Source organism: Aeromonas sp. QDB03, from assembly GCF_027707985.1.
GTDB lineage: Bacteria > Pseudomonadota > Gammaproteobacteria > Enterobacterales > Aeromonadaceae > Aeromonas > Aeromonas hydrophila.
This window is the reverse complement of sequence record NZ_JAPCJG010000001.1, coordinates 634,387-813,867: the sequence shown is the minus strand read 5'-3', so window position 1 is coordinate 813,867 and position 179,481 is coordinate 634,387. Positions and strand designations below refer to the sequence as shown.

Below are 179,481 nucleotides of genomic sequence, written 5' to 3'. Positions count from 1 at the left end.
CGGACGCGGGGTGGAGCAGCTCGGTAGCTCGTCGGGCTCATAACCCGAAGGTCGTCGGTTCAAATCCGGCCCCCGCAACCAACTTCCTTTCTCTATTACCTCAATCTCACCGTTTTTCATCCAGCTGCCTTCGCGGTGTTTCTGCTTTGTGTCGCCTTCACGCTTGATATTGATTTTCAAGTGCAAATCTGGCTGTGACCCCGCTTTGTTGGGTATCATCACTGGTATCTCTTCATGGATGAGGGCCTTGCCCAATGATGCAACCATTTACCTATCTGCCGCCGCAAATAGATATTCACGACGCCGGCCTCGCTGCCGTCCTCACCAACGGCCTGGCCGCCAACCTGCTGATCTGCGCCGAAGATCGCCGCGAAAGCCTGCTGGCCCTGCCCGAGTTTGCCGCCGTCGGCGCCCAGATCGCGCTGGGGCAAAAAGCGCCCTACAGCCTGGTGCTGCACAATACCTTGCAACTGCTGATCTTCCTGCCGGCACACCCCGCGCGCGCTCATGCCCTCTACAAACAGGCGCGCGGCTGGGTTGCGCCGCTGGCCGGGCTCAAGATCGAGCGGTTGGGGCTGCACCTGGAAGGCTTCGACGAGGCCGATACCACGCTGTTGGCCGAGCTGGTGCTGGCCACCTTGCTGGCCGCCAACGTGCCGCTGCCCAGCCACAAGCATCGCAACGAAGATCCCTGGCGCTACCAGCAGATTGCGGTGTCCCCCAATTGCGTGCTGGATCTGGCGCGGATCTATGCCGAGGCGGAAGGCAACGGTCTGGCGCGCCATCTGGCGGTGTCGCCGGCCTCCGATCTGACCGCCCGCAGCTACCGGGAGTGGGTGCGTCAGCTCGCCCAGAGCGAGGGGTGGCAGTGGCATGAATACGATCAGGCCCAGCTCGCCGAGCGGGGGGCTGGCGCCTTCATCGCGGTGGCGCGCGGTTCGGAAGACAACCAGGCCGCCATGGTCAAGCTGAGCTACTGCCCGCCCAATGCGGTGCGGCGGCTGGCGCTGGTGGGCAAGGGGATCTGCCACGATTCGGGCGGCTACAACCTCAAGATCTCCGGCAGCATGTATGGCATGCACCTGGACATGGGGGGCAGTGCGGTGGCACTGGGGACGCTCCACGCCATCAGTCGCGCCAGGTTGCCCTATGAGGTGCACTGCTGGCTCGCCATCGCCGAGAACCACATAGGCCCGCTCGCCTACCGGCCGGGGGAGGTGGTGACCGCCCTCAACGGCACCACCATCGAGGTGGTGGATACCGACGCCGAAGGGCGCATGGTGCTGGCGGATACCCTCTGCATGGCGGTGCAGGACAACCCGGATCTGCTGATCGACTACGCCACCCTGACCGGGGCCTGCAAGCGGGCACTTGGCAGCCGTTACAGCGGCGCCTTCACCAACCGCCCCCAGTGGCTGGGGGAGCTTATCAATCTTGGTCAGCGCAGCGGCGAGCGGATCTGGCCCTTCCCGCTGGATGAGGACTATGACGACAACCTCGATAGCGAGTGGGCCGATCTGTTACAGTGTGCGCCGGGCTCGTCGCCGGATCACATCGATGCGGCCCGCTTCCTCAGCCGCTTCGTACCCGCCCAGACCCCCTGGCTGCACCTCGACTTGAGCGGCTTTCGCAACAAGGGCGGCAATGGCGTGGTCAGCAGCGAGGTGACCGGATTCGGGGTCAGATTGACACTGGATCTGCTGGCCGGCCCGCTGGGGCGGCGCAATGAATTTGATCAACCAGAACAGTAAGGGATCCCGTGAAAGTACCAAGTTATGACTGGGTGTTGTTCGATCTGGACGAAACACTGCTCGATTTCCCGGTCGCCCAGGCGCTGGAACAGACGCTGCACATTTACGGCGTGACGCCGACCCCGCCCAAGATGGCGGAGTACCATGCCCTCAACCACCGGCTCTGGCAGCAGTACAACTCTGGCGAGATCGATGCCGCCCACCTGCAGCAGACCCGTTTCTCCCTGTTTGCCGAACAGGTGGACGTGGCGCCGATGGCGATGAACGATACCTTCCTGCAGCAGATCATCGCCCTGAGCATGCCGCTGGAGGGGGTGGTGGAGACCCTGCAGGCGTTGAAGAGCAAGGTGAAGATGGGGATCATCACCAACGGTTTCAGCCTGCCGCAGCGCGGCCGCCTCGACAAGCTGGGCTGGAACGAGTGGTTCGAGCCGTTGGTGATCTCGGACGAGGTACAGGTGACCAAGCCGGCGGCGGCCATTTTCCAGCATACCCTGGAGCTGATGCAGCGCCCGGATCCGGCGCGGGTGCTGATGGTGGGGGACAACCCCAAGACCGATATCGCCGGCGCCGCGGCGCAGGGGCTGGCAACCTGCTGGTACAACCCGGCTCGCCAGGATGGTCCGTGCGAGGCGACCCACGAGATCCACCACTTCGCCCACCTCTTGGCCATCGTGCTGGGACAGTAGATGCAACAGACCCCCTTGCCAGGCAAGGGGTGAAAAAAACAAGGCAGCCCGCGGGCTGCCTTGTTTTTCTATGGCTGTTTGCTAGCGGCCGAGGCGAGCCAGCAACCAGGACTCCAGCAGTGCTACGCCAGGGGCCAGCACGGCCTCGTCGAAGTCGAACTCCGGGTGATGATGGGGCGCCGCCAGATTGGCCCCCAGGATCAGGTAGGCCGCCTCGCCACCACTTCGCTGCACCCGTTCGATGAGAAAGCCTGCATCCTCGCTGGCGCCGAAACGGCGGGTATGGATGGTCTCCAGTTTGAGCGCCTGGGCGAGCGGGATGATCTCTTCGAGCAGGCTCGGACTGTTGTCGATGCCGATGGCTTCACCCTGCTTGCGAATGAGGTAGGTGGCGCCCTGCATCATGGCTGCCCCTTCCACCATCTGCTGCACCTGGCTGAACATGTAGTCGTTGAGGGCCGGCGTGGCGCCTCGGGTCTCCCCCTGCAACAGGGCATGACCCGGGATCACGTTGCGGCCGCTGCCGCCATGGAGCTGGCCCACGTTGATGCGGGTCATGCCATCGCGGTGGCGGGCGATGCCGAGCATGGCGGTGGTGGCCATGCAGGCCGCCGCCAGCGCATTGCTGCCGGCGTTGGGCTCAAGCCCCGCGTGAGCGGCACGCCCCATGAATTCCACGTCGAACTTGGTGGAGCAGAGAAACTCGGTGGGATTGACCACCAGTTCGCCGCTGTTGGCATGAATGCCAATGTGCAGCGCCAGCAGGGCATCCACGTCGTCGAGTTGACCGCCGGCGGCCAGCGCCTTGCCGCCGCGACAGCCCTCTTCGGCGGGCTGAAAGAACAGCTTGATGCGGCCGTTCAGCCGATCGGCGAGGGCGGCGATCCGCTCGGCCAGCACCAGCCCGATGGCGGTATGGCCATCATGGGCGCAGGCGTGCATCCAGCCAGCGTTGCGTGAGTGCCACCCCTCCTGGCTGGGAGGATGCAGCTCATCCTGGCTCTCTTCGACCTCTACTGCATCGATGTCGAAGCGAAAGGCCAGGGTCGGACCCGGACGGCCGCTGTCCCACAGTCCCATCACGCCCGTTATCTCTTCGAACCTGCCCAGCCAGTCCGGATGGGCACCCTGGCGCAGGGCTCGCTCCTTCTGGGCCTGCACGTCGATGTTGCGGCCCATGATGAGGTTGCTGGCCAGCAGCTTGTCGCCCAGCATGATGGAGAAACCGAGTTCACTGAGGTGGTGGGCGATGAGGGAGCTGGTACGAAATTCACACCAGGCCGCTTCGGGTAGACGATGAAGATCACGACGCCAATGGCTTAGCGCATCTTGTGTCATGGTAATTCCTGCATGGCGAATCCAGCGGACATTGTGACGGGCAGGGGGGCAAGAGTAAATCCCACAGACGCAACAGGGGGAGCCACTGGCTCCCCCTGTTGACGCGCTGCCTCTGGCAGGTAGCTGTAATTATGTTCGCTTGGTCGTACTAATGGCCGTATTTGTCGTTGTTTTCGATGAACTATAAAAAAATGACATTAAGCGGTGAATTAACCAGCGTGGCGATGCCTGTCGTTGCCCATCAGGATCATTGAGTGGGCAACTAACCGCCTCAAAGCTGTGACAGTGACGGCAGAGAGACGGCAACCAGAGTGAAAAACACAGTAAAAACTGCAGTAACCACAAACTCTTTCATATTTTTGTCTCCCTTGGCTGACTGTTGATGGAACCAAGATACCACAATTGTGCGGTAAAACAATAGTAAATTGCATTTATAGGTGTGAATGTGGCTTGTGCGTATCGAAAGCTTCATTTTTGCATTTTTAAGCTCATTTTATCGTCTTGATGGTCATGTCATGCGGTGAAGAGAAGTGATCTATTTGGTTATTTCAATTAAAACAATGTATTAGTTCATTATGTTGCGATATCAACGAGGGGGTTTATATGAGGCTTTTTTGTTTTTTTAAAATTATGTCGGCAAAAAAAGACGATTTTTAGGGGGGGAGTGATGATCCCGTCATGGTTTGGGCTGCTGTCAGCGCCATTTTCCGTCTCCAACATGTTTTTGTCGCAGTCGAACGGTTTTTCCCTGTCGTGACGCCACCTTCTGACATGTTTCTTCCTGTCTTTTTACAAAATTCCCTTCGCTGATGGTGTTCTGTCGGCCAACTTTCGTCTCTGTTAGGATCTTTTCCAGCATATTGGCGGCCCGATGGGGCGCCTGCTGTCGGCAACGCCAAGGGACAGAGCAAAAGACAGAGCAAGAAGACAGAGCAAGAAGACAGAGCAAGAAGACAGAGCAAGAAGACAGAGCAAGAAGACAGAGCAAGAAGAGTGTGCAGAGAGGTGGTGCTGTTCTCGGCAGAAGCCGGACTGCAGAGAGCCGTGTACCGCGTTGTTTCAGCCCTTAACCGACGTAATGTCGGGTTGAGCCGGTTAACGGGTCAAGTGGCCCGAAGAAGGGGGCGGGCAGGCGATAAACAGAGGAAGCGCTGCGAGGGGCGCTGGGATGACTGCAACGAGATGGCGTCATGGCCCCGGGTGTGGCGAGAAAGGTCCAATGAAAAAGCCCTCCAGTGGAGGGCTTTTGTCACAGCAACCTGAAAGCGGGGCTTAGAACAGGGTGGTGGAGAGATCGTAGAGCTCCTGATCGAAGGGGCGCTTGAGGTTCTCGATGCAGTCGATGATGTCGTGGTGCACCATCTCGTTGCGCTGGATGCCGACGCAGCGGCCACCGTGACCGGCCAGCAGCTGCTCAACGGCGTAGGCGCCCATACGGCTGGACATGATGCGGTCACGCGCGGTGGGGGTACCGCCACGCTGGATGTGGCCCAGGATGGTGGCGCGGGTTTCGCGGCTGGTCAGGGCTTCGATGTCCTTGGCCAGGGCGTTCACGTCGGTGACGTGCTCACAGATGGTGATGATGGCGTGCTTCTTGCCCTTGGCTTCGCCTTCCTTGATCTGTTGCAGCAGCTTGTCCTTGTCGAACGCCACTTCCGGCACGATCACGTACTCGGCACCGCCGGCAACGGCGGCGGACATGGCCAGATCACCGCAGTGACGGCCCATGATCTCGACCACGGAGATGCGATGGTGGGAGCTGCAGGTGTCGCGCAGACGGTCGATGGCGTCTACCACCACGTTCAGCGCGGTATCAAAGCCGATGGTGAAGTCGGTACCGGCGATGTCGTTGTCGATGGTGCCCGGCAGACCGATGCAGGGGAAGCCCTCTTCGGTCAGCTTCTTGGCACCCATGTAGGAGCCGTCACCACCGATCACCACCAGGGCGTCGATACCGTGCTTTTTCAGATTTTCGATCGCTTCGGCGCGCACTTTCGGATCTTTGAAGGCGGGGAAACGGGCGGAGCCGAGGAAGGTACCACCACGGTTGACCACGTCGGAGACGCTGTGACGCTCCAGCTTGACGATACGGTCCTGGTGCAGACCGAGGTAGCCATCATAGATGCCGTAGACTTCCAGGCCATGATGCAGACCGGCGCGCACCACGGCGCGGATGGCTGCGTTCATACCCGGTGCGTCACCACCACTGGTCAAAACACCAATACGTTTGATTTGTTTGGTCATGAGTGCCTCTGGATCTGAGTTGTCGAATACGAAATGGTTGAATGAGACAAGCCACTTTTACTATATCGGCTTTCCTATGGGGTGCGGCGGCTGCCATAGGAAAAGCGATATGCAGGAGGGGGCAAGCGCCCCCTCCATGGCAGCCGATTACTTGGCCGCGCCAGCGATGATCTGGGAGAAGTCGTCCACTTTCAGGGACGCACCACCCACCAGGCCACCGTCGATGTCCGGCTGACCGAACAGGTCGGCAGCGGTGGCACCGGTGACAGAACCACCGTACAGGATCTGTACCTTGGCAGCCACGGCGGCGTCGAAGCCGGCCAGGTACTGACGGATGTGAGCGTGAACGGCCTGAGCGATTTCCGGGGTGGCAGTCTTGCCGGTACCGATGGCCCATACCGGCTCGTAAGCCACGACGGCGTTGTTGAAGGAGGCGATACCGCAACGGTCGATCACGGCTTTGAGCTGGGTTTCGACCACGGAGTTGGTGGTGCCGGCTTCGAACTGAGCCAGAGTCTCACCGATGCACAGCACGGGGATCAGGCCGCCTTTCTGGATGGCTTCGTACTTGGCAGCAACCACGTCGTCAGTCTCTGCGTGCAGGGTACGACGCTCGCTGTGGCCGACCAGGGAGTAGGTGCAACCGAAGGCTTTGAGCATGGACGGAGCGTTCTCGCCGGTGAAGGCGCCGGACTCGTGAACGTCGGCGTTCTGGGCACCGTAGGCAATCTTGCTGCCAGCGGTCAGTTGCTCAACCAGACCCAAAAAGATAACCGGCGGGCAGACGGCGACTTGCACAGAAGGATGAGCGGCAGCAGCCGGGGTCAGTCCTTTGATCAGAGCTTCGACGGAAGCTTTGGTGCCGTTCAGTTTCCAGTTACCCATTACCAGGTGCTGTCTCATCTTGTATATCTCCTAGGCATTTGATTGCGCGACATTATATGAATTGAACCGAGCCCAAGATAGCTGACCCGGCGGCAAATGACGTAATTTTTTTTCGCTTTCCTGATCCAAATCAGGAATGAAAGGCTCGATTGCTCAATCGTTAACCTGCCCCCGCAAACGGGCCCACCATACCCCAATCCATTCGTGAATGGCAGCCTCGGAATACATCAGATAGCGCCCTTTTGGCAGGTAGCTGTAGAGGGGCTGGGCCACCTGACTCTGCTTGGCGGTGTAGTCGGTGGGGGCGGGCACGGCGTTCAGTCCCTGACCCTGATAGAGCGCCATGGCCCGTGGCAGATGGGTTGCCGAGCTCACCAGCGCCACCCGCTTGCCCTTGAGGTGGGCGCTGATGCTGACCGCCTCGTCGTGGGTGTCTTTGTTGTTTTCAAACAACGTCATCCGCGAGCGGGGAATGCCGAGGCTCACCGCCATGCGGGCATTGACTTCGGCGTTCGACAGGGGATCCCCCGACACATAGCCTGAAAAGATGAGCTCCGCCTGCGGGTAAGCCTGGGCCAGCCGTACCCCCTCGAGGGTGCGGGCCAGCGCAATATTGTTTTGCCAGGATCGCTCAGGGATCGCCGGATCGCTGACATGACCGTTGCCGAGCACCACGATGGCCTCGATGTCGGGATGCTGGCTTGTCTCAAAGGGCGGGAAGGTCTGCTCCAGCCCGCGGGCCAGCTCGTAGCTTACCGGGCGCATCCCCATCAGGGTGACCAGCAGCAGCGAGAGGGTGGCCAGCAGCTTGCCGGTCTTTTGGAAACGGGTGAACCAGAGCAGCAATAGCGCCAGCAGCAGCAGGCTGAGGGAGAAGGGGAGCGGCATCAGCAGCTGGCCCAGCCACTTTTTGAGGTCAAACAGGGCGTCCACTTGTTATTCCTTATATAACAATGCATTAAAAAATTATTAAGGATTTTGGCGCCCTTGTATAGGCGCCTCTTCCCAAGGTTGCATGGCGCCATCAAGGCACACAGGTTGTGCAGTGTCTGCCCGCACAACCCCGAAAAGCGCGAAACGAGGGCAAAGTGGGCGCCAAACGATGTTTTTTTCCATCACCAGGGGGAGGGAGCTGCGCCTTGAGTTTTCAGCAAATTCGGGATGTGACAGAATACCCTCTTTTTCGTCAGGCCCGTTTCCCGTGGCCACAGAGTTGAGTTCGTCTTGAAGCAAGATCAGAGTTTTGACGGGCGCGCCGACAAGTTCGCCCGCAACATCTACGACTCCACCAAGGGGCGCATCCGCACTACAGTGGTGTGGAGCGACATCGAAGCCTGCCTGGCCCGCCTTGGCAACCGGCCGCTGCGCATCCTGGATGCGGGCGGCGGTTTTGGCTATTTCGCCCAGAAGCTGGCGGCCATGGGCCATCAGGTGGAGCTGTGCGATCTGTCGGCGGAAATGCTGGCACTGGCACGCAGCCAGATCGCCGAGAAGGGGCTGGAAGACAGAATTCGTCTCATCCATTGCCCCATTCAGGATCTTAAAGCACACGTGACCGGCACCTTCGATCTGGTGCTCTGTCACGCGGTGCTGGAGTGGCTCGCCGAGCCGCGCCAGACCTTGCTCGGTCTGTTCCCTTTCGTCAATGCCGGGGGCATACTGTCGCTGCTTTTTTACAACCGTCACGGTCTGCTGTTCCAGAGCCTGGTGGTGGGCAATTTTGACTACGTGCGCCAGGGGCTCAACAAGAAGCGCCAGACTGCGCTGACCCCCACCAATCCCCAACTGCCGGAGCAGGTCTACGACTGGATTGGCCGGGGCGGGCTCAAGATCATCGGCAAGACCGGGGTGCGGGTGATCCACGACTACATGCGCCACAAGCAGGATCAGCGGGAAAAGTTCGATGATCTGCTGGCCATGGAGCTGCAATATTGCCGGCAGGAGCCGTTTATCTCCCTGGGGCGCTATATCCACGTGATGGCGCAAAAAACCACCGGCTGAGGCCCCCTTTTTTGATGCTACCGGATGTAGCCGCGCGCAAGGCTTTGCGCCCAATACAACAACGAGATGACAACATCATGATGAGTACATCCCGTACCCTGCCCGAAATGGTGGGATGGGTCAGGCAGGAGGGGTTGGCGTTGAACCTGCCCACCGATCGGCTGGCCTTTCTGATTGCAATCAAGACGCTGTCCGAAGATGAATCGGATCTGTCGGAAGCGGCGCTGCACGATGCCTTTGGCTACGTCAGCAACGCCTTCGGCCAGATGGACGAGACCCTCACCGGTCGCGCCAACAACGCCATCAACGATCTCATTCGCCAGCAGCTGCTGTCGCGCTTCAACACCGACATGGTGGCGGGGGAGAGCCTCTATCGCCTGTCGCGCCTTGGCATGAGCATCGTCGATTTCTTCATGGATCAGCGCCAGGTTGACTCCATCAAGCTCTCCATCCTGCTGGAACACCTGGCGGCCGAGCTCGACACCGCCCGCAAGGCGGCGCTCGAGACCAATACCCGCGAGCAGTGGGATGCCGAGGTGCTGCCACGGCTCACCTTCTCGCTGGAAGAGACGCTGGGGCGCATCGATCTCACCCAGCGCGCCATGGACGAGCAGCAGAATCAGGTCAAAAACGAAATTGCGGCCCTGCTGACCCAGAACTGGGTCGATGCCATCCACAGCTGCGAAAAACTGCTGCACGAGACCGGCCAGACCCTGCGCGAGCTGCAAGATACCCTGGACGCCGCCGGCCACCGCCTGCAGGCGGGCCTGCTGAACATCCAGGAAGCGGCGCAGGGGCGCGAGGATCTGTTCCACGTCGAGGAGCTGACTCACGCCCTGCAGGGGCGGCTGGACGTCATCACCAGCTGGGGCCAGCAATGCATCGAGCTGTGGGCCCGCTATGACAGGCACGTCCACAAGTTCATCCGCAACGCCATCGACATGGACAAGAACCGCGCCTTCAGCCAGCGGCTGCGCGACTCCATCCGCAATTTCGAGCAGCACAACTGGTTGCTGCGGGTGGCCGAAGAGCCGCGTCTGCTGGAGCTGCGCGACGAGACCATCGCCATCCATGACGAGGAGGTGACCGGCGAGGTGCCCCTCGAGATGGAGTACATGGAGATGGTGGACATCAACCAGGAGCTGGCCGAGCGCATCGAGCGCTACCTGGCCCGCTACCCGGAGCAGGGCCAGCAGCTGGATCTCGCCGATGTGCTGCGCGAATACCTGCTGGACTACCCGGCCCATGCCCACTTCGACGTGGCGCGTCTTCTGATCGACCAGGCCGTGCGCCTGGGCCATGCCAGCGGCGAGCACCAGCTGCATCGTCAGCCCGCATGGAAACCCATTAACCAAGCTGGATCCAAGGTTCAGGCCTATGTCATTGATCAATACTGAGTTTCCCTTGCCACTGCGGCTCGCAGAGGCGATTGCCAACCCCTTGTTTCCGCGTATCGACACCGCCTTGCGCTCCGGTCGCCACATCAGTGCCGACGAGTTCGAACAGCACTCGGCGCTGGTGGAGTACCACCAGGAGCTGGAGATCTTCTACGGCCGCTATCAGGTTGAACTGATCAAGGCGCCGGAAGGTTTCTTCTATCTGCGCCCGCGCCCGAGCGCCGACATCGGCACCACCGTCCTCTCCGAGCTCGACATGCTGGTGGGCAAGGTACTCTGCTACCTCTATCTGAGCCCGGACCGGCTAGCCTCGGAAGGGGTGTTCGCCATGGGCGAACTGCAAGAAGAGGTGTTGAGCCTGGCCGACGAGAAGCAGCTGCTGCGGATGGTCAACAGCCGCTCCGGCGGCACCGATCTCGACAAAAAGAAGCTGCTCGAGAAGATCCGTACCTCCATGCGCCGGCTGCGGCGCCTTGGCATGATCACGGCCCTTGGCAACAGCGACAAATTCCGGGTCAACGAATCCGTGTTCCGCTTTGCCGCCGATGTGCGCTCCGATGAGGATCCGCGTGCCGTCCAGCTGCGGATGATCCAAGAGGGCGAGGCCATCTTCCACGACGACGAGATGCCGAGCAGCGACTCGCTGTTTGAGGATATCGAGGCGGATCTCGATGAAGAGCAGCTTGAACTGGAGGTGGAAGATGACCTGCAGCGTTAAATCCAAGGCCCAGATGGAGGCAAAGTCGTGAGAGGCAAATTCAAATCCCTGACCATGGTCAACTGGAACGGCTTCTTCGCCCGCACCTTCGATCTCGACCAGCTGGTCACTACCCTGTCCGGCGGCAACGGCGCGGGCAAGTCCACCACCATGGCGGCCTTTATCGCGGCGCTCATTCCCGACCAGTCCCTGCTCCATTTCCGTAACACCACGGAAGCGGGCTCCAGCAGCGCGTCCCGCGACAAGGGGCTCTACGGCAAGCTGCAGCGCGGCCACTGCTATTCGCTGCTGGAAGTGATGAACAGCCGCGAGCAGCGGATCTGGGTCGGCGTTCACCTGGAGCAGGTGGCCAACCGCGACAACAAGGTCAACATCACCCCGTTCGCGCTGGTGGATGTGCCGGAGCAGTTGCAACCCACCGATCTGCTGCTGGAGAAGCTCGATGATGGCAAGGGGCGGGTACGTGCCTTCGCCGATCTGAAAGGGGCCGCCGCCGAGCTGGGGGCGCTGAAAGTCGCCAAGTTCAATACGGTGACCGACTATCACAACTTCATGTTCGAGTTCGGCATCACCCCGAAGAAGCTGCGTGATCAAAAGGATCGCGGCAAGTTCTATCGTCTGATCGAAGCCTCCCTCTACGGCGGCATCTCTTCGTCCATCAGCCGCTCCTTGCGTGAATACCTGCTGCCGGAAAACTCCGGCGTGCGCAAGGCGTTCCAGGACATGGAGGCGGCCATCTACGAGAACCGCCGCACGCTGGAGGCGATCAAGGAGACGCAAGGTCAGCGGGATCTGTTCAAGAACCTCATTACCGAGACCACCCACTATGTGGCGGCCGACTATGTGCGCAACGCCGCCGAGAAGAATCGCCTCTCCGAGCTGGCTCTCAAAGCCCGGCAGGAGCTGGCAGGCAAGCGTCGCCTGCTGGCCGAGGAGAAGCAGCGCGCCATCTATCTGGCCGACGAGGTGGAGCAGCTCACCAACCGCGAGAAACTGCTGACCGACGAGCTGGAATCGGCCGCCGAGCACCTGGCCAAGGTGATGGCAGCGGTTTCCTTGCAGAAGAAGATCGAGATGTACCGCGCCGATCTGGCTGAGCTGATGGACAAGCTGGAGCAGCAGCAGGCGATCGTGGAGGAGATCCATGGCCAGCTGCTGGAGGTGGAAGAGCGCAAGGAGCTGGCGCAGGCAGAAGTCGACAGCCTCAAGACCCAGCTGGCCGACTACCAGCAGGCGCTGGATATCCAGCAGACCCGCGCCATCCAGTACCGTCAGGCGGTGCAGGCGCTGGAAACTGCCCGCGAGCAGTGCGAGCAGCCGGGGCTGACCGCCGAACAGGCGAGCGACACCCTGCACCAGTTCCGCGCCGCCGAGCAGAGCCTCACCAGCCGGGTGCTGGGGGCCGAGCAGCAGCTGGCGCTGGCCAAGGCGGCGGTGGCCGAGCACGAAGCGGCGCTGGCGCTGCTGCTCAGCATCGCCCCCGAGACAGTGCGCGAGGCCGCCTGGCCTACCGCGCAGGCGCTGCTCAAGCGTCACATTGAAGACAAGGCCCGCATCGCCCAGGGGCAGGGGCTGCGCGCCGCGCTGGCTCGCCTCGAGAAAGAGAGCGAAAGCCAGCAGGCGCTGCTGCGCTTGCGTGACGAGCTGCAGCAGGCTTCTGGCCAGCTGATCGCAAGCCAGGACGAGCTGGAGATCTTCCTCGAAGCCCAGCGTACCCGCCAGGAGGAGCTCTCCGAGCAGCAGGCGGAGGTGAACCAGCGCCGCGCCAGCCTCGAGCATCAGGGCACCCAGCTGGGTCGCGATATCGCGGAGCTCACCAAGCTGGCGCCGCGCTGGTTGAAATCCTTCGAGAAGCTCGAACAGCTGCGCGAGCAGAGCGGCCTGCCCCTCGCGAGCGCGGAGGCGCTCTCCGCCGGCATGCAGACCGTGCTCGACAAGGAGCGGGAGTTCGAGCAGGAGAGCAACCGCATCGCGGCGCAGAAACAGGCGCTGGAGCTGCAAATTCGCAACCTGCAGTTGGGGGCCGGCGAGGCGGATCCGCGTCTTGCCCGCATCGCCGAGCAGGTGGGGGGCGTGCTGCTCTCCGATGTCTATGACGATATCTCCATCGACGATGCCCCTTACTACTCCGCGCTCTACGGCCCGGCTCGCAGCGCCCTGGTGGTGCTTGACCTTGAAGGCGCCATCGAGCGGCTGAAAAAGCTGGAAGATTGCCCGGAGGATATCTACCTCATCCAGGGCAACCCCGACTCCTTTGACGAGGATTTGGTGGAGGCGGACGAGCTGGGGGATGCCGTGCTGGTGCGCACCAGCAAGCGTCAGGTGCGCTTCTCCCGCTACCCTGAGCTGCCGCTGTTTGGTCGCGCCGCCCGGGAAAAACGGATCGAGCAGCTCGACCTTGAGCGCGAGGGTCTCATCGAGGGTTACGCCAAGGCCGCCTTCGAGCAGCAGAAGTACCACCGTCTCTACGGCCACTTCCGCGATTTTATCGGCCAGCATCTGGATATCGCCTTCCGCCCCGACCCCGAAGCCGAAGTGCAGGCCAAACAGGCCGAACTGCGCGCGCTGCAAGGAACCATCAGCGAGTGTGACAAGCAGCTGGCGGATGCCAAAGCGGCCGCCGCCCAGCTGACCCGCCATATCCAGCTGGTGCAGGGGATGCTGCCCTTTGCTCACCTGTTTGCCGAGGTAGACCTGGCGGCCCGCCTCGAGGCGGCTCACGCCGACGTGGAGGCCCTTAAAACAGCCGAAGCCTTTATCGCCAAACACGGCAAGGCGCTGGAAAAACTGGAAACCATGGTGCAGGTGCTGCGTCAGGATCCGCAGGATCTGGCCGCGCTGCAGGCAGCTTACGATGAGGTGAGCGACCTGCTGGCCGAGCAGAAGCGCCGTTGCTACGCCCTCGATCAGCTGGTGGCCCGTCTGCCGCACTTTGCCTATCAGGATGCGCAAGACCTGCTGGGCAAGGCGTCCGAGATGAGCGAGCGGCTCAAAGAGAAGCTGAAAGCGGCCGAGCTGGCGGCCCGCACCGCTGGCGAGCAGCACAAGCAGATTGCCCAGCGCCACACCGAGGCGTTGCAGCTGCGCACCGCCCTCAACTCCAGCGTCGAGGCCAAGCGCCAGACCCTGACCGAGTTCGAGCAGGAGCTGGCAGCCATGGGGCTGACCCTCTCTGACGACATGGAAGAGAAGGCGCGCGCTCACAAGAAAGAGATCGAAGAGCTGCTGATCCGCACCCGTTCCCGTCGTACCAGTGCCGAGGCCCAGTTGCAGGTCACCAAGCGCGAGATCGAATCCCTCGGCGGTCGTCTCAAGCTGGAAGGCAAGGATTACTACGGCGCCCGTAAATCCCTGGTGGGTCACAAGGCGAGCTGGTCGCGGGTGGTGCGACTGGCGCGGGAGACCGACGTCGAGAAGCGTTTAAATAAGCGCGAGCTGGCGTACCTCGACAGCGACGAGCTGCGCTCCATGTCGGACAAGGCCCTCGGTGCCCTGCGGGTGGCGGTGGCCCACGACGAGGCCCTGCGCGATGCGCTGCGTCTATCCGAGGGCAACCGCAGCACCGAGCAGAAGGTGGCCTTCTACGTGCAGGTCTACCGTTACCTCAAGGATCGCATCCGCAACGACATCATCCGCTCCGATGATCCGGTCGAGGCGATCGAAGAGATGGAGATCGAGCTGGCCCGTCTGGCCGACGAGCTCAAGCAGCGGGAAACCCATCTGTCGCTCTCCTCCCATGAGGTGGCGGCCAAGATCACCAACATCATTCGCCGCGAGCAGAACCGCATCCGGGTGCTCAACCAGGGCTTGCAGAATATCGCCTTCGGTCTGGTGCGCGGGGTGCGCCTCAACGTCAATATCCGCGAGGCCCACACCCGTCTGCTGACGGCGCTGGCCGACCAAACTGCCATGCACAACGATCTGTTCGCCGACAAGGAGCTCAGCTTCTCCGAGGCGATGGCCAAGCTGTTCCAGCGCCTCAATCCGCAAGTAGAGCAGGGAGATCGCAGCTATCAGGTGATGGGCGATGTGCTGCTCGACTATCGCAACTACCTGGAGCTGGAGATCGAGGTGCAGCGCGGCGCCGATGGTTGGCTGCGTGCCGAGAGCGGTGCGCTCTCCACCGGCGAGGCGATCGGTACCGGTCAGGCCATCCTGCTGATGGTGCTGATCAGCTGGGAGGAGGAGTCTCGCCGTCTGCGCGGCAAGGATATCGCCCCCTGCCGCCTGCTCTTCCTCGACGAAGCAGCCCGTCTGGATGGCAAATCCATCGCCACCCTGTTCGAGCTGTGCGAGCGGCAGGATATGCAGCTGCTTATCGCGGCGCCCGAGAACATCAGCCCCGAGAAGGGCACCACCTACAAGCTCATCCGCAAGGTGCAGGGCAAGCACGAGCATGTGCATGTGGTGGGTCTGCGCGGCTTTGGCTTCGCCGACGACAAGCTCATCGCCTGACAGAGGCTGACGGACGAGGTATGAAAACGGGAGGCTTGGCCTCCCGTTTTGTTTGGAAACTGTGGCAAAGTAGCGGCGCGGCCATGGCTGGCCGGCACCACGCCGGTTCGCTCATGCCCGCTAGCGCTTCATTGGCATCGACAACCCCGCAGGGGAGCAAGGACAAGGCACATGGTTGAAAAGGGGCAATTTTTGCGAAAGGGGCTGCTGCTGTCGCTCACCGTGCTGCTGGCGGCCTGCAGCAGCCGCTATGACGAGAGCCACGGCGGCAGCTGGCGCGGCTATAGCGAGACGGGGCTTGCCTCCTACTACGCCGATCGCTACCACAACAAGCGCACCGCCAGTGGCGAGCCTTATCAGCGCCACGCCAACACCGCCGCCCACATGGAGTTGCCCTTCGGCGCCATGGTACGGGTCACCAACCTCGCCAACGGCAAGAGCGTGGTAGTCAGGGTCAACGACAGGGGAAATTTCCCGCGCGGGCGCATCATCGATCTCTCCAAAGCGGCCTTCAGCGCCATCGGCAATCCTCGCGCCGGGCTTATCAAGGTGAAGATAGAGGCGCTCTAGGCGCTGACTCGTTCAGTGGCTTGAACAGAGTGTCCATCCTGCCCGGCTATATCCCGCCTGGCCGCTCCTCTTACACTGCAGCTCGACGCAAAGGCAGCGCCCGGATTGGGGCCCCTTTGCTTACCCTTGAGAACATGGAGCAGACCAAGATGAGTGAAGAGAAACGGGTGTCCATCGCCGTGTTGAAAGCCCGCGCCGGCATGAGAGAGCCACTGCGCCGCGAGCTGCTAAAGCTCATTGCGCCGACGCGGCGCGAGCCGGGCAACCTGGATTACGTGCTGTTTGAATTGCAGGACGAGCCGGGCACCTTCTACATGCGCGAGGCGTTCATCAATCAGGCCGCGCTGGACAGCCACTGCCAGACGGACTATTTCCAGGCCTTTGCCGCCGAGGCGGAGGTTCTGCTGGCAGAGCCGCTGCGGCTGATTTTTATGAAGGAGGTGAGCCTCCCTTAAACCCATCGGGCCCACGGTTGGCCCGATTTCTACCCATGTCTGGTGCCGCCCCGGACGCTATCCCATCCCATCCCATCCCATCCCATCATGGGGAATCTCTGGTCTGCGTCTCTGCATCCTCTACCGAGAGGTTGAACGGGGGCTTATTGCCCTTATCCCGCCTGTTTATGCCTGCCGTCTTTTCATCTCCAGATTGTCCGGTAAGATACCCAAATGAAAATCAATGTTGGGGCCGAGCGACATGACCGCCATGGCGGGTGGACGGTCTGACGAGAGGTGGTCATCAGGCCGCCAAGATGGTTGAGCCGAGGAGAGGGAATGGAGATCGAACTGGCGGAGATAGCGACAAGTGAGTTTGAACAGCGCTTTGCGGCCGTCAAGGAGGGGATCTTTCCCTATGTCGAGGCGGTGTTTGGCTGGGATGACGACTTTCAGCGCGAGCGGTTGACCAGCGAATATCAGCCGCACTGGTTCTCGTGGATCCTGGCAGAGGGGGAGAGAGTCGGTCTGCTCTGCTGCAAGCCATACGACGATGCGCTGCACATTCATCTGTTGATTATCTTCCCCCGTTATCAGGGTCGGCAGCTTGGTTCGGCCGTCATGGCGCGGCTGCATCGCGAGGCAGCATCTGAGGGGAGACTCCGGGTGACCCTGTCGAGCTTTAGCGCCAATCAGAGGGCAATAGAATTTTATCGGCGCCTCGGTTGTCAGGTGGTAGCGGAAGAGCCGGCGTTCATCTCCTTGTCCTGGCCGGTGACGAGGGAAGAGTCGTCGTTACTAATGGTTGACGGAGAGCCCTCATGGCAAGGCTGGAGATTTTAACGGTTCCTGATCCCCGATTGAGCATCAACGCCGAGCAGGTTGAGGATATTGCGGCCGTGCAAGGCCTGATTGATGACATGTTGGAGACCCTCTATGCCACCGACAATGGTATTGGTCTGGCGGCCACGCAAGTGGGGCGCAAGGAGGCCATCGTCATCATCGACCTGTCAGAAAAACGGGATCAGCCGCTGGTGTTGATCAATCCGCAAGTGACAAGCGGCACTGAACCGGCGTTTGGGCAAGAGGGGTGTCTGTCCGTGCCGGATTATTATGCCGATGTTGAGCGTTACGGCTCGGTGGTGGTGTCGGCACTGGATCGCCATGGTGTGCCTATCACGGTAAAGAGCAGCGATTTTCTGGCCATCGTGATGCAGCATGAGATCGATCACCTGCAGGGCAAGGTGTTTATCGATTATCTCTCGCCGCTAAAGCGCAAGATGGCGTTGAAGAAGGTGAAAAAGCATCTCAAGGCGACATGACGTGATATTTCATGCGGCGCATTACATATCCATTTGATTATCTGCACAGGAGGACGGGGTAGCCATGTACAAGGTTGGTATTGTTTTATTTGATGATTTCACCGATGTGGATTTTTTCTTGATGTATGACCTGCTTGGGAGAAGCAAAGAGAGCTGGTCGGTGAAAATACTGGGAACCAAGCCTGAGCATGGCTCTGCACTGGGTATCAACGTAAAGACGGATGGAGATGTGGCGGAAGCACAGGATCAGGATGTGGTGCTGATCACCAGCGGGCAGCGTGGTATCCCTGCTGCGCTGCAAGACCACGAGTTCATGTCCGCATTGCGGCTGGATCCGCAGCGCCAGCTGATTGGCTCAATTTGTGCTGGTTCATTCATATTGCATGAGCTGGGCTTGCTGCAGGGAAAGAAATTAACAACCAACCCTGCAGCCAAAGCCCAGTTGCTGGAGATGGGGGGTGATGTTCAGGACGCTCCTCTGGTCGTGCAAGGAAATATTGCAACGGCAGGCGGCTGCCTCTCACTGGTTTATTTGATTGGCTGGGTGGCCGAACGGTGTTTTGGTCCGGAAAAACGTAGATTGATGCAATCTCAGCTTATTCCTGCCGGACAAATGGAAATCTTCGAACAGCTGATCTCCTCCACTATCAGAGAGGCTGAAGAGTCATTCGACTGATGCCATTGCTCACTGTTTATATCTGTCTGGACCCATAGCCTGTCTGCCCAATGAAACAGGATGGCGCATGCACCTCGAATTCAAAAAAATAAACCTGGCGCGTGACTATGAGTTTTGCGTGGCAGCCCGTCGGGACGCCTATGTTTGCAGCTTCCACCACAACGAGGGATTTGACGAGTTTCTGGCGGGCTATCGGGAGCGGATGGCGACGAGGCTGACCAGCCAGGAGTGGCATTATCTGCATGTCTGGCAGGGGGACGAGATAGTGGGGCAGCTGGAGTTTTGCACTGTCTCAGCCGAACCGGAAACCGGCTACATATACCTGATCTATTTGACGCCACAGGCGCGTGGTCAAGGCATGGCCGATCTGCTGCTGCAATATATCGGTCGCACCTTGCGGCATGCTGGCTGCCGGCGAGTGGTGTTGTCGGTCAGCCGTCTCAACCCGCGGGCGCTGCGTTTCTATCTGCGCTGCGGGTGGCAATATTTGGGGCCCAACCCCAAGCATGCGAGACAGATTTCTATGAATATTGGTTGCCGGACCCTGCGTGATCAGTAGCCGTATTTGAACGGGAAAAACAAAGTCTCATGGAGGGGAAAATAGATGGAAGTGAGACAGGTCCGGGAATCGGATGCAGATAACCTACTGGCCTTGATGAACAGACTCGACAATGAAACAACTTTTATGCTCTATGAGCCGGGTGAGCGCACCACGACAGAGATCGAGCAAGCTCAAATATTGGCCTCGTTTGTCGATGCAGACAACAAAGTCATGCTGGTACTGTCGGAGCATGACGAGATTGCTGGTTTTATTGTCGGCATCGGTCAACCGGCAAATCGCAACAAACATGTACTGTATTGCGTTATCGGTATTCAACTCTCTGCAACTGGACAGGGCTTTGGCAAAAAAATGATGTCTGCGCTGGAGGCGTGGGCCAGGGCGCATGGCTTTACCCGTATGGAGTTGAGCGTCATGTGTCACAATGCCCGGGCTTGTGCGCTATACCGCGCCTGCGGATTTGAGGTGGAAGGCATCAAACGCAATACGATGAGGGTCGATGGTGCATATGTCGATGAATATATGATGGCCAAGCTGATTGAGGGGGTGGCATGAGCAAGATGCAGTGGCAGGGTTACTTGAACGTCGCTCGGTCGTCAAGGCGTGTGCACAGCGGGGCGTTGCTTGTGCTGGTGTCGCTGCTCGGCTGGCTGCTGACCATGGCGCCAGCTTATGCCGAGGAGCCGCAGCTCAGCGCCGAGTATCGCCCTCTGGTACAGAAGGTGATCGATGCCGCCAAGGCGCGGGATCCACAGGCTCTTGCCCATCAGTTCAAATACCCCTTCAAGCAGGAGTATCCCATCCCGGTCATCAAGAATCCGTCCGAGATGGTGGCCCGCTTCGACGAGGTATTTGATGACGCCCTTTTAAACAGCATTGCCAGCTCCCGGGTCGGGCAAGATTGGCAGACCATGGGCTGGCGCGGCATCATGCTGGGCAGTGGCGAGGTGTGGCTGGATTTTGATGGCAAGGTGATCGGCATCAATCATCAGACTGCGCAGGCTGCAAAACGCAAGGCCGAGCTTGTCGCCAAACAGAAAAGCGATCTTTATCCCGGTCTGCGGGAGTACCAGCGCCCCGAGCTGATGTGGCAGACCGAGAAATTTACCATTCGCATCGACGAGCTGGGTGACGGCCGTTATCGCTATGCCTCCTGGGCCAAGGGCAAGGCGCTCAGCGACAAGCCGGACCTGGTGCTCAGCAATGGCTCCGTCAGGGTGGAGGGGACGGGAGGCAACCACACCTATCTATTCACCAGCGGCCCTTACCGCTACGAGTGCGCCGTGACCGTGTTGGGTGAGCGGGGCATGCCGCCGGGTGAGCTGGTGGTCTATCAGAACGAAGTTGCCATCATGCACCAGCCGGTGATCAAGGTGCTCTGATATCCCTTGATCTACCCGGAACGTTCAACGCGCGGCCAAGAGCCGCGCTTTTGTTGTCTGCAACGGTTATCTGCAACGGCTGACGACTTCGCTAGCCCTGCGGTACTCGAACTCCCTTGTCGAGGTAGAGGCTGCTGTAGTGGGCGCGGTGGGTGACAAACATCACCTGATGACGGCTGCCATCGGAGAGGATGATGAAATCACCGGCCTGGGTGGGAGTGTGCAGGCTGATCTCATGTTCGGGGGCGGTCAGCTTGTCGACCTCCTCCTTGAAGGTGAGGGTGTAAGAATACATAGGGTGCTCCACAACAGGACCTTATACAGACACGCATCAAACGTAGCTGCTGCCGTCCGGATCTGCGGCGCCCAAGCGGCACCCGCGCACCATTTAATTTACCGGCCGCGGCGGGCTCGCTATCTTATGGAAAGCGGCCTGCGGCAAGTACAGGCCAATCATGTCGGCGACAGTCAGGAGCGAGCGATGACAGAGCGTGAGTGGGAACCCGAGTTGGTGCGCATTGCCGCCTTCTCCACCGGTGCCAAGGGCGGCAATCCGGCCGGTGTCTGGCTGGGGCCGCAGCTGCCTGGTGTCGAGGAGATGCAGCGCATCGCCGCCGAAGTGGGCTTTTCGGAGACCGCGTTCGCCGCGCCCTTGCCCACGTCCGCAACGCCGGTGGATGAGCAGGCCGGCCCGCGGCAGTGGCGGGTTCGCTACTTCTCTCCTGCCGCCGAGGTGCCGTTTTGTGGGCACGCCACCATTGCCCTCGGGGTGGCGCTGGCACGTCGGGTTGGCGCCGGTGAGTATCAGCTGCAACTCAATCAGGCCACCATCTCGGTCTCGAGCTGGCTGGATGGGGAAGGGGAGTGGCAGGCTGCGCTGCAATCGCCCCCCACTCGCAGCAAGCCAGCCCCTGCCGAACTGGTGAGCGCCGCGCTGGCGCTGTTTGGTTATACCCAGGCAGACCTGGATCCCCGCATTCCACCGGCCCTCATTCATGGCGGCGCCGATCATCTGGTGCTGGCGCTCAACAGTCGCGCCGCCCTGGCGGCCATGCACTACCAGATGGCCGAGGGACGGACCCTGATGCAGCAAGAGGGGCTGGTGACCATTCTGCTGGCGTATGCCGCCCGCGAGCAGCTGTTTCATACCCGCAACCCCTTTGCCTATGGCGGCGTGTATGAGGATCCTGCCACCGGCGCCGCCACCGCGGCTTTTGCCGGTTACCTGCGGGATCTGCACTGGCCCCACGGCGGCATCATCGATCTCTTTCAAGGGGAGGATATGGGGATGGCGTCGCACCTGCATGCCGAAATTCCCCCCGAGCCCGGCAGCTCAATCCGGGTATTTGGCCGCGCCCGCCTGATGTGACAGTCAGACAATGAAAAAAACCGCCGGCTGGTGGTTTTTTACTTTATATCGGGGCAAACCGGCCGCTTTGGCCTATTGCGGGTCGTGCTCCTCAGATGGGATCTGCTCCTGGTGAGCGCTCTGTAGCCAGTGCAGCAGCTGGCGAGCCACCTGCGGGCTGCCGAGCAGCGCCATGTGACTGGTGCGATAGGCAATCATGGTATGGGCGGGGAGAAAGGCCAGCTGGTGGCGTGCCTCGTCATGCAGGCCAAGGGCACTGCGCAGGGGCACCAGACCGTCACCAATCAACCGATCTGCCAACACGCTGCGTTTGGCCGCCGTGGTGGCCGCAATGGCAAAACAGCGGACTCCGCCGGGCAGGGGCAAGGGGGCACGAGGATCGGCCAAGGGGGAAGAAGGGGGATTCCGGGTTGGGAGGGAGTCCATCACCTTGCCGTGGCGCAGATCCTTGATGCCGACGCTGCGCAGCTGTGCCAGCCTGACGAACGGCTCGCTGTAGGCAGTCGCCGGCAGCAGTTGCTCCAGCCAGTGGCCAGCAGATTCGAGCGGTGCGCCATGATGGGGTGTGCCAAGAAACAGCAGGTTTTTAAGATGAGTCGGCCAGGCCTGGGCGGCCAGGTCGGCGCTGTGACAGGCGCTGCGGATCACCAGCCCGCCCATGCTGTAGGCCAGCACGCTGATCTCGCCAAGGCCGCCGGGCCAGTGGGTCGCCAGTTGTTCCAGCTGACGGGCCAGTGCTTGACCGTTCTGCACGATGGAGAGGCCCGAGTTGTAGCGCACATAGATGGGGACGTAACCCAGCGCCTTGGCCAGCATCTCCCCGTGATTGACCGGCGCATCCTGATGCCGGGTATGCCACTGCAGATCGTTCATGCACAGCCCGTGCACCATCAGCAGCACCCGCCCGCGAGGGGGCAGTTGCGCCGGCAGGGTCGGCCAGCTCAGGGGCTTGCCGAGATAACGCAGGGTCATGGGGGTGGCCAAGGCATTGTGACTCTCGACCAGCTTGTCCCCCATCACGCCATTGAGGGTGGCGAGCAGGGCGGCGCGGCTGGGCGTGTCGGGAATTTGCTGCAAAGGCGGGGCTGGCGGCAGACGGGCAAGCAGGGCATGGATACCGCTGCCCAGTGCGCTGGCCGCGCCATATACCCCCTTGTAGACCAGCCCGGTGATCCCCGCCGTCTTTCCTTCCTCCCGCCCTTTGAAGCCCATGCCGCTCAATACCGCCTGATGGACGGCCTCGGTGAGCTGTATCGTCGCAGGCAGGGCCTGAATGAACAGTCGGGTCAGCTCGCGAATATCCGCAAGATGCCAGGAGGAGGCGGGTTGCGGTGCTGTTGGTTGCGTCATGAAAGCCCCTGTGAAGGTATCGCCGGCCTGCTCCTGCCCGGCAGCGGGGCGGCATGCATGACAACCAGCTTGCGCCGTTTGTCCCGGGTTTGCCAGTGACGCATCGGCAGTTCTTGGCGAGAAGGCTACCTAGTACGCTGTCCGGCGGGCACTGCAATTTGCTGACAAGGGGCGCATGCATCTGATCGGACAGGGTTGGTGGCTGGAGCAGGAGGTATTGGTACTGGCCAGGGGATGGTAAGCATGGCCATTGAACGTGGCTTGCGACTGATGCCGCCATAAAAAAACCGCCATCAGGCGGTTTTTTTATCCTGCCAGCCCTTATTTCAGGGCTTTCTTCAGCTTCTTGATCTTGCTCTCGTGCTTGGCAATTTTCTCAAGGCGGGCGGCAATCTTCTGCTTGATCTCTTTCTTGCTGACTTTGGCCATCTGGCGTGCTCCTTTTTGCTGTGATGACACTCGCGGTGTCGGGGGTAGGTCAGTCCATGAAACGCCAGAGTGCCACAGGGTCGCTGATGACACCAACTTTTCGCTCAAAATAACAGCAGGCAGCATGCTGGCGTAGGGCCTTGTATCGCGACGGTTCGCGGCAAGAACAGGGGGGAGTGTTATCGGCAGGCACAAAAAAAGCGCCCAGCGGGGCGCTCTTGCTAGCAGGGCAGAGGGCGATCAGGCCTTTTTCAGGTAGGCGGCGACCAGCACGATCTGCACGCCGTTGACCTTGCCTTCGATGTGCAGCGGGTTGTTGGTGAGGCGGATGCCCTTCACCAGGGTGCCGCGCTTGGCGGTGAAGCCCGCGCCCTTGACGTCCAGATCCTTGATCAGGGTCACCGAGTCACCTTCGACCAATACGGCGCCGTTGGAGTCGACGGTGGGCACGCTGTCGTCATCGTCGCTGGCCATACCCGCTTCGGCCCAGGCTTTGGTCTCTTCTTCCATGTACATCATGTCCAGCATGTCCTGGGCCCAGACCTCGCCTTGAGCGGAGAGGTTCTTCAACTGGCGCCATGCCATGACCTGTACCGCAGGTACCTGGCTCCACATGCTGTCGCCCAGGCAACGCCAGTGGTTGACCACTGTGGTCGCCGGCTGCTCCAGCTGGCCACGACAGGTGTCGCACAGGGCAACGCTGTGATCATCATCGCTGGCCGGAGAGTGGGGGACCGCGAAGGCAGTCAGCGCCTGTTCGGCACCGCACAGTTCACACTTGGCGCCCGCGCGCGCTTGCAGGATGGCATTGATGGTCATGTTTTGGTTCCATTCACGTTGGTAAAATGGCCCGCGATGGGCAGGCCAAGATAATGAAGGGGCGGAATATACCACAAAACCCCGCTCTTTGTCAGGCTAAGCCCGGTCGCGGGCTTGCTGCCGACCAGCGGAGGCATCATCGGGACCTGTTGGCGCAGGAGGACTGCGGGACAGCTGTGATGGCGCAGCATAGATGAGAGTGCTTTTTGATGCGGGATCGCTAGAATGAGCCTCCATTTTGACGGCATAACAGGGGCGCGCGTGCTGGCTCAACGTTTTCAACAACTGGATCGATTGCTGAGCGAAGCCCGGCACTGGTGGCAATACCAACCCTACCACCACCTGGACCTTGCCTTTGCCAAGGCGGCGCCGGCGCTGGCTGAACGGCTCAATGCCCTGTCGCTGGCCGAGATTGAGCGGCTCGATGGCGACATGTCCGCCCTGTGCGAGCTGCTGGCCCCCTGGATCCCGCAGGGGTCAGTGCTGCATGCCCTGAGCGCGTTGCCGACCCTGACGGCCGAGCCCATCCCGTGCGAGCGGACCATGGCGATGTACATGCCGGGGCGCAAGCAGGCCCAGATTGAAGCCTTCACCGCTTGTCTGCCCGCGCACCGCGGCCCCTATCTGGAGTGGTGTGCGGGCAAGGGACACCTGGGGCGGCTGGTCTCCCTGCACCGTCAAGCCGAGGTGCTGAGCCTGGAGCTACAGGCGCCACTGTGCGAAGAGGGGCGCCAGCTGGCCGCTCGCGACGGTGCCCGGATGGCATTTGTCTGTGCCGACGCCTTCGCCGATGAGACCGCCCAGCTGATCGTACCGGCCCATCACGCCATGGCGCTGCACGCCTGCGGCGAGCTGCACACCCATCTGATTGAACAGGTGGCGGCGCGCGGTGCCGAGGGGGTGACCCTCTCCCCCTGCTGTTATCACCTGATCCGCACCAGCCACTACCGCCCGCTTTCCGGCCCGGCCAAGGCCAGTGTGCTGCAGCTTGCCAAGAGCGATCTGAAGTTGCCGCTGCAGGAGACGGTCACCGGCGGCGCCCGCATCGCCCGCCTGCGCGAGCAGGAGGTGGCCTGGCGACTGGCCTTTGACTGCCTGCAGCGCCAGGTGCGCGGGGTGGATGAGTATCTGCCGGTGCCCAACATGCAAAAGAGTCTGCTGACCGGCACCTTCGAGGATTTCTGTGGCTGGGCCGCCGAGCGAAAGGGGCTGGTGTTGCCGGCCGGCCTCGACTACGCCGGGTTTCTGGCAAAGGGGGAGGCGCGCTATGGCGATGTCGCCCGCATGGAGCTGGTGCGTCACCTGTTTCGTCGCCCGCTGGAACTCTGGCTGGTGCTGGATCGCGCCCTCTTCCTGCAAGAGCAGGGCTACCGGGTGGAGGTGGGCGAGTTTTGCGACAAGCCCATGACCCCCCGCAATATCCTGATCCGCGCGGTGCGAGCACGGCACGGATAAGTGGCGGGCCTCGTCGCGGCGGGGCCTGTTGCAGCGCTGTGCGGTTTGTCCTTTGGTGCTTCCCGTTGAGGCGATCGTGTCGTTGAAAGAGCGGCGTGACCGCTCTTTTCTCATTTTTCTTCGGTTTATTTTCATATAACCGAAAGGCTCGTCATCACGTCGCTTCACAATGCATTTTATGCTCGCCAACCGGCAGAGTGAATTGGCTCACAGTTCCGATAATATTCTTAATTTTCATCGTGAATTTAGTGGTCTGTAGGATTATTCTCGAGGCGACTATTATCCCGACGTTATTCTGACATAAGGACTGTCTGTTATGTTCAAGCCTACACATTGTGCCTGGCTGGTTGCGGCTGCCTGCGCATTGCCAAGTTATGCCATGAATATTCAACCCGACCCACAAAATGCCGGTGGATATGTAATTTCAGCCCCGGATCTGGCGGCGGTGGAAAAAAACAAGACGGCCAATCCCATGTACGGGATTTGGGCAAAGGCGTTGGCGACACGTTCCAATACCATTGTCGATGCCATCAAGCCAAGGGCAGCCAGCAATCCGGATAACGTCAAACGGGTCGAGCGGGTATTCACCGAATCAGATTGGGATTATTTAACCCAGATGGCGGCGCCGGAATATACCTATGAGCGCTTCTTGCGGGCGGTCGGGAAATTCCCGGCTTTTTGCGGCGAATATACCGATGGCCGCGATGCCGATGCCATCTGCAAAAAATCCATCATCACCGCCTTTGCCCATTTCGCCCAGGAAACCGGCGGTCACATCGCCAAGGAGAATATCTCCGACAACCCGCTGGCGCTGGAGGAGTGGCAGCAGGCGCTGGTGCACGTGCGCGAGATGGGCTGGTCGGAGGGGCAGACCGGCTACACCACCGGCTGTGGCCAGAACGACTGGCAGAACAAGAAGTGGCCCTGCAGCACAGGCCAGGGCTATTTCGGCCGCGGCGCCAAGCAGCTCTCCTATCACTTCAACTACGGCGCCTTCTCCGAGGCGATGTTTGACGGCGATGCGTCCGTGTTGCTCAACAACCCCGGGTTGGTGGCGGACTCCTGGCTCAACCTCGCCTCCGCCATCTGGTTCTTCCTGACCCCGCAGGCACCCAAACCCGCCATGCTGCACGTGATTGATCGCACTTGGGTGCCCTCCCAGCGCGAGATCGCCGCCGGTATCGGCTACGGCTTTGGTACCACCATCAACGTCATCAATGGCGGCATCGAGTGCGGCGAGCAGAACAAGAACAAGGGCCAGCCGGTCAACCGCATCCGCTACTGGGAAGGGCTCGCCGAGCACTATCAGATCCCCGTCAAGGCCGACGAGAAGAACACCTGCTGGCAGCAGACCCCCTATGGCAGCCTCAACCTCAACGGTGCTACCGACGTGCTCTACACCAACTGGGACGGCAACTGGAAATACTATCCGGATCGGCCCGGCGGCTACTCGTTCGAATGTGAACTGGTGGGGTTCCAGACCGCCTACTCGGCACTGGTGCCGGGGGATTACGAGAAGTGCGTGACCAACTTCTACGGCTCCCACGCCAACTGGCCCAAGGTGCGGGTAGTGGCCAAACTGGATCCTGCGCCGGTTGACCCGACCGATCCCCCCGTGGGTGATGTGGCTGCCTGGAGTGCCAGCAAGGTCTATACGGCGGGCAACAAGGTGAGCTACAAGGGGGCCATCTATCAGGCCAAGTGGTGGACCCAGGGCAGTGAACCGGGCAAGGGCGATCCCTGGGTGCTGGTGCCGGCGAAATAGCGTAAAGCGGCTGGTATCAATAAACTCGGCAATGGGTAACACCTCTCTTGCCAAGTCGGGGGACATATTGTCCCCCTTTTCGATATCCTGCCTTGTGAAATAAAACCAGTGTCTAATTTTTCAGGATAGAGTGCGGTGCTGGATCTCTATCAGCGTATAAGCGTGCTCGGTGATAAAAATATCCAGCAACAATGGATGAGGGTGGGCATGGTCAGTCAAAAATATCGCGCTGGCCCTGTTTTTAATCTGGGAGGAGCATTGAATGGTATTTTTTTTATGGCTGGTATCGGTGACTGTTCTCTGTTATTACGCTGCTTCCTCGTTTTTCGTCAGGCACCCATCGCCAGAATATTTATTTTTATCGAAGCAGGCATATTCAATGTTTGAAAAACATTGGCCGTCACCCCGCAATGGGGTATCACTGTTCCGATGAGTGAAAATCAGAGGAGACTTCATGTTCAATATTGCTATGCATTTTGAAATCCCGGTGACGGATATGGCGCGTGCCACGGCGTTTTACCGCCGTGTGTTTGGCATCGAGTTCGAGTTGACCCAGATTGATGGCAACGAGATGGCGCTGTTCCCGCTGATGGAAGGGGTGGAGGGTTGCTCCGGCGCCTTGGCCAAAGGGGAGAGCTACGTGCCCAGTATCGACGGGACGCGGATCTATCTCGCTGTCAGCGAGATTGAGCGGGTGATGGCGACGGCCCAGGCGGCTGGGGCCCGGCAGCTCTACCCGGTGACACAGGTCGGGGAGGGCATCAAGGTGGCCGAGTTTCAGGACTTGGAAGGCAACCGGATTGCATTGCAGGAGCGCTGGCTGCCGGTTTCGTGAGTCATCTAGCAGCCGGTTTTGTGATGGGGGCGGTGGCCGACGAGGATACAACATGGTACTCATCTGATCCGGCAGTGGCTGCAATGACGCGGTCACGTCAGCGACGACAAGCGACAACAAGAGGCAAGGAGGCGTGATGAAAGGACATTGTCTGTGCGGTGGGATTGAGGTCTCGGCCGGCGATCACCAGGAGGTGGGGTTGTGTCACTGCAGCACCTGTCGGCGCTGGTCGGGCGGCCCCCTGTTTGCGGTGCACTGTGGCAAGGAGGTGCGCTTTCGCGGGCTCACCCCGGTGGCCTATCGCTCCTCGGAGTGGGCGGAGCGGAGGTTTTGCCCCACCTGCGGTACCCACCTTTTCTATCACCTGTTGCCGACGGATGAGTACATAGTGCCGGCTGGCCTGTTTCAGAGTGAATCCTTCCAGCTGGCGAGCCAGATCTTCATCGACGAAAAGCCGGATTTCTACGAGCTGAAAAACGAGACACCGACCCTGACCGGTCAGCAGGTTTTCGAGCAGTTTGCGCCCAAGCCGTGAGAACGGGCAGCGCGATCATCGGCCGCAATCAAAGGAACAGACAATGCAACTGGTGGTGATGCGCCACGGGCAAACCCCGGCCAATGCCGAGGGGCGCTATCAGGGGGCGCTGGATATTGGTCTGAGCGACACCGGGGTGGCCCAGATCAGCGCCCAGGCAAGGGCACTGGCCTTGGCGCAGGCCCCGTTTCAGCGGCTGCTGAGTTCCCCCTTGCTGCGGGCGCGGCAAAGCGCGGCCTTGGTAGCGGACGAGCTGGCGCTGCCGGTGACGCTAGCCCCCGCTTTTCGCGAGCGCCATGTCGGGGTGTTCGAGGGGCTGACTCAGCAAGAGGCGAGGGAGCGTTACCCTGCGCTGTGGGCACGCAACATCACCCGGCGCTGGGCCGAGGCGCCACCTGGCGGAGAATCGCTGGACGAAGTCACTGCCCGGGTCGGGCAGGGACTGGCGGAACTGGCGCAGAGCGGCCGTCAGGAACGGGTGTTGCTGGTGGCGCACGGCGTGGTGGCCAAGGTGATCCGGGCGCTGACCGTGGCGGGATTTGACGACTTCTTCGAGTGGCAGCTGGCCAACGGGGCCGTGCTGGAGGTGTCGCTGGCATGTGGCGACGCTGGCGGGCCGCTGGGTTTCTTTGCCCGGCCGGGCAGTGAACATGGCGTCGCGGCCATGAATTGAGCCGAAGGCGCCAGGCCTGATAAGTGTTTCTCAGGCCTGACGCGTATTGCCTCTCAGGGGGAGTCTGGCAGTGCCTTCCTTGAGCAGTTGCGCCCCTGTTTCTTGGCCAGATAGAGGGCGGTATCGGCCCGGCGCACCATGCGTTCCACCGTATCCTGCGGGCCCAGGCTGGCACTGATGCCGATGCTGATGGTGAGCGGCACCTCGGTGCCTGCGCCCAGCTGATGCAGCTGCGACTCGACGGCGAGGCGGATCCGCTCCGCACTGGCCCAGGCCAGCTCCAGCGAGGTTTCCGGCAGCAGCAAGATGAACTCCTCGCCGCCCCAGCGGCCCAGCATGTCCACCTCCCGCAGTTGTTTGGCGACCCGTCTTACCAGGCTGAGAATGGCCTGATCCCCTTGCTGGTGGCCATAGGTGTCGTTGATCTGCTTGAAGTGATCGATGTCGATCAGCAGCAGGCTCATAGTGTGACCGAAGCGCTGACAGCGCTGCATCTCCAGCTTGACCAACTCGTCGAAGCGGCGCCGGTTGGCGATCCCGGTGAGGGGATCCGTGGTGGCCGCCACCTTGAGCTCCTCCACCAGCCGGGCCCGCTCCGAGATATCCCGCAGGATGGCGGTCATCTCGGTGGTCTGCCCCAGGTTGATCTTGGCGATGGTCACCTCCAGCGGAAACTCGCTGCCGTCGCGACGCAGCCCCATCACGGAGGCGCGGGCATGCATGGGGCGCGAGTTGATGGGGGAGTTGCTGAAGGCCTTGAAGTAGCCGTCGTGGTTGGCCCGAAAGCGCTGGGGCAGCAGGGTCTCCAGCCGTTTGCCGAGGTAGCTTTCGTCCACCCCGAACATCTCGCAGGCAGCGGTGTTGATAAGTTCGATGCGCGACTCGCTGTTGACGCTGATGATGCCGTCGTAGGCGGAGTTGACCACCGCCTCGAAGCGCTTGCGGCTGCCTCCTCCAGCTGCTTTTTGGCGGTGATGTCGATGGCGGTGACCATGATGCGGGTGATGCGGGATTGCTCGGGAATGATGGGGGAGATGACAAAGCGCCACCAGCTGGTGCGCGACAGGGTGTCGATGGGCAGCTCGCTCTCGAGCCCCGTCTGCTGGCTCACGCACTCGTGCATCGGCTGCTCTATGCTGCCGGTGATGTAGCGGGGAAACATTTCGTTCAGGCGCTTGCCGATGCTGCCGAGCACGTCCAGCTCGAAGGCCTGGGCAAAGGTGTCGTTGGCGGATACCAGGGTAAAGCGATCATCGTCGTCGAGGGAAAACACCGCAACGGCGGCGCCGATGGCATCGAGAGACGACTTGATGTCGGCATGGGAACCCTGTGTGAACATGCAACCTCCATGGCGGATAACGTATTGATATTCAGTATAGTGCGGCCGTTTTTGATCCTTGTCCCGCAGGCAGAAGGAACGCCTTGCCACTGGGTTGGCGGTGATGAGCCCCGTCAGATGGACTGGCTCGGCGCCATCGGCTGGACTTTACTTGCTGGCATCCGCAAGCGAGCTGGCCGGCATGGCCAGTCATATCACAGCAAACTGGCACGGAGCGCGTCATGAAGATCAGCATCGAGGCACATATTGAGCAGGAGATAGAGGCCATCTGGTGGGCCTGGAACGATCCGGACTGCATCGCCTGATGGAATGCGGCCTCCAGCGACTGGCACACCACCGGCAGTCGGGTCGACTTGGTGGTGGGCGGGCGTTTCTGCCATCACATGGCCGCCAAGGATGGCAGCGCCGGTTTTGATTTCACCGGCACCTTTACCCGGGTGGAGGCGCCGACCCGTCTCTCGTTCGTGATGGATGACGGGCGCGAGGTGGATGTGCAGTTTGCGAGCGAGCCGGGCGGCACCTGGGTGCAGGAAACCTTCGATGCCGAGACGAGCCACACCCCGGCCCAGCAGCAGGCGGGCTGGCAGGGGATCCTCGACAACTTCAAGCGTTATGTGGAAGCTGCAGGCTAGGGGAGGCGCCTGTGCCCATAAAAAACCACCGCTAGGTCGCGGTGGTTTTTTTATGCTGCTTTGCACGTACGCCAGAGCATGCCAGAGGACGAAGGCTACTCCTCGATATCCAGCAGCACCAGGATGGCGCTGTCGCCGCCCCACTCGCGGGGGGCCTGATGGAACGCCTGTACATTGGGGTGCTGGGCCAGCCAGCTTGGAATGCGCTGCTTGAGGATGTGTTTGCCGATGCCGTGCATCACGGAGGCAACGTGGATGTTCTCTTTTTGGCAGAGGGTCAGCAGGGCTGCCAGCTCCTGTTTGGCCTGCTGCTGGTTCATGCCGTGCAGGTCCAGGTAGATCTCCGGCGGATAGCTGCCGCGCTTGAGCTTTTTCAGCTCGAATTTTGACACATCTTCACGCACGTAACGGGTCGGTCCATCGGCCTCGAGATGGGGCTGGTACTCATCGCTGAAATAGTGGTCAACCCCAAGCTTTTCGCGGCTCTCACGCAGTTCGCGTTTCTGCTTGACCGGGCGCAGGTCGGCCCTTATGGTATCTTGCTTGATTTTCCGGGTACCTTTTATCGCATCGCGGAACAGCTGGGTTTCCTCGTCTGTCGGTGAGGGCGTTTTTTTCATCAGGTACTCGTCTTGCTCGCTGTATAGAATTCTCGGGCCGGATATTACTCGACTTGGAGGTGGATTTGGACAAGATATTTATCGATGAGGTGGTTGCCGAGATGCACACCATCCAGGACATGTTGCGCTGGGCCATGAGTCGTTTCAACGACGCCGGGATCTTCTACGGACATGGTACCGACAACGCCTGGGATGAAGCCGTGCAGCTGGTACTGCCCGCGCTACATCTGCCGCCGGACGTGGATCCGGGCATGCGCCACTCCCGTCTGACCACCAGCGAACGGCACCGCATCGCCGAGCTCATCATCCGCCGCGTGCAGGAGCGGGTACCGGCCGCCTACCTGACCAACAAGGCCTGGTATGCCGGTTGGGAGTTCTACGTGGACGAGCGGGTGCTCATCCCCCGTTCCCCCATCGCCGAGATGGTGGCCAACCGCTTCGCTCCCTTCCTCAAGCATGAACCGACCCGGATCATGGACTTGTGCACCGGCTCCGGCTGCATTGCCATCATCATGGCCCACGAGTTCCCGGAAGCCGAAGTGGATGCCATCGACATCAGCGTCGATGCCCTCAACGTGGCCGAGCGCAACATCAACGATCACGGGTTGGAGCAGCAGGTCATTCCGATCCGCTCCGATCTGTTCCGCGATCTGCCGGTCGGCGACAAGTACGATCTCATCGTCTCCAACCCGCCCTACGTGGATTCCGAAGACATGTCGGATCTGCCGGACGAGTTTCGTCACGAACCCGAGCTGGCGCTGGCCTCCGGCTCTGACGGCCTCAAGCTCACCAAGCGCCTGCTGGCCAATGCCGCCGACTTCCTCAAAGAGGACGGCGTGCTGGTGGTCGAGGTGGGCAACAGCATGATCCATCTGGAAGCCCAGTTCCCGGACGTGCCCTTTACCTGGGTCGAGTTCGAGAATGGCGGTCACGGCGTGTTCGTGATGAGCCGTGCCGATCTGGTGCAGTACCAGGACTATTTCGCGATTTACAAGAGCTAAGCAGGAGCACTCATGGCAGGGAACAGTTTCGGCCAACTCTTTCGTGTGACGACCTTCGGCGAGAGCCACGGCCTGGCGCTGGGCGCCGTGGTCGACGGCTGCCCGCCGGGACTGGAGATCAGCGAAGCGGATCTGCAGGGGGATCTGGACCGGCGCAAGCCCGGCACCTCCCGCTACACCACGCCGCGCCGCGAGCCGGACGAGGTGAAGATCCTCTCCGGGGTGTTCGAGGGCAAGACCACCGGCACCTCCATCGGGCTCTTGATCGAGAACACCGATCAGCGCTCCAAGGACTACTCCGACATCAAGGACTTGTTCCGTCCGGGCCACGCCGATTACACCTATCACCAGAAGTACGGCCAGCGCGACTATCGCGGCGGCGGTCGTTCCTCCGCCCGTGAAACCGCGATGCGGGTGGCGGCGGGGGCCATTGCCAAGAAGTACCTGAAACAGGTGCACGGCATCGAGATCACCGGTTTCCTCTCCCAGCTCGGCCCCATCAAGGCAGAAGCCTTCGACGCGGCGCAGATTGAGCAGAATCCCTTCTTCTTCCCCGATACGGGCAAGCTGGAAGCGCTCGATCAATACATGCGCGACCTGAAAAAAGAGGGCAACAGCATCGGTGCCAAGGTGCAGGTCATCGCCAGCAATGTGCCGGTGGGCCTCGGTGAGCCGGTGTTCGACCGGCTCGACGCCGACATCGCCCACGCCATGATGGGCATCAATGCGGTGAAAGGGGTGGAGATCGGTGACGGGTTCGCGGTGGTGGAGCAAAAAGGCTCCGAGCACCGCGACGAGATGACCCCGGCCGGCTTTGCCAGCAACCATGCGGGCGGTATTCTGGGCGGTATCTCGTCGGGTCAGGATATCGTGGTGAGCTTAGGCTTAAAGCCCACCTCCAGCATCACGGTGCCGGGCAAAACGATCAATACCGAAGGCGAAGCGATCGAGATGATTACCAAGGGTCGCCACGATCCTTGCGTCGGTATCCGCGCCGTGCCCATTGCCGAGGCGATGCTGGCACTGGTGCTGATGGATCACCTGCTGCGCCACCGTGCCCAGAACCAGGGCGTGCAGACGCATACCCCGCAACTGCGCTGATCGGCCTGCCCACCGCTCGGTTGATCGAGTGGTGCAGACACAGTCACAGTCAAAAGGCGACCTCAGGGTCGCCTTTTTCATGGACCTTCATCGCGCTTGATTACTGGCCGGGCGCCACCTGCTCAGCCGCCGGGTTGTCGAGCCGGCAGGGGGGCGGCGCTACATCACGGCCGGGTGGAGGCAGGCCGGCAATCACCTCATTGACCCGGGTGAGCTGCGCATCGGTGACGGCTGAGCTGGCAAACATCAGGCTGACCGGTTGGTGATGGAGCAGCAGCTGGCAGCGGATAAAGCCGTCGGCCCCCAGCTGTTGCAGCCGGTAGCGGGCGTATTGCCACTCCATGATGACGCCGTCGAGGCGACGCGCCAGCAGCAGATCGACCAGCCGGTCATCCGCGTTGTATTCGCTCGCCTGCTTGAGGGCGGGACACGCTTCCATCAGCTGGATGGGGCGGGTGCCGCGCAGCTTGCCAAGGCGCAGCTGGCTTTGCTGGCAAAGCTGCGACAGGTCTGACACCGCCAGCCAGGGATCTCGCTGGCCCGGGATGGGGTTGTTGCTCAGCAGCACGAAGGTACTGCGCCGATAGGGTACCGAGAAGCGGGCAAAGGCGCGCCGCTCCGGCGTATCGAGCGCCCCCATGGCCACGTCCAGCTGCTGCTGCTCGAGCAGATGGATGGCCCTGGCCCAGGGCAGGTTGCGAAAGTGGGATTCCAGGCCCGCCTGGCTCAGGATCTGGCGGGTCAGGGTGACGTCCAGCCCATCCAGCGTTCCCTGGGGATTGATGTAACTGAACGGAGGCCAGTGGCTCCAGGCCACCGACAGCCTGGGCTTGGCCTGCAGCGGCAGAGAGAGCCCAACTGCCAGCAGGGAGAGCAAGAGCCAGCCAGGGGCGGCCGACAGAAGATGAACACGCATGAACCTGAACCTCCTTGTACAGGATGGATGCGGCGGTATCGCCGTTATCTGGCATCAAGCATAGCCTGATTCGAATGAGTTCTTGAGCGGCTTTTCCGGGCGGGACGGTGACCTGCTTTTGGCAAACATGCTGGGAGGAACGTCACATTTTTCTCGTTTCTCCTCAATAACTCCGTTAGACTGCGCCCCTATTCTTTCCCCTTTGCTCTGCTCCCCGGGGAAATCGTTGTGTTCTCAACAGGCCCGAGTCTGGCGAGATGGCATCGGCTCAGCAGAGGAGCCCCATCCCGGATTGTCGGCGCCCCTATCCCTAGCAGGTAACTATGAGTTTTACTTCCCTCGGTCTGGCCGAACCCTTGTTGCGTGCCGTTGCCGAGCAAGGCTACGACACCCCGTCTCCCATTCAGCAACAAGCGATCCCGGCGGTACTGGCTGGCCGTGATCTGATGGCCGCCGCTCAGACCGGGACCGGCAAGACCGCAGGTTTTACCCTGCCGATGCTGCAGCGTCTGACTGAAAGCAAGCGCAAGGTCTCCCCGAATCGCATCCGTGCCCTGGTGCTGACCCCGACCCGCGAGCTGGCCGCCCAGGTGGGCGAGAGCGTGCGCAACTACGGCAAACACCTGCCGATCCGCAGCCACGTGGTATTTGGCGGCGTGAGCATCAACCCGCAGATGATGGCGACCCGCCGTGGTCTGGACGTGCTGGTGGCCTGCCCGGGCCGCCTGATGGATCTGTACAACCAGAACGCCGTCAAGTTCGACGAAGTGGAAATCCTGGTGCTGGACGAAGCGGATCGCATGCTCGACATGGGCTTTATCCGCGACATCCGCCGCATCCTGGCCCTGCTGCCGAAGAAGCGCCAGAACCTGCTGTTCTCCGCCACCTTCGCCGACGAGATCCGCGAGCTGGCCACCGGTTTGCTGGACAACCCGGCGGTGATCGAAGTCGCCCCACGCAACAGCACCGCCGAGCGTATCGAGCAGCTGGTGCACCCCTGTGACAAGGCCAACAAGATTGCCCTGCTGAGCCACCTGGTCACCAGCAACAACTGGCAGCAGGTACTGGTGTTCACCCGTACCAAGCACATGGCCAACCGTGTTGCCGAGACCCTCGACAAGAACGGCGTCAGCGCCGCCGCCATCCACGGCAACAAGAGCCAGGGTGCCCGTACCCGCGCCCTGGCCGGTTTCAAGGATGGCAGCGTCAAGGTGCTGGTGGCGACCGACATCGCCGCCCGTGGCCTGGACATCGACAAACTGCCGCAGGTAGTGAACTTCGAGCTGCCGAACGTGGCGGAAGATTACGTGCACCGTATCGGCCGTACCGGCCGTGCCGGCGCCGCCGGTCACGCCATCTCCCTGGTCGCGGCCGATGAAGGCAAGCTCATCAAGGCCATCGAGCGGCTGACCAAGCAGAACATTCCGTGCGAGCAGGTGGCCGGTTTTGAAGCCTCCCGCGAGACCTTGGACAACATCGCCCGTGGCATCGGCGCGCCGCTGCGCAAAGAGCCGCGCGATCCGAGCGAGCAGCGCCGTGCACCGCGCCCGCAAGGTCAAGGCCAGCGTCAGGGCGCCGGTCGCTCTGCCAACGGTGGCAATGGCGGCGGTAACCGCTCCGGCAACGGTGGCAAGCCCAAGCCCCAGGGTGGCCAGCGCCCGGAAGGCGGCGCCGGCAAACCGGCTCAGGCTCGTCGTCCCCGTCGCGCTACCCACAACCAGTAAGCGGCCAGGGAGCCTGCTCCCCGCTCGGTTGATGCAAAAAGCCCCGCCACTCTGGCGGGGCTTTTCTATATCCGGGAGTCGGTCGAGTGAGGCGGCAGTGCCCATCACTCGCCATAGAGGGTGATCTGCAGCACGTTGGCGATGGCGCTGCCGTTCCAGTGGTACTCCAGATGGCGGGGCTGATGGACGCGATTGACCAGGCGCGGGCGATAGAGCAGGTAGCAGTCGTGGCCGCTGTGGCGCACCGAGCGATAACAGATGCCGTCGACATCCAGGTCTTTCTGCTCGCGGGCGAAGGCCTGGGAATACCCGTAGTCGGTAGCATGGTAGAGCGGTGTGGCGAGAAATGCTTCGCCGGTAATGTCGATCAGGCTGGCGCTGAACTCGGCATGGATCACCCGCATCTGCACTTTCTGGGCGGGTTCACGGGTATAGCCGAAGACGCGCTCCTGGTGGTAGACCGTCTCCTTGATGGCGGTGTCGAGGCTGGGGGCGCAGTAATAACCGCCAAAATCACCGGTGGTGAAGCGGGCCCCCTCCGGATTGAGGTGGGTGAAGGCGGCCATCACATGGCTGCCGCCAGCCAAGCCCACCAGCCAGTCTGCTTTCGGCACCCGCGTCAGCTCGCCGGCCTCTTCCCTCAGCCTGTCGTTGGTCAGCGCCTCGATGGCCCAGACCGCCTCCAGTTCGTCGGCGTTGGCCACATCCTCATAGAGGCAGATGGTGGGGTAGCGGCTCGGGATGATCCGGTAGGCTGACTCGTCCTTGAAAGCGCGCTGCGGGGGAGTCTGCATCAGGCCATGCCTCCGCGCCAGGCGTGCAGGCGGGTAGCGACCTCATAGAGATCGGCCACGCGGCCACCCTGCATCACCTCCATGGCGCTGCGGCCGGCAAAGAAGGGGTGGCTGTTGGACTTGCGCACCCAGCCATAGATGCTCTCGTCCGCGCTGAACAGTATCCGCAGGCTCTTGTGAATGTTGAGCAGGTAGCTCATTCGCTCCTGCAGATCCGCACTCAGTCTGATCCCGCCGTGGGACTCCTTGTACTTGTTCAAAGTTGAACGCGAAGAGATACCGAGTAGTCGCAACTGTTCATCTGTGTTGCACTGCCATTTGTCGAGGATGCGAAACACCACCGGCAGCGCCTTGCTGGGATCAACGGCGCCATCTTGCCGTTGAACGTGTGCGGTTACGACCATGTCAGGCTCCTTGCGGGATTGAGCGTGTATTCTGTTGCCAAAAAGGCGATCTGTTATCAGTGTACAAGAACTATTCACATATATACAGGGCGTCGATACATGGTGCATATATGAACGTTTGATGCATCAAGGAGATGAGCACCGCGCAGGCGGACCCCTTTATATCGATGGCATATACCGATGGCATAGAAAAAGCCCCGCCAACTGGGTTGGTGGGGCTTTTGCGCTTTTGTTTAGGGCATGCACCGGCTCTGGCTTAGAGCGCGGGCAGCAATCCCATGCTGACGCTTATCTGCACCCCGACGATCAGCACACCCATGGCGCCGGCAAGGCCCAGGGCCAGCACGCCGCCCGGGGCGCGGTAGTGATGCGCCTCGGCCTGCTTGCGGCTCTGCCACACCAGGGCCACCGGCAGCAGTACCGCCAGCACCGCCAGCGCGATGGCGGCGTAACCCAGCGCCATGATGAAGCCTTGCGGGAAGTAGAGGGCGAACAGCAGGGGCGGCACGAAGGTGATGAGGCCGGTCTGGCTGCGGCCCTGCCAGTTGTCCTTGCGGCGGGTCACCTTGGCCATGAAGTCAAACAGCCCCAGCGTCACCCCGAGGAAGGAGGTGGCAAGCGCCAGATCGGCGAACAGATGCATCGCCTGATTGAAGGCGGGCCAGCTGACCAGATTGCCGACGCTGGCCAAGAGGCTGTCGAGCGCGCCGCCGGTCTGGATCAGCGTCTGTTGACCGAGCAGCCCCAGGATGGCCACCTGCCACAGCACGTAGAGGATGAGCGGCAGGGCCGAGCCCCACACAAACACCCGGCGCAGCCGCTTGGGGCAATCGCCCAGGTAGAGCATGACGCTCGGGATGGAGCCGTGGAAGCCGAACGAGGTGAAGATCACCGGCAAGCCTGCCAGCAGCAAACCCTGGCCGAGCGGCATGGAGAGCAGATGTTGCCCCTCGGCGCGCGGCAGCAGCAGCGCCAGCACCCCCACCATGATCACCAGTTTCACGGTGAACATCAGCCGGTTGAGGTAATCCACCTGTTTGGTGCCGACGCAGACCATGCCGCCAAACAGCAGGGTAAAGGCCCAGGCGGCCTGCTCCTGGCTGAGGGTCATGCCCGCATCGGCCAGCGCCTGGGCCAGCAGGCTGCTGCCGCCGCTGATGTAGGCGGAGGCTAGCGAATAGAACAGCATCAGGATGCAGAAGGAGGCGATGCGCTTGCCCCAGGGGCCGAGCAGGTGATCCGCCAGCTGGTGCAGGTACCACTTGCCGGTGTTGAGGCTGGCCTCCACCTGCAACATGGCGGTGAAGGCCATCAGGGCCCAGAGCCCGACCATCAGCAGCAGGGTGGCGGGTCCGCCGAGGGAGGAGGAGGCCAGCGGCAGGGCCAGCATGCCGGCGCCTATGGTGGTGCCGGCAATCAACAGGGTACAACCCAGGGTCTTGGTGTTCATGGTGTCCATCCAGATCGAGAAACTGCGTATTCAAAAAAGAGTGCCAGTGGCTGTGCTGGCAAGGCGCCTCCGGGGTAGGGACCGGAGGCTAGCGATATCGGAGTGGACGCATCGTTACGAAAAACCCGTGGATTGTAAAAGATGGTTGCCACGTTAACGGATCAAAATAGTGGAAACAAGCCTGTAAAGGCGGATTTTGTACTGGAAGGTGGCAGTAGGTGGAAATAAAAGATGACAGAAAGGGGTGTTGACTGGTGGAAAAACGCGCCGGCGTGGAGAGCGCCGGCGCGTGAAGGGGGGTCAGCGTCGACGCTTGAGGGTCCGGCTCACGTAGTGCAGCCCGCACAGGTATTCGCCGTTGATCGCCTTGAGGGCGAGCTCCAGTGCCTGGCTGGCCAGGGCATCGTGCTGCTGGGGCAGGGAGTTGATGCCAAAGGGGAGGAAGTCGAGCAGGCGATCGTCCCCGAAGGTGGCCATGGCGAGCCGGCTCATGTCGGTCTCCTGCTCCAGCAGGTAGTCCAGCACCCCTTCCATCAATATATAGGAGGTGGCGACCAGTGCCTCGGGCAACTGGCCGAGTCGCTGGTGCAACTCCTTGATCAGGCGATAGCCCTCGGCGCGGGAGAAGTGGGCACCCTCGCACAGATGGCGCGTGGCGCTGTGGCTGGCGACGGCCTGCTCGAAGCCCGCTTTTCGCTCCTGGCTGATCGTGAGCGCCGGCAGGGCCGTGATCAATGCGATGTGCTTGAGCGCCGGGGTGAGCAGGGAGGCGGTGAGATCAAAGCTCGCCTTCTGGTTTTCACTGGCGACGGTCACGAACTTGTCGGCGGCCATGGCCCGGTCGATGGCCAGCACATGGATGCCGCGAGCCTGCTGGCGCGGATAGAAGGGATCGTCCGGTGGCAGGCAGCTGGCCACCAGCAGGGCATCCACATGACGGCTGGCCAGCATCTCGGCCAGCTCCTTCTCGGTAGCCGGTTCATCTTCCGAGCAGACGATCAGCAGCTGATAGCCCTGGGCCCGGGCGCCTTGTTCGAGGCGCTTGGCGAGCTTGGCGTAACTGGCGTTCTCAAGGTCGGGCAGGATGAAGCCGAGGGTCCTGGTCTGGCCGCCGCGCAGGGAGGCGGCGCGGCTGTCCGGCTGGTAGTTGTGGGCCGTGACCACGGCCATCACCTTGTCACGGGTTGCCTGACTGATGCGGTACTGATCGGCCTTGCCATTGATCACATAGCTGGCCGTGGTGCGCGAGACACCGGCGAGGGCGGCGATTTCATCCAGTTTCATCATATTGGCTCTGTTTGAGTTGCAAGGCCCACGGTCACTGCCAGGTGAGGGCACCGAAAAGTGTGCGCGGGATCATATCATTGAAAAGCACTCTTTGTGGGTACTTGATCAATTCGCTGAAACGATTCAGTCTGAGTGTAAGTGAAACGATTCAGCTTGTCAGTAGACAATCGATGGCCGGGCATAAAAATCGGGTATGACCCGCGAAGGGATGCAATCCGGTCTATTGTCAGCAGGCGAGTGGCACGAATGGTTATGTTTGATGAGCCGGTACGGTCAGGCCGCCCGGCACCTGATGGAGAATCTCTATGTTGAAGTTGGCGCGACAGCAGATCCTGCTGGGGCAGTCGGTGGCGACCAAGGCCGAAGCCATTGCCCTGTTGGCAGGCAAACTGACCGAAGCCGGTCTGGTGGAAGCGGGGTATGTAGATGGCATGCTGGCGCGTGAAGCGCAGCACGCCACCTATCTTGGCAGCGGCATCGCCATTCCCCACGGCACCACCGACACCCGGCATCTGGTGAAGAACACCGGCGTCATGGTGGCCCAGTTCCCGCAGGGGATCGAGTGGGATGAGGGGCAGATCGCCTACGTCGCCATCGGCATCGCCGCCAAGTCCGACGAGCATCTGGGCATTTTGCGCCAGCTCACCCACGTGCTGGGTGATGAGCAGGCGGCGGCGCAATTGAAAGAGGCCACCGATGCCGACACCATCATCAATATCCTGACCGGTGCGACGGCGCCCAAAGAGGTGCAGTTCCTGGCTTTGGCCGACTTCCCGGCGGACGATCGCGACCAGCTGCTGCTGGGCGCAGCCGCCCGCGCCAAATCCGCCGGCTGGGGCGATGCCGCCATGGTGAGCGCCCTGCTGGCAAGTGAACCCGCCTACCTGGGCGAGGGCATCTGGCTGGCGCGGGCACAAGCGGCTCAGACTGGCTGGGTGCTGGCGACGCCGAGCACTGCACTGAGCGCAGGGGAGCTGCCGGTCAGCGCCCTGCTGCTGCTGTGCGCCGCCGACAGCGGCCATCTGGCGCAACTCGACAACCTGGCCAAACTGGCCGCTGCCGGTCAGCTGGCTACGCTGGCAGGTGGCGAGGGGTTGGCCATGCTGCAAGCGGGGCCGGCCAGCGGTCTCAGTGACACCTTCACCATCATCAACCCCCATGGGTTGCACGCTCGTCCGGGCGCCATGCTGGTCAAGGTGGCCAAGGAGTATGAATCCGATATCCGGGTAGCGAATCTGGATGGCAGCGGCGAGGCGGTCTCCGCCAAGAGCCTGATGAAGGTCATCGGCCTGGGCGTCAAGTGCGGGCACCGTCTGGCGTTTCGCGTCGAAGGCCCGGATGCCGAAGCGGCGCTCAAGGGCATCGGCGCCGCCATTGCGGCCGGGCTGGGCGAGGGGGCGCACTGATGGACATAGTGACCATCACCCTCAACCCTGCGCTCGATCTCACCACCCGCCTCGAGGCGATGAGTCTGGGCGAGGTGAATCTGGTGAGCGAGGCCAACCTGCGTGCGGCGGGCAAGGGGATCAACGTCGCCATGGTGCTCAAGGACTTGGGCCGTGAAGTGGGCGTCACTGGCTGGCTTGGCGCAGACAATGAGCAGAGCTTTGTCTCCCTGTTTGCCGAGCGAGCGCTGGATGATCACTTTGTCCGTGTCGCGGGCAGCACCCGCATCAACGTCAAGATCTCCGAGCAATCCGGTCGGGTCACCGATCTCAATCTGCCGGGGCTCACCATCCAGCAAGGGGAGGTGGGCGCGCTGGAGCAGGCCATCGACGAACTGGCAGCGCGCGCCGACTGGTTCGTGCTGGCGGGCAGCCTGCCCAAAGGGGTGGCCCCCGATTACTGCGCCCATCTGATCCGCCTGCTCAAGGCCAAAGGCAAGCAGGTGATCTTCGATTGCAGCGGCGCGGCGTTAAGCGAAGGGATCAAGGCGGCGCCGACCCTGGTCAAACCCAATCTGGAAGAGCTGAGCCAGTGGGCGGGCCGCCCCATCAAGACCCTGAGCGAGCAGGCCGAGTGTGCCCGCGCGCTGCAGGCAAGCGGGATCCCCAACGTGGTGATCTCCAACGGCGCCGATGGCCTCATCTGGTTTGCACCGGATGCCGTCTGGCAGGCGATTCCGCCGCGCATGCAGGTGGTCAGCACGGTCGGTGCCGGCGATTCCCTGGTGGCTGGTCTCGCCCATGGTCTCAGCCTTGGCTGGACACCGGAGCAGACCCTGCGGCTGGCCACCGCCGTCTCGGCGCTGGCGGTCAGCCAGGTGGCGGTCGGCTTTAGCGATATCAGTGTGCTCAACCCCTTGCTTGAACAGGTGCGCGTACAGCGTCTGGATGCGCTGGCTCCGGTTCAATGCCATACCCCCTCAATGGAAAACTCAGGAGATGCCCAATGAAAGCTATCTTGGTTACGGCTTGCCCGGCGGGCATTGCCACCAGCTTTCTCGCTGCAAAACGGATAGAACAGCAGGCCAAACTGGCTGGCTGGGAGCTCACCCTCGACGTCGGCTCCAGCGTGCAGCCTCGCCAGGTGCCGGGCAAGGAGCAGATTGCCGCGGCCGACCTGGTGCTGGTTGTCGCCAGCGCCCCGGTGGATCTCGCCGCCTATGACGGCAAGCGGGTCTATCAGGGCAGCATGGATCTCGCCCTGCAGGATCCGGCCGCCTTGCTGGAGGCAGCCGCCAGCGGCGCCAGCCTCTATCGCCACCAAGCCGCCTCCGCCGTTGCTGCCGCCAAACCGGCCGCCGCTGGCAAGCGCATCGTGGCGGTGACAGCGTGCCCGACCGGGGTGGCCCACACCTTTATGTCGGCAGAAGCGCTGGAGACCATGGCCAAACAGCTGGGTTATCAGATCCGCGTCGAGACTCAAGGCTCGGTCGGTGCCCAGAATGCCCTGACTGCCGAGGAGATTGCAGCCGCCGATCTGGTGTTCCTCGCCACCGATATCGAGGTGGACATGGCCCGTTTCGACGGCAAGCCGGTCTATCGCACCAGCACGGGGGCGGCGCTCAAGAAAACCCGCGCCGAGCTGGACAAGGCGTGGAGTGAGGCGAAAACCTATCGCCACAGCGGTGCCAGCCAGCCCAAGAAAGAGGAAAAAGCAGGCCCCTACAAGCACCTGTTGACCGGTGTCTCCTTCATGCTGCCGATGGTGGTGGCGGGCGGCCTCATCATCGCGCTCTCGTTTGTGTTCGGTATCGAGGCGTTCAAGGTGGAAGGCACTCTGGCCGCGGCTCTGATGAAGATCGGTGGCGGCTCCGCCTTCGCCCTGATGATCCCGGTGCTGGCGGGTTACATTGCCTACTCCATCGCTGATCGCCCGGGCCTCGCTCCCGGCATGATCGGCGGCATGCTGGCAAGCTCGCTGGGCGCCGGTTTCCTTGGCGGCATCGTGGCCGGTTTCCTGGCCGGTTACAGTGCCAAGTACCTGAGCGACAAGGTGCGCCTGCCGGTGACCCTGGAAGCGCTCAAGCCGATCCTGATCATTCCGCTGTTTGCCAGCCTGTTTACCGGCCTGGTGATGATCTATGTGGTGGGTGGCCCGGTGGCCGGCATCATGAATGCCATGACCACCTTCCTCAACAACATGGGCTCTGCCAACGCCGTGCTGCTGGGTGTCATCATCGGCGCCATGATGTGCTTCGACATGGGTGGCCCGGTCAACAAGGCGGCTTACGCCTTCGGGGTCGGCCTGTTGGCCTCCAAAACTTACGCCCCGATGGCTGCCGTGATGGCCGCCGGTATGGTGCCAGCGCTGGGGATGGGGATCGCCACCTTCCTGGCCCGCACCAAGTTCATCAAGGCGGAGCAGGAAGCGGGCAAGGCCTCCTTCGTGCTGGGTCTGTGCTTCATCTCCGAGGGGGCCATTCCGTTTGCCGCCAAGGATCCGATGCGGGTCATCCCGGCCTGCATGGTGGGTGGCGTCCTGACCGGTGCGCTCTCCATGCTGTTTGGTTGCGAGCTGATGGCGCCCCACGGCGGTCTGTTTGTGCTGTTCATCCCGCACGCCATCAGCAACGTCATGATGTATATCGTGGCGATTGCGGCAGGCTCGCTGCTGACCGGTGTCTCCTACGCCATGCTCAAGCGCGGTGAAGAGCAGGCCAAGCTGGCCACGGCATAATCCGCTAGTCAGCAACACGCCATACAAGAGAGCGGCCTTTGGGCCGCTTTTTTATTGCCCAAATTTATTGTCCAAAAAAGTGACGAGGGTAGGGCAACCTGGCTTGTGGTTAATGGATTAACCCTCTAGCGTGGAACCCCGAAGGGCGCCGCTGCGCCTGCCGATAACCCGATCCCCAGGAGCTGATAATGACCCCCATGATCCCCCCGATTCTCGACTTTGCGACCGGTAGACTCGCTGGCGCCGAGCTGGTGGAAAAGAGCACCACCCTGGCCGACCTGCAGGGGCTGTTTGCCGACCCGCATGCCGCGGCGGCGCTCCCGTCCGAGACACTGCTCTACCGGGTTGCCATGTTGCCAGGTCATGGCGGCGAGGGGGATCTCAACATGGGGGTCACCTATCTGGAGGCGGGCCGGGTTGGCCAGGAGTTCTTCATGACCCGCGGTCATCTCCATGCGCGGGCCGAGCAGGCGGAATATTACTTCGGGTTGTGCGGGCAGGGGGGGTTGCTGCTGCAGGATATGGCCGGTGTCTGCCGGCTGGAGCGGGTCTTTGCCGGCAGCGTTCACCATATCCCTGGCCATGTGGCCCATCGACTCATCAACACCGGCGCGACGCAGCTCTCGGCGCTGGCGGTGTGGCCCGCCGTCGCCGGTCACGATTACGAAGCGCTGGGAGCGCGCGGCTTTGGCCTGCGGGTGCTGGCCGGGGAGGATGGCACGCCCCGCATTGTCACTTCTGCCGGGCAAGCCACTTGAAGCAGGGCTTACGGCGGCCTGCTAGGGGCTGCCGCAGGATTGGCGCACCACCAGGGTGGGGGGCAGAATGATGCTCTTGGCCGGTTCGTCGTTGCCGGCCATCCGCTCGAGCAGCAGCTCGCCAGCTTTTCGGCCGATCTCCCGCGACGCCACCGAGACGGTGGTGAGGGGCGGGTCCACCAGCGCCGTCTCCGGCAGATCGTCAAAGCCCACCAGTGCAACGTCCTGACCGATGACCCTCCCCAGCTTGCGCAGCGCCAGAATGGCGCCGAGCGCCACCACGTCCTGATAGCAGACCGCCGCCGTCACCTCGGGATGCTGTTCCAGCAGCGCCGTGATGGCGCGAGTGCCTTCCACCCGGCTGGCGCCGCAGCCGATGATCCACTCCGGTCTTGGGGAGATGCCGTGTTCGAGCAACTTGCTCATGTAGCCGCCGAGGCGCTGGGAGCGACTGATGGAGGCAGGATTGCCCCCGACAAAGGCGATGTGGCGGTGACCCAGCTTCAGCAGGTGTTCGGTCGCCAGCTGGCAGCCCAGGAAGTTGTCGGTGCCGACGAAGTCGATCGCCACGTCTGGCACCGGTCGCACGATCAGAATGGTGGGCATGCGGCGGCGCTGCAGGCTCTCGAAGAAGCTGCGGGGAGTGGTCTGGGTGGCGCAGATCACCATGCCGGCGGCGTTGTTGCGCTGCAGCGAGTCGGTGAACTGCTGCTGCCGGGTGGCCGACTCCTCGCTGTTGGCCAGAAACAGCATCAGATCGTGATGCTCCATCTCCCGGCTCAGGCCCGCCGTCATCTCCGCATAGAAGGGGTTGGTGATGTCGTGCAGCAACAGACCGACCTGGTTGCTGCTCTTGTTGCGCAGGTTGGCGGCGGTCTGGTTGTAGACATAGCCGAGCTCGTCGATGGCCCTGAGTACCCGCTGGCGGGTGTGCTCGGAGATGCGCCCCTTGTTGCGCAGGGTCATGGAGACGGTGGCAGTCGACACCCCCAGATGGCGGGCGATGTCGGCAATGGTCACATTGCTCATGGGATGGATCCTGTCAGGGAGTAGGCCTCAAAGGTATATCGATTAACCTTTCGTTGTTAACGTACCATGATGAAATTGCTGTCACGATCACATATTTCACCCATGTTGGCGATCAAATACACCATTTTATGAGGTTAATCTTGTTTATCAGGTTGTGGTTAACAGGTTAATCGATTTATCTCTCTCCCAGGTGTCAACGAGAGAGCAAGCCAATGATTCATTCGAGTTACGTCTCCAACTACGACAAATTCCCGGAAGTGGTGGTCGCCGGCCATGAGGGCGCCGCCTGCGCCGGCTGGCATGAGATAGCCCGGCGACTGCAGGCTGCGGCAGACGGGCAAGGTGGGGCAAGGGTGGTGCTGGTGATCGACTGCTATCACGGCGTGGATCAGGACGAGCTGCGTAGCCAGCTGCTGGCGAGGCTTGGGCCCCACACGCTTATAGATGTGGAGCAGGCCCGTCTGCCCGAATCAAAAGTGCTGGCGATGCTGGAGCGCTTCATCACCGAGGACCGGGTGTTTGGTGTGTTGGCCCCCCACAAGATGGTGGAGTTTTTTGACCCGGCCGCGCTGGCGCGCCTGCAGCAGCAGGTCGCAGAGATAACCGGTGGCCTGGTGGTGGTGATGGGCAGTGGCGCTTCGCTGGTGGCGAGAGGAGATGTGCGGGTCTATGCCGATCTCGCCCGCTGGGAGATCCAGCAGCGACTGCGGCGCAGGGAGCTGGGCAACTGGGGGGCCGGCAACGAGGAGGAGGACATACTGCGCCGCTACAAGCGCGCCTTCTTCATCGAGTGGCGGGTGTTTGACCGCCATAAACTGGCCCAGCTGCCCACCATCGATTTCCTGCTCGACACCAACACCCGAGGCAAGCCGACCCTGGTGACGGGGCAGGCTCTACTGGCGGGGTTGCATCAGGCGGCGCGCCAGCCGTTTCGGGTGGTGCCCTTCTTCGACCCCGGGGTCTGGGGCGGGCAGTGGATGAAGCAGGTGTGCGATCTGGACCCGGCTCAGCCCAACTATGCCTGGTGCTTTGATTGCGTACCGGAAGAGAACAGCCTCTACCTGCGCATTGGCGAGGTGCGGGTGGAGATCCCGTCGCAAAACCTGGTGCTGTGCGAGCCCAGCGCCCTGCTTGGGGAGCGGGTACATGCCCGCTTTGGTGCCGAGTTCCCGATCCGGTTCGATTTTCTCGATACGGTGGGGGGGCAGCCGCTCAGCCTGCAGGTGCATCCGCTGACCGAATACATCCAGCAGGAGTTCGGCATGCACTACACCCAGGACGAGAGCTACTACCTGCTCGATACCAAGCCGGACGCCTGCGTCTATCTCGGCACCCGCACCGGTATCGACCCGCAGGCGATGCTGGCGGAGCTGGCCGCCGCCCAGCGCGGCGAGAAGCCCTTCGACGACGAGCGCTTCATCAACCGTTTTCCGGCCCGTAAACACGATCACTTTCTGATCCCGGCCGGAACTGTCCACTGCTCGGGGGAGGGAGCCATGGTGCTCGAGATCAGCGCCACCCCCTACATCTTCACCTTCAAGCTATGGGACTGGGGTCGGGTCGGGCTCGACGGCATCCCGCGCCCCATCCATCTGGAGCATGGCAGCAAGGTGATCCAGTGGGAGCGCGACAGCGACTGGACCCGTGAGCACCTGGTCAATCGCATCGAACCCATTGCCGAGGGGCCGGGCTGGCGCGAGGAGCGCACCGGGCTGCACGAGCGGGAATTCATCGAGACTCGTCGCCACTGGTTCAGCGTGCCGGTGGAGCACGACACCGGCGGTACCGTGCAGGTACTCAATCTGATCGAGGGGCGGGAGGCGACGGTGGAGAGTCCCGACCATGCGTTCGCACCGTTTGTGGTGCACTACGCCGAGACCTTCATCGTACCGGCCTCGGTAGGGCGTTATCGCATCCGCCCGAGCGGCGAGAGTGAAGGGGCGACCATCGCCACCATCAAGGCCTATGTGAGGGGGTAACCAAGATGCTGAGGATCCTTATCGCAACCCATGGTTCACTGGCGCCGGCCCTGCTGGCCAGCGCCAGCATGGTTTACGGCGAACTGCCCGCTGTGGCGACCGTCTCCCTCACCGAAGAGGGGGGGATCGAGGCCTTTCGCACCGAGTTTGAACAGACCCTGCGCCGCCATGGCGCGGGGGCTGACGGGGTGCTGGTGCTGTGCGACATGGAGTGCGGCACCCCCTACAACGTGGCGTGCCGCTTCGCGTTTGACCCCGAATGGCCACAGCCACTGGCGGTGGTGACCGGGGTCAACTTCCCCATGCTGCTGATGAGCGCCGAGCTGCTGGATGCCGTGGATGTGCACGAGGCGGCCCGCCAGTTGCTGGTTCAGGCGCTGGAATCCATGGTGATCGCGGCCCCGGCGGCTGCGCACCAGCAAGACGACAACTTCTAGGAGAGCGAGATGGCCATTTCATTTGTACGCATTGACGATCGGGTGATCCACGGTCAGCTGGTGACGCGCTGGGCCAGGGAGCTGCCTTGCGACGGCATCGTCGCGATCGATGACGAGGTGGCGGCCGATCCGCTGCTCTCCCAGGTGATGATCGGTGCCGTACCGGACACCCGGGTATGGCTGTTCGACGTGGCGACGGCGATTGCCAAGCTGCCCAAGGTGATCGCCAGCGACAAGCGCTACTTCGTGATCGGCAAGTCGCCGGTCACCCTGCAGCGGCTCTGCGCCGGCGGCATCTCCCTTGAGAACCACAACGGCAAGATCAACGTCGGGCCCATGAGTGCCCGCGAACAGACCACCACCATAGGCCCCAACCAGTCGGTCACGGCGCAGGAGATCGCCGCCTTTGACTACCTGGCCGGCCTTGGCCACGACATTGACTTTCGGCTGGTGCCGGATGCCAGCCACTACAGCTGGGCGGATGCCCAGAAAAAGCTGAAATAGGGAGCAGACATCATGTTTCTGGAAGCAACACTCATCGGGATACTCTGTTATCTCGGCGCCCTCAGCACCCCCTGGTTGCTGGGATTGACCGGGGGCTGGTACACCATCACCCGTCCGCTGGTCTCGGGTATGCTGGTGGGGGCCATCCTCGGTGATATCCAGACCGGGATCCTCATCGGGGTGGCGGTGCAGGCGGTCTATATCGCCATGGTGACGCCGGGTGGCTCCATGCCGGCGGATCTCAACTTCGTCGCCTTTCCGGCCATTGCGCTGGGTATCCTGTCGGGCAAGGAGCCGTCAGTGGCGGTGGCTATTGCCGCCACCATCGGCATCGCCGGCACCATCCTCTTCAACTTCATGATGGTGCTCAACTCCTACTGGAACCACAGGGCCGACGTGGCGCTGGAGCAGGGGGACGAGCAGGGGGTCTACCTCAACAGCGCCATCTTCCCGCAGGCCAGCAACTTCGTGCTGCGCTTCGTGCCCACCTTCATCGCCGTCTATTTTGGCAACCAGTACATCGAAGGCTTCATGAACAGCCTGCCGGAGCTGGTGATCCGCACCATGACGGTGGTGGGCGGTATCCTGCCGGCGGTCGGCATCGCCATCCTGCTCAAGCAGATCATCAAGCAGAGCAGCATGCTGATCTACTTCCTGGTGGGCTTTGTCGGCATCGTCTTTCTCAAGCTCAACATGGTGGGGCTGGTGATGATCGGCGCCTTGCTTGCGCTCATCCACTACAACTACAAGCCGGAGCCGCGCCCTGCACCGGCTGCCCGTGCTGCCACCCAAACCGACGATGAGGATGAATTCTGATGGACGCAAAGCTGCAAGCGGGCCAGCCGGTGAACAAGGTGCCGGTGGCCCTCACTCCCAAGGATCTGCGTGCCTGCTGGCGCGCCTGGATGATGTACAACCTCTCCTCCATGAGCTTCGAGCGGCTCGAGTCGTTCGGCTTCTGCCTTGGCATGATGCCGGCGCTGAAAAAACTCTATCCCGGCAAGGCGGAGCGGACGGAGGCGATGAAGCGTCACGCCTCCTTCTACAACACCGAGCCTCAGCTTGGCTCCATCATCAACGGGTTGGCGGTGGGGCTGGAGGAGAAGCGGGCCAACGGCGAGCGGATCGATGGTGAGACCATCAACACCCTGAAAGTGGGGTTGATGGGGCCCATCGCCGGGATCGGGGATTCCATGATCCCGGGCATGCTGGTGCCCATTCTGCTCAGCATCGGCATGGCGCTGGCCGCCGGCGGCAGCGTGCTGGGGCCGCTCTTTTACATCATCAGCTTCAATGCCATCGTCATCACCGGCTCCTACATGCTGTTCATGAAGGGCTACCGGATGGGGACCGGCTCGGTGGAGGCGCTGGTGAGCTCGGAGTCGGTCAAGCTGCGCGAGGCGCTCTCCCTGCTCGGGGTCTTCGTGATGGGCGGGGTGGCGGCCAGTTACGTCAATCTCTCCACCGGGCTCGATTTCGTCACCTCCGACGGGGTCAACATCCAGCTGCAGGCCATGCTGGACGGCATTTTTCCCAAACTGATGCCGCTGCTGGTGGTGCTGGGCACCTGGTATCTGATGGCCAGACGCAACGTCTCGCCGGTCAAGGCCATGCTGGGGTTGCTGGTCGTGGCCTTTGTCGGGGTCGCCGTCGGACTGTTCTAGGCCGCTCAAGGGTTGAGGTGAGCACAGACAGGGGAGAGCAGGGCTCTCCCTTTTTATGGGCTGGATGATGGGTTGGCTGGAGAGGTGATGAGATGCATGACGAGATAAGAGAGGCCGAGCAGCGCTGTCGACGCTGGCTGGTGGAGGAGGCGCTGCCTCACTGGGGGGCAAACGGCTTTGATTGGGAGCGGGGGCTGTTTGCCGAAGGGCTGGATGGCGCAGGCGCGCCGCTCTGGCAGCCCATTCGCTTTCGGGTGCAGAGTCGCCAGATCTATGTGTTCAGCCACGCCGCCCTGCTCGGCTGGTATGAAGGGGGCGAGCTGGCAGAGCGCTACGCCACGTTCGGCATGAGGCACTTTGCTGATGGTGCCGGCAACCAGCTGTTTTCCCTCAATGCCGATGGCTCACCTGCTGACACTTCGATGTGCTGCTACGAATACGCCTTTGCCCTGCTCGCCGAGTGCTGGCTCTACCGCTTGAGCGGCGAGCCGCGCTGGCAGCAGCAGGCCGAGTCGCGCTATCAGGCCATCGAACTGCTCTTTGCCGATCCCCTGTACGGTGGGTTTCACTCCCGCTTTCCGCCAAGCGCGCTGCGCAGTCAAAATCCCCATATGCATCTGTTCGAAGCGCTGCTGGTGGCGGCGGAGTGCTTTGATGAGCCGCACTGGCAGGGGCGCGCCCATCGGCTCTATCAGCTGTTTCGCCAGCGCTTGCTGGAGCCCGCCTTGCTGCGGGAGTTCTTTGATGAGCGGCTGCTTCCGACCCATCCCGATTCGCACCTGATCGACCCGGGCCATCACTACGAGTGGTGCTGGCTGTTGGCCCGTTACCGGACATTGGCGCAAGGGTGGGAGTGTGGGCCGAGTGAGCGCGAGATAGACGAGGGGATCGCCATCCTGACCCGCTTTGCCACCACTCACGGCCACGGGCCGACCGGACTGGTGCTGGATGAACTCACCGATGACGGGCGGCCCCATCGGGCGACCAGCCGGCTCTGGTGTCAGACCGAGCAGCTCAAGGCGCTGCTGGCAGCCTACGAGCGGCGAGGGGAGGCTGAGATTGTCCGCCGGATTGGTGAAGTGGTGAGGCGGATCTTTGACTATTACCTGATGCCGGCGCTGCCGGGCCAGTGGCTAGATCAGGTGGATGTGACGGGGGCGCCGTTGGCCGGCCATGCACCGGCCAGCACCTTCTATCACCTGTTCGTGGCGTTCAGTGAGCTGGTGCGGGTGGCGCAAAGGGAGGGGTAAAGAGGGATAAGAGAGGGGCTGGGTTTAAAAATCCCAGCCAGCTTGCTCCGGCTGCTCGGGTTGGGCCCCCTCCTGCGCCTTGCGGCGAGCGGCTTCCACCCGCGCCTTGCGGCCACGGCACAGGCGCATCACCTCTTGCTGCTGGGCATGGCTCATGGTGAGCCAGTTGAAACGCTCCTCGCGGCTGCGCAGGCACCCTTTGCAGTAGCCCTTGTTGTTCACTTCGCAGACCCCGATGCAGGGGCTCTGCAGCGGGAAGATTTCGAGCTGTTCCATACATGGCCTCTCACACCCTGTTACCTTGTTATAACCCAGAAGATCCCCTTTGGAGAAATCCGCCGTCCCAGGCCTGAAGGCGTTTGCTTTCCCTCTGCAAATTTGGCATCTTCCCCGCCGAACATAACCCTTGGTGTTATATGAGGACATATGAATAAACACGCTTACTGGCTGACCGCCGCAGTGCTGGGGTTGGCCGGTTGTGCAGGCAACTCTGAGCAAGCCCAGGTGCCCAAAAACAAACCCGATGCCAGATGTTTTCTCAACTGCGAGGTGCCGGAAAATCTGGGCAAGCAGTATCTGGACGGTCCCCTGCCTGATGATCTGGTGCGAGTGGAGCGGGTCAACAGCCGACAGCGCGCCGACTACAGCAAGTTCGGCCCCCAGAGCCGGCTGGTGCTGGAGCGCTCCGGCAAGATGACCCGCCGCTATGGCGAGCTTTACCATCAACTCTCCCGCTGGGTGGCCAATGGCGGCGATCCCGCTCAGATCACCCGTTACGGCATCAGCCTGGCCCAGCTGGGTGGCTCGGATCGGATGGGCAACGTGCTGTTCACCGGTTACTACTCGCCGGTGTTGGAGGTGCGTCACCGCCCGGATGCCAAGTACAAGTACCCCATCTATGCCATGCCCAAATGCGGCGGGCGCTGCCCGAGCCGGGCCCAGATCCACCAGGGGGCCCTGGCCAACCGTGGGCTGGAGCTGGGCTACAGCAAATCCCTCATCGACAATTTCCTGATGGACGTGCAGGGCTCGGGCTTCGTTCACTATGGTGACGACGATCGGCTGCAATATCTGGGTTACAGCGGCAAGAACGGTCACGGTTATGTCAGCATCGGCCGGGTGCTGATCGATCGTGGCGAAGTGCCCAAGGAGCAGATGTCCATGAAGGCCATCAAGGAGTGGGCCAACCGTCAGCCGGAGGAGAGCGTCAAGGAGCTGGTGGAGCAGAACCCCTCCTATGTCTTCTTCGAGCGTCGCCCCACCAACGACGTGATCGGGGCCGCCGGCATTCCGCTGCTGCCGATGGCGGCGGTGGCCGCCGACAAGACTCTGCTGCCGATGGGCACGCCAATCCTGGCGGAAGTGCCGCTGCTGGACAAAGAGGGCAACTGGACCGGCAAGCACCAGCTGCGGCTGTTGATCGCGCTGGATGTGGGCGGTGCGGTGAAGAAGGGCCACCTCGACCTCTACCACGGCATGGGCGAGAAGGCCGGTGTCGCGGCCGGTCACTACAAGCACTTCGGCCGGGTCTGGAAGCTGGGTCTGCACCATGGGCCGACCGCCGCGCCCTGGCTGTAAGGCCCTGTAGGGGCGGGTGGTGTATCAGCCGCCCGCCCACCAGGCATCGCCCGCCCACCAGGCATAGAGAGGGATGTAAAAAAGCCGCCGGAGTAATCCGGCGGCTTTTTGTTTGCTGACGCGAACCTGAGGGGGTCTCAGCGCTTCTTGATGTCCAGCCGGATGGCGCCCACCGGTTTGCAGCAGCAGGGCAGGCACTCTCCCTGCGATACAAAGGCGAGCGGCACGGCGGCATAGTGCACCTTGCCTGCCAGCAGCGGGGTGCGGCAGGCGCCGCAATAGCCGCTGCGGCACTGGAACTCCACGTGATGACCGTGGCGCTCCAGGGTTTCCAGTACGCTCTCGCCGGGATGGGCGTGCAGCACGCCATCCTGGGTATGCACCCGTGGCGAGCCTGCGTCGCTCTGGGCGGGAGCCGCGTGCGGGGCAGGAGTCAGCGTGCCGGTGGCGTCACTCACAGCTCGAAATCACCCAGGTCTTCGGCATTCACTTCGCTGTCGATCTGACCCACCAGATAGGAGCTCACTTCCACTTCCTGTGGGGCGACCTGCACGTTGTCGGACGACAGCCAGGTGTTGATCCAGGGGATCGGGTTTTGCTTGGCACCGGCAAAGGCTGGCTGCAGACCCACCGCATTCATGCGCAGGTTGGTGATGTACTCCACGTACTGGCAGAGGATGTCCTTGTTCAGGCCGATCATGGAGCCGTCCTGGAACAGGTACTCGGCCCACTCTTTCTCCTGGATGGCGGCTTCCTTGAACAGCTCGAAGCAGGCCTGCTCGCACTCGGCGGCAATCTCGGCCATTTCGGGGTCGTCCTGACCGCTGCGCATCAGGTTCAGCATGTGCTGGGTCCCGGTCAGGTGCAGCGCTTCGTCGCGGGCGATCATCTTGATGATCTTGGCGTTGCCCTCCATCAGCTCGCGCTCGGCGAAGGCGAAGGAGCAGGCGAAGCTGACGTAGAAGCGGATCGCTTCCAGCGCGTTGACGCTCATCAGGCACAGGTAGAGTTTCTTTTTCAGCTCGCGCAGGGTGATGGTCACGTCACGACCGGCCACCCGGTGGGTGCCTTCACCGTGCAGGTTGTAGAGCGCGGTCGCCTCGATCAGATCATCGTAGAAGTGGCTGATGGAGCCGGCGCGCTTCAGGATCTGCTCGTTGGTGACGATGTCGTCGAACACCTGGGCGGGGGTGTTGACGATGTTGCGGATGATGTGGGTGTAGGAGCGAGAGTGGATGGTCTCCGAGAAGGCCCAGGTCTCGATCCAGGTTTCCAGCTCCGGGATGGAGACCAGCGGCAGCAGCGCCACGTTGGGGCTGCGACCCTGGATGGAGTCCAGCAGGGTCTGGTACTTCAGGTTGGAGATGAAGATGTGCTGCTCGTGGGGCGGCAGGGCCTGGAAGTCGATGCGGTCGTGGGAGACGTCCACCTCTTCCGGGCGCCAGAAGAAGGAGAGCTGCTTTTCGATCAGCCGTTCGAACACTTCGTGTTTTTGCTGGTCATAACGGGCCACGTTGACCGATTGGCCGAAAAACATCGGCTCCTTGAGCTGGTCGTTTTGGGTCTGGCAGAACGTTGAATAGGCCATGGTGATTTGAATGTCTTGAATAAGGGGAAACAGGAGGGCGGGAGCTTCATGCTCCCGCCCGGTTCATCAGATCTTGCAGGCGCCGCCGGCACAACCGTCATCTTGCAGATCGGTCTGGGCATCGTCCGCACCATCACGGGTGTTGTGATAGTAGAGGGTCTTGAGGCCGTATTTGTAGGCGGTCAGCAAGTCCTTCAGCAGCTGCTTCATCGGTACCTTGTTGCCTTCGAAACGGGCGGGATCGTAGTTGGTGTTGGCGGAGATCGCCTGATCCACAAACTTCTGCATGATACCGACCAGCTGCAGGTAACCATCGACGCTCGGTTGCTTCCAGAGCAGTTCGTATTGATCCTTGAGGCGGTCATACTCGGGCACCACCTGCTTGAGGATGCCGTCCTTGGAGGCCTTGACCGACACCAGGCCGCGCGGCGGCTCGATGCCGTTGGTGGCGTTGGAGATCTGGCTGGAGGTCTCGCTCGGCATCAGGGCGGTCAGGGTGGAGTTGCGCAGACCCACGGTGCGGATCTCCTCGCGCAAGGCTTCCCAGTCCAGGTGCAGCGGCTCGTTGCACAGGTTGTCCAGATCCTTTTTATAGGTATCGATGGGCAGGATCCCCTGGGCATAGGTGGTCTCGTTGAAGGCCGGGCAGGGGCCGAACTCGCGGGCCAGCTGCACGGAGGCCTTCAACAGATAGTACTGGATCGCCTCGAAGGTGCGGTGGGTCAGCGCCAGACCGGAACCGTCGGAGTAGCGGGCACCGTTCTTCGCCAGGTAGTAGGCGTAGTTGATGACACCGATCCCCAGGGTACGGCGGTTCATGCTGCCCTTCATCGCGGCCTTGAGCGGGTAGTCCTGATAGTCGAGCAGGGCATCCAGGGCGCGCACGGCGAGATCGGCCATCTCTTCCAGATCTTCCAGCTTCTCGATGGCACCCAGGTTGAAGGCAGACAGGGTACAGAGTGCGATCTCGCCCTCTTCGTCATCCACGTTGTTGAGCGGCTTGGTGGGCAGCGCAATCTCGAGGCAGAGGTTGGACTGGCGCACCGGCGCCACGCTCGGATCGAACGGGCTGTGGGTGTTGCAGTGGTCCACGTTCTGGATGTAGATGCGACCGGTACCGGCGCGCTCCTGCATCATCAGGGAGAAGAGATCGACCGCCTTGAGGGTCTTCTTGCGAATGCTCGGATCCTGCTCGTACTTGACGTAGAGCGCTTCAAACTTGTCCTGATCCGCGAAGAAGGCATCGTACAGGCCAGGTGCATCGGACGGGGAGAACAATGTGATGTCGCCGCCCTTGATGAGGCGCTGATACATCAGCTTGTTGATCTGTACGCCGTAGTCCATGTGACGGACCCGGTTCTCTTCCACGCCGCGGTTGTTCTTCAGTACCAGCAGGCTCTCCACTTCGGTGTGCCACAGCGGGTAGAACAGGGTGGCCGCACCGCCGCGCACGCCGCCCTGGGAGCAGCACTTCACGGCAGTCTGGAAGTACTTGTAGAAGGGGATGCAACCGGTGTGGAAGGCTTCGCCGCCACGGATCGGGCTGCCCAGACCACGGATGCGGCCGGCGTTGATGCCGATGCCGGCGCGCTGGGACACGTAACGCACGATGGCGCTGGCGGTGGCATTGATGGAATCCAGGCTGTCGTCGCACTCGATCAGCACGCAGGAGCTGAACTGACGGGTCGGGGTGCGCACGCCGCTCATGATCGGGGTCGGCAGCGAGATCTTGAAGGTCGAGACCGCATCATAGAAGCGCTTGATGTAGTCCAGACGGGTATCTTTCGGATACTTGGAGAAGAGGCAGGCCGCTACCAGGATGTAGAGGAACTGCGGGCTCTCGTAAATTTCGCCGGTGACGCGGTTCTGGACCAGGTACTTGCCTTCCAGCTGCTTGACCGCCGCGTAGGAGAAGTCCATGTCGCGCCAGTGATCCAGGTGCTGGTTCAGCTCCTCGAATTCGGCCTGGCTGTAGTCTTCCAGCAGGTGCTTGTCGTACTTGCCCATGTCCACCAGTTTGGCGACGTGCTGATAGAGGTGGGGCGGCTCGAACTGGCCGTAGGCCTTCTTGCGCAGGTGGAAGATGGCCAGGCGGGCGGCCATGTACTGGTAGTCCGGGCTTTGCTCGGAGATCAGGTCAGCAGCGGCCTTGATGACGGTTTCGTGGATATCGGCGGTACGGATGCCGTCATAGAACTGGATGTGGGACTTGAGTTCCACCTGGGAGACCGACACGTTGTCGAGACCCTCGGCAGCCCAGTCGAGCACGCGGTGAATTTTATCCAGATCGATGGGTTCTTTGTGGCCGTTACGCTTCGTCACAAACAAGTTCATTGGCTGATGACCTTTAGTTGATTCCCGAAAAACCATCGCACGGCGTTCGCCTCCAGACCTGTGAGAGGCGTGGGAGGTGGGGACCTATTGTGCGATGAATCACAAGATATAGTGTTATTTTGATTTCGAGCTACAAGATAGTGAGGTCGGCCCGGCTTTGCAATCTGTGGATAAGGGATTAGCTGTGGATAAATTGTGGGTGTTCCGCTCTGTGTTAGTGGACGCTCACAGCGAGTGGGTTTTCATCCGTCCGATCCGGTAAATGCAAGTCTGATGATCGAACATGGAAAATTTAAATAACTTTTTTTGCTTGCGAAAAGGGGGTGTTTTTACTAGCAAATTCAGCCTGATTATCCCTTGTGCAGCAAGGGTCAAAAGGTGTCCGATCTCGCCGCTTCCCTGCTTGTCAAACCGCCAAAACGGGGGATCGCTGGGGATCCCCCATTGGTACTGGCAAGGCTCTGCCGCGATCAGTCAACAGTGCTCATCTGGCCACCCTTTGGCGGCAAAGCTGCCTTTGTGATCCATCTCTGTTGTCTGCTTCCTGTACCAAGGGGGCCCGGCACGGGTTGGCACTCTCAGCCCAGCTCGTAGCGCAGCCAGTGGTGCAGCGCCTGCACGGTGTCAAAGTGCAGATCGGCGCCCCACTGGGCCGGATCCTCGTCGTCATTGAGATAACCCCAGCCGGCGACGGCGGTGCGCATGCCGGCGTTGCGGCCAGCCTCGATGTCGCGCACGTGATCTCCCACATAAAGGCAGTGGCTCGCCTCGACGCCAAGCTGGTCGCAGGCAAAGTACATGGGGGCTGGGTCGGGCTTGCGCACCGGCAGGGTGTCGGCGCTGACGGTGACGCCACAGCTGGCGAGCTCGGGCAGGGCCGCCAGCAGCGGTTCGGTGAGAAAGCCCGGCTTGTTGGTGACGATGCCCCAGGGCAGCTGCTTCTCGTCGAGCCACTCGATGAGATCCACCATCCCCTCATAGGGGCGGGTGCCAACGCAGAGGTTGGCGGCGTAGTAGTCGAGCAGGGCGGTGCGAAGGCGGGTGGCGCCCAGCTCTTCCAGCAATTCGTCACCAAGACCGGCCCTGAGCAGCCCGAGCGCCCCGTGGGAGGTGGTCTGACGGATGATGTCGTCAGAGAGGGGGGCAAAGCCTTCGCTTATCAGCACGTGGTTGACGGCGGCGCCCAAGTCCGGCGCGGTATCAAGCAATGTGCCGTCCAGATCGAACAGCACGCAGCCAAGGGGCGCAGCAGAGTGAGTCGTCATCAGCCTTGCTCCGGGCGCTCGAACGCCACCATGTAGTTGACGTCGACGTTGCGACCGAGCTTGAAGCTGTTGGAGAGCGGCGCGTAGTGCACCCCGCTCATGTCCCGTACCAGCAGGCCAGCAGCCTCACCCATGCGACACAGTTCGGCGGGAGTGATGAACTTCTTGTGGTCGTGGGTACCCTTGGGCACCATCTTCATCAGGTACTCGGCGCCGAGGATCATCATCAGATAGGCTTTCGGGTTGCGGTTGATGGTGGAGACGAATACCTTGCCGCCCGGGCGTACCAGGGTGGCGATGGCGCGCAGTACGGAGGCGGGATCCGGCACGTGCTCCAGCATCTCCATGCAGGTGACCACGTCATACTGGCCGGGGGCCTCATCAGCGTGGGCCTCGGCGGTGATCTGGCGATACTCGAGCTCCACGCCCGCCTCGAGGGCATGGAGGCGGGCGACCCCGAGGGGCTCCTTGCCCATGTCGATGCCGGTGACCTTGGCACCCCGGCGGGCCATGCTCTCGGCGAGAATGCCGCCGCCGCAGCCGATGTCGAGGATGCGCTTGCCGAACAGGCCGCCGCTCTTGTCGGTGATCCAGTCAAGGCGCACCGGGTTTATCTGGTGCAGCGGCTTGAACTCTCCCTCCATGTCCCACCAGCGGGAGGCGATGGCTTCGAATTTGGCAATTTCTGTCAGATCGACATTGGCATCACTGTGCATTTTTTGATGATCCTGTGGCAAGGGCGCGCAGGCTGGGTGGGGCGCGCGCAATCTGTTGTCCTGGCGGGCATTATAACGGACGGACTTTGTCACACCAGCCCGACTTGTTACCGGATTTGTGGCTTAAGGTATTTGGCTCAGTGTGTTACCATGTCGCGCTGTTTAAGCCAAAGAACAACTAATTAGGGATTAAGGCTTTCTATGAGCGATCTGGCCAGAGAGATCACGCCGGTCAACATCGAAGAAGAGCTCAAGAGTTCCTATCTTGATTACGCCATGAGCGTGATCGTAGGACGAGCTCTGCCGGATGTGCGTGATGGCTTGAAACCGGTTCACCGCCGCGTTCTGTATGCAATGAACGAGCTGGGGAACGACTGGAACAAGCCCTATAAAAAATCGGCCCGTGTGGTCGGTGACGTAATCGGTAAATATCACCCGCACGGCGACATTGCCGTGTATGACACCATCGTTCGCATGGCGCAGGATTTCTCCATGCGTTACATGCTGGTCGATGGTCAGGGCAACTTCGGTTCGGTCGACGGCGACAGCGCCGCCGCCATGCGTTACACCGAAGTGCGGATGGCCCGCATCTCCCACGAGCTGCTGGCCGATCTGGACAAAGAGACTGTGGACTGGGTGCCGAACTATGACGGCACCGAGATGATCCCGGCTGTCATGCCCACCAAGGTTCCCAACCTGCTGGTCAACGGCTCCTCCGGTATTGCGGTGGGCATGGCGACCAACATTCCGCCTCACAACCTCACCGAGATAGTCAACGGCTGTCTGGCGTTGATCGAGAACGGCGACCTCACTATCGACGAGCTGATGACCTACATCACCGGCCCGGATTTCCCCACTGGTGGCATCATCAACGGTCGTTCCGGCATCGTGCAGGCGTACCGTACCGGTCGTGGCTCCGTCTATGTGCGTGCCAAGGCCGAAGTGGAGGTGGACGAGAAGACCAGTCGCGAGACCATCATCGTTCACGAGATCCCCTATCAGGTGAACAAGGCGCGGCTGATCGAGAAGATCGCCGAGCTGGTCAAAGAGAAGAAAATCGAGGGCATCAGTGCCCTGCGCGATGAGTCCGACAAGGACGGCATGCGCATCGTTATCGAGATCAAGCGCGGCGAGTCCGGCGAGATTGTGCTGAACAATCTCTACAAGCACACCCAGATGCAGACCACGTTCGGCATCAACATGGTGGCGCTCGATAACAACCAGCCCAAGGTGATGAACCTCAAAGAGATCCTGGATGCGTTCCTGCTGCACCGCCGTGAAGTGGTGACCCGCCGGACCGTGTTCGAACTGCGCAAGGCGCGGGATCGGGCGCACATCCTGGAAGGTCTGGCGGTGGCGCTGGCCAACATCGACCCAGTCATCGAGCTCATTCGCCACAGCGCGACCCCGGCCGACGCGAAAGCGGGCCTGGTTGCCCGCGGCTGGGAGCTCGGCAACGTGGCCTCCATGCTGGAGAAAGCCGGTGACGATGCGGCCCGCCCCGAGTGGCTGGAACCCGAGTTCGGCATCCGCGAAGGTCACTACTACCTGACCGAGCAGCAGGCCCAGGCCATCCTTGACCTGCGTCTGCACAAGCTGACCGGCCTCGAGCACGAGAAGATCCTGGAAGAGTACCAATCTCTGCTGGATCTCATCGCCGAGCTGCTGTTCATCCTGGCGAGCCCGGTGCGGTTGATGGAAGTGATCCGTGACGAACTGCTGGCCGTGCGCGAGCAGTACGGCGACGAGCGTCGTACCGAGATCAGCATGTCCAGTGCCGAGATCAACATCGAAGATCTGATCACCCCGGAAGATGTGGTCGTGACCTTGTCTCACCAGGGTTACGTGAAGTATCAGCCGCTCTCCGACTACGAGGCCCAGCGCCGCGGTGGTCGTGGCAAGTCGGCCACCCGGATCAAGGAAGAGGACTTTGTGGAACGTCTGCTGGTGGCCAACACCCACGACACCATTCTGTGCTTCTCCACCCGTGGCAAGGTCTACTGGCTCAAGGTGTATCAACTGCCGGAGGCGTCCCGTGGCGCTCGCGGTCGTCCGATCATCAACCTGCTGCCGCTGGATGAGGGTGAGCGCATCACCGCCATCCTGCCGGTCAAGGAATATGACGCCGACAAGTATGTGTTCTTCGCCACCGCCAACGGTACCGTGAAGAAGACCAGCCTGTCCGACTTCAGCCGTCCGCTCTCCTCCGGCATCCGCGCCATCAACCTCAAAGAGGGTGATGAGCTGATCGGGGTGGACATCACCGATGGCAGCAACGAGATCATGCTGTTCTCCGATGCGGGCAAGGTTGTTCGCTTCGCGGAAGGCAGCGGTCGCGCCGATGCCGATGCCACTGACGAAGTCGAAACCGACGACGATGCCGGCAACGACGATGATGGCAGCGACAACGGCGAAGGCACCGAAAGCAAGGGTACCTTCAAGGGCGTACGTCCCATGGGTCGTACCGCTGCCGGTGTGCGCGGCATCAAGCTGGGCGCCGGTGACAAGGTGGTGTCCCTCATCGTGCCGCGTGGCGACGGGGCCATCCTCACCGCCACCGAGAACGGTTACGGCAAGCGTACCGCGCTCGACGAGTACCCGACCAAGAGCCGTGGTACCCAGGGCGTCATCTCCATCAAAGTGGACGAGCGCAACGGCAAGGTGATCGATGCGATCCAGGTCGAAGATACCGACCAGATCATGCTGATCACCAACGGCGGTACCCTGGTACGTACCCGGGTGTCCGAGGTGAGCGTCATCGGCCGCAACACCGGCGGTGTGCGTCTGATCCGTACCGGTGAAGACGAGACTGTGGTCGGTCTGCAGCGGGTTGCCGAAAGCGACGAAGACGAAAACGAAGTGCTGGCCGTTGAAGGGGAGGTGTCTGAAGGCACCGATACCGCAGCGGACACCGGTGCTGTCGATGCAGGTGAAGCGGGCGACGAATAATCGCTCCCCTTTACCCGATACCAAAGAGCGGCCTCATGGCCGCTCTTTTCATTGGCTCGCTTGTCGCTGGCGTCCCCCGTTATCCTCCTTCCTTCTCTTCCTTTTTCCTCTGCCCAGTCTTGCCTGTCATGGCAGGAAGAACGGGCACAGCTTGCCAGGGTTGCCCTGATGGAAGCATGGCCTCGACACGGCTCCTTCATGTGAATGTCATCGCTCTGTCATGGCGGCCAGCCATGCTGCTCCCGTTGGAGAGAAACCACCATAGACGCAGGTAACGCCTGCCAGGAGCATGTCATGACCAGCTGGGTAATGTGGGAGATCTGGTGGAGCCGGGTATGGGGTGAGGCAGAGATGGATGCGCGCGCAGGCGAACATGAACCTGAGGGGGCACATGAGCCAGCCCGTTTGCCCGCCGAGTTGATTGCCCACAGCAGCAAGGCCAGTGCGTCGCGGCCAAGGAGCTGAGGGCAGGCTTGACGGGAGCCTAGAACAGCCGCAGCTGCTCGCCTGGGCGGATGAAAGCATCCTGGCGCAGCTGAAAGTGGCGCTTGCCGAGCCCGAGCCGCTTGGCGATCAACCGAAAGCGCTGGGCCAGCAGATCGGCAAACTGGCCTTCTCCCCGCATCCGGCTGCCGAAGGCGGGACTGTTGAGGGCGCCGTCCCGGCTGGCCCGTAGCTGGTTGAGGATCGCCTCCTTCTGACCGGGATAGTGTTGCGCTAGCCAGTCACTGAACAGCGGTGCCAGCTCGTGGGGCAGTCGCAGCAGGATATAGTCGGCGCAGTGGGCTCCGGCCTCGGCAGCGCCTTTGATGATCTGCTCGAGCTCGGGCTCGTTGAGCCGCGGGATCATGGGCGCCGCCAGCACGCCGACCGGCACACCGGCGCAGGCCAGTTTCTCCACCACCTTGAGCCGGCCGGCCCCGGTGCTGGCTCTTGGCTCCAGCTGTCGCCGCAATGTCTCATTCAAGGTGGTGACCGACACCATCACCTGGCAGAGCCCCTCCCGGGCCAGCTCCGTCAGCAGGTCGAGGTCGCGCAATATCATGGCGCTCTTGGTGATGATCCCGACCGGATGGCGGTGGGCCAGCATTACCGTCAACAGTTCGCGGGTGAGGCGATAGTGATGCTCGATGGGCTGATAGGGGTCGGTATTGGCTCCCAGCACTATGGTCTGCGGCTGATAGGCGGGTCTGGCAAACTCCCGGCGCAGCAGCTCGGCGGCGTTGAGCTTGGCGAACAAGCGGGTCTCGAAGTCGAGGCCGGGGGAGAGCTCGAGATAGGCGTGGCTCGGTCTGGCGTAGCAATAGATGCAACCGTGTTCGCAGCCCTGATAGGGGTTGATGGAGCGGCTGAAAGGGACGTCGGGGGAGCTGTTGTAACTGATGATGCTGCGGGCGCTGATCTCCGTCACCTCGGTGCGGGGATCGCTGGCGGCAAATGCCGCTTCCCACTCGGGTTGGGACCAGCCGTCGTCGACCCCATCGACCCGCTGGGCGCTGAAGCGGTGATCAACATTGTGGGAACTGCCTCGACCTGCCATCGCACCTTACCAGTACTGTTTATATATACAGTCATCATGCTGGCCCCCATTGCCGAATGCAAGCCCTGCCGACCCAGCCAGCCATAAAAAGCATGTCAAAGGGATCTCTTGCTTGATCGCGGCGCTACATTTCGTTTACATAGACGAAATGCGAACTGGATCACGGAAATCATTATGGCACCCATCACCTCTCGCTGGCTCTTCATCGCTGTCATTGCGCTGGTTATCTGGCGTCTGATCCCGCTCTCCACCGAGCAGGAGCTGGCCTCGGCCAATCGCGCCTGGCGCACCGGTCACTTCGATGAGGCGACCCGGATCTGGTCGCCGCTGGCCGAGCAGGGCCAGCCACGAGCCCAGGCCTTGATGGGCTGGAGCCATGAAGTGGGGCAGGGGAGCGAGCAGGATATCAGCCGGGCCATCACGCTCTATCGTCAGGCGGCGCAGGCGGGGGATGCCTTCGGCCAATACCGGCTGGGGGAGGTCTACCTGCGGGGGGCCGGGGTGAAGCGGGATCTGCGCGAGGCGTTTCACTGGATGGAGCTGGCAGCCAAGAACGGCGATGTGCCCGCCATGTTGAAGGTGGGGGTGCTGCACCTGATGGGGGTCAGCGGGCGGGTCGATCTGCCCCGTGCCAAGGAGTGGCTCTATCAGGCCGCCAAGCAGGGCAACCAGCTGGCGCTCAAGGTGCTGCAGGAGCTGGAACTGGCGCAGGAGGGGAGCTCCACGTTCGATTTCAACTGGCAGCCCCTGCTGGGGGAATAGCTGCCAAGCACTTCATCTGACTGTAGAAAATCTCAGCAAACCCGATACAGCCCCGCCTACTTCTGGTAGCATGGTCCGGTTTTTGGTTTGTCTTGCGACGTTGAACGGGTTGTTTGCGTCGCGGGGCGCCTTCGCAAAGTGCTGTGGAGAGCCAGAACATCACCCATTTTTGAATGAATCTTTCCATCCCGCATGTGCCCTTTGGTAGGGGGCACCACTGTATAAGGAAACACACAATGCCAATCATTACTCTGCCTGATGGCAGCCAACGTCAATTTGCCCACGCCGTTTCCGTCATGGATGTGGCCGCGGACATCGGTCCCGGTCTCGCCAAGGCGTGCATTGCCGGTCGGGTAAACGGTGAACTGGTGGATGCCTGCGAGCTGATCGAAGCCGATGCCTCCCTGGCCATCATCACCGCCAAAGACGAAGAAGGTCTGGACATCCTGCGCCACTCCTGTGCTCACCTGCTGGGTCATGCCATCAAGCAACTCTGGCCCCAGACCAAGATGGCCATCGGTCCCGTCATCGACAACGGTTTCTACTACGACATCGATCTCGATCGCACCCTGACCGATGAAGATCTGGCTGCGCTGGAAGAGCGCATGCTGGCGCTGGCCGCCAAGGATTACGACGTCATCAAGAAGAAGGTCTCCTGGCAGGAAGCACGCGACGTGTTCGAAGCCCGTGGCGAGACCTACAAGGTCGAGATCCTGGATCAGAACATTGCCCGTGATGACCAGCCCGGTCTGTATCATCACGAAGAGTACATCGACATGTGTCGTGGCCCGCACGTGCCCAACATGCGTCACTGCCACCACTTCAAGTTGCAGAAGATGTCCGGCGCCTACTGGCGCGGCGACTCCAACAACAAGATGCTGCAGCGCATCTACGGCACCGCCTGGGCCGACAAGAAGCAGCTCAAGTCTTACCTGCAGCGCCTCGAAGAGGCCGCCAAGCGCGACCACCGCAAGATCGGCAAGCAGCTCGACCTGTACCACATGCAGGAAGAAGCGCCCGGCATGGTGTTCTGGCACAACGATGGCTGGACCATTTTCCGTGAGCTGGAAACCTTCATCCGCGGCAAGCTCAAAGAGTACGACTATCAGGAGGTGAAAGGCCCCTTCATGATGGATCGCGTGCTGTGGGAGCGTTCAGGTCACTGGGAGAAATACGCCCAGGCCATGTTCACCACCCAGTCCGAGAACCGCGAGTACGCCATCAAGCCGATGAACTGCCCGGGCCACGTGCAGATCTTCAACCAGGGTCTGAAATCCTACCGCGATCTGCCGCTGCGCATGGCCGAGTTCGGCTCCTGCCACCGCAACGAGCCGTCAGGCTCCCTGCACGGCCTGATGCGGGTACGTGGTTTTACCCAGGATGATGCGCACATCTTCTGTACCGAAGAGCAGATCATGGAAGAGGTGTCGGCCTGTATTCGCATGGTCTACGACGTCTATGGCACCTTCGGCTTCGAGAACATCGTGGTCAAGCTCTCCACTCGTCCGGAACAGCGTATCGGCTCCGATGAGGCCTGGGATCGCGCCGAGGCCGCGCTGGCCGAGGCCCTGGTGCTGAACGGTCTGAAGTACGATCTGCAGCCGGGTGAGGGGGCCTTCTACGGTCCCAAGATCGAATTTACCCTGCACGATTGCCTTGATCGTGCGTGGCAATGTGGTACCGTGCAGCTCGATTTTGCCCTGCCGGGCCGTCTGGGCGCCACCTACGTGGGTGAAGACAACGAGCGTCATGTTCCCGTGATGATCCACCGTGCCATTCTGGGCTCGCTGGAGCGTTTCATCGGGATTCTGACCGAAGAGTACGCCGGACTGTTCCCGACCTGGCTGGCACCGACCCAAGCCGTGGTCATGAATATCACCGACAATCAGGCCGATTATGCAGTGAAAGTAGCCAAAGCATTGAATGATGCGGGCCTTCGCGCAAAAGCGGACTTGAGAAATGAGAAGATTGGCTTTAAAATCCGCGAGCATACTTTGAAGCGAGTACCCTTCATGCTGGTCTGCGGCGATAAAGAAGTAGAAGCCGGCAAGATTGCAGTGCGTACTCGTAAAGGGGCTGACCTGGGCACTTATCCTGTTGAAGAGCTGATTGTTCTGTTGACCCAGGAAGTTCAGACCCGCGGACAAAAGAAAGTGGAGGAATAAGCTATAAAAGGCGGAAAAAAACTGGGCAAGCAACCGCAAGCCCGCGCTCACCGGATCAACGAAGAGATCCGTCTGAAAGAAGTTCGTCTGACTGGTCTGGATGGTGAAGCCATTGGCATCACCTCCATCCAGGATGCCCTGAACTTGGCCCTTGAGGCCGGAGTGGATCTGGTCGAGATCAGTCCGAACGCTGAGCCGCCCGTTTGCCGGATCATGGATTACGGCAAATTCCTCTACGAAAAGAGCAAGACCACCAAAGAACAGAAGAAAAAGCAGAAAGTCGTCCAGGTTAAGGAAATCAAATTCCGTCCTGGCACCGACGAAGGCGACTATCAGGTAAAACTACGCAACCTGGTTCGCTTTCTGGAAGACGGGGACAAGGCAAAGGTCACCCTGCGCTTCCGTGGTCGTGAAATGGCCCACCAGGAACTTGGTATCAAGGTTCTGGAGCGCGTCAAGAACGATCTGGAAGAGCTGGCCGTAGTCGAATCGTTCCCGAAAGTCGAAGGCCGTCAAGCTGTGATGGTCCTCGCACCTAAGAAGAAATCTTAAGGCCCACAAGAAATTGACTCATGGGGCCAGCCCCATGAGTTGGTTCGCCTTGCGATTTTGTTGTCACTCACAATGCGGAGTATGAAATGCCGAAGATGAAAACCAACCGGGGCGCCGCAAAGCGCTTCAAGAAGACTGGCTCAGGTCGCTTCAAGTGCAAGCACAACCACCTGCGTCACATCCTGACCAAGAAGAGCAGTAAGCGTAAGCGTCAGCTGGGACCGAAGTTCTTTGTTTCCGCTGCCGACCACAAACGTGTTGTCGCTTGTCTGCCGTACGCATAAGGGGGGATGTGAAAAATGCCAAGAGTTAAACGTGGTGTGACCGCTCGCGCTCGTCACAAGAAAGTAATGAAAGCCGCCAAGGGTTACTACGGCGCCCGTTCCCGTGTCTACCGCGTAGCGGTACAAGCGGTAACCAAAGCTGGTCAGTATGCCTACCGTGACCGTCGCCAGAAAAAGCGTCAGTTCCGTCAACTGTGGATTGCTCGTATCAACGCAGCAGCCCGTCAGAACGGTCTGTCCTACAGCCGTCTGATCAACGGTCTGAAGAAGGCTTCCATCGAGATCGATCGCAAGATCCTGTCCGATATCGCCGTTCACGACAAGCTGGCTTTCACCGCCCTGGTTGAAAAGGCCAAAGCAGCTCTGGTCTAATCCGGTTCTGTTATAAATGCTAAAAGGAGGCTTAGGCCTCCTTTTTTGTTGTCTGTCATTTGCCGTTTGCAGGCAGTGATGACTCTACCATCATGATAGCCATACATATGGCTCCATATGCCATCAAACTAAAATTGTGTAGCCAATCACGAAGAAGAAGCCGGTCCGGCTCGAAGCCCTACTTGATAACAAAATGATTTCTAGGGAGAAAAGGGCACCTTAACTATGGTCAGTGAAGGGGCTTTTTTTGTATTATTCCCCTCTTGACCTTATTTAGCCTAAAGGCTCCTGTACCGGGAGTGGTGACGAGGAAGACATGCAACAGCTTGAAGAAGTAGTCGGCCAAGCCAGGGCCGAAATTGAGGGCGTAAGCGACATCGCGGCCCTTGACGAAATCCGGGTCAAATATCTGGGTAAAAAGGGCTTTTTTACCGAGCAGATGAAGGGCTTGGGCGCCCTGTCCGCTGAAGAGCGTCCCGCCGCGGGCGCCGTGATCAACCAGGCCAAACAGCAGGTTCAGGATGCCCTGAATGAGCGTCGTGAAGCCCTCGAAGTCGCCGTGCTCAACCAGAAGCTGGCCGCCGAGACCATCGACGTCAGCCTGCCGGGCCGCCGCATCGAGAATGGCGGTCTGCACCCGGTGACCCGCACCATCGAGCGCATCGAACGCCTGTTTGGCGAGATGGGCTTCAAGGTTGCCCGTGGTCCCGAGATTGAAGATGGCTTCCACAACTTCGATGCGCTGAACATCCCGGCTCATCACCCGGCGCGTACCGATCACGATACCTTCTACTTCAATCCTGATTTGATGTTGCGTACCCACACCTCCGGTGTGCAGATCCGCACCATGGAACATCAGCAGCCGCCGATCCGCATCATCGCGCCGGGCCGCGTCTATCGTAACGACTACGACATGACCCACACCCCGATGTTCCACCAGGTCGAAGGCCTGCTGGTCGACGAGCATGCCAGCTTCACCGAGCTGAAAGGGATCCTGCACGACTTCCTGCGCAACTACTTCGAGGAAGACCTGACCATTCGCTTCCGTCCTTCCTACTTCCCGTTTACCGAGCCTAGCGCCGAAGTGGACGTGATGGGCAAGAATGGCAAGTGGCTGGAAGTGCTGGGCTGCGGCATGGTGCACCCGAACGTGCTGCGTTCGGTCGGTATCGATCCGGAAAAATACTCCGGCTTTGCCTTCGGCATGGGCGTTGAGCGCCTGACCATGCTGCGTTACGGGGTCAACGACCTGCGTGCCTTCTTCGAAAACGACCTGCGCTTCCTCAAGCAGTTCAAGTAAGGGCGAGAGAACATGAAATTCAGTAAATCCTGGGTGATGGAGTGGGTCCGCACCGAGTTGAGTGACAATGCACTGGCCGAGCAGATCACCATGGCCGGTCTGGAAGTGGATGCCGTGGAAGCGGTGGCCGGCCAGTTCAACAACGTGGTGGTGGGTGAAGTAGTCGAGTGCGCCCAGCATCCGGACGCCGACAAGCTGCGGGTGACCAAGGTCAACGTGGGCGAGGCCGAGCTGCTGGACATCGTCTGCGGCGCGCCGAACTGCCGCGCCGGTCTGAAAGTCTGCGTGGCCAAAGTAGGGGCGACCCTGCCGGGTGATTTCACCATCAAGAAAGCCAAGCTGCGCGGCCAGCCGTCTCACGGCATGCTCTGCTCCTTCAGCGAGCTGGGGATCGACGTCGAAGCCGATGGCATCATCGAGCTGCCGCTTGATGCGCCTATCGGCACCGATATCCGCGAATACCTCGCACTCAACGACGTCAGCATCGACGTGGATCTGACCCCGAACCGTGCCGACTGCCTCGGCATCGCGGGTCTGGCCCGTGAAATCGGCGTGCTCAACAGCGTCGACGTGGTCGAACCGACCTGGGCGCCGGCTGTTGCCACCATCGATGCGACTTTCCCGATCCGGGTTGAAGCGCCGGCCGATTGCCCCCGTTATCTGGGCCGTGTCATCAAGGGGCTGAACCTGCACGCCCAGAGCCCGCTCTGGATGCAGGAGAAGCTGCGCCGTGGCGGCATCCGTTCCATCGACGCCATCGTCGACATCACCAACTACCTGCTGCTGGAGTACGGTCAGCCGATGCACGCCTTCGATCTGGCGACGCTTGAAGGGGAACTGGTGGTGCGCCGCGCTCGTAGCGATGAGCCAATGACCCTGCTCGATGGCAACGAGGTGAAGCTCAAAGAGACGACTCTGGTGATTGCCGATGCCAAAGGTCCTGCCTGCATGGCCGGCATCTTCGGCGGCGATCGCACCGGTGTCTCCGAGACCACTACCGACATCCTGCTGGAGTGCGCCTTCTTCGCGCCGCTCTCCATCACCGGCCGTGCCCGTGCCTACGGTCTGCATACCGACTCCTCCCACCGCTTCGAGCGCGGGGTGGATCCGCAGTTGCAGGCCAAGGTGATGGATCGTGCCACTCGTCTGCTGCTGGACATTTGTGGCGGTGAAGCCGGTCCTGTCATCGAGGTCAAATCCGATGCCCATCTGCCCAAGGCTGCCCCCATCCGCTTGCGTCGCACCAAGCTCGACAAGGTGATCGGCATCAGCGTGGCCGATGCCCAAGTGGTCGAGATCCTGACTCGTCTGGGCATGCAGGTAACCGTTGAAGCCGATGGCTGGACCGCGCTGGCACCCTCCTGGCGTTTCGATATCGCCATCGAGGAAGACCTCATCGAGGAAGTGGCCCGCATCTACGGCTACAACAACATCCCGAACCTCAAACCCGCCGCCTCTCTGGCGATGGTGGAGCAGGCAGAAGGGCAGGTGACCTTGAAACGGGTGCGTGACCTGCTGGTTGATCGCGGCTTCCAGGAAGCGATCACCTACAGCTTCGTCGATCCCAAGGCTCAGCAGACCCTGTTCCCGCAGAGCGATGCCATCGTGCTGCCGAACCCGATCTCGGTCGAGATGTCCGCCATGCGCGTCTCTCTGTTCCCGGGTCTGGTGCAGGCCGTGGTTTACAACCAGAACCGCCAGCAGCCGCGGGTGCGCCTGTTCGAGCAGGGCCTGCGCTTCATCAAGGACGAGAATGCCGAGAACGGCATCCGTCAGGAGCCCATGCTGGCCGGCATCATCACCGGCAACCAGAGCGACGAGCACTGGGACATCAAGAGCCGCGCTGCCGACTTCTTTGATTTGAAAGGGGATCTGGAAGCGGTGCTGGATCTGACCGCCGAAGGGGCTACCTTCAGCTTCGAGCGTGCCGAGCACAGTGCCCTGCACCCGGGCCAGAGCGCGGCCATCCTGCGCAATGGCGTGGTCATCGGCCACATCGGCGTGATCCATCCGAGCCTCGAGAAGAAGCTGGGTCTGAAGAGTCGCGCCGTCATGTTCGAACTGGAGCTGGACAAGCTGACCCCGGCCAAGGTGCCGGTTGCTGCCGAGGTTTCCAAGTTCCCTGCCAACCGTCGTGACATCGCCGTGGTGGTTGATCGTCATGTCCTGGCCGGTGATGTCCTCGCAGTAATTAAAAAAGTTGGCGGAAATCAGGTAGTTGGAATAAACTTGTTTGACGTATACCAGGGTGCTGGCATGGCAGAGGACAAGAAGAGCCTGGCCATCAGTCTTGTTCTGCAAGACACCCAGCGCACTCTGGAGGAGAAAGAGATTGCCGAGACCGTAGACAATGTCGTGCGGGCCCTTGGTGAAGAGTTGAATGCATCCTTGAGGGATTGATCTATGGCGCTTACCAAAGCCGACATTGCAGAGCACCTGTTCACCCAGCTCGGGATGAGCAAGCGTGAAGCCAAAGATATGGTGGAAGCCTTCTTTGAAGAGATCAGACAAGCGCTTGAGCGTGGTGAACAAGTCAAGATTTCAGGCTTCGGTAACTTTGATCTTCGTGAGAAGAACCAGCGTCCTGGACGTAACCCGAAAACCGGCGAAGATATTCCTATCAGCGCCCGGCGGGTGGTCACCTTCCGCCCTGGTCAGAAGCTCAAGGCCAGGGTCGAAAATGTTGAGCCCAACGAGTGACAAAAAGCCAGGCAGCCGCCTGGCTTTTATTTTTTCATGAGAAAAACCAGCCTATTGCTAGGCCTGCTGCTGGCTGCGCCACTGCAGGCGATGGATCTCCCCCTCTCCACGGCGGCCAAGGCGTATGCCGATGTCACCAAGTCGCTGACCATCTGTTATCCGGCGCTGATCCGGCCGCCTTATCTCGAGGAGTCGGGAGGCTTGCTGATCGATCAGATGGAGCGGTTGGCAGAGCAACTCCCTTTTCCGCTCCTGCACGAGAAGCTGCCCAACTGGTCGGCGGTGCAGCGCGGCTTGCAGGAGGGACGCTGCGATCTCATTCCAAATGTCGGCCCTTCGTTGCAGGCCCTGCCGGGTATGGCACTGAGCCGTGCCATGCTGGAGGCCGAATCCGCCATCCTCTATCGCGGCGATCTGGAGCGGGCGACCTTCCTGGTGTCTCCCATCTGGCAGGCGAACGAGGTGTTGCGGGCACTTTATCCCCGCTCAACCCAGCTGCCCCTGACCGAGGCAGACAACTGGTATGCGGCGCTGGCGGCGGGCAAGGGGACCGCCTACCTCGGTGACTATCTGCAACTGCGCTACCTGATGCGCGAATATCCGGATCAGGGGCTGCGGCTGCGCCGGCTGCGCAGCGATGAACTGGTGGTGAGCTACCGGCTGATGATGCGCGACCAGCCGGAACTGCGCGAGCTCATCGATACCGCCATCCGCTATCTGCCGCCCGGTGCCCTCTACAAGGATCTGGATCGCTATCTGGCGCAGGGGGAGCAGGACATCAACCCGCTTCACTTCACCGACAAGGAGCAGGCCTGGCTGGTCGGCACCTCCCGTGCCATCAAGCTGGTCGTCAACCCGGATTTCATGCCCTACAGCGGTCTTGACGAGCAGGGGGAACTCAAGGGGTGGAGCGCCGACGTACTGCGGCAGGTGAGCCAGCAGACCGGCCTCAACTTCCACGTGATCCCGACCGCCAGCAAGGAAGAGGCGCTGGCCAAGCTGCGCAGCGGTGAGGCGGACATGATGGCCGGCCTGCTGGAGACGCCAGCGCTGACCAATGCCTTCGACTTCACCCGCATCATGGCGCTCAATCGCTATGCCCTGGTCAGTCGCAAGGCGAAGTCGTTCGACACGCTGGCGGCGGTGAAGGGCGACATCGTGGTGCCCGCCACCCTCTATGACGAAGGGATGCTGGCCCGGCTGGGTGGCGAACATCATTGGCGCAAAAGCGACACCCTGGCGCAAGGGCTTGCGGCGGTGCAAAGCGGTGAGGCCGACGCCATGCTGGCCGAGCTCTACCAGCTGCAATACCCGCTTCGCAACAACCAGCTGGACGGACTGGATATCAGGGAGCTACCTCAACGCTTCGGGCTGGGGTTTGCCATCAGCCATCACAGCCCGCGACTCGCCGGGGTGATGGAGCAGAGCCTGATGGCCTTCACCAGCAGGCAGAATGACGATCTCAATCAGCGTTGGCGCCGGCTGGTGCTGACCCAGCAAGCCGGCGTCAGCTACGGGATCTGGCTGGGGTCGGTGTCGCTGGCGCTGTTGATCAGTGCCGGCGTCATCTGGCTGATCTGGCGCTCCCGCCAGCAGTTGGCCCGGGAAGTGAGCCAGCGTCAGGAGATGGAGCAGACCCTGGCGCTGGAGAGCCAGTTCAGGGAGTCGCTGTTCCAGGCGCTGCCGGTGCCGGTGTTTCTGCGGGACAACCAGGGCGAGATCATCAAGCGCAACAAGCAGGCCAAGCGGCTAGAGGCGCGCTACCTAGCCGAGCTGCACCTGCCAGAGGCCCAGTTGCAGGGGGGCGAGGGCGAGATGGCCTTGGGCGATCAGGTCTACTCCTATGCCCAGATCCCGCTTCAGCTTGGCAAGCAGTCGCCGGCGGGGGATCTCATCGCGCTCTCCAACATCAGCGCCCTGCGCGAGCGCACCCGCTTGCTGCGCCAGGCCGAGCGCCGCCTGCGGGCATTGACCAATACGGTGCCCGGAGTGGTGATCCAGTTCCTGCTGCAGCGAGAAGGCATCGCCCAGGTAGAGTTCATCAGCCGTGGCAGCTACGAGCTGCTGGGGCTGGCCAGCCAGCAGATCCGCCGCAATCCCGGTCAGGCGCTGGGCCGGCTGGATCAGCAGGACAGGCGCAAGATGCAGATCCCCATGCTGGAGATGCTGCAGGCCGGTCAGCCTTTTTCCTACGCGCTGCGCTATGAGCATCCGGGCAAGGGCACCCGCTGGCTGCAGTTCTACGGCCGGGGGCGCAGCCAGTCCGAACAGGGTTGGCGGGTGTACGGGGTGGTGCAGGATGTCACGACCCGGGTCGAGCAGGAGCAGGCGCTGCAGGCCTCCCACGAGCGGGCCGAGCAGGCGGTGCTGGCCAAGGGGCGTTTCCTCGCGGCGGTGAGCCACGAAATTCGTACCCCCATGAACGCCATTCTGGGGTTGCTGGAGTGGCTCAGCCACACCTCCCTCAATGCCGAGCAGCGCTCGGCACTGGCCCACGTCCGCCAGGCGGGGGACGAACTGCTGGGCCTGCTCAACGACGTGCTGGACTTCAGCCGCAACGAAAACCGGCAGCTGGCGCTCTCGCTGCAACCCACCGATCTGGTGGATTTGTGCGAGCACGTGGCGGCCGTGCACTGGTCCAAGGCCCGCTCCAAGCGGTTGCAACTGCGGCTGGACCTCGATCATCGACTGCCTGCCCAGGTGGAGCTGGATCCCCACCGGGTGCAGCAGGTGCTGCACAACCTGCTGGCCAATGCCATCAAGTTCAGCTCCCGTGGCGAGGTGGTGCTGTGGGCCCGCCGCGCTGGCTCCCAGCTGTTGTGCGGAGTGGACGATGAGGGGCCCGGCATCAGTGCCGAGCTGCTGCCGCGGCTGTTCCTGCCCTTTGAGCAGGGCGGGGAGGCGGGTCAGCCGCGGGCCCAGGGCACCGGGCTCGGACTTGCCATCTGTCGCCAGTTGATGGAGCAGATGGGGGGCGAGATCCGGGTCGAGCCGCGGCCGACCGGCGGCAGCCGTTTCCTCTGTGCGCTGCCACTGGTGTTGCTGCAGGAGATGCCGCGCTGGCGGCCAAGGGTGGCCAGCGTGCATGTGCAACTTGGCGGGGCGGAGCTGGACTATCTGTTGCCCTGGCTGGGCGAGCTGGATTTGCAGGACGATCCGGCCGGCCCGGTATTGAGCGTCCGGCTGGATGAGCAGGGGCTGCGCTACTGGGACTGGCAGGGGGAACCCTGGGTGCCGGGCTCGGTGGTGAGTCTGATGCAGCCAAGGCTGGTGCCCTCTAGCCAGGGCATGATCACGCTGCCAGGGCAGGGGATGCGGGTGCTGCTGGTCGAAGATCACGAGGTGAACCGGGTGTTGATCAGCATGCAGCTGACCCAGCTGGGGGCCCGGGTGATCAGCGCGGCCAACGGCCAGCTGGCGCTCGACATCCTGCAGCATGAAACGGTCGATCTGGTGTTGACCGACCTGCAGATGCCGGTGATGGACGGGGCCGAGCTCTGCCGCCAGCTGCGGGACGCGCCGCGCTGGCAGCATCTGCCCACCTATGTCATCACCGCCGATCTCAGCGAGCAGGCGGCGGCGCAGCTGGCCAGCTGCGGTTGTCGCGGGCATCTGGACAAGCCGCTGCTGCTCAAAGATTTGGCCAACCTGCTGCGCGGTCTGGGTGAGCCAGACTTGGCGCCCGCACCCGAGTCACCCCCTCAAAGCGACCTGCCGGCTGAAGGGGAGGTCTGGGCAGCGCAGGAGGTGTCGCTGCTGGCGCCGGAGCTTATTCCCCTCTATCTGGACGCGACCGGGCAGGATCTGGCCGACATTGAGCGCTGCGTCACACAAGGGGACGAGATGGCGCTTGAAGCCGCTTTACACAAGATGAAGGGGGCCGCCAAAATGGTGGGAGCCACCCCGCTTGTTCAGGTGATCGAGCAGTGGAAACGGGATCCACGGCAACCCCTGCTACCCCCGCTGCGGCAAGCTCTGGATGAGGTGTGCCGGCGACTACGTGAGAGGCTCTGACATGATCATCACAGATGAAGAGTTACTGGCGTTGCTGAACTCGGAAGAGACGGACGAGCGCCTGTTCCACCCCGTGACCATCTACGCCCTGGACGGGGTCGCCTATCGGACGGCAAAGGCCGTCGAGCTGCCCGAGTTCGCCACCTTGCGCCGTACCCGCCCCGATGCCTGCTGGCAGTGGGAAGGGCTGTTTGCCGCCGGTGCTATCGCCCTGTTCGATCCCGACTCCCATGTGGGGGCTGACTATCTGCCGCAGCTGACGGCGCAGGCCGAGGGTGTCTATCGCCTCACCGACGACTGGCTGGCGGGGGTCAATGGCCGCTACCTGGCGTGGCAGGAGTGGCTGGCCCAGACCCAGGTGCTGCTGCTGGAGGATCACCCGTTTCAGGGGGTCCATATCCAGCAGGAGATCAAGGGGCTGGGGGTGCCCTGTCAGTGGGTGCAGGATGGCAATGCCTGCATCAAGGCACTGGCCAGCGGCGAGGTCAAGCTGCTGGTGAGCGATCTCAGTCTGGTGGAGCAGGATGCCATCAGCCTGCTGATGAGCCAGCCCCAATATCAGCACAGTGGCTTGCCCATCGTGCTGCTCTCGGCCCACGATCAGACCCTGATCGACGGGGCTCGCCGCCTGCTGCACGACGCCGGTTTCAACGTGCTGGCCGCCCTGGCCAAGCCGCTGCTGGCCGACGATCTGCTGCGGCTGCTTAAGACGCTCTATCTGGGGCCGCAGCGTCAGCGCCGCTTGAGCGGTCTGCGCCGCACCATCCGCACCTGGCAGGGGGAAGAGAAAGGGCTGCTCGGGCTCTTGTCCGATCCCCCGTCGCCCTTGCCCATCTGGCTGGCGGTGACCGGCTTGCCGCCGCGCTGGGAGCGGGTACGCGAGTGGCTGGTCCAGCAGGGCCGGGAGCCTGGCGAGCTCACCCTGCTCATCCACCGGCGCGACCATCTGCTGAGCCAGGCGGAGCGTTTTGCCCTGGTGCTGCAGGCCAGTCTGGCGGGGGCCAAGCTGGCCCTGCTGCTGGACAACGATCAGCACATCCCGTTCGACTTGCTGGAGCGGATGCCGCTGCAGCACCTGCTGCTGGGACAGAGTCTGCTGCCCGGGCTGGAGGCCATGACCCCGGACTCCCTGCTGGGGCGTTTCATCAACCGGGCCAGGGAGCTCGGGATCGCCCTCTATCTGGACGATCCCTTCAACTTGCTGGACAGCAATCTGTGGCGCGATCAGGGCGTGGCGGGGCGCTGGTAGACGGTGGCCCGCTATCTCTGCTGGCCACCGGACGAGGCCCGGTTGCGGCGCGCCCTGGCCGGTTGGCTGCATCCTCATTCGCGGGCAGCCCTGCCGCTGATGATGGAGGTGGGGGGCATTCCCTGCCGCTTGCAGGAGCTGGCAGGGGCTGATCCCGAGCAGATCAGGGCCGCCTATGGCGAGCTCAGCGAGCAGAGCGTCTACCTGCGTTTCATGCGCGCCAAGCAGATCCCGAGTGACGAGCAGCTCGCCTTCTTCCTCGATTACCCCAAGGAGCACCAGATCGGGCTGCTGCTGACCGACGGTCAGGGGCGACCGTTGGCCCAAGCCCAGTCCATCCGGCGGCGATTGCACCCGGATCGGGCCGAGTTCTCCTGCATCGTCGCCGATCACTTCCAGCACCGGGGCGCGGGGCGGCGCATCCTGCTGGCGCTGGCCTTGCTGGCGCGCGCCGAAGGCATTCGCGAGTGGACGGCGGAGGTGCTGCCCCAGAATCGCCCCATGCTGGCGCTGCTGCGCGGGCTGGGCTTGCCGCTCACCCTGGTGACGGGACGGGAGCTGGTGTTCGTGCGACTCGATCTGAGCGTGCTCGACACCCTGTAACCGCGTCATAAGACCAAGGGCGAATAGGCCGGTTTTTCACCCTGTGCTAAGGTCAGCCAGAGAGGTCGTCAGAGGGAGTCAGTCATGGTGCAGTCAGCGAAACACATCGTCATTCTTACCGGTGCCGGGATCTCGGCCGAGTCGGGCATCAAGACCTTTCGCGCCTGTGACGGTCTGTGGGAAGAGCACAGGGTCGAAGACGTGGCAACGCCAGAGGGCTACGCACGGGATCCCGCCCTGGTGCAGGGCTTTTACAACTCCCGCCGCCACCAGCTGCAGCAACCCCACATCCACCCCAATCCGGCCCACTATGCGCTGGCCAGGCTTGAGCGCCTGCTGCCGGGCTGCGTCACCCTGGTGACCCAGAACATCGACAACTTGCACGAGAGCGCCGGCAGCAAGAACCTCATTCACATGCACGGGGAGCTGCTCAAGGCGCGCTGCCCGGGTTCGGGCCAGGTGATCGAGTGGCGCGGCGATCTGCAGCAGGAAGAGCTGTGCACCTGCTGCCAGTTTCCCCAGCCGCTGCGCCCGCACGTGGTCTGGTTCGGCGAGATGCCGCTCGGGCTGGATCGTATCTACAGCGCGCTGGCCCAGTGCGATCTGTTCATCTCCATCGGCACCTCGGGCGCCGTCTATCCGGCGGCCGGTTTCGTGCACGAGGCGGGATTGAACGGGGCCCACACCATCGAGCTCAATCTCGAACCGAGCGAAGTGGGCAGCCAGTTTGATGAAAAACGCTACGGGCCAGCCTCCCTGCTGGTGCCGGCCTACGTGGATGAGCTGCTGCAAAGCTGCGGCGTCCACCAGCCGGCGCAGATCGAGGGCCACAACTGGATGGAGATGCGCGGTCCCTGAGCTATTGTGCGACTGGACAGTTGCAATGAACCGGTGAAATCGCCACACTGGCAGCCACAAAAAATGGGATGCAGTTGGCGCAAATTACCATGACCGCAGTAAAGCAATGGATCGCTTTTTTCCTCCTGATGCTGGCCAGTGCCGGTGCATCGGCCTCGACCCCCCTGATGACCCTGGTGCTGCCAGGCGGCCAGCAAGTGGCCCTCGATGAGGCGGCCCTGTCCGCCCTGCCGCAGACCGAATTCACCACCACCACCCCCTGGACCCAGGGCGCCCACCACTATCGCGGGCCGACCCTGGCAGCCGTGCTGGCGGCGCAAGGGATCCTGGATGCCCGCAAGATCGCCGTCTCGGCTCTCAACGGCTATCAGCAGGTGGTGGATCTGGCCCTGTTCGACGGCGTGCCGCTGACCCTGGTGCGTCAGGAGGATGGCAAGCTTCTGACCCGGCGCAACAAGGGCCCGCTCTGGCTGCTCATTCCGTTTACCACCTATCCCAAGCTGGACGTGCCCGCCATTCACAACTGCATGGTGTGGCAGGTAACCCGCATCGAGATCGTCGATTGATGGGGCTATCCCGCCACAAACTGCTGTTGGTTGCGGTGTCGCTGCTGTTTCTGCTCTCCTCGGGCAGCAGCCTCTATCTGCAGCATCGCCAGGAGCAGCTGGTCGATACCTTTTACCGCAATATCCACTGGAACATCAGCCAGGTGATGCTGGAATCCCAGCGTTTCCTCTACGATCTGCAGCTCTACCGGGCCGGCCGGCTGACGATGGAGACCCTGAGCCTCAATTACGATCTGCTGTGGAACCGGCTCGATATCTTTCTCATCAGCAGTGAAACCGCCGAGGCGCGCCAGCGGCACGGGCTTGGCAAGGCGCTGGCCGGACTGTTCGAGCAGATCAAGCAGCTCGAACCCCAGATGGAGGCCGGTGCCCTGCGCGAGGGGGCCGAGCTTGCCCGCTTGCAGGAGGCGATCGCCAGCCAGACCCACCTCATCGAGCAGATAGGGGATCAGATCCTCTCCGGCCAGGAGCGGGAGCGTTCGGTCAGCCAGATCCGCAGCAGCCTGTTCTGGCTGCAGATCTGGCAACTGATCCTGCTGCTGACCGGCGGCGCCCTGGTGGCTGCCCTCATTCGCGCCAACCTGGCGAATCGCCGGCTCGCCCTGCTCGATCCCCTGACCCGGCTTGGCAACCGCCGTGCCCTGCAGGAGCAGCTCTCCCGCGCCCTGCATGCCGGCGAGGCGAGCGCCCTGGTGGTGCTCGATCTCAAGCGCTTCAAGCAGGTCAATGATTTGCTCGGTTATCAGGTCGGTGATCGGCTGTTGCAGACGGTGGCCGACAAGCTGCAGCAGGCCCACGGTGGCCACGCCTACCGGCTCGGTGGCGACGAGTTCGCGGTGGTGTTGACCAGAGCGGATGGCGCGCTGGAAACCCGCATTCATGAGCTGGTGAGCCTGCTCCATTTCGAGTTCGTGACCCGGGAGTGCAGCTTCGATCTGGCCTGTCGGCTCGGGGTGGCCAAGGCGCAGCAGCAAGATGCCGGCCGGCTGCTGGATCAGGCCATCCTGGCCCTCAATCAGGCCAAACGCAGCCAGGAGGGGGATATCTGCTGGTTTGAGCCTGCCATGCTGCAGCAGCTGCAGTTGAGCCAGCATCAGCTTCATCAGCTGCGCGACTGGCTGGCCGGGCGGGAATCAGCACCGCTGCGAGTGGCGTTGCAGGGATTGACGGACGGGCAGGGCAACGACCTGTGGCAAATGACGCTCTACTGGCGTGAGCAGGGGGCGCCCTGTCCCATGCGCTGGCTGCAGGAGTGCGGCGTGCTGGGGCCCGTGCTGGCCCGGCTGCTGCAAGCGCACGAGGCGCAGCATGCCGATGGGCGGGCGTGGTTGCTCCCGCTCGACAACCAGGCCCAGCTGGCCCATGTCGTGGCCTATCTGCCGGCTGCATCCCGCACGCCGCGGGTGCTGCTGGTGCCGACGCTGTTGCCGGATGCAGCCTTGCTGGCGGGATTGCGGGAGCAGGGTTGCACCCTGGCGCTCAGAGACATTGGCAGCACCACCCCGGCCCAGCTGGCGGCCGGCTGGCCTGTCCGCTACTGGCTGCCAGATGACACGGAGCACAGCGAGTTGTTGCAGCCGCTGGCCCGGCGACTGGGGCTGGTGCAACTGCAGGTGCTGACGGGCAGTGAGGCAAGACAGCTGGCTTGAGCACACAGCGCGGTATTAAACCGGCCAGAGACAAAATGCAGCAAGGCGACCTCAGGGTCGCCTTGCTGCATTTTATTGCAGGTGAATGTCAGGGGCGGGGGGCGCAGGAATCCCTGATCACCAGATCTGGGTCGACGGTGATCAGATGATCCGCCACCGCCTCGCCATTGATGCGCGCCAGCAGCCGGGTGACGGCGAGGCGGCCCAGCTCCTCTTTGGGCTGGTTGACGGTGGTGAGTGGCGGCGACATGAATTCGGCCAGCGCCACGTTGTCATAGCCGACGATGGAGAGATCACGCGGGATCACCAGCCCCGCCTGATGAGCGGCGCTGATGGCCCCCATCGCCATCATGTCGTTGCAGACGAACAGTGCGGTGGGGCGCTCGGGCAGCGCCAGCAGGCGGGTCATCGCCTGGTGGCCGCTGGCGCAGTCGAAGTCACCCTCCTGGACCCACTGTGGGTTGACGGTTAGCCCGGCCTCCTGCATCGCCTGCTCAAATCCTGCCTGACGCTGGTTGGCGGGAGCGCGGCTGTGGGGGCCGGTGATGCAGCCGATGGCGGTGTGACCCAGCCCCAGCAGGTGGCGGGTCGCCAGGTAGCCGCCGCGATGGGAGTTGTCGGCGATGAGATCCACGTCGGCACTCTCCATCCCCCAGTCCATCACCACCACCGGCAGGCTCTTGAGCCAGTCGAGCTGGTTGAACACCTCCTGCTGCCCCTCGCTGCACATGATGAGCAGGCCGTCGACCCGCTTGCGCAGCATCATCTTGAGGTAGGAGAGCGCCGTCTCGGCCTGGCCCTCGGTGTTGCCCAGCATCAGGTTGTAGCCCTGCTCGAAGCAGTAACGCTCCACCCCGCGCACCACCTCGGCAAAGAAGGGGTTGCTGGAGGTGGTGACCAGCATGCCGATACTGTTGGTCTCCTTCACCTTGAGGCTGCGGGCCACCAGGCTCGGGGCATAGTTGAGCTCGCGCATGGCGGTGAAGACCCGCTCGCGGGTCTCCTCGGCGACGAAACGGGTCTCGTTGATGACGTGGGAGACGGTGGTGGTGGAGACTCCCGCCAGCGCCGCCACCTCCTTGATATTGGCCATCAGTGCCCCTGCGCAGTCTGCTCAAGCAGGAAGGCGTCGACCTCCTGCTTGCTCGGGATGGAGCTCTGGGCACCAAACCGGGTGACGGAAAGCGCCGCGGCGCCGTGGGCAAAGCGCACGGCCGCGTCAAAGTCGGCGCCGGCGAGCTCGGCCGCCAGCAGGGCGCCGTTGAAGGTATCGCCGGCCGCCGTTGTGTCCACCGCCTTGACCCTAAAACCCGGGATGAGCGCTTGTTGCTGCCCCTTGCTGCAATAGACCCCTTGCGACCCCAAGGTGATCATCACCTCCCCGATGCCCATCTGGTGGAAGCGGGCAGCCGCCTCGGCTGCGCTCGTCTCGTCGGTGACCTTGACGCCGGTCAGCAGCTCAGCTTCGGTCTGGTTGGGGGTGATGAGGTCGACCAGTGCCAGCAGCTCGTTTGAGAGCGGGCGAGCGGGGGCGGGGTTGAGCACCACCCGGGTGCCGTGGGCACGGGCCAGGCGGGCGGCTTCCAGCACGCTCTCCAGCGGCACTTCCAGCTGCAGCAGCAGGGTGTGGGCGGCGGCGATCATAGCTTCATGGCTTTTCACCACGGCCGGGGTGAGGGCACCGTTGGCTTCGGCGGAGATACCGATGCTGTTCTCCCCCTCATCGCTCACATAGATGATGGCGATGCCGGTCGGGAGCTTGGGATCGAGTTCGATGGCGCTCACGTCGATGCCGTCTTTAGCAAAGCCGCTCTTCATCTGCTGGCCGATGGCGTCATCGCCGATGCGGGCGATAAAGGAGACTTCGGCACCTAGCCGAGCGGCGGCCACCGCCTGGTTGGCGCCCTTGCCACCGGGCACCACTTGATAGCTGTGGCCGGTCAGGGTTTCACCCGGGCGAGGAAAGTGGGGAACGCGCAGCACGTGGTCTGCATTGACACTGCCCAGAACGACGAGACGATTCATGTTGAGTACTCCTGATGCATCTTGGCATGGACACGAAAGCCGGATCCAGGCCGGGAGGCACCGTAAAGCTTGAGTGAAAAGGGGGAGGCGAACCTCCCCCCGTCAACTTACTTGCTAACCACTTGCAGCGGAACCGGGATGGATTTTTCCACCGGCTGGCCCTTGAGCACCTTGTCGGCGGTTTCCACGCCGATGGCGCCGATCAGGGCGGGCTGCTGGGCCACGGTGGCGGCCAGTTTACCCTTGGCCACGGCGGCCTTGCCATCGTCGGTGCCGTCAAAACCGACGATCATCACCTCTTTGCCGGCGGCCTGCACGGCGCGGATGGCGCCCAGCGCCATCTCGTCGTTCTGGGCGAACACCGCCTGCACGCTCGGGTGAGCGGCCAACAGGTTCTCCATGACGTTCAGACCCTTGGTGCGGTCAAAGTCGGCGGGCTGGGAGGCCAGCACTTCCAGCTTGTTGGCAGCCACGGCCAGGGCAAAGCCTTCACCGCGGTCACGGGCGGCGGAGGTACCGGCGATCCCTTCCAGCTGGATCACCTTGGCACCGGCACCCAGCTTCTGGGTGATGAAATCGCCGGCCAGTTTGCCGCCCGCCACGTTGTCGGAGGCGATGTGGGCCTTGACGTCACCCTGCGCCGCGCCGCGGTCCAGGGTCAGCACCGGGATGTTGGCCTTGTTGGCCAAGCGGATGGCGTTGCCCACCGCTTCGGAGTCGGTCGGGTTGATCAGGATGGCGTTGACCTTGCGCACGGTGAGATCTTCCATGTTGGAGAGCTCCTTGGCCGGGTCATTCTGGGAATCCAGCACCACCAGCTCGTAGCCAAGCTCCTTGGCCTTGGCTTCGGCCCCTTCCTTCATGGTGACGAAGAAGGGGTTGTTGAGGGTGGAGACCACCATGGCCAGGGTGTGATCGGCGGCCTGGGCGGTGCCCAGCACGGACATGATGGCGGCAGCGAGCAGGGTATTGAGCTTTTTCATCATTTCATTCCTTGTGTGTGCTTACTTGCTTTTGTTATCGATCATCACGGCGAGCAAAATCACGCTGGCCTTGGCGATCATCTGGTAATAGGACGATACGTCGAGCAGGTTGAGGGCATTGTTGAGGAAGCCGATGATCAGGGCACCGATCAGGGTACCCATGATGCGACCCTTGCCCCCCATCAGGCTGGTGCCACCCAGCACCACGGCGGCGATGGCATCCAGCTCGTAACCCATACCGGCGGTCGGCTGGGCGGAGGAGAGGCGGGATGTGACGATGAGCCCGGCCAGTGCCGACAGCATGCCGCACAGACCATACACCGCGAGCTTCACCCGGTCCACATTGATGCCGGAGAGGCGGGTGGCCGATTCGTTGCCGCCCAGGGCATAGATGTAGCGGCCCAGGCGAGTGTGGTTGAGCATGAACCAGGCCAGCAGGAAGACGATGGCCATCAGCCAGATGGGCACCGGCAGACCGAACAGGTAACCGGTACCCAGCCAGGCGAAGTGATCGGCGCCGTCACTGAAACCGGTGGAGATGGGGCGCCCCTCGGTATAGACCATGGTGACGCCGCGCAGGGCGGTCATGGTGACCAGGGTGGCGATGAAGGCCTGTACCTTGCCCTTGGCAATGATGAGGCCGCTGATGCCGCCAAGCAGGGCGCCGGCCCCCAGGGTGAGGGGGATCACCAGGGCGATGGGCAGCTCCATGGCCACCATGGTGGCGGCCAGGGCGCCGCACAGGGCCAGTACCGAGCCGACCGACAGATCGATGCCGGCGGTGAGGATAACCAGCGTCATGCCGACCGCCATGATGGCGTTGACCGAGGTCTGGCGCAGGATGTTGAGCAGGTTGTCGGCGGTGAAGAAGTTGGGGCTCAGGAAGGAGACCACGCCGATCAGCACCAGCAGCGCGACCAGGGATTTGTTCTCGATCCACCAGGCCTTGCTCATGACGCCGCGGCGGGAAAGGGTTTGGGTTGTCATTGTGCTGCCTCTTGCTCTGCTTGCCACTGTTTACCGACTGCCGCTGCCATCAGCTTCTCCTGATTGGCATCGCGGGTGTTGAATTCTGCGCTGATGCGCCCTTCGTGCATCACCATGATGCGATCACTCATGCCGAGCACTTCCGGCATTTCGGAGGAGACCAGGATGATGCTCATCCCCTCCTTCTTGAACTGGTTGATGAGCTGATAGATCTCCTTCTTGGCGCCGACATCGACGCCGCGGGTCGGCTCGTCCAGGATCAGCACCTTGGGCCTTGTCAGCAGCCCCTTGGCGATGGCCACCTTCTGCTGGTTGCCGCCGGAGAGCAGCTTGATCAGCTGATCCTGACTCGGGGTCTTGATGTTGAACAGGCGCACATAGTCGCCCACCGCCTGGCGCTCGGCCTGGCCGTCAATCTTGCCGTGGCTGATGAACTCGCCAAGGGCGCACAGGCTCATGTTTTCGCGCACCGACAGCTCCAGCACCAGGCCATCACCCTTGCGATCCTCGGAGATGTAGGCGATGCCGGCGGCCAGGCCATCGGCCGGGCTCTTGGGGACCAGTGCGTGGCCATCCACGGCTATGTCACCGGCGCTGATGGGGCTGGCACCGTAGATGAGCTTCATCAGCTCGGTACGGCCGGAGCCCATCAGGCCGCTGAAGCCCAGAATTTCACCCTGACGCAGGGAGAAGCTCACTCCGCGCACGCCGGGGCCGGCCAGATCCTTGACCTGCAGGCTGACCGGGCCGAGCTCGCGGGCGAGGCGCGGGTACTGCTCTTCCAGCCGGCGACCCACCATCATCTCGATGATCCTGTCTTCGTCGAGCTCGCTCACCGCCTGTTCGCCTATCCACTTGCCATCGCGCAGCACGGTGACCCGATCACAGATTTCGAAGATCTCCTTCAAGCGATGGGAGATGTAGACGATGCCGCAGCCCTGCTCACGCAACTCGCGGATGACCACGAACAGCTGCTCGGTCTCGGTGTCGGTGAGGGCATCGGTGGGCTCGTCCATGATGATGACGCTGGCATCGAACGACAGCGCCTTGGCGATCTCCACCATCTGCTGCTCACCGATGGAGAGATCCCCGAGCCGGGTATCCGGGCCGTGTTTGACGCCAAGCCGTGCCAGCAGACCGCTGGCCCGTTCGCGCAGTTGTTTGTGGTCGATGCTGCCAAAACGGGTACGAGGTTCGCGGCCGAGGAAGATGTTGGCAGCAATCGACAGCTCAGGCAGCAGGTTCAGCTCCTGGTGGATGATGCTGATCCCCTGATCCTGAGAGTCGCGAGGGCCCTTGAAGTGAACCGGCTGGCCGCGATAGCTGATGCTGCCCGCATCGGCCTGGTAGATGCCGGTCAGTACCTTCATCAGGGTCGACTTGCCGGCGCCGTTTTCGCCGAGCAGGGCCATCACCTGGCCCGGATAGACCTTGAGGCCCGCCTCATCGAGGGCGCGCACCCCGGGGAAGGTCTTGACGATCCCGGAAAGAGCCAGAATGGGCGAGGGGAGCATATTGGCGTTGCTCATAGCTGCTTCCTTGGGAATTTAAAACGCCACGCCGGCGCAGAGAATGAGATTGGCGTAGGGGGTCACCTCGCCGCTGCGCACGATGGCCTTGCTCTGGTGGGAGCGAGCCTTGAATGCTTCGTGCAGGCAGTACTCGATGGTGATGGGCTTGCCTTGGGCGACGGCGTGCGCCTCCAGCTGATCCACCAGCGCCTGATGGGCGGCGGGGCTGATCTGCTTGATCTCGCTCGCCATGATCACCTTCTCCACCACCAGGTCGGTGAGCAGGGCGGTCAGCACGGTTTCAAGGCTCGGCGTCCCCGCCATCAGCGCCAGATCGATGCGCTCCGGGCCTGCTGGAATGGGCAGGCCGGCATCGCAGACGGTGATCTCGTCGGTGTGACCCATCCGTGCCACCAGGGCACTCAGGGGAGCATTGAGCAGTACGCCTCGTTTCATACAGCACCTCGGCAGGCTATGCCCGCGTATCTGATGTTAGCTAGGCAACCGGTTACGCAACCGGTTGCGTCATGGGGTGGAAGATAGGCGCTCAGGCGGTTTTGATCCACCAAGAGATGGCAGAAATGTGAAAACGATCTCAATGGCGAGGGGAAAGCGGGGAAAAACAGGTGCCAGAAGAGCACTGGCACCCGCAACGAGAGGATTAGAGGGCTAGCCCTTGCTGCACGCCGGGGCGTGCCAGCATGCGCCGATAGTGGTCCGCTACCTTGGGAAATTCGCTGATGGCCACCCCGTCGCCCTCGAGCCAGCTCGCCACCACGAACAGGTAGATGTCGGCCAGGCTGAACCGCTCCCCCAGTACCCAGGGGCCGGCCAGATAATGGCGTTCAATCTCGGCAAAGCCCTCGCGCATGTTGTGCGGCACCTTGGCCTGCATGGCGGCGATGGCCAGCGGGTCATCGGCCCAGCGGCTGCCGCGCCGGCCATGGGCATGGGCGACGTGCACGGTGGCGGCGAGAAAGCCGTGCACCTCCTGCATCCTGGCCAGCAGGAAGGGGTCGTCCAGCGGCGCCAGCCCGGCATGGGGAAAACGCTGCGCCACATAGAGCAGCAAGGCCGGCGTCTCGGTGAGCACGCCGCGCTCGGTAACGAGAGCCGGCACTCGGCCTTTGGGGTTGATGGCGAGATAGGCAGGGGAGCGCTGCTCGCTGGCCGCCAGATCCAGCTGCTTGATCCGGTGAGGGGCACCGGCTTCGGTGAGGGCGATACGCACGGCCATGGCGCAGGTACCGGGCGCAAGATAGAGGGTCAAATCAGACATGAACATCTCCTTGTGAAGCGCGTGCCCCCTGCGATCCCGGGTAGGGCGGGGCGCGCAGAAAAATCCGCACTGTCGCCTGGCATCCTACGCCCCTGGTTGGCGTCGGCCAAGGAGGGGATCCTGGCCTGGACTATGGGGGCTGATGAAATCAAAGGCTTTTTGAGCGCAGCCGCGCGGGAAAAACGGCTACGCATGCCGGGTCAAATCGCTATAATGTGCTCCCTGAATAGCAGTTTTTCGGATGTTGGGTAGTCAATTGAGTAACAAAATGCGGATAGGTGGTTCCCTCGAACAGTCCCTGAGCCAGGGATATCGTCTCGACCTCAAGGGGGTATTGCAGGAGAGCTGGCAACAGACACGGCGCACCGGATTCGGCTTGCTGCTGGCCATCGTCGGGGTGACGGCCATCTGGATGCTGCTGAGCAACACCCTGCTCGCCCCCTACGTCAATCAGGAAGGGGGGATGGACGTGGCCCTGGTGCTGAGCCTGCTCATCACCATCATCATGTCGCCCATGACCTCCTCCCTCGACATGCTGGGCTTGCAGCAGTCGGTGGGGGTGCGTGCCCGGCCGAGCCAGGTATTTGACTTCTTTCGCCACTTCCTGCGCCTTGGCAGCCTGAGCCTGCTCGGCAGCCTCATCACCAGCCTGTTCGGCCCGCTGTTCGAACTGCTGGGTCTGCCGGTGATGCTGGCCTTCATTCCGTCGGCGCTGATCGGCATGGGGCTGGTGTTTACCGTGCCGCTGGTGCTGGAGCGCGGCCTGTCGCCGGTGCAGGCCATTCTGGTCTCCCTGCGCCTGTTTGCCCGCGGCTGGCCCAGCATAGTGCTGCTGCACGGGGTCATGATGGCGCTATTCTTCCTGGCGCTGATCCCCATGGGGCTGGGGCTTATCTGGGTGGCACCGCTCTATTTCAACTGCAAGGGGATCCTCTACCGGGATCTGTGCGGGGTGGCGGTCGAAGTGACCGAGGTGAGCCAGGGCCCCGATCATTTCAACGCCTGACGGCATGCAGGGCGTCAGACAACAGCAACAGATAGCGGCGCGTGCAGATGCGTGATGCAAAAGGATGGCATATGAACAATCGATACGGGATGGCGGCCGCGCTGCTGATGGCGCCCATGCTGGCAGTGGCGCAGCCCTCCCTTGAGCTGCAGTACGGCACCTTCTACAGCCAGATGAAGACCTTCGTCAAAGGGGAGTTTGGTCACGCCAGGCTGGGTTTTTATCTGACCGATCAGCAAAATGGCCGGCGCTGCCTGCTCACCTCGGCCCGTGTCTCGACCCTGGATCGGGATGTGGCGGCCGAGGTGACCGTTGACAGCGAATTGCGGCTGCCCTATGACGATGACTTGAATCTCGACAAGGCGACCGTAGTGGTAGGGCTCACCGAGCCCCATGAGGCCTGCGATCTGTCGGTACAGGTGATGGCGGACGTGCCGCAGCCGGCAGACAGTCGGTGGGAGCTCAAGGTGAGCGAGCTGACGGGGCGCCAGCACGACATGCAGAGCCTGCTGGAGAAGCTGGCCGGCATGGTCGGCAAATATTTCCTGCCCGAGATGACGGGGGTGAGGGTCAGCCTGGTGCAACCAAGCGGCACCGCCTACCTCATCGACGGTGCTCGCCAGTTGCCGCTGCCCTGGCAGGAGGGGCAACTGCTGCTGAGCAACGCCCAGCTGGCGGAGTTTGCCGAGGGCAAGCTGCAGCTGCAGGGAGAGATCCTGCGGTTGACGCCCTGGCTGCACAAGGGCTAGCCCATCTTGAGCCGCCACTGAGGGTGGCCGGCATAAAATGAAAAAGGAGCGCCTGGCGCTCCTTTTTTGTGGCTGAGGTGGGCTTAGCGCACCTCAATGACGTCCAGCATGTCCATCTCGTCGATGTCCAGCAGCGGTGCCTTGGGCAGTTCGGGCGGATCAAACGCCTTGTCGCCGCCGTCGATGATGCCGGAGTCGCGGTTGATGCTCTTGAAGTCAAACAGCTTGTGATCGAGCAGGTGGCTCGGGATCACGTCCTGAATGGCGGTGAACATGGTCTCGAGGCGACCCGGGAAGCGGCGATCCCACTCCTGCATCATCTGCTTGATGGCCTGGCGCTGCAGGTTCTCCTGGGAGCCGCACAGGTTGCACGGGATGATGGGGAAGGCCTTGACCTCGGCATAGCGCACCAGGTCCTTCTCCTTGCAGTAGGCGAGCGGGCGGATCACCACGTTCTTGCCATCGTCACTCACCAGCTTGGGCGGCATGGACTTGAGCTTGCCGCCGTAGAACATGTTGAGGAACAGGGTCTCGAGGATGTCATCGCGGTGGTGGCCAAGGGCAATCTTGGTGCAGCCCAGCTCCTGGGCGGTGCGGTAGAGAATGCCGCGGCGCAGGCGGGAGCAGAGTGCGCAGGTGGTCTTGCCCTCCGGCACCTTCTCCTTGACGATGGCGTAGGTATCCTCTTCGACGATCTTGAAATCGATGCCGAGGGTGGTCAGGTATTCGGGCAGCACGTGCTCGGGGAAGCCGGGCTGCTTCTGATCCAGGTTGACCGCCACCAGATCGAAGTGGATGGGGGCGCTGGCCTTCAGGCTCATCAGAATGTCGAGCATGGCGAAGCTGTCCTTGCCGCCGGACAGGCACACCATGACCTTGTCACCCTCTTCAATCATATTGAAGTCGGCGATGGCCTGACCTACGTTGCGCCGCAGGCGCTTCTGCAGTTTGTTGAAACTGTATTTTTCTTTGGCGTTAAGCTCTTCTAGCATGACCTGAAACCCGGGACAAAAATAAGCGGCTTATTATAGCCATGTCCCGGGGGAGGGCAAGAAAGGCTTATGCGGGACGGCGGCTATCGACCGGGCAGCTGTAATCGGCGGGCTTTAGGATCAGCATGTCGCAGGCGAGGCGATCCACCACGTGTTCGGCGGTGTTGCCGAGCAGGGCGGCGGAGAGCCCGGTGCGACCGACGCACCCCATGATCATCAGGGTGGCCTGCAGCTCGCCGGCGAGATCGGGCAGCACCTCTTCGGGCAGGCCTTCCGCCACCCGGGTCCAGAGATGGCCGATGCCATATTTGTCGGCGTGGCTCAGCAGCAGGCTCTCGTGGTGTTTGCGAATGGCGTCGTTGTAGGCGTTGGGGTCAAACTCCGGCAGCTCGATGGCCACGTTGACCGGGGTGCCCGGGTAGGTGTTGACCAGATAGAGGTTGGAGCCGAGCAGCTCGGCGATGGCGATCCCCTCTTCGGTGATCCGCTCGTTGAGCAGTTTCTGATCCTGATCGTCGCTGGAGCAATTGATGGCGGCGATGATGTTGCCGCCCCGCTGCCAATGACCCTCTTTCACCAGCAGCACCGGACAGGGACACTTGCGCAGCAGATGCCAGTCGGTGGGGGTGAAGATGAAGGTTTGCAGGAAGGAGTGGTGGTGGGTGGCCTTGACCACCAGATCGTGGCGCTGCTCCAGTACTTCCTGAATGATGCATTCGAAGGGACGGTTGTGCCAGACCACCTTGATCTCGCAATCCAGTCCTCGGGCGCGGTAGGGTTTGAGAATGTCGTCGAGCCATTCGCGGCGCTGGGCAATGACCCCGTGGCGCATCTCTTCCCGCTCATCCACCGACAGCATGGCGGTCATTTCATACGAGAAGTCGTAAATGGTGAGCAACAGGGTCAGTTGGGCGCCTTCATCCAGCTCGGCTACCTTGACCGCACGTTCGAGGGCGATTTGCCGCTCTTCTTCCGGGTTGATGACCACCAGAATTTTTTGGTACTTGACCATGTTCTCCTCCTCCTTGGCAAAAATACCAATGATGGCAGACCTTTAGCCATTACAGCTTAGCTCAGGAGGAGAAGGGGGGACGTGTGCCGGATCAAATTTCGGGGTAAACCGATCCGGCACCAGAGAGAGGATGCTTAACCGCAGGGGGGGCGGGTTGCACCGGCCATGACGCCGAGGGCGACGTGATCCAGTACGGTAATGTACTTGCCCTTGACGCTGATGAGACCGGACTTCTGGAAGCGGCCCAGCAGGCGGCTGATGGTCTCGACGGTGAGGCCGAGGTAGTTGCCGATGTCGCCGCGGGTCATGGAGAGGCGGAACTCCTTGGCGGAGAAGCCACGCTCGGAGAAGCGCACCGACAGGTTGTGCAGGAAGGCGGCAAGGCGCTCTTCGGCATTCTTCTTGGAGAGCAGCAGGATCATCTCTTGGTCGCCCATGATCTCGTTGCTCATCAGCCGCATGATCTGCTGGCGCAGCTTCGGCATCTTGCCGGAAAGATCGTCGAGCACGTCGAACGGGATCTCGCACACCATGGCGGTTTCCAGCGCCTGGGCGAAGGAGGGGTGCGCCTGCTTGTGGATGGCGTCAAAGCCGACCAGATCGCCAGCCAGGTGGAAGGCAGTGATCTGCTCGTCACCCTGCTCGGTGATGGTGTATGACTTGATGGTCCCGGAACGGATGGCGTAGAGCGATTTAAGCTCATCGCCGGCCTTGAACAACTCTTCACCCTTCTGGATCGGCTTCTTGCGCTCGATGATGCTGTCCAGCTGATCGAGCTCGTTGTCGTTCAGAGTGAAGGGAATGCAGAGCTGGCTGATGCTGCAATCCTGGCAATGAATTGCACAGCCACCGCTCTGAATACGTCTGCCAGGTTTCTTTTCCGGGATCATAGGCTCATACGAATAATTGATTTATATCAAACAAGTTTACCATCAACTCATCCGTTTTGGATAGGGTTTCAAAAGGACGCAATCCCGACCCAGAGGGTATGCAGCCCGTATGCGATGAGCAGCAGGGCTCCACCAAGGCGCAAACTGCGCAGGGTCAGCCAGTAGCGCAGCCGATCCGCCAGCCCCCCCAGCGCAAACAGGGTCGGCAGGGTGCCGAGGCCGAAAAAGAGCATGATCAGCGCTCCACCGCCGGCGGATCCCGCCGCTGCGCTCCAGGTCAGCATGGAGTAGACCAGCCCGCAGGGGAGCCAGCCCCACACCATGCCAAACGGCAGTGCCTGCCAGGCCGAGGTGAAGGGGATGAACTTGCCCGCCAGCGGCTTGAGGCGGGGCCACAACCTGGCGCCAATGCGCTCGAGCAGCAACACCCCCTGCCACCAGCCGGCGAGATAGAGCCCGAGGGCAATCATCAGGAAGGCCGCCACCAGCCGCAGGCCGGCGATAGCGTGCTTGCCCGCGCCGAGTTCACTGGTGGTGGCCAGCAGCCCCCCGACCAAGGCGCCGGCAATCACATAGCTCAAGATCCGGCCGAGGTTGTAGTTGAGCAGGTAACCGAGCCGGCCCCAGAAGTGCTGCTTCTCGGCAGGAATGGCCATGGAGAGGGCGGCAGAGACGCCGCCGCACATGCCGATGCAGTGGCCGGCACCAGCCAGTCCCACCAGCAGGGCGCCCAGCAGATCAAGGGTGGCCGTCATCTTTGTGCTCGTGTTCAACGTGTTTGGGGGCGGGTTGCTCTTCATCGAACAGGATATTGGAACCCTGGCGGTCTAGATCTTCAAACTGCTCGGAGCGAATGGCCCAGAAGAAGACGGCGCCGGCGATGATGACGAAGAGGATGGCGATGGGGATGAGGACGAAGATGATGTTCATGCAGCAAACCTTGTAATGAAAGGGGTCATGGTACACCCGTTGGTGGCCGCGGGCCCGTCGATGTGATGGTGAAGGGAGCCTGAGCGGAGCCAGCTCCCTTCACCCTGTCTGTCCCTGTGGCCACGGCTCAGCGGTTGAGCCGCATGGAGTTGGTGACGACTATGAGGGAGCTCAATGACATGCCCGCCGCCGCCACGTAGGGGGGCAGCCAGCCGCTCGCCGCCAATGGCAGCACCAGCAGGTTGTAGCCGATGGACCAGGCGAAGTTCTCCTTGATGATCTTGCGGGTGCGCAGCGCCAGGGTGCGGGCATCCAGCAGGCGGGAGAGATCGTCGGCCAGCAAAATGGCGTCGGCGCTGTTCTTGGCCAGATCGGTGCCGCCGGCCATGGCGAAGGAGGCGTGGGCGCCGGCCAGCACAGGGGCGTCGTTGATGCCATCACCCACCATGATGCTGATGTCGCCGCGGGCCTCGTGCTCCTTGAGGTAGGCCAGCTTGCCATCCGGCGTGACGCCTTTGACCAGCTCGTCGACCCCCAGCTCGCGGGCCACCTCGTCGGCCTGGGCAGAGCTGTCGCCGGTGAGGATGGTGGTCTTGAGGCCGGCCGCCTTGAAGGCCTGGATCAGCGCCTTCGCATCGGGGCGCAGGGTATCGGTCAGCAGGAAGCGGGCGAGCACTCGATCCTCGTCGGCCAGATAGATGACCAGCTCGTCCGCCTGCGTTTCATGGGCATCGCTGATGCCGAGCCAGCGGGCACTGCCGAGGCGATAGTGGCGATCGTCGATCGCCCCCTCGATACCGTGTCCGATGACGGGGGTCACTTTGCTGGCCGCCAGCAGCATGGTGTCCTCTGCGGCGTTGCTGCGAAAGGCGCGGGCGATGGGGTGTTCGGAATAGGCCTCCAGGGCGCGGGCGATGTCAAGGCAGCGTGCCTCGTCGAGATTGCCCAGGGCTTCCGTGCTGGTCAGGCTGATGTTGCCCGTGGTCAGGGTACCGGTCTTGTCCATCACGATGCGGTTGGCCCGGGTCAGCACGTCCAGCACGTGGCCACGGCGCAGCAGGATGCCGGCACGGGTCAGGCGGGCGGTGGCCGAGGTGAGCGCGGTGGGGGTGGCCAGCGACAGGGCGCAGGGGCAGGTCGCCACCAGCACTGCCAGGGTGACCCAGAACGCCTGATCCGGTTGATGGAAGTGCCAGAAGGTCCAGACCGCGGCGGCAATGATCAGCAGCACCAGAATAAAGTGGCGCGACAGTTGATCCGCCATCTGGGCGATGGCCGGTTTGTCGTCGAGGGCGTGATCCTGCAGCCGCATGATCTGGGCGATCCGCGACTCTTCGATACGGTGGCTGACCCGGATCTGCAGCGGCGCATCCGTGTTGATGGTGCCGGCATAGACGGCATCCCCCGCCTGTTTGAACAGTGGCAGCTGTTCGCCGGTCAGCATGGATTCGTTGAGGCTGGCCTGCCCAAGCAGGATGATGCCATCCGCCGGCAGGGTGGCACCCGCCAGCACCCGCACCCGGTCGCCGACCTGCAGCGTCTTGGCGGCCACCTCGTGTTCACCCTCCTCATCGAGCCGGGTGGCCATGATGGGCACCAGTCGCGCCAGGTTGGAGCTCGACTCGGAGGCCTTGCGTCTGGCCCGCAGCTCGAGGAAGCGTCCCAGTAGCAGGAAGAAGACGAACATGGTGATGGAGTCGTAATAGACCTCACCGGTATTGAACACGGTGGCCCACATGGAGGCGACGAAGGCACCGATCAGTGCCAGCGACACCGACACGTCCATGGAGAGGTGCCCCTGCCTGAGGCTGCGCCAGGCACCCACGTAGAAGGGCTGGGCCGAGTAGATCATGATGGGGGTGGAGAGCAGCAGACTTATCCACTTGAAGTAGACCATGAACTCCTCTTCGACACTGATGAAGAGGTCCATGTAGAGCGCCACCGCGCACATCATCACCTGCATGGAGCCGAGCCCCGCCAGTGCCAGCCGGAACATGTAGCTGCGCACCTCTTTGGCGTAGAGCGCTTCCTGCTGGTGAGTCTGGAAGGGGTAGGCGCGATAGCCGATCTTGGCAAAGCCCTTGAGGATGTCGCTCAACGAGAGCCGGTCCGGATCCCACTTGATGCGGGCCCGGTGGGTGGTGGTGTTGACGTTGATGTAGTGCAGCCCGGCCAGGTTGCCCAGATGACGTTCGATGAGCCAGGCACAGGCGGCGCAGGTCAAGCCTTCCACCGTCAGCTGGATCTCGCGCACCTTGTGGCTGCCGGTGGCGCTGTCGGTGACAAAATCCTGCTGCACTTCGGCCAGATCATAGTGGGTGAGGGCGGCGAGCTCTGCGGGCACCAGCTCGCCCTTGGTGCCGGGGGCGGTGCGGTGCTCGTAGTAGCTGGCCAGGCCGCACTCCAGAATGGTTTCCGCCACCGCCTGACAACCGGGGCAGCACATGGGCTGGACTATGCCTTTTATCTCGAGGGCATAGCGGCTGCCGGCGGGCACCGGCTCACCACAGTGAAAGCAGCCGCTCATGACAGCTGGCCGCAGGCTACCCGGCCTGTCGGCAAAAACAGTGAAGCGCCGGTTGCTGCTGGCGTGTCATGGTGAACAGGACGACTCATGACTCAGCGTCCTTTGGGATCGAGTTCGACGGGGGCCTTGGTGGGGAGCTGGACAGTCTCTTGCAGCCGCCATTCGTGGTTGAAGGCATCCACCCGCACGTGCCACTTGCCGGTGAGCGGCTTGTCGAGCAGCAGGCGATAGACGCCGTTGCCGTCGGCGGTCACCATGTGCTCGCTGTCCATGCCGGCGAGAGTGGGGTGAAACAGGGAGAGGTAGAGCGCCTGGCCGGCCGGGATATCCCCCGACAGCGGCTTGAGGGTCAGCTCGTTGCCATTGACCTCCAGCGCGATGTGGATGTTGAGGGCTTCAGAGCGATCAAACTTGCTGAGATCCTGATTAATCTCCTTGCCTTGCTTGTAATAGTCTTCGGCCACCAGGTTGACGCCATCCTTGCTGGCGATGATCGCCGTGCTGATGCTGCCGATCACGGCTGCGGTCGGGAGGGCGATGATGAACCAGGGCCAGAATTGGCGATACCAGGGTTGGGACATAGTGCTACTACCGTGAAACCAGTGATTAACGAAACAGAGGAATTTCAGTCAACACAAGATAACAAAAAGCCTCGAAGAGTCGAGGCTTTTTGCTGAGTAATCACGTGTTTATCACATGTTACTGCTTATTTTGCTGGTCGTTGTGGGACAAGCTGTAAACGTAGGAGGCGAGCAGGTGCACCTTGTCTTCACCCAGAATATCCTTCCAGGCCGGCATCACGCCGTGACGACCGTGGGTGATGGTCTGCTCGACCACCTGACGGGAACCGCCGTAGAGCCAGGTGTTGTTGGTGAGATCCGGTGCCCCGAAGGCGATGCCGCCCTTGGCGTCCGGACCGTGACAGGCGGCGCAGATGGTAAAGCGCGCTTCACCCTTCTTGGCTTCCACCATGTCCACCTTGCGACCGGAGAGGCTCAGCACGTAGGAGGCCACTTCCTTGACCCCGTCCTTGCCGAGGATCTCGCCCCAGGCTGCCATCACGCCCTGACGACCGCCCATGATGGTGGTCTTGATCTGGTCGGGCGCGCCGCCCCATTGCCATTCGCTGTCGGTCAGGTTCGGGAAACCGCGACCACCGCGGGCGTCGGAGCCGTGGCACTGGGAGCAGTTCTGCAGGAACAGACGCTGACCCACCTTGCGGGCTTCCGGATCGGCGGCGATCTCTTCGATGGCGCGATAGGTCTTGCCATCGGCCTGATAGGCCAGCTCGCGGAACTTGGCGCCGTAGATCTCGTCGGCCTTGATGAGCTCGCGATCGTACTCCACCGCGCGCCCTTCAGCCTTGGCGGAGGCCGCCGCAGCCTTGGACTCGGCCAGCGAGCGTACGTCCTGGTTGGAGCTCTGCCAGCCCAGTACGCCCTTGAAGTTGCCAAGGCCCGGGAAGGCAATCAGATAGACCAGACCGGTGACGATGAAGAAGAGGAACATGTAGGTCCACCACTTCGGCAGTGGGTTGTTGATCTCTTCGATGCCGTCGAAGGCGTGTCCCATGGACTTGCCCTCTTCCACCCCCATCTTGTCGCGCAGGCACCAGACCAGCAGCAAGAAGCAGCCGAGGATGGTCCCCAGACTGATGACGGTGACAAAAATGCTAAACAAAGTGCTCATTATTGTTTCGCTCCTGCGTTCTTGTTATTAGCACTGGGTTGCTCGTCGTCGGCAAAAACCAGATTGGCAGCCTCGTCGAAGGAGGTCTTGCGGCGCTTGCTGTAGGCCCAGACGATGATGCCGATCATGATGGCCATCAACAGCAGGGTATACAGGCCGCGAAATGTGCCGTAATCCATATCCTGACTCCTTTATTTCAGGGCATGACCCAGTGATTGCAGATAGGCTACCAGCGCATCCAGCTCGGTCTTGCCCTTCACAGCCTCACCGGCACCCTGAATGTCGGCATCCGTGTAGGGTACGCCGAAGTGATCGCGGAACAGGGCCAGCTTCTTGCCAGTCAGTTCACCGGTCAGCACGTTGGTGTCGAGCCAGGGGAAGGCGGGCATGTTGGACTCGGGTACCACATCGCGCGGGTTGATCAGGTGGGCACGATGCCAGTCGTCGGAATAACGACCGCCGACCCGGGCCAGATCCGGACCGGTACGCTTGGAGCCCCACAGGAAGGGGTGCTCCCACACGCTCTCACCGGCGACCGAGTAGTGGCCGTAACGCTCGGTTTCGGCGCGGAACGGACGGATCATCTGGCTGTGGCAGACGGTGCAGCCTTCGCGGATGAAGATATCGCGCCCTTCCATCTGCAGAGCGGTATAGGGCTTGAGGCCCTCGACCGGCTCAGTGGTCTGCTTCTGGAAGAACAGCGGGGTGATTTCGACCAGGCCCCCCAGGCTGATGGCAAAGATGATGCCGACCACCAGCATGGGAACGCTCTTTTCAAAGATCTCGTGACGGTTATTGTTGCTCATGCTTTGACCTCTTCAATCATGCTGGCTGTGCGACAGGTTCCAGGGAACCTTTGGGCGCAGTGATGGTGCGATAGGCGTTGTAGGCCATCAGCAACATGCCGGTGACAAAGAAGCAGCCACCCAGGAAGCGCACGAAGTAGAAGGGATAAGAGGCCTGCAGCGCTTCTACGAAGCTGTAGGTCAGGGTGCCGTCGTCGTTGACCGCACGCCACATCAGACCCTGCATCACCCCGGAAATCCACATGGCGACGATGTAGAGCACGGTGCCCACGGTGGCCAGCCAGAAGTGGACGTTGATGAGCTTGATGCTGTACATGCGGCCCTGGCCGAACAGGTTCGGGATCAGGTGGTACACGGCTCCGATGGAGACCATGGCAACCCAGCCCAGTGCACCGGAGTGGACGTGACCGATGGTCCAGTCGGTGTAGTGGGAGAGGGCGTTGACGGTCTTGATCGCCATCATGGGGCCTTCGAAGGTGGACATGCCGTAGAACGACAGGGACACGATCAGGAAGCGCAGGATGGGGTCATAACGCAGTTTGTGCCAGGCACCGGAGAGGGTCATGATGCCGTTGATCATGCCGCCCCAGGAGGGCACGAACAGGATCAGGGACATCACCATGCCCAGCGACTGGGCCCAGTCAGGCAGCGCGGTATAGTGCAGGTGGTGCGGACCGGCCCAGATGTAGAGGGAGATCAGCGCCCAGAAGTGAACGATGGAGAGACGGTAGGAGTAGACCGGACGACCCGCCTGCTTGGGCACGAAGTAATACATCATGCCGAGGAAGCCGGCGGTCAGCAGGAAGCCTACCGCGTTGTGGCCATACCACCACTGCACCATGGCATCCATGGCGCCGGAGTACATGGAGTAGGACTTCATGCCGGAAAGCGGCACTTCCATGTTGTTGACGATGTGCAGCACGGCCACCGTGATGATGAAGGCACCGAAGAACCAGTTCGCCACATAGATGTGGGAGGTGGTGCGCTTGACCAGGGTGCCGAAGAAGACCACGGCATAGGCGACCCAGACGATGGTGATGGCGATATCAATCGGCCATTCCAGCTCTGCGTACTCCTTGGAGGTGGTGTATCCCAGCGGCAGCGAAATGGCGGCCGAGAGGATGATCGCCTGCCAGCCCCAGAACACGAAGGAGGCAAGCTTGCCGCCGAACAGCCGGGTTTGACAGGTGCGTTGCACCACATAGAAGGAGGTCGCCATCAGGGCGCTACAGCCAAACGCGAAGATCACCGCGTTGGTGTGCAGAGGGCGAAGGCGACTGTAAGTCAGCCAGGGAGTATCAAAGTTGAGGGCAGGCCAGATCAACTGGGCTGCGATCAGTACGCCAACCGACATGCCGACAATTCCCCAGACAATCGTCATGATGGTGAACTGGCGAACAACGGTGTAGTTGTACTCAGGATGGTTAGTTGTATGGCTCATCGTTGTATTCCGCTTCCGATGCTGCTGTTGTTTGATTTTGTGTCCAGTGACGTGGACCGACTTCATTGGCTACTGCCTTTTCTCTTGTTAACAACTGTTAATAAAAGGAAAAGCAAAAAGTAGCTAAATGAAAATTCAATGGGAATGATACTGAACTGACAGGTAAAATAACAGTATAAACAGTGATATATTTGGCTCCGTTGGGTCTCGCCTGTTCAATTATTTACCTTGCGCGAGATCACGAAAATGTCATTTTTCAGACATCTTACAAGGCTGTTTTTTCATGAAAGAGAGACTCACTTCACGCAAAATTGTCCATTTGGCGATCGTCCTGGCCATTTTGCTCGGATTGGTTGCCTATCGAACCTGGTTCGACAACGTGCAGACTGCGGTGGCGGGATCAGAAAAAGATCAGATTTGTGATCTGTCCCACACCAGCTGCAACACCCGGCTGGGCGACAAGCCGTTGACCGTGCGTCTTGCCTCGCTGCCGGTGCAGGCCGAACGTGACTTTGTGATACAGCTTCAGGGCGGCGATCCGGCCGTAACGCCGGTGAAGGCGTGGCTGGAGGGACGGGACATGTTCATGGGGACCATTCCGGTCAACTTTGAGGCCACCGAGCAGGGCTGGCAGGGGACTACCCTGGTGGGATCCTGCACCTCGCCGCTGATGGTCTGGCTGCTCAATATCGAGTGGAGCAATGGCCAGCGCCAGCAACTGGCGCTCTCCGTCGCCCGCTAAATGCCTCGCCTGATTGAAGAAAGGATGGGGGGTGAGGTGAAAATTGATTTGAATTTTTCAGGCGGGGCGTTACCTTGCACTGATTATCAGGGAGTGAAGTTCATTTAATCATGATTGAAAAACAAGCATTTTATCGCACCCTCAACCAGCAAGCCCAGGCATTGCTGGAAGGGGAGCCGGATCTCATCGCCAACCTGGCCAACTTGTCTGCGCTGCTCAACCAGGAGCTGGCCGACATCAACTGGGTCGGCTTTTACCTGTTGCAGGGCGAGACCCTGGTGCTCGGCCCGTTCCAGGGCAAGCCGGCCTGCGTGCGCATTCCGGTCGGGCGCGGGGTATGTGGTACGGCAGTGGCCGAGGGCAAGACCCAGCTCATCGACGACGTGCACCAGTTTGAAGGTCACATCGCCTGCGACGGTGCCAGCAATGCCGAAATCGTGATCCCGCTGCGGCGTGGTGGCGAGATCATTGGCGTACTGGATATCGATAGTCCAATCTTTAACCGCTTTGATGCACAAGACCGGATTGGACTGGAAGAAACGGTGCAAATTTTGGAAAGCATGCTCTAAGTCATTGCTTGATGGTTCGCAAAAGGCCCCAAGCTCTCTATAATGGGGCCTTTGTTGTGCTCGGGTGTGCCCGCGCGTTTATATGAAAGCCAAGGTTATACATGGAAAACACTGAGAAGCTGAAGAACAGTAAAGAGATCGTTGCCTACCTGGTCGAGAAATTCCCGGCCTGCTTCATCGCTGAAGGAGAGGCCAAGCCGCTCAAGATTGGCATCTTCCAGGATTTGGCCGAGCGTCTTGCTGACGACGCCAGAGTCTCCAAGACCATGCTGCGTTCTGCTCTGCGTCAATACACCTCCAGCTGGCGTTACCTGCATGGCCTCAAGGCCGGTCAGGCCCGTGTCGATCTGGACGGCAATCCGGGCGAGCTGCTCACCGAAGAGCACATCGAGCACGCCAAGCAAGCCCTCAAAGAGAGCAAAGAGCGTGTCTTTGCCAGCCGTCGTACCAACACCAAGGAAGAGAAGGCCAAGCAGCCACGTCGTCCTGCCCCGCGCAAGGCCGATGCTGCCGCCAAATCCGACAAGCCGAAAGCCGCTCCCAAGGCTGCTCCCGCTGCTGTCGAAGCACCGCTGGTCAAAGTGGATGCCGCTACCCTGAAAGTGGATCAGGGCGTCCGGGTTGTGCTGGGCAAGTCTCCGGTGCCGGCCACCATCAAGGAAGTGACCAAGGATGACGTTCAGGTTCAATTGCAGACCGGCATGATGCTGCGGGTCAAATTCGAGCACCTGGTTCTCTAAGGAGACAAATGTTGAAGCATGGCGTAATTCGTTTTTCCCTCGTTGCCTGTAGCCTGGCGCTTGCCGGGCTTGCACAGGCCATCGAGCCGGTGCTCAAGGAAAGTGATTTGCCTGTGTTGGCTCAGGAGAGCCAACATGCTACGGCTAGCAAGCGAATTGCCAATCTGTTTACCCGCTCGCATTACAAGCAGTTCAAGCTGGACGATGCCTTTTCCTCCGTGATCTTTGACAAGTATCTGGAGAATCTGGACTACAGCCGCAACCTGTTTCTGGCCTCTGATATCAGCCGCTTTGAAAAGTACCGTACCGGTTTTGACACCGACCTCGAGAGAGGGCGGCTGGCACCGGCTTACGAGATGTTCAATCTGAGTCAGCAGCGGCGTTATGAGCGGTTCGAATACGCCCTCAAACTGCTCGATACTCCTTTCGATTTTACCCAGCCCGACAATTATATCTTTGATCGGGAAGGGGCGGCCTGGCCGAAAGACGAAGCCGAACTCAACGAGTTGTGGCGCCAGCGGGTCAAGTTCGATGCCCTGAGCCTCAAGCTCAGCGGCAAGGAGTGGCCCGAGATCAAGGAACTGCTTGGCAAGCGTTACAACAACGCCATCAAGCGGATGTCCCAGACCGAGAGCGAGGACGTGTTCCAGCTCTTCATGAACTCCTTCGCTCGCGCCATCGAACCGCACACCAGCTATCTGTCTCCGCGCAGCGCCGATCGTTTCAACACCGAGATGAACCTCTCGCTGGAGGGGATTGGTGCCGTGCTGCAGGCCGAGGATGACTTCACCGTCATTCGCTCCCTGGTGCCCGGTGGTCCGGCAGCCAAGTCCAATCACCTCAAACCCGATGACAAAATTGTCGGGGTAGGGCAGGACGACGGCAAGATTGTCGATGTGATCGGCTGGCGTCTCGATGACGTGGTCGAACTCATCAAGGGACCAAAAGGCAGCAAGGTGAAGCTGGAGATCCAGCGTGGCAAGGGTGCCGCCGCCAAGACCGAGCAGATCGAGCTGGTGCGTGACAAGGTGCGCCTGGAAGACCGAGCCGCCAAGTCGAAGGTGATCACCGCCGAAGGCAAGAAGATCGGCGTGCTCGAGATCCCGAGTTTCTACGTCAACCTGCATGATGACGTGATCAAGGAGCTCTCCAGCCTCAACAAGCAGAAGATCGATGGCCTCATCGTCGATCTGCGTGGCAACGGCGGCGGCGCGCTGACCGAAGCCTCTGCTTTGAGCGGCCTGTTCTTTGCCAGCGGTCCCGTGGTGCAGATCCGGGATCACATGGGCCGCATCACCGTCAACGGTGATGACGACGGCAACGTCTACTACGGCGGTCCCATGTCGGTAATGATCGACAGATACAGCGCCTCGGCCTCCGAGATCTTTGCCGCCGCCATGCAGGATTACGGCCGTGCCCTGATCCTCGGCGAGAACTCGTTCGGCAAGGGCACGGTGCAGCAGCATCGCAGCCTCGCCAAGGTGTATGACTTCTACGAGCAGCCGCTCGGTCACGTGCAGTACACCATCGCCAAGTTCTACCGGATCAACGGTGGCAGCACCCAGAACAAGGGCGTCGCCCCGGACATCAGCTTCCCGACCGCGGTGGCGCCGGAAGAGACGGGCGAGAGCCGCGAGTTCAACGCCTTGCCGTGGGACAAGATTGCATCGGCCAAGTACGACAAGCTCGGCAACTTCGCCAGCCTGCTGCCCAAGCTGCAGTCTGCCCACGAGGCACGGATCAACAAGGATCCGGAGTTTGCCTACGTGATGCAGGACATTGCCGACTACAAGGAGGAGAAAGACAAGAAGTCGGTCTCCCTCAACGAGGCGGAGCGTCTGGCGGATCAGGCCAAGCAGGACGAGAAGGCTCTCAAGCGCACCAACGAGCGCCTTGCCCGTCTCGGCAAGCCGGCGGTGAAGAGTCTGGATGAACTGCCCGCCGATTTCGAGGCTCCCGACGAGTATCTGGTCGAGGCAGCCAACATCACGGCGGACCTGGCCAAGCTCAGCAAACGCAGCTGATCACTGGCGAGTCAATTAATCAACAAGGGCGACTGAGGTCGCCCTTTCTTTTGCCTGAATGCAAACTATTTGACCCTGCCAACCGGTTGTGACAGCCTCTGACACGTCAATTACAAGCGTGGAAGCAAACAATAATGACCGATCACTCCCAGGCCATGACGGCCAAATATCGCCAGGATTACCGGGCTCCGCTCTACTGGATCGACAGCATCGATCTCGACTTTCAACTGCAGGAGCCGCTGACCCAGGTGACCGCCATCTCCCGTCTGCGCCGCAATGGCGAGCACAATGAACCGCTGGTGCTTGATGGGGAGGGGCTCTCCCTGCACAGCGTCAGCGTGGACGGGGTACCCTTCACTCAGTACGAGCAGGGCGAGAGCAGCCTGACCCTGTTCAACCTGCCGGCCGAATGCGTGCTGACCATCGTGACCCTACTGGATCCGGCTGCCAACACCGCGCTGGAAGGGCTCTACAAGTCCGGCGACGCCTACTGCACCCAGTGTGAGGCGGAAGGGTTCCGGCGTATCACCTATTATCTGGACCGGCCCGACATTCTGGCCCGTTACAGCACCCGCATCACCGCCGACAAATCCCAGTTCCCTTTCCTGCTCTCCAACGGCAACAAGGTCGACAGCGGCGATCTGGGTGACGGCCGCCACTTCGTGCAGTGGCAGGATCCCTTCCCCAAACCGAGCTACCTGTTTGCCCTGGTGGCCGGGGACTTCGACGTGGAGCGGGGTAGCTACGCTACCCGTAGTGGCCGCAAGGTGGCCCTCAAGATCTTCGTCGACAAGGGCAACCTGGATCGCGCCGGTTTCGCCATGGAGAGCCTCATCAACTCCATGCGCTGGGACGAGCAGCGCTTCGGTCTCGAGTACGACCTCGACATCTATATGATCGTGGCGGTGGACTTCTTCAACATGGGCGCCATGGAGAACAAGGGGCTCAACATCTTCAACTCCAAGTTCGTGCTGGCCAACCCGGCTACCGCTACCGACGGCGACTACCACGGCATCGAGCGGGTGATCGGCCACGAATACTTCCACAACTGGACCGGCAACCGTGTCACCTGCCGCGACTGGTTCCAGCTCAGCCTGAAAGAGGGGCTGACGGTGTTTCGGGATCAGGAGTTCTCTTCCGATCTGGGCTCACGCGGGGTCAATCGCATCAATAACGTGCGCACGGTGCGCGGCCCGCAGTTTGCCGAAGATGCCGGCCCCATGGCCCACCCCATCCGCCCGGATGTGGTGATCGAGATGAACAACTTCTACACCCTGACCGTCTACGAGAAGGGCTCGGAAGTGATCCGCATGCTGCATACCCTGTTGGGTGAGGCCGCCTTCCAGGCAGGCATGCGCCTCTATTTCGAGCGCTTTGACGGTCAAGCCGTCACCTGTGATGACTTCGTGCAGGCGATGGAAGATGCCTCCGGCGTGGATCTCGGCCGCTTCCGCCGCTGGTACAGCCAGTCCGGTACCCCTGAGCTCACCGTGACCGACGAGTACGATGCCGAAATCGGCGTCTATCGCCTGCATGTGAGCCAGCACACCCCGCCGACCCAGGATCAGCCGCAAAAACTGCCGCTACATATTCCGCTCGACATCGAATTCTATGATGCGCAAGGGGCCGTCATTCCGCTGCAGTACCAGGGCAAGGCCATCGGCAACGTGCTGGACGTGCTGGAAGCGGAGCAGACCTTCGTCTTCGATCGGGTGGCGGTCAAGCCGGTGCCCTCCCTGCTGCGGGACTTCTCCGCGCCGGTGAAGTTGCATTTTGACTACAGCGACGAAGCCCTGGCCTTCCTGATGCGCCATGCCCGCAACGAGTTTGCTCGCTGGGATGCGGCGCAGATGCTGATCAACAAGGCGGTCATCGACGGCGTGGACCGGGTGCAGCACGGGCAGGGGGTTGAGCTCTCCCAGACCCTGCTGGCGGCCTTTGTCGCCATTCTGGACGATGGCGAGCTGGACCCGGCCCTCAAGGCGGAGATCCTGGCGCTGCCGGGTGAGGCGACCCTGGCCGAGCTGTTCGAGGTGGCCGACATCGATGCCATCCATCAGGTTCGCAACGAGATCCACACCTCGCTGGCCCACGCCTTCGGTGCCCGTCTGACAAGCAGCTACGAAGCGCTGCGCCTGCCGGCGTATCAGGTGGTGCACGCAGACATGGCCAAGCGGGCGCTCAAGGGCGTCGTGCTGGGCTATCTGGCGGCGCTCGACGCCGGCAGTGCCGATCTGCTGGTACGCCAGCAATATGCCACCGCCGACAACATGACCGACACCCTGGCGGCGCTGCAGGTGGCCAACAGCCATCTGCTGCCGTGCCGCTCCGAGTTACTGGCCGATTTCGAAGGTAAGTGGGCCAAGGATGGTCTGGTGTTGGACAACTGGCTGCGGCTGGTGGGTAGCAAGCCGGCGGAAGACGTGCTGGAGGAGGTGAAGCTGGCGATGGCGCATCCTACCTTCAGCATCCGCAACCCGAACCGGCTGCGGGCGTTGGTGGCCAGTTTTGCCATGAACAACCAGGTGCAGTTCCATGCGCGCGATGGTCGCGGCTACCGCTTCCTGACCGATCTCTTGATCGAGCTCAACGAGGTCAACCCGCAGGTGGCCTCCCGCCTCATCACCCCGCTCATCCAGTTCAAGCGGCTCGATGAGGGGCGCAAGGCGCTGATCCGCACCGAGCTGACCCGTCTGGCCAACCTCGAGGGGCTGGCACGGGATCTGTTCGAGAAGGTGAGCAAGGCACTGCAGCAGTAAACCCGACGGGGTGGGGGAGCCATCTCCCACCCTTTCAACACCCGGGTTGTTTATCAGACCAGAGGAGTCATCGTGAAGCAGTTTACCTTTCGCCTGTCCCTGAGCCACGACGAGGTCATGCTGATGTATCAGGGTCATGCCAAACGGCTGGTGGTACGCAGCGAGCAGGGGCTGACCCTGGAGCTGGGCATTGAGAAAATCCGGCCTTTCGTCGCCATCAGCGGGGTACATGGCTATTTTCGCCTCAAAACCCAGGATGATTATCGCTTTATCAGCCTCGAACGCATAAATTAACAAAACTTGAACATATTTCCGCGCAATTCACTGCTTTCAGTCACTATCTATCCGGTAAATCCGTAACCATCCAGTGGGATTTTCTGTTTTTTGCCAGAACGGCAAAATATTTCACAGCTTAAGGCGTGATCTGACCCTTGTTTTTAACAACTCATTATCACCTTTGCTCGCCTTCCTTGATCCAAGACATTACACTTCGCAGCAACTCTGTACCGGTGGGCATCCAGGGTGGATGTCTCTGTGTCGGTGGTTAATGTCGTCCGATAAGGAATATAGAAATGGCATTGAAAGACGCCCCTACCTCAGTTCTGCTCGAAAACGTTCTCAGCCTGATCCATCAGAAGTTGCCCAAGAAGAGTGCCTCCCTGGTCGAGTGCTTCGTCGCCAAGTTCTACGGCAACATGGCGAGCACCGATCTGCACGATCGCAATGACAGCGATCTCTATGGTGCCGCGCTCAGCCTGTGGAATGCGCTCAACCAGCGCACCTCGACCTCCCCCTATATCCGAGTCTACAATCCCGAGCTGACCCGCCATGGCTGGCAGTCTCCCCATACCATCGTCGAGATCATCCTGCAGGACTCCCCCTTCCTGGTGGACTCCATCCGCATGGCGCTCAAGCGCCGGGGCATCACGGCGCACATGATGCTGCACCAGCCGTTGCACCTCATTCGTGGCAACGAGGGCAAGATCAGCGCCATTCTGGATCTCGACAACAGTGCCGAACAGACCTCGGTCGAAACCGCCTTCCTCATCGAAATCGATCACCTCACCAGCGAGGAGCAGATGGAAGGGTTGACTGCCGAGCTCAATTCGGTGGCCGGTGAAGTGGCGCTGGCGGTCGGTGACTGGCAGCCGATGCTGGCACGCCTGAACGAGATCATCGACGAGCTGCCCAAGCGCAAGAACCCGGTCAGTCAGGCCGAAGTGGACTCCTGTGTTGCCTTCCTCAAGTGGGTGGCCGCCCATAACTTCACCCTGATGGGCTATCGCCGCTATGACGTCAAGGCGGTGGAGGGGGATCACGAGATCCTGCCCCAGGCCGACTCCAGCCTGGGTCTGATGAAAAACTCCATCAAGGAAGTGGGGCAGCGCCTTGGCAACATGCCGGCCAGTGCCCGTCACGCGGCGCTGAGTTCTGACTTGCTGATCCTCACCAAGTCCAACAGCAAGTCGCGGGTGCATCGCCCGGCGTATGTGGACTACATCGGCATCAAGCGCTTCGACGAGCACGGCAAGGTGGTGGGAGAGGATCGCTTCATCGGCCTGTATGCCTCCTCCATCTACAACACCAGCGCAACCCAGATCCCGCTCATCAGTCACCGTCTCGAGCACATCATGGCCGCCTCCGGTCACGAGAAGGGCTCCCACGCCTACAAGGCGCTGCTGAACGTATTGGAAACCTACCCGCGCGACGAGCTGATCCAGGCCCGTGAAGAGGAGCTGCTGGCTACCGGTCTTGGCGTGCTGGAGATGCAGGAGCGCGACATGCTGCGCCTGTTCGTGCGCCGCGATGTGTACGGCCGTTTCTTCTCCTGCATGGTCTATGTCACCAAGGAGCGCTACAACACGGCGCTGCGGGTCAAGACCCAGCAGATCCTGCAGAAGTATTTTGGCAGCAGCGAAGAGGTGGAGTTCAACGTCTACTTCACCGAGGGCGTGCTGGCACGGACCCACTACATAGTGCGGGTCAACAACAACAACGTGGATGTGGATGTGAACGAAGTACAGAACAACCTGATTGAAGCGGCCCGCAGCTGGGACGACCGCCTGGATTCCGTGCTGCTCTCTCACTACGGTGAAGCCCGCGGCAACGAACTGCGCCGCCGTTTCAGCACCGCCTTCCCCCGCGCCTACAAGGAAGACGTGCTGCCGGGTTCCGCCGTGGCCGACATCATGGAGCTGGACAACCTGAGCGAGGCCAATCCGCTCGGCATGCTGTTCTACCGCGCTCAGGAAGAAGAGAACGATCGCCGGGTTCGCCTCAAACTGTTCCACCGCACCGAACCCATCCACCTCTCCGATGTGCTGCCCATGCTGGAAAACATGGGGCTGCGCGTCATCGGCGAAACTCCCTATCAGGTGCGCACCCCGGCGGGCGACATCTTCTGGATCCTCGACTTCTCCATGCTGCTGCATGGCGAGCAGCCGTTCGATCTGGAACAGAGCCAGCAGCGCTTCCAGCAGGCTTTCGCAGCCATCTGGAACAAGCAGCTGGAAGATGATGGCTTCAACCGCCTGGTGCTGGGAGCCGGCCTCACCGGTCGTCAGGTCTCGGTACTGCGCGCCTATGCCAAATACATGCGTCAGACCGGCGTCTCCTTCAGCCAGTCCTATATCGAAGAGACCCTGACCCGCTACCCGGATATCGCCCAGCTGCTGTTCACCCTGTTCGAACAGCGCCTTGATCCGGCCGGCAAGCAGGACGCCAAGGTGCCATCGCAAGATGCCAAGGCATCCGCCAAGCTGCACGAGCAGCTCGCCGCCAAGCTGGATCAGGTCGCCAACCTGGACGACGATCGCATCATCCGCCGCTATGTGGAGATGATCGACGCCACCCTGCGCACCAACTACTACCAGCTGGACAAGGCGGGCAACATCAAGCCCTACATCTCCTTCAAGCTGGCCCCCTCCAGCATCACCGACATGCCGCTGCCGCTGCCCAAGTTCGAGATCTTCGTCTACTCGCCGCGGGTAGAAGGGGTGCACCTGCGCTGGGGCAAGGTGGCCCGTGGCGGTCTGCGCTGGTCTGATCGCAAGGAGGACTTCCGCACCGAAGTGCTGGGTCTGGTAAAAGCCCAGCAGGTGAAGAACACCGTCATCGTGCCAGTCGGTGCCAAGGGCGGCTTCTACTGCAAACAGATGCCGGCGGGGGCCCCCCGTGCCGCCATCCAGGAAGAGGGCAAGGCCTGCTATCGCCTGTTTATTCGCGGCCTGCTCGATGTGACCGACAACATCATCGGCGGCGAGGTGATCCCGCCGAAATCCGTGGTGCGTCACGACGAGGATGACTACTACCTGGTGGTGGCCGCCGACAAGGGCACCGCGACCTTCTCGGACATCGCCAACGAGATAAGCCTCGAATACGGCCACTGGCTGGGCGATGCGTTCGCCTCCGGCGGCTCGGTCGGCTATGACCACAAGAAGATGGGCATCACCGCCCGTGGCGCCTGGGAATCGGTCAAGCGGCATTTTCGCGAGATCGGCGTCAACTGCCAGACCACCGACTTCACTTGCGTCGGCATCGGCGACATGGCGGGGGACGTGTTTGGCAACGGCATGCTGCTCTCCGAGCACACCCAGCTGGTGGGCGCCTTCAACCACATGCACATCTTCATCGACCCGACCCCCAATGCGGCCAAGAGCTTCGTCGAGCGCAAGCGCCTGTTCGAGCTGCCCGGCTCCAGCTGGGATGACTACAACCGGGAGCTGATATCCCAAGGGGGCGGCATCTTCCTGCGCTCGGCCAAGTCCATCAAGCTGAGCCCCGAGATCCAGACCCTGCTCGGTACTGACAAGGCCAGCATGGCCCCGAACGAGCTGATCAAGGCGCTGCTCTGCCTGAACGTGGATCTGCTGTGGAACGGCGGCATCGGCACCTATGTGAAGAGTTCCCGCGAGAGCGACGCCGAAGTGGGCGATCGCAGCAACGATGTGCTGCGGGTCAATGGCCGCGATCTGCGGGCCCGCATCGTGGGTGAGGGCGGCAACCTCGGCTTTACCCAGCTCGGCCGGGTGGAGTACGCCAGCCAGGGCGGTCGCATCAACACCGACTTCACCGACAACGTGGGCGGGGTGGATTGCTCCGACAACGAGGTGAACATCAAGATCCTGCTGAACCAGCTGGTGGCGGCCGGTGACCTGACCCTCAAGCAGCGCAATCAGATGCTCTATGAGATGACCGACGACGTGGCGCAGATTGTCATCACCAACGCCTATCGCCAGTCCCAGTCCATCTCGGTGACCAGTTTCCGCGGCGCCGAGCAGCTCAAGGAGCAGCAGCGTTTCATCCAGGGGCTGGAGCGGGAAGGCAAGCTGGACCGCGCCCTGGAGTTCCTGCCCTCCGACGAGGAGCTCTCCGAGCGGATGGCGGCGGGGCAGGGGCTGACCCGTCCCGAACTGGCGGTGCTGGTGGCCTATGGCAAGATGGTACTGAAAGAGCAGCTCAACTGCCCGGAAGTGACCGACGAGCCCTTCCTCGCCAACATGCTGGTGACCAGCTTCCCGGCCAAGCTGCAGCAGCAGTTCGGTGCGGCACTGGCCCAGCATCCGCTGCGCGGGGAGATCATCGCGACCCGGGTGGCCAACATGCTGGTCAACGACATGGGGCTCAACTTCGCCAGCCGGATGAAGGACGAGACCGGTGCCTCGGTGGCGGAAGTGGCCTGCTGCTTCGCCATGGCCCGCGAGGTATTTGGCCTCAACCAGCTGTGGCGCGACATCGAAGGGTGCGACAACCTGGTGGGGGCAGAGACCCAGCTCGAGCTGATGTTCTACAGCCGTCGCATCGTGCGCCGCGCCACCCGCTGGTTCCTGCGCGCCCGCAATCGCAGCTGGAGCATCAGCGAGAACATCGCCTTCTTCCGTCCGGCCTTCGAGACGCTGGGGCAGCACCTCTACGAGGTGATGGACGAGAGCGAAGTGGCCGAGCACCAGCAGGCGGTCGCGGCGTTGGTGGCCAAGCAAGTGCCACAAGCCATCGCCCGTCAGGTGGCCCACATGAGCAGCCTCTTCTCCAGCCTGGATCTGGCGCAGATCGCCGCGGAGCACAAGACCGACATCCTGCGTGCCGCCAACGTCTACTACCGTCTCGGCGCCAAGCTGGATCTGCACTGGTTCCTCGACCAGATCAACCATCAACCGGTGGGCAACCACTGGCAGGCGATGGCGCGGGCCTCCTTCCGCGAAGATCTGGACTGGCAGCAGCGCAGCCTCACTTCCGTGGTGCTGGAAGGGTGCAAAGATCAGGGAGAATGCGCTACCATACTGGCCGACTGGATTTCGGAGCATGAGCAACTCTTGTCCCGTTGGACCCACATGTTGGCCGACTTCAAGACCACCAGTACCCATGAGTTCGCCAAGTTCTCGGTGGCCTTGCGGGAGTTGAACCTGCTCCAGTTGAATTGCCGAGCACTGTGATTGCCAGTTAAGGCATGACAGCGGTATCACACCCAAAGCCCCGGCCAGTTGCCGGGGCTTTTTTTAAGGAGCAAACATGCTGTACCCTCTCGCCAGGCATTTCCTGTTCAAGCTCAACCCGGAACAGGCGCACGATCTCTCCATCAAATATCTGCCCCGCCTTCTCGGTACGCCGCTTGATTGTTTCTTCCGCCACTCCTTGCCCAAACGCCCCGTCACTGTCATGGGGCTTTCTTTTGCCAATCCGGTGGGTCTGGCGGCCGGTCTGGACAAGGATGGCGAGTGTATCGATGCCTTCGGGGCCATGGGATTCGGCTTTATCGAGGTCGGTACCGTCACTCCCAGACCCCAGAGCGGCAATGACAAGCCACGTCTGTTCCGGGTTATTCCGGCAGAGGGGATCATCAACCGGATGGGCTTCAACAACAAAGGGGTCGACCATCTGGTTGCCCAGGTCAAGAAGGCCAAATATCAGGGGGTGATCGGCATCAATATCGGCAAGAACAAGGACACCCCCATCGAGCAGGGCAAGGATGATTACCTGATCTGCATGGACAAGGTGTATGACCATGCCGGTTATATTGCCGTCAATATCTCTTCCCCCAATACGCCGGGGTTGCGTTCGCTGCAATATGGCGATGCGCTGGATGAACTGTTGGCCGCCCTCAAGGTTCGTCAGCAGGAGCTGGCCGCGCAATATAAGAAATACGTGCCACTGGCCGTTAAAATTGCGCCGGATTTGACTCCGGATGAAATTAATCAGGTGGCCGCATCCTTGATAAAAAACGACATTGATGGGGTCATTGCCACCAATACTACCCTTGAGCGCGACATGATTTATGACATGCCCCATGCAGCTGAAGCGGGTGGCCTCAGCGGTCGTCCTTTGCAGCACAAGAGCACCGAAGTGATCCGCCAGCTGGCCAAGGCACTGGATGGTGCGCTGCCCATTATTGGCGTCGGTGGCATCGACAGTGCCATGGCGGCCCGCGAGAAGCTGGCAGCGGGTGCCAGTCTGGTCCAGATTTACAGCGGCTTTATTTATAAGGGCCCGGATCTGGTCAAAGAGATTGTGACCCATATATAAGAAATAAATCGGTGCCCTTTATTTAAAGTTGCTGAAATTCTCGACATGGAATAAAGTCGAGTAACGACTTTCAGTAAGGGCACCTGCATGTGTATCCAACCCAATGACAATTGGCAGTGGCATTATGATGCTCATGATGATCGTCTGATGCTGGATTTATCCGAGCGCATGATCTTCGCCACCGAATATAAAGGGCGACAGCTTGTCCCTTGTTCCTTCACCACCCAGCCTTTTTGCGTGGATGATGCTGCGCTCTATTATCAGCTGATGGACAGGGTTGCCGAACTGGAGTGGAGCGTACCGCATCAGGTTCAGCTGGTACTCAATGCCATCGCCGTCAGCCGCTTTTACAAACCCCTGATGCCACAAAGCTGGTTCTTTGGGGAAACCCACCCCGCCATTATTCCCGAAACCGGTGCGCTGGTGTGCATGGGCACCCCACACGGCAAAGGGGAGTTTCTGGTGATCGAAGCCGGTGAACAGGCCAGCGTCTGTTTGAACCTGACTGACGATCTCATATTGACCACCAGCAAGACACTGCCCCGTTTTGGCGTTATCAAGGTAATGAACAATCGCATGAGCCCAAGGCCGGTAGCACAGGCGCAATATCGCCAGGTGAGCTGATCTTTTTCAACTGTGGCAGTTCTATGACCATACGACAACTGGGGCAAAATTAGCCAGATGTCACCTTTTAACATGCTATTCTGAATCCAATCTGAATTTCCTCCTCACGGTGGGCGATTATTTTTATTGCTACCGGACGCTATCCTTGAAAACGTGAACTGTGCCACTTGAGGCTTTCCTGCAAACTCCGTAATCTCAAAATGCGAGTGTAATAATGTGCGTGTATCTGGTTGATACGTGTAAGTAGCATGATCAAGGAAATGACTCATGAAAATAAACAAGTATCTACTGACCAGTAGTCTGTTTCTTCTGCCTCTGACCACATCAGCGACAGAAGATATATCGGTTCTCGTCTACGGAGCATCCATACACAGTGGATGTGAGAAGGCCAAAGGCCCACATGGCAAGACCTGTGACTTTAACAATATCAATCCGGGGTTGGGGGTAGACTGGGCATTTTTGGGGAATCAGGAGACCGGCAAGCTTTCGCTGCGTGGCGGTGGTTATGAAGACTCCTATGAGAAATTTGCCGCCTATGCTGGCTTTATGTATCGCAAGGAGTGGTATCTCACCGAGAGTGTTTTTGCCGGCTTGGGCTTGCAGGCTGGCTATCTCGATGGATCAGGAGTCAATGGCTTCGCCATGCTGCCCATTGTCAGTCTGGGCTATAAAAATGTCGCCTTGGAAATTGGGTATGCGCCCAAGATGAACAATGTTCCAGGTCGCAAACATGTGGCTGTGACCTCATTTGGTTTGCGCTGGGCAATTTAATGTTGTCATGCTAATTGCGAAGACCCGCATCAAGCGGGTCTTTTACATTGGACTAGCGCCACATTGAACCGCTGTGAATGGATGATCATGAAAGCGTGTATAACGCAGATTTTGGCGTTTCATAGGCATCAGATAAAAATGCCCTCCGATCAATTTGATGAGAGGGCGGCAAACACACACTACAGGAGGAATAAGCGGTTGTATCAACAACACGGGGCTATTCTAAATCCTGTAGTTTCTCTTGAAACCTGATAGATGTGACAGTCGGACAATAGCGATATGAACAGAGAGAGGAGGAAAAAATAGCCCTCCCGTTTACGGACGATAACGGGAGAGCCAAACACGGGGTTTACAGAAAGGACTTGCTCTGTCGTGGGAATAATAACGAGTTGAGTCTTGTTTGACGCCTGTCAGATATGGCAGCTGAATGGCTCGCCTATTCTGATCATGGTCATGGCATATATGGTTGCAATCTCAACAAGGTATTGCCGTACCAATTGAGAAAGGCCGGAGTAAACTTGGTTATTGTTCTAGCTCGCTCAGCTGCCGGTACGTTTTTTCTTCGTCATATCCTTCCTGCGCACATGCCTCGCCATGTCAGATGCCTTCTGTTTATGCCGTCACTGGCAAGCTTTTGCTGCTCCGGATCGCGGCTTAAGGTATAATGCGGCACTATTTTTATGGGTTCCCCGTGAGCGTGATGAAAGAATTTTTTGCAACCTGCCCCAAAGGGCTGGAAAACCTGTTGGCCGTTGAGCTGACCAATCTGGGCGCAGAGCAGGTCCGTGAGACCGTGGCTGGCGTGCATTTCAAAGGCGAACTGGCCATTGGCTACAAGGCCTGTCTGTGGAGCCGTTTCGCCTCCCGCATCGTGCTGGTGCTGTCCGAATTCCAGATGAATGACGACCTGGATCTCTATCTGGGTGCTCACACCATTCCCTGGGAAGAGCACTTCTCCGGTACTTCCACCATTGCGGTGGATTTTACCGGTACCAATCCGGCCATTCGCAATACCCAGTACGGTGCCCTGAAGATCAAGGATGCCATCGTCGATCGCTTTACTAAGCGCGGTCACGTGCGTCCTGACGTGGACAAGAAGTCGCCGGATATTCGCATCATGGCGCACCTGGGCAAGGGCAAGGCCAATATCACGCTGGACTTGTCAGGCCCCGCGCTGCACCAGCGTTTCTACCGTCAGGGCACCGGTGAGGCGCCGCTCAAAGAGAACCTGGCCGCCGCCATGATTGCCCGTAGCGGCTGGGCCGGCGAGCCCATGATGGACCCCATGTGTGGCTCCGGTACGCTGCTGGTGGAAGCTGCCTTTATCGCCGCCGACATGGCACCGGCCTTGCGCCGCGAGCGCTTCGGGTTCGATCGCTGGCTGCAGCACGATAGCGAGCTGTGGCAGAGCCTGCTGATGGAGGCTCAGGTTCGGGCCAAGCGCGGCATGCAGCGCTGCGAGGTGAAGCTGTTTGGTTGCGATGCTGACAGCCGCGTGCTGCTCAAAGCCCGCGACAACGCCAAAGCCGCCGGCGTGGCCCATCTCATCACCTTCAAACAGGCCGACGTCACCGCGCTGGAAAATCCGCTGCCGATGCCGGCAGTGGAAGGGGAGGCTCGTCAGGTCGGCATGCTGATCTCCAACCCCCCCTATGGCGAGCGTCTTGGCGAGTTCCCGGCACTGCTGGAAGTGCACCAGGCCCTCGGTGATGCCCTGCGTCGCAGCTTCCAGGGCTGGAAAGTCTCCATTCTTTCCGCATCCCCCGAGCTCTTGAGCTGTTTGCGTCTGCGCGCTGACAAGCAATATCGCCTGTTCAACGGCGCCCTCGAATGTCAGCTGCGTAACTACCAGATTGCACAGGACTCTGTTGCTTCCCAGAAAGAGGTGGCGCAGGACTTTGCCAACCGTCTGCGCAAGAATCTGAAGACCCTGGAGAAGTGGGCACAGAAAGAGAACCTCGACTGCTATCGCCTCTACGATGCCGATCTGCCGGAGTACAACGCCGCCATCGACCGTTATCAGGACTATCTGGTGGTGCAGGAGTACGCGGCGCCCAAGGACATTCCCGCCCAGAAGACTCGTCAGCGTCTGCTCGACATGGTGCAGGCCGCCATCAAGGTGACCGGCATGGACGGCGAGAAGGTGATCCTGAAGGTGCGCGAGCGTCAGGAAGGCAAGCAGCAGTACCAGAAGCTCTCCGAAGAGCAGCACCGGATGGAAGTGCAGGAGTATGGCGCCCGTCTGTGGGTCAATCTCTATGACTATCTCGATACCGGTCTGTTCCTCGACCACCGTCAGACCCGCCGTATGCTGGGTCAGATGGCCAAGGGCAAGCGCTTCCTGAACCTGTTTGCCTACACCGGCAGTGCCACCGTGCACGCTGGGTTGGGTGGTGCCAGCGAGACCACCACGGTGGACATGTCGCGCACCTACCTCAACTGGGCACAAGACAACATGCGCCTCAACTCGCTGGTGGGCCGAGAGCACAAGTTCGTGCAGGCCGACTGCCTGAAGTGGCTCTCCGAGGCGGACGAGCAGTACGACCTCATCTTCATCGATCCGCCCACCTTCTCCAACTCCAAGCGGATGGATGAGAGCTTCGACGTGCAGCGCGATCACCTGCTGCTGATGCAGCACCTGAAGCGGCTGCTGGCTGCGGGTGGCACCCTGGTGTTCTCCAACAACAAGCGCCACTTCAAGATGGATCTGGCCGGTCTCGAGGCCATCGGTCTCAAGGCCCAGAACATCACCGGCAAGACTCGACCCAAGGATTTCGAGCGCAACCAGCATATCCACAACTGCTGGATCATCACCCATGCGGAGGCTGAGGCCTGATGCTGACCCTGTTTCACACCGACGGCTGCCACCTGTGCGAACAGGCGTGGGCGCTGGTGGAGCAGGCCGGTATTGCAGCCGATGCTCGCCAGTGCGACATCATGGATGATGCGCAGTGGCTGGCAACCTATCGGGTCCGCATTCCGGTACTGCGCGATGAAGCGGGGCGTGAACTGGGTTGGCCCTTCACCCTGACTGAGCTACAAGCGTGGCTTGCCAGGCAGGGGTGAGCGGGCGATTTGACGATGAAACGGGGGGAGATCCAGTCTGCCACCCGTTTTTTCATTAGCAATAAGGAACAAGAATGGCTCTTTTGACATTGCACGGCGCGTCGTTGTCGTTCAGTGATTTTCCGCTGCTCGATCAGGCCGAGCTCACCATCGAGCGGGGCGAGCGCCTCTGTCTGGTGGGGCGCAACGGGGCGGGCAAGTCCACCCTGATGAAGGTGATCGCCGGCGAACTGCCGCTCGATGACGGCCGTCTGGTGCTGCAACAAGATTTGAAAGTGACCCGTCTCGAGCAGGATCCCCCCGCGTCGAGCGAGATCACCGTGTTTGACTACGCCGCCGAAGGTCTGGCCGGGGTAGGGGAGCTGCTCAAGCAGTATCACCATATCTCCATGGAACTGGCACATGATGCCTCCGATGCCAACATCCGCAAGATGAGCCAGCTGCAGGAGCAGCTCGACTACCAGAATGGCTGGCGGTTCGAGACTCGCATCAATCAGGTGCTGACTCTGCTGGGTCTGGATCCCGACGTGACCCTCGACAGCCTCTCCGGCGGCTGGCTGCGCAAGGTGGCACTGGCCCGCGCGCTGGCCTGCGATCCGGATCTGTTGCTGCTGGACGAACCGACCAACCACCTGGACATCGATGCCATCAACTGGCTGGAAGAGTTCCTCAAGGATTTTCGCGGCGCTATCGTCTTCATCTCCCACGACCGGGAATTCATCCACAAGCTGGCGACCCGGATCATCGATCTGGACCGCGGCGTGATCACCTCCTGGCCCGGCAACTACGACGAGTACCTGCAGGGGAAAGAGGAGTGGCTGCGGGTCGAGGAGCTCAAGAATGCCGAGTTCGATCGCAAGCTGGCCCAGGAAGAGGTGTGGGTACGCCAAGGGATCAAGGCCCGTCGCACCCGCAATGAGGGGCGAGTGCGCGCCCTCAAGGCAATGCGGATGGAGCGGACCCAGCGCCGTGAACTGCAGGGCAAAGCCAAGCTGCAGCTGGACGAGGCAAGCCGCTCCGGCAAGCTGGTATTTGAGAGTGAAGGCCTGGGGTTGGACTTTGGTGATCGCACTTTGTTCCAGGGGCTGGATCTGCAGGTGCTGCGCGGCGACAAGATTGCGCTGGTCGGCCCCAACGGTTGCGGCAAGTCGACGCTCATCAAGCTGCTGCTCGGTCAGTTGAGCCCAAGTCGTGGCACGGTCAAGGGGGGCACCAATCTGGAAGTGGCCTACTTCGATCAGTACCGCGAGCAGCTCGACCCCGAGAAGACGGTGGTGGACAACGTCGGGGAGGGCAAGCAGGAAGTGATGGTGCGCGGCCGCTCCCGCCACATTCTCGGTTACCTGCAGGACTTCCTGTTTGAACCAAAACGGGCACGCACCCCGGTGAAAGCCTTGTCAGGGGGCGAAAAAAACCGTTTACTGTTGGCCAAATTGTTCTTGAAGCCCAGTAATTTACTGATCCTCGATGAACCAACCAACGACCTGGATGTCGAAACGCTGGAATTGCTGGAAGAGCTGCTGGCGGACTACCCCGGCACCCTGTTGCTGGTGAGTCACGATCGTCGTTTCATCGACAATACCGTGACCGGTTGCTGGTTGTTTGAAGGGGACGGACAGATCAGCGATTATGTGGGCGGTTACGCCGACATGATGGCCACCCGCGCTCAACAACAGGCACAGCAGTCTGCGCAGCACGTCGCCAAACAGGTGCAGAGCAAAACGCCAGAGCCTGTCGTGGCGCCGGCGCCTGCTGCCACAAAAGCCAAAAAGCTCTCTTACAAGTTGCAGCTGGAGCTGGATAATCTACCGGCTCGACTGGAACAGCTGGAGGCAGAGCTGGATGCCCTGCAGACCGAGATCAACCACCCCGGTTTCTTCTCCCTGCCGAGCGACCAGACTCAAGCCAAACTGGATGCCCTGAATGCAGCAGAGGCTGCATTGGAACAAGCCTTCTCCCGTTGGGAGGAGTTGGAAGCGTTGAAACATCAGGACTAAGGAAGTAGATGAAAAAGCAATTATCCATGCTGGCCATTCTGGTCAGCGCCAGCCTGCATGCCCAGGCGGCACAAAGTCCCTTTTTCACCATTGTCGATGCGTCCGACAAGGGTTACGCCAGCGGGATCAGCGGCGACGGCAACGGGCTCATCGGGATCAATACCAAGAACAACATGGCCGAGCACTTCTCGACCGTGCGTTTTGCCGACTTCCTGGTCGATCGTTTCCGTTTCGAGCAGGGCTGCATGCTCTCCAACTCGGTCTGCAACTCTTTCTGGAACGACAACAGCAACTTCGCCTATCAGTGGCGTCGTGACTTCCTCGACGGGGTCGACCAGCGCAACAACGTAGGTTACGTGCAGCTGGGCGAGACCGACGGTCTGGTGACCGCGCTGGGCGACGTACCTGGCACCCGGGCGGGCTACAAGATGAGTGGCAAGCTGCGCACTGCCTTCGCCGTGGTCGAGGAGGGCAACCCCGTCGAGCTGAAAGATGGCGCTGGCACTCACAGCCTGAGCGTGCCGACCAGCATCAAGAAACTGGACAACGGCCAGTATCTGGTGACCGGTACCGCCGCCACTGGCAAGAACATTGCCGTCAACTCCGAAACCTACAACTGGTGCTTTGCCGGCAACGACGGCCAGTACGGTGACTACCGCTACTGCCCGGGCCTCAATACTCAGGCCAGCTTCTGGCTGGTCAACAGTACCGGCACCTTCAACAAGCTGCTGCAGGCCAACGAGTATGCCCGCGCCCGCAACGAAGTGGTGCAGACCGCCTCCGCGCTCGGAGTGGGTAAATTCAACGGCAATCTGTACGGGGTAGGGTACTCCTCCACCGGCGAGATCGGCACCAACTACCTGGATGGTCGCAACCTGGCCGCTTACTGGACGCTGGATCTGGATGGCAGCAAGGTTGGCACTACCCAGATCATCCCGCTGGCCGAAGGCGAGCCCGGCAAGGATGACGCCAAGCTGCAACACAGCTGGGCCGTGGGGGTCAATGACAACGGTTATGTGATAGGCAACCAGCTCTATCGCATCAACAAGGGCCAGAACCGCCCGGTCGAGATGTTCGTGTTCAACCTGAACACGCCGACCACCAACGCCGTGGTTTCCCTGCAGGACAAGCCGCTCAGCGGCGCCGGCTCGGAAGCGGCCGCCATCAACAACCACAACATGGTGGTTGGCTGGCGTGATTCCCGCCACCAGACCCAGCCCGTGGTCAACGGCACCAACCGCATGCAGGAAGGTTTCCTGCTGAACGCAGCGACCGGCAACAACTGGTATCTGAACGATCTCATCTGCGGTCTGGATGATGCGGGCGCCAAGCAGTGTGCTCAGAACGGTTATTACTACCACATCGCTTATGCCAGCGGCATCAGCAGCAACGGTACCGTCGCGGCCACGGCTTATCGCTACAACAGTGAGAGCGATCTGAACAACCGCACCAATGCTACCGTGGTCAGCGTCAAGCTGGCGCCGGTGGTAACCGACTACAAGAACAACGATCCGGCCGGTTATGTGGTCGCCAACGCACCGGTCAACAACCAGACCGGTCAGGATGGCGGCAGCGGTGGCGGCAGCCTGTTCTGGTTGACTCTGCTGGCCCTGCCATTCGCCTGGCTGCGCCGTTTCCAGCGCTAAAAAGTTGTGTCACTAAAAATTAATGCGGTTCAGTGTCTTGTGTCACAATGACCGGATAGCATGAAATTTTTTGTTTGACCCTGCCGACCCCCTGGGGTAAAGATGAAAGCGACCGATGAAAAATTGGTCGCTTTTTTTGTTCCACGGAAGAGGGTCGTAGATGATGAAGAGACAAAAACGGGACCGTCTGGAAAGAGCTCGTGCTCGTGGTTATCAGGCTGGCGTGGTCGGCAAACAGAAAGAAGCGTGTCCGTATCAATGCCTGGATGCCCGTGGGCATTGGCTTGGTGGTTGGCGTGATGCCATGGAAGGGCGGGGCTCAGGCCTCTTCATGAAGTAGCCGGTACTTCATCACTCATTGCAAAAGGAAAGGGGCCATAATGGCCCCTTTACGTTGTTCAGTTTGAACTGCGGGTCAGCACTTAGAATGCGGTGGTGTCCTTGAACAGACCCACTTTCAGATCGGTAGCGCTGTAAATCGGGCGACCATCCACTTCCACCACGCCATCGGCGATCCCCATCACCAGCTTGCGGTTGATGACGCGTTTGAAGGTGATCTTGTAGGTCACTTTCTTGGCGGTCGGCAGGATCTGGCCGGTGAATTTCACCTCGCCAACCCCCAGTGCACGACCCTTGCCGGGGCCGCCTTTCCAGCCCAGGAAGAAACCGACCAGTTGCCACATGGCATCCAGACCGAGACAGCCAGGCATGACCGGATCACCCGGGAAGTGGCAATCGAAGAACCAGAGATCCGGCGTGATATCGAGCTCTGCCAGGATTTCGCCCTTGCCATGCTCACCACCGTTGTCATTGATCTTGACGATACGATCCATCATCAACATGTTGGGGGCGGGCAGCTGACTGTTACCCTCACCAAACAGTTCGCCACGGCTGCAGGCGAGCAGCTCTTCACGGGTAAACGAGTCTTTGCCTTGTTCACACAGGGAAAGGCGGGCATCAATGGTGGTATTGTCTACGGTCACGCTGTTTATCCTTCAAATGGGTCAAAGCCGGGCCAATTTAGCGTACAGTTGTTCGCTAAACAACTCCGATCACTTCTTTTCTCACCGTCCGAACACTCGACCAAGCAGGCGGCGCAGCACGCCACCCTTGATGACGTCGGTGCCATTGAGCTCATCCAGCCGCTGCTGGATCCGGCCGAACAAGGTATCCGGCATATCCGGCTCACCAGCAACACAACCGGTCAGCAGCTCGATAGCCTCTTCCACATGATCCACCGGATGGATATGGAATTGGCCGGCTTCGACGGCTGCAATCACCTCATCGGACAGGTTGAGCTGCTGGGCATTGGTGCCGGGCAGCAGGATCCCTTGTTTGCCGGTGAGACCGTGGATCTTGCACACCCGGAAGAAGCCTTCGATCTTCTCGTTGACGCCGCCGACGGCCTGCACATTGCCGAACTGATCGACCGCGCCGGTCACCGCAAAGTGCTGGTAGATGGGCTGGCGGGCGAGGGCAGAGAGCAGGGCACACAGACCGGTCAACGAGGCGCTGTCACCATCGATCTCGTGATAGGACTGCTCGAACACCAGGTTGGCCGACAGCGGGGAAGGGTTCTCGGCACCGAACTTGTTGGAGAGATAACCGTGGATGATCATCATCGCTTTGGCGTGGATATGGCCGGCCAGCTCCGCTTTGCGCTCGATATCCGCCACATCACCATCACCCAGATGCACGGTGGCGGTGAGACGTACCGGCTCGCCGAAATCATAGGGATGGCCTGAGACTTGAATCACGGAGAGGCCGTTGATCTGGCCCACTTCCTCACCGTCGGTCTGCAGCAGGATCTGGCCGTCGATGACGCCCTGGTCGGACTGCTCGACCAGATAGTTGAGGCGGTAATCCTGCTCTTCCAGCGCACCGCGAATGTGCTCGTCAGTGACGACGTCCGCTTCCAGCTCGCGCGCCAGGCTGTCGGCCATGCGCATGATGGCAGAAAGTTGCACCTCGGAGAGTGACAGCCACTCCTGATGGTCGCACAGCCGGCTGGCGTGGCGACAAAGGGCGGCGAGGGCGGCCGGGGTGAAGTCCAGCAGCTCCCAGCGCTCGCGCAGCCAGGCCAGATATTGAAGATAATCAGGCAGATCCTCTTCAATGTTCACCTCGGAAACCAGATCTGCGCGCAGGAAGATGCGCTCGGACATGTCACGGTCCAGCATCTGGAACTCGGCCACATCGAGCCGATCGCCGACCAGGATCAGCTTGAGCTTGATGGGGGTGGCTTCCGGGGTGAAGAAGGGGGTCAGGGTTTTGCCTTCTTGATAGGCGTTCCAGTCCAGCTCACCTTTTTGCATCGCATTTTTGAGTTTGAACCAGAGATGGGGCTGATCCAGCAGCTCATCCAGTTGCAAAATCAGATAGCCACCGTTGGCCTGACGCAGCAGGCCCGGCTCCAGCAGGTGCTGGTTGGCATAGACCGAACCTTGCTCGGTCTGATAGTTGATGGAGCCAAACAGGGTATCCCAGTTCAAATCCCGCCCATAGATGACCGGTGCTTCCTGTTCTTCATGGTGGATCAGCAGGTTGATGAGTACCGGATGCTGGAATTCGAGCCCTTGAGCCACGTGCGCCGCCAGATCGGAGAGGAAGTCATCGATCTTGGGATCGTTGTTCTGTTTGCGCATGATGCGGGTGACCAGGCGCTCGGCATCCAGATGATGGCTCATCAGCTTGAGCAATTCGCCGACCATTTCACAGAACTCGAAGCCGGTGCCGGGTTGCAGGCGCAGCCAGATGGGCTTGAACGGATTGTTCAGATTCTCGGTGTAGCAGAGATCGAACAGGTCACCATCCTTGCCGTTGGAGGCGGCGATCAGCGTCTGGCAAACACCTTCATAATCCACCCCGGGAAAGCCGTTGAGCAGCATGACCGGGCAGTCACCATCAAAACTGGCGAGACGCTTGATGCCGGAAATGGCTCTGGGTTGCAAGGCGGCAAAAGGAATGGGTTCGAGTTCGCTGAGGGCAGGAAACTGTTCAATCGAAAAAACAGGTTTTAATTGTTCTGATGTTAATTCAGCCACTTAAGACATCCGGTCGGAGATAGGATCAATTGTTGCCATTATACACAGTTCAATAGGTGGTGACAGGAAACAAGATATTTAATTTAACATAATATACATTATGCGCGGTATTGGGTTGTGGAAGAGTCTGGAGTGATGCCGGTTAAAAAACGCTGGTCATCACAGCCATGCTCCTGAACTTCTCTTTTCGTTATCTCTCGCCTTCAAAGGCCTAGTCGTGCAACCGATCCAGCGGTTTGTGGTTGGCACTTTCATGGCGTTCGCTGTTGCCGGTGTGCAGGTACTTTGAGGTGGTGTCGATGCTGTCGTGGCCGGCATCGGCTTGCACATGTGATAACGGCCGCCCGTTGAGATTGATGTCGTGGGTGATGCCGGTATGACGAATGGAGTGTGGTGTCAGGTTGCGCATCTCGGCGCCGTCCTGCACAAACCCATCTTTTTCTGCCAACTCGGCGGCGGTCTGGATGACGCTCATCACCAGGTCACGCAGCTGGCGGATCCCGAGGTTGGCGTTGAGCTCGCCTTGTTCCCGGCCATGCGCCGCAGCCTTGTGGCGCACAAACAGCGGAGTTTGCTCATCAGGTGCTGGTAATGGTGAGAGACCAAGAAACGTCCGATAGCGTTTGAGGGCCTCGAGCAAGGCATGGGACACCGCCACGGTGCGGCGCTTGCCACCCTTGCTGCGAGGAATGAAATAGCCCCAGACACCGGTTTTTCCATCACGGCGAAACTGCCCCATGACGGGGGTAAATCCTGGTCTTGCCGCCACTTCCGAGATCCGCAGGTAACAGGCGTACATCAGGCTTATCAGGAAGCGGCTGCGTTCGTGCTGTTCGGGTGATTCGGCCGCCAGCAGGTCGGCTGCCTGCATCACATAGGACCACTGCAGCTCGCTGAAGGCCTGGCCATGGTCGTCCGGCTCCTGCTGCATTGAGCGCTTCACCCGTTGCAGTAACAGCGCCGGGTTGCGGTCCATGTACTCTTCCTGGATCAAGAACTGGAAGAAGGCAGACAGAATGGCGAGTTTGGTCTTCATGGCCTGTTCGCTGAGGCGGTATGGCAGCTCGCGGCCCAGCTCCCGCTTGCCAAGGAAGGGTCGCCATTGGGGATTGGGCAGTCGTTCTCCCCACTCCTTGTCGAGCACGAACTGGGCTACATTGCGATAGGCAATCAGGGCCGCCGGCGGCGCCTGACAGTAATCGAGATAGCGCATCATGATGCGCCGGGTCAGATCCTTGGGGCTGATGCGCATTTCGCCGAAGCACCAGTGCAAAAACGTGGTCAGCTCGCTGCGATAGGTTTTGTAGTTGTTCTCGCTGTTGCGCTGCTCCAGCAGCCAGTCGACGGCGAGCTCGTAGACCAGCCCGGCATCGGGCACATCGTTGAGGCTGAGATTGGCAAGATATTGATTGACCTGAGGATTGCCCGCCTCCAGGTAGGCCAGACCATCGAACAGCGGCATGGCGGGTGGAAGTAACATAGTGGTCATGATGATGCTTGTGAATGAGAGACTCGGCTCGGGGCCTGTGTGATGGTGATGCCGATAAATGGGGTTATCGGCATCACGCGGTAATGGAACGTCGATGTTGTACAGCAAACAGCATCGCCATCAATAGCTGATACTGCATAGTGTATTTATTCAATGGATATGCACCTTGGTTGGAAAATTCTCGGGGTAAATATCCATGTAAATGCTTTAAAATTCTTATCAATGCATAAATTGAGGCTGTTTTCATGCTGTGATGGGCAGCCTCCCCCGTGTCGTCCTCACGCTACACGCTTGAGGGATTTGTCTTTTGGCTTGCCCGCCTCGCTCTGCTCTTCTTGCGGCTCCGACTTGCCGCTCCCCTGCCCCTTGGCCCCGCGCAGCACGTTTTGCAGCAGATCGCGCTGCTCGGCCAGGTAGAAGGCCAGACTCTCTTGCTGCTCCGGTTCAAGGCGAACGGGCGCGCCTGCCAGCAAATGCATCAATTCATCGGCCGTGTCCAGCAGCTTGTCATAGGCATCGGCCTCTTTCTTGCTGGTAAAGGTCATCTTCTCCACTCCCCCACGCACCACAACATATTTGATCTCAACGGCCATAGCGGCGTCCTCCTTCTGATAGTGATTACAAGTATATGTATGGATATACAGTATTGCAAATAACCCCATGCAGAAGTGTTTGATTGGCGCGCCGACGGGTGATTGCGCGCCTGTCATCACATTGATGAAAGGGTCATTTGACTTCCATGCCAAACTGGTCGGATGATTGGGCCATGACGATCACAAAGCAACTCCTGATCCTGCTGCTGGTTGAGGTGACGCTCCTTGGGGGCATCGCCCATCTGGTCATCGGCCTCTCGCTGCCGCTCTCCATTCTGTTCGTGGTGGTGGCCCTGTTGGGGCTGCGCACCCTGGTGGTGCTGCTGACCTGGGGCTTTTCCCGCTTCTACCCGGTGCCTGCCATCGGCTGGCGAGAATGGTTGCCCATGGTGGGACGGGAGATAGCCGCTTACCTGCTGACCTTCACCTGGTTGCTGCCGTTCGAACGCTGGCTGATGGCGCCAGACAGGCTGACGCCCTCCCCCCTGCCCCTGCTGCTGATCCACGGTTATGGTTGCAGTCGCGGCATCTGGCGGGTGCAACGAGCCAGACTGGAGTCTGCCGGCCATACGGTAGCGACGGTCACCCTGACCCCTCCTTTCGGCCATCTCGACGACATGGTGCCGCTCTTGGCCAAGCGCATCGACGAGGTGTTGGCCGCCACCGGTGCGTCGCAACTGGTGCTGATCGGTCACAGCATGGGTGGCCTGGTGTGCCGCGACTATCTGGCGGTGGCGGGCGGTGACAAGGTGGCCCAGCTCATCACCCTGGCCACCCCCCATCAGGGCAGCCAACTGGCGACCCTGGGGCTGGGCGACAATGCCCGCGAGATGGAGCCCGGCTCCGGCTGGCTGCAGCGCTTTGCCGCCGTGCCGCTCTGCGTGCCCGGGGTCTCGGTGCGCACCAGCCACGACAACTTCGTGCTGCCCCAGTCCCGCCAACGGCTGGATGGGATGGAGGACGTGGAGCTCGCCGCCCTCGGCCACCTCTCCCTGCTCTACTCCCGCCGCACCACGGCCCTGTTGTTGACCCTGCTCTCTCGCCCGCAGCCGCAAATGAAAAGGGCCTGATTGCGCAGGCCCTTCCCGTTTTTGCTACCTCAGTTCGTTGTCGCTCCCCCTAGAAGTGGATCCCCTTGATCAGGGTGGAGACCGCCATCTGATCCGCCGAAGCCTTGGATTCGTTGCCCTCTTTGGGGTCGGAGAAGGTGCGGAAGCTGGTGTTCATGATCACCTGGGCCACTCGCGGCGCCAGGGCATGGATCACCTGGCCGAACACCCCGAGCCGGGTAGCCAGTCGCACGTGCTTGTTGATGATGGTGTCGCACACCAGATCGGCGGCCTCTTCCGGCGTCATCATGGGCACCTGCTCATACACCTTGGTGGGTGCCACCATGGGGGTTTTCACCAGCGGCATGTTGATGATGGAGAAGTTGACTCCCTTGTCGGCAAACTCGGAGGCGGCGGTGCGCACCCAGGCATCGAGCGCCGATTTGGAGGCGACGTAGGCGGAGAAGCGCGGCGCATTGGTCAGCACCCCGATGGAGGAGATGTTGATGATGTGGCCCTTCTTCTTCTCGATCATGGTGGGCAGCAACCCCATGATCACCTTGAGGGTGCCGAAGTAGTTGAGCTGCATGGTGCGCTCCAGATCGTGGAAGCGATCGAAGGAGTCCTCGATGGCGCGGCGGATGGAGCGACCGGCATTGTTGATGAGGATGTCCACCCCGCCATGCTCGGCCACGATCTGGCGGGTGATCGCCTCCCCTTGGGCGAGATCGGCCAGGTCCCCCTGATAGACCTGCAGAGTCAATCCCTGCTCGGCAAACTCGGCCTGGGTCTCGGCAATCTTGTGCTCGTCCCGGGCGATGGTCAGTACCTTGGCCCCCGCCTCGGCCAGTTTTCTCGCCGTGGCCTTGCCGATGCCGGAGGTGGCACCGGTGATCAGCACTACCTTGCCCTCGACCCGGCCGCGCAGGGTACGATCGATGAACAGCTCGGGGTCGAGGTGGCGCTCCCAGTAATCCCACAGTCGCCAGGCATAGCTGTGCAGCGGCGGCACTTCGATGCCGGTCCCCTTCAGTACCCGCTGGGTTTCCCGGTTGTCGAAGCGGGTGGGATAGTTGATGAGCCGGAAGATGTCCTTGGGCAGCCCCAGATCGGCAATCGCCGCATCGCGAATGCGCCGCACCGGCGTCAGTGCCATCAGCATGGTCATCAGATGGCGGGGAATGAAGCTGAACAGGGCGGCATTGATGCGAATGGCCGGCTCAGGGGCATGGGCTGCGCGGGAGAAGGTACTCAGCATGTCGCCGACCCGCATGGGGTGGGAATCGGTCAGGTGGAACGCCTTGTTGTCCTCCCCTTCCAGGTGGGCGATGTGATCGATGGCATCCACCACGAAGTTGACCGGTACCAGGTTGATGCGTCCCCCTTCGACCCCGATGGCGGGCATCCAGGGCGGCAGCATGCGGCGCAGCTTCTGGATGGTCTTGAAGAAGTAATAGGGGCCGTCCACCTTGTCCATCTCGCCGGTGTTGGCATCACCGACCACGATGCCCGGTCGATAGATGCGCCAGGGCAGTGTGCTCTCCTTGCGCACGATTCCTTCGGCCTCGTGCTTGGTCTGGAAATAGGGCATGTCGAGGTGTTCGGCCTCATCGAACATGTCTTCCCGGAACAGTCCGTCGAACAGACCGGCCACTGCGATGGAGCTGCAGTGATGGAAGCAGCGGGCCTGGAGCCGCTCGGCCAGTTGCAGGGCCTGACGGGTGCCTTCGGCATTGACCTGCTGCTGAATGCCCGCCTTGGCGTTGAGATCGTAGATGGCGGCGAGATGCAGGAAGTGGTCGATCTTGCCGATGAGAGACTCCAGCTCGGCACTGCCCACTCCGAGCAGCGGGTGGGTCATGTCGCCGACCACGGGGATGGCGCGATCCGCCTCAACCCCCCAGTAAGCCAGCAGATCGGGTACCCGATCGAGATGGGCGGCACGCATCAAGAAATGCACCCGGCTATTCGGGCGCTGCAGCACTTTTTTAATCAGCCGGCGACCGATAAAGCCGCTGCCCCCCGTGATGAAATAGTCCATGGTATTTATATCCCTTACTGATTGGGCTGTTAGTTGTTGTTAGATATATCACGCTTTAACGCAAAATATTCATTCGAATATCATTCTTCGTGACCCAGACCAAAATTACCAGGGTTGCTTGTTCCGTTATTAGGTAGAACCCTCTATTTTTTCTCCATAGACTGAGGATGAAAGCCAAGTAATGCCACAACGAATATATCAAGGTTGTTGTCATTACCATCATCTATATCACGAGCAAGGAGATTGTCATGGCCAAAAAATTGAAAGCACTGGCAAGTTCGGTGACCGACAACCAACTCACCTCCACCATCAAGGAGTCCACCCAGCAGATCTGGTTGGCGGGTCTGGGTGCCTATGCCAAAGCCCAGGAAGAAGGCGGTAAAATCTTCGAAGCCCTGGTGCAGGAAGGGGAAGCCCTGCAAACCCGTACCCGCCAGAGTGCAGACGAGAAGATCGCTGCCATGACCGACAAGACGGCCGGTACTTGGGGACGTCTGGAGCAGGTATTCGAGGATCGCGTGGCCCGCGCCGTCGCCAGCCTTGGCATCCCGACCCGCAAGGACATCGACAAACTCTCCAAGCGCATGGCTGAGCTGACCGAGGTGGTACAACAGCTGATCGATGCCCAGGACCTGGATGACGTTGCCCCGGCTGACGAGGCCAAGCCTGCCGCCGCTGCAGCCAAAAAGCCGGTTGCAGCCAAAAAGCCGCCGGTCAAGAAAGCCGCCGCTCCCATCGCCAAGGTGAAGGAAGAGGTGAAAGCACTGGCAACGGAAGTGGAGAGCGTGGCCAAAGAGGTCAAGGAGAAGAGTGAAACCACGCTCTTCTGATCCACTGACCGGCTTGTTCTGATTGCGTAATGATCCACCGGCCCATGCCCTCTGCTGGGCCGGTTTTGCATGAGAAGGGAGGCAAATCATGAGCACGATTGCGGTTGCCCTCGCCGGAGGGGGACCTCTGGGGGGGATCTACGAGATCGGAGCCTGCGCCGCCCTGGCCGACAGTATCAAGGGGCTGCGTTTCGAGCAGGCCGATATCTATGTGGGGGTGAGCTCGGGGGCGGTGATCGCCTCGGCGCTGGCCAACGGCATCTCGCCGGACAAGCTGGTGCGGATCCTGTTAAGCGATGACACCGGCGAGTTCTTCGACCCCTCCACCCTGCTGCGTCCCGCCTTCGGGGAGTATTTTGACCGGCTCACCTCGCTGCCACCGCTGGTGCTGACGTGTCTGGCCGACTATCTCTCCTCACCCTGGAACAAGAGCCTGCTCGGCTCGTTGCAGGGGTTGTCCCGAGCGATCCCGACCGGCATGTTCGACAGCCGCGGGGTGGATCGGATCCTCACCCAGTTTTTCTCCCGCCCCGGTCGCAGCAACGACTTTCGTGAGCTTGCCAGCCGGCTGTTCGTCATCGCTACCGAGCTCGATACCGGCCGCGCGGTGGCCTTCGGCAGCCCGGGGCTGGACCAGGTGCCCATCTCCGCCGCGGTGCAGGCCTCGGCCGCCCTGCCCGGCCTGTTCCCGCCCTCGCTCATCGATGGCCGCTACTACGTGGACGGGGCGCTGATCAAGACGCTGCACGCCTCGGTGGCGCTGCAGGAGGGGGCCGACCTGGTGTTTTGCATCAATCCGCTGGTGCCCTTTGACGCGGGGCTGGCCAGCGAACACCCTGCCAAGCTGGTGGACCGCGGTCTGCCGGTGGTGCTGGCCCAGACGTTTCGCGCCATCATCCACTCGCGCATGCACGTGGGAATGGATCGCTACAAGCACCAGTATCCGGAGGCGGATGCCCTGCTGTTCGAACCCTCTTCGGCCGACGGCGAGATGTTCTTTACCAATGTGTTCAGTTACCGGGATCGGCGCCATCTGTGCGAGCACGCCTTCCAGCATACCCGCCAGGATCTCTGGCAGCGACGGGCCGAGCTTGGCCCCATTCTCGCCAAACATGGGCTGGAACTGGATCTGAGCGCGCTGGTCGATGAACAGCGTTCCCTGCTGACCCCGGGCACCGGCTCGGTGGCGGCGCTGGATGCCTCTTTGACCCAGCTGCAGCACTGGCTGACTCGCCGCTATGGCGGCAAGGGTCGCCGGCAATCGAAGGAGTAGCATGGACTGCAAACCCAAGCGGCGCACGCGGGATCGCATCCTGGCCACCGCCCTCGCCCAGTTCAACCTGCTGGGCGAGCCGACCGTCACCACCTCCGCCATCGCGGCCGAGCTGGAGATGAGTCAGGGCAACCTCTATTACCACTTTCACAACAAGGAGGAGATCGTCAACGCCCTGTTCGGCGAGTTCGAACAGGAGATGGCCCACCTGCTCGATACCATTACCCCGCCGTTGAACGAGGCGGAGGACATCTGGTTCTTCTTGCACCTGATGTTCGAACTCATCTGGAAGTACCGTTTTTTCTACTACGACATCAGTACCCTGATGAGCGGCAACCACAAGGTGGAGCTGCGCTTCTCGGCCCTGCTGCGACGCAAGGAGCAGACCGCCGCCGCCATCTGTCACAGCCTCTGGCGCAGCGGCCTGCTGCAAGGCGATGAGACGCAGGTGACGGCGCTGGCCGCCAACATCGCGCTGGTCGGGACCTTCTGGATCTCCTACCAGCGGGCGCTGCATCCGCGGGCCGATGCCGACATCGCGCTCGGGGTGTTTCAGGTGATGCAGCTGGTGGCCCCCCGGCTGCGCGCCGATGCCCGCGCCGATCTGGATGCCATCGCCACCCATTATCAGCCCACCACCACGGCGAGCTGACAGCATCGTGTATTTGATTGTGTTTTTAACAGGGAGAATCATATGACCACTTCACAGCCCAAATTGTCCGATTTCACCCCCTTCCCCTGGCCGGATGCGGCCTATGACTATGCCGGGGAGCGCCTTGAGCAGCATTGGGAGCGGCTGCACCAGGGGGATGCCGAGCCCTGGCCCGAAGATGAACAGGTGCAGGAAGCCTGGCGCGCCTATCACGCCGGTGATTTCGCCCGCGCCGTCAGCCTGGGGCTGGGCGCCGGCGAGGAGGGCCTCAACGTGGCGAACAAGGCGCTTGTGATCCACGCCAGCTACCTGCTGGATGACAAGTATGCCAAGCGCGAAGCATTCGAGCTGGCCGCCAGCAACGCCGAGAAGTTGCAAAAGCGCCAGCCGGGCAACGTCAACGCCTGGTACTTCCACGCCCTGGCGCTGGGTCGCTACAGCCAGGTGATCTCGGTCTCCAAGGCGCTCTCCATCGGCATTGGTGACAAGATCAAGAGCAGCCTGGAGCAGGCGCTGATCCTTGAGCCTGACCACGCGGAAGCCCATACCGCCTTCGGTGCCTGGCATGCGGAGATCATCGACAAGCTGGGCGCCATGATCGGTGGCATCACCTATGGCGCCAAGAAGGATGAGTCCGAACGTCACTTCAAGGCGGCGCTGGCCATCATCCCCCACTCCGCCATCGCCCGCATGGAGTACGCCAACGCCATGGTGATGATGCACGGCAAGAGCAAGATGGCGGCCGCCGAGGCGCTCTACGGCGAGGCCGCCGCGTGCGAGCCGCTGGATGCCATGGAGCGGCTCGACCTGGAAGCCGCCCGTGAGGAGCTGGCGGACGAGTAAGGCAGCCATTGCCGCAATGAAAGAGGCCAACCCCCGGGTTGGCCTCTTTTCTTTTTCACTTTTTTTCTTGCAGGCTTCCTTTCTTGCCGGCTCCTTCTCTTGCAGGAGTGGCGCGGTCAGCCGTGCAACAGCTGATCCAGCATGTCGGGATCGTAGAGCAGGTCCGGCTCCATCAACACCAGCAGCAGCAACTGCTCAAACTCCACGGCGAAGCGCTCGACGATGAGATCCGGGTCCGGCACCCGCTTCTTGTCGGTGATGAGGCCGAGCTGCACCTTGTTGTCATAGGAGAGAATGGAGACGCCGACCGCAATGTCGCCGGCCTGGGGCACCCAGAACAGCGGCTGACGCAGGCGGGCGCCGGCCAGATAGAGGGTCTGCTGCGGGCCCGGCACGTTGGTGATGACCGCACTGGCCTTGGCCGAGAGGATGTCGATGGCCTGCTGCTGCACCGCCTTGGGCGCCATGCCCATCACTTCCAGCAGGTTGAGCACCACCGCCGGCTGCAGGGAGGACTTGAGCGCCTGCATCCGATCCCGCACCGCATAGAGCCGTTGCAGCGGGTGCTCGATGTTGAGGGGCAGATCCAGCGCCACCAGCCCGAAGCGATTGCCCAGCGCCCCCTTGTCGTCCGGGGCGCGCATGTTGACCGGCACCAGCGCCCGGATGTCGATGTCGGTCTGGTCGCCCTGCTCCAGCAGGTAGTGACGAAACGCGCCGGCGGTGGCGGCGATCAGCAGATCGTTGACCGAGCAGCCGAGCACTCGCCCCACCGCCTTCACGTCCGGCAGCGGGATCTGTTCTGACCAGGCTACTCGCTTGGTGCTACCAGTCTCCCCCTTGAGCCGGGTATTGGCGTCATCGGAGAGGGTGGCGATGGTGTAAAGCTCGGCGGTCACGTCCCGGCTGGTCTTGAGGTAGTCCATCGCCTTGGTGGGATGGGTCAGTACCTCGACGTACTTGGACCAGAGGGTGCCGGTCAGCTTGAGGCCGGCCCGCAGCAGGCGACTGCCCTGTTGATCGTGCTCCTCGTCGCCGTCGTCGTTGGCCACCGGCTCGGGTTGCGGCCTGGGGGGCGCCACCGGGCTCTCGTCCATCATGGTCAGCATGGCCCGCACCAGGGAGAAGCCGTCCCCCATGGCGTGGTGAAAACGCACTACCAGCGCCTGGCCGCCCAGAGAGGTATCCACCAAGTGCATCTCCCACAGCGGGCGCTGGTGGTTGAGGGGGGTGGAGGCAAAATCGGCCACCAGCCGCTCCAGCTCGGCCTTGCCTGGCAGGATCACCCGCTTGAGGTGCAGGTCGAGGTCGAAGTCGGGGTCGGTGCGCCAGTAGTATTCGCCCCCTTCCAGGCAGGCCTTCTGCCCGAAGCGCGGCTGTACCCGAACTGTGTGCAGCAGGCTCTCCCGCAGTATGGCTTCATCCAGCTGACCGTCGAACATCAGCACGCCGACGATCTGCATCAAGTTGTTGGGCCGGTCCATCCGCAGCCAGGCGGTATCGACACAGGAGATGAGTTCACACACAGACATGTATTATCCCTATCGTTGCACGTTATTCGTTCAATTCTGTTTCAGACATTGGCTTAACCAGGAATGAATAAACAAATAACGCTTTATATGTTGGTGAAACTGCACGGCGATTAATTCATGATGATGTTTCATGACAAAAATGGAGGCGATTTTCATGCCTCTTAAAATAAAACAAACAAAGTGTGTTTGGCCCTTCTAATAATAAATATCAGGCCGGGTAACGATAGTGGAATCGGTTATTTCATGATTATTTCTTGCGCTGGTTCAGTATTTATTGGCCCCATCAGCGCCGGGTTGGGCAAGGCAGGCGCTGATCGACGTATTCGAGGATCTCCTGCTCCAGCACGCTACGCACCGGCAACAGCATCAGGCCGAGGCGCACCTCCAGCGACAGGGTATCGTCGGTGAGGAACAAAGAGCCGTTGACCCCGGCGCCACGAAACAGCAAGCGGGTCTCCTCCTCGTCTTCCCACTCGCAGTCGAGTTCGTACTCCTCGCTCATGTCCTGGGCGATGGCTTCGGCGGCCAGTCTGGCGCCGGCGAGGCCCAGCGGGTGTTGGCGGCTGACCTGGATGGTCGACAGGCTGCTGCCGGCAAGGGGATCGTATAGAAACATGCTAATTCTCTGAGCGATGACAACATTTATTGATATTAAACACATGAATCAAACAAGTGAAAGCCATTTGCAACATTTTTGGGACTCACTTAACAAAGCCTGTTGAGTAAAAGCTCCATCGATTCCGCCTGGGCTGCCGCCGCGTTACACTGGGTCGGCAACACGTGACGAGCGTCGGCAAGGCGCCGCCTGTCGTCATGTCTATCCGTGACAGGCCATTGGAAACAGGTCAAGAGAGCCGCAGATGACCCAACAGCAACAACCATTCGATGACCCGCAACCGGATGAAGAGAGTACTCTGGCGCGACTCTATCGCCAGCTCAACCGGGTGGCCGCGCTGCGCGAGCAGATGCGCACCCATCCGCAGGATCAGCAAGACAGGGACGCATTGCGCCAATGGCAGGCCGATCGGCTGGGACGCACTCACCGTGACCTCTTGGAGAGCAAGCGCTACGGGCCGGCCGCGCAGTTCTTCCTGACCGATCTCTACGGGCCGGGAGATTGTGCCCGCCGGGATGCGGATGTGATGCGGGTGATGCCGACCGCCGAGCGACTGTTGCCAGAATCCGGTCTCAAGGTGCTGGCGCAGGCCATTGAACTTGATGCCCTCTCCGAGGAGCTTGACTACCTGATGGTGGTGGCGCTGCGTCGCAGTGGCCGCATGGCGCGGTTGAACGCCAAGGCCTATGCCCTCGCCTATCAGGAGGTCGGTGAAGAAGTGCGCCGCCGTCATCAGTTGCAACTGGTCAACGAACTGGGGATGACCCTGGATCGGCTGGCCAGAAAGCCGCTGCTTGGGGCGACCTTGAAGCTGATATCGGGGCCGGCCCATCTGGCGGGACTGGGCGAGCTCTTTACCTTTGTCGAACGGGGTTACCGGGTGTGTCACCACATGGGGCGGGCCAACGAGTTTCTCGAGACCATCGCCAGCCGCGAGACGGCGATCATGCTGGCGCTGCTGACGGGCGACGAGACTGTGCTGGATTGATCTTGGGAGCCATCCGGGCAGACATGACAAAGCGGGCCGAGTGGCCCGCTTTTCGTTTATCGCTGTTTGCCTGTAGATAGCGGTCAGATCACCAGCAGATCCATAAAGGCGTGCACCGGGGTGGCGGCCAGTTGCTTGCCATCCTGGCAAAGGGCCAGGATCGCCTCGGCCCGTTTGGCCGGGAAGCGGGTGGCCAGGTTGTGGCGGAACTTCTCTACCAGCAGCGGGATCCCCTCTTCGTGGCGGCGACGATGACCGACCGGGTACTCCACCTCCACCTTGGCGGTGTGGGTGCCGTCCTTGAAGAAGACCTGGATGGCGTTGGCAATCGAGCGCTTGTCCGCTTCCAGATACTCGCGGCTGTAGCGCTTGTCCTCCTGCACCACCATCTTGGCTCGCAGCCCATCAATGCGGGGATCGATGGCCACGGCGTCCTCGTAATCCTCGGCGATGAGGCGCCCGAAGATGAGCGGTACCGCCACCATGTACTGCAGGCAGTGATCCCGGTCGGCCGGGTTGTTGAGGGCGCCGACCTTGCTGATGATGCGAATGGCCGACTCATGGGTGGTGAGCTCGATGCGGTCAATCTCGTCGAGGCGTCCCTTCACCTGCTCATGCAGCTTCATGGCGCACTCCACCGCCGTCTGAGCGTGGAACTCGGCGGGATAGGAGATCTTGAACAGCACGTTCTCCATCACATAGCTGGCGTACCCCTGGTGCAGGGCGAACTGGTTACCCTTGAACAGCACGTCGTAGAAGCCCCACTTGGGGGCAGTCAGAGCGCCGGGATACCCCATCTCGCCGCTCATGGTGATAAGGGCCAGGCGCACCGCCCGGGAGGTGGCATCCCCCGCCGCCCAGCTCTTGCGCGACCCCGCATTGGGCGCATGACGGTAGGTACGCAGGCTCTGGCCATCGACCCAGGCCTGGGAGACCGCATCGATCACCTGATCGCGGCTGCCGCCCAGCATGTGGGTCACCACGGCGGTACTGGCAACCTTCACCAGCACCACGTGATCGAGACCGACCCGATTGAAGGAGTTCTCGAGCGCCAGTACTCCCTGAATCTCATGGGCCTTCACCATGGCCGTCAGCACATCGCTCATGGTGAGCGGCGCCTTGCCTTCGGCCACCCGGGTACGGGAGAGCCAGTCGGCGGTGGCGAGGATGCCACCCAGGTTGTCGGAGGGGTGCCCCCACTCGGCGGCCAGCCAGGTGTCGTTGTAATCGAGCCAGCGGATGATGGCGCCGATATCCCAGGCCGCCTTGACCGGGTCGAGGCAGAGCTGGGTGCCGGGTACCCGGGCGCCGAAGGGCACGATGGTGCCCGGTACGATGGGACCAAGGTGCTTGGTGCACTCGGGAAAACGCAGGGCCAAGAGGCCACAGCCCAGGGTATCCATCAGGCAGTAACGGGCGGTATCGAGGGCGGCCTGGCTGGTAATGGGGTGATTGCAGACGTAATCGGCAATATCGACCAGCACCTGATCGGGGTCTGGTCTGTGGTTGACGTCGACGTTGGCGGACATCGTGACTTCCTTATCGTTGTTGTGAATGAAACGGGGTGATGAAACGGCGCCCTGCCCGCCCGCCTGCGCACATCGACCCCGCTGTTGCCGGTGTCGGGTGACGCAATGGGGTGACAGGACCGCCCATGGTTATCGCTGCTGCAGCGAGACGAAATGCCGGGGCGCCGGGCCGACGTAATCGGCGCTCGGACGGATGATCCGGTTGTGTTCGCGCTGCTCCATCACGTGGGCGCACCAGCCGGTGACCCGCGAGCAGACGAAGATGGGGGTGAACAGCTTGGTCGGGATCCCCATGTAGTGATAGGCGCTGGCGTGGAAGAAGTCGGCGTTGGGGAAGAGTTCTTTCTCCTCCCACATCACCTTCTCCGCCTCGCAGGAGACGCGGTATAGCCTGTCATCGCCCACCGCCTCGGCCAGCTTGGCCGACCACCCCTTGATGATGACGTTGCGGGGATCCGAGGTGCGATAGACTGCGTGGCCAAAGCCCATGATCTTCTCCTTGGCCGCCAGCTTTGCCAGCAGCTCGCGCCGCGCCTGGGCCTCATCCTGCCAGGGTTCGATCATCGCCATGGCGGCCTCGTTGGCCCCGCCATGGAGCGGGCCGCGCAGGGTACCGATGGCCGCGGTGACACAGGAGAACATGTCAGATAGCGTCGAGGCGCAGACCCGCGCCGCGAAGGTGGAGGCGTTGAACTCATGCTCGGCGTAGAGAATGAGGGAGACGTGCATCACCCGACGCTCCAGCTCGCTCGGCGCCTTCTGGTGCAGCAGCGCCAGGAAGTGGCCGCCGATGCACTCTTCGTCGGTGTCGAGGGGGATGCGTACTCCGTCGTGGCTGAACTTGTACCAGTAGAGGAGAATACCCGGGAAGGCGGCCAGCAGCCGATCCGCCACCTCGTGCTCGTGTTCGAAGCCATCTTCCGGCTCCAGATCGCCGAGCATGGAGCAGCCGGTGCGCAGCACATCCATGGGATGGGCGTCGGCGGGAATGCGCTCGAGCACCTCCAGCAGGGCGGCAGGCAGGGTGCGCAGACTGCGCAGCGTCCGCTTGTAATCTTCGAGTTGCTGCTCGTCCGGCAGCTCGCCCTTGAGCAGCAGGTAGGCGACCTCTTCGAACTGGGCGCCATCGGCCAGCTCCTGGATGTCATAGCCGCGATAGGTGAGCCCGGTGCCGCTCTTGCCCACGGTGCAGATGCTGGTCTCCCCTGCGCTCTGGCCACGCAGGCCGGCGCCACCCAACGGTTTTTGCTGTCCCATTTTTCCTCCTAGTCCCTGGATGTAAACAGACGGTCCAGCGTCTGCTCGTAGTGGTGATAACCGAGGAAGTCGTAGAGCGACTCCCGGGTCTGCATGGTGTCGACGACGGCCCGCTGATGGCCATCCTGGCGAAGGTGCTGATAGACGTTGAGGGCCGCCTGATTGGCCGCCCGGCTGGCACTCAAGGGATAGAGCACCATGTCGACGCCATGGGCGGCGAGCGCCTCCTTGTCGAACAGCTCGGTTTTGCCGAATTCGGTCATGTTGGCGAGAATGGGCACCCCGGCCGCCTGCTTGAACAGATCATACTGACCGAGCTCGGTCACCGCCTCGGCGAAGATCATGTCGGCCCCGGCGGCCACGTAGGCGGCGGCGCGCTCCAGCGCCGGGCCAATCCCCTCCACCGCCAGCGCGTCAGTGCGGGCCATGATGACGAACTCGCCATTCTCGCGGGCATCCACCGCCGCCTTGATGCGATCGCACATCTCCTCCAGCGAAACCACCGCCTTGTTGGGCCGGTGGCCACAGCGCTTCTGGGCCACCTGATCTTCCATGTGCACGGCGGCCACCCCGGCTCGCTCGAAGGCGCGCACGGTGCGGGCGATGTTGAATGCCCCGCCCCAGCCGGTGTCGATGTCGACCAGCAACGGCACACGGGTGGCTGCTGTGATGCGCTCGGCGTCGATCAGTACGTCATTGAGGGAGGTCATGCCGAGATCCGGCAGGCCATAGGAGGCGTTGGCAACGCCGGCGCCTGACAGATAAATGGCCTGAAAGCCGCTGCGCTCCGCCATCAGCGCCATGTAGGCATTGATGGTGCCGACGATCTGCAGGGGGCGTTCGTTGGCGAGGGCGGTGCGAAAATGCAGGCCTGCCGAGGGGGTAAGGCTGGACATCATGACTCCTTTCACTTGTCTGGTCAGACTATCTAATATCACGTTTACGTTAACGTCAATCATACTTTCGTGGCATGCCCCCGCCAGGCAAGACAGGACGCGGGTTTTAGGGTAAATTTCACCAATTCCTTCAACAGGTTGAATCGTAATGTCGGATCTCAATCCCGTGATCGTCTGCCCGGCTTGCGACTTGCTGATCGAACGCAAGTTATTGCCGCTGAGGCGCCATGCCCACTGCCCCCGCTGTCACCAGCATCTGTACGGGCGCTATGCATTTCGCCCCTCCCAATTGATGGCGCTGACCATCACCGGCTTCCTGTTGCTCCCATCCGCCTTCTTCGAACCGCTGATCTACCTGCGCCTGGCCGGCGTCAACTCGGACGCCAACCTGCTCAAGGGCATCATGGTGCTGCTGCTCGAGCACGAGATCTGGGTGGCGGGGCTGGTGTTCTGGTGCGCCGTGCTGGCGCCGGTGGGCTTGCTGCTCGGGATCTTTGCGCTGGCCTCGGGCCTTGCCAAACGCTGGCACATACTGGCGCCAACCCTGAAGGCGGTGGAGGTGTTTCGTCACTGGGCCATGCTGGAGGTCTACATCGTCAGCCTGCTGGTCGCCCTGTTCAAGCTGATCGACATTGCCGACGTGCGTCTCGGCGGCGGTCTGTTGAGCCTGGGGATCCTGATGCTGCTCAACCTGACCCTGCTGATCCTGTTTGACCCGGCCCCCTACTGGGAGCGAGTACCGCTGGAGGAGCCGGACCATGTCCCAGACCAGCGCCCGTGAACTGGGGCTTTGCCGCTGCCACACCTGCGGCCTGCTGGTGCGCTATCAGGCGGGCAGCGTCTGCCCTCGTTGTCACAGCCGGCTGCAGGTGCGCATTCCCCACTCCCTGGCCTGGTCCTGGGGGTTGCTGGCGCTGGCCAGCTTCATGCTGTTGCCCGCCAACCTGCTGCCTATCACCCATTTCTACAACAAGGGATTGTTGCAGTCCGACACCATCTTCAGCGGTATCATGATGCTCTATCGCAGCAAGATGTCTGGCATCGCCACCATCGTCCTCACCGCCAGCATCATAGTGCCGGTGGGCAAGATCCTGGGGCTGGGCTGGATCTGCTGGCAGCTGCAGCGAACCAAGCCGGTGCGGCGCAAACGCCAGCTCATCATGTATCGCATCATCGATTTCATCGGCCGCTGGTCCATGCTGGACTTGTTCGTCATCTCGCTGATGGTGGCCCTGGTGGATCGCGGCGTGCTGCTCAACGTGCGGGCCGGCCCCGGCGCCACCGCCTTTGCCGGCGTGGTGGTGCTGACCATGATGTCGGCCCGCATGCTGGATACGCGCCTGCTGTGGGACAAGGCGGCCCGCTAGGGTCGGCCATCACATATGCCTGAAACTGTTTGTCTTTATCTGAACTGCTGTTTATCTCAGCCAATTAAGGAGTCGGTATGATCGGGGCTGAACCCGTCATTGAGAAGCGTCGCTGGTTGTCACCCGTCTGGTTGCTGCCCTTTATCGCCCTGTTGCTGGCGGGGGGCTTCATCTACCAGCAGTTTGCCAGCAGTGGCCAGCTGATCCGCATCAACTTCGCCCAGGGCAACGGTATCCTGCCGGGCAAGACTCAGGTGCGCTATCAGGGTGTCGCCATCGGGGTGGTGCAGGAGCTGGAGCTGGCCGAGGATGGCCGCAAGATAGCCGTGCTGGCCAAGATTGACAGCCGGGCCCGCCCGCTCATCCGCAAAGGCTCGGATTTCTGGCTGGTGAGCCCCAAGGCGTCGCTCACCGAGATCTCCGGCCTCGATACCCTGGTCTCCGGCAACTACATCAACCTGCAGCCCGGGCGTGACAACAACCCGCTGCAGGAGGAGTTCGATGCGCTGGACGGCCCTCCCCCCGGTTATCAGGCCCAGGGGCGGATGCTGCACCTGACTGCCGATTCGCTTGGCTCGGTCGGCATCGGCGCCAAACTCTATTTTCGCGGCATCGAGGTGGGCAGCGTCATCAATACCCGCCTTGGCGAAGAGAACCAGAACGTGATCCTGGATCTGGTGATCGAGCCGCGTTTTGAGCACCTCATCAAGGCCGACACTCGCTTCTGGAACATCAGCGGCATCAAGGGCTCCTTCAGCCTGGCCGGGGTCAATGTGGAGGCCGGCAGCCTCACCTCCATCCTGAGCGGCGGCATCGCTTTCGACTCTCCCAAGGACTCTCCGGAGCCGGAGAAAGGCCAGGTCTTTACCCTCTACAAAGGCTTGGCCGAGGCGGCCCGCGGCGAGCGAATTGACATCCAGGCGGGGGACCTACCCATCAAGGAGGGGATGCCCATCCTGTTCGAAGGCATCGAGATCGGCCGCATCGACCCCATTCGCCTGACCGACAAGGGCCGGGTGGTGACCGCGCTGATCAACCCGGAGCAGGCGTTTCGGATCACCGGCAACAGCCGTCTGGTGTGGGAGAGCGTCTCCCTCGGCGCCGGTGGTATCAAGCATGCGGATCGCCTGCTGGCGGGCCCGGCCATTCGTCTCGACTATGTGGCGGGCGAGCGGGTGAAGGCCATGACCCTGAGCAGCAAAGAACAACCGGGTGGCATCAAGCTGGTGCTACAGGCCGACGATCTCGCCGGCCTCAACGAGGGGGCGCCGCTCTGGTACAAGGGCTTGCAGGTGGGCCAGATCAGTCAGCTCATCCTGGATGGCGGCGGCAACGCCAGCGTGGCCCTAGTCGTGCAGAGCCAGTATCAGCATCTGCTCAACCGGGCCCGTTTCTATCGGGCGGCGCCGCTGCAGATCGATGCCGATCTGAGCGGCATCAAGGTGGAAACCAGTCCGGCCAGCGCCTGGATCGGTGGTGGCATCAAGCTGGTGCAAGCGCCGGCCGGCGAGCGGGTCAACCGACTCTATCCCAGCCAGGAGCTGGCCCTGCTCGGTACCCGGGATGCCAAGCCCCGTCGCTGGATGTTGAAGGCGGAGCAGGCTGATGGCATCGGCATCGGTTCCCCCGTGCTCTATCTGGGGCTTGAAGCAGGCAAGGTCAATGCGCTGCGCGCCGCCAAGGAGGGGGTGGAGATCGAACTCGAGATCGCCGGTGTCTATGCCCCCCTGTTGGAGCAGCAGCCGCAATTCTGGAAAAAGCCGGCGCTGGACACCCGGGTGCGGGTGGATGGCGTGCAGGTCAAGGTGGGGAACCTCGCCACCCTGCTGCGCGGCGCCATCGAATTCGATCGGCTCGGCACGGGTCGCAGCAGTCACCAGCTGTTTGACAACAAGGAGCAGGCCAAGGCCAAGGTACGGACCCTCTCCCTGGTGGCCGACACCAACCCGGGACTCGGGGTCGGCAGCCCGATCCGCTACCGCGGGGTCGACATCGGCAAGATTGAACAGATTGAACTGGAGCCTACCTTGGGTCAGGTGATCTTCAAGGCCGAGCTGGATGGCCAGTATGCCGCGCGCTTCCTGCAGTCTGGCGCTCGCTTCACTCTGGTGCAGGCCAAGCTGGGGCTGGGCGGCGTGGCCCACCTCGATACCCTGATCAAGGGCGCCTTTGTGGAGGCGCAGCCCGGTCAGGGCGCTGGCAAGGATCGCTTCCCCCTCAGCCAAAGCGGCCCAGCCGGCCTGGCGCTCACCCTCAAGAGCGCGTCGGTCAACGGCTTGAGCGTCGGCAGCCCATTACTGTTTCGCAAGATGGTGGTGGGCAGCGTGACCAAGGTGGCGTTGGCCCGCGATGGCAGCGAGGTGCTGATCGACGTCAACGTGGAGCAGGAGTACGCCCATCTGGTGCGGGCCAACTCCCGCTTCTGGAACGTCTCCGGGGTCAAGGCAGATATCGGCCTGACCGGTGGCACCATCGAGGTAGAGACGGTGCAGAGCCTGCTCGCCGGCGGCATCGCCTTCAACACTCCGGAGAAAGAGATGGGGCCGACCGTCAAGGCCGGCCACAGTTACCCGCTGCATGCCAAGGCGGAAAAAGAGTGGCAGGAGTGGAACCCCCGCATCCAGCCCTGATCGCTCCCCTCACCCACGCTCACTCAAGCCCGGCACAGTGCCGGGCTTGTTTTTGCCCGCCGCGCTTTCAGAATATTCCTACCCTTGTGATAAGATACCGCCCCTCTTTTTCGGTCAACGAGACTGCACCGTGCACGACAACACCTATCTTCCCGATCACTTCTTGCGCCATATCGCGGCCATCATGCCGGCGCACCTCTCCATGGATGAGTTCGTGGCCAGTTGTCGACGACCGCTGCGGCGCAGCATCCGGGTCAATACCCTGAAGATATCGGTGGCGGCGTTTGTGGCGCGGATGCAACCGCTCGGTTGGCAGCTCGATCCCGTGCCCTGGTGCGACACCGGCTTCTGGCTGAGCCGTGAAGACGAGAGCGTGCCCCTTGGCAACACCGCCGAGCATTTGAGCGGCCTCTTCTACATTCAGGAGGCGAGCTCCATGCTGCCGGTCACCGCCCTGTTTGCCTGCGAGCAGACCCGGCGCGACGGCATGCTGCTGGACGCGGCGGCGGCCCCCGGCTCCAAGACCACCCAGATTGCGGCCCTGATGAACAACCAGGGCATGCTGGTTGCCAACGAATATTCCAGCAGCAGGCTCAAGGTGCTCAGCGCCAATCTGCAGCGCTGCGGCGTGACCAACGTGGGCATGACCCACTTCGATGCCAAGGTCTTCGGCCAGTGGTTGCCGGAGACCTTCGATGCCATCCTGCTCGACGCCCCCTGCTCCGGCGAGGGCACGGTGCGCAAGGACGAAGACGCCTTGCGCAACTGGAGCCTCGAGAGCATCGACGAGATTGCCGCGGTGCAACAAGGCTTGCTGGAGAGTGCCTTTCATGCCCTCAAACCGGGTGGCGTACTGGTCTACTCCACCTGTACCTTGAGCCTGCAGGAGAACCAGGCCGTCTGTCAGTCACTGCTGGACAAGTTCGGCGATGCGTTCAGCTTTGACTCGCTGGCCGATCTCTTCCCCACTGCAGAACAGGCCTGCACACCGGAAGGATACCTGCACGTTTGGCCCCAAATCTTCGACAGTGAAGGCTTTTTCGTTGCCAGATTGCGCAAGCACCACTCCGTACCCAACACCATGTTCAAACCGGGCAAGCTCGGCAAATTCCCCTTCTTGCCGCTGCCGGCCAAAGAGTCCGAGCCCATGCTGCGGGAGATTGAAGCCGCCTTCGGGATCGTGCCGCAGGGCAATCTGTTTGGCCGCAGCGAGGAGATCTGGCTCTTCCCCCAGCTGTTCGAACAGGTGCAGGGCAAGCTGCGCTTCGATCGTATCGGGCTGAAACTGGCGGAGACCTTCAAGAAGGGTTATCGGCTGACCCATGAGTGGGCGCTGGCATATGGCGACGGCGCGAGCAAGGGATTCGTCGAGCTCGGCATTGCTGATGCACGGGAGTTCATGATGGGGCGGGATGTGTGGCCGGAGCAAGCCGCCGGCACTGGCGAGGTGATCGTTCGTTATCAGGGCCATACCCTGGGCATGGGGAAATGGGTGGGCAGCCGGGTCAAGAATGCCCTGCCCCGCGAGCTGGTGCGCGACAACAACCTGTTCGTGTAACGAGTGTCATCGGAGCAGGAAAACCCACACTCCGGTTGAACTTTTACGTGGATCTTGAAAAGCCTTGAGCCTTGTCTAAGCTTAAGGCTATCCGAACACCAGTTAGCGCACGGCTCTGCAAGGAGCCAATTCCCCTATGCCAGGTACAAGGAATTCGTACCTGGCTTTTTTTATGCTCGCCGTTCGCATGTCGCAATGAAGCATCATGCCGCCGGTACGTTTACTCGAGCACCTCTGCCGGCTCTGGCACTTCGACATGTGGCGCGGCTTGTTCCTGTTGCAGCTCATGTTGATAGAGCAGATCGATGGCCTGCTCGATGAGAGAGGCCTGGCTGTCTTCGAGTTGCAACCCCAGCATGGCCAACCGTTCGGCGTGGCGATTGCTGATCCAGCATTGCAATCGGCTGTGAGTTTCCTGTTTGCGTTTCACGTGCTGGCGCTGCCGCTCGGCGTTGTCTTGCGCACTGCTCACTTTCATTTCCTGGCTCATATCACCTTGCAACTTTGATTTTTATCGCCTGTTATCTCTCATCGATTCTTCACCATTCGCTGACGAACGTGAGGAGCCTGACTCTCCCCCTCTTGATGGGGTAAGTTCAGTGCGCTGCAAATATATCATTGGATCAACAAGATATCATTTAACATAAAAATATGAGTGACGCAGTTATATTACAGCAAACCATCCAGAGCGTGATCCGAGAACTTGTGGGCATCGTCGAAATACTCCTGCAAGGTGCGGATGTCCTTGTGGCGGGTGACCTCGATGATCTTGTTCATCGGTTTGCCGGCAGTGACCGCCGAGGTGATGAAGCCGCGCCGCAGACTGTGGCCACTGACCTGGAGATCGTCGATGGCCTGACCGGTACGCCGCTTGATCATCAGGTTGATACCCTGCGGACCGAGCGGTTCCTGCATGATCTGACCCCAGCGATTCATGCGGCGAAACAGGGCGCCCTCGCTGATCCTGCTCTGTTTGAGCCAGCGCGCCAGTGCCGACACCGGACAATACTGTTTGCCGGGCACCAGGGCGATCTCCGTTTCATGCAGCTGATGCTTGCTGGGCTTGAGCCGAAGACGGATCCCCTGCCCCACAAAGTCGAGATCATCCACCTCAATCCTTGCCGCCTCAGAGCGTCGCAAGGCGCCGCTGAACATCAGCAGCAACAGGGTGTAATCCCGCAGCCCCGCCAGATTGCCGGTGTCGATTTCGTCGAGTACACAGGCCAGTGGTTTCAGGGTCAGTGCCCCCGTTTTGCGTTTGCGGTTGTCACCGAGCCGAACTATGCCCCGCATCATCTCCTTTATCTCCGCGTGCTCGGTCGGCATGGGGTGGATCCCCTTCTGCTTGAAAGCATAACGAATGCCGGCGAGTCGTCTTACCAGGGTGGCCGGCTTGCGGGGTTCACCGTTGCGCAGTTCTCCCTTCCCCTCTTCTTTGTCCAGCCAGACCCAGTCGGCCAGGATGCCATCGGCCTGATCTGCCAGGAAGTTCATGATGTCATGATGGGTGGTCTGCAACGGATCGAGCCCATGCAGCTGACACCAGAACACGAAGATGCGGGTATCGGCCTGATAGGCATTGAGGGTGGAATCGGCTTTGGCGCTGCGCAAGAAGCGTCTGGCCCGGCTGTTCAATTGAGGATCGAAGACACTCTGCAAAGCTTGTTGAGTTTGAGCCTGGATGTATGGGTAGTTCACTTAACTCTATGATTTAATGCGGAGTTTCGTTGGATCTTACAGGATCTTGTAGATCTATCAAGTATCGATAATGAATATTATCGATACTTATGAAGTGTGCTTTCAACACATTTATCCTCCTCATTTATTCCTCAAGCGCCCTCTGATCCCTGCTCCGTTTTATCAGGGGTTGGCGATTTTACCTAGTCAGCATTCACCACAGAAAGTGAGAGATAACAACTCTCCATAATCGTTTTTAGATGGGTCATGATAGTGCTGATTGTCATACTAAAACGCCCCGCTATGCGGGGCGTTGTTTGTTATCGCTTTGCCAACTTGAATAACTCGAAGAAGTTGTGACTGGTCGCTTGTGCCAATTCGGCCAGCGGTATTTGCCGCAGATCCGCGATGAACTGGGCCACGTCGCGCACAAAGGCCGGCTCGTTCTCCCTGCCCCGGTGCGGAACTGGCGCCAGATAAGGTGAGTCGGTTTCAACCAGCAGCCGCTCCAGCGGCAGCGCTTTGACCACTGCTTGCAAAGCAGCCGCATTTTTGAAGGTAGCGATACCGGAGATGGAGATATAAAAACCCATCGCCATGGCCGCCTCCGCCATCTCGAGCGACTCGGTGAAGCAGTGCAACACCCCGCCGACCTGCTCGGCCCCCTCTTCGCGCATGATCTGCAGGGTATCCTGCTGGGCATCGCGGGTATGGATGATGAGGGGTTTGTTCAGGGCACGGGCCACCCGGATATGCTCGCGGAAGGAAGCCTGCTGTACCTCCTTGTTCTCCGGCGAATAGAAGTAGTCGAGCCCGGTCTCGCCGATGGCCACCACCCTTTCATCTGCCGCCTGGGTCAGCAACAAGGCGGCATCGACGCCAGGCTCCTGATTGAGAGGGTGCACGCCACAGGAGGCAAACACCTGAGGATAAGGGGCGATCGCTTCCAGCATGGTCGGGAACTGTACCTGGGTGACGCTCACGCACAGAAAATATCCCACGTCCTGCTCGGCGGCCTTGACCAGCACATCGGCCATATTGGTCTGCTTGCTGCCATAGCTCAGGCGATCGAGATGACAATGGGAATCAACGAGTAACATATAAAACCTTTGTAGCGAGATCTATAACCAGCGAGTCAGCCAGTTCATCAGATGGATGGTGGGATTGGAGAGTTGCCCCGGCTGGCAGGCCATCTTCAGCTCGACCAGCTGTTGCTCCGCCTCCAGCAGCTTCTCGCTGGAATGAAGCCCGGCAAGTTGCTGGCTGAGCGCCGTCAGATCCGGCATCGCCAGCTGATGATGACCACAACCGGCCTGCGTCTTGAGAGCATCGCACAAGAACAGCTGCAACCAATGCAGCCTGACCTGGATATCGCTCGCCAGCAGACCGCACACGTGGTTGGCCCGGGTCGGCGTCTGTGCCAGCGCGAGGAAACTCTCCAGCAGATCCCGGCGGGCACTGTCTTGCTGCTCTTCGATATAGCGCAGCACCCGCAGCGGCGCCCCCTGGCAGATCCGTACCTGGGCCAGCGTGGCCTGATGACCCTGCTCGGCCAACCAGCGCACCGTCTCACCTTCGGCGGGCAACTGGAAGACATGTTTGTGACAGCGACTGAGAATGGTCGGCAGCAGACGGGAAACCTGAGAGGCTATCAGCAGCAGCAAGCTGTCGCCGGCCGGTTCTTCCAGGGTTTTGAGCAGGGCGTTGGCGGCAGACTCTGTCATGCGCTCCGCATCGGGGATGATCACCACCTTGCCGCGACCAAGCTGGGCCGAATTCTGCAGGCGCGAACAGATCTCGCGGATAGCCTCGACCCCGATGGTCTTGCTCTCCGTCGTCAGGCGGCCCAGATCCGGATGATGGCCCTTCTCAAACAGCTGGCAGGAGTGACATTGGCCACAGGGCTCACCCCGATCGGGCCGATGGCAGAGGTGCAAGCGCGCCAATTGTTCCGCAAGCTGCTCCTTGCCAAGGCCGGGATCACCGAGCAGCAACCAGGCGTGACCGAGTCGGCCGGCCGCGGCGGTCTGGCTCAAGGCATGCCAGTCCGGGATCAACCAGGGATACATGAGGGCTCATCTTTCAGGTAGTGGGCCAATGCAGCCTCGATGGCTACCTTGACCTGCTCCGGCGCTTGGCCGGCATCGATCACCTTGATTGACTCATCGGCGGCGGCCAATTCCAGATAGCGCTGGCGGGTGCGTTCGAAGAAGCTGAGCTGCTCGAGCTCGATCCGGTCCAGCTCACCGCGGTGGCGGGCTCGCTGCAGGCCGATGGCAGGATCGATGTCGAGATAGAGGGTCAGATCCGGTTTGAAGTCACCGAGCACGGCCCGTTTGATGGCACCGATGAGATTCGCATCGATGCCACGGCCACCGCCCTGATAGGCCTGGGACGAGAGATCGTGGCGATCGCCCACCACCCAGATGCCGTCGGCCAGCGCCGGCTTGATGCGGGTCTCGACCAGCTGGACCCGGGAGGCGTACATCAGCAACAGTTCGGCTTCGATGGTGAGGCGCTCGTCGTGCACCTCCTTGACGATAGCCCGCATCCGCTCCGCCAGCGGGGTACCGCCCGGCTCACGGGTACACTCGATCCGCGCCACGCCGTGGCCATGCAGATAGTCGGTCACATAACGCACCGCGGAGCTCTTACCTGCTCCTTCCAGTCCTTCAATCACGATAAATTTAGACATTAGGGTTTCTTCAATATGTATTCGCGGACCGCCCGATTGTGTTCATCGAGGGTCTTGGAGAAGTAGTGGGCTCCGCCCCCTTTGGCGACAAAATAGAGGTAGTCGGTCGATTTGGGGTTGAGCGCCGCCTCGATGGAAGCCTTGCCCGGCATGGCGATGGGCGTGGGCGGCAAGCCGTCGATCACATAGGTGTTGTAGGGGTTCACATCGGTCAGGTCGCTGCGGCGGATGTTGCCATCATACCTGTCCTTCACCCCGTAGATGACGGTGGGATCGGTCTGCAGCTTCATGCCAAGACGCAGGCGATTGACGAATACCGAGGCAATCTGGGCCCGCTCTTCCGGCTGACCGGTCTCTTTTTCGATGATCGAGGCCATGATCAGCGCCTCATAAGGGGTCTTGTAAGGCAGATTGGCCTGGCGCTTGTCCCAGCTCTGCTGCAGAAAGGCTCGCATGTCCTGATAGGCGCGACGCAGGATGGAAATATCGCTGGCATGAGTGGTATAGGCGTAGGTTTCCGGCAGGAACCACCCCTCCAGCTTGCCATTGTCGATGCCAAGCTCCTGAGCCAGATCCGCTTCGCTCTGCTCCACCGTCAACCGCTCCAGATAAGGGGCGCTGGCCAGCTGCTTCAGCCAATCCTCGAAACGGGATCCTTCGACGAAGGTCAGGCTGAAGTGAAACTCCTTGCCGGAGGCGAACAGGGAGAGGGTCTCCTTGAGCGGAGCCCCCTCCTTGATTTCATAGGTGCCGGATTTGATGGCAACCAGCTCGGGGTGACCGCGCAGCCAGAGCCGCACCGCCCAGGGACTGGTTTCCCCCTCCCCCAGTTCGGCGATCAGGCGCGCCGCATGGGCCCCCTTCTCGACGGTAAAGAGGCGGGTCGGCCCCTTGTTGGTGAGCGTCTCCACCTGCTGCCATTTGTAATGTACATAGCCCCCGGCCACGGCGACTGTCAGCGCCGCGCCCGCGAGCAGGGTGTAAAGCCGATTAAACTTCAATGACCAAACGCTCCTGTAAACGGCGGATCAATACCGGACTGGCATATTGGGTCTCCCCGATGCCGGTCACCGGCACTATGCCCATCAGGGTATTGGTCAGCCATACCTCTTCGGCCTGCCACAGTGACTCCAGCGGAGCCTCCACGACACGCAGTTCAATGCTCATCTGTTTTAGCATTGCCATCACATGGCGCCGCATGATGCCGTCTATGCCGCAGTGGGTAAGATCCGGCGTAAACACCGTTCTGCCACGGCGCCAAAACAGATTGGCACTGACCCCTTCTACCAGAAATCCCCGGCTGTTCAAGACTATACCTTCGACTCCCGAACGCGCCGCAAGTTCGCTTTTCAGCAGCACCTGCTCCAGCCGGTTGAGGGTCTTGAGGCCCGCCAGCATGGGGGCGTCGCCCAGTCGTTTCTGGCATACCAGCAGGGGAATGCCGGTTTGCTGCCACGCTGAATAGTGAGCCGGGTAAGCGGCCAGCGACAGGATCCGGGTCGGCGCATGGCAGGCAGTACCATCATACCCCCGGCCACCACTGCCTCGGGTCAGCATCACCTTGATCACCGCCAGCGTCTGATCGCGAGCCATCCCGGCGACCTCGTCACCAAGGCGTTGCCAGTCCACCTCGGCAAGGCCGAGTCTGGCGCTTGCTTGCTGCAGCCGTGCCAGATGAGCCGGCCACCAGACGGGGCGACCATCCTTGACCAGCAAGGTGGTGAAATGGCCATCGCCATAAGCCAGGCCACGATCCATGGCGGAAACGCTGTCTGTCGGTATTCCATTGATCAGCAAAAGGATCCCTCCGATAAAAAAGGCCCGATACTGTCGTATCGGGCCCATACTATCCGCCCAGGGCGAATTATACGCGTTTGAAGATCAGTGAGCCATTGGTGCCACCAAAACCGAAGGAATTGGAGAGGGCATATTCGAAGTTGCCAGCCTTGGCAACATGAGGCACCAGGTCCAGATCGCACTCATCATCCGGGTTGTCCAGGTTGATGGTGGGCGGCGCCATCTGATCGCGCAGCGCCAGTACCGTGATGATCGCCTCGATGGCGCCGGCGGCACCCAGCAGGTGACCGGTCATCGACTTGGTGGAGCTGATCATCAGGGATTTGGCATGCTCGCCAAACACCGCTTTCATGCCGCGCAGTTCGGCCACGTCACCCAGGGGGGTGGAAGTGCCGTGGGCGTTGATGTAGCCCACCTGCTCGGGGGCGATGCCAGCATCCTTGATGGCATTTTGCATGGCGCGGGCGCCACCGTTGCCGTCAGCGGGAGGCGCTGTCATGTGGTAGGCATCGCCACTCATGCCAAAACCGACCAGCTCGGCGTAGATCTTGGCGCCGCGGGCCTTGGCGTGTTCGTACTCTTCCAGCACCAGCACCCCGGCGCCATCACCCAGCACGAAACCGTCGCGATCTTTATCCCACGGACGGCTGGCCTTGGTTGGCTCGTCGTTGCGGTTGGAGAGCGCCTTGGCTGCCGCAAAACCGCCCATCCCCATCGGGGTGGAGGCTTTCTCGGCGCCGCCGGCCACCATCACGTCCGCATCGCCGTAGGCGATCATCCGGCCGGCCATGCCGATGGCATGGGTACCTGTGGTGCAGGCGGTGGTCACGGCGATGTTCGGCCCTTGCAGACCCTTCATGATGGAGAGATGACCGGACACCATATTGATGATGGTGGACGGTACGAAGAAGGGGCTCAGCTTGCGGGGGCCGCCGTTGACGAGGCTGCTGTGGTTCTGTTCAATCAGACCCAGGCCGCCGATACCGGAACCGATCGCCACACCGACGCGCTCGGCATTTGCCTCGTTGATGACGAGACCGGCATCATCCAGCGCCTGTATGCCTGCGGCGATACCGTACTGGATGAAGAGATCCATCTTGCGAGCTTCTTTGCGGTTGATACCGTACTGCTCGGGATCGAAATCCTTGACCTGGCCTGCGAAACGGGTCGCAAACTCGCTGGCATCAAAGTGTTCGATGGGAGAAATGCCGCTCTGCCCGTTGAGCAGGGCTTGCCAGCTGGATTCGGCAGTGTTGCCTACCGGGGAAAGCATCCCCAAGCCGGTCACCACGACTCTGCGTTTTGACACTGAGGTAGTCTCCGAGAGGTGTTTTGAAAAGGGGTAAACATAAAAGAAGCGGCCCTTGGGCCGCTTCTTTCAGAACAGGAACTTATTCCTGATTAGCGGTGATGTAGTCGATAGCCGCTTGAACAGTGGTGATCTTCTCGGCTTCTTCATCAGGAATTTCGGTATCGAATTCTTCTTCCAGCGCCATTACCAGTTCAACGGTATCCAAAGAGTCAGCGCCCAGGTCGTCGACGAAGGAGGCAGCGTTCTTAACGTCTTCTTCTTTAACACCCAGTTGTTCGATGATGATTTTCTTTACGCGTTCTTCGATGTTGCTCATGACCTGAATTTTCCTTTAAAAATACGCTATTGCGTCTGGTTGGGGTAGTTTATTCAATTGACGTGAGTTTGCAAGTGGCTTGCCGCTGGTCAAACCACGAAATTCGCCAAACTTCGGCGTACTATCGCAAATTTGAACAGATCTCACGACAAATTGATTACACCATGTACATCCCGCCATTAACATGCAGGGTTTCGCCAGTGATGTAGGCGGCATCATCCGATGCCAAGAATACCACAGCAGCGGCAATTTCTTTTGGATCGCCCAGACGAGCGGCAGGCACCTGGCTCATGATGCCGGCACGCTGCTCTTCATTGAGCGCCTTGGTCATATCGGTCTCGATGAAACCGGGGGCAACCGCGTTAACGGTAATGCCGCGGGAGGCCACTTCACGAGCCAGCGACTTGGTAAAACCAACCAGCCCCGCCTTGGCGGCAGCATAGTTGACCTGACCGGCATTGCCCATGGTTCCCACCACGGAGCCGATGCTGATGATGCGGCCATTGCGCTTCTTCATCATGGCGCGCAGCACCGGTTTGCTCAGTCGATACAGGGAAGTGAGGTTGGTGTCGATGATCTCGTTCCACTCATCATCCTTCATCCGCATCAGCAGGTTGTCACGGGTGATGCCGGCGTTGTTGATCAGGATGTCGATGTCGCCAAAACGCGCCTTGATGGCGGCGAAGACGGCTTCGATGGATTCCTGGCTGGTCACGTTCAGTGCCATGCCGCAACCCTGTTCACCCAGATAGGCGCTGATCGCCTCGGCGCCGCTCTCGCTGGTCGCCGTGCCGACTACCTTGGCGCCACGGGCCGCAAAAGTTTCGGCAATTGCACGGCCGATGCCACGACTGGCACCGGTCACCAACACAACCTTATCGGTAAAGCTCATTACTTGCTCCTGTTTACTTGATCTGGGCCAGCGCCTGCTCGAAAGAGGCGGCGTCGTTGGCATGAATACCTTCCACGCGCTTGTCGATGCGCTTGGCGAGCCCGGTCAATACCTTGCCCGGTCCCATCTCGATCTCGAGGGTAACCCCCTCATTGGCCATCCGCTCGACAGTCTCGGTCCAACGAACCGGGCTGAACAGCTGACGCACCAGAGCCTGTTTGATGGCGGCCGGATCCTGTTCACAGGATACGTCGACATTATTGATGACAGCGATGGCAGGAACCTTGATCTCGATCCCGTCCAGCGCAGCTGCCAATTTTTCTGCGGCAGGTTTCATCAGGGCGCAGTGAGAAGGCACGGAGACCGGCAGCGGCAGTGCACGCTTGGCGCCGGACTCTTTCATCAGCACGTTGGCACGCTCGACGGCCTCTTTGTGGCCGGCGATGACCACCTGGCCCGGAGAGTTGAAGTTGACTGGGGAGACCACTTGTCCTTGTGCCGCTTTTTCGCAGTTGGCGGCGATGGCGTCATTATCTAGGCCGATGATGGCGGCCATGGCACCGGTGCCTTCCGGCACGGCTTCCTGCATGGCCAGACCACGCAGCTCAACCAGTTTGACCGCATCGGCAAAGGCCAGTGCACCGCTGCACACCAGGGCGGAGTACTCACCCAGGCTGTGACCAGCCATCACGGCGGGGGTTGCCCCACCCTGCTGTTGCCACAGGCGCCACAGCGCGACAGAGGCTGTCAGCAAGGCGGGCTGGGTGCGCCAGGTCTTGTTCAGATCGTCGGCCGGACCATCCATCACCAGGGCAAACAGGTCATAACCCAGCACCTGGCTCGCCTCGGCGAAGGTCTCCTTGATCACGGCATGTTGTTCCGCCAGCTCGGCCAGCATGCCGACGGTTTGGGAGCCCTGTCCCGGGAAGGCAATGGCAAATTGGGTCATCATTGATTCCTTTAGATAAGACAAAAATGAGAGCGGCAGGATGAGCCAGATTGCTCATCCCGACGACGATCAGAGGCGAACCAGCGCCGAGCCCCAGGCAAAACCACCGCCGAAGGCCTCCAGCAATACCAGCTGGCCCGGTTTGATCCGGCCGTCACGCACCCCTTCATCGAAGGCGATGGGCACGGAGGCGGCAGAGGTGTTGCCGTGCTTGTCGAGGGTCAGCACCACCTTGTCCAGCCCCATGCCAAGCTTCTTGGCGGTGGCACTGATGATGCGGAAGTTGGCCTGATGAGGCACCAGCCAGTCCAGCTCGCTCGGCGCGATGCCGGCGGCGGCCAGTGTCTCGGTGACGATCTCGCTCAAACGGGTGACCGCTACCTTGAACACATCGTTGCCCTTCATGTACATGTAGGCTTCAAGTTCGGCCCCCGGCATGCCGCGGCGCGGCTGCGGCAGCTTGAGCAGATCGCCGTAACGGCCATCGGCATGCAGATGGGTGGAGAGAATGCCCGGCGTGTCGCTGGCGCCGATCACCACGGCCCCTGCCCCGTCACCAAAGAGGATGATGGTGCCGCGGTCTTCCGGATCGCACATGCGCGACAGCACATCGGCCCCGACCACCAGTACGTGGCGGGCAGCACCGGATTTGACGAACTGATCGGCGATGGAGAGCGCGTAGGTAAAGCCGGCGCAGGCAGCGGCCACGTCAAAGGCCGGGATCCCTTGCACCCCGAGCAGGCCCTGCAATTCACAGGCGGCGGCCGGGAAGGCGTTCTCGGCACTGGTGGTGGCCAGCACTATCATGTCGAGATCGGCAGCGGTCAAGCCCGCTGCGTCCAGGGCGCGCAGAGCGGCCTGGTGAGACAGGGTGGCGACGGTTTCATCGGCACCGGCAATGCGACGTTCACGGATCCCGGTACGCTCCACAATCCACTCGTCGCTGGTTTCCACCATCTGTTCGAGATCGGCATTGGTACGTACCGAGTTCGGCAGATAACTGCCAGTACCCAAAATTTTGCTATGCATAGAGTTCTTATAGATCCCTGTCGGAAAAGACAGATTCAAGGCGATCTGCTATTTGCAATGGAAGTTGATGCTTGGCCTCTTGCGCGGCCAGCAGGATCGCGTTACACAGGGCGCGCCGTTCGGCCCGCCCGTGGCTTTTTACCACAATGCCGCGCAATCCTAACAGACTTGCACCGTTATACTGGTCGGGGTTCAGGTAAGAAAAACGCCGTTTGAACATAAATCCGGCGATGCGACCAAGAAAACTGCGTTTTTTGCGGGGATATCCGGCCAGTTGGGCCATCATCCGCACGACCCCTTCCGCCGTCTTGAGGGCCACGTTGCCGACAAAACCGTCGCAGACGATCACGTCGCACTCGCCGCTGAAGATCCGGTCCCCTTCGACAAAACCGACGAAGTTGAGCGCCTGGCACTGACGCAGCAACTCGGCACTGTGGCGCACCAGATCGTTGCCCTTGATCTCCTCCTCCCCCACGTTGAGCAGGGCCACCCTGGGAGTGGCAATGCCCTCCACCTTTTCAGCCACCACGGCCCCCATCACCGCAAATTGCAGCAGGGTATCGGCATCGCAGCTGACGTTGGCGCCAAGATCCAGCATCACGGTACGTTTGCCGGAAAGAGTGGGCAGCGCCTTGATGAGGGCGGGTCGGTCGACCCCGGGCAGGGATTTGAGCACGCACTTGGCCATGGCCATCAGCGCACCGGTATTGCCGGCGCTGACGCAGGCATCGGCCTCGCCAGCTTTCACCAGATTGAGGACGACCCGCATGGAGGAGTCTTTCAGGGTGCGCAGCGCCACGATCGGTTTGTCGCCCATGCCAACCACCTGGGATGCATGCACGAAACGAACGCGGGGATGATTCAGCAAGCCATGTTGCTGCAAAAGAGGGGTGGTCTGGTGTTGGTCACCGACCAGGATCAGTTTTAACTGGGGTAAAAGAGACAGTGCCTGCACGGCGGCAGGCACTGTTTCCGAGGGGCCAATATCTCCCCCCATGATGTCTAGCGCGACAGTTTGCGTAGACAAAGGCAATCCTTAAGCGATTACCTTTTTACCGCGGTAGAAACCATCGGCAGTCACGTGGTGACGACGATGGATTTCGCCACTGGTCTGATCAACAGTCAGGGCAGCGGTGGTCAGCGCATCGTGGGAACGACGCATGCCACGCTTGGCACGGGTTTTACGGTTCTGTTGTACGGCCATTGTAGGCTAACTCCTAAATTCACTTACGTTTAAGCTCTTCAAGAACTGCAAAGGGATTCGGCCGCTCATCAGCAGGTTCGATTTCACCCCAGGTCATCTCCATGTTACCGCGCGGGCAAGCATCCATGGGATGCATGGCCACCTGCGGCAACGAGAGGATGAGTTCATCCTCCAGGATTTGATGAAGATCCATCTCGCCGTTTTCGTCCAACTCAATGGGCTCATAAGCTTCCGGCAGTTCTTCCTCGTTTGTTCTCTCGAACAGCGGAGTGTAGATAAATTCAGCTTCACAGAGATGCTCGAATGTTTCTCCACAACGCTGGCAAACCAGGTCAACCTTGGCATGGGCAGTGCCTTTCATAACGGTCAACTTCTGGACATCTTTGCCAAAGTGCAGCGATACATCGATATCACTCTGCAAGCCTGCGGTTGATTCCTCCAGCCTGGGCATCTGCGACTTTTCCACTATCCCGACATAATCGAGCAGCTTCGAGGCACTACGGACTGGATCAACCTTTACGGGCAACTTCACCTTTTGCATAGGGCGCGAATATTATAGGTCCAACAACTGATAGTCAAAGGAAAAAGTCCTTACCGCCGATGATTTTAACCTCACAACCCCCGCACATGGCGGAACTTGCGCTCACCGGTGACTGATTATGCCATAAACCAAAGGATCCGACACCGGATCCTGGCCGCATTTGCGTTGACGGCGGGGATCCGGCTCACTCCTTGACAGCAGAATTTCACAGCGTAGGTAGCTCAACCACTCCCCTGCCCCCACAAGGTTCATGGATGGCTGCCGCACAACCCGACTGGGCGCCCCTGCCGCATATGGGCGCAAGGGCAAGGCTCGGGCGGGATGGCCTCCATCAGACGGCGGATGGCCCGAAAACTGTCCAGTGCCGCCTGGGCGGCGATGGGATTGATGAGCCAGCCAGGCAGGTTGTCACCCGGGTTGGTATAGGTTTCGAGGCGTATCAGGGTGGTACCGTTGAGTTGCGGCACCGCCTCCCAGCGTCCTTCACTGGCCCGGATCCGCACCCGACCGGGGTAAGGCGGCAAAGCATCAGGGGCGGCCCATACCGTCAGCACCAGGCCGCAATTTGGCAGGCGTTGCAGGCGGGAGTGGGTGATAAGCTCCCGCTCCTGCACCGGCCAGGGCGCAGAGAGCCGGGTATAGACCAGATCTTCATCGGGTGCCGGCTTGGCCAGCACCCTTACCTCCAGGCTCTGGGGCAGCCACTCCTGATGGCGAGCGGTATCACGCAGCACGGCCAGCAGTGCCGACGGCGGAGCGGCCACGTTCATCTCCAGGTGCAAAGCCAGAAAGGCGCCAGGGGGATGAGCCCGGCTCCACAGCAGTATGCCCGCCTCCCCCGCCTGCAGGTGCCAGCCCTGTGCCCAAGCCGGCACGCAGAGCAACCATAACAGCCATATCCCGACTCTCATCATCCATGACCCCGCCTTGCCCATTCCTATGCTTATAGCCGTTTTTCTGGCCCTGCGAGGTACAGGTCAGGGTTAACCCGCGCCAGCGGCCCCGATATGCTGGTGGTAAAGCCGTTTGATCTCGTCGCGCAGCCACAGCACCTTGGTGTTGTGGTTGTTGCGTTTGTGCCAGAGCAGGATAAAGGCGATGTCGAGTTGCCGGTAGAGGGCTTCATCCAGCGGCAGCGGCAAGGAGATCAGATTGTCATGGTGCTGGCGGGCATAGCTGGCGCAATAGGAGGGCACCACCGCGATCAGTTCGTGGTCTGACTGGGCTGCGATGTGCAGCGCCTGCTCGAAGCTGGAGACCCGGATCGGCACCTGCCGGCTGAGCCCCTCATCATCCAGCAGGCTGTCGAGCGCCCAGGCATCGCTCGCCTCCCACACCACGCTGACATGGGGATAGGCGAGAAAGTTGTCGAGATTCCAGGTGCGGGCCAGCAGCGGATGATCCTTGCGCAAAAACACCATGGGCCTGTCTTCGAACAACACCTCGTGATCGATGTAATAGGGCAGCCGGTTGATCCTGGCCAGCGAGCTGGGGTGGGTTTCCCTCGCACAGAAGCCGAGATCGGCATCGCCATTGATGATGTCGTTGAGGGAGTGATGGTCCCAGTTCATGATCCGGATGGTCGATTTGCGATAGGTTTCATAAATCACCATGGGCAGGTCATTGAGAAAGCTGATGTAAAAGGGTGACTCCAGCACCAGCCTGAACGCGGCCCCCGCCGGAATGGCATTGCCGCAGAGGGAGGCAATGTTGCCCGATAGCTGGAACCACTCCTTGAGCTCTTCCTCCAGGGTGAGCGACAGATTGGTGGGCTCCAGCCCCCGCTGAGTGCGAAGGAACAGCGGGTCGTCGAACCAGTCGCGCAGCCGCGCCAGCGCCTTGCTGACGGTAGGCGCCGTGACATTGAGTTTCTTGGCAGCCTTGGTGACACTGCGCTCTTGCAGCAACAGCCGAAATACCACCAACAAATTGAGATCGAGGTCGATCAAGGGTCGCATGCTCAGGGATTCTCCATGACCGGGGCACCGTGGGCGGCGCTGTCGAAGGCCGGCCCCAGGGCGCGAAAGAGCAGATAGAGTAACACGGCGCCGAGCAGGGCACAGGCAAGCAGCGTGCTGGGTGCAAAGCCAAGCCACCCCATCAACCAGATATAGCCGGCGCTCACGGTTATCTGGGCAAGACAGAGGGTGGCGCTGGCAAGGGCTATCTGATGACGGCAACTGGCCAGCGCCTCGCCCATGGCGATGCCGACGCTCGCGGAAAAACCGATGCAGGTGAAGGCAAAGCCCGCCAGCAGCAGCCGCAGACCCCAGGAGCTCTCAAGATGAGAGGCCAGGATCAGCAGCAGCGCCAACCCCAACCCACCGTGGGCCAGCGCGAGCAGGCTGTGCTTGTGGAGCCGACGCAGCAACCAGGGGGCGAAGAAGGAGGTGATCATGCTGATCATCGCCATGATCATCATGATGCGGGCATACTCTGCGCTTGCCAGCCCCTTTTGGGTCATCAGGATCATGGGTGAAGTGCTGACATAGGTCAGAATGCAGGTCATGCCGGCACTGCTCAACCCACACATCCAGAGAAACTGCGGCACTCGCAAGAAGGCAAAGCGGGCTGCTGACGCACTCGAGGATGGTTCAGGGTGCAGCGGCAGGCTCTCTTTCAGCCCCAACAGGTTGATCAACAGCACCACGCCGCCGAGCAGCGCCATGGCCTGAAAGATGGCAGGCCATGGGAAGCCGGTCAGGATGAGATAGCCGAGCAGCGGCGCCAGTACGGGGATCACGCAGATGATCCCATTGATGGCCGACAGCACGGCCGCCAGCCGGGCCGGTGGCAACACGTCTCGCAGCACGGTAAAGGTCATGATGTAGAGCGCGCCGGCCCCTGCCCCCTGCCCCACCCGCGCCAGCAGAAACTGCGCGGTGTCGTCGGCGCTGCCGGCCAGCAGCGACGCCAGCATAAACAAGCCGGCCCCGCTCAGGATCACCGGCCTGCGACCGTGGCGATCCGCCAGCAGGCCGGCCAGCGGGACGGTCGCGGCCATGCCAAGCAGATAGAGGGAAAACGCGGTGTGCAGCTGAGCCTCGCTGGCCTGAAGGCTGGCGCCTATGTTGGGCAACGCCACCAGATAGAGATCGATCCCCACCGGGTAGAGCGTGATCATCAAAAAACAGCAGAGCATGTAACGGCCCATGGTGACTCCTCAGCGAATGGGTAGCATCGACGGGGTACTATAACGTCAGGCCGGATGAATAAGCCGATAGCGGTGTTTTCCAATCTCGACATGCTGGAAAAAAGAGAGTAGCGGCGACATTTGCCCTCGCCGCACGGGGGCGATACCATCCACGTCTGCCCGTTTCTGAACCTGGATACCTGATTGCCATGTCGCGTCCCCTGATCCTCGCCTCCACCTCCCGTTACCGCAAAGCCCTGCTGGAAAAGCTGGGCCTCCCCTTTGAGTGCGCCGCGCCGAATGTCAATGAATCCGTGCTGCCCAGGGAGGATGCACAGACGCTGGTGGCTCGCCTTGCCCATGCCAAGGCCCGTGCCATTGCCGACCAGCATGATCAGGGGCTGATCATCGGCTCGGATCAGATGTGCGTCTGTGATGGCCGGATCCTGGGCAAGCCGGGAACGGTCGAGCGAGCGGTGGCCCAGCTGATGGCGGCCCAGGGACGCAGCGTCACCTTTTATACCGGCCTGTGCGTGCTGGACGCCGCGTCTGGCCGCGCCGAACAGCTGATAGAACCCTTCACCGTTCACTTTCGCCAGCTGGATGAGGCGGCCATCCGCCGCTATGTAGAAGCTGAACAGCCCCTCGACTGTGCCGGCAGCTTCAAGTGTGAAGGCATGGGGATCGTGCTGTTCAAGGCCTTGGAAGGGCGCGATCCCAATGCGCTGATCGGCCTGCCGCTGATCGGCCTGATCGAGCTGCTGGCCCGCCACGGTATCGCCCTGCCCTGATGGGAGCGGTATGCCAGCCATGAAAAACGGGAGCCAAGGCTCCCGTTTTTCGTTTATTCATCGGTTATATTGCAAGGCTAATCCAACAACCGCTGGAGCTCCGCCATGGTATCGACCACCGCCAGCGGATGGTGGGTCAGCAAGCGGGTACGGTCGTGCACGCCCCAGCTCACTCCGATCCGCGGCATGGCCAGCGCCTCGGCCATCGCCATGTCGTGGATGGAATCACCGATCATCACCGCCTGGTGCGGGGCAATGCCCAGCTCATCCAGAATTTGCGTCAGCATCAGGGGATCAGGCTTGGAGTTGGCCTCGTCCGCCCCGCGCGTGGCGGCAAAGAGCGGCCGCAACCCGGTTTCATCCAGTACCCTGTCCAATCCACGCCGGGACTTGCCAGTGGCGACCGCCAGGGCCACCCCTTGTGCATGCCAATGCTGCAACAGCTCCCTCGCCCCGGCAAACAACGGACTGGGTGTGCTGTCATGGATGTAATGGTGGCGATAGCGGGCGATCAGGGCGTTGGCTCGCTCACCCCCCTGCTCCAGGGAAAACAGCCGGGGGATACCGACCTCCAGACTGAGACCGATGATCTGGTGCGTCTCGACGGCGGTGGGCACGGGCTCACCACAATCACCCGCCGCGTGCGCCACACAGGCAACAATCCGGCCCACCGAGTCCATCAGGGTACCGTCCCAGTCGAAGATGGCGAGCCGGATGGTCTGCATCAGCGGGCCAACTTGTTCAGAAAGTCGTCGAGTTCGGGGGCCAGCGGTGCTTCCACCTGCATCTCGCGGCCATCGGCCGGATGAATGAAGCTCAGCTTCCAGGCATGCAAAAACAGTCGTTTCAGCCCCTGGCTGCGCATTTTATCGTCAAATACGGCTTCTCCATACTTGTCATCACAGGCGATGGGGTGACCCGCATGCTGGGTATGCACCCGGATCTGGTGAGTACGACCGGTGATTGGGCTGCACTCCACCAGGGTGGCCTCGGCAAACTGACGGGCAATCCGGAAACGCGTCTCGGAAGGCTTGCCATCGCTGCTGACCCGCACTACCCGCTCGCCGGATTGCAGGTCATTTTTGCGCAGCGGCGCATTGACCACTTTGACGTGAGGCTGCCACTGGCCACGCACCAGCGCCAGGTACTGCTTGCGCATGGTCTTGACCCGCAGCTGCTCATGCAGGCTGCGCAGGGCGCTGCGCTTCTTGGCAACCAGCAGTACGCCGGAGGTGTCGCGATCGAGCCGATGCACCAGTTCGAGGAAACGGGCTTCCGGACGCAGGGCGCGCAGCCCTTCAATCACGCCAAAGCTCAGGCCGCTGCCGCCGTGTACCGCCATGCCGGACGGCTTGTTCAGCACGATCATGGCATCATCTTCAAACAGGATCTGGCTCTCCAGACGCTGGATGCTGCCAAGATTGGCCGAGGGCAGTTCGTTCTTTTCGGCAACCCGCACGGGGGGGACCCGTACCTCGTCGCCAGTGCAGAGTTTGTATTCCGGTTTGATGCGCTTTTTGTTGACGCGCACTTCCCCTTTGCGAAGGATGCGATAGATCAGGCTCTTGGGGACGCCCTTTAGCTGAGTCTTGAGAAAATTGTCGATGCGCTGCCCTTCATGCTCAGCTTCGATGGTGAGCAGCTGCACTTGTTGATGTATCTGTGTCATGGCGCGGATTTTAACACTGCCGGCGGCCCTTGGCTGCATGCTTTGTTGAAAAATGGCGCCTTGCTATAAAAGTGGTTTAAATGGGATAATAAACAAGGTTTTGTCATTGTGTTCAAGCCTTGTACTAAGTGGCCAAAATTTATGCCACCCAATCCCGAAACACCGTGTATACAAGAACATGACGGTTCCCGGGTGCGAGGTACAGCGCATGGAGAACGCAAACAGAACCGCTAATTTGTCTCCACACCGGTATCCTTTTCATGCCTTCTCGAGAAGGCTGGACCAGAGTGCCCTTAGTTTGCGCCTCATGCATACCCCAACCGGGAGGTTGCCCCAGTATGCTGAAGACCCGAGGCCGGCGCCGGCAGGATCCTGTGGAGGAAATCAAAATGACAAAATAACGAGAACTCAATGAAAAGAATGCTAATCAACGCGACTCAGGAAGAAGAGTTGCGCGTAGCGCTGGTTGACGGACAACAGCTCTACGATCTGGATATTGAAAGTCCGGGACACGAGCAGAAAAAAGCGAACATTTACAAGGGCAAAATCACCCGCGTAGAACCCAGTCTTGAAGCTGCTTTTGTCGACTATGGCGCCGAGCGCCACGGTTTCCTGCCGTTAAAGGAAATCGCCCGCAATTACTTCCCCTCCGGTTACTCCTATCAGGGTCGTCCCAACATCAAAGAAGTGGTCCGCGAAGGCCAGGAAGTGATCGTCCAGATCGACAAGGAAGAGCGTGGCACCAAGGGTGCAGCCCTCACCACCTTTATCAGTCTGGCCGGCAGCTACCTGGTACTGATGCCGAACAATCCTCGCGCCGGCGGCATCTCCCGCCGTATCGAAGGTGATGAACGGACTGAACTGAAAGAAGCCCTGAGCGGCCTGACCGTGCCGGACGGCATGGGCCTCATCGTGCGTACCGCCGGTGTGGGTAAATCCCCGGAAGAGCTGGAATGGGATCTGAACGTTCTGCTCAACCACTGGGATTCCATCCACAAGGCGTCACAGAGCCGCTCTGCACCGGTGCTGATCCATCAGGAAAGCAACGTCATCGTGCGTGCCATCCGTGACTATCTGCGTCGCGATGTCGGCGAGATCCTGATCGACAACCCGGTCATCTTCGAGCGTGCCAAGGCGCATATCGAGCTGGTTCGTCCCGATTTCCTCAATCGCGTGAAGCTGTACAAGGGTGAAGTTGCCCTGTTCAACCACTTCCAGATCGAGAGCCAGATCGAGTCGGCCTTCCAGCGTGAAGTGCGTCTGCCCTCCGGCGGCAGCATCGTCATCGATCCGACCGAAGCACTGACCTCCATCGATATCAACTCCTCCCGCGCCACCAAGGGCGGCGATATCGAAGAGACTGCACTGCAAACCAACCTGGAAGCGGCCGACGAAATTGCCCGTCAATTGCGTCTGCGCGACCTGGGTGGCCTGATCGTCATCGACTTCATCGACATGACCCCGGTTCGTCATCAGCGCGAAGTGGAAAACCGTCTGCGTGAAGCGGTGCATCAGGATCGTGCTCGCATCCAGCTGGGCCGGATCTCCCGTTTCGGTCTGCTGGAGATGTCTCGCCAGCGTCTGCGCCCCTCCCTCAACGAGTCCAGCAGCCATATCTGCCCTCGTTGCCAGGGTCAGGGTGTGATCCGTGACAACGAATCACTGGCGCTGTCCATTCTGCGTCTCATCGAAGAAGAGGCCATGAAGGACAATACCGAGCAGGTTCACGGTCAGGTGCCAGTCGATGTTGCCGCCTATCTGCTCAACGAGAAGCGTGCCTCCATCGCCAGCCTGGAACAGCGCAATGATGTGCGTGTCTACATCATTCCAAACCAGCATCTGGAAACCCCGCACTACGAAGTGACCCGCATCCGTCAGAACGAAATCCCGGAAGCGGCCAGCTACGAGCTGAAAACCGAGATTGCCAAGCCGGTCTACCAGCCGAAACAGGCTCAGGTGATCGAGCGCGAACAACCGCTGCTGCAAGGTTTTGTCCAGGCGCCCCAGCCGGCTCCCGCCGCACCGGCCCCGGTCGTGGCTCCCGCCGCACCAGCCGCCCCCGAAGCCGGTCTGTTTGGCAAACTGTTCAAGGCCATCTCCGGCTTGTTCGGTTCCGACACCGCCCCTGCCGACGTGAAGGCCCCTGCCGACAAACCGGCAGCCCAGCGCGAAGCACGCAAGGATGAGGGGCATCGTCATCAACGCGATGAAACCCGCAGCCGTGGTCAGCGTGGTCGTCGTGATGACAACCGTGGTAACCGCAGCCCTGCCGATACCGCAGAGAAGCGGGAAGCGGGTGCCAACCGTGAAGGTGGTGAAAGCCGCAACCGTCGTCCCCGCAAAGAGCGTGAGCCGCGTCAGGAACGCGAACCCCGCGCACCGCGCCCTGCTCGTGAGCCCCGTGCTCCGCGTGAACCTCGTGCCGAAGTGGTCGTTGAAGCGGTAGAAACCGTCGATACCACCACCATGGTCAACGACGAGCCGCGTCTGGAAAAAGAGCAGAAAGTGGCTGAGCGCCGCGAACGCCGTCAACTGCGCAAGCAGATCCGGGTCGATGCCCCGGCCAGCGACGTTGCCGCCCTGCCCGCCGATGCTCCGGTTGTTGCCGAAGAGGCCTCCGATGCAGTAGAGCAGCACGATGAGCAGGCCGAAGGCCAGCGTCGTTCCCGCCGTACGCCGCGCAATCAGCGTATCGAAGGCCAGCGTCGCAAGCGCATCAATGAAGATGCCCGCAGCCAGCGTGAAGATGAAGAGCAGTCTGCCGAAGGCGCTACCCCTACCCTGACTGCAGCTGCCCAGGCAGATGCCGCCCAAGTGAAAGTGGAAGAACCGGCAGTTCCTGTCATCACCATTCCCAGTGCTGAAGCGGTTGCCGCCGCCCTGCAGGCCTCTGCTGCGCTGACCGAGCATGTCGTGCCTGAAGCCGTTGTGGCCGAGGCTCACGAGCAGGCTGAAGTCGTGGCTGCAGAGCCAGTGGTAACCGAAGCGGTAGTTGCTGAAGAAGCCCAGGTAGCGGTTGTCAACGAGCCAGTGGTTGCAGAAGTTGCTGCCCCGGTCGCAGTGGAAGCCATTGCTGTCGAGGCTCCGGCCATCGAGACTGCCGTGGTTGAAGCTGCACCTGCTGCACCGGCAGTTGAAGAAGCGGCTCCGGTAGTGGTTGTAGCCGAGGTTGCCCCTCTGGTAGTTGAACAGCCAGCTCCGGTCGCTGAGCCTGTCATCGCTGACGAGGCTCCGGTAGCCACTGCCGTAGCAGCCCCTGTGGCCAAGCAAGTCAAACGTGGTGGTGGCCTGCTGGCCGGTGCCCGCAAGGCCTCTGCGCCGATGGCCACACCGGCTGCGGCCCCTGCCCTGCCAGTACGTGAGCCGGTTGCTCATGCTCCGCTGGTTCGCAGCGAAGTGGCAAGCTCAGGTCGCCATGGCGGCAGTACCGCTGCCGTCAACGTTGCAACCAGCCCGGCCGGTCGTCCTTGATGACTCGCTAGTCTGACAAAATGAGCCACACATTGTGTGGCTCTTTTTTTATGTGCGGCATAGCACCGTCAGCTCGTCTCGATTACCCGTCCCTTTACTGCGCCACGACCTCTACCTACCTATTAGCACTTAGTACCCCAAGTCTTCCTCATCATATTGAATAACCACAGCCATTGGCTCGCTGCGGCTCAATCCACACTCCTTGTTTTGTCTTCCTGCTGCCGCGACTGCATGGCTCCTGGTTTAGGCTGGCTGGATAAGATAAGAGCCGGCACAGATACAAATATCGCGTAGTGTGTATACATCCTTGACGACATTGATGCGCATGGACTGCATGGCCAAGCCTGCCATCCATCTCGAAATCGGTTTGAAGTGCGCATGCCTCTGTCAACCGGCATCGGTTGACCATTCAACCTTCCATCCTCTCGGCAATTTAGGCGTACCGCCAAGCGGCGTAGGCAAAGACCCCTCTTCCACAGCCGTCAACACAGCTAATCCCATCTGCTAATTTAGGCCGTCATGTGCCATGAGATAGCAGGCGCCGACCTTCGCCGAGCAGCTCCATGGCTCTCGCTGCACCCTAGCAGGGGCAGAACCGCAAAAGACGTCCACTCTGCCAACCCTCCGATCTTGAATGCCTGTTGATGGGTGGGGATGAGCTTAGTGGGTGAGAGAACTAATTGATTGAATGGAATAATTAGTTTGATGGCATATAAAAGATGGTCAGGCTGGAAACCCGGCGGGTAGGAACCTGACATCACACACACGTTTTTGAGGCCATGAAAAAAGGGCCGCAAGGGCCCTTTCTCAACACGCTTTTGGTATCTGCAATCAGCTGAACAGATGATGGCTGATCAGGAACAGACCACCAGAGAGCAGCATGGTCAGCGGCAGGGTCAGCACCCAGGCCATCAGGATGGTCTTGATGGTCTGGCTCTGCAGGCCCGACTTGTTGGCCACCATGGTCCCCGCTACCGCAGAGGAGAGGATGTGGGTGGTCGATACCGGCATCCCGGTCAAGCTGGCCACCCCGATGGAGGCGGCAGCGGTGATCTGGGCGGCAATCCCCTGGCTGTAGGTCATGCCGGAGGAGCCAATCTTCTCGCCTACGGTGTAGACGATACGACGCCAGCCCACCATGGTGCCACAGCCCAGCGCCAGCGCGATGGAGACGATGACCCAGGTCGGTGCATATTCGGCAGTGGCCGTCAGATCCTTGCGCCATTTGGCAAGGTCCGTCAGCTCTTTGGCCGGCAGCGGCAGCTTGGACACCTTGCGAGCGGTATCGTCGATGCACAACAGCAGACGGCGCACTTCACGGCGATCGGTCAGGTCCATCTCTTCATAGGTCCGCACCTGGGCAAGACGATTGTCCAGCGTGGCCATGGCCTGCAGGGCACCATCGGCAGCACAGTGGGTCATCAACTCTTCCTGGGCCTGGGCAGGCACACTGAAGTTCACTACCTTGGAAACCTGCTCATGGTTGCGCTGATAGATCTCCATGATGCGCTGATTGGCATCCTGGGTGCGATCCAGGTCATAGGAACGGCTGTTCATGTCCAGTGCGAAATAGGCAGGAGCCATGCAGATCAGCACCAACATCACCAGACCAATGCCCTTCTGGCCATCGTTGGAACCGTGCACAAAGCTCACCCCCATGGCGGAGCAGATGAGGGTCACCCGCGCCCAGAACGGCGGATGCTTCTTGCCATCCACCAGCAGACGCTCTTCCGGGGTCTTGTGGATCTTGCTGCCCTGCCAGACACGTTTCATGGCAAACAGCAGCAGCGCAGCGATGATGAAACCGACGGTGGGAGAGATGATGAGGGAAAGCATGATGTCGATGGCTTTCGCGACGTTGATGCCTTCCTGCAGCGGTTGATGGCTGATCCAGGCATAGGCGCCGCCTACCCCCAGAATGGAACCGATCAGCGTGTGTGAGCTGGACGCCGGGATCCCGAAGAACCAGGTACCCAGATTCCACACGATGGCGGAAAACAGCAGGGAGAACACCATGATCAGACCCTGAGTGGAGTCCATCCCCAGCAGCAGATCGATGGGCAGCAGGTGGACAATGGCATAAGCCACGCCCAGACCACCCATCATGACCCCGGCAAAGTTGAACAGACCGGAGGCCACTACTGCCATGTGTGCCGGCATCGCCTTGGTATAGATAACCGTTGCTACCGCGTTGGCGGTATCGTGAAAGCCGTTGATGAATTCATAGGCCAACACAAAAAAAACGGCCAATACCAAACCGATTGACCACCACAAACCCAAACCACTAAACATTTCAAACATAAAAAACGAACCTGTTTATGAGTTGCGGCGGATTATGCCAGAAGGCTGGTAACGCCATACCCGTTGTTGAAATATTTCAGTAAGAAAAAAAAAGAGCATTCCGCCAGTAAATAGCTTAAAGCCAGTCAGCATGCGGCTTATCACAGATTAATTAAACAGACCTTGCCTGACAAAAACAGTCCCCAAACGGGAACAATTCATCATCAGTATGCCGCAGAGATCACTCTCACCGACCTCGGCTCCGTCAATTTTCGACCGACCGTATCGCCCTGTTTGTACAAATGGCAGGCAAGATCACTCCCTCGCCCTGCCCTCTTTGCCACATCCACCTGCCCAAGCGAATGGAGAAGGGCGCCAGCGGCGCCCTCTTTTAACACATTGCCGACGGCTCGACTGTCGATCCGATCTCAGTCCTGATTGATGCGACTGGCAACCGCACCCTGCTGGCTCTTGTACTTGGCGTTTTCCCGTTTGTTATAGGGACGCGCCGCCACACCTGAGAGCATCTCGAAGTTCAGCGCACCGATCTTCATCTTGGGGCGCAACGCCAGCGGCAGCTTGCCGCCGTTGTAGAACTCCAGCACGATGCGACCGGACCAGCCCGGATCGATGCGGTGCGCGGTCACGTGCACCATCAACCCGAGGCGGGCCAAGGACGAGCGGCCATCCAGCCAGCCCACGATGTCGGCCGGCAGGGTGACCGATTCGTAGGTCACCGCCAGGGCCAGCTGACCCGGGTGCAGATAGAAGGCTTCGCCATCCGGCACATGGATTTCATCGCTCATCACCCGATCGATGGCGTCGGCCATTTCGCTGCTGGGGCCGCTCAGATCGATATAGGGGGCGGTGTGATCGCGAAACACCCGAAACTCGTTGCCCAGCAGCACGTCGACGCTGACGCCGCTGATCCGTTCAATACCGGGTCTGGGCTCAATGACGATCTTGCCTTCATCTAGATGACGTTCGATATCGGTATCACAAAGACGCATTGGGCGACTCTCCTGACAAATTGTTCATTTAAAAAAGCCGGGCATCACCCGGCTTGATATCTCTCAACCAATCAACATGTGGCGGATACGCGCCTTGAGCATGTCGATGGCGATGCGGTTCTTGCCGCCACGGGGGACGATCACGTCCGCGTACTGCTTGGAAGGCTCGATAAACTGCAGGAACATGGGGCGTACCGTCTTCTGGTACTGCTTGAGCACCGAATCCATGGTCCGGCCACGTTCCTGCACGTCACGCACCAGACGGCGCAGCAGGCAGATGTCGAGCGGCGTATCCATGAAGATGGAGGCATCCATCAGATCCCGCAAGCGGCTGTCGGTAAGCAGCAGGATCCCTTCCAGAATGATCACCCGGCGCGGTGCGAACGGGGTCACTTCACTCATGCGGGTATGTTCGGTATAGGAGTATTGGGGAATATTGACCGCATCACCTTGCACCAGCTGGCTCAGGTGCTGGACCAGCAGGTCGTGATCCAGCGCGTTGGGGTGGTCATAGTTGGTTTTGACCCGCTCTTCCATGGTCAGGTGGGTCTGATCGCGGTAGTAGCAATCTTCGGTGATCACGCCAATCTGACCGGCTCCCAGCTCGGCCACCAGCTCTTCATAGATGGTTTGGGCTATAAGACTCTTGCCGGAAGCGGATGCACCAGCAATACCGATGATCACACACGAATGTTGAGTATCAGACATTGAAAATACCTAAAGAGAAGAGCAGTGGGGATGGTTTAAACCGATCCATTATATAAAAAAGGGTGAGCCATGCCCACCCTCAAATCCACCCCAGGCGGTCGACCGCCGATTATTCATCCAGCGCCATGGCATAGAGGGGGGTCGCAATCGGTTTACCGCTGAAATAGAGTTCAGCCCCCACCCGACGGGCCAGTTTCAGATAGGCCTCTGCCAGCTCCCCGGTCGGGGCGCCAAACACGGTCGGACAGCCATCGTCCATGTGCTGGCGGATGTCGATATGCAGCGGCAGCTGGCCAAGCAGCGCTACCTGATACTGTTCCGCCATCTTCTGGCCACCACCGGTACCGAACAGCGGCTCATGATGACCACAGGCGCTGCAGACGTGGTAACTCATGTTTTCGATGATGCCGAGCACCGGTACGCTGACCTTGTTGAACATGGCCAGTCCCTTGCGGGCATCCGCCAACGCCACGTCCTGCGGCGTGGTGACGATCACCGCCGCCGTGGTCGGCACCTGCTGGGCCAGGGTCAGCTGGATGTCGCCGGTACCCGGTGGCATGTCCACCACCAGATAGTCCACTTCACCCCAGCGGGTCTCGTGGAGGATCTGGGCCAGCGCCTTGCTCGCCATAGGGCCACGCCAGATGGTGGCATCCTGCTCGGCCACCAGATAGCCGATGCTGTTGCTCTTGAGGCCGCAGGCCATCACCGGCTCCATCAGCTTACCGTCAAGGCTGACGGGGCGCTCCTTCAAGGTCCCGGTCATGGTCGGAATGGAGGGGCCATAGATGTCGGCATCCAGAATGGCGACCCGCGCTCCCTCTTTTTGCAGCGCCAGCGCCAGGTTGACCGCGGTGGTGGACTTGCCCACCCCGCCCTTGCCGGAGGCGACCACGATGATGTTGCGAATGCCCTGCACCGCCGCCAGCCCTTGCGCTCGCGGCAGGCTGGCGACCTCGATTTCGCCCACCCAGTCGATACGGGTGGCCCCGCTGGCGCTGCGCAGACGAGCATCGAACTCCTGCTTGATCTGCTCAAACAGGGAGTGGCCTGCAAAGGGCAGCACCAGCTTGATGGTCAGCGTCGAGCCCTGTTTGTCGATGCTGCGCACGAAGCCGGCAGCCACCAGATCCTTGCCCCAGCCAGTTGGCTTAAATTCGGCGAGGATCTGTTTTACTGAATCAATCACCATTAACTCCTCATTATCTTGTCTTTATCTTGAGGTGAACGGTTACCGCACACAAATCAGTGGCTTGCCTGCTGGTCGACCAGCGTGTGCCGGCAGGGCGGACGAGCCACAACCCTAGGCAGGCTACCCCCAATTCGGGTAACATGCACGGCACTCTATCATCCCAACAAGCACATCAAGAACGACTATATGGCAACTGATCCTCGTACAATGCTGGTAACCTGCGCCCTTCCCTATGCCAATGGCTCCATCCATCTTGGCCACATGCTGGAACACATCCAGGCCGATATCTGGGTTCGTTATCAGCGAATGCGCGGTCACCAGGTGCACTTTGTCTGTGCCGACGATGCCCACGGCACCCCGATCATGCTCAAGGCCCAACAGCTGGGGATCACCCCGGAAGAGATGATCGCGGCCGTCTCCAAGGAGCACCAGGCCGACTTCGCCGGGTTCAACATCAGTTTTGACAACTATCACTCCACCCACAGCGACGAGAACCGCGAGCTGGCGGAGCTGATCTACGGCCGTCTGCAAGCCGGCGGCAAGATCAAGAGCCGCACCATCTCCCAGCTGTTCGATCCGGAAAAGTCCATGTTCCTGCCGGACCGCTTCGTCAAAGGCACCTGCCCCAAGTGCAAGTCCCCGGAGCAGTATGGCGACAACTGTGACAGCTGCGGCGCGACCTACAGCCCGACCGAGCTGATTGATCCGAAATCCGCCGTCTCCGGCGCCACCCCGGTGATGAAGGACTCCGAGCACTTCTTCTTCGACCTGCCGCAGTTTGAAAAATGGCTGGCAGAGTGGGTGCGCGGCTCCGGTGCCATTCAGGAAGAGATGGCCAACAAGATGCAGGAGTGGTTCGAGAGCGGCCTGCAGCAGTGGGACATCACCCGTGACGCCCCCTACTTCGGGTTCGAAATTCCCGGCGCCCCGGGCAAGTACTTCTACGTCTGGCTGGATGCCCCCATCGGTTACATGGCGTCGTTCAAGAACCTGTGCAACAAGCGCGGCGACATCGATTTCGACAGCTACTGGAAAGCGGACTCCGAAGCCGAGCTCTATCACTTCATCGGCAAGGACATCGCCTACTTCCACTGCCTGTTCTGGCCGTCCATGCTGGAAGGCGCGGGTTTCCGCAAGCCGACCAAGGTCAACGTGCACGGCTACGTGACCGTCAACGGCGCCAAGATGTCCAAGTCCAAGGGCACCTTCATCAAGGCATCCACCTATCTCAATCACCTGGATCCGGAGTGCCTGCGTTACTACTACGCCGCCAAGCTCAACAGCCGCATCGACGATCTGGACTTGAACCTCGATGACTTCGTCGCCCGCGTCAACGCCGACGTGGTCAACAAGCTGGTCAACCTCGCTTCCCGCAACGCCGGTTTCATCGCCAAGCGTTTCGACGGCAAGCTGGCCGCCACCTGCGCCGAGCCTGAGCTCTACGCCGAGTTCGCCAACGCCCGCACTGCCATTGCCGAAGCCTACGAGAGCCGCGAGTTCAGCCGCGCCATCCGCGAGATCATGGCGCTGGCCGACAAGGCCAACCGCTACGTGGATGACAAGGCTCCCTGGGTCATCGCCAAGCAGGAAGGCGCTGACGCCGAGCTGCAGGCGGTCTGCTCCGTCGGCATCAACCTGTTCCGGGTGCTGATGGCCTACCTCAAGCCGGTGATGCCGCTGCTGGCCGAGCGTGCCGAAGCCTTCCTGGGGGAAACCCTCAGCTGGGACGGTGTCGCCCAGCCGCTAACCAACCATCAACTGGCCCCGTTCAAGGCGCTGTTCTCCCGCATCGAACCGGCCAAAATCGAAGCCATGATCGACGCGTCCAAGGAAGATCTGGCCAAAGAACAGGCACCGAAAGCGAGCGGCCCACTGGTAGACGATCCCATCAGCGAGACCATCAGCTACGACGACTTCGCCAAGATTGACCTGCGCGTAGCCCTGATCAAGAAGGCCGAAGCCGTACCGGAAGCGGACAAACTGCTCAAGCTGCAGCTGGATATCGGCGGCGAGACCCGTCAGGTGTTTGCCGGCATCAAGTCCGCCTACAACCCGGAAGATCTGGAAGGCAAGCTGACCGTGATGGTGGCCAACCTGGCCCCGCGCAAGATGCGCTTTGGCATGTCCGAAGGCATGGTGCTGGCGGCAGGCCCGGGCGGCAAGGATCTCTGGATCCTGGAGCCGCAGGAAGGTGCCCAGCCCGGCATGCGCGTCAAGTAAGCACTGCCCGGTCATCAAGCAACGAGGGAGGCCTGCGGCCTCCCTTTTATTTGCCCTCTTCGCCCCCTTCCCTCTTTCCTCTCCCCACTGAACGCCCTGGGTGGTGAGCGCTTCACCCTTTCGGTGCTTGTTGCACCTGGGTAATTTGCCTAGACTGGCGATTCACTACGGGCCCATGGCCCCCTTCATCAGGCAAGGAGCAAGCATGATCACCTTATATGGCACCCCCGTCAGCCGGGCCCTGCGCGTATCCTGGTTACTGGAAGAGCTGGACGTGGCGTGGCAGTTCCAGTTTCTCGACTTCGCCAAGGGCGAGAACCGCAGCGACTGGTTTCTGACCCTCAACCCGAGCGGCAAGATGCCGGTGCTCAAGGACGGGGAGTTCGTGCTGACCGAATCTGCCGCCATCATGCAGTACCTGGCAGAGGTATATGGCCCGCACTGGCTGCCGGCCAGAGGGACCCAGGCCTCGGCGCTGCACGCTCAGTGGGTCAGTTTCATCACCTGCGAGCTGGAGCAGCCGCTGTGGACCATCGGCAAGCACCGCTTCGCCCTGCCCGAGGCCCAGCGTCTGCCGGCCATCTTCCCCACCGCCAAGTGGGAGTTCGACAAGGCGGCGGCCATCGCCGAATCCTGGGTGCCCGAGCAGGGTTACCTGCTGGGTGAGCAGGTAACCATCGCCGATCTGCTGCTGGCCCATACCCTGATGTGGGCCACCCGCTTCGAGCAGACAATTCCCCCCAAGCTGTCAGCCTATCGGGATCGTCTGGCCAAACGCCCCGCCCTGCAGGCGGTGCTGGCCAAGACCCAGGCCATCGCCGATGCCGCCCAGGCTGGCTGACTCAGAGTGCCATCGATGCAAACGGGAGCCTGTGTGGCTCCCGTTTTTCATGGCTGTTCGGCGTCATTGGCGTGGCAAGGCGCTCAATTGGTATGAAAGCCGCTCCCCTTGGGCGGTGGCGCCACTTCATACTCCATCCGGGTCACCTCGGCGGTACGCGGCCCGCGCTCCAGCCAGCCCAGCATCATTTGCACGCTCTGCTCCGGCCCGCAGATGAGGATCTCCACCGAGCCATCTTCCAGGTTGTAGGCGTGGCCCCGCAGCCCCAGTTGCAGCGCCCGCTCCCGGGTGAAGTAACGAAACCCCACCCCCTGAACCAGACCCCACACTCGCACGACAAACGATTGCTCTCCCATTTCTCACACCTTCCCCTTAAGAAATTTCCCCCCAAGGCGATAATGAGCGCGACACTCTCATCCCCTTGCAGGACGCAATACCATTATGAAAGAAGTAAAGTTTCGGTGGGTTGACCGTTATCTCATTCACCTCACGATCAGCGAAAAATTTCTCATCACCTTCTGGTGCCCGCTGCTGTTCATCGCTTTTCTCAGCTGGTATCTGCTGGCCGACGGCCACCAGCAACAGATGCAGCTGCGCCTGGATCAGCTCAAGCAGCGGGTCGAACTCAGTGCCCAGCTCTCAAGCCAGCACGCCGCTCTCACCCTGCCGGCCGAGCTCACCCTGAGCCCGACCGGCAGCACAGGGTTAACCCGGCAGGGCGACATCTATCGATACGGCGCCAGCGCCGGTCAAGCCGGGGTCGTCACCGGCACCCTGGATGCCTCCCGCTACTCCATGTGGGATGGTCAGGGCACCACGCTCACCATCATCGCCGTGCTGGCTGCCCTGCTGGCGCTGGTGACCCACTACCTGATGACCTTTGTCTCCGGTGCGCTCTACTCCACCAACAAGGCGTTGCAGACCGTGGCGGATGGCGATCTCACCTTCCGCCTCAACTTCTTCCCGGTGCGCGACGAGTTCTCCATTCTGGCGGGCAGCATCGACAGATTCACCGACCGCCAGCACAAGATAGTGCAACTGGTGGAAGAGTCCGCCGAGGCGCTCACCCTGGCTGCTGACGAGTTTCGCGATCATGCCAGCGAGGGTGAAACCATGGCCCGCTCCCAGCGCCAGCACATGGACTCCCTGGCCGCCGCCATGGAGCAGATGTCCGCCGCCATTCGCGAAGTGGCCCGCAACGCCAACGACACCCTGCAGCAGACCCGCCAGTCGAGCGAAGAGGCGGCCAACGGCGCCGCCCGGGTATCGCGCACCATCGCCGCCATCCGTACCCTGGCCGACGAGATCGGCAACGCCTCCGGCGCAGTGGAACGGCTGACCCACAACGCCAATCGCATCAACGAAGTGGTCAACGTCATCAACGCCATCTCCCAGCAGACCAACCTGCTGGCCCTCAATGCCGCCATCGAGGCGGCCCGCGCCGGCGAGCAGGGCCGCGGCTTCGCGGTAGTGGCCGACGAGGTACGCACCCTCGCCAGCCGCACCCAGCAGGCCACGGTGGAGATCCAGCAGATGATCGAAGAGCTGCAGGCCGGCACCGGCGCGCTGAACGACATCATGGAGAAAACCGTAGGTCGCGCCGCCAGCAGCCAGGCCTTGATCAGCGAAGTGGGGCTCGACATCGACAAACTCAGCAACCACAGCGATGCGGTGCTGGAGATGAGCACCCAGATCGCCACCTCCAGCGAACAACAGAGCTCGGTGGCCGAGGAGATCACCCGCAATCTGGATCAGGTGCGCCACGAAGCGGGCCAGGTGGAAGAGTCCGCCAGCGCCTCGGTGGCCGGCACCGCCGGCCTCAAGGCCACCGCCACCGAGTTGGCGCAGGCATTGAAAGGGCTAAAAATCTGATTAACAAGCTCCCAGAGCCTGACGCTATCTGCCAAGGTTGTTTGAGTTTTGCCAGCGGGCCACATAGAATGTGGCCCCTTTTCTTTTGACCATCTGGCAACCCCCATGAGCGCTTCCATCTATCTCGTCAAAGGCCGCGAAAAATCCCTGCTGCGTCGCCACCCCTGGATCTTCTCCAAGGGGATCGAGCGGGTACAGGGCAACCCCATCGATGGCGATACCGTCGAGATCTACACCCAGGATGGCAAGTGGCTCGCCCGCGGTGCCTGGTCCGGCAGCTCCCAGATCCGTGCCCGGGTCTGGACCTTCGACAAGGATGAAACCGTCGATCTCGACTTCTTCATCCGTCGCCTCAAATATGCCCAGGAGTCCCGCGACGGGCTCATCAAGCGTCAGGGCCTCACCGGCTATCGCCTCTGCGCCGCCGAATCCGACGGCCTGCCGGGTCTGACCATCGACCGCTACGCCGATTTTCTGGTGTGCCAAATTCTCTCCGCCGGTGCCGAGTTCCAGCGCGAGCTGATCACCCAAGCGCTGCGTACCCTCTACCCCGAGTGCAGCATCTATGAGCGCTCCGACGTGGCGGTACGCAAGAAGGAAGGGCTGAAAGAGCGCACCGGCGTCATCTATGGCGAGACCCCGACCGAGCCGGTGGTGATCGAGGAGAATGGCGGCGTCAAGATCCTGGTGGACATCCGCAACGGCCACAAGACTGGTTTCTATCTGGATCAACGGGACAACCGTCAGGCTGCCGCCAAGTACACCGAAGGCAAGCGGGTGCTCAACTGCTTCTGCTACACCGGTGGTTTTGGCGTCTACGCCCTCAAGGGCGGCGCCAAGGAAGTGGTCAACGTCGATCTCTCCCAGAATGCGCTGGATATCGCCCGCCAGAACGCCGAACTGAACGGGCTGGATACCAGCAATACCCAGTTCGTCCGTCACGACGTGTTCAAGCTGCTGCGTGAATACCGCGAGAAGGGCGAGAAATTCGATGTCATCGTGCTGGATCCGCCCAAGTTTGCCGAGAGCAAGGCCCAGCTGCTGGGCGCCTGTCGCGGCTACAAGGACATCAACATGCTGGCGTTCCAGCTGCTGGCACCGGGTGGCGTGCTCTTGACCTACTCCTGCTCCGGCCTGATGGAACAGAGCCTGTTCCAGAAAATTGTCGCCGATGCGGCGCTCGACGCCGGTCGCGATGCCCAGATCCTGGAGCTCTTGTCCCAGGCATCCGATCACCCCATCGGTACCGCCTATCCGGAAGGCTTCTACCTCAAGGGGCTGGTGGTGCGCGCCCGCTAAGCCGAGCAGACCAGCGCAGCCCCCCTTGTCCCCGGTTCCAGCTCCAAGCCAGGACTGGATCCGGCAAGCCATCAAAAAGCCCGCGATCAAAGCGGGCTTTTTTTATGCGGCCGCCAAAGAGATAACCTCACCCCCGACTTTGCCACCAACAGCGATGGTTACTCCTACCTCTCCTCTTCGACTGACCACAGCCATCCTCAATCTGAAATTGCCGCCTCGTTAGCCCGATCCTCATCTCTCTTTCACCCCAGGCATGGCATACACAGTCCGCCAGCAGAGACATGCCCGGTATTTGTTTTATGCAAAAACATGAAATATTACGCATCAACATTAAAAATTCCTCGGGGAAATATCGGCCATAAACGCATACTCACTCACCTGAATGAATATCACTGTTTTTTTCCCT

General features: G+C 61.0%; 157 protein-coding genes, 1 tRNA gene and 3 pseudogenes. 86 read left to right on the top strand and 75 right to left on the bottom strand.

Going from position 1 to position 179,481, the window contains the following annotated elements; translation table 11 throughout:
• Positions 1–4 precede the first annotated feature (4 nt).
• The 3 genes from PG900_RS03645 to yjjG all read left to right on the top strand — a co-directional run bounded on the left by PG900_RS03645 (position 5) and on the right by yjjG (position 2,440).
• A tRNA-Met gene (locus PG900_RS03645) sits at positions 5–81 on the top strand.
• 173 nt (positions 82–254) lie between these two features.
• Positions 255–1,751: a M17 family metallopeptidase gene (locus PG900_RS03640; protein WP_270830935.1), complete on the top strand. Its 1,497-nt coding sequence runs from the start codon at positions 255–257 to the stop codon at positions 1,749–1,751.
• An 8-nt stretch (positions 1,752–1,759) separates the two neighbouring features.
• Positions 1,760–2,440, top strand: a complete 681-nt coding sequence (yjjG, locus tag PG900_RS03635) for a pyrimidine 5'-nucleotidase (protein WP_270830934.1) — start codon at positions 1,760–1,762, stop codon at positions 2,438–2,440.
• A gap of 81 nt (positions 2,441–2,521) precedes the next feature.
• Here the strand turns inward: yjjG and PG900_RS03630 are convergent, their stop codons facing one another.
• From PG900_RS03630 to elyC, 4 genes are all read right to left on the bottom strand, one after another.
• Positions 2,522–3,778, bottom strand: a complete 1,257-nt coding sequence (locus PG900_RS03630) for a M20 family metallo-hydrolase (RefSeq protein WP_270830933.1) — start codon at positions 3,776–3,778, stop codon at positions 2,522–2,524.
• Positions 3,779–5,050: 1,272 nt separating this feature from the next.
• On the bottom strand, positions 5,051–6,022 hold the full coding sequence (gene pfkA, locus PG900_RS03625) for a 6-phosphofructokinase (protein WP_270830932.1): 972 nt from the start codon (positions 6,020–6,022) through the stop codon (positions 5,051–5,053).
• A 147-nt stretch (positions 6,023–6,169) separates the two neighbouring features.
• Positions 6,170–6,925 carry a triose-phosphate isomerase gene (gene tpiA / locus PG900_RS03620; protein ID WP_016350610.1) on the bottom strand — a complete coding sequence of 252 codons (756 nt, stop codon included), beginning with the start codon at positions 6,923–6,925 and terminating at the stop codon, positions 6,170–6,172.
• Between the two features lie 135 nt (positions 6,926–7,060).
• Positions 7,061–7,831 carry an envelope biogenesis factor ElyC gene (gene elyC / locus PG900_RS03615; RefSeq protein ID WP_270831006.1) on the bottom strand — a complete coding sequence of 257 codons (771 nt, stop codon included), beginning with the start codon at positions 7,829–7,831 and terminating at the stop codon, positions 7,061–7,063.
• A 300-nt stretch (positions 7,832–8,131) separates the two neighbouring features.
• Here elyC and cmoM point away from each other — a divergent pair, with 300 nt between their 5' ends.
• The 12 genes and pseudogenes from cmoM (at position 8,132) to PG900_RS03555 (ending at position 20,421) form a co-directional block, all read left to right on the top strand.
• Positions 8,132–8,908 carry a tRNA uridine 5-oxyacetic acid(34) methyltransferase CmoM gene (gene cmoM / locus PG900_RS03610; protein ID WP_016350612.1) on the top strand — a complete coding sequence of 259 codons (777 nt, stop codon included), beginning with the start codon at positions 8,132–8,134 and terminating at the stop codon, positions 8,906–8,908.
• 77 nt (positions 8,909–8,985) lie between these two features.
• Positions 8,986–10,305 (top strand): chromosome partition protein MukF, encoded by a 1,320-nt coding sequence (mukF, locus tag PG900_RS03605; RefSeq protein WP_017410171.1) that lies wholly within the window; start codon positions 8,986–8,988, stop codon positions 10,303–10,305.
• On the top strand, positions 10,286–11,023 hold the full coding sequence (mukE, locus tag PG900_RS03600) for a chromosome partition protein MukE (protein ID WP_011706220.1): 738 nt from the start codon (positions 10,286–10,288) through the stop codon (positions 11,021–11,023). The genes mukF and mukE overlap by 20 nt, the downstream gene beginning before the upstream one ends.
• Positions 11,024–11,050: 27 nt before the next feature.
• On the top strand, positions 11,051–15,478 hold the full coding sequence (gene mukB, locus PG900_RS03595) for a chromosome partition protein MukB (RefSeq protein ID WP_270830931.1): 4,428 nt from the start codon (positions 11,051–11,053) through the stop codon (positions 15,476–15,478).
• A gap of 171 nt (positions 15,479–15,649) precedes the next feature.
• A complete protein-coding gene (locus tag PG900_RS03590; RefSeq protein ID WP_017410169.1) occupies positions 15,650–16,048 on the top strand; it encodes a septal ring lytic transglycosylase RlpA family protein in 399 nt (132 codons plus the stop codon).
• Positions 16,049–16,182: 134 nt separating this feature from the next.
• Positions 16,183–16,503, top strand: a complete 321-nt coding sequence (locus PG900_RS03585; protein WP_270801031.1) for a putative quinol monooxygenase — start codon at positions 16,183–16,185, stop codon at positions 16,501–16,503.
• Between the two features lie 318 nt (positions 16,504–16,821).
• Positions 16,822–17,325, top strand: coding sequence for a GNAT family N-acetyltransferase (locus PG900_RS03580; protein ID WP_270800852.1), 504 nt, complete (start codon positions 16,822–16,824; stop codon positions 17,323–17,325).
• Entirely contained in the window at positions 17,304–17,804 is a 501-nt protein-coding gene (gene def, locus PG900_RS03575; protein WP_270800854.1) for a peptide deformylase, read from the top strand. Before PG900_RS03580 ends, def begins: the two co-directional genes overlap by 22 nt.
• A gap of 64 nt (positions 17,805–17,868) precedes the next feature.
• Positions 17,869–18,480, top strand: coding sequence for a DJ-1/PfpI family protein (locus tag PG900_RS03570; protein ID WP_270800856.1), 612 nt, complete (start codon positions 17,869–17,871; stop codon positions 18,478–18,480).
• 67 nt (positions 18,481–18,547) lie between these two features.
• A pseudogene (locus tag PG900_RS03565) lies at positions 18,548–19,032 on the top strand (GNAT family N-acetyltransferase).
• 52 nt (positions 19,033–19,084) lie between these two features.
• Positions 19,085–19,594: a GNAT family N-acetyltransferase gene (locus tag PG900_RS03560; RefSeq protein ID WP_270830929.1), complete on the top strand. Its 510-nt coding sequence runs from the start codon at positions 19,085–19,087 to the stop codon at positions 19,592–19,594.
• Between the two features lie 5 nt (positions 19,595–19,599).
• Positions 19,600–20,421, top strand: a complete 822-nt coding sequence (locus tag PG900_RS03555; RefSeq protein WP_442866152.1) for a hypothetical protein — start codon at positions 19,600–19,602, stop codon at positions 20,419–20,421.
• A 91-nt stretch (positions 20,422–20,512) separates the two neighbouring features.
• On the opposite strand, the gene PG900_RS03550 is transcribed toward PG900_RS03555, so the two are convergent.
• Positions 20,513–20,716 carry a hypothetical protein gene (locus PG900_RS03550; RefSeq protein WP_270830928.1) on the bottom strand — a complete coding sequence of 68 codons (204 nt, stop codon included), beginning with the start codon at positions 20,714–20,716 and terminating at the stop codon, positions 20,513–20,515.
• Between the two features lie 186 nt (positions 20,717–20,902).
• Here PG900_RS03550 and PG900_RS03545 point away from each other — a divergent pair, with 186 nt between their 5' ends.
• Positions 20,903–21,790, top strand: a complete 888-nt coding sequence (locus PG900_RS03545; RefSeq protein WP_270830927.1) for a PhzF family phenazine biosynthesis protein — start codon at positions 20,903–20,905, stop codon at positions 21,788–21,790.
• A gap of 72 nt (positions 21,791–21,862) precedes the next feature.
• On the opposite strand, the gene PG900_RS03540 is transcribed toward PG900_RS03545, so the two are convergent.
• Positions 21,863–23,140, bottom strand: a complete 1,278-nt coding sequence (locus PG900_RS03540; RefSeq protein WP_270830926.1) for an esterase/lipase family protein — start codon at positions 23,138–23,140, stop codon at positions 21,863–21,865.
• A 669-nt stretch (positions 23,141–23,809) separates the two neighbouring features.
• The gene (locus PG900_RS03535) at positions 23,810–24,388 is read right to left on the bottom strand and encodes a PhnA domain-containing protein (protein ID WP_016350625.1); all 579 of its coding nucleotides are present in this window, start codon (positions 24,386–24,388) and stop codon (positions 23,810–23,812) included.
• A 225-nt stretch (positions 24,389–24,613) separates the two neighbouring features.
• On the opposite strand from PG900_RS03535, the gene PG900_RS03530 reads away from it, so the two are divergent.
• The 6 genes from PG900_RS03530 to PG900_RS03505 all read left to right on the top strand — a co-directional run bounded on the left by PG900_RS03530 (position 24,614) and on the right by PG900_RS03505 (position 29,651).
• Complete coding sequence (locus PG900_RS03530) at positions 24,614–25,843, top strand: methyltransferase (RefSeq protein WP_270830925.1); 1,230 nt, start codon at positions 24,614–24,616, stop codon at positions 25,841–25,843.
• Between the two features lie 316 nt (positions 25,844–26,159).
• Positions 26,160–27,608 (top strand): chitinase, encoded by a 1,449-nt coding sequence (locus PG900_RS03525; protein WP_270830924.1) that lies wholly within the window; start codon positions 26,160–26,162, stop codon positions 27,606–27,608.
• 135 nt (positions 27,609–27,743) lie between these two features.
• Positions 27,744–27,995: a hypothetical protein gene (locus tag PG900_RS03520; RefSeq protein ID WP_270830923.1), complete on the top strand. Its 252-nt coding sequence runs from the start codon at positions 27,744–27,746 to the stop codon at positions 27,993–27,995.
• A 67-nt stretch (positions 27,996–28,062) separates the two neighbouring features.
• Positions 28,063–28,443: a VOC family protein gene (locus tag PG900_RS03515; protein WP_270830922.1), complete on the top strand. Its 381-nt coding sequence runs from the start codon at positions 28,063–28,065 to the stop codon at positions 28,441–28,443.
• Positions 28,444–28,579: 136 nt separating this feature from the next.
• Entirely contained in the window at positions 28,580–28,978 is a 399-nt protein-coding gene (locus tag PG900_RS03510) for a GFA family protein (RefSeq protein ID WP_270830921.1), read from the top strand.
• Between the two features lie 43 nt (positions 28,979–29,021).
• Positions 29,022–29,651 (top strand): histidine phosphatase family protein, encoded by a 630-nt coding sequence (locus tag PG900_RS03505; protein ID WP_270830920.1) that lies wholly within the window; start codon positions 29,022–29,024, stop codon positions 29,649–29,651.
• A gap of 53 nt (positions 29,652–29,704) precedes the next feature.
• Here the strand turns inward: PG900_RS03505 and PG900_RS03500 are convergent.
• A pseudogene (locus PG900_RS03500) lies at positions 29,705–30,990 on the bottom strand (sensor domain-containing diguanylate cyclase).
• A 221-nt stretch (positions 30,991–31,211) separates the two neighbouring features.
• Here PG900_RS03500 and PG900_RS03495 point away from each other — a divergent pair.
• A pseudogene (locus PG900_RS03495) lies at positions 31,212–31,622 on the top strand (SRPBCC family protein).
• A gap of 95 nt (positions 31,623–31,717) precedes the next feature.
• On the opposite strand, the gene smrB reads toward PG900_RS03495, so the two are convergent.
• A complete protein-coding gene (gene smrB, locus PG900_RS03490; RefSeq protein ID WP_011706199.1) occupies positions 31,718–32,242 on the bottom strand; it encodes an endonuclease SmrB in 525 nt (174 codons plus the stop codon).
• A 65-nt stretch (positions 32,243–32,307) separates the two neighbouring features.
• On the opposite strand from smrB, the gene prmB reads away from it, so the two are divergent.
• Positions 32,308–33,243 carry a 50S ribosomal protein L3 N(5)-glutamine methyltransferase gene (gene prmB / locus PG900_RS03485; protein ID WP_011706198.1) on the top strand — a complete coding sequence of 312 codons (936 nt, stop codon included), beginning with the start codon at positions 32,308–32,310 and terminating at the stop codon, positions 33,241–33,243.
• A 12-nt stretch (positions 33,244–33,255) separates the two neighbouring features.
• Complete coding sequence (gene aroC / locus PG900_RS03480; RefSeq protein ID WP_270800887.1) at positions 33,256–34,344, top strand: chorismate synthase; 1,089 nt, start codon at positions 33,256–33,258, stop codon at positions 34,342–34,344.
• A gap of 100 nt (positions 34,345–34,444) precedes the next feature.
• On the opposite strand, the gene PG900_RS03475 is transcribed toward aroC, so the two are convergent.
• A complete protein-coding gene (locus tag PG900_RS03475; RefSeq protein ID WP_270800889.1) occupies positions 34,445–35,260 on the bottom strand; it encodes a substrate-binding periplasmic protein in 816 nt (271 codons plus the stop codon).
• A 323-nt stretch (positions 35,261–35,583) separates the two neighbouring features.
• On the opposite strand from PG900_RS03475, the gene PG900_RS03470 reads away from it, so the two are divergent.
• On the top strand, positions 35,584–36,984 hold the full coding sequence (locus PG900_RS03470; protein WP_011706195.1) for a DEAD/DEAH box helicase: 1,401 nt from the start codon (positions 35,584–35,586) through the stop codon (positions 36,982–36,984).
• A gap of 104 nt (positions 36,985–37,088) precedes the next feature.
• Here PG900_RS03470 and PG900_RS03465 read toward each other — a convergent pair whose 3' ends face one another.
• The 4 genes from PG900_RS03465 to cra all read right to left on the bottom strand — a co-directional run bounded on the left by PG900_RS03465 (position 37,089) and on the right by cra (position 40,919).
• On the bottom strand, positions 37,089–37,778 hold the full coding sequence (locus tag PG900_RS03465; RefSeq protein ID WP_270800892.1) for an RES family NAD+ phosphorylase: 690 nt from the start codon (positions 37,776–37,778) through the stop codon (positions 37,089–37,091).
• Positions 37,778–38,182, bottom strand: a complete 405-nt coding sequence (locus tag PG900_RS03460; protein WP_270830919.1) for an MbcA/ParS/Xre antitoxin family protein — start codon at positions 38,180–38,182, stop codon at positions 37,778–37,780. Before PG900_RS03460 ends, PG900_RS03465 begins: the two co-directional genes overlap by 1 nt.
• 256 nt (positions 38,183–38,438) lie before the next feature.
• Positions 38,439–39,632, bottom strand: a complete 1,194-nt coding sequence (locus PG900_RS03455) for an aromatic amino acid transport family protein (protein ID WP_270830918.1) — start codon at positions 39,630–39,632, stop codon at positions 38,439–38,441.
• A gap of 300 nt (positions 39,633–39,932) precedes the next feature.
• Positions 39,933–40,919 carry a catabolite repressor/activator gene (gene cra / locus PG900_RS03450; protein ID WP_172955341.1) on the bottom strand — a complete coding sequence of 329 codons (987 nt, stop codon included), beginning with the start codon at positions 40,917–40,919 and terminating at the stop codon, positions 39,933–39,935.
• Positions 40,920–41,224: 305 nt separating this feature from the next.
• On the opposite strand from cra, the gene fruB reads away from it, so the two are divergent.
• The 4 genes from fruB to PG900_RS03430 all read left to right on the top strand — a co-directional run bounded on the left by fruB (position 41,225) and on the right by PG900_RS03430 (position 45,799).
• Positions 41,225–42,325, top strand: a complete 1,101-nt coding sequence (gene fruB, locus PG900_RS03445) for a fused PTS fructose transporter subunit IIA/HPr protein (RefSeq protein ID WP_106552638.1) — start codon at positions 41,225–41,227, stop codon at positions 42,323–42,325.
• Positions 42,325–43,314, top strand: a complete 990-nt coding sequence (gene pfkB / locus PG900_RS03440; protein ID WP_270800901.1) for a 1-phosphofructokinase — start codon at positions 42,325–42,327, stop codon at positions 43,312–43,314. The genes fruB and pfkB overlap by 1 nt, the downstream gene beginning before the upstream one ends.
• Positions 43,311–45,041 carry a PTS fructose transporter subunit IIBC gene (gene fruA, locus PG900_RS03435; RefSeq protein ID WP_270830917.1) on the top strand — a complete coding sequence of 577 codons (1,731 nt, stop codon included), beginning with the start codon at positions 43,311–43,313 and terminating at the stop codon, positions 45,039–45,041. The genes pfkB and fruA overlap by 4 nt, the downstream gene beginning before the upstream one ends.
• Before the next feature lie 188 nt (positions 45,042–45,229).
• Positions 45,230–45,799 (top strand): glucose-6-phosphate isomerase family protein, encoded by a 570-nt coding sequence (locus PG900_RS03430; protein WP_270800905.1) that lies wholly within the window; start codon positions 45,230–45,232, stop codon positions 45,797–45,799.
• A 21-nt stretch (positions 45,800–45,820) separates the two neighbouring features.
• Here the strand turns inward: PG900_RS03430 and PG900_RS03425 are convergent, their stop codons facing one another.
• Complete coding sequence (locus PG900_RS03425; protein ID WP_270800907.1) at positions 45,821–46,828, bottom strand: LacI family DNA-binding transcriptional regulator; 1,008 nt, start codon at positions 46,826–46,828, stop codon at positions 45,821–45,823.
• Between the two features lie 212 nt (positions 46,829–47,040).
• Here PG900_RS03425 and PG900_RS03420 point away from each other — a divergent pair, with 212 nt between their 5' ends.
• The 6 genes from PG900_RS03420 to PG900_RS03395 all read left to right on the top strand — a co-directional run bounded on the left by PG900_RS03420 (position 47,041) and on the right by PG900_RS03395 (position 52,662).
• A complete protein-coding gene (locus PG900_RS03420) occupies positions 47,041–48,807 on the top strand; it encodes a class I mannose-6-phosphate isomerase (protein ID WP_270800909.1) in 1,767 nt (588 codons plus the stop codon).
• Positions 48,808–48,812: 5 nt separating this feature from the next.
• Positions 48,813–49,244 (top strand): PTS sugar transporter subunit IIA, encoded by a 432-nt coding sequence (locus PG900_RS03415; RefSeq protein ID WP_268031019.1) that lies wholly within the window; start codon positions 48,813–48,815, stop codon positions 49,242–49,244.
• A 9-nt stretch (positions 49,245–49,253) separates the two neighbouring features.
• Positions 49,254–49,748: a PTS system mannose/fructose/N-acetylgalactosamine-transporter subunit IIB gene (locus tag PG900_RS03410; protein ID WP_124251824.1), complete on the top strand. Its 495-nt coding sequence runs from the start codon at positions 49,254–49,256 to the stop codon at positions 49,746–49,748.
• A gap of 12 nt (positions 49,749–49,760) precedes the next feature.
• Positions 49,761–50,564 carry a PTS mannose/fructose/sorbose/N-acetylgalactosamine transporter subunit IIC gene (locus PG900_RS03405; protein ID WP_124251823.1) on the top strand — a complete coding sequence of 268 codons (804 nt, stop codon included), beginning with the start codon at positions 49,761–49,763 and terminating at the stop codon, positions 50,562–50,564.
• Positions 50,564–51,412 carry a PTS system mannose/fructose/sorbose family transporter subunit IID gene (locus PG900_RS03400; RefSeq protein ID WP_270800918.1) on the top strand — a complete coding sequence of 283 codons (849 nt, stop codon included), beginning with the start codon at positions 50,564–50,566 and terminating at the stop codon, positions 51,410–51,412. The genes PG900_RS03405 and PG900_RS03400 overlap by 1 nt, the downstream gene beginning before the upstream one ends.
• 92 nt (positions 51,413–51,504) lie before the next feature.
• Positions 51,505–52,662 (top strand): AGE family epimerase/isomerase, encoded by a 1,158-nt coding sequence (locus PG900_RS03395; protein ID WP_270800920.1) that lies wholly within the window; start codon positions 51,505–51,507, stop codon positions 52,660–52,662.
• Positions 52,663–52,686: 24 nt separating this feature from the next.
• On the opposite strand, the gene PG900_RS03390 is transcribed toward PG900_RS03395, so the two are convergent.
• Entirely contained in the window at positions 52,687–52,938 is a 252-nt protein-coding gene (locus PG900_RS03390) for a DUF1289 domain-containing protein (protein WP_065477558.1), read from the bottom strand.
• Between the two features lie 150 nt (positions 52,939–53,088).
• On the opposite strand from PG900_RS03390, the gene mltA reads away from it, so the two are divergent.
• Positions 53,089–54,240 (top strand): murein transglycosylase A, encoded by a 1,152-nt coding sequence (gene mltA / locus PG900_RS03385; protein WP_011706178.1) that lies wholly within the window; start codon positions 53,089–53,091, stop codon positions 54,238–54,240.
• A gap of 137 nt (positions 54,241–54,377) precedes the next feature.
• On the opposite strand, the gene yfaE is transcribed toward mltA, so the two are convergent.
• The 5 genes from yfaE to ubiG form a co-directional block, all read right to left on the bottom strand.
• Entirely contained in the window at positions 54,378–54,698 is a 321-nt protein-coding gene (gene yfaE, locus PG900_RS03380; RefSeq protein WP_016350654.1) for a class I ribonucleotide reductase maintenance protein YfaE, read from the bottom strand.
• A complete protein-coding gene (gene nrdB / locus PG900_RS03375) occupies positions 54,695–55,828 on the bottom strand; it encodes a class Ia ribonucleoside-diphosphate reductase subunit beta (RefSeq protein ID WP_011706176.1) in 1,134 nt (377 codons plus the stop codon). The genes yfaE and nrdB overlap by 4 nt, the downstream gene beginning before the upstream one ends.
• A 66-nt stretch (positions 55,829–55,894) precedes the next feature.
• The gene (gene nrdA / locus PG900_RS03370) at positions 55,895–58,162 is read right to left on the bottom strand and encodes a class 1a ribonucleoside-diphosphate reductase subunit alpha (protein ID WP_016350655.1); all 2,268 of its coding nucleotides are present in this window, start codon (positions 58,160–58,162) and stop codon (positions 55,895–55,897) included.
• A gap of 578 nt (positions 58,163–58,740) precedes the next feature.
• Positions 58,741–59,427: an HAD family hydrolase gene (locus PG900_RS03365; RefSeq protein ID WP_017410131.1), complete on the bottom strand. Its 687-nt coding sequence runs from the start codon at positions 59,425–59,427 to the stop codon at positions 58,741–58,743.
• Complete coding sequence (gene ubiG, locus PG900_RS03360) at positions 59,427–60,143, bottom strand: bifunctional 2-polyprenyl-6-hydroxyphenol methylase/3-demethylubiquinol 3-O-methyltransferase UbiG (RefSeq protein ID WP_016350657.1); 717 nt, start codon at positions 60,141–60,143, stop codon at positions 59,427–59,429. Before ubiG ends, PG900_RS03365 begins: the two co-directional genes overlap by 1 nt.
• A gap of 201 nt (positions 60,144–60,344) precedes the next feature.
• On the opposite strand from ubiG, the gene gyrA reads away from it, so the two are divergent.
• Positions 60,345–63,092 carry a DNA topoisomerase (ATP-hydrolyzing) subunit A gene (gyrA, locus tag PG900_RS03355; RefSeq protein WP_254201244.1) on the top strand — a complete coding sequence of 916 codons (2,748 nt, stop codon included), beginning with the start codon at positions 60,345–60,347 and terminating at the stop codon, positions 63,090–63,092.
• 294 nt (positions 63,093–63,386) lie between these two features.
• Positions 63,387–63,557 (top strand): hypothetical protein, encoded by a 171-nt coding sequence (locus PG900_RS03350; RefSeq protein WP_270830915.1) that lies wholly within the window; start codon positions 63,387–63,389, stop codon positions 63,555–63,557.
• Positions 63,558–63,576: 19 nt separating this feature from the next.
• Here PG900_RS03350 and PG900_RS03345 read toward each other — a convergent pair whose 3' ends face one another.
• The gene (locus PG900_RS03345; RefSeq protein WP_270830914.1) at positions 63,577–64,632 is read right to left on the bottom strand and encodes a PA0069 family radical SAM protein; all 1,056 of its coding nucleotides are present in this window, start codon (positions 64,630–64,632) and stop codon (positions 63,577–63,579) included.
• Between the two features lie 174 nt (positions 64,633–64,806).
• On the opposite strand from PG900_RS03345, the gene PG900_RS03340 reads away from it, so the two are divergent.
• From PG900_RS03340 to PG900_RS03275, 14 genes are all read left to right on the top strand, one after another.
• Positions 64,807–65,394 carry a tetratricopeptide repeat protein gene (locus PG900_RS03340; RefSeq protein WP_026080375.1) on the top strand — a complete coding sequence of 196 codons (588 nt, stop codon included), beginning with the start codon at positions 64,807–64,809 and terminating at the stop codon, positions 65,392–65,394.
• A 236-nt stretch (positions 65,395–65,630) separates the two neighbouring features.
• Complete coding sequence (gene thrS / locus PG900_RS03335; RefSeq protein WP_270830913.1) at positions 65,631–67,559, top strand: threonine--tRNA ligase; 1,929 nt, start codon at positions 65,631–65,633, stop codon at positions 67,557–67,559.
• Positions 67,560–67,562: 3 nt separating this feature from the next.
• Positions 67,563–68,111 carry a translation initiation factor IF-3 gene (infC, locus tag PG900_RS03330; protein WP_026080374.1) on the top strand — a complete coding sequence of 183 codons (549 nt, stop codon included), beginning with the start codon at positions 67,563–67,565 and terminating at the stop codon, positions 68,109–68,111.
• Between the two features lie 86 nt (positions 68,112–68,197).
• The gene (gene rpmI, locus PG900_RS03325; protein WP_005300673.1) at positions 68,198–68,395 is read left to right on the top strand and encodes a 50S ribosomal protein L35; all 198 of its coding nucleotides are present in this window, start codon (positions 68,198–68,200) and stop codon (positions 68,393–68,395) included.
• A 15-nt stretch (positions 68,396–68,410) separates the two neighbouring features.
• Complete coding sequence (gene rplT / locus PG900_RS03320) at positions 68,411–68,767, top strand: 50S ribosomal protein L20 (RefSeq protein ID WP_005300683.1); 357 nt, start codon at positions 68,411–68,413, stop codon at positions 68,765–68,767.
• A 316-nt stretch (positions 68,768–69,083) separates the two neighbouring features.
• A complete protein-coding gene (gene pheS, locus PG900_RS03315) occupies positions 69,084–70,067 on the top strand; it encodes a phenylalanine--tRNA ligase subunit alpha (protein WP_016350663.1) in 984 nt (327 codons plus the stop codon).
• Positions 70,068–70,079: 12 nt separating this feature from the next.
• The gene (gene pheT, locus PG900_RS03310; protein ID WP_270830912.1) at positions 70,080–72,467 is read left to right on the top strand and encodes a phenylalanine--tRNA ligase subunit beta; all 2,388 of its coding nucleotides are present in this window, start codon (positions 70,080–70,082) and stop codon (positions 72,465–72,467) included.
• Between the two features lie 3 nt (positions 72,468–72,470).
• The gene (gene ihfA, locus PG900_RS03305) at positions 72,471–72,767 is read left to right on the top strand and encodes an integration host factor subunit alpha (protein WP_005300715.1); all 297 of its coding nucleotides are present in this window, start codon (positions 72,471–72,473) and stop codon (positions 72,765–72,767) included.
• Between the two features lie 54 nt (positions 72,768–72,821).
• Entirely contained in the window at positions 72,822–76,781 is a 3,960-nt protein-coding gene (locus tag PG900_RS03300; protein WP_270831004.1) for an ATP-binding protein, read from the top strand.
• Position 76,782: 1 nt separating this feature from the next.
• Positions 76,783–78,030 carry a response regulator gene (locus PG900_RS03295; protein ID WP_270830911.1) on the top strand — a complete coding sequence of 416 codons (1,248 nt, stop codon included), beginning with the start codon at positions 76,783–76,785 and terminating at the stop codon, positions 78,028–78,030.
• A 3-nt stretch (positions 78,031–78,033) separates the two neighbouring features.
• Positions 78,034–78,633, top strand: coding sequence for a GNAT family N-acetyltransferase (locus PG900_RS03290; protein WP_270830910.1), 600 nt, complete (start codon positions 78,034–78,036; stop codon positions 78,631–78,633).
• 84 nt (positions 78,634–78,717) lie between these two features.
• Positions 78,718–79,491, top strand: coding sequence for a Sir2 family NAD+-dependent deacetylase (gene cobB / locus PG900_RS03285; RefSeq protein WP_011706162.1), 774 nt, complete (start codon positions 78,718–78,720; stop codon positions 79,489–79,491).
• Between the two features lie 89 nt (positions 79,492–79,580).
• Positions 79,581–80,057 carry a hypothetical protein gene (locus PG900_RS03280; protein ID WP_270830909.1) on the top strand — a complete coding sequence of 159 codons (477 nt, stop codon included), beginning with the start codon at positions 79,581–79,583 and terminating at the stop codon, positions 80,055–80,057.
• Entirely contained in the window at positions 80,057–81,706 is a 1,650-nt protein-coding gene (locus tag PG900_RS03275) for a GGDEF domain-containing protein (protein WP_270830908.1), read from the top strand. Before PG900_RS03280 ends, PG900_RS03275 begins: the two co-directional genes overlap by 1 nt.
• Positions 81,707–81,794: 88 nt before the next feature.
• On the opposite strand, the gene PG900_RS03270 is transcribed toward PG900_RS03275, so the two are convergent.
• From PG900_RS03270 to PG900_RS03240, 7 genes are all read right to left on the bottom strand, one after another.
• Positions 81,795–82,799, bottom strand: coding sequence for a substrate-binding domain-containing protein (locus PG900_RS03270; RefSeq protein ID WP_270830907.1), 1,005 nt, complete (start codon positions 82,797–82,799; stop codon positions 81,795–81,797).
• Positions 82,799–83,731, bottom strand: a complete 933-nt coding sequence (gene rbsK, locus PG900_RS03265) for a ribokinase (protein ID WP_270830906.1) — start codon at positions 83,729–83,731, stop codon at positions 82,799–82,801. Before rbsK ends, PG900_RS03270 begins: the two co-directional genes overlap by 1 nt.
• A gap of 107 nt (positions 83,732–83,838) precedes the next feature.
• Positions 83,839–84,714 (bottom strand): ribose ABC transporter substrate-binding protein RbsB, encoded by an 876-nt coding sequence (gene rbsB, locus PG900_RS03260; protein WP_010634030.1) that lies wholly within the window; start codon positions 84,712–84,714, stop codon positions 83,839–83,841.
• A 21-nt stretch (positions 84,715–84,735) separates the two neighbouring features.
• Complete coding sequence (gene rbsC / locus PG900_RS03255; protein ID WP_011706157.1) at positions 84,736–85,701, bottom strand: ribose ABC transporter permease; 966 nt, start codon at positions 85,699–85,701, stop codon at positions 84,736–84,738.
• Positions 85,698–87,230: a ribose ABC transporter ATP-binding protein RbsA gene (gene rbsA, locus PG900_RS03250; RefSeq protein ID WP_270830905.1), complete on the bottom strand. Its 1,533-nt coding sequence runs from the start codon at positions 87,228–87,230 to the stop codon at positions 85,698–85,700. The genes rbsC and rbsA overlap by 4 nt, the downstream gene beginning before the upstream one ends.
• An 18-nt stretch (positions 87,231–87,248) precedes the next feature.
• Positions 87,249–87,668, bottom strand: coding sequence for a D-ribose pyranase (gene rbsD, locus PG900_RS03245; RefSeq protein WP_270830904.1), 420 nt, complete (start codon positions 87,666–87,668; stop codon positions 87,249–87,251).
• A gap of 205 nt (positions 87,669–87,873) precedes the next feature.
• Positions 87,874–88,491, bottom strand: coding sequence for a glutathione S-transferase family protein (locus PG900_RS03240; protein ID WP_270830903.1), 618 nt, complete (start codon positions 88,489–88,491; stop codon positions 87,874–87,876).
• A gap of 268 nt (positions 88,492–88,759) precedes the next feature.
• On the opposite strand from PG900_RS03240, the gene PG900_RS03235 reads away from it, so the two are divergent.
• Positions 88,760–89,497, top strand: a complete 738-nt coding sequence (locus tag PG900_RS03235) for a hypothetical protein (protein ID WP_029303065.1) — start codon at positions 88,760–88,762, stop codon at positions 89,495–89,497.
• Between the two features lie 71 nt (positions 89,498–89,568).
• On the top strand, positions 89,569–90,246 hold the full coding sequence (locus tag PG900_RS03230; RefSeq protein WP_270830902.1) for a DUF2987 domain-containing protein: 678 nt from the start codon (positions 89,569–89,571) through the stop codon (positions 90,244–90,246).
• A gap of 83 nt (positions 90,247–90,329) precedes the next feature.
• Here PG900_RS03230 and ttcA read toward each other — a convergent pair whose 3' ends face one another.
• From ttcA to ccoN, 11 genes are all read right to left on the bottom strand, one after another.
• The gene (ttcA, locus tag PG900_RS03225; RefSeq protein WP_011706151.1) at positions 90,330–91,238 is read right to left on the bottom strand and encodes a tRNA 2-thiocytidine(32) synthetase TtcA; all 909 of its coding nucleotides are present in this window, start codon (positions 91,236–91,238) and stop codon (positions 90,330–90,332) included.
• A 67-nt stretch (positions 91,239–91,305) separates the two neighbouring features.
• Entirely contained in the window at positions 91,306–92,250 is a 945-nt protein-coding gene (uspE, locus tag PG900_RS03220; RefSeq protein ID WP_270800981.1) for a universal stress protein UspE, read from the bottom strand.
• A gap of 134 nt (positions 92,251–92,384) precedes the next feature.
• Positions 92,385–93,140 (bottom strand): FNR family transcription factor, encoded by a 756-nt coding sequence (locus tag PG900_RS03215; RefSeq protein WP_005300768.1) that lies wholly within the window; start codon positions 93,138–93,140, stop codon positions 92,385–92,387.
• 68 nt (positions 93,141–93,208) lie between these two features.
• Positions 93,209–93,895, bottom strand: coding sequence for a sulfite exporter TauE/SafE family protein (locus PG900_RS03210; RefSeq protein WP_270800983.1), 687 nt, complete (start codon positions 93,893–93,895; stop codon positions 93,209–93,211).
• The gene (gene ccoS / locus PG900_RS03205) at positions 93,879–94,070 is read right to left on the bottom strand and encodes a cbb3-type cytochrome oxidase assembly protein CcoS (RefSeq protein ID WP_024945238.1); all 192 of its coding nucleotides are present in this window, start codon (positions 94,068–94,070) and stop codon (positions 93,879–93,881) included. Before ccoS ends, PG900_RS03210 begins: the two co-directional genes overlap by 17 nt.
• A gap of 127 nt (positions 94,071–94,197) precedes the next feature.
• The gene (locus PG900_RS03200) at positions 94,198–96,597 is read right to left on the bottom strand and encodes a heavy metal translocating P-type ATPase (protein WP_270800984.1); all 2,400 of its coding nucleotides are present in this window, start codon (positions 96,595–96,597) and stop codon (positions 94,198–94,200) included.
• A gap of 92 nt (positions 96,598–96,689) precedes the next feature.
• Positions 96,690–97,178: a FixH family protein gene (locus tag PG900_RS03195; RefSeq protein WP_011706148.1), complete on the bottom strand. Its 489-nt coding sequence runs from the start codon at positions 97,176–97,178 to the stop codon at positions 96,690–96,692.
• Between the two features lie 118 nt (positions 97,179–97,296).
• A complete protein-coding gene (gene ccoP / locus PG900_RS03190; RefSeq protein ID WP_011706147.1) occupies positions 97,297–98,286 on the bottom strand; it encodes a cytochrome-c oxidase, cbb3-type subunit III in 990 nt (329 codons plus the stop codon).
• A complete protein-coding gene (locus PG900_RS03185) occupies positions 98,286–98,465 on the bottom strand; it encodes a cbb3-type cytochrome oxidase subunit 3 (protein ID WP_270800986.1) in 180 nt (59 codons plus the stop codon). Before PG900_RS03185 ends, ccoP begins: the two co-directional genes overlap by 1 nt.
• A gap of 12 nt (positions 98,466–98,477) precedes the next feature.
• On the bottom strand, positions 98,478–99,092 hold the full coding sequence (gene ccoO, locus PG900_RS03180) for a cytochrome-c oxidase, cbb3-type subunit II (RefSeq protein ID WP_005300783.1): 615 nt from the start codon (positions 99,090–99,092) through the stop codon (positions 98,478–98,480).
• A 16-nt stretch (positions 99,093–99,108) separates the two neighbouring features.
• Positions 99,109–100,533, bottom strand: a complete 1,425-nt coding sequence (gene ccoN / locus PG900_RS03175) for a cytochrome-c oxidase, cbb3-type subunit I (protein WP_016350679.1) — start codon at positions 100,531–100,533, stop codon at positions 99,109–99,111.
• 283 nt (positions 100,534–100,816) lie between these two features.
• Between ccoN and PG900_RS03170 the strand changes: the two genes are divergently transcribed.
• From PG900_RS03170 to rmf, 15 genes are all read left to right on the top strand, one after another.
• On the top strand, positions 100,817–101,275 hold the full coding sequence (locus PG900_RS03170) for a hypothetical protein (RefSeq protein ID WP_045526521.1): 459 nt from the start codon (positions 100,817–100,819) through the stop codon (positions 101,273–101,275).
• Positions 101,276–101,385: 110 nt separating this feature from the next.
• Complete coding sequence (locus PG900_RS03165) at positions 101,386–101,844, top strand: GAF domain-containing protein (RefSeq protein WP_011706144.1); 459 nt, start codon at positions 101,386–101,388, stop codon at positions 101,842–101,844.
• 101 nt (positions 101,845–101,945) lie between these two features.
• Positions 101,946–102,584 carry an RNA chaperone ProQ gene (proQ, locus tag PG900_RS03160; protein ID WP_017410055.1) on the top strand — a complete coding sequence of 213 codons (639 nt, stop codon included), beginning with the start codon at positions 101,946–101,948 and terminating at the stop codon, positions 102,582–102,584.
• 8 nt (positions 102,585–102,592) lie between these two features.
• The gene (gene prc / locus PG900_RS03155) at positions 102,593–104,608 is read left to right on the top strand and encodes a carboxy terminal-processing peptidase (protein ID WP_016350681.1); all 2,016 of its coding nucleotides are present in this window, start codon (positions 102,593–102,595) and stop codon (positions 104,606–104,608) included.
• Positions 104,609–104,742: 134 nt separating this feature from the next.
• Entirely contained in the window at positions 104,743–107,367 is a 2,625-nt protein-coding gene (gene pepN, locus PG900_RS03150; RefSeq protein WP_270830901.1) for an aminopeptidase N, read from the top strand.
• A 72-nt stretch (positions 107,368–107,439) separates the two neighbouring features.
• Positions 107,440–107,661: a DUF2835 domain-containing protein gene (locus PG900_RS03145; protein WP_005300804.1), complete on the top strand. Its 222-nt coding sequence runs from the start codon at positions 107,440–107,442 to the stop codon at positions 107,659–107,661.
• 278 nt (positions 107,662–107,939) lie between these two features.
• The gene (locus PG900_RS03140) at positions 107,940–112,799 is read left to right on the top strand and encodes an NAD-glutamate dehydrogenase (RefSeq protein ID WP_139706416.1); all 4,860 of its coding nucleotides are present in this window, start codon (positions 107,940–107,942) and stop codon (positions 112,797–112,799) included.
• Positions 112,800–112,875: 76 nt separating this feature from the next.
• Entirely contained in the window at positions 112,876–113,886 is a 1,011-nt protein-coding gene (gene pyrD, locus PG900_RS03135) for a quinone-dependent dihydroorotate dehydrogenase (RefSeq protein ID WP_103826873.1), read from the top strand.
• Positions 113,887–113,973: 87 nt separating this feature from the next.
• Positions 113,974–114,510: a cell division protein ZapC gene (locus PG900_RS03130; protein WP_270830900.1), complete on the top strand. Its 537-nt coding sequence runs from the start codon at positions 113,974–113,976 to the stop codon at positions 114,508–114,510.
• A 267-nt stretch (positions 114,511–114,777) separates the two neighbouring features.
• Positions 114,778–115,281, top strand: coding sequence for a hypothetical protein (locus PG900_RS03125; RefSeq protein ID WP_024945229.1), 504 nt, complete (start codon positions 114,778–114,780; stop codon positions 115,279–115,281).
• A 664-nt stretch (positions 115,282–115,945) separates the two neighbouring features.
• Positions 115,946–118,117 carry a bifunctional 23S rRNA (guanine(2069)-N(7))-methyltransferase RlmK/23S rRNA (guanine(2445)-N(2))-methyltransferase RlmL gene (gene rlmKL, locus PG900_RS03120; RefSeq protein ID WP_162498694.1) on the top strand — a complete coding sequence of 724 codons (2,172 nt, stop codon included), beginning with the start codon at positions 115,946–115,948 and terminating at the stop codon, positions 118,115–118,117.
• Positions 118,117–118,347, top strand: coding sequence for a glutaredoxin family protein (locus tag PG900_RS03115; protein ID WP_270801012.1), 231 nt, complete (start codon positions 118,117–118,119; stop codon positions 118,345–118,347). The genes rlmKL and PG900_RS03115 overlap by 1 nt, the downstream gene beginning before the upstream one ends.
• A gap of 74 nt (positions 118,348–118,421) precedes the next feature.
• The gene (gene uup, locus PG900_RS03110; RefSeq protein ID WP_270830899.1) at positions 118,422–120,344 is read left to right on the top strand and encodes an ATP-binding cassette ATPase Uup; all 1,923 of its coding nucleotides are present in this window, start codon (positions 118,422–118,424) and stop codon (positions 120,342–120,344) included.
• An 8-nt stretch (positions 120,345–120,352) separates the two neighbouring features.
• Positions 120,353–121,990, top strand: a complete 1,638-nt coding sequence (locus tag PG900_RS03105) for a DUF3466 family protein (RefSeq protein WP_270801018.1) — start codon at positions 120,353–120,355, stop codon at positions 121,988–121,990.
• 160 nt (positions 121,991–122,150) lie between these two features.
• The gene (gene rmf, locus PG900_RS03100) at positions 122,151–122,330 is read left to right on the top strand and encodes a ribosome modulation factor (RefSeq protein ID WP_005315693.1); all 180 of its coding nucleotides are present in this window, start codon (positions 122,151–122,153) and stop codon (positions 122,328–122,330) included.
• Between the two features lie 82 nt (positions 122,331–122,412).
• Here the strand turns inward: rmf and fabA are convergent, their stop codons facing one another.
• From fabA to PG900_RS03080, 4 genes are all read right to left on the bottom strand, one after another.
• On the bottom strand, positions 122,413–122,973 hold the full coding sequence (gene fabA, locus PG900_RS03095) for a 3-hydroxyacyl-[acyl-carrier-protein] dehydratase FabA (RefSeq protein WP_016350690.1): 561 nt from the start codon (positions 122,971–122,973) through the stop codon (positions 122,413–122,415).
• A gap of 81 nt (positions 122,974–123,054) precedes the next feature.
• Positions 123,055–125,034: a Lon protease family protein gene (locus PG900_RS03090; protein ID WP_043122920.1), complete on the bottom strand. Its 1,980-nt coding sequence runs from the start codon at positions 125,032–125,034 to the stop codon at positions 123,055–123,057.
• Between the two features lie 211 nt (positions 125,035–125,245).
• Positions 125,246–126,523 carry a tyrosine-type recombinase/integrase gene (locus tag PG900_RS03085; RefSeq protein ID WP_270830898.1) on the bottom strand — a complete coding sequence of 426 codons (1,278 nt, stop codon included), beginning with the start codon at positions 126,521–126,523 and terminating at the stop codon, positions 125,246–125,248.
• 278 nt (positions 126,524–126,801) lie between these two features.
• Positions 126,802–127,116 (bottom strand): YebG family protein, encoded by a 315-nt coding sequence (locus PG900_RS03080; protein ID WP_077097764.1) that lies wholly within the window; start codon positions 127,114–127,116, stop codon positions 126,802–126,804.
• Positions 127,117–127,289: 173 nt separating this feature from the next.
• On the opposite strand from PG900_RS03080, the gene PG900_RS03075 reads away from it, so the two are divergent.
• Positions 127,290–128,186 (top strand): esterase/lipase family protein, encoded by an 897-nt coding sequence (locus PG900_RS03075; RefSeq protein WP_162901939.1) that lies wholly within the window; start codon positions 127,290–127,292, stop codon positions 128,184–128,186.
• Positions 128,187–128,235: 49 nt separating this feature from the next.
• On the opposite strand, the gene PG900_RS03070 is transcribed toward PG900_RS03075, so the two are convergent.
• Positions 128,236–130,206 carry an SDR family oxidoreductase gene (locus PG900_RS03070; RefSeq protein WP_270830897.1) on the bottom strand — a complete coding sequence of 657 codons (1,971 nt, stop codon included), beginning with the start codon at positions 130,204–130,206 and terminating at the stop codon, positions 128,236–128,238.
• A gap of 248 nt (positions 130,207–130,454) precedes the next feature.
• Between PG900_RS03070 and PG900_RS03065 the strand changes: the two genes are divergently transcribed.
• The 4 genes from PG900_RS03065 (at position 130,455) to PG900_RS03050 (ending at position 133,804) form a co-directional block, all read left to right on the top strand.
• Positions 130,455–131,036 (top strand): phasin family protein, encoded by a 582-nt coding sequence (locus PG900_RS03065; protein ID WP_024945221.1) that lies wholly within the window; start codon positions 130,455–130,457, stop codon positions 131,034–131,036.
• A gap of 88 nt (positions 131,037–131,124) precedes the next feature.
• Entirely contained in the window at positions 131,125–132,309 is a 1,185-nt protein-coding gene (locus PG900_RS03060; RefSeq protein WP_270799853.1) for a patatin-like phospholipase family protein, read from the top strand.
• A 1-nt stretch (position 132,310) separates the two neighbouring features.
• Positions 132,311–132,961 carry a TetR/AcrR family transcriptional regulator gene (locus PG900_RS03055; protein ID WP_270799855.1) on the top strand — a complete coding sequence of 217 codons (651 nt, stop codon included), beginning with the start codon at positions 132,311–132,313 and terminating at the stop codon, positions 132,959–132,961.
• 42 nt (positions 132,962–133,003) lie between these two features.
• Positions 133,004–133,804, top strand: a complete 801-nt coding sequence (locus PG900_RS03050; RefSeq protein ID WP_270799857.1) for a hypothetical protein — start codon at positions 133,004–133,006, stop codon at positions 133,802–133,804.
• A gap of 116 nt (positions 133,805–133,920) precedes the next feature.
• On the opposite strand, the gene PG900_RS03045 is transcribed toward PG900_RS03050, so the two are convergent.
• Together PG900_RS03045 and PG900_RS03040 are read right to left on the bottom strand one after the other, a co-directional pair.
• Positions 133,921–135,336 carry a wax ester/triacylglycerol synthase family O-acyltransferase gene (locus PG900_RS03045; protein ID WP_270830896.1) on the bottom strand — a complete coding sequence of 472 codons (1,416 nt, stop codon included), beginning with the start codon at positions 135,334–135,336 and terminating at the stop codon, positions 133,921–133,923.
• Between the two features lie 283 nt (positions 135,337–135,619).
• On the bottom strand, positions 135,620–135,997 hold the full coding sequence (locus PG900_RS03040) for a polyhydroxyalkanoic acid system family protein (protein ID WP_270799860.1): 378 nt from the start codon (positions 135,995–135,997) through the stop codon (positions 135,620–135,622).
• Positions 135,998–136,196: 199 nt separating this feature from the next.
• On the opposite strand from PG900_RS03040, the gene PG900_RS03035 reads away from it, so the two are divergent.
• Complete coding sequence (locus tag PG900_RS03035; protein ID WP_270799861.1) at positions 136,197–136,940, top strand: FFLEELY motif protein; 744 nt, start codon at positions 136,197–136,199, stop codon at positions 136,938–136,940.
• Between the two features lie 83 nt (positions 136,941–137,023).
• On the opposite strand, the gene PG900_RS03030 is transcribed toward PG900_RS03035, so the two are convergent.
• The 3 genes from PG900_RS03030 to prpB form a co-directional block, all read right to left on the bottom strand.
• The gene (locus tag PG900_RS03030) at positions 137,024–138,469 is read right to left on the bottom strand and encodes a bifunctional 2-methylcitrate dehydratase/aconitate hydratase (protein WP_270830895.1); all 1,446 of its coding nucleotides are present in this window, start codon (positions 138,467–138,469) and stop codon (positions 137,024–137,026) included.
• A 129-nt stretch (positions 138,470–138,598) separates the two neighbouring features.
• A complete protein-coding gene (gene prpC / locus PG900_RS03025) occupies positions 138,599–139,726 on the bottom strand; it encodes a bifunctional 2-methylcitrate synthase/citrate synthase (RefSeq protein ID WP_025201733.1) in 1,128 nt (375 codons plus the stop codon).
• 8 nt (positions 139,727–139,734) lie between these two features.
• Positions 139,735–140,622, bottom strand: a complete 888-nt coding sequence (prpB, locus tag PG900_RS03020; protein WP_041218032.1) for a methylisocitrate lyase — start codon at positions 140,620–140,622, stop codon at positions 139,735–139,737.
• A gap of 148 nt (positions 140,623–140,770) precedes the next feature.
• Here prpB and PG900_RS03015 point away from each other — a divergent pair, with 148 nt between their 5' ends.
• The 4 genes from PG900_RS03015 (at position 140,771) to rsmF (ending at position 146,177) form a co-directional block, all read left to right on the top strand.
• Entirely contained in the window at positions 140,771–141,403 is a 633-nt protein-coding gene (locus PG900_RS03015; protein WP_016350706.1) for a paraquat-inducible protein A, read from the top strand.
• A complete protein-coding gene (locus tag PG900_RS03010; RefSeq protein ID WP_016350707.1) occupies positions 141,381–141,989 on the top strand; it encodes a paraquat-inducible protein A in 609 nt (202 codons plus the stop codon). Before PG900_RS03015 ends, PG900_RS03010 begins: the two co-directional genes overlap by 23 nt.
• Positions 141,990–142,066: 77 nt before the next feature.
• The gene (locus tag PG900_RS03005; RefSeq protein WP_270830894.1) at positions 142,067–144,619 is read left to right on the top strand and encodes an MlaD family protein; all 2,553 of its coding nucleotides are present in this window, start codon (positions 142,067–142,069) and stop codon (positions 144,617–144,619) included.
• 130 nt (positions 144,620–144,749) lie between these two features.
• Complete coding sequence (gene rsmF, locus PG900_RS03000; protein WP_270830893.1) at positions 144,750–146,177, top strand: 16S rRNA (cytosine(1407)-C(5))-methyltransferase RsmF; 1,428 nt, start codon at positions 144,750–144,752, stop codon at positions 146,175–146,177.
• A 220-nt stretch (positions 146,178–146,397) separates the two neighbouring features.
• On the opposite strand, the gene PG900_RS02995 is transcribed toward rsmF, so the two are convergent.
• From PG900_RS02995 to PG900_RS02910, 18 genes are all read right to left on the bottom strand, one after another.
• Positions 146,398–146,667, bottom strand: a complete 270-nt coding sequence (locus PG900_RS02995) for a RepB family protein (protein ID WP_062726108.1) — start codon at positions 146,665–146,667, stop codon at positions 146,398–146,400.
• Positions 146,668–146,846: 179 nt separating this feature from the next.
• Positions 146,847–147,788 (bottom strand): site-specific integrase, encoded by a 942-nt coding sequence (locus PG900_RS02990; protein ID WP_411608499.1) that lies wholly within the window; start codon positions 147,786–147,788, stop codon positions 146,847–146,849.
• Between the two features lie 386 nt (positions 147,789–148,174).
• On the bottom strand, positions 148,175–148,954 hold the full coding sequence (locus PG900_RS02985; RefSeq protein WP_270830891.1) for a TatD family hydrolase: 780 nt from the start codon (positions 148,952–148,954) through the stop codon (positions 148,175–148,177).
• Between the two features lie 21 nt (positions 148,955–148,975).
• On the bottom strand, positions 148,976–149,923 hold the full coding sequence (gene holB / locus PG900_RS02980) for a DNA polymerase III subunit delta' (protein ID WP_270830890.1): 948 nt from the start codon (positions 149,921–149,923) through the stop codon (positions 148,976–148,978).
• Positions 149,908–150,549: a dTMP kinase gene (gene tmk / locus PG900_RS02975; protein WP_270799876.1), complete on the bottom strand. Its 642-nt coding sequence runs from the start codon at positions 150,547–150,549 to the stop codon at positions 149,908–149,910. Before tmk ends, holB begins: the two co-directional genes overlap by 16 nt.
• Positions 150,549–151,550, bottom strand: a complete 1,002-nt coding sequence (mltG, locus tag PG900_RS02970; RefSeq protein ID WP_016350715.1) for an endolytic transglycosylase MltG — start codon at positions 151,548–151,550, stop codon at positions 150,549–150,551. Before mltG ends, tmk begins: the two co-directional genes overlap by 1 nt.
• Positions 151,540–152,394: an aminodeoxychorismate lyase gene (pabC, locus tag PG900_RS02965; protein ID WP_270799879.1), complete on the bottom strand. Its 855-nt coding sequence runs from the start codon at positions 152,392–152,394 to the stop codon at positions 151,540–151,542. Before pabC ends, mltG begins: the two co-directional genes overlap by 11 nt.
• Positions 152,395–152,413: 19 nt before the next feature.
• Complete coding sequence (gene fabF, locus PG900_RS02960) at positions 152,414–153,655, bottom strand: beta-ketoacyl-ACP synthase II (protein ID WP_017408413.1); 1,242 nt, start codon at positions 153,653–153,655, stop codon at positions 152,414–152,416.
• A gap of 82 nt (positions 153,656–153,737) precedes the next feature.
• Positions 153,738–153,974 carry an acyl carrier protein gene (gene acpP / locus PG900_RS02955; RefSeq protein WP_005300909.1) on the bottom strand — a complete coding sequence of 79 codons (237 nt, stop codon included), beginning with the start codon at positions 153,972–153,974 and terminating at the stop codon, positions 153,738–153,740.
• A 157-nt stretch (positions 153,975–154,131) separates the two neighbouring features.
• Positions 154,132–154,866 carry a 3-oxoacyl-ACP reductase FabG gene (fabG, locus tag PG900_RS02950; RefSeq protein WP_005300916.1) on the bottom strand — a complete coding sequence of 245 codons (735 nt, stop codon included), beginning with the start codon at positions 154,864–154,866 and terminating at the stop codon, positions 154,132–154,134.
• Positions 154,867–154,879: 13 nt separating this feature from the next.
• Positions 154,880–155,815: an ACP S-malonyltransferase gene (fabD, locus tag PG900_RS02945; RefSeq protein WP_016350718.1), complete on the bottom strand. Its 936-nt coding sequence runs from the start codon at positions 155,813–155,815 to the stop codon at positions 154,880–154,882.
• A 69-nt stretch (positions 155,816–155,884) separates the two neighbouring features.
• On the bottom strand, positions 155,885–156,844 hold the full coding sequence (locus tag PG900_RS02940) for a beta-ketoacyl-ACP synthase III (protein WP_016350719.1): 960 nt from the start codon (positions 156,842–156,844) through the stop codon (positions 155,885–155,887).
• A gap of 7 nt (positions 156,845–156,851) precedes the next feature.
• On the bottom strand, positions 156,852–157,871 hold the full coding sequence (gene plsX, locus PG900_RS02935) for a phosphate acyltransferase PlsX (protein ID WP_029303012.1): 1,020 nt from the start codon (positions 157,869–157,871) through the stop codon (positions 156,852–156,854).
• A 9-nt stretch (positions 157,872–157,880) separates the two neighbouring features.
• Entirely contained in the window at positions 157,881–158,048 is a 168-nt protein-coding gene (gene rpmF / locus PG900_RS02930) for a 50S ribosomal protein L32 (protein ID WP_005300935.1), read from the bottom strand.
• Between the two features lie 19 nt (positions 158,049–158,067).
• Entirely contained in the window at positions 158,068–158,589 is a 522-nt protein-coding gene (yceD, locus tag PG900_RS02925) for a 23S rRNA accumulation protein YceD (RefSeq protein ID WP_011706102.1), read from the bottom strand.
• 248 nt (positions 158,590–158,837) lie between these two features.
• The gene (locus PG900_RS02920; RefSeq protein ID WP_270830888.1) at positions 158,838–159,503 is read right to left on the bottom strand and encodes an START domain-containing protein; all 666 of its coding nucleotides are present in this window, start codon (positions 159,501–159,503) and stop codon (positions 158,838–158,840) included.
• A gap of 69 nt (positions 159,504–159,572) precedes the next feature.
• Positions 159,573–160,547, bottom strand: coding sequence for an HTH-type transcriptional regulator YidZ (yidZ, locus tag PG900_RS02915; RefSeq protein WP_270799885.1), 975 nt, complete (start codon positions 160,545–160,547; stop codon positions 159,573–159,575).
• 2 nt (positions 160,548–160,549) lie between these two features.
• Positions 160,550–161,743: an MdtL family multidrug efflux MFS transporter gene (locus PG900_RS02910; protein WP_270799887.1), complete on the bottom strand. Its 1,194-nt coding sequence runs from the start codon at positions 161,741–161,743 to the stop codon at positions 160,550–160,552.
• Positions 161,744–161,931: 188 nt separating this feature from the next.
• Between PG900_RS02910 and PG900_RS02905 the strand changes: the two genes are divergently transcribed.
• Positions 161,932–162,513, top strand: a complete 582-nt coding sequence (locus PG900_RS02905; RefSeq protein ID WP_270830887.1) for a Maf family protein — start codon at positions 161,932–161,934, stop codon at positions 162,511–162,513.
• Positions 162,514–162,590: 77 nt separating this feature from the next.
• On the opposite strand, the gene PG900_RS02900 is transcribed toward PG900_RS02905, so the two are convergent.
• Positions 162,591–163,238, bottom strand: coding sequence for an HAD family hydrolase (locus PG900_RS02900; RefSeq protein WP_270799891.1), 648 nt, complete (start codon positions 163,236–163,238; stop codon positions 162,591–162,593).
• Positions 163,238–164,182, bottom strand: coding sequence for a 23S rRNA pseudouridine(955/2504/2580) synthase RluC (rluC, locus tag PG900_RS02895; protein WP_201886112.1), 945 nt, complete (start codon positions 164,180–164,182; stop codon positions 163,238–163,240). Before rluC ends, PG900_RS02900 begins: the two co-directional genes overlap by 1 nt.
• Before the next feature lie 411 nt (positions 164,183–164,593).
• On the opposite strand from rluC, the gene rne reads away from it, so the two are divergent.
• Positions 164,594–167,653 carry a ribonuclease E gene (gene rne, locus PG900_RS02890; protein WP_270830886.1) on the top strand — a complete coding sequence of 1,020 codons (3,060 nt, stop codon included), beginning with the start codon at positions 164,594–164,596 and terminating at the stop codon, positions 167,651–167,653.
• Positions 167,654–168,484: 831 nt separating this feature from the next.
• Here rne and PG900_RS02885 read toward each other — a convergent pair.
• The 4 genes from PG900_RS02885 to apbC all read right to left on the bottom strand — a co-directional run bounded on the left by PG900_RS02885 (position 168,485) and on the right by apbC (position 172,843).
• The gene (locus tag PG900_RS02885; protein ID WP_270799899.1) at positions 168,485–169,954 is read right to left on the bottom strand and encodes an inorganic phosphate transporter; all 1,470 of its coding nucleotides are present in this window, start codon (positions 169,952–169,954) and stop codon (positions 168,485–168,487) included.
• 407 nt (positions 169,955–170,361) lie between these two features.
• Positions 170,362–170,943, bottom strand: a complete 582-nt coding sequence (gene dcd / locus PG900_RS02880) for a dCTP deaminase (protein WP_011706092.1) — start codon at positions 170,941–170,943, stop codon at positions 170,362–170,364.
• 63 nt (positions 170,944–171,006) lie between these two features.
• Positions 171,007–171,651 (bottom strand): uridine kinase, encoded by a 645-nt coding sequence (gene udk / locus PG900_RS02875; RefSeq protein ID WP_011706091.1) that lies wholly within the window; start codon positions 171,649–171,651, stop codon positions 171,007–171,009.
• A 109-nt stretch (positions 171,652–171,760) separates the two neighbouring features.
• A complete protein-coding gene (gene apbC, locus PG900_RS02870) occupies positions 171,761–172,843 on the bottom strand; it encodes an iron-sulfur cluster carrier protein ApbC (RefSeq protein ID WP_270799901.1) in 1,083 nt (360 codons plus the stop codon).
• 186 nt (positions 172,844–173,029) lie between these two features.
• On the opposite strand from apbC, the gene metG reads away from it, so the two are divergent.
• Entirely contained in the window at positions 173,030–175,063 is a 2,034-nt protein-coding gene (gene metG, locus PG900_RS02865; protein WP_043162738.1) for a methionine--tRNA ligase, read from the top strand.
• Positions 175,064–175,268: 205 nt separating this feature from the next.
• Entirely contained in the window at positions 175,269–175,904 is a 636-nt protein-coding gene (locus PG900_RS02860) for a glutathione S-transferase family protein (RefSeq protein WP_270830884.1), read from the top strand.
• Between the two features lie 83 nt (positions 175,905–175,987).
• On the opposite strand, the gene PG900_RS02855 is transcribed toward PG900_RS02860, so the two are convergent.
• Entirely contained in the window at positions 175,988–176,260 is a 273-nt protein-coding gene (locus PG900_RS02855; RefSeq protein WP_005300975.1) for an acylphosphatase, read from the bottom strand.
• Between the two features lie 85 nt (positions 176,261–176,345).
• Between PG900_RS02855 and PG900_RS02850 the strand changes: the two genes are divergently transcribed.
• Both PG900_RS02850 and PG900_RS02845 read left to right on the top strand, forming a co-directional pair.
• Positions 176,346–177,776, top strand: a complete 1,431-nt coding sequence (locus PG900_RS02850; RefSeq protein WP_270830883.1) for a methyl-accepting chemotaxis protein — start codon at positions 176,346–176,348, stop codon at positions 177,774–177,776.
• A 105-nt stretch (positions 177,777–177,881) separates the two neighbouring features.
• Positions 177,882–179,075 (top strand): class I SAM-dependent methyltransferase, encoded by a 1,194-nt coding sequence (locus PG900_RS02845; RefSeq protein ID WP_029300865.1) that lies wholly within the window; start codon positions 177,882–177,884, stop codon positions 179,073–179,075.
• The last annotated feature ends 406 nt before the right edge of the window (positions 179,076–179,481 follow it).

What these genes read in the sequence shown, in the direction of transcription:
- PG900_RS03640 (WP_270830935.1), top strand. Translation starts at nt 255, where the DNA reads ATGATGCAACCATTTACCTATCTGCCGCCGCAAATAGATATTCACGAC.
- PG900_RS03630 (WP_270830933.1), bottom strand. Translation starts at nt 3,778, where the DNA reads ATGACACAAGATGCGCTAAGCCATTGGCGTCGTGATCTTCATCGTCTA.
- pfkA (WP_270830932.1), bottom strand. Translation starts at nt 6,022, where the DNA reads ATGACCAAACAAATCAAACGTATTGGTGTTTTGACCAGTGGTGGTGAC.
- tpiA (WP_016350610.1), bottom strand. Translation starts at nt 6,925, where the DNA reads ATGAGACAGCACCTGGTAATGGGTAACTGGAAACTGAACGGCACCAAA.
- mukF (WP_017410171.1), top strand. Translation starts at nt 8,986, where the DNA reads ATGATGAGTACATCCCGTACCCTGCCCGAAATGGTGGGATGGGTCAGG.
- mukE (WP_011706220.1), top strand. Translation starts at nt 10,286, where the DNA reads ATGTCATTGATCAATACTGAGTTTCCCTTGCCACTGCGGCTCGCAGAG.
- PG900_RS03590 (WP_017410169.1), top strand. Translation starts at nt 15,650, where the DNA reads ATGGTTGAAAAGGGGCAATTTTTGCGAAAGGGGCTGCTGCTGTCGCTC.
- PG900_RS03585 (WP_270801031.1), top strand. Translation starts at nt 16,183, where the DNA reads ATGGAGCAGACCAAGATGAGTGAAGAGAAACGGGTGTCCATCGCCGTG.
- PG900_RS03580 (WP_270800852.1), top strand. Translation starts at nt 16,822, where the DNA reads ATGGAGATCGAACTGGCGGAGATAGCGACAAGTGAGTTTGAACAGCGC.
- def (WP_270800854.1), top strand. Translation starts at nt 17,304, where the DNA reads ATGGCAAGGCTGGAGATTTTAACGGTTCCTGATCCCCGATTGAGCATC.
- PG900_RS03570 (WP_270800856.1), top strand. Translation starts at nt 17,869, where the DNA reads ATGTACAAGGTTGGTATTGTTTTATTTGATGATTTCACCGATGTGGAT.
- PG900_RS03560 (WP_270830929.1), top strand. Translation starts at nt 19,085, where the DNA reads ATGGAAGTGAGACAGGTCCGGGAATCGGATGCAGATAACCTACTGGCC.
- PG900_RS03555 (WP_442866152.1), top strand. Translation starts at nt 19,600, where the DNA reads ATGCAGTGGCAGGGTTACTTGAACGTCGCTCGGTCGTCAAGGCGTGTG.
- PG900_RS03550 (WP_270830928.1), bottom strand. Translation starts at nt 20,716, where the DNA reads ATGTATTCTTACACCCTCACCTTCAAGGAGGAGGTCGACAAGCTGACC.
- PG900_RS03545 (WP_270830927.1), top strand. Translation starts at nt 20,903, where the DNA reads ATGACAGAGCGTGAGTGGGAACCCGAGTTGGTGCGCATTGCCGCCTTC.
- PG900_RS03540 (WP_270830926.1), bottom strand. Translation starts at nt 23,140, where the DNA reads ATGACGCAACCAACAGCACCGCAACCCGCCTCCTCCTGGCATCTTGCG.
- PG900_RS03535 (WP_016350625.1), bottom strand. Translation starts at nt 24,388, where the DNA reads ATGACCATCAATGCCATCCTGCAAGCGCGCGCGGGCGCCAAGTGTGAA.
- PG900_RS03530 (WP_270830925.1), top strand. Translation starts at nt 24,614, where the DNA reads ATGAGCCTCCATTTTGACGGCATAACAGGGGCGCGCGTGCTGGCTCAA.
- PG900_RS03525 (WP_270830924.1), top strand. Translation starts at nt 26,160, where the DNA reads ATGTTCAAGCCTACACATTGTGCCTGGCTGGTTGCGGCTGCCTGCGCA.
- PG900_RS03515 (WP_270830922.1), top strand. Translation starts at nt 28,063, where the DNA reads ATGTTCAATATTGCTATGCATTTTGAAATCCCGGTGACGGATATGGCG.
- PG900_RS03510 (WP_270830921.1), top strand. Translation starts at nt 28,580, where the DNA reads ATGAAAGGACATTGTCTGTGCGGTGGGATTGAGGTCTCGGCCGGCGAT.
- PG900_RS03505 (WP_270830920.1), top strand. Translation starts at nt 29,022, where the DNA reads ATGCAACTGGTGGTGATGCGCCACGGGCAAACCCCGGCCAATGCCGAG.
- smrB (WP_011706199.1), bottom strand. Translation starts at nt 32,242, where the DNA reads ATGAAAAAAACGCCCTCACCGACAGACGAGGAAACCCAGCTGTTCCGC.
- aroC (WP_270800887.1), top strand. Translation starts at nt 33,256, where the DNA reads ATGGCAGGGAACAGTTTCGGCCAACTCTTTCGTGTGACGACCTTCGGC.
- PG900_RS03475 (WP_270800889.1), bottom strand. Translation starts at nt 35,260, where the DNA reads ATGCGTGTTCATCTTCTGTCGGCCGCCCCTGGCTGGCTCTTGCTCTCC.
- PG900_RS03470 (WP_011706195.1), top strand. Translation starts at nt 35,584, where the DNA reads ATGAGTTTTACTTCCCTCGGTCTGGCCGAACCCTTGTTGCGTGCCGTT.
- PG900_RS03465 (WP_270800892.1), bottom strand. Translation starts at nt 37,778, where the DNA reads ATGCAGACTCCCCCGCAGCGCGCTTTCAAGGACGAGTCAGCCTACCGG.
- PG900_RS03460 (WP_270830919.1), bottom strand. Translation starts at nt 38,182, where the DNA reads ATGGTCGTAACCGCACACGTTCAACGGCAAGATGGCGCCGTTGATCCC.
- PG900_RS03455 (WP_270830918.1), bottom strand. Translation starts at nt 39,632, where the DNA reads ATGAACACCAAGACCCTGGGTTGTACCCTGTTGATTGCCGGCACCACC.
- cra (WP_172955341.1), bottom strand. Translation starts at nt 40,919, where the DNA reads ATGATGAAACTGGATGAAATCGCCGCCCTCGCCGGTGTCTCGCGCACC.
- fruB (WP_106552638.1), top strand. Translation starts at nt 41,225, where the DNA reads ATGTTGAAGTTGGCGCGACAGCAGATCCTGCTGGGGCAGTCGGTGGCG.
- pfkB (WP_270800901.1), top strand. Translation starts at nt 42,325, where the DNA reads ATGGACATAGTGACCATCACCCTCAACCCTGCGCTCGATCTCACCACC.
- fruA (WP_270830917.1), top strand. Translation starts at nt 43,311, where the DNA reads ATGAAAGCTATCTTGGTTACGGCTTGCCCGGCGGGCATTGCCACCAGC.
- PG900_RS03430 (WP_270800905.1), top strand. Translation starts at nt 45,230, where the DNA reads ATGACCCCCATGATCCCCCCGATTCTCGACTTTGCGACCGGTAGACTC.
- PG900_RS03425 (WP_270800907.1), bottom strand. Translation starts at nt 46,828, where the DNA reads ATGAGCAATGTGACCATTGCCGACATCGCCCGCCATCTGGGGGTGTCG.
- PG900_RS03420 (WP_270800909.1), top strand. Translation starts at nt 47,041, where the DNA reads ATGATTCATTCGAGTTACGTCTCCAACTACGACAAATTCCCGGAAGTG.
- PG900_RS03415 (WP_268031019.1), top strand. Translation starts at nt 48,813, where the DNA reads ATGCTGAGGATCCTTATCGCAACCCATGGTTCACTGGCGCCGGCCCTG.
- PG900_RS03410 (WP_124251824.1), top strand. Translation starts at nt 49,254, where the DNA reads ATGGCCATTTCATTTGTACGCATTGACGATCGGGTGATCCACGGTCAG.
- PG900_RS03405 (WP_124251823.1), top strand. Translation starts at nt 49,761, where the DNA reads ATGTTTCTGGAAGCAACACTCATCGGGATACTCTGTTATCTCGGCGCC.
- PG900_RS03400 (WP_270800918.1), top strand. Translation starts at nt 50,564, where the DNA reads ATGGACGCAAAGCTGCAAGCGGGCCAGCCGGTGAACAAGGTGCCGGTG.
- PG900_RS03395 (WP_270800920.1), top strand. Translation starts at nt 51,505, where the DNA reads ATGCATGACGAGATAAGAGAGGCCGAGCAGCGCTGTCGACGCTGGCTG.
- PG900_RS03390 (WP_065477558.1), bottom strand. Translation starts at nt 52,938, where the DNA reads ATGGAACAGCTCGAAATCTTCCCGCTGCAGAGCCCCTGCATCGGGGTC.
- mltA (WP_011706178.1), top strand. Translation starts at nt 53,089, where the DNA reads ATGAATAAACACGCTTACTGGCTGACCGCCGCAGTGCTGGGGTTGGCC.
- nrdB (WP_011706176.1), bottom strand. Translation starts at nt 55,828, where the DNA reads ATGGCCTATTCAACGTTCTGCCAGACCCAAAACGACCAGCTCAAGGAG.
- nrdA (WP_016350655.1), bottom strand. Translation starts at nt 58,162, where the DNA reads ATGAACTTGTTTGTGACGAAGCGTAACGGCCACAAAGAACCCATCGAT.
- PG900_RS03365 (WP_017410131.1), bottom strand. Translation starts at nt 59,427, where the DNA reads ATGACGACTCACTCTGCTGCGCCCCTTGGCTGCGTGCTGTTCGATCTG.
- ubiG (WP_016350657.1), bottom strand. Translation starts at nt 60,143, where the DNA reads ATGCACAGTGATGCCAATGTCGATCTGACAGAAATTGCCAAATTCGAA.
- gyrA (WP_254201244.1), top strand. Translation starts at nt 60,345, where the DNA reads ATGAGCGATCTGGCCAGAGAGATCACGCCGGTCAACATCGAAGAAGAG.
- PG900_RS03350 (WP_270830915.1), top strand. Translation starts at nt 63,387, where the DNA reads ATGACCAGCTGGGTAATGTGGGAGATCTGGTGGAGCCGGGTATGGGGT.
- PG900_RS03345 (WP_270830914.1), bottom strand. Translation starts at nt 64,632, where the DNA reads ATGGCAGGTCGAGGCAGTTCCCACAATGTTGATCACCGCTTCAGCGCC.
- PG900_RS03340 (WP_026080375.1), top strand. Translation starts at nt 64,807, where the DNA reads ATGGCACCCATCACCTCTCGCTGGCTCTTCATCGCTGTCATTGCGCTG.
- thrS (WP_270830913.1), top strand. Translation starts at nt 65,631, where the DNA reads ATGCCAATCATTACTCTGCCTGATGGCAGCCAACGTCAATTTGCCCAC.
- rpmI (WP_005300673.1), top strand. Translation starts at nt 68,198, where the DNA reads ATGCCGAAGATGAAAACCAACCGGGGCGCCGCAAAGCGCTTCAAGAAG.
- rplT (WP_005300683.1), top strand. Translation starts at nt 68,411, where the DNA reads ATGCCAAGAGTTAAACGTGGTGTGACCGCTCGCGCTCGTCACAAGAAA.
- pheS (WP_016350663.1), top strand. Translation starts at nt 69,084, where the DNA reads ATGCAACAGCTTGAAGAAGTAGTCGGCCAAGCCAGGGCCGAAATTGAG.
- pheT (WP_270830912.1), top strand. Translation starts at nt 70,080, where the DNA reads ATGAAATTCAGTAAATCCTGGGTGATGGAGTGGGTCCGCACCGAGTTG.
- ihfA (WP_005300715.1), top strand. Translation starts at nt 72,471, where the DNA reads ATGGCGCTTACCAAAGCCGACATTGCAGAGCACCTGTTCACCCAGCTC.
- PG900_RS03295 (WP_270830911.1), top strand. Translation starts at nt 76,783, where the DNA reads ATGATCATCACAGATGAAGAGTTACTGGCGTTGCTGAACTCGGAAGAG.
- cobB (WP_011706162.1), top strand. Translation starts at nt 78,718, where the DNA reads ATGGTGCAGTCAGCGAAACACATCGTCATTCTTACCGGTGCCGGGATC.
- PG900_RS03280 (WP_270830909.1), top strand. Translation starts at nt 79,581, where the DNA reads ATGACCGCAGTAAAGCAATGGATCGCTTTTTTCCTCCTGATGCTGGCC.
- PG900_RS03275 (WP_270830908.1), top strand. Translation starts at nt 80,057, where the DNA reads ATGGGGCTATCCCGCCACAAACTGCTGTTGGTTGCGGTGTCGCTGCTG.
- PG900_RS03270 (WP_270830907.1), bottom strand. Translation starts at nt 82,799, where the DNA reads ATGGCCAATATCAAGGAGGTGGCGGCGCTGGCGGGAGTCTCCACCACC.
- rbsK (WP_270830906.1), bottom strand. Translation starts at nt 83,731, where the DNA reads ATGAATCGTCTCGTCGTTCTGGGCAGTGTCAATGCAGACCACGTGCTG.
- rbsB (WP_010634030.1), bottom strand. Translation starts at nt 84,714, where the DNA reads ATGAAAAAGCTCAATACCCTGCTCGCTGCCGCCATCATGTCCGTGCTG.
- rbsC (WP_011706157.1), bottom strand. Translation starts at nt 85,701, where the DNA reads ATGACAACCCAAACCCTTTCCCGCCGCGGCGTCATGAGCAAGGCCTGG.
- rbsA (WP_270830905.1), bottom strand. Translation starts at nt 87,230, where the DNA reads ATGAGCAACGCCAATATGCTCCCCTCGCCCATTCTGGCTCTTTCCGGG.
- rbsD (WP_270830904.1), bottom strand. Translation starts at nt 87,668, where the DNA reads ATGAAACGAGGCGTACTGCTCAATGCTCCCCTGAGTGCCCTGGTGGCA.
- PG900_RS03240 (WP_270830903.1), bottom strand. Translation starts at nt 88,491, where the DNA reads ATGTCTGATTTGACCCTCTATCTTGCGCCCGGTACCTGCGCCATGGCC.
- PG900_RS03235 (WP_029303065.1), top strand. Translation starts at nt 88,760, where the DNA reads ATGCGGATAGGTGGTTCCCTCGAACAGTCCCTGAGCCAGGGATATCGT.
- PG900_RS03230 (WP_270830902.1), top strand. Translation starts at nt 89,569, where the DNA reads ATGAACAATCGATACGGGATGGCGGCCGCGCTGCTGATGGCGCCCATG.
- ttcA (WP_011706151.1), bottom strand. Translation starts at nt 91,238, where the DNA reads ATGCTAGAAGAGCTTAACGCCAAAGAAAAATACAGTTTCAACAAACTG.
- uspE (WP_270800981.1), bottom strand. Translation starts at nt 92,250, where the DNA reads ATGGTCAAGTACCAAAAAATTCTGGTGGTCATCAACCCGGAAGAAGAG.
- PG900_RS03215 (WP_005300768.1), bottom strand. Translation starts at nt 93,140, where the DNA reads ATGATCCCGGAAAAGAAACCTGGCAGACGTATTCAGAGCGGTGGCTGT.
- PG900_RS03210 (WP_270800983.1), bottom strand. Translation starts at nt 93,895, where the DNA reads ATGACGGCCACCCTTGATCTGCTGGGCGCCCTGCTGGTGGGACTGGCT.
- ccoS (WP_024945238.1), bottom strand. Translation starts at nt 94,070, where the DNA reads ATGAACATCATCTTCGTCCTCATCCCCATCGCCATCCTCTTCGTCATC.
- PG900_RS03200 (WP_270800984.1), bottom strand. Translation starts at nt 96,597, where the DNA reads ATGAGCGGCTGCTTTCACTGTGGTGAGCCGGTGCCCGCCGGCAGCCGC.
- PG900_RS03195 (WP_011706148.1), bottom strand. Translation starts at nt 97,178, where the DNA reads ATGTCCCAACCCTGGTATCGCCAATTCTGGCCCTGGTTCATCATCGCC.
- ccoP (WP_011706147.1), bottom strand. Translation starts at nt 98,286, where the DNA reads ATGAGCACTTTGTTTAGCATTTTTGTCACCGTCATCAGTCTGGGGACC.
- PG900_RS03185 (WP_270800986.1), bottom strand. Translation starts at nt 98,465, where the DNA reads ATGGATTACGGCACATTTCGCGGCCTGTATACCCTGCTGTTGATGGCC.
- ccoO (WP_005300783.1), bottom strand. Translation starts at nt 99,092, where the DNA reads ATGAGCAACAATAACCGTCACGAGATCTTTGAAAAGAGCGTTCCCATG.
- ccoN (WP_016350679.1), bottom strand. Translation starts at nt 100,533, where the DNA reads ATGAGCCATACAACTAACCATCCTGAGTACAACTACACCGTTGTTCGC.
- PG900_RS03170 (WP_045526521.1), top strand. Translation starts at nt 100,817, where the DNA reads ATGAAAGAGAGACTCACTTCACGCAAAATTGTCCATTTGGCGATCGTC.
- PG900_RS03165 (WP_011706144.1), top strand. Translation starts at nt 101,386, where the DNA reads ATGATTGAAAAACAAGCATTTTATCGCACCCTCAACCAGCAAGCCCAG.
- proQ (WP_017410055.1), top strand. Translation starts at nt 101,946, where the DNA reads ATGGAAAACACTGAGAAGCTGAAGAACAGTAAAGAGATCGTTGCCTAC.
- prc (WP_016350681.1), top strand. Translation starts at nt 102,593, where the DNA reads ATGTTGAAGCATGGCGTAATTCGTTTTTCCCTCGTTGCCTGTAGCCTG.
- pepN (WP_270830901.1), top strand. Translation starts at nt 104,743, where the DNA reads ATGACCGATCACTCCCAGGCCATGACGGCCAAATATCGCCAGGATTAC.
- PG900_RS03140 (WP_139706416.1), top strand. Translation starts at nt 107,940, where the DNA reads ATGGCATTGAAAGACGCCCCTACCTCAGTTCTGCTCGAAAACGTTCTC.
- pyrD (WP_103826873.1), top strand. Translation starts at nt 112,876, where the DNA reads ATGCTGTACCCTCTCGCCAGGCATTTCCTGTTCAAGCTCAACCCGGAA.
- PG900_RS03130 (WP_270830900.1), top strand. Translation starts at nt 113,974, where the DNA reads ATGTGTATCCAACCCAATGACAATTGGCAGTGGCATTATGATGCTCAT.
- PG900_RS03125 (WP_024945229.1), top strand. Translation starts at nt 114,778, where the DNA reads ATGAAAATAAACAAGTATCTACTGACCAGTAGTCTGTTTCTTCTGCCT.
- rlmKL (WP_162498694.1), top strand. Translation starts at nt 115,946, where the DNA reads ATGCGGCACTATTTTTATGGGTTCCCCGTGAGCGTGATGAAAGAATTT.
- PG900_RS03115 (WP_270801012.1), top strand. Translation starts at nt 118,117, where the DNA reads ATGCTGACCCTGTTTCACACCGACGGCTGCCACCTGTGCGAACAGGCG.
- uup (WP_270830899.1), top strand. Translation starts at nt 118,422, where the DNA reads ATGGCTCTTTTGACATTGCACGGCGCGTCGTTGTCGTTCAGTGATTTT.
- PG900_RS03105 (WP_270801018.1), top strand. Translation starts at nt 120,353, where the DNA reads ATGAAAAAGCAATTATCCATGCTGGCCATTCTGGTCAGCGCCAGCCTG.
- rmf (WP_005315693.1), top strand. Translation starts at nt 122,151, where the DNA reads ATGATGAAGAGACAAAAACGGGACCGTCTGGAAAGAGCTCGTGCTCGT.
- PG900_RS03085 (WP_270830898.1), bottom strand. Translation starts at nt 126,523, where the DNA reads ATGACCACTATGTTACTTCCACCCGCCATGCCGCTGTTCGATGGTCTG.
- PG900_RS03080 (WP_077097764.1), bottom strand. Translation starts at nt 127,116, where the DNA reads ATGGCCGTTGAGATCAAATATGTTGTGGTGCGTGGGGGAGTGGAGAAG.
- PG900_RS03075 (WP_162901939.1), top strand. Translation starts at nt 127,290, where the DNA reads ATGACGATCACAAAGCAACTCCTGATCCTGCTGCTGGTTGAGGTGACG.
- PG900_RS03070 (WP_270830897.1), bottom strand. Translation starts at nt 130,206, where the DNA reads ATGGACTATTTCATCACGGGGGGCAGCGGCTTTATCGGTCGCCGGCTG.
- PG900_RS03065 (WP_024945221.1), top strand. Translation starts at nt 130,455, where the DNA reads ATGGCCAAAAAATTGAAAGCACTGGCAAGTTCGGTGACCGACAACCAA.
- PG900_RS03060 (WP_270799853.1), top strand. Translation starts at nt 131,125, where the DNA reads ATGAGCACGATTGCGGTTGCCCTCGCCGGAGGGGGACCTCTGGGGGGG.
- PG900_RS03055 (WP_270799855.1), top strand. Translation starts at nt 132,311, where the DNA reads ATGGACTGCAAACCCAAGCGGCGCACGCGGGATCGCATCCTGGCCACC.
- PG900_RS03050 (WP_270799857.1), top strand. Translation starts at nt 133,004, where the DNA reads ATGACCACTTCACAGCCCAAATTGTCCGATTTCACCCCCTTCCCCTGG.
- PG900_RS03045 (WP_270830896.1), bottom strand. Translation starts at nt 135,336, where the DNA reads ATGTCTGTGTGTGAACTCATCTCCTGTGTCGATACCGCCTGGCTGCGG.
- PG900_RS03040 (WP_270799860.1), bottom strand. Translation starts at nt 135,997, where the DNA reads ATGTGTTTAATATCAATAAATGTTGTCATCGCTCAGAGAATTAGCATG.
- PG900_RS03035 (WP_270799861.1), top strand. Translation starts at nt 136,197, where the DNA reads ATGACCCAACAGCAACAACCATTCGATGACCCGCAACCGGATGAAGAG.
- PG900_RS03030 (WP_270830895.1), bottom strand. Translation starts at nt 138,469, where the DNA reads ATGTCCGCCAACGTCGACGTCAACCACAGACCAGACCCCGATCAGGTG.
- prpC (WP_025201733.1), bottom strand. Translation starts at nt 139,726, where the DNA reads ATGGGACAGCAAAAACCGTTGGGTGGCGCCGGCCTGCGTGGCCAGAGC.
- prpB (WP_041218032.1), bottom strand. Translation starts at nt 140,622, where the DNA reads ATGTCCAGCCTTACCCCCTCGGCAGGCCTGCATTTTCGCACCGCCCTC.
- PG900_RS03015 (WP_016350706.1), top strand. Translation starts at nt 140,771, where the DNA reads ATGTCGGATCTCAATCCCGTGATCGTCTGCCCGGCTTGCGACTTGCTG.
- PG900_RS03010 (WP_016350707.1), top strand. Translation starts at nt 141,381, where the DNA reads ATGTCCCAGACCAGCGCCCGTGAACTGGGGCTTTGCCGCTGCCACACC.
- PG900_RS03005 (WP_270830894.1), top strand. Translation starts at nt 142,067, where the DNA reads ATGATCGGGGCTGAACCCGTCATTGAGAAGCGTCGCTGGTTGTCACCC.
- PG900_RS02995 (WP_062726108.1), bottom strand. Translation starts at nt 146,667, where the DNA reads ATGAGCCAGGAAATGAAAGTGAGCAGTGCGCAAGACAACGCCGAGCGG.
- PG900_RS02985 (WP_270830891.1), bottom strand. Translation starts at nt 148,954, where the DNA reads ATGTTACTCGTTGATTCCCATTGTCATCTCGATCGCCTGAGCTATGGC.
- holB (WP_270830890.1), bottom strand. Translation starts at nt 149,923, where the DNA reads ATGTATCCCTGGTTGATCCCGGACTGGCATGCCTTGAGCCAGACCGCC.
- tmk (WP_270799876.1), bottom strand. Translation starts at nt 150,549, where the DNA reads ATGTCTAAATTTATCGTGATTGAAGGACTGGAAGGAGCAGGTAAGAGC.
- pabC (WP_270799879.1), bottom strand. Translation starts at nt 152,394, where the DNA reads ATGGGCCCGATACGACAGTATCGGGCCTTTTTTATCGGAGGGATCCTT.
- acpP (WP_005300909.1), bottom strand. Translation starts at nt 153,974, where the DNA reads ATGAGCAACATCGAAGAACGCGTAAAGAAAATCATCATCGAACAACTG.
- fabG (WP_005300916.1), bottom strand. Translation starts at nt 154,866, where the DNA reads ATGAGCTTTACCGATAAGGTTGTGTTGGTGACCGGTGCCAGTCGTGGC.
- fabD (WP_016350718.1), bottom strand. Translation starts at nt 155,815, where the DNA reads ATGACCCAATTTGCCATTGCCTTCCCGGGACAGGGCTCCCAAACCGTC.
- PG900_RS02940 (WP_016350719.1), bottom strand. Translation starts at nt 156,844, where the DNA reads ATGCATAGCAAAATTTTGGGTACTGGCAGTTATCTGCCGAACTCGGTA.
- rpmF (WP_005300935.1), bottom strand. Translation starts at nt 158,048, where the DNA reads ATGGCCGTACAACAGAACCGTAAAACCCGTGCCAAGCGTGGCATGCGT.
- yceD (WP_011706102.1), bottom strand. Translation starts at nt 158,589, where the DNA reads ATGCAAAAGGTGAAGTTGCCCGTAAAGGTTGATCCAGTCCGTAGTGCC.
- PG900_RS02920 (WP_270830888.1), bottom strand. Translation starts at nt 159,503, where the DNA reads ATGATGAGAGTCGGGATATGGCTGTTATGGTTGCTCTGCGTGCCGGCT.
- yidZ (WP_270799885.1), bottom strand. Translation starts at nt 160,547, where the DNA reads ATGCGACCCTTGATCGACCTCGATCTCAATTTGTTGGTGGTATTTCGG.
- PG900_RS02910 (WP_270799887.1), bottom strand. Translation starts at nt 161,743, where the DNA reads ATGGGCCGTTACATGCTCTGCTGTTTTTTGATGATCACGCTCTACCCG.
- PG900_RS02905 (WP_270830887.1), top strand. Translation starts at nt 161,932, where the DNA reads ATGTCGCGTCCCCTGATCCTCGCCTCCACCTCCCGTTACCGCAAAGCC.
- PG900_RS02900 (WP_270799891.1), bottom strand. Translation starts at nt 163,238, where the DNA reads ATGCAGACCATCCGGCTCGCCATCTTCGACTGGGACGGTACCCTGATG.
- rluC (WP_201886112.1), bottom strand. Translation starts at nt 164,182, where the DNA reads ATGACACAGATACATCAACAAGTGCAGCTGCTCACCATCGAAGCTGAG.
- rne (WP_270830886.1), top strand. Translation starts at nt 164,594, where the DNA reads ATGAAAAGAATGCTAATCAACGCGACTCAGGAAGAAGAGTTGCGCGTA.
- PG900_RS02885 (WP_270799899.1), bottom strand. Translation starts at nt 169,954, where the DNA reads ATGTTTGAAATGTTTAGTGGTTTGGGTTTGTGGTGGTCAATCGGTTTG.
- dcd (WP_011706092.1), bottom strand. Translation starts at nt 170,943, where the DNA reads ATGCGTCTTTGTGATACCGATATCGAACGTCATCTAGATGAAGGCAAG.
- udk (WP_011706091.1), bottom strand. Translation starts at nt 171,651, where the DNA reads ATGTCTGATACTCAACATTCGTGTGTGATCATCGGTATTGCTGGTGCA.
- apbC (WP_270799901.1), bottom strand. Translation starts at nt 172,843, where the DNA reads ATGGTGATTGATTCAGTAAAACAGATCCTCGCCGAATTTAAGCCAACT.
- metG (WP_043162738.1), top strand. Translation starts at nt 173,030, where the DNA reads ATGGCAACTGATCCTCGTACAATGCTGGTAACCTGCGCCCTTCCCTAT.
- PG900_RS02860 (WP_270830884.1), top strand. Translation starts at nt 175,269, where the DNA reads ATGATCACCTTATATGGCACCCCCGTCAGCCGGGCCCTGCGCGTATCC.
- PG900_RS02855 (WP_005300975.1), bottom strand. Translation starts at nt 176,260, where the DNA reads ATGGGAGAGCAATCGTTTGTCGTGCGAGTGTGGGGTCTGGTTCAGGGG.
- PG900_RS02850 (WP_270830883.1), top strand. Translation starts at nt 176,346, where the DNA reads ATGAAAGAAGTAAAGTTTCGGTGGGTTGACCGTTATCTCATTCACCTC.
- PG900_RS02845 (WP_029300865.1), top strand. Translation starts at nt 177,882, where the DNA reads ATGAGCGCTTCCATCTATCTCGTCAAAGGCCGCGAAAAATCCCTGCTG.